This window comes from Lacrimispora xylanisolvens (assembly GCF_002934545.1).
Taxonomy (GTDB): Bacteria; Bacillota; Clostridia; order Lachnospirales; family Lachnospiraceae; genus Lacrimispora; species Lacrimispora xylanisolvens.
On the sequence record NZ_PTJA01000009.1, the window covers coordinates 57,672 to 229,151 of the forward strand.

At 39.7% G+C, this 171,480-nt stretch carries 168 protein-coding genes and 1 other annotated feature (1 of these 169 cut by a window edge); of the genes, 28 read left to right on the plus strand and 140 right to left on the minus strand.

The features are described 5' to 3' along the window. The 6 genes from BXY41_RS16650 to BXY41_RS16675 all read right to left on the minus strand — a co-directional run. Positions 1 to 324, minus strand: the beginning of a protein-coding gene (locus BXY41_RS16650; protein WP_104437996.1) for a type 2 periplasmic-binding domain-containing protein. 1,410 nt of this gene lie to the left of the window's left edge; 324 of the gene's 1,734 nt are visible here — the first part of the coding sequence; it begins with the start codon at positions 322 to 324; its stop codon lies off the left edge, out of view. 31 nt (positions 325 to 355) lie between these two features. Next, positions 356 to 1,300 carry a carbohydrate ABC transporter permease gene (locus BXY41_RS16655; RefSeq protein WP_341457856.1) on the minus strand — a complete coding sequence of 315 codons (945 nt, stop codon included), beginning with the start codon at positions 1,298 to 1,300 and terminating at the stop codon, positions 356 to 358. After that, positions 1,300 to 2,220, minus strand: coding sequence for an ABC transporter permease subunit (locus BXY41_RS16660; protein WP_104437997.1), 921 nt, complete (start codon positions 2,218 to 2,220; stop codon positions 1,300 to 1,302). Before BXY41_RS16660 ends, BXY41_RS16655 begins: the two co-directional genes overlap by 1 nt. A 297-nt stretch (positions 2,221 to 2,517) precedes the next feature. Continuing rightward, complete coding sequence (locus BXY41_RS16665) at positions 2,518 to 3,564, minus strand: LacI family DNA-binding transcriptional regulator (RefSeq protein WP_104437998.1); 1,047 nt, start codon at positions 3,562 to 3,564, stop codon at positions 2,518 to 2,520. Between the two features lie 19 nt (positions 3,565 to 3,583). Next, positions 3,584 to 4,075: a YehS family protein gene (locus BXY41_RS16670; protein ID WP_104437999.1), complete on the minus strand. Its 492-nt coding sequence runs from the start codon at positions 4,073 to 4,075 to the stop codon at positions 3,584 to 3,586. Between the two features lie 52 nt (positions 4,076 to 4,127). Next, the gene (locus tag BXY41_RS16675) at positions 4,128 to 5,579 is read right to left on the minus strand and encodes a DEAD/DEAH box helicase (protein WP_104438000.1); all 1,452 of its coding nucleotides are present in this window, start codon (positions 5,577 to 5,579) and stop codon (positions 4,128 to 4,130) included. Positions 5,580 to 5,759: 180 nt separating this feature from the next. Between BXY41_RS16675 and BXY41_RS16680 the strand changes: the two genes are divergently transcribed. Next, positions 5,760 to 6,680: a hypothetical protein gene (locus BXY41_RS16680; RefSeq protein WP_104438001.1), complete on the plus strand. Its 921-nt coding sequence runs from the start codon at positions 5,760 to 5,762 to the stop codon at positions 6,678 to 6,680. 64 nt (positions 6,681 to 6,744) lie between these two features. On the opposite strand, the gene BXY41_RS16685 is transcribed toward BXY41_RS16680, so the two are convergent. The 19 genes from BXY41_RS16685 to BXY41_RS16775 form a co-directional block, all read right to left on the minus strand. Next, a complete protein-coding gene (locus tag BXY41_RS16685) occupies positions 6,745 to 8,481 on the minus strand; it encodes an RICIN domain-containing protein (protein ID WP_185140368.1) in 1,737 nt (578 codons plus the stop codon). A gap of 84 nt (positions 8,482 to 8,565) precedes the next feature. Continuing rightward, on the minus strand, positions 8,566 to 9,666 hold the full coding sequence (locus BXY41_RS16690; RefSeq protein WP_104438002.1) for a GGDEF domain-containing protein: 1,101 nt from the start codon (positions 9,664 to 9,666) through the stop codon (positions 8,566 to 8,568). 174 nt (positions 9,667 to 9,840) lie between these two features. Continuing rightward, entirely contained in the window at positions 9,841 to 10,767 is a 927-nt protein-coding gene (locus tag BXY41_RS16695; protein WP_104438003.1) for a catechol 2,3-dioxygenase, read from the minus strand. A 75-nt stretch (positions 10,768 to 10,842) separates the two neighbouring features. Beyond that, the gene (gene dmpG, locus BXY41_RS16700) at positions 10,843 to 11,850 is read right to left on the minus strand and encodes a 4-hydroxy-2-oxovalerate aldolase (protein WP_104438004.1); all 1,008 of its coding nucleotides are present in this window, start codon (positions 11,848 to 11,850) and stop codon (positions 10,843 to 10,845) included. A gap of 1 nt (position 11,851) precedes the next feature. Further along, positions 11,852 to 12,733, minus strand: coding sequence for an acetaldehyde dehydrogenase (acetylating) (locus tag BXY41_RS16705; protein ID WP_104438005.1), 882 nt, complete (start codon positions 12,731 to 12,733; stop codon positions 11,852 to 11,854). A 34-nt stretch (positions 12,734 to 12,767) separates the two neighbouring features. After that, on the minus strand, positions 12,768 to 13,544 hold the full coding sequence (locus BXY41_RS16710; RefSeq protein ID WP_104438006.1) for a 2-keto-4-pentenoate hydratase: 777 nt from the start codon (positions 13,542 to 13,544) through the stop codon (positions 12,768 to 12,770). Positions 13,545 to 13,560: 16 nt separating this feature from the next. Continuing rightward, positions 13,561 to 14,406 (minus strand): alpha/beta fold hydrolase, encoded by an 846-nt coding sequence (locus BXY41_RS16715; protein ID WP_104438007.1) that lies wholly within the window; start codon positions 14,404 to 14,406, stop codon positions 13,561 to 13,563. A gap of 23 nt (positions 14,407 to 14,429) precedes the next feature. Beyond that, positions 14,430 to 15,230 carry an IclR family transcriptional regulator gene (locus tag BXY41_RS16720; RefSeq protein WP_104438008.1) on the minus strand — a complete coding sequence of 267 codons (801 nt, stop codon included), beginning with the start codon at positions 15,228 to 15,230 and terminating at the stop codon, positions 14,430 to 14,432. Between the two features lie 215 nt (positions 15,231 to 15,445). After that, entirely contained in the window at positions 15,446 to 16,519 is a 1,074-nt protein-coding gene (gene ytvI / locus BXY41_RS16725; protein WP_104438009.1) for a sporulation integral membrane protein YtvI, read from the minus strand. Positions 16,520 to 16,544: 25 nt separating this feature from the next. Then, positions 16,545 to 17,813 (minus strand): hypothetical protein, encoded by a 1,269-nt coding sequence (locus BXY41_RS16730; protein ID WP_104438010.1) that lies wholly within the window; start codon positions 17,811 to 17,813, stop codon positions 16,545 to 16,547. A gap of 99 nt (positions 17,814 to 17,912) precedes the next feature. Continuing rightward, complete coding sequence (gene argS, locus BXY41_RS16735) at positions 17,913 to 19,610, minus strand: arginine--tRNA ligase (RefSeq protein ID WP_104438011.1); 1,698 nt, start codon at positions 19,608 to 19,610, stop codon at positions 17,913 to 17,915. Positions 19,611 to 19,896: 286 nt separating this feature from the next. Then, the gene (locus BXY41_RS16740; RefSeq protein ID WP_170072427.1) at positions 19,897 to 22,443 is read right to left on the minus strand and encodes a winged helix-turn-helix domain-containing protein; all 2,547 of its coding nucleotides are present in this window, start codon (positions 22,441 to 22,443) and stop codon (positions 19,897 to 19,899) included. 158 nt (positions 22,444 to 22,601) lie between these two features. Next, positions 22,602 to 23,582 (minus strand): ABC transporter permease, encoded by a 981-nt coding sequence (locus BXY41_RS16745; RefSeq protein WP_170072429.1) that lies wholly within the window; start codon positions 23,580 to 23,582, stop codon positions 22,602 to 22,604. Next, the gene (locus BXY41_RS16750; RefSeq protein ID WP_104438014.1) at positions 23,579 to 24,319 is read right to left on the minus strand and encodes an ABC transporter permease; all 741 of its coding nucleotides are present in this window, start codon (positions 24,317 to 24,319) and stop codon (positions 23,579 to 23,581) included. The genes BXY41_RS16745 and BXY41_RS16750 overlap by 4 nt, the downstream gene beginning before the upstream one ends. Before the next feature lie 15 nt (positions 24,320 to 24,334). Continuing rightward, entirely contained in the window at positions 24,335 to 25,273 is a 939-nt protein-coding gene (locus BXY41_RS16755; RefSeq protein ID WP_104438015.1) for an ABC transporter ATP-binding protein, read from the minus strand. A gap of 253 nt (positions 25,274 to 25,526) precedes the next feature. Next, positions 25,527 to 26,462, minus strand: a complete 936-nt coding sequence (locus BXY41_RS16760) for a phosphotriesterase family protein (protein WP_170072431.1) — start codon at positions 26,460 to 26,462, stop codon at positions 25,527 to 25,529. A 98-nt stretch (positions 26,463 to 26,560) separates the two neighbouring features. After that, complete coding sequence (locus BXY41_RS16765) at positions 26,561 to 27,514, minus strand: alpha/beta fold hydrolase (RefSeq protein WP_104438017.1); 954 nt, start codon at positions 27,512 to 27,514, stop codon at positions 26,561 to 26,563. After that, positions 27,498 to 28,475: a helix-turn-helix transcriptional regulator gene (locus tag BXY41_RS16770; protein ID WP_104438018.1), complete on the minus strand. Its 978-nt coding sequence runs from the start codon at positions 28,473 to 28,475 to the stop codon at positions 27,498 to 27,500. Before BXY41_RS16770 ends, BXY41_RS16765 begins: the two co-directional genes overlap by 17 nt. Positions 28,476 to 28,591: 116 nt before the next feature. Next, complete coding sequence (locus tag BXY41_RS16775; protein WP_104438019.1) at positions 28,592 to 29,386, minus strand: amidohydrolase family protein; 795 nt, start codon at positions 29,384 to 29,386, stop codon at positions 28,592 to 28,594. A gap of 116 nt (positions 29,387 to 29,502) precedes the next feature. Here BXY41_RS16775 and BXY41_RS16780 point away from each other — a divergent pair, with 116 nt between their 5' ends. Both BXY41_RS16780 and BXY41_RS16785 read left to right on the plus strand, forming a co-directional pair. After that, on the plus strand, positions 29,503 to 29,841 hold the full coding sequence (locus tag BXY41_RS16780) for a winged helix-turn-helix transcriptional regulator (protein WP_104438020.1): 339 nt from the start codon (positions 29,503 to 29,505) through the stop codon (positions 29,839 to 29,841). 61 nt (positions 29,842 to 29,902) lie between these two features. Then, on the plus strand, positions 29,903 to 31,642 hold the full coding sequence (locus BXY41_RS16785) for an ABC-F family ATP-binding cassette domain-containing protein (protein ID WP_104438021.1): 1,740 nt from the start codon (positions 29,903 to 29,905) through the stop codon (positions 31,640 to 31,642). Positions 31,643 to 31,657: 15 nt separating this feature from the next. Here BXY41_RS16785 and BXY41_RS16790 read toward each other — a convergent pair whose 3' ends face one another. Further along, entirely contained in the window at positions 31,658 to 31,981 is a 324-nt protein-coding gene (locus tag BXY41_RS16790; protein WP_104438022.1) for a winged helix-turn-helix transcriptional regulator, read from the minus strand. Between the two features lie 114 nt (positions 31,982 to 32,095). On the opposite strand from BXY41_RS16790, the gene BXY41_RS16795 reads away from it, so the two are divergent. From BXY41_RS16795 to BXY41_RS16805, 3 genes are all read left to right on the plus strand, one after another. Then, on the plus strand, positions 32,096 to 32,740 hold the full coding sequence (locus BXY41_RS16795) for a flavodoxin family protein (RefSeq protein ID WP_104438023.1): 645 nt from the start codon (positions 32,096 to 32,098) through the stop codon (positions 32,738 to 32,740). Between the two features lie 113 nt (positions 32,741 to 32,853). Beyond that, positions 32,854 to 34,134 carry an acyl-CoA thioester hydrolase/BAAT C-terminal domain-containing protein gene (locus BXY41_RS16800; RefSeq protein WP_104438024.1) on the plus strand — a complete coding sequence of 427 codons (1,281 nt, stop codon included), beginning with the start codon at positions 32,854 to 32,856 and terminating at the stop codon, positions 34,132 to 34,134. A gap of 84 nt (positions 34,135 to 34,218) precedes the next feature. After that, a complete protein-coding gene (locus tag BXY41_RS16805) occupies positions 34,219 to 34,773 on the plus strand; it encodes a MarR family winged helix-turn-helix transcriptional regulator (protein WP_104438154.1) in 555 nt (184 codons plus the stop codon). Positions 34,774 to 35,141: 368 nt separating this feature from the next. Here BXY41_RS16805 and BXY41_RS16810 read toward each other — a convergent pair whose 3' ends face one another. The 3 genes from BXY41_RS16810 to BXY41_RS16820 form a co-directional block, all read right to left on the minus strand. Further along, positions 35,142 to 36,992, minus strand: coding sequence for a glycoside hydrolase family 3 protein (locus BXY41_RS16810; protein WP_170072433.1), 1,851 nt, complete (start codon positions 36,990 to 36,992; stop codon positions 35,142 to 35,144). Between the two features lie 99 nt (positions 36,993 to 37,091). Further along, positions 37,092 to 37,556 (minus strand): YaiI/YqxD family protein, encoded by a 465-nt coding sequence (locus BXY41_RS16815; protein ID WP_104438026.1) that lies wholly within the window; start codon positions 37,554 to 37,556, stop codon positions 37,092 to 37,094. A 6-nt stretch (positions 37,557 to 37,562) separates the two neighbouring features. After that, a complete protein-coding gene (locus BXY41_RS16820; RefSeq protein ID WP_104438027.1) occupies positions 37,563 to 38,318 on the minus strand; it encodes a hypothetical protein in 756 nt (251 codons plus the stop codon). 131 nt (positions 38,319 to 38,449) lie between these two features. Here BXY41_RS16820 and BXY41_RS16825 point away from each other — a divergent pair, with 131 nt between their 5' ends. Next, on the plus strand, positions 38,450 to 39,046 hold the full coding sequence (locus tag BXY41_RS16825) for a TetR/AcrR family transcriptional regulator (protein ID WP_104438028.1): 597 nt from the start codon (positions 38,450 to 38,452) through the stop codon (positions 39,044 to 39,046). 73 nt (positions 39,047 to 39,119) lie between these two features. Here BXY41_RS16825 and BXY41_RS16830 read toward each other — a convergent pair whose 3' ends face one another. Beyond that, positions 39,120 to 39,665, minus strand: a complete 546-nt coding sequence (locus tag BXY41_RS16830; RefSeq protein ID WP_104438029.1) for a ferritin-like domain-containing protein — start codon at positions 39,663 to 39,665, stop codon at positions 39,120 to 39,122. 79 nt (positions 39,666 to 39,744) lie between these two features. Continuing rightward, positions 39,745 to 40,341 (minus strand): acetate uptake transporter, encoded by a 597-nt coding sequence (locus tag BXY41_RS16835; RefSeq protein WP_104438030.1) that lies wholly within the window; start codon positions 40,339 to 40,341, stop codon positions 39,745 to 39,747. A gap of 198 nt (positions 40,342 to 40,539) precedes the next feature. Here BXY41_RS16835 and BXY41_RS16840 point away from each other — a divergent pair, with 198 nt between their 5' ends. Continuing rightward, positions 40,540 to 40,968: a YcbK family protein gene (locus BXY41_RS16840; RefSeq protein ID WP_104438031.1), complete on the plus strand. Its 429-nt coding sequence runs from the start codon at positions 40,540 to 40,542 to the stop codon at positions 40,966 to 40,968. Positions 40,969 to 41,052: 84 nt separating this feature from the next. On the opposite strand, the gene BXY41_RS16845 is transcribed toward BXY41_RS16840, so the two are convergent. The 26 genes from BXY41_RS16845 to BXY41_RS16975 all read right to left on the minus strand — a co-directional run bounded on the left by BXY41_RS16845 (position 41,053) and on the right by BXY41_RS16975 (position 70,664). Continuing rightward, a complete protein-coding gene (locus BXY41_RS16845) occupies positions 41,053 to 41,685 on the minus strand; it encodes a PsbP-related protein (protein ID WP_104438032.1) in 633 nt (210 codons plus the stop codon). Positions 41,686 to 41,728: 43 nt separating this feature from the next. Further along, positions 41,729 to 42,601 carry a phosphotransferase gene (locus tag BXY41_RS16850; protein WP_170072435.1) on the minus strand — a complete coding sequence of 291 codons (873 nt, stop codon included), beginning with the start codon at positions 42,599 to 42,601 and terminating at the stop codon, positions 41,729 to 41,731. 19 nt (positions 42,602 to 42,620) lie between these two features. After that, complete coding sequence (locus BXY41_RS16855) at positions 42,621 to 43,190, minus strand: hypothetical protein (RefSeq protein ID WP_104438034.1); 570 nt, start codon at positions 43,188 to 43,190, stop codon at positions 42,621 to 42,623. Between the two features lie 98 nt (positions 43,191 to 43,288). Then, positions 43,289 to 43,792, minus strand: coding sequence for a hypothetical protein (locus BXY41_RS16860; RefSeq protein WP_104438035.1), 504 nt, complete (start codon positions 43,790 to 43,792; stop codon positions 43,289 to 43,291). Positions 43,793 to 43,938: 146 nt separating this feature from the next. After that, positions 43,939 to 45,243 carry an alkaline phosphatase family protein gene (locus tag BXY41_RS16865; RefSeq protein WP_341457857.1) on the minus strand — a complete coding sequence of 435 codons (1,305 nt, stop codon included), beginning with the start codon at positions 45,241 to 45,243 and terminating at the stop codon, positions 43,939 to 43,941. A gap of 16 nt (positions 45,244 to 45,259) precedes the next feature. Beyond that, on the minus strand, positions 45,260 to 46,489 hold the full coding sequence (locus tag BXY41_RS16870; protein WP_104438036.1) for an MFS transporter: 1,230 nt from the start codon (positions 46,487 to 46,489) through the stop codon (positions 45,260 to 45,262). Positions 46,490 to 46,504: 15 nt separating this feature from the next. Further along, entirely contained in the window at positions 46,505 to 46,702 is a 198-nt protein-coding gene (locus BXY41_RS16875) for a YwbE family protein (RefSeq protein WP_104438037.1), read from the minus strand. A gap of 29 nt (positions 46,703 to 46,731) precedes the next feature. Next, entirely contained in the window at positions 46,732 to 48,159 is a 1,428-nt protein-coding gene (locus BXY41_RS16880; RefSeq protein WP_104438038.1) for a serine hydrolase domain-containing protein, read from the minus strand. 74 nt (positions 48,160 to 48,233) lie between these two features. Next, entirely contained in the window at positions 48,234 to 48,800 is a 567-nt protein-coding gene (locus tag BXY41_RS16885; RefSeq protein ID WP_104438039.1) for a flavodoxin family protein, read from the minus strand. Positions 48,801 to 48,956: 156 nt separating this feature from the next. Then, entirely contained in the window at positions 48,957 to 49,445 is a 489-nt protein-coding gene (locus tag BXY41_RS16890) for a MarR family transcriptional regulator (RefSeq protein WP_104438040.1), read from the minus strand. A gap of 24 nt (positions 49,446 to 49,469) precedes the next feature. Then, positions 49,470 to 49,925 carry a metallophosphoesterase family protein gene (locus BXY41_RS16895; protein WP_104438041.1) on the minus strand — a complete coding sequence of 152 codons (456 nt, stop codon included), beginning with the start codon at positions 49,923 to 49,925 and terminating at the stop codon, positions 49,470 to 49,472. A 188-nt stretch (positions 49,926 to 50,113) separates the two neighbouring features. Next, positions 50,114 to 50,518, minus strand: coding sequence for an iron chaperone (locus BXY41_RS16905; RefSeq protein ID WP_104438043.1), 405 nt, complete (start codon positions 50,516 to 50,518; stop codon positions 50,114 to 50,116). A gap of 43 nt (positions 50,519 to 50,561) precedes the next feature. Beyond that, positions 50,562 to 51,455 (minus strand): EamA family transporter, encoded by an 894-nt coding sequence (locus BXY41_RS16910; RefSeq protein ID WP_104438044.1) that lies wholly within the window; start codon positions 51,453 to 51,455, stop codon positions 50,562 to 50,564. A gap of 399 nt (positions 51,456 to 51,854) precedes the next feature. Then, positions 51,855 to 52,625: a 4,5-DOPA-extradiol-dioxygenase gene (gene ygiD, locus BXY41_RS16915; RefSeq protein WP_104438045.1), complete on the minus strand. Its 771-nt coding sequence runs from the start codon at positions 52,623 to 52,625 to the stop codon at positions 51,855 to 51,857. Between the two features lie 121 nt (positions 52,626 to 52,746). Further along, positions 52,747 to 53,307 carry a bifunctional transcriptional activator/DNA repair enzyme AdaA gene (locus BXY41_RS16920; protein WP_242980227.1) on the minus strand — a complete coding sequence of 187 codons (561 nt, stop codon included), beginning with the start codon at positions 53,305 to 53,307 and terminating at the stop codon, positions 52,747 to 52,749. After that, positions 53,295 to 53,945, minus strand: coding sequence for a DNA-3-methyladenine glycosylase family protein (locus tag BXY41_RS16925; RefSeq protein WP_104438046.1), 651 nt, complete (start codon positions 53,943 to 53,945; stop codon positions 53,295 to 53,297). Before BXY41_RS16925 ends, BXY41_RS16920 begins: the two co-directional genes overlap by 13 nt. Next, positions 53,932 to 54,402, minus strand: coding sequence for a methylated-DNA--[protein]-cysteine S-methyltransferase (locus tag BXY41_RS16930; protein ID WP_104438047.1), 471 nt, complete (start codon positions 54,400 to 54,402; stop codon positions 53,932 to 53,934). Before BXY41_RS16930 ends, BXY41_RS16925 begins: the two co-directional genes overlap by 14 nt. A gap of 137 nt (positions 54,403 to 54,539) precedes the next feature. Next, positions 54,540 to 55,058, minus strand: coding sequence for a dihydrofolate reductase family protein (locus BXY41_RS16935; protein ID WP_104438157.1), 519 nt, complete (start codon positions 55,056 to 55,058; stop codon positions 54,540 to 54,542). Between the two features lie 28 nt (positions 55,059 to 55,086). Continuing rightward, positions 55,087 to 55,956, minus strand: coding sequence for a PhzF family phenazine biosynthesis protein (locus BXY41_RS16940; protein WP_104438048.1), 870 nt, complete (start codon positions 55,954 to 55,956; stop codon positions 55,087 to 55,089). A gap of 2 nt (positions 55,957 to 55,958) precedes the next feature. Next, positions 55,959 to 57,746 (minus strand): ABC transporter ATP-binding protein, encoded by a 1,788-nt coding sequence (locus BXY41_RS16945; protein ID WP_104438049.1) that lies wholly within the window; start codon positions 57,744 to 57,746, stop codon positions 55,959 to 55,961. Then, a complete protein-coding gene (locus BXY41_RS16950) occupies positions 57,743 to 59,524 on the minus strand; it encodes an ABC transporter ATP-binding protein (RefSeq protein WP_242980228.1) in 1,782 nt (593 codons plus the stop codon). The genes BXY41_RS16945 and BXY41_RS16950 overlap by 4 nt, the downstream gene beginning before the upstream one ends. Positions 59,525 to 59,577: 53 nt before the next feature. Further along, a complete protein-coding gene (locus tag BXY41_RS16955) occupies positions 59,578 to 60,984 on the minus strand; it encodes a zinc-binding metallopeptidase family protein (protein ID WP_104438050.1) in 1,407 nt (468 codons plus the stop codon). A gap of 26 nt (positions 60,985 to 61,010) precedes the next feature. Continuing rightward, on the minus strand, positions 61,011 to 61,628 hold the full coding sequence (locus BXY41_RS16960) for an HDIG domain-containing metalloprotein (protein WP_104438051.1): 618 nt from the start codon (positions 61,626 to 61,628) through the stop codon (positions 61,011 to 61,013). 36 nt (positions 61,629 to 61,664) lie between these two features. Next, positions 61,665 to 64,058, minus strand: a complete 2,394-nt coding sequence (locus BXY41_RS16965) for a glycoside hydrolase family 94 protein (RefSeq protein ID WP_104438052.1) — start codon at positions 64,056 to 64,058, stop codon at positions 61,665 to 61,667. A 5-nt stretch (positions 64,059 to 64,063) separates the two neighbouring features. Beyond that, positions 64,064 to 69,868: a glucoamylase family protein gene (locus BXY41_RS16970; RefSeq protein WP_104438053.1), complete on the minus strand. Its 5,805-nt coding sequence runs from the start codon at positions 69,866 to 69,868 to the stop codon at positions 64,064 to 64,066. Between the two features lie 145 nt (positions 69,869 to 70,013). Continuing rightward, positions 70,014 to 70,664, minus strand: a complete 651-nt coding sequence (locus tag BXY41_RS16975; RefSeq protein ID WP_104438054.1) for a GNAT family N-acetyltransferase — start codon at positions 70,662 to 70,664, stop codon at positions 70,014 to 70,016. 530 nt (positions 70,665 to 71,194) lie between these two features. On the opposite strand from BXY41_RS16975, the gene BXY41_RS16980 reads away from it, so the two are divergent. Continuing rightward, the gene (locus BXY41_RS16980; protein ID WP_104438055.1) at positions 71,195 to 71,779 is read left to right on the plus strand and encodes a TetR/AcrR family transcriptional regulator; all 585 of its coding nucleotides are present in this window, start codon (positions 71,195 to 71,197) and stop codon (positions 71,777 to 71,779) included. Positions 71,780 to 71,796: 17 nt separating this feature from the next. Here the strand turns inward: BXY41_RS16980 and phoU are convergent, their stop codons facing one another. The 16 genes from phoU to BXY41_RS17060 all read right to left on the minus strand — a co-directional run bounded on the left by phoU (position 71,797) and on the right by BXY41_RS17060 (position 84,319). Beyond that, positions 71,797 to 72,450: a phosphate signaling complex protein PhoU gene (phoU, locus tag BXY41_RS16985; RefSeq protein WP_104438056.1), complete on the minus strand. Its 654-nt coding sequence runs from the start codon at positions 72,448 to 72,450 to the stop codon at positions 71,797 to 71,799. 16 nt (positions 72,451 to 72,466) lie between these two features. Further along, a complete protein-coding gene (pstB, locus tag BXY41_RS16990) occupies positions 72,467 to 73,228 on the minus strand; it encodes a phosphate ABC transporter ATP-binding protein PstB (RefSeq protein WP_104438057.1) in 762 nt (253 codons plus the stop codon). Positions 73,229 to 73,238: 10 nt separating this feature from the next. Beyond that, the gene (gene pstA, locus BXY41_RS16995) at positions 73,239 to 74,075 is read right to left on the minus strand and encodes a phosphate ABC transporter permease PstA (protein ID WP_104438058.1); all 837 of its coding nucleotides are present in this window, start codon (positions 74,073 to 74,075) and stop codon (positions 73,239 to 73,241) included. 7 nt (positions 74,076 to 74,082) lie between these two features. Beyond that, positions 74,083 to 74,928, minus strand: a complete 846-nt coding sequence (gene pstC, locus BXY41_RS17000) for a phosphate ABC transporter permease subunit PstC (protein WP_104438059.1) — start codon at positions 74,926 to 74,928, stop codon at positions 74,083 to 74,085. Next, positions 74,925 to 75,773, minus strand: coding sequence for a phosphate ABC transporter substrate-binding protein (locus tag BXY41_RS17005; protein WP_104438159.1), 849 nt, complete (start codon positions 75,771 to 75,773; stop codon positions 74,925 to 74,927). The genes pstC and BXY41_RS17005 overlap by 4 nt, the downstream gene beginning before the upstream one ends. A gap of 75 nt (positions 75,774 to 75,848) precedes the next feature. Continuing rightward, entirely contained in the window at positions 75,849 to 76,646 is a 798-nt protein-coding gene (gene pstB, locus BXY41_RS17010) for a phosphate ABC transporter ATP-binding protein PstB (protein ID WP_104438060.1), read from the minus strand. Positions 76,647 to 76,970: 324 nt separating this feature from the next. Next, complete coding sequence (locus BXY41_RS17015; protein WP_104438061.1) at positions 76,971 to 77,432, minus strand: hypothetical protein; 462 nt, start codon at positions 77,430 to 77,432, stop codon at positions 76,971 to 76,973. A 43-nt stretch (positions 77,433 to 77,475) separates the two neighbouring features. Continuing rightward, a complete protein-coding gene (locus BXY41_RS17020) occupies positions 77,476 to 77,871 on the minus strand; it encodes a VOC family protein (RefSeq protein WP_104438062.1) in 396 nt (131 codons plus the stop codon). Between the two features lie 28 nt (positions 77,872 to 77,899). Further along, positions 77,900 to 78,739, minus strand: coding sequence for an AraC family transcriptional regulator (locus tag BXY41_RS17025; RefSeq protein WP_104438063.1), 840 nt, complete (start codon positions 78,737 to 78,739; stop codon positions 77,900 to 77,902). A 145-nt stretch (positions 78,740 to 78,884) separates the two neighbouring features. Further along, positions 78,885 to 79,640 carry a GNAT family N-acetyltransferase gene (locus BXY41_RS17030; protein WP_104438064.1) on the minus strand — a complete coding sequence of 252 codons (756 nt, stop codon included), beginning with the start codon at positions 79,638 to 79,640 and terminating at the stop codon, positions 78,885 to 78,887. Continuing rightward, positions 79,630 to 81,417, minus strand: a complete 1,788-nt coding sequence (locus tag BXY41_RS17035; RefSeq protein ID WP_104438065.1) for an alanine--tRNA ligase — start codon at positions 81,415 to 81,417, stop codon at positions 79,630 to 79,632. The genes BXY41_RS17030 and BXY41_RS17035 overlap by 11 nt, the downstream gene beginning before the upstream one ends. 60 nt (positions 81,418 to 81,477) lie before the next feature. Then, positions 81,478 to 81,721 (minus strand) — a binding site (T-box leader). 57 nt (positions 81,722 to 81,778) lie between these two features. Next, the gene (locus BXY41_RS17040) at positions 81,779 to 82,204 is read right to left on the minus strand and encodes a transporter (RefSeq protein WP_104438066.1); all 426 of its coding nucleotides are present in this window, start codon (positions 82,202 to 82,204) and stop codon (positions 81,779 to 81,781) included. Beyond that, positions 82,201 to 82,632, minus strand: coding sequence for a GNAT family N-acetyltransferase (locus tag BXY41_RS17045; RefSeq protein ID WP_104438067.1), 432 nt, complete (start codon positions 82,630 to 82,632; stop codon positions 82,201 to 82,203). The genes BXY41_RS17040 and BXY41_RS17045 overlap by 4 nt, the downstream gene beginning before the upstream one ends. A gap of 212 nt (positions 82,633 to 82,844) precedes the next feature. After that, positions 82,845 to 83,603 (minus strand): EFR1 family ferrodoxin, encoded by a 759-nt coding sequence (locus BXY41_RS17050; protein ID WP_104438068.1) that lies wholly within the window; start codon positions 83,601 to 83,603, stop codon positions 82,845 to 82,847. Between the two features lie 4 nt (positions 83,604 to 83,607). Further along, positions 83,608 to 83,886: a transporter suffix domain-containing protein gene (locus tag BXY41_RS17055; protein WP_104438069.1), complete on the minus strand. Its 279-nt coding sequence runs from the start codon at positions 83,884 to 83,886 to the stop codon at positions 83,608 to 83,610. Continuing rightward, the gene (locus BXY41_RS17060; protein ID WP_104438070.1) at positions 83,876 to 84,319 is read right to left on the minus strand and encodes a MarR family transcriptional regulator; all 444 of its coding nucleotides are present in this window, start codon (positions 84,317 to 84,319) and stop codon (positions 83,876 to 83,878) included. Before BXY41_RS17060 ends, BXY41_RS17055 begins: the two co-directional genes overlap by 11 nt. Before the next feature lie 194 nt (positions 84,320 to 84,513). Here BXY41_RS17060 and BXY41_RS17065 point away from each other — a divergent pair, with 194 nt between their 5' ends. Beyond that, positions 84,514 to 85,413 (plus strand): DMT family transporter, encoded by a 900-nt coding sequence (locus tag BXY41_RS17065; RefSeq protein WP_104438071.1) that lies wholly within the window; start codon positions 84,514 to 84,516, stop codon positions 85,411 to 85,413. A gap of 90 nt (positions 85,414 to 85,503) precedes the next feature. Continuing rightward, complete coding sequence (locus BXY41_RS17070; protein ID WP_104438072.1) at positions 85,504 to 85,950, plus strand: DUF6194 family protein; 447 nt, start codon at positions 85,504 to 85,506, stop codon at positions 85,948 to 85,950. Between the two features lie 2 nt (positions 85,951 to 85,952). Here the strand turns inward: BXY41_RS17070 and BXY41_RS17075 are convergent, their stop codons facing one another. The 8 genes from BXY41_RS17075 to BXY41_RS17110 form a co-directional block, all read right to left on the minus strand. Then, positions 85,953 to 86,696 carry a M15 family metallopeptidase gene (locus BXY41_RS17075; protein WP_242980229.1) on the minus strand — a complete coding sequence of 248 codons (744 nt, stop codon included), beginning with the start codon at positions 86,694 to 86,696 and terminating at the stop codon, positions 85,953 to 85,955. Between the two features lie 92 nt (positions 86,697 to 86,788). Beyond that, complete coding sequence (locus BXY41_RS17080) at positions 86,789 to 87,667, minus strand: carbohydrate ABC transporter permease (protein WP_104438073.1); 879 nt, start codon at positions 87,665 to 87,667, stop codon at positions 86,789 to 86,791. Positions 87,668 to 87,681: 14 nt separating this feature from the next. Next, a complete protein-coding gene (locus BXY41_RS17085; RefSeq protein ID WP_104438074.1) occupies positions 87,682 to 88,581 on the minus strand; it encodes an ABC transporter permease in 900 nt (299 codons plus the stop codon). A 76-nt stretch (positions 88,582 to 88,657) separates the two neighbouring features. Further along, complete coding sequence (locus BXY41_RS17090) at positions 88,658 to 90,385, minus strand: extracellular solute-binding protein (RefSeq protein ID WP_104438075.1); 1,728 nt, start codon at positions 90,383 to 90,385, stop codon at positions 88,658 to 88,660. A 148-nt stretch (positions 90,386 to 90,533) separates the two neighbouring features. Continuing rightward, positions 90,534 to 92,237 (minus strand): response regulator transcription factor, encoded by a 1,704-nt coding sequence (locus tag BXY41_RS17095; protein ID WP_104438076.1) that lies wholly within the window; start codon positions 92,235 to 92,237, stop codon positions 90,534 to 90,536. A gap of 1 nt (position 92,238) precedes the next feature. Beyond that, on the minus strand, positions 92,239 to 93,981 hold the full coding sequence (locus tag BXY41_RS17100; RefSeq protein WP_104438077.1) for a sensor histidine kinase: 1,743 nt from the start codon (positions 93,979 to 93,981) through the stop codon (positions 92,239 to 92,241). 246 nt (positions 93,982 to 94,227) lie between these two features. Continuing rightward, entirely contained in the window at positions 94,228 to 95,103 is an 876-nt protein-coding gene (locus BXY41_RS17105) for an AraC family transcriptional regulator (protein ID WP_104438078.1), read from the minus strand. A gap of 114 nt (positions 95,104 to 95,217) precedes the next feature. Then, positions 95,218 to 95,565: a cupin domain-containing protein gene (locus BXY41_RS17110; RefSeq protein WP_104438079.1), complete on the minus strand. Its 348-nt coding sequence runs from the start codon at positions 95,563 to 95,565 to the stop codon at positions 95,218 to 95,220. 185 nt (positions 95,566 to 95,750) lie between these two features. Between BXY41_RS17110 and BXY41_RS17115 the strand changes: the two genes are divergently transcribed. Next, positions 95,751 to 96,809: an epoxyqueuosine reductase gene (locus BXY41_RS17115; RefSeq protein WP_242980230.1), complete on the plus strand. Its 1,059-nt coding sequence runs from the start codon at positions 95,751 to 95,753 to the stop codon at positions 96,807 to 96,809. Between the two features lie 58 nt (positions 96,810 to 96,867). Then, a complete protein-coding gene (locus BXY41_RS17120; protein ID WP_104438080.1) occupies positions 96,868 to 97,311 on the plus strand; it encodes a MarR family winged helix-turn-helix transcriptional regulator in 444 nt (147 codons plus the stop codon). On the opposite strand, the gene BXY41_RS17125 is transcribed toward BXY41_RS17120, so the two are convergent. Continuing rightward, positions 97,294 to 98,136: a hypothetical protein gene (locus tag BXY41_RS17125; RefSeq protein ID WP_104438081.1), complete on the minus strand. Its 843-nt coding sequence runs from the start codon at positions 98,134 to 98,136 to the stop codon at positions 97,294 to 97,296. The two genes, BXY41_RS17120 and BXY41_RS17125, sit on opposite strands and share 18 nt — an antisense overlap. Before the next feature lie 37 nt (positions 98,137 to 98,173). Continuing rightward, positions 98,174 to 98,782 carry a sugar O-acetyltransferase gene (locus BXY41_RS17130; protein ID WP_104438082.1) on the minus strand — a complete coding sequence of 203 codons (609 nt, stop codon included), beginning with the start codon at positions 98,780 to 98,782 and terminating at the stop codon, positions 98,174 to 98,176. 195 nt (positions 98,783 to 98,977) lie between these two features. Here BXY41_RS17130 and BXY41_RS17135 point away from each other — a divergent pair, with 195 nt between their 5' ends. Then, on the plus strand, positions 98,978 to 99,940 hold the full coding sequence (locus tag BXY41_RS17135) for a peptidoglycan-binding domain-containing protein (RefSeq protein WP_104438083.1): 963 nt from the start codon (positions 98,978 to 98,980) through the stop codon (positions 99,938 to 99,940). A 44-nt stretch (positions 99,941 to 99,984) separates the two neighbouring features. Here BXY41_RS17135 and BXY41_RS17140 read toward each other — a convergent pair whose 3' ends face one another. The 12 genes from BXY41_RS17140 to BXY41_RS17195 all read right to left on the minus strand — a co-directional run bounded on the left by BXY41_RS17140 (position 99,985) and on the right by BXY41_RS17195 (position 114,853). After that, positions 99,985 to 100,794: a hypothetical protein gene (locus tag BXY41_RS17140; RefSeq protein ID WP_104438084.1), complete on the minus strand. Its 810-nt coding sequence runs from the start codon at positions 100,792 to 100,794 to the stop codon at positions 99,985 to 99,987. A gap of 147 nt (positions 100,795 to 100,941) precedes the next feature. Continuing rightward, positions 100,942 to 102,597, minus strand: coding sequence for an ABC transporter permease (locus tag BXY41_RS17145; RefSeq protein ID WP_104438085.1), 1,656 nt, complete (start codon positions 102,595 to 102,597; stop codon positions 100,942 to 100,944). Further along, the gene (locus BXY41_RS17150) at positions 102,584 to 103,672 is read right to left on the minus strand and encodes an ABC transporter ATP-binding protein (RefSeq protein ID WP_104438086.1); all 1,089 of its coding nucleotides are present in this window, start codon (positions 103,670 to 103,672) and stop codon (positions 102,584 to 102,586) included. The genes BXY41_RS17145 and BXY41_RS17150 overlap by 14 nt, the downstream gene beginning before the upstream one ends. Before the next feature lie 105 nt (positions 103,673 to 103,777). After that, positions 103,778 to 104,863, minus strand: a complete 1,086-nt coding sequence (locus BXY41_RS17155; protein WP_104438087.1) for an ABC transporter substrate-binding protein — start codon at positions 104,861 to 104,863, stop codon at positions 103,778 to 103,780. A gap of 122 nt (positions 104,864 to 104,985) precedes the next feature. Next, positions 104,986 to 105,753, minus strand: a complete 768-nt coding sequence (locus BXY41_RS17160; RefSeq protein ID WP_104438088.1) for a response regulator transcription factor — start codon at positions 105,751 to 105,753, stop codon at positions 104,986 to 104,988. Beyond that, positions 105,746 to 107,455 (minus strand): sensor histidine kinase, encoded by a 1,710-nt coding sequence (locus BXY41_RS17165; protein WP_104438089.1) that lies wholly within the window; start codon positions 107,453 to 107,455, stop codon positions 105,746 to 105,748. The genes BXY41_RS17160 and BXY41_RS17165 overlap by 8 nt, the downstream gene beginning before the upstream one ends. Positions 107,456 to 107,696: 241 nt before the next feature. Then, positions 107,697 to 108,545: a PRD domain-containing protein gene (locus BXY41_RS17170; protein ID WP_104438090.1), complete on the minus strand. Its 849-nt coding sequence runs from the start codon at positions 108,543 to 108,545 to the stop codon at positions 107,697 to 107,699. Between the two features lie 21 nt (positions 108,546 to 108,566). Continuing rightward, positions 108,567 to 110,021, minus strand: a complete 1,455-nt coding sequence (locus BXY41_RS17175; RefSeq protein ID WP_104438091.1) for a glycoside hydrolase family 1 protein — start codon at positions 110,019 to 110,021, stop codon at positions 108,567 to 108,569. Further along, a complete protein-coding gene (locus BXY41_RS17180) occupies positions 110,022 to 111,866 on the minus strand; it encodes a beta-glucoside-specific PTS transporter subunit IIABC (RefSeq protein ID WP_104438092.1) in 1,845 nt (614 codons plus the stop codon). It abuts the gene before it with no gap. A gap of 241 nt (positions 111,867 to 112,107) precedes the next feature. Continuing rightward, complete coding sequence (locus BXY41_RS17185; protein WP_104438093.1) at positions 112,108 to 113,079, minus strand: nitronate monooxygenase; 972 nt, start codon at positions 113,077 to 113,079, stop codon at positions 112,108 to 112,110. A gap of 88 nt (positions 113,080 to 113,167) precedes the next feature. After that, complete coding sequence (locus tag BXY41_RS17190; RefSeq protein ID WP_170072437.1) at positions 113,168 to 113,758, minus strand: TetR/AcrR family transcriptional regulator; 591 nt, start codon at positions 113,756 to 113,758, stop codon at positions 113,168 to 113,170. A 117-nt stretch (positions 113,759 to 113,875) separates the two neighbouring features. Next, the gene (locus BXY41_RS17195) at positions 113,876 to 114,853 is read right to left on the minus strand and encodes an AraC family transcriptional regulator (RefSeq protein ID WP_104438095.1); all 978 of its coding nucleotides are present in this window, start codon (positions 114,851 to 114,853) and stop codon (positions 113,876 to 113,878) included. Positions 114,854 to 115,050: 197 nt separating this feature from the next. Here BXY41_RS17195 and BXY41_RS17200 point away from each other — a divergent pair, with 197 nt between their 5' ends. Genes BXY41_RS17200 through BXY41_RS17210 form a run of 3 tightly spaced genes read left to right on the plus strand, consistent with a single transcriptional unit; the run spans position 115,051 to position 117,839 of the window. Beyond that, positions 115,051 to 115,662, plus strand: coding sequence for an MptD family putative ECF transporter S component (locus BXY41_RS17200; RefSeq protein ID WP_104438096.1), 612 nt, complete (start codon positions 115,051 to 115,053; stop codon positions 115,660 to 115,662). Beyond that, positions 115,659 to 116,378, plus strand: a complete 720-nt coding sequence (locus BXY41_RS17205) for an energy-coupling factor transporter transmembrane component T (RefSeq protein WP_104438097.1) — start codon at positions 115,659 to 115,661, stop codon at positions 116,376 to 116,378. The genes BXY41_RS17200 and BXY41_RS17205 overlap by 4 nt, the downstream gene beginning before the upstream one ends. After that, entirely contained in the window at positions 116,379 to 117,839 is a 1,461-nt protein-coding gene (locus BXY41_RS17210; RefSeq protein WP_104438098.1) for an ABC transporter ATP-binding protein, read from the plus strand. A gap of 68 nt (positions 117,840 to 117,907) precedes the next feature. Here the strand turns inward: BXY41_RS17210 and BXY41_RS17215 are convergent, their stop codons facing one another. After that, positions 117,908 to 118,945: an NAD(P)H-dependent amine dehydrogenase family protein gene (locus BXY41_RS17215; RefSeq protein ID WP_104438099.1), complete on the minus strand. Its 1,038-nt coding sequence runs from the start codon at positions 118,943 to 118,945 to the stop codon at positions 117,908 to 117,910. A gap of 99 nt (positions 118,946 to 119,044) precedes the next feature. Next, positions 119,045 to 119,878, minus strand: coding sequence for a MerR family transcriptional regulator (locus BXY41_RS17220; RefSeq protein WP_104438100.1), 834 nt, complete (start codon positions 119,876 to 119,878; stop codon positions 119,045 to 119,047). A 172-nt stretch (positions 119,879 to 120,050) separates the two neighbouring features. On the opposite strand from BXY41_RS17220, the gene BXY41_RS17225 reads away from it, so the two are divergent. Continuing rightward, positions 120,051 to 120,992: an AraC family transcriptional regulator gene (locus tag BXY41_RS17225; RefSeq protein ID WP_104438101.1), complete on the plus strand. Its 942-nt coding sequence runs from the start codon at positions 120,051 to 120,053 to the stop codon at positions 120,990 to 120,992. 57 nt (positions 120,993 to 121,049) lie between these two features. On the opposite strand, the gene BXY41_RS17230 is transcribed toward BXY41_RS17225, so the two are convergent. The 5 genes from BXY41_RS17230 to BXY41_RS17250 form a co-directional block, all read right to left on the minus strand. Next, positions 121,050 to 121,541 (minus strand): pyridoxamine 5'-phosphate oxidase family protein, encoded by a 492-nt coding sequence (locus tag BXY41_RS17230; protein WP_104438102.1) that lies wholly within the window; start codon positions 121,539 to 121,541, stop codon positions 121,050 to 121,052. Between the two features lie 31 nt (positions 121,542 to 121,572). Then, a complete protein-coding gene (locus tag BXY41_RS17235; protein ID WP_104438103.1) occupies positions 121,573 to 122,478 on the minus strand; it encodes an AraC family transcriptional regulator in 906 nt (301 codons plus the stop codon). A gap of 78 nt (positions 122,479 to 122,556) precedes the next feature. After that, complete coding sequence (locus tag BXY41_RS17240) at positions 122,557 to 123,114, minus strand: cysteine hydrolase family protein (RefSeq protein ID WP_104438104.1); 558 nt, start codon at positions 123,112 to 123,114, stop codon at positions 122,557 to 122,559. 202 nt (positions 123,115 to 123,316) lie between these two features. Next, positions 123,317 to 123,565, minus strand: coding sequence for a hypothetical protein (locus BXY41_RS17245; RefSeq protein ID WP_104438105.1), 249 nt, complete (start codon positions 123,563 to 123,565; stop codon positions 123,317 to 123,319). A gap of 9 nt (positions 123,566 to 123,574) precedes the next feature. After that, a complete protein-coding gene (locus tag BXY41_RS17250) occupies positions 123,575 to 124,153 on the minus strand; it encodes a TetR/AcrR family transcriptional regulator (protein WP_104438106.1) in 579 nt (192 codons plus the stop codon). Positions 124,154 to 124,334: 181 nt separating this feature from the next. Between BXY41_RS17250 and BXY41_RS17255 the strand changes: the two genes are divergently transcribed. After that, positions 124,335 to 124,973, plus strand: a complete 639-nt coding sequence (locus BXY41_RS17255) for a Vat family streptogramin A O-acetyltransferase (protein ID WP_104438107.1) — start codon at positions 124,335 to 124,337, stop codon at positions 124,971 to 124,973. Between the two features lie 77 nt (positions 124,974 to 125,050). Here the strand turns inward: BXY41_RS17255 and BXY41_RS17260 are convergent, their stop codons facing one another. The 9 genes from BXY41_RS17260 to BXY41_RS17300 all read right to left on the minus strand — a co-directional run bounded on the left by BXY41_RS17260 (position 125,051) and on the right by BXY41_RS17300 (position 133,973). Further along, complete coding sequence (locus BXY41_RS17260) at positions 125,051 to 125,461, minus strand: C-GCAxxG-C-C family protein (protein ID WP_104438108.1); 411 nt, start codon at positions 125,459 to 125,461, stop codon at positions 125,051 to 125,053. A 96-nt stretch (positions 125,462 to 125,557) separates the two neighbouring features. Beyond that, positions 125,558 to 126,361 carry an SDR family oxidoreductase gene (locus BXY41_RS17265; RefSeq protein WP_104438162.1) on the minus strand — a complete coding sequence of 268 codons (804 nt, stop codon included), beginning with the start codon at positions 126,359 to 126,361 and terminating at the stop codon, positions 125,558 to 125,560. 83 nt (positions 126,362 to 126,444) lie between these two features. Further along, positions 126,445 to 127,014 carry a Crp/Fnr family transcriptional regulator gene (locus BXY41_RS17270; protein WP_104438109.1) on the minus strand — a complete coding sequence of 190 codons (570 nt, stop codon included), beginning with the start codon at positions 127,012 to 127,014 and terminating at the stop codon, positions 126,445 to 126,447. A gap of 113 nt (positions 127,015 to 127,127) precedes the next feature. Continuing rightward, on the minus strand, positions 127,128 to 127,826 hold the full coding sequence (locus BXY41_RS26825) for a nuclear transport factor 2 family protein (RefSeq protein WP_170072439.1): 699 nt from the start codon (positions 127,824 to 127,826) through the stop codon (positions 127,128 to 127,130). Positions 127,827 to 127,841: 15 nt separating this feature from the next. Beyond that, entirely contained in the window at positions 127,842 to 128,645 is an 804-nt protein-coding gene (locus tag BXY41_RS17280; protein ID WP_104438110.1) for an SDR family oxidoreductase, read from the minus strand. An 82-nt stretch (positions 128,646 to 128,727) separates the two neighbouring features. Next, on the minus strand, positions 128,728 to 129,636 hold the full coding sequence (locus BXY41_RS17285) for a helix-turn-helix transcriptional regulator (RefSeq protein WP_104438111.1): 909 nt from the start codon (positions 129,634 to 129,636) through the stop codon (positions 128,728 to 128,730). A gap of 101 nt (positions 129,637 to 129,737) precedes the next feature. Beyond that, entirely contained in the window at positions 129,738 to 130,487 is a 750-nt protein-coding gene (arr, locus tag BXY41_RS17290) for an NAD(+)--rifampin ADP-ribosyltransferase (RefSeq protein ID WP_104438112.1), read from the minus strand. 34 nt (positions 130,488 to 130,521) lie between these two features. Then, positions 130,522 to 132,234 carry an ABC transporter ATP-binding protein gene (locus BXY41_RS17295; RefSeq protein ID WP_104438113.1) on the minus strand — a complete coding sequence of 571 codons (1,713 nt, stop codon included), beginning with the start codon at positions 132,232 to 132,234 and terminating at the stop codon, positions 130,522 to 130,524. Beyond that, on the minus strand, positions 132,234 to 133,973 hold the full coding sequence (locus BXY41_RS17300; RefSeq protein ID WP_104438114.1) for an ABC transporter ATP-binding protein: 1,740 nt from the start codon (positions 133,971 to 133,973) through the stop codon (positions 132,234 to 132,236). Before BXY41_RS17300 ends, BXY41_RS17295 begins: the two co-directional genes overlap by 1 nt. Before the next feature lie 137 nt (positions 133,974 to 134,110). Between BXY41_RS17300 and BXY41_RS17305 the strand changes: the two genes are divergently transcribed. Next, on the plus strand, positions 134,111 to 135,004 hold the full coding sequence (locus BXY41_RS17305) for a polysaccharide deacetylase family protein (protein WP_104438115.1): 894 nt from the start codon (positions 134,111 to 134,113) through the stop codon (positions 135,002 to 135,004). An 82-nt stretch (positions 135,005 to 135,086) separates the two neighbouring features. On the opposite strand, the gene BXY41_RS17310 is transcribed toward BXY41_RS17305, so the two are convergent. The 6 genes from BXY41_RS17310 to BXY41_RS17335 all read right to left on the minus strand — a co-directional run bounded on the left by BXY41_RS17310 (position 135,087) and on the right by BXY41_RS17335 (position 139,791). Further along, the gene (locus BXY41_RS17310; RefSeq protein WP_104438116.1) at positions 135,087 to 135,311 is read right to left on the minus strand and encodes a hypothetical protein; all 225 of its coding nucleotides are present in this window, start codon (positions 135,309 to 135,311) and stop codon (positions 135,087 to 135,089) included. A 216-nt stretch (positions 135,312 to 135,527) separates the two neighbouring features. Then, entirely contained in the window at positions 135,528 to 135,830 is a 303-nt protein-coding gene (locus tag BXY41_RS17315; protein ID WP_104438117.1) for a hypothetical protein, read from the minus strand. Positions 135,831 to 135,863: 33 nt separating this feature from the next. Continuing rightward, positions 135,864 to 136,163 carry an MGMT family protein gene (locus tag BXY41_RS17320; RefSeq protein ID WP_104438118.1) on the minus strand — a complete coding sequence of 100 codons (300 nt, stop codon included), beginning with the start codon at positions 136,161 to 136,163 and terminating at the stop codon, positions 135,864 to 135,866. A 33-nt stretch (positions 136,164 to 136,196) separates the two neighbouring features. Continuing rightward, a complete protein-coding gene (locus BXY41_RS17325) occupies positions 136,197 to 137,831 on the minus strand; it encodes an O-antigen ligase family protein (RefSeq protein ID WP_104438119.1) in 1,635 nt (544 codons plus the stop codon). Between the two features lie 161 nt (positions 137,832 to 137,992). After that, the gene (locus BXY41_RS17330; protein WP_104438120.1) at positions 137,993 to 139,237 is read right to left on the minus strand and encodes a flavodoxin family protein; all 1,245 of its coding nucleotides are present in this window, start codon (positions 139,235 to 139,237) and stop codon (positions 137,993 to 137,995) included. Beyond that, positions 139,237 to 139,791, minus strand: a complete 555-nt coding sequence (locus BXY41_RS17335) for a PadR family transcriptional regulator (protein ID WP_104438121.1) — start codon at positions 139,789 to 139,791, stop codon at positions 139,237 to 139,239. Before BXY41_RS17335 ends, BXY41_RS17330 begins: the two co-directional genes overlap by 1 nt. A 168-nt stretch (positions 139,792 to 139,959) precedes the next feature. On the opposite strand from BXY41_RS17335, the gene BXY41_RS17340 reads away from it, so the two are divergent. Next, a complete protein-coding gene (locus BXY41_RS17340; protein ID WP_104438122.1) occupies positions 139,960 to 140,370 on the plus strand; it encodes a MerR family transcriptional regulator in 411 nt (136 codons plus the stop codon). Positions 140,371 to 140,449: 79 nt separating this feature from the next. Here the strand turns inward: BXY41_RS17340 and BXY41_RS17345 are convergent, their stop codons facing one another. After that, entirely contained in the window at positions 140,450 to 141,193 is a 744-nt protein-coding gene (locus tag BXY41_RS17345) for an SDR family oxidoreductase (protein WP_104438123.1), read from the minus strand. Positions 141,194 to 141,440: 247 nt separating this feature from the next. On the opposite strand from BXY41_RS17345, the gene BXY41_RS17350 reads away from it, so the two are divergent. Then, complete coding sequence (locus BXY41_RS17350; protein ID WP_104438124.1) at positions 141,441 to 142,103, plus strand: helix-turn-helix domain-containing protein; 663 nt, start codon at positions 141,441 to 141,443, stop codon at positions 142,101 to 142,103. Between the two features lie 41 nt (positions 142,104 to 142,144). On the opposite strand, the gene BXY41_RS17355 is transcribed toward BXY41_RS17350, so the two are convergent. The 11 genes from BXY41_RS17355 to BXY41_RS17405 form a co-directional block, all read right to left on the minus strand. Continuing rightward, a complete protein-coding gene (locus BXY41_RS17355) occupies positions 142,145 to 143,191 on the minus strand; it encodes a lysylphosphatidylglycerol synthase transmembrane domain-containing protein (RefSeq protein ID WP_104438125.1) in 1,047 nt (348 codons plus the stop codon). A gap of 56 nt (positions 143,192 to 143,247) precedes the next feature. Then, a complete protein-coding gene (locus BXY41_RS17360; protein ID WP_104438126.1) occupies positions 143,248 to 143,868 on the minus strand; it encodes a LysE family translocator in 621 nt (206 codons plus the stop codon). Positions 143,869 to 143,880: 12 nt separating this feature from the next. Next, positions 143,881 to 144,321 (minus strand): Lrp/AsnC family transcriptional regulator, encoded by a 441-nt coding sequence (locus BXY41_RS17365; protein ID WP_104438127.1) that lies wholly within the window; start codon positions 144,319 to 144,321, stop codon positions 143,881 to 143,883. A gap of 228 nt (positions 144,322 to 144,549) precedes the next feature. Next, positions 144,550 to 145,995 carry a glycoside hydrolase family 1 protein gene (locus BXY41_RS17370; RefSeq protein WP_104438128.1) on the minus strand — a complete coding sequence of 482 codons (1,446 nt, stop codon included), beginning with the start codon at positions 145,993 to 145,995 and terminating at the stop codon, positions 144,550 to 144,552. A gap of 15 nt (positions 145,996 to 146,010) precedes the next feature. After that, positions 146,011 to 147,399 (minus strand): PTS transporter subunit EIIC, encoded by a 1,389-nt coding sequence (locus BXY41_RS17375; RefSeq protein WP_104438129.1) that lies wholly within the window; start codon positions 147,397 to 147,399, stop codon positions 146,011 to 146,013. Between the two features lie 338 nt (positions 147,400 to 147,737). Further along, positions 147,738 to 148,439, minus strand: coding sequence for an ABC transporter permease (locus BXY41_RS17380; protein WP_104438130.1), 702 nt, complete (start codon positions 148,437 to 148,439; stop codon positions 147,738 to 147,740). Next, the gene (locus BXY41_RS17385; RefSeq protein ID WP_104438131.1) at positions 148,427 to 149,353 is read right to left on the minus strand and encodes an ABC transporter ATP-binding protein; all 927 of its coding nucleotides are present in this window, start codon (positions 149,351 to 149,353) and stop codon (positions 148,427 to 148,429) included. The genes BXY41_RS17380 and BXY41_RS17385 overlap by 13 nt, the downstream gene beginning before the upstream one ends. 84 nt (positions 149,354 to 149,437) lie before the next feature. Further along, positions 149,438 to 150,307: a sensor histidine kinase gene (locus BXY41_RS17390; protein WP_104438132.1), complete on the minus strand. Its 870-nt coding sequence runs from the start codon at positions 150,305 to 150,307 to the stop codon at positions 149,438 to 149,440. A gap of 4 nt (positions 150,308 to 150,311) precedes the next feature. Next, positions 150,312 to 151,007, minus strand: a complete 696-nt coding sequence (locus tag BXY41_RS17395) for a response regulator transcription factor (RefSeq protein ID WP_104438133.1) — start codon at positions 151,005 to 151,007, stop codon at positions 150,312 to 150,314. A 205-nt stretch (positions 151,008 to 151,212) separates the two neighbouring features. Continuing rightward, positions 151,213 to 152,373, minus strand: coding sequence for a YhgE/Pip domain-containing protein (locus tag BXY41_RS17400; protein ID WP_104438134.1), 1,161 nt, complete (start codon positions 152,371 to 152,373; stop codon positions 151,213 to 151,215). A gap of 1 nt (position 152,374) precedes the next feature. Then, the gene (locus BXY41_RS17405; protein WP_104438135.1) at positions 152,375 to 152,719 is read right to left on the minus strand and encodes a hypothetical protein; all 345 of its coding nucleotides are present in this window, start codon (positions 152,717 to 152,719) and stop codon (positions 152,375 to 152,377) included. 169 nt (positions 152,720 to 152,888) lie between these two features. On the opposite strand from BXY41_RS17405, the gene BXY41_RS17410 reads away from it, so the two are divergent. Then, the gene (locus BXY41_RS17410; protein WP_104438136.1) at positions 152,889 to 153,785 is read left to right on the plus strand and encodes a helix-turn-helix transcriptional regulator; all 897 of its coding nucleotides are present in this window, start codon (positions 152,889 to 152,891) and stop codon (positions 153,783 to 153,785) included. Positions 153,786 to 153,858: 73 nt separating this feature from the next. Beyond that, the gene (locus tag BXY41_RS17415) at positions 153,859 to 154,401 is read left to right on the plus strand and encodes a ClbS/DfsB family four-helix bundle protein (RefSeq protein WP_104438137.1); all 543 of its coding nucleotides are present in this window, start codon (positions 153,859 to 153,861) and stop codon (positions 154,399 to 154,401) included. Between the two features lie 87 nt (positions 154,402 to 154,488). On the opposite strand, the gene BXY41_RS17420 is transcribed toward BXY41_RS17415, so the two are convergent. Then, a complete protein-coding gene (locus BXY41_RS17420; RefSeq protein WP_104438138.1) occupies positions 154,489 to 155,025 on the minus strand; it encodes a TetR/AcrR family transcriptional regulator in 537 nt (178 codons plus the stop codon). A gap of 165 nt (positions 155,026 to 155,190) precedes the next feature. On the opposite strand from BXY41_RS17420, the gene BXY41_RS17425 reads away from it, so the two are divergent. Together BXY41_RS17425 and BXY41_RS17430 are read left to right on the plus strand one after the other, a co-directional pair. Beyond that, entirely contained in the window at positions 155,191 to 156,927 is a 1,737-nt protein-coding gene (locus tag BXY41_RS17425; RefSeq protein WP_104438139.1) for an ABC transporter ATP-binding protein, read from the plus strand. A 3-nt stretch (positions 156,928 to 156,930) separates the two neighbouring features. Continuing rightward, positions 156,931 to 158,820: an ABC transporter ATP-binding protein gene (locus tag BXY41_RS17430; protein ID WP_104438140.1), complete on the plus strand. Its 1,890-nt coding sequence runs from the start codon at positions 156,931 to 156,933 to the stop codon at positions 158,818 to 158,820. A 163-nt stretch (positions 158,821 to 158,983) separates the two neighbouring features. Here BXY41_RS17430 and BXY41_RS27225 read toward each other — a convergent pair whose 3' ends face one another. The 9 genes from BXY41_RS27225 to BXY41_RS17480 all read right to left on the minus strand — a co-directional run bounded on the left by BXY41_RS27225 (position 158,984) and on the right by BXY41_RS17480 (position 168,485). Continuing rightward, positions 158,984 to 159,352: a MerR family DNA-binding transcriptional regulator gene (locus BXY41_RS27225; protein WP_242980231.1), complete on the minus strand. Its 369-nt coding sequence runs from the start codon at positions 159,350 to 159,352 to the stop codon at positions 158,984 to 158,986. 186 nt (positions 159,353 to 159,538) lie between these two features. Beyond that, complete coding sequence (locus BXY41_RS17445; RefSeq protein ID WP_170072441.1) at positions 159,539 to 161,239, minus strand: TPM domain-containing protein; 1,701 nt, start codon at positions 161,237 to 161,239, stop codon at positions 159,539 to 159,541. A gap of 11 nt (positions 161,240 to 161,250) precedes the next feature. Further along, entirely contained in the window at positions 161,251 to 161,799 is a 549-nt protein-coding gene (locus BXY41_RS17450; RefSeq protein WP_104438142.1) for a LemA family protein, read from the minus strand. Continuing rightward, on the minus strand, positions 161,780 to 162,454 hold the full coding sequence (locus tag BXY41_RS17455) for a 5-bromo-4-chloroindolyl phosphate hydrolysis family protein (RefSeq protein ID WP_170072443.1): 675 nt from the start codon (positions 162,452 to 162,454) through the stop codon (positions 161,780 to 161,782). Before BXY41_RS17455 ends, BXY41_RS17450 begins: the two co-directional genes overlap by 20 nt. Before the next feature lie 334 nt (positions 162,455 to 162,788). Then, on the minus strand, positions 162,789 to 163,541 hold the full coding sequence (gene gpmA, locus BXY41_RS17460) for a 2,3-diphosphoglycerate-dependent phosphoglycerate mutase (RefSeq protein ID WP_104438144.1): 753 nt from the start codon (positions 163,539 to 163,541) through the stop codon (positions 162,789 to 162,791). Positions 163,542 to 163,553: 12 nt separating this feature from the next. Beyond that, entirely contained in the window at positions 163,554 to 164,438 is an 885-nt protein-coding gene (locus tag BXY41_RS17465; RefSeq protein ID WP_104438145.1) for a fructose bisphosphate aldolase, read from the minus strand. Between the two features lie 140 nt (positions 164,439 to 164,578). Then, positions 164,579 to 165,439 carry a nucleotidyltransferase domain-containing protein gene (locus BXY41_RS17470; protein ID WP_104438146.1) on the minus strand — a complete coding sequence of 287 codons (861 nt, stop codon included), beginning with the start codon at positions 165,437 to 165,439 and terminating at the stop codon, positions 164,579 to 164,581. Between the two features lie 99 nt (positions 165,440 to 165,538). Continuing rightward, positions 165,539 to 167,551, minus strand: coding sequence for a ribosomal protection-like ABC-F family protein (gene abc-f / locus BXY41_RS17475; protein WP_104438164.1), 2,013 nt, complete (start codon positions 167,549 to 167,551; stop codon positions 165,539 to 165,541). Between the two features lie 379 nt (positions 167,552 to 167,930). Further along, positions 167,931 to 168,485: a TetR/AcrR family transcriptional regulator gene (locus BXY41_RS17480; RefSeq protein ID WP_242980232.1), complete on the minus strand. Its 555-nt coding sequence runs from the start codon at positions 168,483 to 168,485 to the stop codon at positions 167,931 to 167,933. Positions 168,486 to 168,643: 158 nt separating this feature from the next. Here BXY41_RS17480 and BXY41_RS17485 point away from each other — a divergent pair, with 158 nt between their 5' ends. Next, on the plus strand, positions 168,644 to 169,576 hold the full coding sequence (locus tag BXY41_RS17485) for a ketopantoate reductase family protein (protein WP_104438147.1): 933 nt from the start codon (positions 168,644 to 168,646) through the stop codon (positions 169,574 to 169,576). Between the two features lie 62 nt (positions 169,577 to 169,638). Here the strand turns inward: BXY41_RS17485 and BXY41_RS17490 are convergent, their stop codons facing one another. Then, positions 169,639 to 170,199 (minus strand): TetR/AcrR family transcriptional regulator, encoded by a 561-nt coding sequence (locus BXY41_RS17490; protein WP_242980233.1) that lies wholly within the window; start codon positions 170,197 to 170,199, stop codon positions 169,639 to 169,641. Between the two features lie 159 nt (positions 170,200 to 170,358). Between BXY41_RS17490 and BXY41_RS17495 the strand changes: the two genes are divergently transcribed. Next, positions 170,359 to 171,357 carry a carotenoid biosynthesis protein gene (locus BXY41_RS17495; protein ID WP_104438148.1) on the plus strand — a complete coding sequence of 333 codons (999 nt, stop codon included), beginning with the start codon at positions 170,359 to 170,361 and terminating at the stop codon, positions 171,355 to 171,357. Positions 171,358 to 171,480 lie beyond the last annotated feature (123 nt).

Sequence of the window (171,480 nt, forward strand, 5' to 3'; positions counted from 1 at the left end):
GCGTTCCAGCACAACAATATCACCTAAATTCCCCGTACTGCAACGGGTCTGGTAAATTCCGTTACCGGCCACCTGAGGCGATATCATATTCAGTTCGATGTTAAACTTATCCTTTACTACCTTTGCAAACCACCCAGCCTGGGTTCCCTGATAATTTGCAGCAACATCATAAAAATCAAATGTCATTGGTTCGTCGTAGTTTCCTGTTCCAGCTGCCGCTGCTGTTTTTGTTGCCTCCGTTGCTGTCTGCCCCGCACATCCTGCCACCATAACTGCCGCCATAGCTGCCGACAGCACCTGAAACGCCCTTTTTTTTACTCTCATACACTGCTCCCTTCTTTTATTTGCATTGTTATTATCCTTTTACAGCTCCGATCATAATTCCTTTCACAAAAAATCTCTGAAAAATCGGATAAATTAATATAATCGGTGCCACTACTACAATCGTAACGGTCATACGAATGGAGGTCGAAGTCTGGGCGTGAGCCAGGCTTGCCGCCATCTGTGCCGAAGAAGCATTACTATTGGCAAGTGACTTCAAAGAGCTTGCCTGATTAATGTACTGGTAAAGGGTAAACTGAAGCGTATACAGACGTTTATCCGTTACCAGAAGCAGTGTATCCTGAAATGCATTCCATTGGGTAACTGCAGTAAAGATCGCCACGGTTGCAAGGATGGGCTTTATTAATGGGGCAATGATCTGGAAGAATATTTTAAGCGTGCCGGCCCCGTCAATCTCCGCCGCATCCTGCAATTCTCCGGGAAGGGATTCCACAAAGGTCTTGCATAGGACAATGTAAAAGGGTGATACTGCAAGCGGCAGAATATAACCCCAGAAATTATTGGTTAAGTGAAGATTCCGCATTGTAATGTACCAGGGAATAATCCCTGCATTAAAATACATGGTTGCTACCACAAAGCGATACCAGAATTTTCTCTTCCACATGGATTCCTTTGTAAACATATATCCCAGAAAGGCTGCAATAAATACTGTGACAATTGTCCCAATCACCGTTCTGGCAACAGAAATCTTAAGAGCCGAAAACAATCCGGGAATTTTAAGAACAGAAATATAATTATTAAAATGGATTCCAATGGGCCAGAAAAGAACCTTCCCTCTTTCGCTTAAATTATTGGCACTGATGGTATTGATAAATATGTAGTAAAAGGGATAAACACAAATAAATGTGAAAAATAAATAGACAATACAGGTAATGGTATCAATCACATAATCTTCTATACTTCGTTTTCTTTTATGCTTTTTAATGATTTCTCTCATTTCTTCCCCTTTCTGCTTCATTAAACAAACCCTTCCCCTCTTACCATCTTGGAAATCTGGTTTGTCGCACACAGCAGCAATACACTTACAATACTTTTAAACATACTGATGGCAGTTGACAGGGAATATCCCCCGCTTCCCATCGCAATATTGTAAACATACAAATCCAATACCTGAATGTAATCTTTATTAAATGCATTTTGAAAAACGTAGTACTGTTCCAATCCGTTCGTCAGAAAATTAGCGAGATTGAGCATCACAAGCACAAAAAATGTGGGAATTAAACCAGGGATTGTGATATGCCAGATCACCTGCATTCTGTTGGCTCCATCTACTCTGGCAGCTTCCTTCAGCTGTTCATCGATTCCGGATATGGCTGCAATATACATAATTGCTGCCCACCCTGCATTTTTCCAGGTAAGCCAAAGCCACATTTTAAACCAGATATGATTTGCAGACTGGAGAAACAGCTGGGGCGTCTTTAATATTCCCAGATTCAACAGCAGGCTGTTTATAACACCGGTACTGCTAAATACGCAGTATGCAATGGAATACACCAGAACCCAGCTGATGAAATTGGGCAATGTAGTCGCAGTCTGTACAAAAACTTTAAATGGTTTCCATTTAATTTCATTGAGAAAGACTGCAAAAATCATGGGGAACCAGGAAAACAAAAGGCTGAGCCCGCTAATGGCAAAGGTGTTTCTTAAAACAGCCAGCAGCTGTTTTAGCTTTACGTCATTGGTTAAAAGAGACGTAAACCATTTGAAGCCCACAAACTGTTTCATACTAAGAGGAAATGGCGGCTTATAATCAAAAAATGCATAGACCCAGCCATATAACGGATAATACGAAAACACAGCAACTAAAATAAGAAACGGTAACACGTACATAAATTCTCTGAATGCCCTAGCTTTCTTCCTGTCATTAAACATTCTCATAAATCATCCTTTCCTGTTCTTACAGTTTCTTAACATGTTAAGGATCTGTATCCCCCTTTGTAAAACGTTTTACCAATTGAATAAAATTATATTCCAGTCTATGCATATAGTCAACTAATATCGGTTATCTTTTGTATCATTTGTATGTATTAAACAACTATTAATTCATATAATTATACTTAATTACTATGTTTTTTTCTTTTTATTTATGTATAAAACGTTTTACATCAAATCAAAAAAGCAGATGCCGTCTGAATGTCCTGGCATCTGCTTTTTATCTGTGCTGATATCTGTCTCTTATATTAATTTTTTAACTGATTTTCTGAGTACCATTGTACATGGCAGCGCTATCTGACTCATCTGCTGCTCTGTCTGTCCCTCTTCCTTGTCTAATGTCCGGATTAATAGCTCCGCCGCCTTTTTCCCAATCTCTTTCAGTGGAAGTGCCGCCGTAGTCAGCGAAGGGCGGAAATACTCAGCTATCACCTGATCATCAAATCCCACCACGGATACATCCTCCGGTGCTTCCAGTCCATTCTCTTCCAGATAATCATAGACTCCGCCTGCAATTACATCCGAAAAGCAGAATATGGCCGTAACGTTCTTCCTGATCAGTGTGTCAGCCCCTTCATAACCGCTCTCCCGGTCCCAGTTTCCATAGCATACAAGATCTGGATTGTAAAATATTTTTCTGTCATATAAGGCTCTCTGGTATCCAAGAAGCCGTTTATCCATATGAATGTTATCTTTTCTTCCACCGATCACTCCGATTTTTTCGTGCCCCATTTTCAGAAGATATTCTGTCATGTCATATCCACCCTTCTCATCATCAATTACGACGGAAGGGAAGCGGGGCGTATGGGGATACCCGTAGGTCATGACTACCGGAATACTAAAATCGTCATCAAAACATCCCATATTTCTTGCGTGCCCCGGTACATAAATAATCCCATCCACTTTAATCGACAAAAGCTCCTGAATTGCCGGATTTAAGACAGAATAGTATTCTTCTTCATCCTGATACCATTGTTCATTCCATCTGGCATACAGACGAAGATTCACCATAATTGTTCTGTAATTTTTCGTCTCACAATAAGACATGATGCTTTCAATGATAATCGGAGCGGAAAAAAGCGAGATATCTTCGGCAATAATCCCAATTAATTTGGTCTTTTTCTTTCGCAGCCCCTGAGCAATATAGTTGGGCTGATAACCGGTTTCCTTTATCACCTGTAATACTCTCTGCCTTGTATCCTCACTTACCTTTGGTATCCCATTTAAAATGTTGGATACTGTGGATACGGATACGCCACATCTTTTTGCTATTTCCTTTAATGTCACCATGGCATTTTACCTTCTGTTATTACTTCCTGGAGCGTTCTGCAAGACCCTTTAAGAAAACTCTGATATACCGGTCCCCACAAACTTTATAATTGCGTTGGCCTTCTCTCCTTAACAGAGCGCTTAATTCCCCGTTTGACAGTTCTGCTCCCCCGGCTTTAAAAATTGCAAGCATATCATCGCCGGTAAAAGCAAGTGCTATTTTAACCTTCTTCAGAAAAATGTTATTTACATTTCTATAATCATTGATCATGAAATTCTTATTATCACCGGATTCCCCTGGTTTTTCTTCCTTTGCTCCCCGTTTAAAGACAATAAAGCCATTTAAAAATGATTCCAGCATACGATAATTACATATCTGATTATTCCCATCACTTCCCTCATTGGCTTTCAGCATATCCTGTACGTTGGTTTTTGTAAGAACTACTCCGCCCAGTTTAAAAATTTCCACCATATCACTGTCCTTGATATCCAGTGCATATCTTAATCTTTTCAATATATCAATATTTTCCATAGGAACCCCTTTTGTGTTTGATTTTATATTTTAGTTTTACTATAACACGCTGCTAATATTTATCCAATGCTTTTGTTACCTTTAATTGTTTCCCATTGATCGGGGTGTGGCTCATGGTTTCCAGCACCATGGGGCCTTTTCCGTTTAATATCTCCACATAGGTAAGGGTATCCTGAATTGTTATGATTCCGATATCTTCGGCCGACATATTTTCTAAATTGGACAGTACTCCTACGAAGTTGGTTGCCCTTAATTTCTTTTTCTTACCACCATTAAATCTTAGTTTCATAATGCCATTGTTTAACTGATCGCTTTTTAACTGTTTTATCTCTGGAGCTGCTTTTAATTTTTTATCAAAATTATGCCTTGCCTGGGATACCTCTTCTTTTTCATATCCTGCCCGCTCCCGGATGGGAAATCCGATGAATTCTTCAATCTGCCGTACGAAACGCGCCTGTGAGGAAGTCGCCAGTGAAACCGCATTTCCTTTCCGCCCGGCCCGGCCGGTCCTTCCTGTCCGGTGGACATAGGTTTCCGCTTCCAAAGGAATATCATAGTTAATTACAAGGGAGATGTCATCCACATCAATCCCCCTGGCTGCAACATCCGTAGCCACCAGATACCGGTACTGCCCTCTTTTAAACCGCTTTATTGCAGAGATCCGGTCTGCCTGTTCCATGCCGCCGTGAAGCTTCTGGGGGCGGTAATCCATCTGTTTTAGCCGTTCCCATACAAGATCTACCCGGTCTTTCGTGCTGCAAAAGATGATACAGCTGTCTGGATTTTCCATAATTGTAATATCTGTAAGCAGTTCAAACTTTTCTTCCTCAGTCGTCAGAAAAAGAGAATGATCGATATCTGCTGCCCCGTTACTATCCTCATGTATATCGATCTGAACCGGCGCCTTGTGCTCACTTAGTGATAACTCTTTTATCTTCTGAGGCATTGTGGCTGAAAACAGCATGGTCACTCTGTCTTTAGGCAGTTCATTTATAATTTCTTCCACCTGATCGATGAATCCCATATCTAACATCCGGTCAGCCTCATCGATGACCAGACAACTGATCTGACTTAATGGCAGAGTCCCTTTTCTGATGTGATCCATCACCCGGCCGGGAGTTCCCACTGCCACGTGGGTCTTCTGCTTTAGTTCTGTCTTTTCAATGGAAATCGGGTGACCGCCATAGATTGCTGCTGCCTTTATTCGTTTAAATCTGCCAATGTTGGTGAAATCCTCCTTCACCTGAACCGCCAGCTCCCTGGTAGGTGTAAGAATCAGTGCCTGGGGTTTATTTTCCAGCCAGTCAATCATCTCGCAGATAGGAATTGCATAGGCAGCGGTTTTCCCGCTGCCTGTCTTTGCTTTCACAATAAGGTCTTTTTTCTCTAATGCCTGTGGAATCACACGTTCCTGAACTTCTGTGGGTATTTTATAATCCAAAACGCATAGTGCCTTTTGAATATCGTCGCTCAAAGAAAAACTGCTGAAATTGTTATGAATCATTATTGTTCCTCTCATTTCATTCATACGGTACAGTCACATAGTTTTAGAACCGCATGTTACATTCTATCATTTCATAGGGAAACTAACAACTGTAACTTAAGCCTTTATAAATAATCTGTATTTACAGCCCTTTATATGGTACAATTCCTATAGAATAAAAATGAAAGCAGGAATCTAAATTTGAAATCAAATAAAAAGATGTTTATTATTGTACCTTTATTGGTTTTATGTCTTATTTGCGCCAGTTACGTCGTAACAACAAAATTTATAACTTCCAATAATAATTCTGCACCTGCAGAAGAATCTGTCAGCACAACAACGAAACAAGAAGAGGTTTCTACTGCTCCTGAATCCACTACTGGAACACCTGTAAATTCTACCCAAGAAACTGGCGATGCAGAAACCACTGGCGATGCGTCAAAGATTCAAGATATCATTAGTGACCAGACTACAAGCGTATTTGACGGAGCGGTTGGCGAACAGAACATTGGGATGGCAATCTATAGAAGCGGCAGTGAATTAACAGCTTCTTTGTTTACAGCGAATGAAGAAGATCCTGAAACCAAATTACTTGGTACACTGAATAAGGATACTTCCTCTTTTGTATTGACCAGCGAGGATGGCAGTATCACGTTTGAAGGGACTTTAAGCCCAGATACGTCAAACGGCGACCGATTGACAGGAACATTTAAAAATACTAAGGATCAATCAGAAACTGAATTCCATTTAACCCTGTCTCATTCAGTTGGAAGCCCCCTGGAGGGACGTTATCCCCTGGTTAATGCAGATGCAGCAGACGTAGAAAATTTTGCAAGACAAATAAAGTTAAACATTGTAGAAGATAAAAAACATGAGTTTGCAGATCTCATTAATTATCCAATCAATGTAACCATAAATAATAAGAAGATAAGCATCAATTCTTCTGAGGAATTTATTCAACACTATAACGATATTGTTACATCGGATTTTAAAAACAAGTTATCAGACAGCTATACGAAATATCTTTTTAGCAATAGTATGGGAGTAATGCTAGGGGATGGTGAAATATGGTTTGATAAGTTTCATGATCAGGGATTTAGAATTTATGCCATCAATAATTAAATAGGAACGCCATAAGAAAGCACCCTGCCATCATCCGGAACAGGGTGCTTATTAAATTTGTCTCTTATGGAGCTGTAATCTGCCACTGCTGATTATACCCGTTGTTGCTGCTCCACTGAATTACATTTCCGCCATCATCTACAGAGCCCTTCTCCACATCCAGAAGCTTTCCGCTGTTAATATTCACAACATTGTAATAGCCATTTCCCAGATCGATTAAATTCCATCTCTGGTTATTCTGCCCGTTGTCCGTCCACTGAATGACGTCTGCCCCGTCTGTAGTAGAACTCTTATAAACGTCCAGTACCTTACCGCTCTTTGCATTACTCAGCTTATATCCATTTCCTGTATTGGTTATAATCCATTTCTGATTACTCTGACCGCTATAGCCCCACTGGATCACATCTGCTCCGTCTGCGGTAGAACCGTTAGTCACGTCCAGGGCTTTCCCGCTGCCCCTGTTGACCAGTTTATAAGTCCCACCAGAAACAATTCCAGTATTGGTTCCGGTACCGGGAGTAATATAGATCCGATAACCAGAGCTGTTATTACAGCCAGATACAGTAACAGAAATCTGCCCGTTTACTACCGGATAATTGGTTGCAGACAGAACCACAGTTCCTCTGGATACAGTATCTTTGCTCACCCAGTCAATTTTCTCTACTTTCACAGTTGCAGAAGAGCCGATAAAGGAAGGAATGTTTTTAAAGGTCGTATTAACAGTTCCGTCATTAGGACCTCCAAAAATAAAGCTTACGTATTTACCATTAGAATCAACGCAGGCTGCTCCATCCACCAGATCGCTTTCATCATTTGGGGGTGTAACAGAAACCATGTTTCCGGTCATATCCCCGTACCATTTATAAAAGTACCAGCCTGCACCTTTTTCCGTATTGGTTGCAAGAAGACTGCCAAGCCTTCCGGGAGTTGGTACAAACCACCAGGTAATACAGGCACTTTCAATCTTATGACGCTCGAATTTTGCGATAAAACGGGCAGAAGAACCTGGCTGACCTTCCAGATTATGATCCGGATCGCAGTATTCATTGATGCTGATTGGCAGTGGTGCAATACCAAGGGAAGTCTCTAATGCCCGGTATGTTCTGATATTGGGTGCAATTGTCTTCGGTCCGCCAGACAGTTCGTGCCAGCTCATAATATCCGGAACGCAATTATTTGCTTTACAGTAGGTCAGGAACTCTTTCATGCGGGTATTGTTGTAATAGCTCTCGCAGGGACCTATAATTTTGGCACCTGGATCATTGGAACGGATTACATCATAGGTCTGCTTCCACATGTCGTTAAAGCTGCCGTTGGACGTATTCCAGGTTCCTCCCGGCTCATTCCAGATCTCATAACCATAATAATTATTGCGGCCAGATGCTTTCTTATCCTTAATAAATGATTTCACCTGATCAAGCCAGCTGGTCATTCCAGGCCACCGGTAAGGCCAGCCTGGCAGCATATCTGCCAGATCGATGGAAACTTTGGCACTGGGCACAGATGAAAGCTTCTGGGAAACCAGAATTGCATCTCCGAAGGGATGCTGGTTTCCGTTTCCGCCCCTGGCGGGATTTCGTAAAACATAGGGATTTAATGGTGCTACAAGACCATTTACATCTGCCGGGATACTCTCCGTCATCCCATACAGAGAGCCATTGGCACAATGAGTTACTTCCCTGAGTACATTGGCACAGTCTACTGTCATTGAATTTGCTGCCAGTGCCGGTATTTCCGGTATCATGGATAATACCAGCATAACACTGAGTACAAAAGCCAACACTCTTTTCATTTTCAACATAAATACTCCTCCTTCATTTTCTATTTGAATGCATTCGCTCTATAGAAAGTGAAATAAGTTGAAAATGTAAACTAAAATTATTTTTTACATACCATCTCCAAAAATAACTGTTTTGTTCTTACCGGTAGACTTGGCCTGATACATTGCCTGGTCAGCAATATGAAATAAATCTCTGGGTTTGCATTCGCTCTGAGATGTCTCTGCAATTCCACAGCTGAATGTAATGCTTCCATTTTCAAAAAACTCAAACTGATGGGTTTCAAATATACGCTGTATATCTTCCACTAAGAGTTTGGCCTCTTTCGATGATTTGTTCGGAAAAATAATAGAAAATTCCTCTCGGCCATAGCGGCATACCTGCCCCATGGCCGAGCAGTGAGCCCGAAGAAGCTGGGATAAATAAATCAGTACTATGTTTCCATTGTCATGACCCCATGTGTCATTGACTCTTTTGAAATTATCAATATCAATCACTGCCACTGCCAGCGGAAATTGTTCTTTTTCGATTGCCATAGATAACAGATTGAAAAAAGTACTCATGTTATATAAATTTGTCAACGGATCATATTTTAACTGTTCCTCAAGCTGAGACTGTTTGATAAAGCTTTCTTTTATCAGCATGTTTTTTTCATATTCCAGCCGGAAGAGATATCTTGCTATAAAATAAGAGCTTATGAGCAGATCCAGGGTGATAAATAAATCAACATAGAGCAGTTTATCATCTGCTCTGCCGTCGATGGAGCCGAAATAAGTACTGATGCATATGAGGAAAAAAGATATGACCGTAATATTTCTTGTCATTTTTTTATCTGAAAACATGATGGTTATGTAAACAGGGAAGCATAGACTGCAGGAAAGAACTGCGTAAACATTATGCGCACTGGACATAACAAAACAAATTCCAGTAAGCGTCAAAACAGAAATATAGTTTTTAGACTGTTCCGAAATATGATCGGATTCTACTTTAAATTTACCAAACATACATATGGCAAAGTTCAGGGAAGAGGGCAATACAATATACAGCAGCAGGTATGGTACAGAATCCAGTTTTATCATTCCTGGATATTTTACCATAAGTAGATACGACATTACGATTTCAATTACCAGATTTACAAAAGTAATAAAAAACGCGATCTGAATAAATGACTTTCTCCATTTTTCATACAATGTGCCAAATTTGTCCATAAGTATTCCCCTCAGATGTTTTGCTTATTATTGTATGTCGGCAGCGGAAATGTTTCAACAAAAATTTCGTAAATAATACAATTTTCGTAAAATATTTTCGTAGCAGTTCATTCCAATGAAAAAAACCAGGAGAGTCGGAAAAAGCACCGGACTCTCCTGGTTTTAAAGCCACCTTTATGTAATAATCTGTAAGAAGCTTGGTATCATTTCTCCCTCATAATAGAATAATCCCCGTCCCAGCTGTTCAGAATCCCAGACTCTCTGTGGGTTATCCGGATAAGCGGTATATCCGCCTGCATAAACTTCAATCCGGTTTCCTGACGGTTCCCAGAAATAAATTGTCTGCCCCCGTGTAATCGCATGCCGGGTAGGTCCGATGTCCTGCTTCAGATGATTGATTGCCATTATATCTGCCGCATGACCAACATCGTTCCAGTCCTGAAGCAGAAATCCCACATGATGCATCTTTCCTGGTTTATCGTATTCCACAAAAGCCAGATCATGGGGCTTGTTGGAGCTGGTCACCCAGGCTGCAAGCCTTTTTCCGTCAGGAGTATTGCAAACCTCAGGCACGAACATTCCAAGCACTTCCTTGCAGAAACGTTCCGCTTCTGCAATATTAGGACCGTAAAGGAGGAAATGATCCAGTCTCTGAGCCCGCATTCCCCTGGGTTCTTCTGTCCAGATATTGGGATTGCGTGTTTCTGGTATCTGGGGAGCAAGTTCCACATCTGCATAGATTTCCAGGCGGTGTCCGGTGCTGATGGTAAAACCGATTCGTTTTCCAAACCCTGGCTGGTTGGTATTGGCCGGAACCACATCTGTCTGATAGCCAAATGCTTCCACTGCTTCTGCCATTTTTTCCAGAGTTTCCTCAGAATCCACCTTAAATGCGGCATAATCAAAGCCTGGTTCCTCTGCCAGTCTCAGCGTGACAGAGTGGTGGTCAAATTCGTCGTATGCCTTCAGACATACACGCCCGTCTTCGGTACGGCATACCTCATTGAGTCCAAGAATATTTTTGTAGAAATTTAGCGTCTGGTCTAAATCCAATACCCGAAGTTGTATTAAACCTGGTCTTAACGTTTTGTTCAGTGCCATTTTCATACCTTCCTTTCATACATGATCTGTTGTTTGCTACACGTTCCCCAACCCGTCTGTGCAGGCATTTTATTTTCAGCCTGCCTGTTGTTTCAGCTGATAGGCCACACTTAGGATCATATCCTCCTGTCCTCCTACCATTCTTCTTTTCCCCAGTTCAATCATAATATCTCTTGGATCTAAATCGTACTTTTTAGCTGCATCATAGACATGAAGCAGAAAGCTGGAATAGACTCCTGCATAGCCCAGCATAAGAGATCCGTTATCCACTGTCTGAGGGCGCTGCATTAATGGTTCCACACTGCGTTCTGCCAGATCCATTAACCCGTAAAAATCCAACCCAGTATCAATTCCCTTGCGCTTTAGCACCCCTGCCAGCACTTCAATCTGAGTATTTCCGGCTCCTGCCCCCAATCCCCGGAGAGTGGCGTCAATATAGCTGGCTCCAGCTTCCACAGCTGCCAGGGAATTGGCTATTGCCAGATTTAAATTATTATGGGCGTGAAAGCCTACCGGAATACTGACAGCCTCTTTTACTGCCCTTACACGGGCTGCCACATCTTCTGGAAGAAGAAATCCTGCTGAATCCGCCAGATTAATATAATCCGCCCCATAGCTTTCCATTTTTTTGGCTTCCTCCGCTATGATCTCCGGTTCTGCCATGTGGGTCATCATCAGAAATCCCACAGTCATCATTCCAAGCCGCCTGGCCGCTTCAATATGCTGGGCACTTACATCTGCCTCAGTCACATGGGTGGCCACCCTGACAGCCTTTGCCCCACAGTCATGAGCTTTTTTTAAATCCTCGATGGTTCCGATTCCCGGAAGCAGCAGTACGGTCAGCTTTCCGTTTTTTATCTGTTCTGCTGCTGCTTTTAAAAGAAGAAATTCATCTCTTTTTGAAAAACCATAGGTATAACTGGAGCCGCCTAACCCATCTCCATGGGATAATTCGATCAGGGGAACATGGCAGCGGTCAAGTCCGGCAGCAATTGCAGACACCTGTTCTTCTGTAAAGCTGTGCCTGACAGCATGGCTTCCATCTCTTAGGGTGGTATCTACAATCTGTATCAGCTGTTCCATGTCAACCGCCTCCTTTCATCAGCATATCTCCCGCGATTTTCTCCGCAGCTGCTATGGCAGCCGCATTGATGATATCTAAGTTTCCTGAGTACTTGGGAAGAAAATCTCCCTGTCCTTCAATCTGCACAACTACTGTTACTTTGTCTCCCTGCTGAATTGGAGGAACCAGAAGCTGGTATCCCGGTACATATTGCTTCATTTTCTCCACCATATCATAAATGGACTGCCGGATTTTATCCATTGTGACACTGGTATCCTTCACTCTCATCATAATGGTATCTGTCATCATGATGGGTGGAACAGCTGGATTGAGAACGATAATTGCCTTACCCTCATCGGCTCCTCCCACTGTCTCAATGGCCTTTTTGGTTGTCTCTGTAAACTCATCCATATTGGCTCTTGTGCCGGGACCTGCACTTTTTGATGAGATGGCTGCAATAATTTCTGCATAGGCCACCCCTGCAGTACTCGCTACTGCATGAACGATAGGAATTGTCGCCTGCCCCCCGCAGGTAACCATATTAATGTTCGTCTCATGCTTTAACTGTTCCAGATTTACACTGGGCACACAGTAGGGACCAACTGCTGCTGGTGTCAGATCGATGGCAATTTTACCTGCTTCTTTTAATAAGATGCTGTTTGTATTGGCATGGGCAGCAGCACTGGTGGCATCAAATACAATTTTAATTTCTTTTTGCCGGACTACACAGGTTACGCCTTCTGTCGTAACCGGTATTCCAAGGGAACGTGCTCTTTTGATCCCTTCCGATTCCACAATTCCAGCCATCATCGCCATCTCTAAATTCCTGCTGCGAAATATTTTATACATGAGATCACTGCCGATATTTCCCGGCCCGATCACCGCAACTTTAATCTTATCCAAGGCCTTCCTCCTTTCTTAGCAGCATGTTATCAATTCAGATAAAGCTGGCTTTCACCGATCCAAGGGTTGAAAAATGGGCTTCAAAAACATCTCCCCGTTCTGCTTTTGGAGCTGCGCTGAAGGCTCCGGATAAAATCACCTCTCCTTTTTTTAAGACAACACCATAATTCCAAAGGCAATTGGCAAGCCATGCCACGGAATAAATGGGATTGCCAAGAACTGCTGCTCCGGTTCCCTTTCCAACAAGTTCTTCTCCGTTTTTATACAGTTCCATTTTAACGGCTGATAAATCAACCTGATTTAAAAAAACCTTTTTCTTACCAAGAACGTAGCAGCCAGAAGAGGCATTATCTGCAATGGTATCAGGCAGTTTGATTTTCCAGTCTGCAACACGGCTGTCCACGATCTCAAAGGCACATACCACATAATCCGTAGCCCGAAGAACATCTTCCGGCGTGACTTTTCCGCCTTGTAAATCTTCCTTTAATATAAATGCTACCTCTGCTTCTATTTTAGGCTGCAGCAGCCGGTCAAAGGGCACTTCCAGCGAATACTCCATACTTTTAAATAAATGCCCGTAATCCGGTTCATTCACACCCAGCTGCTTTTGAATTCCCTCAGAAGTTAATCCTATTTTTTTACCGGATACAACCTGACCAAGGCTTAATTGACGCTTCACATTCTCAAGCTGGATGGCATATGCATCGGGAACACTTAAAGAGGGGTCTGTCTGTGTAAGAGGCAGAATAGGGATCCCATTCACCTGAGCCTTAAACAGGTCATCAGCAAATTTTATTATTTTTTCTTCCATATCCTTCCACCTCTCTTCACTGTCTGGCATAAAGAGGATCAATCGTCAGGAAATTATGTACCAGAGCAGCAAATTCCTCTGTCCGCTCAATCTGAGTCCAGTGACCGCATTTGCCAAACACATGAAGCTGGCTGTTCTCCAGACACTGGGCCAGCTTCATGGAAGTTTCAAGCGGAATGACCCGGTCTTCTCTTCCATGGACAATTAAAGTCTGGTGGCGCACCTCCCTTAAGTAAATTTCATATTTTGCCATTGCTTCCACACCCTTTTGTCTGGGCTCAGGAAACATGGAGGAAAAACTCTCCTGAAATCCTGGCTGGATACTTCCTTCGTACCTTGCTCCTGCCAGTTCTTTCGGCATCATTGCCTGATTATAGGCAAATATGCCAATCAGTTCCTGCATATTCTCCAGAGAAGGCTGGTATCCCCATACCCGGTCAAGACCGTAAGTAATAGGGAATGTAACTCCCATGCTCCCCATCAGCACCAGTTTGCGTACCCGCTTAGGATTGGTTATTGCAACAGCAAGAGCCAGTGCTCCTCCAAAGGAATTTCCCACTAAATCCGCCTGTTCAATTTCCAGCGCATCCAGAAAATCAATGGTCTGTTTCACCCATACATCCATACCGTAATGAATTCCCTCCGGCCGGTCAGTATAACCAAAGCCAACCATATCCGGCGCCAGTATCCGGTGATTGGGTGCAAGAAGGGGAAATACTTTGTTCCAGTTTGCCCACGCAGATACTCCTGGTCCGGAACCATGGAGCATAACAAGAGGAAACCCCTCTCCCACATCATGGTAATTTGTCTGAAACCCGCCGGTCATAATTGAATTTGCAATTTCAGGTCTTTTTTCCATCATTTTAATCCACTCTCCTTTTTGAATTAATTCTGTTGAGGTTTTCTGTAGCCCATTGCAGATGATATGGAATCCGCTGTTTCTTTTACCAGAACAATTACTCGTTCCATCCGTTCCCCATTCATCTGGCTGCATAAGCCGGATACACTGACTGCATATTTTACCTGTCCCCTGCTGTCAAAGATAGGTGCCGCCACACATCGCAGCCCCATCATAACTTCCTGATCATCCACTGCGTAGCCCTGGCTGCGGATCTGCTCCAATTCCTTTAAAAGAGCTGGCAGTGTGGTTATGGTTCGTTCTGTAAAGGAATGCATTCCATGCTGACGCATGATCTGTTTGACTTTACCTGCTGGTAAGTACGCCAGTATGGATTTACCCAGGCCGCTGCAATGCATGGGAAGACGTCTGCCGATTTCCGATACAATCCGTATCAGGTGATTGGAGTCAATTTTATCCAGATAAAGCACTTCACCCTGATCTTCTGTTGCAAGCTGTATCATATCACCCAGCTGATTATTAAGCTTTTGCATAAACGGCTTCGCAATGGAACGGATATCCCAGGAATGACCAATCTGATTCCCCAGTTCAAAGAAACGGATTCCCAGACGATAGCAGCCGGTCTCCTCTGACTGGTCCACATACCGGTAATCACGAAGAGTGGAAATCAATCCGTAAACCGTGCTTTTAGGCCAGTTTAACCGGGTCGCAATTTCTGTCAGCGTCATTTCGCTGTCTTCTTTCGCCAGTAATTCGATTAAGAGAAGTGCCCGCTCCACAGATTGAACATGTGACGATTTTTTTTCCGAAGGTTTGCTATTCTCCATCGTTCATCAATGCCTTTCCTCTCTTTTTTTGTTAATTATGTTTAAAATCATGTTGTTTTTCATGTTTTTATCATAACATTATGACAAATATAATTCAACTAAATTGTTCCCATATACCGAATAGTAATTCCCATATGCCGAACAAATTATATGGGATAACACGGACAAATAAAAAAAGCGCATGCTGCCATACGCTTTGAAAAGTTTCATGAAATTTATTTGTACAACTTGATTGTATTAGTATCATTTAAATGGCAGAGCAGGGAAAAAAATATGGGAAAGCTGATCATTCCTACAATACCAAAAAGCTGCGCTCCTACAAACATGCTTACCAGGTCTACAATTGGGTGCAAACCTATTTGACTTCCTACAATTTTAGGTTCCAGAATGTTACGGATCACTGTAATAAACAGATACACCAGGAGCAGCCCCAGGGCTAATGGACCATTTCCCTGAACAGCCTCGACCACCATCCATGGAAGCATAATCCCGCCGGTTCCAAGCACTGGAAGAATGTCAAAAACAGAGATCGCGAAAGCGATTAATATTGCATTTGACACACCGATGATGGCAAGCCCAACGGACAGCTCCACAAATGTAACAGCCATAATAAGGGCGTAGGATCGGATATATACAAACAGGATATCTACCACATATTCCTTTATTTGCAAAAGCAATCCGACTGCCTTATCCGATAACTGGCGATCTATAAATTCAACCATAAGATCGTAATCTCCTGCAATAAAGAAGGTTGAAATAATCATCAGCAGGATTTTGACAAATATTCCAGGCAGCAGGGAGGCGTATCCGGTAAGTGTCTCCACAATCCGGACAGATAAGCTGGTAACAAGTTCACCTACAGACTGAACAAACTGGGCGAACAAGCCATTAAGAGTTTTTACAAGAGCAGCATCCATACGGGAAACCGTATGCTCAATCCCTTTAAAAAGGTAACCAAGTGCAGGTTCCATCTGATTCGTATAGATGGACGGCAATGCCATAACCATATCTACGGTGACCGTCACCAGCTTTATTCCAACCAGGGCGATCAGTATACCCGCCGTGCTGTAAAATACCAGAACCAAAACCATGGCAATCAGCTTATAAGGAAGCTTTGTTTTCCCAGCGATCCATTTTGCCGGTATTTTTAAGATGTAAGCGATTAAAAATGCCGCTAAAAATGGAGAAACCAGCCCCAATGCATATCGGATGGTAATGGTCACTAACAAAATAATCAATCCACAGTAAATCAGGTTCACTATAAATCGTTTTTGTTTTTCATAGTCCATATGTTTCCTTTTCCCATTGCATTAATTAATTATAGTTACCATTCAATTTCAGAACAACCTTGTCAAGAAAAGAAGATATCATATCCCGATCAGCCTGGGAACCAAAAAGATTGACACTCAGCACAGGATTATTATCAAACGTAGATACCGCAAGCTGAAAATAGGGGCTGTATTTAATAGAGCCGGTCATATAAGCTTTTGTAATATTCAGTTCATCAAAGTAAAACTGTGATTTATCAATGATTCCAATATTTGTAAAGGCAATCAACGCATTATCAAAGCTTTTATTTACAATACTTTCTGCCAGCTTATAGGGCAATACATCATATACTTTTTCCATCACCAGCATACTTTTTATACAGGCGATACTGGATTTTTCTTTCTTCATACAATCTCTGACTTTTAAAAGAGTATCTACAAAAGAAGTTCCTATATCGGACCCGATGTCGCAGGTAAGATTGGTACAGAGATTACAAATACTTTCTGCTTTATGATCAGGTAAATATTTTCTTAAGTCAACCGTACTGGGTATTGCAAATACATAACCAAATGTTTCATATAGAGTGCGGATATATGCTGTAAGGATCATATCATTTATGGTAGCATCATGCTTCCTGGCATAATCTTTCAGGTTTAGAAAGACTTCTTCAGGGATGCTTCTGATTTCAATAAAGGGGTTGCTTAAATCTCCCTCCAGTTTTAACTTGGCGGGATCATGAGTGGACATGTCGTTCTTACTTAATAAAATTTTTATTTTGTCTTTCCATGAAAACCTCCCAGTGATCTGAGATAATCTTCTGCTTCCCAATGGAGATGGATGATAATCTGCATCTCCCCTGAGCTTATCGTAAATGCCGCTTAGCAGATACAGATAGTCTTTAAATCCTGCCCCATCACATAGCATATGGTTCATTATTATAATAAGGGTATCCGTTTTTGTATCCCGGATCACCCCCAGCTTTATCTGAGGACCTGTTGTTGTAATAATCTCTGAAACAAGGAACTGATTTACTGCCGTATCAACGTCTTCTGTTTCAATCAAAGTCAGCATTTCATTGGTAGTATTGCTGCAATACTCCCAATATGGTCGTCTTCCCCCCTCATTAAAACGGCATTTGAGCAAAGGGAACGCTTCTGCTGACAGATCAACCGATTTCTGCAGCCGGATCATATCTAATTTACCATCAAATGATGCAAGGAAATGTAAGGTATGATCATTTATCTTCTTAATCTGAAACAGATGCTGTAAGCTGTCCCACGCTTCCACTTTATACCGGACATGCGATTCCTTCATTGTCGTCACCTTATAATTTTCCTTCCATCGGACTTCCTATATTTGTATATGCTCTTTTTCCTGATTATACCACGTAATTTGAGTTCTGCTCCTATATTCTTACATTTCTTCAGGACATGCCATGCCAAGCAGACCACAGGCATCCAAAATGACCCTTTGAGCCAGATCTGTCAGAACAATCCTTGCCTGCTTTGTGCTCTCTTCCGCCTGTAAAATTGGGCATTCGTGATAAAACTTATTAAATGCTACAGCGACAGTTACTAAAAACCTTGCAATAACAGAAGGTTCATAGCGCTCAGCCGCCTTTTTTACGGCTTCCTCATAACCGGAAAGTGCTTTGATCAGTGCGTACCCCATGTCTTCCGTCAATGCATGAAAATCAATGTTTTCATAATCAGCTTCCTTACTATTCTTTCTCATTATGCTTCTGGCACGTGCATAGGTATACTGAACGTAAGGGCCAGTAGTTCCATCAAAGCTTAGTACAGCTTCCCAGGAAAAATCCACGTTTTTAATTCTCTGATTAAACAAATCATGAAAAATAACTGCGCCAATTCCTATTTTTTCAGCCGTCTGTTCTTTCTCTTTTAAATCCGGATTTTTATCCTGAATTGCTTGAAATGCACGTTCAATCGATTCATTTAGGATATCCTCTGCATAAATAATGTTACCGCTGCGGGTAGACAATTTCGCTCCTTCCAGGCTTACTAATCCGTAAGGAACGTGAATCAGAGTATCCGCCCAGTTGTATCCCATTACTTCAATTGCTTTAAATACCTGCTTAAAATGTAAGCTCTGCTCCATTCCTGTTACATAGATACAACGATCAAAGTGATATGTTTCTTTCCGATATAAAACAGCAGCTATATCCCTGGAATGATAGATGGAACTGCCATCGCTTTTGGTTATAAGACACGGAGGCATATCATATTCTGACAAATCAACAATATCTGCTCCCTGGCTCTTCTTTAACAGCCCTTTGCTTTTCAGTTCTTCTACTAAAGCAGGTACTTTATCCCGATAAAAGCTTTCGCCGGCATAAGAATCAAAGGTGATCCCCAGCAGATCATACACACGGGAATATTCCTTTAAACTAATCTCCTTAAACCAGTTCCATATCCCAATGGCTTCCTCATCGTTTTGCTCCATCTTTACGAACCAGTTTCTGGCCTGACTAAGCAATTCGGGGTCCTTTTCTGCCTCTGTATTAAATTTCACATAAATCCGCAGTAATTCCTCTATCCCCTTTTCTTTTACGGTTTCCTCATCACTCCACTTTTTATATGCTACAATCAGCTTTCCAAACTGAGTACCCCAATCGCCCAAATGATTGATGCGGACAACATGAAATCCCAGTTTTTTATAGATACGGTATAGGGAATTGCCAATGACAGTCGTACGTAAATGTCCCACATGGAAATTTTTTGCAATATTAGGGGAAGAATAATCCATACAGATGGTTTTACCTGTTCCGGTCTTTTTAAGCCCAAAATCAGGACTCTTGATTTTATTGATCCAGTACTCTACGTATTTGTCACGTTTCATAAAGATATTTAAATACCCATTCACCGCCTCTGATTTTTCAATCCCCAGTTCTTCCTGTACGTCCTCCAGAGAAGTGTTCAGTTCTTGTGCAATTCCGGCAGGATTCTTATGCAATACTTTTGCAAAAGAAAAACATGGAAGTGCGAAATCTCCCATATAGTCCTCCGGAGGAATTTCCATAACCGTTATCACTTCCTGTTCACTTACATTTACCAGTTTTTTTGCAATCCATTTACAAATTTCTTCCTTCATATCTGACCTCCATTTTTTCATTTTCTATAAAAGAATAAAAAAAGAACCGCAAAAGATCAGCGAATGCTGAAACAATTACGGTTCTGCTATAAACTATGAACCGCACAGAAACAAGACGTATCAATCCTGCAACCGTGCGAATGTACTGGCATCAGTTACAAGAGTTTACGTCTATCTCTGCGTCTTAAGCTGTTCATGTAAAATGGGTTCATAGTTTAATTCCTCTCAAAAATGTTGTTTTCATTCTACTTTAAAAAAACTGTTTTTGCAAGTACTAATATAGCGATTATAAAAGTCCGTCTTTCCTCGCCTTTTCTACAGCCATCATACGGGAGGAAACTCCAAGTTTTCCAAAGATACTGAGTACATGGGTCTTCACCGTGGCCTGGGATATACAGAGATTCTCTGCAATTTCCCGATTGGTAATACCAAGAGACAGCTGGCTTAATACTTCCTGTTCACGGGCTGACAGCATCTCTATACTGTTTTCCTTAACTGTCTGACCTCCGCAGATCATTATAATGTCACTTAAAAATAAGACTTCCTCCGGACTCATTAATTGTTTGCCAGATGATTTCTGATATAATTCCTTTAACAAAGGCAAAAGAGTGATTCGGTCAAGGTAAAATGGCATAAGTATCCGGTTTTTGTATGAATAATGAATTTCTTCAACCAGCAGATTGGTGATTTCCCGCTGGCTCCCCCCTCCTGGCATATGGGAAAGCATAACTATTTTAAGAATACCAGCTTCTGTCAGACGAAGCATATTATGATGCAGACGGGAAGCAGCCAGTATGTCCTCGGTTTCTTTCAAGGCCTCATCTGCCATCCCCCGCTGAAACAGGATTCGGGCACGAAGGAGTTTCATAAACGGCTGCTGCTTATATTTCGCTGCAATTTTAAGCTCATTCAAAAAGCGTTCTGACAGGCTCTCTGACAGCCTGTTAATACAGGCAAGCTCATAGAGCAGACGTCCCAGCGAGAGTACACTGTAATTGGGATACTCCGATAAAATCCCCTCTACATAAGAAACCGCTGTATCATTCTCACCGCTTAGAAACTTCATTTCGACCAGGTGATAGGCTAATGTCATGTCCGTAATATCTGCATGAATATGACGCTCAGTAAGCATCTGCCTGGTTTGTTCCAATACGTCCTTTGCCTGATCCAGTTCCATTCTGCGCATATAAACTCCTGCCAAACCAAAATAATAGTTGGTATCGATACCCATCAATCCGCTGACTGTTTTCAGTATTTCTTTCGATTTGGTGTAGCAGGAAAAGCAGTCATTTAGCCGTCCCATTTCTTCGTAAACCTGGCTCAGCTGATTATAAGCGAAAAAGCCAATAAACGAATTTAATCCGGAAGCAATCTTAATTCCTTTTAAGATACAGGCTTCCGCTTCCTCATAATTCATTCGATCTAACAAAGCCCCGGCATTTTCAATGAGCAGTACCGCTTTCATAACGGGTCCAAACGGAATTTGTTCCATTTGCTCATCCGTCAGTGCAGGACATTGAGGCAAAATCCCATCTTTGCTGGTAAAATAGATTTGAGCGAAGTCAACAAAACGAAATAAATCAGTGTCCTGATACAGTTCTTTGAATTTTTCGTAAATAACATGACATCGTTCTGTGTTTATATTGCCCAGATTATAAAGAAAGCACTGGGCGGCAAGATCTGCATCCTGAAATAAAAGCTCTATGGGAACCCGGTCAAGATAGTTCCAGGCTTCTATCCTGCCTTCCATTAATTTGGTGATACGCAAAACCTCATTATAATTACCGGCCTCACAATGTTCCTGTAAGGCTTCCTCATATTCACCTTTATTCTCAAATGCTTCTGCTGTTATTTTGTAACATTCTGATTTTTCCTCATCCGGAAGGCATAGAAACTGCTGTTTTAAATATTCTGATAAAATGTTGTGGTAGCGATAGATTCCGTTCTGCTCGTCCAGACAGATAATGAACAGATTTTTCTCCATAAATCGTTCCATCATCTGGTTAAAATCCTGTTTTGTTAAGCTATGAAACAGTTTTTGGCAGATCTCCCCATCAAAATAAGAAAGATATCCGGTTTTAATCAAAAAATCCTGCTCCGGTTCAGTCAGAGCATCGATAATCTCACGGGTGAGATACTGGGACGCAATCCCCCCTCCAGCACGCAGCAGCTGACCGGAATATTTACCCGCTGCTTTTGCTGCCGCCGCAAGCTGCAGGCCTCCGATCCATCCTTCCGCATAATCATTTAACTGATAGAGTTCCTCCTCACTGCCCTCCAACTTCATCGTATCCTTCAAAAAAGAGATTCCTTCTTCCGGGGTCAGCTGCATTTGTTTTCCATCAATAAACATCAAGCGGCCGGATACTGCCATCGGTCCCAAATATACAGGCGGGTCTTCCCGTGACAGCATGAAAAAATGAAAATTGGAAGGCATTGCTTCAATAAAAAACTCAAAGGTTCTGACAAGGGCTTCATCACGAATACATTGAACATCATCAAGTACCATGTAATATTCCTCATCTCCCCACAGCTGGTTAATCAGGGTGATCAGCAGATTCTCCATGTATTTGGTATCCGGATTTGTTCTTAACAGATTAAAAAGACTGCCCTCATCCTTCAAAAAAGGACTGACTGCTGCTGTAAAATAAAGCCAAAAGGAATACACATTGGTGTTGGAAGAATCCAGAGACAGCCAGCATACATTTTTCAGTTCCTTCTTCTGGATAAATGACGAGAGCAGCGTTGTTTTGCCGGTGCCGGCACCGCCGCTTAAAAATATAATACTCATTTCCCCACACTTTAAAAGCTGTTCAAATAACCCTTGACGCACAATATAATTTTTCCTGGGTGCCGGTATTTTTAATTTTGTTGTAAGAAGTAATATGTCTGAGGAGTGCTCCATTGTTCATTCACCTGTCATGTATTTGTCCCTATTTATTTCTATCATTGTAATCCAGTTCATTCGCTTTGACAAGAAATGTCTCATTTTTAAACCCTTTTTATATATTTCCTCTGTAAGCAGGCACAGGAAATTATAAATAAAACCATAGAAAAAGCAATTACATATACAATGCTAAAACTATGATGCCATGCCTCTCCCCGTTCTAAATATTCCACAAAATCCATCAGCTGCTTTTGAGGAAGTATTTTAATCACTGTATCCAACACAATGTTTCCTTTACTAAATAAATAAAAAGTTCCCGCAAGCATGGAAGATAAAACAATAATGGACCTGCCAAGCATGGATGCATTATCCGGTTTACTGATTAATGTATTTAATAGCAGGGCAAAAGAAATGCCAAAAAAGCCCATTACTAAAATCAGACCAGCATACTGTAAAAGGGTAAAGCCTATGTTAAATCCCCAGAATTTTAATAAAACAAGCAGCATATATTCGGGTAAAAACATGGACAGGCAGAAAATACAGTGAGCGGCCAGATAAGCGCTAAATGAAACCGGCGCTACTGTAATACGCCTCAATTGTCCCTGCTCTTTATCATCTGCAAAAGCAAACAGATTGGCAAAAACCTCCATCAAAAGAAACATCATCATAAATCCAATCATATTTGAACCAACTTCACGGGCATTTTTACGATCCTTAAGGGCGGCATCGGGATTACGAAGCATTGTATCAACCATATTTTTATAATCATCACTGCGGAGCGTTTCGATCTGATAATCACCATCTTTGCCAATTGTCACATAAGCATCATATTTCTTCTCTACCAAGGCAGAAACCGGCGGCTTTACTGCTGATACAACAATATCAAAATCTTTAGAATTGTAAGGTAATACCCCCGCAGATTTGTCCGTTACCAGAACAATATGGCCTCTCACTTGTTGTACATCTGTTAGATGAACGGCCAGAACCATGGAGGCAAGGGTGAATGCTGTTAATAAAATAAACATAGACAGGCGTGGAACTGTCCGCTCATAGATATTTTTAATAATTGCTAAAAAGGTTCTCATAAATAATCCTCCGTTCTGAAATAAAGCCCGCATCCCAATGTCAGCAGGACAGAAAGCACCAACGCAGTAGTAAATACCGGCCAGAAATATCTCAGACTGTCATCACAGGATAAGGTAAAGAAAGCTTCATTAAGCCATCTCACAGGCGATATTTTTGTAATCAGGGACATCAGGCTTCCCATTCCATCAAGAGAGAAAAACGTACCTCCCAAAAAACAAAGCAGGTTAATTACTGTACTTAACAAGGTACTGGTTGTTTCTTCACAATGGAACACACAGCAAAAAAAGATTCCAAAAGCAGATGCCGCTAATTCTACCGGAGCCATTAAGAGAATAAAAAATACTGGATTACCTCCAAGGCTTACATGGAGAAGCGGACACAAAATAAGCAGGAGCATTGTATGCAGGATATAATTAAAAAGAAAGGAGGCTACCAACTTAGAAAAATAAACAAAGAAGCTTCCAACAGGGGAATAAATAATACGAAGGTTAGCCCTTTTGATATCACGCTCCATAAAGCAGTTAGAGGCGGTCATAGCCCCATTTAACATTCCATAAACAATAAGAGAAACTGTATAATACTGATATGCGGTGTTACTGTCAGCATAATCCCCTCCGCATAAATAACCCAGAATCAATATTAATAAACCTGCAAATGCAGTATTATACCCTACCAAAACCGGGTTTTTAAATAAATTGACCAGATCCATTTTTAAAATTACCATAAAACGACGCATAAATATCTCCCTTTCTCAGTCACGCAGTTTGCGTCCTGTCAGCTTTAAGAAAACTGTCTCAAGACTTGCTGCTTCGCTTGTAATATTGCGTATTTTTTCACCATGATCACTTAACAGTGCGATGATACGGTCAAGATTTTCCACCCCTTTCAGAGACGTGATTTCAAAGGTATTACCATCTGTTTTTACAGTCTTCACACCTTCCACAGCAAAAAACTCATCATGCCCAATTGTCCCATTTTCCTCGACTTCTATGATATACCTTTTTTCGTTCTCAATATCCTCTTTCAGACTCTCTTTGGTCCCTTCTGCAAGAATTGTTCCATGATCCATTATGATAATACGGGACGAGATCACTTCCACTTCTTCCATGTAATGAGTCGTATAAATAACTGTCATTCCCTGATTCTGAAGCTTTTTAATGGAGGAAAGAATATGATTTCGGCTTTGGGGATCGATTCCAACTGTTGGCTCATCCATAATCACCAGTTCCGGGTGGTGGGCAATGGCACATGCAATATTAAGCCGCCGCTTCATTCCGCCCGAAAAGGTCTTAACTTTATCCTTTCTGCGGTCTTGTAATCCAGCAAAGATAAGTGCCTCCTCTACCGCATCATCCAGTCTGCTGCCGTAAAGTCCGTAAAGAGAAGCAAAAAACCTTAAATTGCTTTCAGCACTTAACTCTTCATAAAGGGCTATATCCTGAGGGACTATTCCAATCGACTGTTTGTAGCTGCGCAGTCTTTTGCTGATTTTATTACCTTTGAAGCAAATCTCCCCTTCGTCACTTCCTAGTACAGCGGTGAGAATATTAATGGTAGTACTTTTTCCTGCTCCGTTAGGTCCTAAAAAACACAGTACCTCTCCCCTGCGGATCTCAAAACTGATTCCCTTTAGAACAATATTTTCTTTAAAGCTCTTTTTTAAATTACTGACTGTCATTAGATTATCCATGGCAATTGTCTCCTTTTTGTTTACTACGGATATCATACGGTATTACAGAAATAAAAAAATCAACCGTTTGGCTGATTGTAACGGTTGATTTTTATTGCTGTACCAATTTTATATAACTCATACCATGATGAAAGCCTGGCAGATTCCCGAAATGAAACAGAATGAAATGATAGCAGCTAAGGCAAATAGAACAAACTTACCTGCAATTATAATTATCTTATACATCGAAACATCCTCACTTATCATTTCTTATCTAATCCACATCATAAAAATTTGCTGGATTTTCTGTCATCATGCGGATTATTTCCTGCCTGCTTATTCCGTTGGCAGAACAATAAGGAATAAATTCGTCAAAGATAGTTGTACAGGGATGATTATCCATCGATTCTTTCCCCTCTGAATAGAAGTCATAATCCTGGGAAAGCAGTACCTTATGGCTGTAATTAAGTGAAATAATATAGTTCAGCAGTTCAAAATCCCAGGCACTTTTCCCCTTCCTTATGGTATCAATACCAATCCACATCCCCTTTTTTGCTGCCAATTCCACCGTATCCCTGTTTGCTTCGTGATCTGCGTGGGCCCAAAGAAATTTGTTATAGTCAGCATTCACCCCATCCAGTACCTGTATCACTTCATGAACCATTTCTGCCTCTATGATATGACAATGCACAGGGATACCTGTCTCTTTACTGGCTCTCACTGCCGCAACCAGCATAGACTTATCTACACCTGACAGTCTGCCCTTGTCAAGCAGCAGTTTGATATGCCCCGGACGAATAATAATGCCATCCATTGTATCCAGACCTTCTTTAAAATCCTTTATCCAGCGGTTTGCCAGCTGTTCTTCAAAATGATCGGGAAATACGTCGTAAAGCTGTTTTGTCATGTTCCAGCCAGTGCAGGCAATGATATGCAGATCCGTCTGTTCTGATAAAGCTTTTAGCATTTTGACGTTTTGCCCACCCAATGGAGGCGAGGCTTCTACTATACTCTTTACTCCTCTTTCCTTTATATCAAGCATGACCGGTATAATATAGTTCATGTCTGATTCCATGTTTTCCAACTGATACTGTTTGTCAAAATACATGCTGTTCGCTAAAAATTCATCTGTCTCCCACTTAAAATGCTCATGACCTAACGTAATTCCAAGTTCTTCTTTATGAATAGGTCCTCTTACCGTGTATATCATATGGATTCCTCCCGCTTGCCTGTATCGGCATTTTTTAATAGCATCAGCATAACAAATAAACTCTGACATAAGAATGTCAGAGTTTAGAGTGTAATTTATTAATTCGCTGAAATAAATTCTTTTGCCAGTTCCGCTATTTTATCCGCATTCGTCCAGTGCAGATAATGCCCTCCCGCAAGCGTTTCAACTTTTTGTATGGAAGGGTTGGTTATTAACTGTTGATGAAGGGGTAACCAGTAATTATCGGTATCCACTGACTCCTTAGCTAAAATTGCTAGAACAGGGAGATTATCGGGATATTTCACATCATATAATTCTTCTGTATTTTTATTTACCATGTTAAATTCATTGATTACTGATTTATTCAGACTGTTCCATGCTGTAGCCATTTTTTTTAACTTAATCTGCTCTTGCGTATAATTATTATTTTCGCTCTTACTATCCCAGGCATCCGGCAAAAGATATGAGACGTCTCTTATGATTCCAAATGTGTTAAGCAAAGTTAAGCTGTGAGACATGTCGGGATCTTTACTAAATTTTGTCTGATTGGGCACTGATTCATCAATACCGATGATTGCTTCCACTTCATCCGGGTATTTCATTGCAAAATACAGGGAATATACTCCGGATATTGAGTGAGGCATTAAAATATACGGTCCCTTTATTTCTAACTGGTTCAGTGCGGTTCGTATTTCATTTACTATATATTCATTGGAGCGCTCTGCATTTGTTGTATCGCTGAAACCATAACCAAAGTATTCAAGAATCACAACTTTATAATCTGCACTTAATCGATCTGCCAGGGGCATAAAATCTGTAATTGGTGATGCCGTTCCCAAGCCGCTCAATAAAACGATTGTCTTGTCTCCCTGTCCGGTCACATATGCCTGCATATGCTTTCCATTGATATCAATGGTTTTTCCAATCTTATATTTGTCTTTTTCCATTGACGTAAGAATTTTGTGAGCCAATGCTGAGATTATTAAAAGAACAACGATTATCACAAAAAACCAAAGTATTATTTTCCCAATGATTCTAATTGATTTCTTCATCTGCTAAGCTCCCTGGTGTTATATTTTGATATTTCCCGGATAGTGTAACACTTAACTGTTTTATTTCTTCCAAAAATTCTTCCGGTTTTAAAGCGGTCACCTTCTCCGGATGGCATAATACCAGTTTACATATTTCATCCTTATAAGGAGTCCTCACAGTAAGATGTATTTTATTGTCTATGGATCGGGTCATGGCATTCTGGAGATATACGTCATCCCTGATAATCCTGTATAGAGCCGGATCTAACATCAGTTCATAAGTATTCCACCGAAACTTATCATGCTCTGGTTCAGGTAATTCCCTGTTAATAAAACAATTTTTTTCATCCACACATGTAATTGACTCAATTCGGTCAAGGCGGAACGTTCGCTTTTCTTTCCTCAAATGACAGTAGCCATTGATATACCAGCCTCCATCTCCAAACTGCAGCTCTATGGGCGAAAATCGTCTGGTTTCTGTGGTATTCCGCTCTGGGTGGTAATAACTAAGCTGCAGATCGCAGGATTTCCAAAATGCCTCTAATATTGGCTTTAAAACATCTTCCGCATAACCCATGGGTATTATCCGCAATATGTCAAAATTTATGTGTGAAATGACCTGGGAAGCCTTTTGTCTCTCTTCATCCGGTAAAACATTCAGCAGTTTGCCGCTTAGAAGATTATAATCGGCCGCCATATTTGGAATGCGAAATTCTTCCCCTGCTTTTAACACCATCAAAAGCATTAATATTTCCTGCTCACTCAGTTTAATGCTTGGCATAAAATAGGAGGAATCTATTTCGTACCCCCCACCCAGTCCCTCATAGGAAATGATGGGTACACGAAGCTGACTGAGCGCATCAATATCTCTGTAAATTGTCCGCTCACTCACATCAAAATAATCAGCCAGCTCTTTGGCGGTCATTTTTTTCCGCATTCGTAACAAATGAATGATTCCATTCTGTCTTTCTGTTTTTTTCATTCAATATTTTCTCAATTCATATAAATTTAATTGAATCAGTGGAATGACACATACGTTTCACTTCAAACAGTATATTACAGATACGGAAAATGTCAAAGTATATTTCACTTCATATGTTATTCTGTAATTTGCAAAAGTCTGGCTATATTCCCGCCTAAAACAGCATCAGAGATCTCAGACGAATTTGCCAAACGCAGAATTGTGTCTATTGATATCTGTAAATCTCCGAACGGACGATCCACACCGAAAAGGCATTTGTCTGGCACTTCGTTTATTACAGCACCTAAAACAAATGTAGAATAGTAAGCAGACGTATCCAGATACAAATTAGGTATTTCTTTAACCAGATTTATGGTTTCAAGCCAGTTGCACCCGCCCAGATGTCCCAGAATGACCGGAGTCTCTGGATATTCAAGTGCAAGGGCTGCAATTTCATTAATATCCTGAATTGTCAATGGAAAAAATGCATGAATCCAAACTGGGAGATGATTAAATTCCACGGAAGCGCGGAAAATATTCTTCATTAAATGAATCTGCCCGTTTCCTGGAGTAAATTCTCCCATTCCGGTCAAACTGTTCTTATAGATTACATCGTTCACATATTGCAATGTTTCCTGCAAATCCAACCCAATGGGAACAGCACCAAAACCGACGTATCTGTCAGGATACCGGGCAATTGCTGTCGCAAGTTCTGTTGCGGCCTTTTTTCTTGCTTCTACCATAGAGCCTTTTTTACCAGCAAGTAAATCATTTAAAAATTTTATTGATGTACTTATCTCTTCAAAATTCACAGATGTTTCCGGATGGAAAGTAGTAGAGAACAAGACTGTTTTATCAACTCCCGCCTTATTCATGGTACTGATATGCTCCTCAATTGGTAAAGTTACATGGGAATGTCCGTCAATAATCATATTTTCAGCCTCTTTTCTTATACTTGATGTTATCATCAGCTCCCATTATAATGAATTTATGCAAGAAGAAAAGTATGCACTTTTTTGTAGCATACTTACGAAAAGGAGAGTAATCAATGACTGAAAAGATGTGTTTCGTAAGCAATAAAGAGCCATTTGAATACACACTTTCCATTGTAAGCGGAAAATGGAAATTAAAAATCATATATCTTCTGGCCTGTACGACACCGGTCAGATACGGGGAGTTAAAAAGAAATATATCCGGTATTACCCACAAAATGCTAAGTACACAGCTAAAGGAACTGGAGAAAGAGAATGTGATAGAACGAAAAGAATATCCCCAGGTTCCTCCCAAGGTTGAATACTATCTGACGAAAAAAGGGGAAAGCCTTATTCCCATCGTACGCTCTATGTGCGTGTGGGGAAAAGAAAATATGACCAGACAAACGAATTAATTGAAATAATTAATAAAAGATGGTATGCTACCAAAGGTAAATTCACACATGGAGGACTTACATGATAAAATTTGATAACCTGTCTTACTCATTTCCGCAAAAGGATTTATATCATAATATTTCGTTCACTTTAGAAGACGGCCAGCACTGCGCCTTTATTGGAACCAGCGGAAGCGGAAAAAGTACACTGATTCATATCCTTATGGATCCTGATAAATATATGTTTGATGGAAAACTGGAGATATCCCCCAATTGCAGAATTGGATATGTAAGCCAGTTCTATGAACGAGACGATGCAGAGGATATAACGGTCGCACAATATATTGGTGCGGAATTTACAAAACTGCAAAACGAAATAACATCCATCTGTACTGAGATGGAAACTTCATCAGACATTGATAATCTCCTGGAAAAATACCAGCAGGCTCTGGATGCCTTCCAGGCAATTGACGGAGATAATTTTGAAACCAACATGAATAAGCAGTTAGGTCTGGCAGACCTTGGAAAGCTGGAAAATCTTCCTGTCTCCCAGCTCAGTGGCGGCGAGTTCAAGCTGGTCCAGGTAATAAAGGAAATGCTGACCCAGCCTAATTTAATTATTATGGATGAACCTGATGTTTTTCTGGATTTTGAGAATTTAAATTCTCTTAAAAACCTGATCAATTCACATAAGGGCACGATGCTGGTTATTACACATAACCGGTATTTATTAAATCATTGTTTTAACAAAATTATTCACCTGGAAAATAAACTGCTTCAGGAGTTTGACGGACGGTATATTGATTATAACTTCACTTTGCTGCAAAAGAAAATTGAATTGCAGGAACTGGCTGTGGCTGACACAGAAGAAATCCAGAGGAATCAGCTTATCATTAACAATTTAAGATCACTGGCTACCACACACACAGAAGCAGCCAGAGGAAAATCCTTAAAAGCGAGAAAGAAAATCCAGGAACGGTTAATCGCCCGAAGAATTCAGGCACCATTTGTGGAAATCAAACAGCCGGATATTCACTTTACCATTGCCAATAATCTGGAAGATGCAGTCGTATTAACTGTTAAAGACTACAGTGCGGCATTTGATGAAATACTTTTAAACGATGTTAACTTTGAAATCAAATCCACAGATAAAGTTGCCCTGATCGGCCCCAACGGAACCGGAAAAACTACATTACTCCGTGATATCTATAAAAACAGCAAAGATTCCATAGAGATCAATGAAACCATTCAGACAGCCTTTTTATCCCAGCTCCAGGGTGAAATGCTAGATGAGACTGAAACAGTATTGGATTATTTCTTCCGCCTTGGGTTTCAAACATACGATGAAATCAGCTCCTATCTTTCCAACTATACCTTTGATGAATCGGTCCTTCATCAAAAAATCGGTGCCCTGTCCGGCGGCGAAAAAAATATACTTCAATTAGCCAAAATTTCTGCTGGTAAAGCAGATCTGCTGCTTCTTGATGAACCTACCAGCCATCTGGACACCTACTCACAGATCGCATTGGAACAAGCCATTGCAAACTACAAGGGTTCAGTTTTAATGATCTCCCACGATTTTTATACCATCGTAAATTGTGCGGACTACGTCTTAATCATTGATGATAAGACAATCCGGAAAATGAGCATGCGTAAATTCAGACAAATGATTTATGCCAGACATTTTGATAAAGACTATTTAGAATTAGAGCAAAAGAAAAAGGCAGTGGAGACAAAAATCGAACTGGCCTTAAAAAACACCGATTTTGAACTGGCAAAGGGGTTATCTGAAGAATTAGAAGCTATTATTGAGCTCCTGTAAATTACTGCCACGCTTTTATTTCATATGCTCCTGCCCCCATTGATACATCAGCTCCAATATTGGGATCAGGGTGCGTCCTTCTTCAGTCAGAGAATATTCCACACGGGGCGGTACCTCATTGTATTGCTCCCTGTGGATTAAACTGCTGGCTTCCAGTTCTTTTAGCTGCGCGCTTAATGTTTTATGTGCAATCGGATTCAGTTCTCCCCACAATTTATTATATCGAATGATTCCCGCCTCATAAATCTTCCACAAAATGATCCATTTCCACTTTCCCTCTACAGCCGACATGGTGTAATACATGGGACAGCTGCTGTAATTTCTTTTAAAATCCGACATTCATTTCCTCCCTGCTAACAAAAAAGTTAGTATCTAACAACAATGTGCATACTTCTCTTACTGAGTATAAGGATATATAATTTATCTGTAAAAATCAAGTAGGAGGATATCAATATGAAAGTGATTGCAATCAATGGAAGTCCCCGGAAGAATCACAACACGGCTGTTCTGCTTAAGAAAGCACTGGATGGCGCGCAGGCAAATGGAGCTGAAACAGAACTGATCAATTTATATGATTTAAATTATAAGGGTTGTACCAGCTGTTTCGCCTGTAAGAGAAAGGATGGACCGAGTTATGGATCTTGTGCCTGGAAGGATGATTTAAGTCCCATTCTTTTGAGAATCAAAGAGGCTGACGCCATTATCCTGGGATCACCCATCTATCTTTATGATGTAACCGGACAAATGCATGCCTTTTTGGAACGCCTTATTTTCCCTTATGTCACTTATACAGAGGGTTACAAAAGCCTCTTTGAACGAAAAATCAAGACCGGGGTTATTTATACCATGAATGTAACTGCCGAACAGATGGAGGAACGGGGCTTTCGTTCAACATTAGACGGTATCGAAAGCTTCCTTAAAAGGGCCTTTGGGTATAGTGAATCACTTTTCTCCTATGATACTTATCAGTTCGACAATTATGAGAAATACGTTGTGACCGTTTTTGATGAGCATCATAAAGCTATGGTCAGGGAAAACCAGTTTCCAAAAGACTGTCTCATGGCTTATGATATGGGAAAGCGTTTTACTATGCAGTAAAGTTTCATTAACTCCATAAATATTTAGACAATATATTGACTTTATTTCATTGCAGGAGTATCCTTATGATAAATAGACAGTATATTGTCTTTTTATCATAAGGAGGATTTATCATGAAAGTAGAAGTAGAGAATCAGGAAGCATTGGCAGATGAAAAAATCAGGATCAGAATTTTCGATTTACTCCCATACAGTCAGTTAAGGGTAAGTTTAAAAATGGAACTCCCCTGGTGCAGTGGGGAAGAATTCTCTTCGTATGCTGTTTTTATTGCTGGCGAATCTGGAGAAATTGACCTGGATACTGCAATTCCCATAGAAGGAACCTACAAGACGGCTGACAGTATGGGACTTATCTATTCATTAGAACAAAATAAATCCGAAGGAAAGAATATTGGCGAACATATCTCGGTAGAAAATCCCATTCTTATGAACCTGCTATTTGAAACTTCTGCTGAAACGAAAAAGGTACAGTTAAAAAGGCATTTTAAAACAGATGATATACTGATGAAACCGATTCACGGCGATTTTACGGGTCAGCTCTTTTATAAAAAGGACTCAGGAAATAAAACTATTTTAATGCTTGGCGGATCTGACGGCCATATGGAAAGCCTGTTTCTTATGGCGGCGCCCCTTGCCTCAAGGGGATTTAATGTACTGACTGTATCCTATTTTAATTCTGAGGGACTGCCGGAAAAACTGGAGGAAGTTCCGCTGGAATATTTCGAGAAGATTTTTAACTGGTTAGAGACCAGTAAAATTACTGATACAAAAGATATTTATATTCATGGTACTTCCAAGGGGGGAGAACTGGCTCTTCTATTGGCTTCCAGATATAAACAGATAAAAAAAGTCGTTGCAGTGGAGCCACATACCTATTGTTTTCAGGCTCTTGACGGATTGACCAATGGAAAAAATGTATCTTCCTGGTCCTATCAGGGAAAATCAATTCCATTTATTCAGGTGGATAACGATATTTTTTTTGAAGACCGGAAAAAAGACTTGGTAAAAGGAATTCCGTTCGGTTTTACCAGCACTTACAGAAAAAGTATTGAAAAAGCAAAGAACCGCGGGGAAGCGCGTATAAAAGTGGAAAATTCACAGGCAGATATTCTTTTGATTTGCGGAGAAAAAGATAATATCTGGAACAGCCATGAAGCATGCAGGGAAATTATCAATCATTTAGAAAACTGTGATTACTCTCATTATTACGAAATAATGCCTTTTGAAAACATGGGGCATCCCCTGCCCATCCCTTATATCATTCCATTAAACTTCACTTTAAATATACCAATGGATGGCGGTGTTTTTACTTCTGGAGGCACTCTTGAAGGAAATGCCCAAGGCCAATATGAGTCCTTTCAAAGAACAATTGAGTTCTTACAACAGAATTCTTGACCGCTGTCTCCCATGGCTATATAATAATAGACAACATATTGATTATATACCATAAAAAATGTTAGTGAGGTTATGATAACTGCCATGGATTACGATAAAGAATTCAATCTATTATATCTGATGGAGCAGGTTTACTCCTGTTTGATTTCTGTTTCAAACAAGCTGCAGGCAACCGGAGATAAATATTGCGAGCCATTAACATCCAGACAATATATGACTGCCCTTGCTATCCTTCATTTGCCGGAGGATGAAACAACAATCAATAATATTGCCGGTAAATTAGGGGCGACCAAACAAAATATGACCCAGCTGGTAAACAGCCTTTGTAAAAAGGGCTTTGCCCAGATTATCCCCAGTCCCAAAGACAAAAGAGCCGTAAACGTACATTTAACGGAGTCGGGTCTCAAGACTTTAACAGACTGTGGCGTCAGTGTATCCATTGATTTTATGGCAGACACGTTTAAAGCTTTTGATGAAGAAGAACTTAAGACCCTATGGAAGCTGCTGAAAAAATTATACCGTTTTGACGGCGTGGAACTTGATGGGCTGGAAGAGAATGTAAATGTACCAAATGCGTTTAGCGATGAGGAAATAAAATCCGCAATAGACAGATTCTCCAATAGAAGAAATACGTTTTAATATACAGCGTTTTCGTCCAACACCATTTTGTCCCTGTTTCATATACTATATTGAGGCTTGTTTATTTATGATCAAGCATTGTTTGCCAATGTAACGCCAGGAGGATAACAAATGCAGAATGCGTATCATAACTCCAATGCGTTTTCAGGCAGGCCCATTCGTATTTTTAAATAAATGCTCACTTCATCGCGTTGAATCCGCCTACCTACTTTAACCCCAGAAGCATCTACCCCCGCATCACCCACGGGCCATGCAAATTGGAGAACCGGGTTTTCGTATGCTTCACTGTGAAAGCTGTTTCAGAATAAGAAAAGCTCTCCTGATTGGTGATCTGTTTCAGATCCGTATCAGGAAGAGCTTTTTCCCTGCTAATATGTTAATCCATAACCCACTGGATACAGAACCTGATCAGTTCTGATATCCTCAACTTTTGAGTAGTAAGGCATTGGCAGAGTCCCTTTAAAGGTTTTCTTTCCTGTCAGCACATTAGCAATACCATCTCCTTCACTTCCCGGAAGATAACACATAACGATACCGTCCCATTGTTCCATATAGTCGCTGATAATAACATTTCTGCCAGACACAATTAACGCTACTGTGGGATTGCCCAGACTTTTCGCCTGGTCAATTGCTTTTTTATTACCGGTAAGGGCGAGGCTGCCGGTTATATTGATATCTGCACTGTCACCCTTCCATTCTGTATAGGTCTTTTCTCCCAGACACAATAAGGTCAGATCGGCTTCAGCCGCTTTTGCCGGATCGGTGATAATCGTCAGATTATATTCATCTGCAAGTTGTTTCAGCCCATCCATTATGGTTTTTCCTTCCGGGATCCATTTGCGTCCATGATTGTCTGCATCTGTACTTCCCAGCCAGGTAAATGTCCAGCCACCGCACTGAGCCCCTACATCATTTGCGGCAGGCCCCGTAACATATATTTTTGTTCCCTTCTTAATTGGCAGTAAGTTATTGTCATTTTTTAATAATACAAGACTCTCTTCTACCAATGTTCTGGCTAAATCTCTGTATTCTTGTGATCCCAAACTGCTCTCTTTCGTGGTTACCTTCTCCATCATGGGATCATCTATAATTCCCATTTCCTTTTTAACCGTAAGAATCCGGCTGACTGCATCATCTACACGGTCCATTGAAATTTTGCCTTCATTGACTGCATCAACAATATATTTTCGGCAATTTTCAAAATTGGAGTCTTCCATCAGCATATCGATTCCTGCATTGACTGCTGTAATTGTCTGATCTTTTAAGTTATCACCTGGTATGTTATGTATGGAATTCCAATCGCTTACTATGAAACCCTGAAAGCCCATATCTTTTTTTAGTATGGATATGTATTTTTCATTGGCATGCATTTTTATACCATTCACGCTGCTGTGACTGATCATAATCGTCTTAACACCAGCATCGATTTGTGCCTGATAAACTTTTAACAAATCTTGAATCTCCGCCTCTGTAAGTTTTGCATCACCACGGTCAATCAACCGCTTTTCTCCCTCTGAATTTTCGCCTGTTCCGTATAAAACATTACCATCTGCAAAAAAGTGCTTTGCACAAGGGAGAAGCCCTCCATCAATCAGTCCCCTGGTATAGGCTGCTCCCAGCTCTGCAACCATACCGTTTTCAGAGGAAAAACTCTCATAGGTACGCCCCCATCTGGGATCCTGTGCTGCAGATAAACACGGAGAAAAGCTCCAGAGCATCCCTGTAAATTTTGCTTCATCTGCCACTGCCAATCCCATCTGATAAGTTAACTCTTTATCATTGGCGGCTCCAATTCCGATATTATGAGGAAATATGACGGCACCTCTACAGCCAGCAAGGCCATGAACCTGATCATTTCCATAGATATAGGGCACGCCTGCTTCGGAACTTATGGCTTCCTTCTGGTATTTCAGGATCATATTCTTCCACTGTGATGCACTTAAGAAATTCTCACCAAATGTGGATAGAATGCTTCCGTAGCATTTCTCCTTCATCAGATTATCCGGCATATTATATACCGCTCCCTGTACCATCTGAGCCGCCTTTTGATCAAGTGTCAATCTGGCCAGAATGTTCTCCACCGATGTAATGTCAGTCTTGTGTTCCGTTTCAGCAGTAGTACTTACTTCCGTTCGGCATACGTTACTCGTCTGAGTACCCACGCATCCTGATAATACCATCATGAAAACCAGACATGCCCCTGTCACGCCACTTCTCATCACGAAATCCCCCTTATAATAAATTTGCATACCACTATCAACAAGTTTACTCTTGTTAATCGCGATATGCAATATTTATCTATCCCCGGAGCATAGAACTTACTTTTTTAAATCAGACCTTTCACTGGCATAAGTAATCAGCTTACGAAACGATTCTTCAAAATGTCTGTCATCTTCTTTTGTTCTTTTTGAAGGTCCGCTAAGATGATTTTTAGCCTTTGCTCTCCTTGCTTCTTTTGCAATATGCCGTTCCATCAGAAGCTGATCAATATTATCATTGGTATACCACTTTCCGGACTGATGAATTCCATATGCACCTTTTGAAAGTGCCATAGCCGCTACTCCATAATCCTGTGTCACCACAATATCACCGGCTTTACAAAGATTTATTAACGCAAAATCCACAGCATCTGCTCCTGCGCCAATGATTTTAATCTCACTGTAATCAGACTGTAATACATGATTGGTATCACAGAGGAGGCAAACAGCTGTTTTATTTTCTTTGGCTGTTTTTTCCACAATCCGAACCACCGGGCAGGCATCTGCATCTACATAAATTGTCATTGGTTTCTACCTCATTTTTTGATAGGTATTTAGTAACTCATCGTTAATTATATATGCCTTACCATCTGCAGTCAATTTGGAATCTTCATCTAATACCCGCGCGCGATAGGTCCAGCCATCAGGAAGATCCAGTTTATCACCTAAGGTTTCCAGATCCTCAATTGTTAAGTTGGGATCTGCCTGTTGGGAATAGGACTGCATTCGATACACATCACCAGCTGGGGAGATTAATTCATATACCATATTTCCTTTCAGGTAATAGTAAGTTGTTTCTCTGTTTACTACATGTTCGGTATACTTTTTACTTCCCAGGTTGCCATGAAATATTGTTGTATGAAGCTTTGCCCTCTGAGTCATTTCTATACCGCCAAAATTTGCGATTTTCCCATCTCTTGACATGGAACCCGCTTCTATTTTATTTACCACCCAATGCCTTGGTCCATTTGCCAGTACTGCCATTGCACCATACTCTTTTGCCAGGGTATCTGTATCAATCTTCTCCCATAAATCTTCCGGAAGTTCATTGGAATTGACGGTATTGTACACTTCCATATAAAGCTTAACCCCTTTTCGGTAAACAGGTATCATTTCTCCGTAGCGAAGATCTCTCCAATCATCACCATGATCAATGAACTGTGTTTTTTCCACAGAAGGGATTCTGTCTTCAAATTCCTTCATATCGCCGCAGAACATATAAATCAATACAGCGGCAATTATAAGTAATACCAATGTTACTATTTTCCATGTCTTTGATTGTATCATTTTTTCTTCTCCTTTTAGTATACATTATTTTTATAAAATTATTTTAATATACATTTGTATCGTAATTTATTATATGATATAATCGGATAGAAGTAAATCATGTTCAAAGATAAGAGACAGGAGGCCTTATTTTGTATCATATAAAAGAAGACAAACGTTCCAAACAATCATCAAACCTGATTTTCAATGCATTTCAATCTCTGCTTTATGAAAAAAACTACTCCGATATTAAAATAACAGAGGTTATAGAGCGGGCTCAAGTCAGCCGGGCGACCTTTTACAGAAATTATGATACACTGGAAGATATTTTAAGATACGAATGTGATCAGAAGTTTATTGCATTAAAAGAATATATTGCCGGATATTATCGTAATCAGAGTGTGGAAAGAAATACCCATCCACTGGATCTGCTAAAACCTTTTTTAAGATTCTGGTATTTAGAATCAGGTATTATTGAATTATTAATCAGAATCAACAACAAAGAAATATTATATCGTAATATATCAGACCTGGTTAAGAAATTAATAGACAGAGTGAAATCCAGTCCTGACAAGGACTCCTTTTATGAATACAGTTTAACCATACGTTCCAATATCATTATGGGAATCCTGGAAGTCTGGATATTAAACAATAAAAATATAGCACCCGATACATTAAGCATCCAGGTAATGAAGCATATTTCAGAATCTTTGAAATACAAAGTTGATATCAGCAATGGTGATTCTTAGCACTGATCAGACATAAAAAATAAGGCGGCTGTTTTTCTTACAAATATAAGAAAAATCAACCGCCTGTTTTTGATTAACCTCTGCAACCATTTTTGGTATAGAGATAACTATATAAAATCCCATGTCTGAGTTCATCTGTTATGATTTCAATCATCATATTAATATGCTCACGGAATTCCATGGCATAGAGAATGTTACGATATTTTACCACAGCATTCTGCTCTCCCAAAAGGGCGCGTGATAACCCTGCACAATAACTTTCCGGTATAACGAACTGCTCTCCCTGAACCTGTTGAGGCATTACTCCGGTAATCTCGCTATATAACTGTCTAAATAAAGCATAATGACCGATTTCATTATCACGAATTCCAGATATAATTTGTTTGTCTTCATCCGATGGGGCATTTTCTATTAACCATGAATAAAATAGTCTGTCTTCGGTTTCACCTGCAAGTGCCTGCTGAATCAAATCCAGTGCGTTGGGCAGATTTTGCGGAAATGTAAAAATATCAGCTGTCTGCTGTCCCCCCTGCATGTTTGATGCATTCATGCCAGACATATATGGACTTGTATAACCATAATTATAGGGAACGTAACCACTGTAATCATAATTACCCATTAATACTCTCCTGAGAATATACTCTGAATATTATATGAGTCATTATGAAGCTGGTGTTTGTACTCCGCCTGAATTTTAATTATAAAGGTAATACCGTCTTTTTAAATTCCTGATTCAGAACCTGTCCCACTGAATTATAGATAGCAGATACACCACAGAAAATTCCCACATATCCGGCAATTGTATGTATGGATTCCGCTCCAGTAAAGTTAGCCAGTGATAACAGGAGGAATAAAACGGTCAGAGAGCCAAAAACAACCTGGCTGGCGCGATTATGTTTTAAAGTTCCGATAAACATAAAAAGTGTGAACACACACCATAAGCCTAAATAAAATCCCATGCTTTTGGGATCAGCAGCTTCGATTCCTTTAAACGGGTTAATCCAGATTAAAATCAAAGACCACCAAAAGAAACCATAGGCTGTAAATGCTGTTGCACCAAACGTGTTGTTTTTTCTGAATTCCATGATACCAGCTATGATCTGAGCGGCACCACCTAATCCAAATCCCATTGCTACAATCACAATGGATAACGGAATCAATCCTGCATTATGGATATTTAGCAGGCAGGTAGTCATTCCAAATCCTAAAAGTCCAAGAGGAGCAGGATTGGCAATGGAAGGAGTGGATGGGGCTGTTGGTGTTGATTGAATTACTGAAGCTGTTTTGGTTGACATTAGTTGAAAATCCTTTCGTTATTGTATATGCGAAAACGCACCTGGCATATAATATCATCTATTTTGGAAAAACACAACAAAAATCTTATCTTCCGTTTACAAAATAGAGGATTGTCACTTTTTTATATTCAGAGGCACACATAAGATAACCGCGGTATCTTATCAACGCCTCAAAAATATAAGAAAGAGGGATGAAATATGGCAGTGAAAACCTATTCGTTATCCAAAGACGGCGAGACTCGTCTGAGCACCAATTTTAAGGTTAAAGAATTTGCATGTAAGGATGGAAGTGATAAGATTCTGATTGACGGAGATTTGGTTGCCTATTTACAGAAGATCAGAGACTGGGCCGGAACAGCTGTAACAATTAACAGCGGCTACCGGACAAAAAGTTACAACGAATCCATTGGCGGCGCAACCAATTCTTATCATGTGAAAGGACAGGCTGCTGATATTGTAGTCAGCGGTAAAACCACTTTAAATGTAGCCAGAAAAGCAGAAGATCTTGGTATGAAGGGAATCATGCAGTATATTACAAGCGGTTTTGTGCATGTAGATACAAGAACATCGAAATATTATGCTAAAGTAGAAAACGGGAAAACCACTTCTGTATCCACCTTTGATTGAGATATGATACAAACCTGATTAAAGCGCCCTGTTTCATGTTACTGAACCAGGGCGCTATATAGCATAAAGTACTGTCAGATTAAATCAGCCGGTAAATTCAATGGATGATATGATTGAATTCAATATGCTTTCATAATCATTGCTTAAATCGGATTTACAGGTACAGTTGAATTGAAAAGAAACAGGTCCAACTATGGTTTCATACTGTGTCATAGTATACTCCACATCATTGGCCTTATATAGAAATACAAGCTTTATCGCTTCATTGCCATCAATGGTGGTTTTTGTTAAATCTGTGATAACCACGTCTAAATAGCTTTCTGACAAAAGTGCTTTGTAATCTTCCTCTGTCCGGTTGAAATCAGTGAGCCAGGCTTCCCCTCTGGAATACCAAAAAACAGGATCACTCCCTGATTTTGAATCAAAAAAGTTTACATAAGATATATCTTCCCCAGGGTTTTCCTCAGATGTCCAGTCTGCCGGATAATTGAATTTAATTACTTTATTGGAATAACTGTTTATCTGGGGTAATGACTGCGCGATTGCAGATGACGATGTCTCTGTTTGTATCGATGTCTCATTTGCTGGAGATGACGATTCTGCTTTCAGATAATCTGGCTGCGTTCTAGTCTGGCAGGCGGATAACAATAACATTGCTCCTGCTGCCAGTGCAAATAAACACGAAGTTTTCTTATGCTTCTCTTTTAGAATATTCATTTTTATAAATCTCTTTAACACAATTCACCATTTTCTTTCTATTTTATTCCTGACTATACACATGCTCCATAAACTTAAAAATCCGTAACGTTTCTGCAGCCGCTTCCTGATTTGCCTTCTGCAGCCAAAACGCGGTAAATAAAAGTTCAATACACTGCATCATAGGGGGCAGTGCTTTCTTCTCATCATTTTCTAAAACAATTATAGATTCATAACCACTTAGAAACTGACTGATAAACCGGATCCACTTCTTTTTAATTGCCATAAGATCTTTGTAACCCGTTAATTGCCCTATCAGGAAATAAGCGATGTCAAATAAGCGGGCATCCTGTTTACCTAAGTCAAAATCCAGTACACCGGTTAATGTTGTACCTTCAAACAGTAGATTACCATAATGCAGATCCCTGTGAATCTGCTGCCTGGGTAACTGCGGGTAAATTCTGCACAATGCGTCCATTGGTCCGGACCATTCTTCCTTTGTCAACAGGCTGCTGCCGGACAGTTCCCTGCTGATCCAGCCCGTAAGTTCCTGATGAAACGAATTCATTCCGGTCTTATTATCTGTTACTGTCATAAAGGCACAATGAATTTTTCCGATGACAATGCCGGTTTCATAAGCAATGGATTCATAGTCCTGCTCAAACACCTCTTTTATATGACTGCCTGCAAGTTTTTCCAGAAGCAGATAACACCCATCTTCTGTCAATATATAATCCCTGCCATCTGCAGCTTTCATAATATGAGGCACTGGAACCCCATGGGAGCGAAGTGCAGCAGTCAGCCTGATATTATTAAGTGCAGCATTTTCTGTACCCACCGATTTTAAAATATACTTCCCCGCTACTTCCCAGGTTGTGGGCGTAGCGGCAACTGGCTCCTCATTCAGCCCCCAAAATTCCATTATACCTGCTGTCATAGATACACCTCTGTATTTTTTAACCTGTAACATCAATGGAAGACGAAGTTCCTCCATTTGCTCTCGCCGCGCTGTTCCATGCCTGATTGTAGATTCCCCACAGCTGGGATTCTCTGGCATCTTCCGCTTTCGTTCCATAGGAAATCCATCTGCCATTGGAAAATGAAGCTACCATCTCTCCATTGCTGTCGTAAAATTCAGCATAAGAAACATCATTTGCTTCCTTGCTATACTTCACGGAACCAAACATATAATCCAACAGATTAAAGGTTTTCGGTTCCTGTCTGGTATTTTTATAAATCGCTCTCAGGCCTTGTGAAATAATATTTTTCCTGTCAGGGGAGACCGCAGAAACATAACTTTTTACCAGATTTCTGAATCCAGCTGAATCAGATTGGAATTTGCCGGCCGCCTGATCTTTTTTTGCCTGCTCGATGATAGCTGTCTTATACTTTTCATCGCTCATCGCCGGTGCTGTCTTTGTGTTAAAATGAAAATCGGTATAATCCGGGGAAGGTACACTCCCCCGTTTTTCTGTACCGGAAGGCTGGCGGCTTTGCACCAGGGATTTATCATTTCCTACGCGCATCTTTTTTCTGCTCCTTATCTTTTTCAGGAAGGATTTCCATATGGGCTGGTCATATGAAAATCCTTCCCGTAATTTATACTTCCATATCTGGTTAGAATTTAAAAGGAGTCATCCCAATAAATCGTAATATAAGGATTGGAATATGATTTAGATCCAATGTCCAATATCATACCATGGGAAATCGCGCCGCTGATACAGGTAGCGTTAAAGGAAATTGTATACGTTCCATTGGCTTTGGAAGCCAAAAAACCGCTTGTTCTCAAAGTTGTATTTTCCTTACCGTTCCAAGTTACTTTCTCTGCTGAACTTCTGTTACTGCTGGTCACTGTCAGGTAATTGGTAAGTACAGCTCCTGAATATTTCAGCGAACCCGGATTTACCTCAAGCTTTGTAATAACAGCATTGGCCGGAAGACCGGAAACACGGAATGTAACTTCACTGGAATTGCCTGTTTGGCCTTTATTTAAGGCAAGACTCATGGTACCCGAAGAAGTCACTTTCTTGGTCCCTGTTGCAGCATATGCTGAGGTAGTTGCTGTAAATGCCATTGTTATAACTAATAAAGCACTAAAAAGTAATTTTAAAAACTTATTTCTACTCATAAAAATGCCCCCTGTTCTAATTTAGTAAGAGAATCCCAGCAACCAGCCTGCTGCATCCCTTATTATACTTATCGGTTTCTTTGAGACATTTCTAAGATTTTATTCATGATTTGATATTCCATTTCAGCATAACTGTCAAAATAGCCTTATTCTCTTATATTGAGAAATGCATCTTCCAGTACTTTGCCATCACAAGGCCCGAAATCAACGCCAAGAATGGAAGCTATGGTTGGAGCAATATCTACCATATGGATTTCCCCTAACTGGTATCCTTTTCGAATCCCGTTTCCTGATACAACAAAACAGCAGTTATATTCTGGTTTCTCCGGAGAATATCCATGGGTCGCATAGGTTTTATTCTCTTTTTTTAAATCCGTTACAAGGGGACCCACAATTCTGTCATCAAAGCTATATCCCAGTTTTGCTTCCAGCATACAGCCAGAAACCGGGAAGGCATGGAACCGTTCCAGTTCTTCCCCGGTATAGATTTTCTCTATCCCTAAGGTTTCCTCTCCTGCCGCTTTTTGAAGAATCCCCAGCGCGCGCTGCTTCGCCTCGTCATCATTTTCCTTTACGTGCAAATAAGCTGACCCGCCTGTGGACTGTAGATATGCCCTCCAATGCATGCTCCCATTTTCTTCATAAATAAGACCGTCTTCCTTGAGTAATTGATTGAGCCTCACCTTATATCTGACATTTTTCTGACCATGATCACCCAGTACCATGAAGACTGTTTCTTCTGAAATACCTGCCGCAGCAACCGCATCCATCATCTTTCCAATTCGCCCATCCATGCGGAGGAGAACCTGATCAATCTCAGTACTGTCTGTTCCATAATGATGTTTTGCATCGTCCAGATCAATGAAATGGATCATTAAAAGCTCCGGTTTCTTAGATAATATCGTATCTGTGCCGCACATAACCGTAAAATCATCCAGGTAGGGCTGCTCAATTCCTTTTCTTATTTTTCCGTATTTTCTCTCAAGCCCCGCACAATAAAACGGATTTCCGTTTTTTAGTATTTTAAGAGCCTGATTTTCACGACCGATTGCTTTTATCTCAGGCATATTATAACGAATGGAGGCCTTCCCTGTGACAGGCCATAAAATTGCGGCGGATTTCATCCTGTGCTTTTTCAATGCTTCATATACGGTGGGGACTCTGATATCTTTTCTGAACCAGAACCATGCCTGATCTTCTTCTCCAACAAAAGGCTGGAGCGGGTTATTATGAATAATTCCGTGTTTATCCGGATAAACACCGGTCATCATAGTGGTATGGACAACATAGGTAAGAGTCGGATACACACTTTTTAATTTCGTACTGAAGACCCCATTTTTTATTAAACGGGAAAGATTGGGAAGCGTGCTTGCTTTCTCCCAATTATCTTCAGAAAATGCATCATAAGAGATTACGATCAGATGCTTTGCTTTTCCACTGCTCATTTTCATCACCCCATCCTTCCTCTTATTTTTCTTCCACAGGAAGCCTGATAAATATAATAAATCCCACTAAAAAGAGGGGTATAATTCCAATAATGCTCCATCTTGCATTGCCTGTAACTGCTGTTGTCAGAGACATCAGCGTAGGTCCCATTATTGCTGAAAATTTACCGAAAATATTATAAAACCCAAAGAATTCGTTGGATTTCTCCTTTGGAATGATTTTAGCAAAATAGGACCGGCTCAGTGCCTGAATCCCGCCTTGTGCAGAACCAATCATGGCACCAAGAATGAAAATGTGCCATACGGAGGATATAAAAAATGCTGCAATGCAGGAAATAATATATGTGAATATTCCTATGATAATCATGGTTCTGGCAGAGAAACGTTTTGCCATATTTCCATAAAAAATCGCGCATGGGAAGGCAATGATCTGAATAATCAGCAGAATCGCCAGCAGGGAGAAGGTATCCAGTGTATCGTTTCCCATCACTGCGGTAGCATAAGGAATTACCATCTTAATAATGGTATCCACACCGTCAATATAAAAGAAATAGGCACCAAGAAAGATAAAGACAGTCTGATACTGTTTTATTTGTTTAAATGTTTCTGCCAGCCTTTTAAAACTATTCTTTATGGTATCCTTCCCGGGTTCCACATAATGAATCTGTTTTACGTCTCTTATCATGGGAACGGTAAAAAGTCCCCACCATAAAGCTGTAATAATAAATCCAATCTGATATCCGATGGATTTTTCCATTCCCAGAAGAAAGATCAGTATCAGACTAAGGCCAAAAGGGATGACACTGGATATGTAGCCGAATGCAAAACCAAGGGAGGATATCTTATCCATTCTTTCATCACTGCTAACATCCACAATAAATGCATCGTAAAAAATATTAGATCCTGCAAAGCCAATTGCTGACAGAATAAAAAACAGAATTAAAAGCTGCCATTGTCCGCTGGAAGGAGGGATAAACGCCAGCGATGCGGTTGACAAAACTCCCAGACAGGTGAAGAATATAAAAAAACGCTTCTTTTTGTCCTTATAATCGGCTGCAGCGCCCAAGATGGGACTTAAAGCCGCTACCAGGATACTGGCAATGGAGTTGAAATATCCCAGATCCATGCTGCGTTTCACATTATCAAACATTCCGAACATAATCGGAAGCAGCGCGGTTGTGACAGCCATGGAATAAGCCGAATTACCGCAGTCAACCAGTATCCATGATTTCTCTTCCCTGCTTAAATTCATAATTGAATCCTCCTGTTACTGGTCCACGCCTCCCTGCACTCTCCCTACAATTCCACCTTCCAGCATTACTTTAATGCCTCTTGGATGATTGGGAGAATTGGTTAGTATTCTCTGGACTACACCCTCTGTCAGCTTGCCGGTTCTCTGATCCTGTTTTTGCACCACCAAAACGCGGTCACCAATTTTTATGTTTTTTCTTACTGTTCCGTCCATTTTTGTCTCCTCATACCACCAAATCTATTTTATATTCTAACGTAATTAAGAGTCATTTCCTGCTGTGCAGTCACTTGTAAAACCAGCTGTTTCCTTTCCTCACTGAACGTAAACTTAAATTTTGTGTTCAGTGGTGTCTCATAATGCCAGACGCAGGCAGCAAACTCCTCATGATTCCACTCTCCATAGCAGGCCGCTCTGTAAAAAGCTCCGGCTTCCCAGAATGGCTTTGTGTTCTCGACCCATTCTTTCTCTGCAAAACGAACCACAGATAAGGGTTGTGAGTTTTCCCCGTTATACAGTGCAAGCAGGCATTCCCCATTTTCAAAATCAAAGCTGATTCTTTTTATTTTGAACTCTTTCTCCTCTGCGCTGTCAGAAGAAAGCTGGTAGGATGCCCGAAATGCGGGATAGGATTCTGCATTTTCGTTCACCTTCAGATGTGTCTGGCATGATCCAAACTCAACCAGTTTACTGTAATCATCACTTTGAGCCAGTGCCCCTTCCCCTCCCAGTGCCGGAAGAAGGTCACTCCAGATCAGTTTCATAAATTTACCCATGTCTAAATTACTTGTTACTGCAATAACACAGTTATATTCAGGCATAACGATACAATATTGTCCATACATACCATCTGCGCGGTACACTCCTTCGGGCACACATCTCCAGAACTGGTATCCATAACCCTGAGCCCAGTCATTATCGGCTTCGTCTCCGTTGCTGATCTGTTTGGAGGTTGCTTCCTCGATCCATGCTGCAGGTACCAGCTGCCGCCCATTGTTTTTTCCTTTTTGCAGAAGCATCTGACCAAAAACGGCGATATCCTCTGTTTTAATATTCAGGCCAAAGCCTCCAAAGCTGATACCCAGATTATCTTCTTCCCAGACGGGATCAATTCCCAATGGCTCAAACAGCCTGGGCATAAGATAGTCCACAAGCTTCTGTCCTGTTAATCTTGTAATAATCGCAGAACACATATAGGTAGCCATGGTATTATAATAGAACGCGCTTCCCGGCTCATTTTTCACATGGGAGCTTAAGAATCCCAGAATGTTATTATATTTTTCATCATCCCAGTTCCAGTTCTGATATGTCATTCCGGTTCCCATTGTCAAAAGATTTTTCACGGTCATTTTCTTAATTTTCCCGTCAACCTTTTCTCCCAGTTCTTCCATTTCAGCTGTAAAAATATCAGCAATCAGCGTATCTGTTGTCAGCAGTCCTTCCTCGATTGCCAGCCCGATTGCAATGGATGTAAAGCTTTTGCTTAACGAAAATAACTGGTGTCTGTACTGGGGTCCATAGGGCTTCCACCAGCAATCAGCAATATTTTTACCGTTCTTAAGCAGCATAAATGAATGAAGTTCTAATCCCTGCTGGTTTACTTTGTTTAAAAATTCCAGAATCGCCTGGGAATGAACTCCCTGTGATTCTGGTGTGGCTTTTTCAAGTCTCATACACTACCTCCCAAACTATAATCAGATCATTTTGCATTTAACATCATTGTATGACAAATTTCCAAATAATACAATTAAATACTTGCTAAACTGGAACCCAGATGCTTTAATTCCCTGCATAAATCTTCTCTGTCATGTATCGATCCGTTTCGCAAATCAGTGACAACCGGAACCTCCTTTACATTAAATTCCAGAGTTCGAAACATCTGATTTGTATAATCGATATACGGCTGAAACAGATCTGCATTGGGATTGCCCTGGTTAAAAGAAAGAACCATTTGTTTCTTAACAGCATTTTCTTTAAAGTAGGGAGAGAACCTTGGAGAAAACCGTGCAAACAACCTGTCGGTAAATATCTTTCCCTGAGCACTCATCTGACCCATGTAGATTGGCAGGCCTAAGATGATAACATCTGTATACTCCATGGCATCATATATTTTCTGCATATCATCCTTAATAACACAGCCCTGATCGCTCTTATGGCAGGCCCAGCATCCCCTGCAAGGTTTTATATTAAGATCGCTGAAACGAAAGGACTGGGTTTGGGCGCCCTGTTCTCTTGCGCCCTCCAGCATTTTATTTACGATAAAAGCAGTATTGCCCTCTTTTCGCTCACTGGCGATAATTCCTATTATGTTCATTTATTTCCTCCTTTTAACTTTGAATATCATTGGTTTTGTCTTTTTGTTTCCTAAGACCCATAATTACATGGTAATACTTTTTTGTGTCCTTGTCAACAATAATAGTGTAATAAAAAGCAGCCCTCTTTTTCTTCATTTGGGCTGCCTCTCCATCAGTTATAATTTATCACACCAGCCAGACGTAATATCCACCCCCAGCTTTTTTATCTCTGCATCTAAATGTTGATTAAATTTTTCCGCAAAATTAAGCATATTGTCATACTGCTCTTCTGTTATTTTATCAAATACCGCTTTATCCCGCTCTTTATATTCTTTATGCAATTCCTCATGTACTTTGTATATCTGATCACCCTGTTTTGTTAGCCTGAAATACACTTCTTTTCTGTTGTCTGGTTTCTGATAACTTTCAATAAGACCTTTTTCAATAAGCTTTCTGGTCAGCTTACTGATTGCGCTTCTTGTCATATAAAACGTCTCAGCAAGTTTTGTCACATTGGAATCTTTATTTCCGCCAATGTATTCGATACAGTGTACTTCTGAAGGATTATACCCTTTCAGTCTGGTTTTCATTTTAAAGCTGTCAAGCCACATCTTCTTATTAAATAAATCCCAAAGCTCTGACAACACCTGTTCTTCCTTGTCCACAGCCTGTTCCTCCGTCCCTTCAATTTAATCATGGGGAATTATCACCTTTTCATATTGATACTGCCCCCCATCCACAGTCATCCGGCCCATGGTAAGCTCCAAATTGAAGCGCCGCTTACCGCAGCTGCCAGGATTAAGATACAAAACACCATCTATTACTTCTGAGAAGTATTTATGAGAATGCCCATAGATGACTACATCCACCTCTGACAAATGTCTGGGGACATCTTTTCTATTATGAACGATGAAAAATCTGACACCTTCAATGGTGGCAGAAATACTGGCCGGCAGCTCTTTCGCCCAATCCATGTCGTTATTGCCGCGAACCATGTAGGTCTCTCCCAACATCCGGACAGCATCTGCAATGGACGGGGTATCAATATCTCCGGCATGGATTATGCAATTAGCTGCATCCAGTTCAGCCATGACAGACTCTCTTAATATGCCATGAGTATCCGATATGATTGCAATGTGTTTCATTTTTCACCCAGCTTTCAAGCCTTTCATGGTAAAATCCACGAGGTAATCCAATTTCTTCTTTATGGATCTCAATTGTAATGATAGATGTAAATATGGCCATAATCATTGTGCTGTCAATATATACCTCTTTGTTATACCATTCTTTCAGAATCGGATTTGATTTCATTACTCAGACTGTTATGGTTATTTCATGACAACCATTCATAACTCCATTTTGCAATTTCAGCAATTAAATCCAGCGGAAGCGGTTTGTCATAAGGAAGCTGGATCGCGCCCTTACTTGTTTTATACTCCGTCAGCCGTCCTGCAAAATGGACCATCGCATTCTCACCGGGATACACTCCTATATGTTTCTTAAATGCCGCAAAATGAATGATATTATGTCTTTTCCAATATGTGGGCATCTTCCACGAAATACGTTCCTCAGCCTCCGGCAATGCGGTTCGGATTGTATTCCGAACCTGATGTAAAAGCGGCTGAACCTCTTCTGCCTGAGCTTCAATATAGGCGTCTATGGTAGTTGGCGCCTCACTGCAAAAATGATTTTGATCCTGATTTTTAAATTCCCGTCCACATTTTGGGCATTGCCACATAATAGATTTACCTTATCCTTTCCCTGATTACCCGGTCCTTATCTTATCCTTCCATACCAAGTATTACAATACCCACTGCAGCTATGGCAATGACAAGATACTGTTTCCATGACAGTTTCTCCTTCAATATAATTCTTGCCCAGACAAGTGAAAAGATACAGTAAGATGAAATTAACGGAGCTGCAACAATAGCATTATCACCCAAAGCGAAAATATATGCAAATTGTCCTGCTGTTTCAAATACACCTGCAAGAATCTTTGGTTTTTCAGCGGAAAGTTTGATTTTCTGCTTTTTAATGATCACGACATATATAAATGCAAAAACAGCCATCATCAAAAATGTAAACTCATATGCAATATTGGCTGGTCCCTCTGAGATATAACGGTCAAGAACCAATGCATCTGCAAAAGTACCCAGTCCATCAATGATACAGTAAAAAATCGGAAAGAAAATAGCGATAAAACTGTGAGTATATTTCCTGTCGGGAACGATACCAGCCTGCCTTCGTTCTGCATCCTCCTGTTTCTTTTCAAACACAGAAAGAAAGAAAATCCCGATACATACCAATGCCACCGCAAAAAACTGCAACCCGCTCATTGTCTCCTTTAAAATAAAGAAACACAAAAGAGCGGCAACTGCACCTGATGAATTACAAATGGGTGTGGAAACAGAAAGAACTACATAACGCAGGCCTACATAACCAAGTATCATAGCCAGAATATAAAGAAATGATACTGGCAGATAGGTGAGAATATCTGAAATCTGAAACTGGGCACCTCTGCATAATTCAATCACTGCGTGTATTCCCATGATGGTACCCACTGCCATAATCATTTTCCAATGACTGTATTTATCATCTGGCTCTGAACCCATTTTTGAAAAAAGGTCAGAACCACTCCAAAACAATATCGCAATAAGCGAAAGAATAAACCACATTGTATCTCTCCTGTCTTTGTCTTAATCTTGCAGTGGTATATACTGCGATATGATTATAACATGACAGCGAATCTTTTTGATGTATAAATTTTAAATTGTTACTATGTAAAAAATGAATTCAGGGTGTCCGGCTCATATCCAGCCTGACACCCTGATCTTTTATACCAGTTTGCACCTAAATGACTACTCTCTGACAATTATTAATTGCTTATTTGCTCAAACTGGCCGATATTCACAACAGATCCATCCTCTCCAAATTCATAAAGTGTGGCAGTATCCTTATCGGCAGTGGTGATAACCGCAAATAACAAGAGTTTCCAGTTCCTGCAGTATATCGTCACAAATTGCAATGCGGAGCATGGCATTTCCTACGTTTTTCTTTTGGATACTCTCTTAAAATCATTCAAATAAATAGCTGGTCATAGATAAGGACCCCAGCATACAGCTGTTGTTATACACAGTGATCTTATCTTCTTCATCTGATGCTCCCAGCAAATATAAGATCGGATTAAAATGATCCGGCGCAGGTACAGCTAATTTAGCCGCCTCACCCTGACTCATGTAGTGGAGGATATTATCGTGATTTTTGTTTTCAATGTTTGTTTTAATATAATCGTCAAACGAATAGGCCCATTTGAAACCATCATCTTCCATTCCCCAGTCCAGCATTCTCAGATTGTGAACAATATTTCCAGTACCAAATAAAAGAACGCCCTGATCCCTTAAGGATCTCAATTCCTTTCCTATCTGATAATGAACCTGGGGCGGGGCAAACGCATCGATACTGATCTGAAAAACCGGGATATCCCGTTGCGGGTACATATGAGTCAGAACAGACCATGTGCCGTGATCAATGCCCCAGGTATTGTCATATACGCTTTGTTTGCTGATCATATCTTTTACATTACCTGCAAGTCCGGGATTACCAGGTGCATTATATGAAATCTTATATAACTCTTCAGGAAATCCATACATATCATAAACAGTCTTTGGATTTTCCTCATTCATAATCTTTGTACCTTCCGTATACCAATGAGCCGAGATTGATACAATTGATTCAGGTCTTGGGATTTTCTTTGCCATTTCCCTCCACTCCCTGGTATACCGATTATCTTCTATGGCATTCATCGGTGATCCATGGCCTGCAAATATCATGGGCATTTTAGACATAACGTTAACTCCTTTCCCTTTTCTATACATCAGTCAACATCTGATTATCATTACCATAATTAATCAATATTCAGTAATTTAACTTTAATATATCCAGTCCTGTTCATATAGTCAAGCATTTTTAATCAGTGTTTTTTCGGTATTCTTTTGGTGAAACACCTGTCAACTTCCTAAACTGTGCATAAAATGTAGAAAGGCTCTCGAAACCGCTTTGCAGGGAAATCTGCAGAATACTATTATGCGTATGAACAAGCTGATCTTTTGCACTGGCAATGCGCAGCTGGTTTAAATATTCTGATGGGGTTTTCTGATATTGCTCCTGAAACAGCTGTATCATTCGGTTCCTGCTCAGACCCAGTCCTGCAAGCTCTTCTTTTAAACGGCTGCGATCTGTAAAATACTGGTCACATACTTCCTTAATTTTATCCGCTGAATCCTTTAGCGGCTGAAATTCCAGCAAATCCGGGCGACAGCGTTTGCAGGGGCGCAGTCCACTTTCTGCAGCCTGCTTTGCCGTGTCAAAAAAGAGAACGTTTTCCCGCTTTGGACTTTTTGACTTACAGGAAGGCCGGCAGTAAATCCCAGTTGTTTTCACACCATAAAAAAATCTACCGTCATAAGCAGGATTACAGGTCTGGGAAGCCTGCCATTTTTCATCATCTGTTAATTTCACTTCGGACATTTTATCACCTCCTTTTTCTCAATTGACATAGAGTAAAGTTCCCATAAATAGATAGAAGCTACCGACCCATAAGGAGAATATTTACTTCTATAGGAATCAAACTGCTCTTTTGTCAGTTTGGGATTGCCATAGAGTTTTTCCATTCCACGGCGAATGGCAATATCACCAAAGCTGACTACGTCAGGTCTCTCCATATGAATAAGCAGCATTTGTACAGTCCATGGACCTATTCCCTTGAAATTCGTGAGAATACGGATAATCTCGCTGTCCGGTTTTTTTTGAAGACAATCCAGACACAGATTTCCCTCCACAATCTCTTTTGCCAGATCGCAGATACAGATGGATTTTTTCATGGTAATGCCGCATTGTCTCACCTCTTCCGGTGTAAAACCCGAAAGATTCTTTGGAGTGATTTCACCTAAAAGTTCCTGCATTCGTTCCCATACAGTTTTAGCAGCGCGGGTTGAGATCAATTGACCAATAATCCCATTGATCAGTGCTGCAAATGGGTCGGGAATTACCTCGCGCTTTACGTGCCCAAGTCTTACCATCGCTTCACCAAGCACAGGATCAGCAGCGGCAAGATGTGCTGTTTCTTTCATTCCATAATAAAAATACTTATATTTAACAGCTGACATGATTTTTTTCCAATTCTAACAGGGCTTTCTTTATTTCCAGACCACCGGCATAACCTGTTAATTTACTATCTGAACCGACAATACGGTGACAGGGCGTCAAAATAAGTATGGGGTTTTTGCTATTGGCCATACCTACAGCGCGGGAAGCCTCCGGCCGGCCAATCATTTCAGCAACCTGTTTATAACTGCGGGTTTCGCCATAGGGAATCTCCTGCAATGTATTCCAAACCGTCTTCTGAAACTCCGTTCCCTGGGCAGCAAGCTTTAAATTGAATTTTGTGCGGTCTCCTGATAAATATTCCAAAAGCTGCTTTTCAGCTTCTTTTAACAAGGGTGTGATCTGGCTATTTTCTCTGTCCAGTGACTCCTTAGCAAAGAAAAGTTCCGTTATAGCTTCATCCTGTTCTGATATAACAACTGGGCCCAGGATCGTCTGAAATACCACTGTATTTTTCATAAAGTCAACCTCCTTTGTTGGTATTAATTCAGTTTACTCTGTTTTTTTCATTTTATCATCCGATTTTGCACCATGTAATATTAGATTGCAATATGAAAAAACAGCGTTTTCAAATTACGCTGTTTTTTCATATCCCCTCAGGATTGTATTTTCGTATAAATTAGTTCGGCAAATTGTCCGTATTGTTTTACTTCTTTCAAACAAAAACGTTTTAATGATTCCTCCTGGGAAAACAGCGGAATTCCTTTACCTAATAATACTGGAGCAATCTGTATTATCATATTGTCTATCATATCATTATCCAGCAAAGGAGCCAGGATTGTGCCGCCTCCCACAATCCATATGTTTTTTTCTTTATCAAACTGTTTCACAAATTCCACAACATCACAACTGACAGGAGTAAATCCCCTTACTGAAACACTTTTTGAATGTGTTATTACGTAATTTTCAGTTGCAGAGTAAATACTGTCGGCATTATCCATTTTTTCAATTTCATTAAATGTTCGTTTTCCCATAATAGTAACATTCATAGAATGATAGAAATTCTCATAATCTGTTTCTTCTGCATCTCCAGTCTGGTAAAGCCAGTCCAGGTTATGATTTTTATCAGCCAGATAGCCATCCAGAGTAATACATCCATAAAAAAATACGCTCATTTTAACCTTTCTTTCATCTATTAGTTTTTTACAGTTCAACTTCTGATAAAATAAGATTCCTTGCATTTCCGCCCACTCTGACCTCATGAATTTCGTTTTCCATCACTGTCAGGGATACCTGAATTTCAGATGGCCTTTTCATGGAATACCCCTGTTCAAACACAATGTTGGATTCCTGCCCGGCGTTGATTTTGCCATAGTGGTAAAGATAGCATCCCAGAGCACCGTTTGAAGTTCCCGTTGCTGATTCTTCGGGAATCTCATATAACGGAGCAAAATTTCTACAACTGGCGTTTGCGCCATACAGAGATTCCAGGGCAAAAACATGGTAACCAACTACACCATATTTTTGACTGATCAATTTAATTTTTTTCATATCCGGTTTCATTGCATTTAATAGTTCCATACTTTTTACAGGGATCAGAATATCCCGAAGTCCTGTAGATACGATCTGTGCCGGTAAATCCTCCAGCATATGGGAGGCATCAATATTTAATGAGTCTGCAAGTTCATCCTTCTTTACAATTTCAGAAAACACAGGGGCTGACTGATTCATCATGACGGAGTGATCCTCATTTATTTCAATTCCCAGTATTCCGGCTTTTGTCTCCTGTTTATACTTCCCTGGTTTTAGTAAACCCAGGTATGACATGGTATAAAAGGCTGCAATTGTTGCATGACCGCATAAATCAACCTCTTCCTTCGGCGTAAAGAATCTCACTCTGAAATCTGCTATTCCTGACTGCATTACAAAAGCAGTTTCGCTGAATCCCAGAATTGCAGCAATTTTCCCCATTTGCGTTTCCGATAAGGAATCTGCATCAAGTACAACACCTGCTGGATTGCCGCCTTCATTTGTTTTAGCAAATGAATTTAATTGATATACATTTACTTTCATAATTATTTCTCTTCCCTTTCATACCACTGTGCCTGAGCCGCCCACATATCAGCGTATTTGCCTGGGCGGGAAAGCAGTTCCTCATGTGTCCCCATGTCAACAATCTCTCCAGCCTCCAGCACTACGACGCGGTCAGCCAGCTTTGCAGAACCAAGACGGTGAGTCACCACAAGGGCACATTTGCCTTCTGCCAGCCGTTGAAATTGTTTGTAAATTCTGGTCTCCTCAATGGGATCAATGGCGGAGGTAGGTTCATCCAGTACAATAAAGTCATTCACCCGGTATAACCCTCTGGCAATGGCGATCCTCTGCCATTGTCCTCCTGATAGATCAATGCCGCCAAACTCTGGTGAAAGCATATCCTCCATCCGGATACTGCCCTTTTCAAAACCGGCTTCACGAAGTGCCGATTCCGCCTGATCCAAACCGGCTTTTGCCAGACTGTCACTGATAGCCACATTCTCTTCAAGGGTCATTTTGTACCGCTGATATTTCTGAAATACCCCAGATATGCCCTTATATAAAGAGGAAGGAGCAATCTTTGCGGTATCAAGGCCGCCGATGATAACCCTGCCTTCCAACGGGCGGTAAATCCCTGTCAGCAAACGTACAAGGGTACTCTTCCCTGCGCCGTTTTCCCCCACAATGGCAATGGTCTCCCCCTCTGCCAGGTTCAGTGATACGTTTTTCACCGCCGGATTCTCCCTTCCTGGATAGGTATAACTGATTCCGTAAGCTGCCACTCCTTTGGTAAAATCCGGTGTGCTTAAAGAACCGGTGCGATCCGGCATGTCAAGTAAATGCAGGAAGTTGTTAATCTTGCCGATATCCCTGTTCATACTGCCTATGTGTTTGCTTACTATTTCATTCATAATATCGAATATCTGCCCCAGAGCCGCAAACACAGCGGCAAACATACCAACCGTAATTTCCCCATTCATGGTTGCAGTAAAGAGCAGATAAGCCGATGTTCCCATACCTGCAAATGTGGTTATATTCAATACCAGCTGCAGCAGTGCAATTTTCCGCTCTGCCCTCCATATCTTACTGTTAAGCAGCTCCAATGTGTCTGTGAAGAGCTGATTGAAAAATGAAAATGCTCCCAGTATACGGGTTTCTTTAAAATACTCTCTGTCACAGATTGCCTTCTGGTAATATTCATGCTCCCTGCGCAATGGTGCGCTCTGTTCTTCCAGCCTTGTGAACACCCGGATATTTATGGTCTGTGCCAGTATCGCAGGTATAAAAGCTAACAGAAGTGTAATTAACAGCATGGGCTTTAATGTAAACAGATATGTTCCGATTGACAGGAAATATACTCCATAAAAAGAGACACACAAAAACAAAATCATGCAGCATAAAGGAATCGCCTGGATTCCCTCCCTGGCTTTATTAAGATCATCTAAAAAATCTGTGTTTTCAAATTGGGCAGGGTCGATATCTTTTAATTTCCTGTGAAGCAGAACAGTCAGTTTTCCTGATGATTTGGGGAAAAGAATGCCGGTTCCGTGAAAGTTATGAATCCCGTTTAATAGCTGCTGCCCGAACGTTGCACCAGTTAATAAAAACAGAGAAGCCATACAATCCGAAAAGCCCGCTTCGCTGGCAGATGCTTTGGAAATCGTATCAAAAAGATGCTGGGTTGCCACAACTGTCAGGGAAAATGACAGCCCGTGCATGACAGCCAGTATATTTTCAAGGATACAATTAAATGGTGCTGCCTGAAACTGCATTGGTATAATACGGGTAATGACTTGAAAAAACGTATCCTTCTTCTTTACTGTGTTCATAGATACCACCCCCTCTGAGCCTCAAACATCCCTGCATACGACCCGTTTGCTGCCATCAGCTCATCATGGGTTCCCCGTTCTATAATCCTCCCGCTGCCAATGACCAGTATCTCGTCAGCCAGCTTCGTAGAACCAAGACGGTGACTGACAAATACCGTAGTCTTACCCAGCATTAGCCTCTCAAAATCTCTGTATAACAGACTCTCGCTGATGGGATCAAGCGCAGAGGTGGGTTCATCCAGGATTTTAACGGGAGCACGGCTGTTCAGTGAACGGGCAATGGCCACTCTCTGCCACTGACCGCTGGAAAGATCCTGTCCGCCTGCCATAATTTTCCCCAGCGGCGTATCCAGTCCATGGTTCAGACTGTTCACCGTTTCATCTAACCCAGCCAGATGCGCTGCCTCCATCTCATTCCCTTTTCTATGTAAATCCCCAAGAGCTATGTTATCCTTCATTGGTATATAATACCTTGCAAAATCCTGATATACCACAGAAAACAGAGCCTTGACCGCACTGGCAGAATATTCCCTTAGTTCCTTCCCATTGATCAGTATCTCACCCTGGTATTGTGGGAACAAACCTGTTAACAACTTGGTAATTGTTGTTTTGCCTGCACCATTTTTACCAACAAAGGCATAATGACGCCCTGCCTCCATCTTAAACGACATTCCATCTAATACCAGCCGTTCACTTCCCGGGTATCGAAAGCAGACATTGCGAAATTCCAGTGATTTAAATTCTATCGGTTCGGCATCCGGCTCAGTTAATGCGTCTTTTGTCTGACTCATTGCCGCAAATGCAGTTAAATCCTTCATATACTCCCCGACACGTGATATGCTTTCCAGGGAACGGGACATCTGGAAGCCAAGTTTCTGAATCATTCCAAATACTGCGCTTACGATACCCATAAACCAACCCGCTGTCATCTGACCAGTTAACACAGGTCCGATCAGTGTCAATGCCACCAACAGAGAAATCAGAACAAGCAGCAGACTGGATCCCTTAATAAAAAGGAACATTCTGGCCGTCACCCTGAGCTGCAATTTCCGCCCGGCTTCATACAGATTCTGCCATTTACCATTGATCTCATCGCTATAGCCGAACAGGGTACGCTCGTCCACATTATCCCGCCCCGTCAGCACGTCTCCCAGATACTCCGTTCGCCGGTTGAATTTCTCAGCCTCACGCCCAGCCTGGTAGACCTTTCTCCCCGCTCGCACCGACAGCCAGAACATGGGAGCAGAGAAAATTAAGATAATTATTGCTGCCCACCACACCCGGGTTACAATCAATATGAGAACGGAAGCCAGGGATATGATAATCTTCAAAGACTGAATATACGCCTCCACACCTTCCATAATGGAATTAACCGGGTCTCTGGATACCCGTGAAATCAACTCCCAGCTGGTATTATTTTCTATGTGCCTGTAGTCCAATGCTGCATAAATCTTCACCACAGACGGAATCAGTCTGCGTTTAAGATTTAAACGGGTACGAGAGCTGGCAAGCTGGATCAGCGCACCAATGATGGTAGTCACCCCCAGCGTCACTAACAGCAGTACCAATGGCAGATAAATATCATTACGTGGACGGACGCCCTTTAATATAGCAGATGCCGTGTCCACAAAATCAGCTGTTACCAGAGCCAGAGCCCCCGTCTGCATAATGGATTGGGTAACAGACAAGAGTATATCTGTAACCATACAGACAGGGGAAGCTGCCAATGCCAGCTTCAGTGCGTCAAATGAACGATAATTTTTATTGATTTCAATCACACCCGACTCCCCCAGTTTCAGATCAAATCTTCACTTCATTACTACGATACCATTCACCATGTTCTTCCATAAAAGAATGAATACCCGTCAGATTTTCCAAGTTGTTTATTCGGCGTTTTATCCACCATAATTGTTGCTTTTAACAGTGATTTCACCTGTTCCCTCATTAAGCTGACGTTAAACTTGTCTATCTCTCTGTCCTTGCTGTTCGCCATCAGATAATCTGGCATCTGGATCAGTCCAATGACCGGAATTCCTGCTTCAAACAGAGGCTGGCTTTCCCCAAATTCAAACTTGTTGTGGCCTCTGAGTGTGACAGTACGAGTCAGGCTTCTGTCTTCCACCGCCTTTTCCCAGATCTTTCCCAGCCAGGCATTTCCCACGTATGTGTACTCTGTCTGGATGTTTCCAGTTGCCTTATATTGTCCGTCCTCATTCTCTTTCCACTCCATGCTGCCCAGATGTTCTACCGTAATTCCTGCAACGGCTTTTTTATTACCGTTTTTCCCATCCCATAGTTCCCGGTGACCCATTAACCAGGTTGAGGTAGCCTGTGATGTTCCTTTAAATACCGGTAAACGGAAATGTCCGGTAACAAATGAAAATATCATGGTACGATTCAGCTGTTTGTTTTTAAGATACCGGATCATGGAAAGTATACCAATTGCACCATTCTCCTCCACCACATTAATTCCGTCTGTATGTGTATTAATAAGAATGGTCTCATCCTTATTTTTCCCTTCCAGTATTACATGAAAACTTTCGGTTGGAGCATTGACCTGTTTGTCTGCTTCTAATATCACAGTTCCCTGTTCCTGTCTTTTCGCAGCCGCAATTACCTTTTTTCCCTCCGTCTCATTCACCCAAACGGCCGGAATTCCCATATATTCATCGGTAAATGGCAGATACTGATCTTTCACCTTTTCATCTGCCACTCCCTTCCAGATTAATATAACCGCTTTAACTCCCTTCTCCTTTGCCTTCTTTAAACCAGGATTTCTTAACACAGAGGTAAGTACCAGATCACCGTCACCTGAGGTAATCCTGGTGCCGTCCGGAAATGCTCTTCGTTTATTTATAATCAGACCAAGGGGAAGCTTTTTAATCATTTTAATTTCTACAACTGCAATTTTACCTTTTGCCTTACTAAAATCTCTGTTTTTTATATGAATCAACTCTCCTGTTATTCCATTTTCATCTGTTTCTCCGGAATATGGATAAGCTGAGGATACAGGAATATCTTCCTGGTTTATTTTTAAAGCACTTCTCTTTTCTTCCCATCGCTCAAATGGATAGGTGTCACTATAAATCGGAAGCCCCATCTCTTCCAACTGCTGCTTTAACCATGCAATAAATTCCTGATGACCTTTTGAGCCGGTTGTCCGGCTGCCAAACCCATTCATTATTTCTATTTCTTTCCTCATAGTCTCTTCTGAATCTAATCTGCTCTTTTGTATCATGGCTTGCTCCTTATATATAATAGCTTTTATCTCAACATCATTTTCTGAAATTTTCTTACTATTTCCTTTTCGTAATCCGGATCACTGTTTCCCCTGCCAATGCGGTCACAAAGCCCCAGCAGTGCAACTTCATTGACATCCGTCTCCTGTTTCATTTTGACGGCATCTCCAAATGGAAGTTTCTCCGTAACATACAAAATGTGCATATGATACTTAACCAGTTTTGCCACGGACTTAATCCAGGAAACATCACCGGTAAAACAGGATAAAAAATCTTCTGTCAGCTGTTCTCCCTCAAAATCATGATTATAGGAGGTGATTTTCTCTCTCTTTATTTTTGTGGTCCCCGGTTTACCAATATCATGAAGCAGCGCCGCCCACATCAGGGTTCGTTCCGATTGACTCTCCCGTTTCCGCTTTGCTGCTTCATTCACCACCATCATCGTATGAGCCCACACACTGCCTTCCGGATGGTAACGTTTTGACTGGGGTGTATCCTTTAGTTTTAACAGCATGGAAAACGGATACTCAGAAAACCACGGTTCCCTGCTGATTTGTTCCAGATATTCGGATGGACAGCTATCATGGAGCAGGTGATCGTCTATCTTAAGAAACTGCTCTTTCTTATATTCTTTATCTGACATGAAATTTGCCTTTCTTCCTGTTAACTGCCTTTTTAATCATACCATAATATGATGCTTTTCTCCATCATCTTCCAGCACAATTCTGTTTCCCTGTATCGCCTTTTGGTCTAAAATAATGGATTCCGTTGTCAGTTTCCCCTTGCTTCTGCTCTCAACCCTGATTTCGTAATAAGAGCTTCCATATTTGTACTCAATGGTAAAATCCCCAAAGTCTGCAGGCGTTGCCGGATCAATCACCAGTTCATTCCCTTCTTTTCGTATTCCCAGAAACCAGTTTAACAGCCCCTGATACATCCAGCCTGCGGAACCGGTATACCAGCTCCAGCCGCCTCTTCCTGTATAAGGCGGGCTTAATGATATATCAGCTGTCATCACATAAGGTTCTTTTTCGTAACGAAGAACCTCTTTCTTTTTCTGCGTAATATAGATGGGATTCAGAATGGTGAACAGGGTCTGTGCCATGTCATAATCGTGCTCCATTGCCGTTGCAATTGCAAGCCACACCGCTGCATGAGTATACTGACCTCCATTTTCCCGGATGCCCGGAATATAATTTTTGATATAGCCCGGATTTTTACTTGTTTTATGAAAAGGAGGAGCAAGAAGTAAGGAAAGGGCATCCTCCTCCCGTACCAGATAACGCCATGCTGACTGCATTGCTGTCCTGGCACGGTCTGCACGGGCTCCTTTTGAGATTACACTCCAGGACTGGCTGATAGAATCAATTCTGCATTCATCATTTTCCTTTGATCCCAGCTTGGAACCATCGTCATAAAAGGCCCGCAGATACCATTCCCCATCCCAGGCATGTTCTTCGATGCTTTGCTGCAGAGTTTCCCGTTTCTGCTCCAGTTCCTGTCCGTAGGCCTCTTCCCCTTCCTGTTTGCATAAAGGAATGAAATCCCCTAATACGGTATACAAAAACCAGGCAAGCCATACACTTTCGCCCTTTCCCTGTATTCCCACCTCATTCATACCGTCATTCCAGTCGCCTCCGCCCATAAGGGGAAGTCCATGCTCTCCGAAAAATGTCCGGTCAATGGTCTTTTTACAATGTTCATAGACGCTTCCGGTTTGCTGGGATACTTCAGGAGTAAACATGACATCATGCTGATCCTCCTTGAGTACCGGACCTTTAATATATGGCACTGTTTCTTTTAAAATCGAATAATCTCCCGTGTTTTGAATATAAGCAGCGGTACAATAAGGCAGCCAAAGCAGGTCATCGGTGATTCGTGTCCTCACCCCGATACCCATGGGAGGATGCCACCAATGCTGGACATCTCCTTCTTCAAACTGTCTGCTGCAGGCAATGAGTATCTGACTGCGTAAAATACCCGGATCTGCAAAAAGCAGAGAAAGGGTATCCTGTAGCTGGTCCCGGTATCCATAAGCTCCACCGCATTGATAAAATCCGGCTCTTGCCTGTATCCGGCAGGATAATGTCTGATAGAGCAGCCAGCCATTAACCAGGATATCAACTGCCCGGTCATTTGTCTTAACCTGAATGGTTCCTAATAATTTGTCCCAGTGGGCTCTGACCTGTTCCAGTTCTTTCTCTGACACAGTCACATCTCTATATCTGTTTCTGATCTGATTGATCTCATTTAAGCTGCTGCTCTGCCCCAGTCCAAATACCACCGTTTTACTTTCCTGCGGCTGAATTGCTATGGATACCTGGATTGCGCCGCAGGAATCATAGCACACTCCGGTATTGCAGGTGAGCTTGACTTCTGCTCCCCTGGGTTCTCTGATACTGCCCTTTTGTCCCAGAAACTCCTGTCTGTCTCCGGTATAACCCACAATTGTCTCATTGGAAAACAGGTAGGCATAGTTGTTTTGAAAGTTCATGGTGTAAATGTTTTTTGCGTACAAATATTCATGTTCATTGTCATAGGAAGTGAGAATATAGGGATCGGTCTGCTCTCTTTGGGTTCCCAGCACCCATTCTACATAATAGGTCAGGCTTAAATACTTCACTTTATCCGACTGATTCTTAAGGGTTAAGTTCCATAGTTTTAATGAATCATGAAGAGGGCAAAATACAGTCAGCTCCTGCTCAACCATCGATTCCTCATGAAGGAACCGGCTGTATCCAAACCCATGCCTTACCCGGTATATGCCTCTGTCAGATCTGCCCAGAGACATCGGAGTCATTACCTCTCCGGTTATTTCATCCAGTATATAGATTGCCTCCCCCGCCCTGTCACTGACCGGATCGTTGGACCAGGGTGTAAGCTTATTCTCCCGGCTGTTAACGCTCCAGGTAAAGCCTGCTCCCGACTCCGATATCTGGAAACCAAAATCCTTGTTTGAAATCACATTAATCCAGGGTGCCGGCGGCCTGTTATTTCCGTCCAGCAGAATTTCATATTCTCTGCCATCACAGACAAATCCTCCAAAGCCATTAAAAAACTCATAATTCTCCATAAGTCCTAATATTCCTCCAGCAGCTCCAATTGATTTTCTTTCCGTTTTGTAAAATAAATACCTGTTTTCTCTGAAAATACCACCCGTGCAACCGTATACAGCAAATCAATCTCTGCCGGCAGAAGCTCATACGTATGCAGGGTAAAGAAGCTGGTCTTACCGCTTCCGGAATCATAGATACGCAGAGAACTGGTCAGATCATTGATTAATTGATCCACTTCCTGAAGATAACCATATTTGGAATCCACCAGGATAACCAGATCTACCATTACAAGATTTACTCTTAAATATTCGTAAGCCTTTAATACATCCTTGATGATCCGCTCTTCTTCAATGGACCGGACTACAAAAAGCAGAATGGGATTATCTCCGGAAATACCGAATTTCCACAAGAAACTCTGATTCTTAAAATTTCTCCGGATATTCTCATGAGGTCCCCGGAAAATACTGCAAGGATAAAATATGGGACTGATCATATCCTGGAAGGAGTTGAGCTGTGTTTTGGTAATCTCCAGGTACTTTAATTCCAGATTACTTTGAAGCCGGAATTTCTCCAGAAGATCATCAATCCGGTAACTTACATTTAATTCCTCTGCAATTTTTACTGCCTCTTCTCTCCTGCTGCATACACCAGTAATAAAAGTTAAACTGGCTGATTCACCTGCACCGATACATAGCTGTACCCGAATGCTCATAATGGGATCGTTGCAAAAACCAGGATCATTAAAAAAGGCAATGCTGTTTACCACACAATCGGGATTTTCCAGGGTATTGTTTCTGCCGATAAATCGTTTTCTGTCATTTTCAAATTCAACCTTTTTGCATCGTTTTTCATCGGTTTTTACCATATGCATAACGTAAGGATTGTCGGACTCATTCTTTTGACGTCTTTTCGCCAGGAAGATATTCTGTTCTTTTACATACTCACTTTCAAGAAAGAGTTTATTAAACGCCGGATGGCTGATTTCTGCCATATGAGTATCGTCTACTACTTCCATATAACTGGTCACCTCCAGCTGCTTTTCCTCATTTCCAAGATTGGTCAGTGTGACTTTTCGAATCTCAAAATTGCGATCTGCATTCAGGCTGACAATCATATGCGTGGAAATGTCCCCATCCTTTCGTTTAAATTCCGCCTGATGGGGGCTGAAAATCACATGATACTCTTCCGGCTCGATCCGGGTGGGGTGATAGGCAGCACTCCAGTATTTTCCCTGCTTCTTGTCCTTGATATAGATATAGTTTCCTGTATTGGCATAGACATCCGATCTCCAGCGGTAAAGCATGCGGTCCTCATATTGACTGAACCCATCCCCGTCTGAGGTAATCATCAGGGAATACTTCCCGTTTGACAGATAATTTACAATGGGTGTGGTTAAGCCGGTATGATTGATATACCGGTTATTGTAACGGTCTTCTGTAAAAAGAGGTTTTCCGATTTTTATGGTATACCCCTGTTTCGCAATGGAAATCAAATAAGACTGGCGTTTTTCTTCCAGCAAAACTTCCGTTGCCTTTATCATCATTTCCGCGTGAAACCGTTCTTTCAGAATTCCTTCATTCAGGTAATTATTAATTGCAGCCAGATTCATCCCCTGATGATGTGCCATATAGGATTTCACAATGCAGTAAGGTTTTAAATCCACGGAACTGGGCACATCAAAATCAATGGATTCATAGAAGCCATAATCACCGTAAGCGCCTAATTCTTTCAGCCTCTTTAAATTGCTGATACATTCCTTTTCTGCTGTATCCAGTGCCAGTATTGTTGCATAGGGTGCCACTACCAGAGAATCCTTACGGACAGGCTGAAGCCTTATCTTAGGGACGCCGAATGCCTTATACTGGTAATTGGCATTTAAATCAAAACGGTAATATTGGGATTCTGATATTCCCCAGGGGATGTCTGATTCTTTTGCATACTTCATCTGCTGGAGCACTGCTGCTTTAGAGGTCTGTTCATAGACAGAGCCTTCATATTCCTTCAATACAAGATTGGGCATCAGATACTCAAACATGGTGCCGCTCCAGGATACGAAGCATGGAATCCCCTTCACGACCGTTAACGGCCTTCCCAGTTTATACCAGTGTTTTAATGGTACTTCTCCCATCGCCACAGCAAGCAGACTTGTAAGTGATGATTCCGATGCCATCAGGTCGTAGCAGCCATCGTCTAACGTATGGGAGGAGACATGATATCCGATATGAAACAGCATTCTCTTCTCATCAAATAAAAATCGAAAATCCACATTCGCCAGCATGCTGTCTATTTTACTGCATAGGGTTCTGATTCGGGCTGTCAGCATCTCATCGGGACTTCCGGGCTTGTCAAGCTGCTCTAACAGACCATTTTTCAGTGTGATCATATGCCCCCAGAAATTACCGCTGTCTACCGTTGATATATAGGCAGGGTTAAGCACCTCCAATGTTTCAATGTGATACCAGTTATAGAGATGTCCCTTCCATTTCTCCATTTTCTGCACTGTCTCCATCAGGTTTTCGATTGCTTCCACTGTGGAGTTTAACGTCTCAAATCCAAGATCCATGGCTGAAAGAATTGACAGAAACTGAAGCCCGATATTGGTGGGAGATGTCTTATCACTGATTCTTTCAGCTTTTGAGGCCTTATAGTTATCCGGACAGAGCCAGTTCCTCTCCTTTGTGGAAAAATCTTTAAAAAACTGCCAGGTTCTGCGGGCGGTATCCATGAGAAGTTCCTGATTCTCCGCCTGATCTTTTTGATGGTGTATGATTTTTTGCTGGCTGATCCGGTAAGCGGCTTCAAAAGCCAGTAACCAGTCTGCCATGATAAGAGCTGCCAGACACATTCCTGCCAGGGACAGATTGCCAGATAACAAGAGTAATAAAAGGCAAAATGCAGGGAGAAGGGAACTCCACATCGTGAGGAAATAACCTTTTCTGGTATTGATCACCGAGGCATCCACGGATTCAGCCGTATTCCAGCGAAGGAGGTTTTTCTTGCTGATCATTAACCGGTACAGTGTTCTGACAATTGCATCCAGCGCCACATAAGCGCGGTAAGGCATGATTGTAAATTCCAGAAATGCTCTGACAAACATTACCGAAAGTTCTTTTAAAAATCCTTTATATACAAACGCAAGCTTTGGCCGGATAAGCTTTTGAGTGATCACAGCCAATAGTAAAATAATCAGATTAAACAGATCATTGAAGAAAACAAGAGGCAGCCAAAGATAATAGGCTTCTGGCAGCCATAAAAAGTTCAGGAGTATAAACAAGGTTTTACTAAACGGAACCAGACTTCTTCTTAGGTTGTCAAAAATTTTCCATCTGGACAGGGGGCTTAGGCTTCTGCCATCCGCAGTTTTCCTCATAAACAGCCAGGGCACCAGCTGCCAGTCTCCCCGCAGCCACCGGTGTTCTCTTTTTGTAAATGATAAAACGCTGTTTGGGAAATTATCCATAATCCTGGCTGTACTGGAAAAAGCCGTTCTTGCATAACAGCTTTCAAAAAGGTCATGGCTGAGAATCCTGTTTTCCGGTACTTTATTATGAAGTACCGTACGAAAGGCTTTCCAGTCATAGATCCCTTTCCCGATATAGATTCCCTGGTTGAAAATATCCTGATAGATATCAGATATCACAGTTCCATAATGAGCAAGTCCGGTTTCTCCGCCGAATATTTTTGTAAACCAGCTGGCATTCTTATCCGCAATATGATTTCTGACGGAGGGCTGGATGATCACATAGCCTTCCTCTACCTTCCTGCCTGACGTGTCAAGGACCGGTCTGTTTAACGGATGATCAATCAATCCCACCAGTTTTGCTGCATTGTCACGAATCAGATTGGTATCTGCATCCAGTGTAATCACATACTGGAAAGTGGTGAGTAGATTTTCATCACAATAAATGTCTGTAAAAGTGGTACTGTCTTTTCCTGCCCCGTCTAAAAGGTTATTAAACTCTTCCAGTTTTCCTCGTTTTCTCTCCCAGCCCATATAGCAGTTCTCTGCCTGATTCCATTTACGGCAGCGAAAGAACAGGGAAAAACGCTGTTCCTTTGACGGGTACAGCTCATTTAACTCTTTCATGCGCTCCACAAGGGCACTTTGGATTACGTCATCCTTTGGCATGGACTGTTCCTTAGAGTCTTCATAATCAAGAAGCAATGCAAAAAAAAGATTTGGCTGCCGGTTTGCAAGATAATGCTTCTGTAAACGTTCCATATATTGAAGTCCCTGCTCCTTAGAGGATACAATAACCGGCATGACTACAAAGGTTCTTGCATCTTCCGGAATTTCTTCCAGATAGTCAAGAGCAGGTATCTTTCTCACCGTTATTCTTCTGGTGAATATAAAATTAACTATTTCCATGGAGATGCCCATTAACAGCGGCATAGCCGTCAAAACAATAATCACAGACCTTCCAGCAGACCGAATGCCGCCAATACTCCTGAACAGATACAGCAAACAGACTTCCAGTCCCAGAAACAGGAGAATCAGGCATAAGAAATAAAGAGATCCTACGGCATTCCATTTTTTCCTGATCTTTTTCGGAATTGGTTTTCCTAATGCCTTTGCTTTTAAAAGGGGATACCCCTTTCCCAGGAGATAGGCTCCCACGTGGTGAGAGCAATAAAGACCCTCCTGCCCACCAACAGCCAGCTCCAGACAGTCTTTTGCAATCTTTTCTTCCAGAAGCCGGAAGCGGAGAGATAATTTAACGATTACTCCGCGGTACATTCCTCTGGACTCCAGATCCATTTTAGAATAAACACCTGCCGGATCCTGGGATAAAATCTGTTCCAGTGCAGAATAGGTCTCAAAAAACTTTTCCTCATCGACTTCATTGATATCTCTTAAGCTGACGATTAATGTCCTGATATTTGTTTCCAGAAAGGATTGTATTCTTCCTTCTTCCTGGTATACGGAAGAAGTCTTCATCTGTTTGTCCTTTGAAGCAAAATGATATTTTAAATATTTTTGAATGGAAGCCTCATCAAAGGACATATTCTTCATCAGATAGATCACATGAGCGTGAAAGGAATAGTTATGCTTTAAGTTATCCTCTGTTTTGCAAAGCAGCGCTGATAAATCGGCAGATCCCCGTTTTTGTTCCAGCTTTTCCGTGAGAAATTTTTCTGCCTTTGATTTTACATCGATCATATGAAGTATTTCATCTGCAACTGCGATGATTTCTTCCAGAATGCAAAAGCCCAGCATTTCCGGTAAAACCCAGATCTCTTTGTCCGTAAGCGCAATCTTTTGCTGATAGGCAGTTAACATGACTGAGATGTTTTCTTCACTTAGATGCCCGCCGGAAAGAGCCACCATCTTTTTTGCCACAACATAGATCCGGGGGAAATTATGGTATTCTTTCGCCTTCAGAATTGGCAGCACGGCATAGCTGGTTCCGGAAGTACGTACTTTTTTCATCTCCCGGTACATCAGCTGGAAATTATCATAGAGCCAGCGTGCAGCTGGAATCAGGGAAATAATACCTGGAGACAGGGCCGAAATTCTGTCTCTGATCCGATTCAGTTTTTTATAAGCGGCCTGATTATAATCGTTTAATACAAAACTGTTTCCCGTAAGCCGGACCTGGCTGTGCCCGTCAGCCAGTTCAAGCATCTGTTTCTCCCATTCACCCGGTCCCGGCTTATCTCCTGTTACCTGAAAGCAGGAGGGGAAATGTATATTTTTATCAAAATGATAGAACCTGTAATAGAGCATAAATAAAATAGAGCAGATTAACAAACTCAGTATTACTAAAGCCACCGGAAGAAACGGTGAATTTATATTAAAATTAATTTTTTCCATTAAGATCTGCAATAGAAGCGCTCCTCCTTATTTAAGAATCCTTCCCATATGATGGCATCTCTTTTTACATAGTTTGCCTGTTTTTACAAAAAAAATGCCACAATATAATATTGTGACATTTTTTACGAATTTTATTATGGTCCCGGGATCTTTATTTTTAAGTGGGATTCACATTCATACGGAAGCTCCAGTTACCAACTGCCGATTCCGACATCTGAATGGTGGTATAATCAAATTCAGTAAATCCATTTTTCAGATAAAATTTTTTATTTATTTCTGTATTTGTGAAGGTAATAAATGTCTCCGGTTCATTCCCTATACTCTGTTCTTTTATATAAGGTATGATACATTCATTTAACATCTTACTACCCAATTGCTGGCCTCTGCAAGCTCGATCCACTGCCAGTGATTCCAGCTGCCAGGAATGTTCTTTTATGCCGCTTCCAGGTTTGTGCCCTGTTTCAAGAACATTTAAAAACTTCAGGATTCCTGGAAGGCTCGCTTTTTTAAACAGTTTAAATGCACCAGCCCGAAAATAATCAAGCAGACTGACTTCTTCGCTGTAAGGGCGTACCAGAATGGCAAAGCTTTTTATTCTTCCATTGTCCTCACCTACAAAGAATTCACTTTTTTTGTAATAAGCTTTTATATAAACATAATAAACTTCACACATAAAATAAAGAAACCGGCCAGGTTCTCTAAATTCTCTTTTTATATCGTTACACATTGGATAGTCAATAAATGTTAAAGCGCACATTCTTGCTATCTCCTTTAATTCTTCCTTTTTTGGTCTTCTATAATTGATCATTTTCTACTCCTTTTTTAATTTAGTTGATATGACATCTGTGCATTTACCTGTACAATTGTATTATATCTGAACTGCAGTTGCTTTTCTACAATCAATTTCAGGCTCAAATGTCTGCTAAGCGATAAAATATGGCCTATATGTCGCATTACCAAAATTTAACTGACTGAAAGAAGAGATCGCCACCTTGACTGGGGGCAGAGGCAAAGAAATATCTGCTGCTTTGCCTCAAATGGTATAGAAGAGATCTCAAAAATGGAGAAATAGGACAAATATAGGTGAAAAATTTTATTGATGCCCCGCAAACTGCATAATGGCGGGGCAGCCGTAATGAACTGACTGCTGCTTTGCCTCAAATAGGGATAGAGAAGATTGAAAAATCAGAGATGTGAGGCAGAGGAGTGAAAAAGAGGTTATCAATGCCTCACTTTATTTGAAATAGTAATACCAGTTGTTTTAACTATATAAGTGTATTATAATTGTACCAGAGTCGTTTTTTTACACTAATATTAAATACGGGAGGACGTAAATCAATGGGTGCTAAAGATCAGGATGACAGACGGGTAAGAAAAACAAAAAGAGCGTTGCGGGATGGGCTTGCTGAAATAATGGTAACCAAGGATATTCGTAACATAACGGTACGGGAATTAACGGATAAAGTTGATATCCACAGGGCCACTTTTTATGCTCATTATAAAGATATCTATGATCTTTATGAACAGATGGAGAATGCGGTTGCCGCAGAACTCAATGACCTGATTATTCAGAACTATGAACAACCGGCCACCTATTTTTATAAAGTAATTTTTGAATACATTTTGGAAAATAAACAATTATGCCGTATGCTGTTCAGCACCAATGGAGAAGGCAGCTTTGCTGTACGTCTTAATGATTTGTTTGAGGAGAAATGTATTGAAACGTGGTGTAAGGATTGGAAACATTCTGAAATCGGCGAAGAACTGACTTATCATGTCCGTTATCATGTCCAGGGCTGCCTGGCGATTATCAGTAAATGGGTTAATTCCGGTTTTGCATATCCGGCAGATAAGCTGGTTGAGATAATATCGGATATTGACAGAAATATGGAATATGCTGTAATGAAAAAGCAAAAAAAATAAACTAGAGGCAGACGCCTCTAATTTATTTCCTTTAATTCACCTGTTATCATATAGATGGTTCTTTCACAGATATTGGTGGAATGATCCGCTATTCTCTCAAGATACCGGCCAAGGAACAGAAGCTTGGTTCCCTGTTTTGTAAGTTCCCTTTTTTCTGTAATAACATTCAGGATATCATTGATCACGGATTCATAGAGGCTGTCAACTTCTTCGTCTCTTTCCGCCGCCTTTTGCGCCAGGGAAATGTCCTCATTTACAAACGCATCAAGACTCATCTTCAGCATCTTTCTGCCGATCTCTGCCATTCTGGGTATATCGATAATGGATTGAATGATTGGTTCCTTACCTATCTCAAGTGTAACCTTGGCAATATTCACTGCGTTATCGCCCATTCTTTCCAGATCCGTAATGATTTTTAAAACCGATGCAATTGTTCTTAAATCCTTCGCAAGGGGCTGCTGAAGGGCAAGAAGCATAATACACTCCTTTTCAATATCCATCTCCAGCTGATCTATTTCATCATCCAGTTTATAAACGTTCCTTGCAAGGTCAAGATCCTGTGTCTGTATGGAAGTCACTGCTGAGTCAATAATATTATCAACGAGGGCTCCCATTGCTAATACTTTTTGCTTCACTTCAGTTATCTTCTGTGTAAAATGTTCTCTAACCAAAATTTTCGTCTCCTTTTTAGCCGAATCTACCGGTGAGGTAGTCGTTAGTCCTCTTATCCTTAGGGAATGAAAAAACTTCCTGGGTGTAACCTTGTTCTATTAAATCTCCCATCAGCATAAACGCTACCCGGTCTGCAATACGTCCCGCCTGCTGAACCGTGTGGGGCGCAATCACAATGGTGTACTGCTCTTTCAGCTGTACTAAAGATTCTTCAATCTTGGCTGTTGATATGGGGTCGAGAGCCGAGCATGGCCGGTCGAGTAAAATCACCTCTGGTTCAAGTGCCAGCACTCTGGCAATGCACAGACGCTGCTGCTGACCGCCGGATAATCTGGCTGCAGGCGTATCCAGTCTGTCTTTTACATCATCCCACAGAGCTGACATCCGAAGGGATGTTTCCACTTTTTCTTCCAGATCTGTCTTAGACTTCATTCCTCCCATACGGGGCCCCAAAGCCACATTATCAAAAATGGACATAGGCAGAGGTGTTGGAACATCAAAGACCATACCTACCCTGCGGCGCAGTTCTGTCACATTCACGTCTGTATCAAAGATGTTCTTTCCGTCTAACAGGATTTCACCCTCCTGACGGGCTCCTGCAGTTAAATCACTGAGACGGTTCAAGGTGCGAAGCAGTGTCGTAATACCACTGCCTGCCGGACCGAAAACACCCAGAATCCGGTTTTCGGGTATTTCCAAGTTTAATTCTTTAATGACCTGTTTCTGTTCAAAAAAGAAATTTAATCCCTTTATATCAATTTTTGCTTTCTGCGTCATTTTTCACCTCTTATCGGCCCTTCGCTATAAATCGATTGACCAGCATATTGAACCCTACATTAAGCAGAAGAATCAGAATAATAAGTAGCGCTGCTGTACCGTAAGCGTTATCCATGGATATTCCCTCCCTCGCCAGTATATAAAAATGTACTGCCATTGTCCGGGTTGGGGAAAACAGTGATTCAGGCATACGAAGAGCGGAACCAGCCGTTAATATAACAGCTGCTGTTTCAGCCACACATCTGCCGATACTTAATATTACTCCATTTACAATACCAGGAAGGGCTGATGGAAGTACAGTCCTGGTTATTGTCTGTAATTTCGTCAATCCCAGAGAGAAGCCTACCTCCCTGTATAGCTGGGGAACCGTACGGATCGCCTCTTCCGATGTACGTATAATCGTTGGCAGAATCATAATCGCCATAGTTAATCCACCTGACAAAATTGACCAGCCCATATTTAAGTATATCACAAAAAAGATAAATCCGAAAAGTCCATACACAATAGAAGGAATCCCCGCCAGAGATTCGGCGCTGAAACGAATAATCCGGGTGATTCTTCCCTCTCTCGTGTATTCCGTAAGATAAATTGCTGTTCCGATTCCAAATGGTGTTGCCACAATTACTGCCACGGCAGTTACTACCAGTGTCCCTACAATGGAGGAGGAAATACCGCCGGAACGGCCCATGTCCCTGGGAATATCCGTTAAAAACTCCCAGCTGAGCATAGGGATACCCTTTACCAGAATATATGCAATGATGGAAAAAAGAATGGCAATAACAAAAAGAGCTGCCGCCCAAATCGTAAATTTGGCTATCTTCTGAGAAGTGTTTGCATTCATTTTCATAGTGACCTCACCTCTTTCGTGTAATGTACTGGGCAGTGGCATTTAAAATCATGATAATAACAAATAATACAATACCCGTGGCAAAAAGTGCCTGCTGATGTTCACCGGAAGCATATCCCATTTCAATACCGATATTGGTGGTCAGTGTTCTGACTGGGTCAAGAACGGAATGGGGAAGTGCAACCGCATTGCCCAGAACCATAATTACCGCCATTGTTTCACCAATTGCTCTTCCTAAACCTAAAATAACAGCGGCCACAATACCAGACTTGGCAGCGGGCAGCAACAGGGATCGGATTGTCTGCCATTGTGTCAGTCCCAGTGCAAGTGCACCGTCTTTATAATGGCGCGGCAGTGCAAGAAGAGATACTTCAGTAATACTTATTATGGTGGGCAAAATCATAATGCCCAGAATGATGGAACCTGCCAGTATGCTAAGGCCCGGTCCTCCCAGATATTTGCGGATCGCAGGCACAACGAATAAAACCCCCCAGAATCCATATACAACGGAAGGAATGGCAGCCAGTAACTGAATGGCAGGCCTGAATATATTCCGAAGCTTTACTGGCGCAAACTCAGCCAGAAATATACTGCAGCATATCGCGATGGGTACTCCTACAATGGCTGCTCCTATGGTAACTGATACTGATCCAACGATCATGGGGAAAATACCGTAGTAGCCCTGGCTGGGTGCCCATTTCATCCCAAAAACAAAGTTGATAATACCTACCTTGGCAATGATGGGCATGCCTTTTATAAATATAAAAACAGTGATGAGCGCCAATACCGATAAAGTCGAAAGAGCGATTAAGAGAAACACACGCTCCGTTAATTTTTCCTTAAAACTTTTCATTTCGCTGCCCCCTCTGCTGACGGGATAAGTCCCTCTTTGCTAAGTAAATTCTGCCCCTCCAAAGAAAGGGTATAATCAATAAAACTCTTTTGTATTCCTGTTGGCTCACCATCGGTGACAAACAAAAACTGTCTGGACAGTTTATAGCTGTTATTCATGATATTTTCCCGTGTGGCTTCAACGCCGTCTAAGTTAAGCGCTTTTACTTCTTTGGAAACCAGCCCTAACGATATAAATCCTATGGCATTTGGGTCATCTTCAACCAATTGGCGTACTGCTCCATTGGAGTCCTGAACTATGGCTTTGGGAGTTATCTCTTTCTTCCCCATAAGCAGTTCAGTAAAAGCACTTCGTGTGCCGGACCCTTCTTCTCTTGCAATAATATTAATCTTGGCTTTTGTGCCTCCCACCTGACTCCAGTCGGTAATTTCAGCCGCATAAATATCGCGGATCTGATCTGAAGTAAGATTTTTTACAGGATTTTCCGGATTCACAATAATTGCCAGACCATCCTTGGCAATTTCTACGCTCCAAAGGTCTTTTTCCCCCTCTTCCAGGGAACGGGAAGACATACCGATATCAGCACTATGTGTCTGGGTTGCTGTTATACCAGCGGAGGAGCCTCCTCCCTGAATATCAATCACAGCCTCCGGATCTTTTGCCATAAATGCTTCCGCCAGAATCTCAGCATATGGCTGTACCGAAGTTGATCCTGCAACGATGGTGTCTGACTCCGACTCCTGGCTGCAGCCAGACAGCAGGCCCATAGAAAGGGTCAGTATCACTGCACAGGCAGATATTTTTATTCTTTTTAATAATTTGCTTGTATTAATCCTTTTTTTCATATTTTCGCAAAAATCAAACATTTCTTTCCAATGCCTGATTTCCTCCATTTCTCTGAATATAGAAATAACCAGTTTTCATCCAAACCTGCCTGTAATATAATCTTCGGTGCGTTTGTCCTTGGGATTTGCAAAAATCTGTTCAGTAGGAGCATATTCAACCAGGGTTCCTGCTCTGTCCTCATCCATCATCATAAACGCAGTCATATGAGACACTCTCGCTGCCTGTTCCATGCTATGAGTGACTATTAGAATTGTATATTTTTTAGCAAGCTCTTCCATTAATCCCTCAACCTGCATGGTGGATTCCGGATCCAGCGCACTGCAGGACTCATCCATTAACAAAACTTCTGGCTCTACAGCCAGTGCACGGGCAATGCAAAGCCGCTGCTGCTGTCCTGGGGAGAGGTCAAAAGCGGATCCCTTCAGCTTGTCCTTCAGTTCGTCCCATAAAGCCACCTGACTTAAGTAGCTCTCCACGATTTCATCAAGACGGGCTTTTTGCTTTATCCCATGATGCCTGGGGCCAAAAACCATATTATCATAGACTGACATGGGAAATGGATTCGGCTTCTGGAAAACCATGCCCACTCTTTTTTTCAGCGCAACTACATCCATACTTTTATCATAGATTGAAGTATCATCAAGCAAAATTTTACCTTCTACCCTGACTCCCGGTATAGGGTCATTCATACGGTTAAACAGACGCAGAAGTGAAGATTTACCGCAGCCTGAAGGACCGATGATTGCTGTAATAGCGCACTCCTGAATATCCATTGTAACATTTTTAAGAGCCTGGAAGCTGCCATAAAAAAGGTTTACTGCATCTGTCCTTATCTTGGCTCTCTGCCCAGACTTTAATATAAGATCATCCATACGTTTATCCTTTACTATACTTTGATTTTACAACTTCTTTACATCCGTTATTAATTATACATGAATTAAGAAAAGTTAAAGCATTATCTATGTGAATTATACGTAAAATTCTTGTAAAATTTTTTCTGTATCAAATTGCCATATATTTACAAATAGAAAGCTTACTAATATATATACTGCCCAATTTCCTGATATTTTTATGTTTCACAATCCATATTTTGAGATTTTAATTCATTTTCTTAATTTTTTTTCGTATTTTGTAAAGTATGGAAAGAACAAAAAGTAAAAAAAGAGAAGCATCTGAATGCCCCTCTTTCTTCATAATCAGTTCGTCGGATTATTTAACCTGTATTCCTGCAGGTAACATTGATTTCTAAAATGTCCATAGTAATATTCTTTCATTAAGCCCAAATCCTTTTTGTACTTCTCAACCTCCATGGCACAAACTCTCATCCATAGCAGCCTGTCTATGGATACAATTAAAACAGTTCCTTCATCAATCGCATCCTTAAGAAAAAAATCATAGTCAATCAGTGCAATGCTCCGCCAAATCTCAAATTTATTTATGATTAAGCCTAAATCACCATACAGATCTTTTTTGTTATCCGGATACTTTTCAGAGAGTACATGATAATCTTCTTGTGAAATGATTAAATCCATATCCCTGCCTGCCTTACGCATTCCATAATATTCCATAGCCATCCCGCCTATAATGATCGGTTTTTTTATAAAAGACAAAGGAATCTCATTCAGACTTTTATTTACATCTATAATCACTTGATTCATCAATATTTTTCACCTCATATCCTGCCATACAGCTTCCCCGCCATTACTCTTTCCTTACACCGGTTACATTACCATCTTCGTCTGTGACATATCTGCCCTTTGTCATGTCCAGTATCACATATTTGTTATCCCATTTATCAAGGATTACTGCACATCGTCCGATGGGAACATCAAACGGACCATATTCTACTGTTCCGCCTGCTTCCTTGATTTTTTCTATGGATTCATCCACAGACTCCACCTTTATATCAACAAGAACCTGTTTTCTCTGGGATTGTAAAACGATCTCAGTCATATCATTCTCCATTCCCAGTCCGACCATATCCTCATTCCGCCAGAGAAGTTTTAACCCCATACTCTCACAATAATATTGTATTCCTTCATTTAAATCAGAAACATAAAGCTCAATGCAGTCAATATTTTTAAATATTTTTGCCATGGTGCCACTCTCCTTTCCGGTTTTTATACTACATGATTGGAATCAATAGCCGAAACCTGTTCACATCCGGATCCTGAAAGATTCCATCATAAACTTCAATCATGTCGTTGTCCTCTAATGTATACCCAAGGCTTCTTGCGTAGCCAATCGCGCCAGCATAAGCATCCGGCGTGCTGATACGATCAGGAACACTTGCCTGAAAAAACTTTTGGGGTGATATGTATTTCTTAGTCATACCAGGTGGTATCTCAGTTCCGGAATCAATACCAATGGCAGCCATATAGGTAAAGCCTCCATTCCTGCAGGTTTCATGTTCACAAATACCATACATGGTCACTTTATCCTGTATCAGTTGGATTTTTTCCAGACATGCTAAAAATTCACTCCACAATTTGCCAATGGCTCCGTCACTATCCCACTGCACAGCCCGGCACTCCAGTCCGGCAACTACAAAGCCTTCCGTATGCAGCAGGCTGAACTTCATTTGATTTTCATCCTCCACAGATTGATCGCTAATTGCTGTTAATCTTTTTAGAGGTACTAAAGTACTGCTTTTACGGTACTTGCTTGGAGACATTCCATACACTCTTTTAAATGCCCTGGTAAATACATCGTGGGATTCGAAGCCATATTCTAATGCTATACTTACAATGGATTTATTACTGTCCGCCAAATCATTTGCAGCCAGGGATATCCTTCGCCTTAATATGTAAGCTCCCACGGTGTCCCCCGTCAATCTTTTAAACAGCCGGTAAAAATGAGGTACTGAAATTCCAGCTTCCCGTGCTATATCATAGTAGCTGATATCTCCGGTTAAATTTTTTTCAATATAATCCATAGCTTTTTGAAGAGACTGTTCCTTCGGCATACTGACACCTCCTTTTATAATAATAGCATTTATTTAAATTTTTTCTCGACTATTCTTATCAAATTTTGTCCACTTACACAAATTGTACGTCCATATATTTAAAAAGGCAAAAACCATCCTTCGTGGGTTTTTGCCTTTTATTATCTTAATTACTTTTTTTCAATATTCGTTCCAGGCTGGCGGCATCCAATAAATTTACGGTTTGAAATTTACCTTTATAGAACACACCCCAGTTATTGAAAACGCAGGGCAGTTCTTTTGCTTTTTGCAGCGTATCCACCGGAATGACAGAGACCGGAATTTCATTCATATCGCAATACCTCTTTACTGTCTCAAGATTCTGATAGATATAGGGGCATTGCATATCATAATAAATCGTAAGCTCTTCCATTTCAATTCCCTTGTTTTTTACACTTTGGGCAAACCTGGGAGATGTTCCGTCAAAGGAAAGGGCAAGTAATTCATATCCCTGTTCAGTCGTATCAACAACTTCAAAACCGAACTTTTTCGCGAAGTTCTGGTCAGAAAGCCAGGCTTTCTGCTTATTTGCTCCAAGCATACAAATACCGGATTTTCCATTTTCCCTGGCATCTGCAACACAATACTCCATTAACGCTCTCCCATATCCCATTCCTTTGCAGCTGCCTGATACCCATAAGCAATAAACGTAATAATAGTTGTCACCAGTTATGGGAACCCAGGCGGTTTCCAGAGGAGCATATTCAATAAATACAGTTGCCTTTTCATTTAACTTTCTAAAAACGTGTCCCTCTTTCAGCCGTTCTGAAAGCCATTGCCTCTTCGCTTCAATTCCGGGATGTGTCTTTTTACTTCGGATAATGCAGCATAAATGCTCTTTTTCAAGGTTTTCTGCTGTCAGATTTACAAAATCATTGTTCATGTTTTCCCTCCTTTAAAACCGCCTTTATTCGTCTTACGCCTGCCGAAGAAGCCTCTTCTTTAACAATTTTAAATGAGCCTAACTCCCCGGTATTGCCTGCGTGAGGACCACCACAGATTTCCACTGAATAACCGGGAATGGAGTACACTTTAACAGTATCTTCGTATTTATTTGTGAATACTCCCACCGCATTTAATGCATAAGCTTCATTCAGCTTCATTTCCTTCATGGTTATTTCTATTTGTTTATCAATTGCTTCATTAACAATCTTTTCTACTTCTCTCAGTTCTTCTGGTGTCACTTTTCGATGAAAAGAAAAATCAAACCGAAGTCGTTCAGGGGTTATATTGCTGCCACGCTGGGAAACCTCATCACCAAGTACTTTTCTTAACGCAGCGTTCAGCAAATGGGTTGCTGTATGAAGTCTGGCAGTTTCCATACTATGATCTGCCAGCCCTCCTTTGAATTTTTCTGCCGCCCCTTCTCTGGATTTGTTTTGATGGGCTGTAAACTTTTCCCGAAATGATTCCATATCAACAGAACGCCCTCTTTCCCGGGCTAATTCACAGGTAAACTCGATTGGGAAGCCGTATGTGTCATATAGCTTAAATGCTAACTCTCCGCTTAAAGCAGTGTTTATATCTGTTTTTTCCAGATATTGATCCGCTTTTTTTAATCCCATATCCAGGGTTTTTAAAAACAAATCAATTTCGTTTTGTAATTGCTCTTTAATAAATGTCTGGTTTTCAGCTAATTCAGGATAGGCATCCTGATATTGCCGGATAATCACTTCTGCCAGATCACATAAATAATTCTGATTAATACCTGCTTTTTTAAACAGCCGGATCATTCTTCGGATCAGACGTCTCAGTATATAGCCCTGTTCTGTATTAGATGGGCATATCTTTTGAGTATCACCCAATATGAAACAGACTGCTCTGATATGCTCGCAGATAATCCGTTTATCTCTTATGGACATTATAGCATCCAATTCTCCAATAATGTTATTTAAATGCGTCATAACCGGAATAAACAGCTCTGTATCGTAAACATTGGTCTTTCCGTTAAATATTGTCAGGACCCGTTCCAGCCCCATGCCTGTATCCACATTTTTCTGCTTAAATTCTGTGAAACTTCCATCTGCCTCTCTTTTAAATTTCATAAATACTAGGTTCCATATCTCAACGTATTTTCCGCATTTGCATGCAGGACCGCAATGATCACTGCATTTTGCTTTCCCCATATCATAAAATATTTCCGTATCGGGACCGCATGGTCCTGTCTGGCCAGGAGGCCCCCACCAGTTCTCTTCCCGGCCATAAGCGTATATCTGAGTCTGCTTTAATCCTTTGTTCTTCCATATAGCCTCTGTCTCGGTATCCTTCGGCACAGTCAGATCCCCCTCAAACACGGTTACTGCGATCCGCTCAATAGGAATATTCAAAACATTTGTCAAGAAATCAAAGCTCATGGAGATAACTTCTTCTTTGAAATAATCCCCAAGGGACCAGTTTCCCATCATTTCAAAGAATGTTAAATGGGTATCATCACCCACCTCATCTATATCCCCCGTCCTCAGACATTTTTGAATGGAGGTAAGACGTCTTCCCTGTGGGTGGCTTTCCCCTAATAAATAAGGAACCAGGGGATGCATTCCCGCTGTGGTAAATAAAACTGTAGGATCATTCTCTGGCATAAGTGAAGCAGACGCGATTACTTTGTGCCCCTTTTCTTTAAAAAAATCCACAAACATCTTCCTTAACTCACTTGCTGTCATTAATAATACTCCTTTCCTTTATTTACCCAAAACAAAAAGCCCTAAGCCGACTTGTTGTCAGCTTAGGGCGAACGGTTATGTCCGTGTTACCACCTAATTTCAGATTTCTCTGCACTCTGTCAATACGGGTTATTTCCTATATTGCTTCCCAAATAACGGTGGAACTCCGTTGAAGCCTACTTAGATCTTTCCGTTCGGTTCACAGCTCCGTGACTGCTTCCATATTAGATCAATGAAGATTTCCACCAACCATCTTCTCTCTGTAAGATCCCTAATACTTACTATTTCACATCATAGCCTTTTTGTTTTAAGTTTTATTAAAAATAACATACTAGGTCTGCAATGTCAACTAAAACAGGCACTATTTATTAATTAATAAAAATCCCATAAGGTATAGAACAACGCCCATTAACTTCTTTATTGTGATTCCCTCTTTAAATACCAATACACCAATAATCAGAAGAATGATTGCTATGCACAAGTTCGATATCAATGAACCTTTGCTGATTTCCCAGCCACTGCGATACATGAGGATATAACCACCTTCAATACCAACTACAACCAGCCCTAATAGAATATTGGATATACTTACTTTTGTAACTTCCTCAATAAAATCGTTTTTTGAAGTAATAAAAAATGCAAGAGCACTTATAAAGCAGGCAACTCCATATGTTATAATCAGACCCATATATGTATTTGTAGTACTTGAAATATTCTTACTAATCAGGTGATAGCAAACATTACATATGATTACAATAAGAAGTGGCATGAAATAATTTATGTTCATTTGTCCATATCCTCCAAATTCTTTTTCATCCAGATATGCGGACACTCTTCATCCAAATAGGCGTTTCCCTGCTTTTTGTACCCTTGCTTTTCATAGAATTCTGCAACTCGTACTTGTGCTGATAACATTGCACTTTTTCCACCATCTGTCTTTATACTATCTTCTGCAATATTTATTATTTTCGTCCCAATATTTTTCCCCCTCCATTCCTTTACGACAGCGATTCTTCCAATGACAAATGATTGCTGTTCAATATTGAAGTAAATTCTGCATGTTGAAATTGGATGTTCTTTTTTATACAAAACGATATGTTTGGCAATGTCGTCAATTTCATCAAACTCTTCAACAAATCCCTGCTCTTTTACAAACACCTCATTTCTTATTTTTATAGCTTCTTCTGGTAAGTAGTTATACTCCTTGATCATCATTTTGACCTCCTTAAAAATAAAAGACACCCAAAAGCTAACCTTATAGTGTGATAACACACCGTACCTACGGTTGGCTTTTGGATGCCTTATAATGCAATCATCCGGTGATGAAAGCATAAGCTCTTATTTACTTTTGTTAAAGTATATCGAATAAAATATTAGAAGTCAACAACAAAATATCCGATTGCATTCCCAACTGAAATAGTTAATGATCACTGAGACGGCTCTTTATACTGATATCTACTCCTGTTAGCAGTAAATTTTCCATATTGAATGGCTGATTGTCTGCAGTTATGAATGCACTTAAGACAAAAGGTGCAATCTCCCGCCCAGACAGGTCTCCCCTCCCTCATATGTATGGAATTGCATGGACAGCTTCTCTCACATTCTTTACAAGAATTGCATTGCGCAGTAGCAAAGAATTTTTTAGTATGATCCGTTTTTCTATAGGCGTATCTGGTAACTGGAGTGACAAAAGCTATTACACCTTTTTTTATATATTGGGTATTTGCTCTGCGTTCAATCATAGACATAATTTTGTCCATCTCCAGCTCAGCATTACTTAGTATAATTCTCTGTTTATTTTTGTCCACAATATCATAGCCCACCACGTAATTGTCCACCATCTTTATCCCATATATTCCACTCAGCTCCACTTGCTTTTGCTTTAAGATTTGGGTCAAGCTATCCATAACATTACCGGCAGCAATCCCATAAGTTGTTACAGCATAGGCATATTGCTTCTCATATCCTGATAAATTCAATTGATTTATAAATTTCTCAACAATTGTTGGCATACTATACCAATATACCGGAAAAACAAATCCAATTCGTTCATCCTTCTCAAGATCATACGTTTCATTCTTCTTTATTGCACGTTCACAGATAGATACAATTCTTTCACCTGTGCTATTTGCTATTTTATCAGCAATGTGCTTCGAATTACCTGTTCCGCTAAAATAAAATATCATGGTGCTACCTCTGCTTTCGATCTTTTATATGATTAACGATTGTTCTGATACTATATTTTTTTCTTATTTTTAATGCCACATCCCGACCGATCATCAGGCTGCCCACCCAAAATATAACTTCACTTATTACCATCATTATTCCTGTTATTCCTGCAATAGTGCAAACTGAAAATGGCAGACAGGCGTTAAAAGGCATAATTGCGTATAACACAAAAGACATTACAATTAAGCTGATTGCAATAATACGATATACCTTCTTTCTGTCCGGGTCTTTACATTCCATATGTTTTGCCCTCCAATTTATCCACTAATTCAGAAATAATATGTTCTACAATTGCATATTCCGTTTCATCTGCTGCAATATTTCTGATTGTGTCTGTAACCCATTTATAAACTGCTTTATCGCCTTGCAGAATGTGAGTTCCCTTTTCCGTAAGTTCAACGTAATACATACGTTTGTCCTCTTTTGATTGCAATTTCTCAACAAGGTTCATTTGAATTAACTTTCTTATGATTGCAGATACAGCTGGTTTCGTCACAGATAACCTCTCTGCTATTTGTGAGAAATTCGGCCTCTGCAATGACTGGATTACCAGCAAATAGTAATAGTCATTATTAGAAAATTTATTTGTTTCATCCTCTGTTAGTGTTTCATTCAGATTTCTGATACATACTTCCCAAAGTAAATTAACAAGACTGGCGAATTTGTCTTCCATTCATACCTCCGATTGCACTGTATAAATTAGTTAAATATATTTAATTAAATTACATTAACTATATTGACATAAAAAAAATGTTCTGTCAACAGTACATTTTATTTATACCAATTTTTTCAACTATTTATGTTATAATATCAAAAATGAAAAGAAGCTTTTGACTTTATTTGAGAAAGGATAGCGGTTGGTAAAATATGAATATAGGAAACCCAAAAAAACTGCCATGGATATTATTGTTTCTTGGAATCGTATGTATTTCTATATCTGCTTATTTTGTGAAGAAAGCTAATGTTAACGGCATTTCCGTTTCATTTTACAGGGTGTGTTTTGCAACGTTAATCATTTTACCCTTTTATTTTCAGGTAAAAAATAAGAATATGAGTATGAAAAGTATCTGTCTTTCATTACTGGGAGGTGTATTTTTCGCATTTGAACTGATCTTCTGGAATACTGCTGTAATCATATCCAACACAACATTTCCTACATTGATAGTCAACCTTTCTTCCGTCTGGGTGGGGATCGGGGCAATGTTCCTGTTCAGGGAAAAGTTGAACCGCTTCCATTGGGCAGGAAATATGATAGCAATTCTTGGGGTTGCAGTAATCATCGGGATTAATAATATCGTACATATGAAAATTGATACCGGTTTTTTATTCTCCATTATAGCCAGTATATTTCTCGCTCTATACATTCTATCGGTAAAAGAAGTCCGACAGAAAAACAGCACGATTCAGGTCGTCTTTTTCACATTTCTTGGAGGCACGATTACTTTATTAATTTGCTGTATCGCTACAGGAAGCGCATTATATGGTTTCTCCCTGCCTTCCTGGGTATATTTGCTATGCCTGGGTCTGATCACACAGGTTGGCGGATACTTTTCAATTAATTATGCTCTTGGCTACATTGATTCATCCACCGTATCAATCCTTACATTGCTTCAACCCATACTTACTGCTGTATTTGCCGTAATTGTCCTGGGTGAGGCTTTCACAGTCCACCATATTATAGGCGGATGCCTGGTACTGGGAGGACTTGTTATTGCTTTGCTATTTAAAGATAATGGTAATATCGTGAAATCCATAATAAAAAAGTGATACTTCTTCTATACTATGACATGAAGTTGTCATGTTTTATTTGATAAAATTGTTTTGTGAAGAAAAATACACTTAATAGGACGGTTAAAAATGAAACAAAATGAAATTTTAAATTACTGCTTAAGTAATCTTAACGGAACAGTACTTGTAGAGAGCTGGGGTGAAAAAGGTATTTTCTATAATCCAGGACATACCTTAAAACGTGGCGTATACACACTCACAATCAAGGAAAAAGATGGTGATAACGATAAAAGTTCAGATTTAAATCGAAAAGATGTTTATCGGGTGAATTTGGGAATAAGAAAAGATACTTTCAAAAATATGTTTTCTTACATCCCCAAACGTCCGCCAGCTGGAGGGGTTATCCAGATGGATTACGATTTTACCGCACTTGATGTCATCATGCCACACCCTGTTTATGGATGGATGGGATGGATTAGCGTGTTAAGTCCCACAGAGGAAACATTTGAAAAACTAAAACCTCTGATTGAAGAAGCCTATGATTTTGCAATTGAAAAGTTTTCTAAACGAAAATAATTTTATATTAGCTCACCAGACATTACTATATCCTCTTCCCTGACACCGGAATATTTGGCATCACAATGATTTAAGCAAGCCCAATAACAATCCCCATATGACCAGTGCCACCATTCGGTCGGGTAATTGATAAATCCTGCTTTCTCCATGCACTCAATCAGGATATTACGATTTGCTTTCGCATCCTCGCTAATAAATTGAGAATATAAATAGGTTAAGTTTTCCGGTTCATAAGGAATATCATTAAACTCTGTTCCCATGTCCACTTCTATCCCATTCTTTAATAATGTTATATCGATTGCCCCTCCCGTAGGATGCCCTGCCACTTCAATTGGGGCAACATATTGGCAGGTTAAGCCATAGATTTCATCCTGGCTCTTCAATGGATATTCAGATTTATAGCTTTCAAACGCTTCTTCAAAAGACTTTTTTTGACGGGAAAGAGGCCTGTATGCCTCTTTCACCAAAAACTGATAACCGACCGGTAAACTGTCAGCCGCCATTTTCAGCCTGTTTATTACTTCTTCCCGCGCATAGCAAAATAAGTCAGACTTACTTGATATCTGACTTCTTGACTCATCAATGAATATATCTTTATGTATATTTCTCAGGGTAACCATTTCTTCTTTGTTGTCCACGCAGGTAACATTCATAACTCTTTCATCATTTAACAGTATCATGGTCTCTGTCCTTACTCCTCTTTTTTCTATATTTACATCTTCATTCATTTCCATAATTTCATTCATATAATATCACATTTTTTTCCATTTATTATCATTTATTTTTTACTGTCACACAAAAATAGAGGTACCCCCATCAGAGTACCTCAAAAATGAATTCACCCCTTAACTCCTCCTAACACAATACCTTTCACAAAGTATTTCTGCAGGAACGGATATACCACTACAATGGGAAGGGAACCTAAAAATATCTGAGCGGACCGAAGCGTCCGGTCTGATATTGCTGCCATCTGCTGAATTTCCTCTCTCGTCATCATGCTGAAGGAACGCTGTACGGCAATGGTTTGTATATATGTCTGCAACGGATAATTGTCTGGATTATTCATGAGAATCAAACCATCAAACCAATTGTTCCAATTTGCTACCAGGGAGAAAAGAAGCAGTGTTGCAAGGGCTGGTTTTGACAAAGGTACATAGATTGTTAATAGAGTACGCCAATGCCCTGCCCCGTCAATAAATGCCGCCTCCGCAAGTTCCTTGGGCACTTCACGGAAAAAGTTAAGTAAGAGTATCACACTGAAAACAGGTACCGCACCCGGAAGGATCAAAGCCCAGATACTGTCCAGCAGGCCAAATTGCCGGATTACCATATACCAGGGGATCATCCCTGCATTAAATATCATTGTAATAAAGAAGAACCATGCATAAACGGTCCGAAACCGAAAACTTTCCTTTGGCTGAGACAACGGATACGCTGCCGTAATCGTAAGCAAAATGCTTAAACCACCGCCAAGGATAATTCTTATGATTGAGACTCTCATCGCACGCCAGAATGCAGGACGCTTCGCTACAAAGGCATAAGAATTTGTTGTAAATTCCTTGGGCCATAAGGAAACACTTCCTGCAGAAGCCGCCGCACTGGAGCTAAAGGAAACAGCAGCTACATGAATAAGCGGTATAATGCAGATCAATGCCAGCGTGAGCAGTATGGCAGTATTGATTATTGGAAACCACCTGATTTTCTTATTCCTTTTCATATACGATTCCTTTCTTAAAACAGCTGATAATCTGCGAATTTATATGCAAACCAGTAGGAGACTGAAATCAAGGTCAGGGAGATCACTGATTTAAACAAACCTACCGCAGTGGCAACTCCAAACTGAGCTTCTAACATACCAATCCGGTAAACAAACGTATCAATAATATCTCCGCTTGCATACACAGGCGGACTATATAAGTTAAATACCTGATCAAATCCGGCATTTAATACATTACCAAGACTTAATACCATTAACAGAACAATTACCATTCTCATCCCCGGAAGGGTAATATGCCATATTTGATTCCACCTGTTTGCCCCGTCAACCTGTGCTGCCTCATATAAGCTTAAATCAATGCCTGTGATTGCCGCTAAATACACAATCGTACCGTATCCAAAGGATTTCCAGCTTTCCGTGACGATTAGGGTTAGAGGAAACCATTTATTATCACCTAAAAAGAAGATGGGCTGACCCCCAAATGCTTTAATAATCTGATTAATCAATCCGTCGCCTGGAGCAAGTATATCGATAAAAATACCTCCTAATACTACCCAGGATAAGAAATGCGGGAGATAGATTGCCGTCTGAATGCTTCTCTTTAACCCACTGTTTTTCACTTCATTAATAAGGATCGCAACTACGATTGGGATTAAAAGTCCTAATATTATTTTCATGATTGCAATGAAAAGAGTATTCCAAAGAACACTTACAAAATTCGGCAGCTGAAACAGATAAATAAAGTTATCAAAGCCAATCCATTTCTGTTTTCCAAATAATCCTTTTGCCGGTATAAACTTCTGAAATGCAATGATAATTCCTCCCATTGGTAAATAGCTAAAGCACAGCAGCAAGATCATGCTGGGCAAAATCATCAGATGCAATGGCAGTTCCCGCTTACGTCTATGTTTCATAAACAGACCCCTTTCTTCTATGAATAAAAATGAGAGGATTAGTTTCTGTCAAACCTCTCCTCTCATTAATTATTTTCTATTTTTTAACAGACTGATACCATTCGTTTACTTCCTTTGTCATCTGGGCTCCGCCTAAAGCATTCCAGTTTTCAACGAACTTATCAAACTCATCTACGGGAACATCACCCATAATAATCCGCACGAACATCTCAAGCTCCATGGTACGAAGAGAGGACTGTTTATCTACCATAGTAGGTGTAGGCGCGCCTACAAATTCTTCTCTCATGACCTGACCATTTTCAATATATCCGTTTAAGGCATTGAAAACCCCGTCCGGTCCGTATATCTTTTCCCAACCCCATTGAGTTGTGTCACCGGCATAAAACGCTTCCAGATTCTTTTGAATAATAGCCGGTTCTCCTTTTAAAATACTCATATCTCCCAGTTTACGGGCTTTTTGTATTTCATTAAACGCCTCAAGGTTTTTATTGGTAGGAGCCGGGGTAACCGGTGAGAATTTCCACACACCTTTGCCTTCATTTTCAGCAGGCATATAATAATGATCAAATTCGTTGTTTTCACCCCAGTTTTTCTCCAGGTGAAGATTGATTAATTTAACCACGGCTTCGGGATTGGCATAATCTTTACGAACAGCATAATACCACTGTGTACGGAATTTCTGGGGAACTTTGGGTAATGTGTCATCGGCAGATACAATCGGATACCCTACCCAGTCAGCTGTGGGATCATTTTGATAATTACTGATCAGAGGATACATGGGATTCCACTGTTCGCCAAAGTCGATCCCCAGTTTTCCTGCTGCAACCAGTTCTGCCATCTTGGCACCGTCTTTAATTCCGAATTCCGGATCGATCTCCCCTGCTTTATACATTTCAGCCAGTGCACGTAAGGCATCTTTTGTTTCCGGGAGTACGCTGCCCCATGCCAGGGTACCATCGTCCTTTTTCACCCACATATTGGGATAAGAATGGTATCCTGCGAAGAAACCTTCCACACCCATGGCTCCGTTATATAAATTTTTAGTAATTGCCATGGCATAAGTATCGTTTTTGCCGTTGCCATCTGGATCAAGGGTAGTGAATGCAGCAGCTATCTTCCTTAAATCCTGCATTGTTTTAGGCGGTTCCAGTTTAAGTTTATCCAGCCAGTCCTTACGAAGCCATAGATACTGGGTGCTTTCAACCGATGCATCTGCATAAGGCACTGCCATTAAACGCCCGTCAAATGTAGCTGACTCAAGAATACCAGGCCCCTCAGAATTATAAACATCCTTTGTAAGCTTACTGGCATATTGATCAAAATAATCTGTCATGTCTACTATCATATCTGATTCAGCCAGCTGCTTTAACTGGGTACGGTTTACAATCAGTACGTCTGGCAAATCTCCGGACGCAATTGTAACGTTTAACTTCTGTGTATAAGCATCGTCATTGAGTCCGCCCCTTACAGTCCAGGCATAGCTGATATCAATTCCTAAATCCTTTGAATACAAATCCAGCCACCGGTTTTTGTCAATTGTTTCACCTGGAGTTTTTGGCAGTATGTTGTCGTTTAAATCATTATCTACCGTTCGGGCAAACGTCATCTTAACAGATGGTTCGTATTTGCCGAATGGATCAGCATTTTCTGCCCCCGCAGAATTGCTTGTTTCAACAGCAGTGCCTGTTTCGCCTGTACTGCTTACCGTTGTTGATGAAACCCCTGTCTGACTGCTGCATGCAGTAAGCAGCAGACCCCCAATCAGTATGGCAGATAAACCAGTGGGAATAATACGTTTTTCCATAGAATCCTCCTTGTTTTTATGCTTTATAACCAACTCCTTTTCTTATTATACCGGTCTTTTTCGTCATTTTCCATAAACATCTTTTGATGTTCTTGGCATTTATTTACCGTTATCAAATTCTGTCTTATCCTTTATTTACATTGACAGATCATGGGTGACGAATCCGCCTTTTTTCTGCAATTGATAAATCACGATATTCCTGGGGCGATATTCCCTCTGCTTTTTTAAAGAAGCGGGTAAATGAGGCTGCTGTATCGTATCCTACTTTCTTTGCAATTTCATATATCTTTTCATTGGGATTTTCAAGTAGTTCCTTTGCTTTTCTGATTCTTGAACTCTCGATAAAACTGGAGAGCTTGTGCCCGGTGGTCTGATGATATAGCCTGGAAAGGTAGGAGGGGTTCAAATAAGTTTTTTCTGACAGGCTGGTCAATGATAGATCCTCAGACAAATGAGTTTCAATATACCGCTGGACAAAATCGATGGTATCATTTGTCCTTTTGCTCTCTTCTTCTTTTTTTACTTCAATCAGCATCTGAGACAATTGGAACAGATGCCTGGCTGCCTCTTTCCAGGTATTGTAATTTCCACTATGGTACAGATCGTTGATATGATTGGATTGTGTAAACCTCCCCCTCAGCTGAAACCGGTTGATACAGGAAAGAAAAAAAGTAAGGATCGTCTGATAGGCTTCCAAAGCAATTACATTGTTTTTGTCCTGTATCTCCCCAAGTGGATCCAGCCAGTCTTTTAAGGATTCATAAAAATCCTGCTCCTCTCCAGTCTCAATGGAATGCTGCAGATTGCTTAAATCCTTCCGGTACAGAAGTCCCTGCAATAAATTAGTGGCATTGTCCGAACTAACGGCGGAAGACTGTATAAATGTCTGTCTTTGTTTACGAAAATCTCTTTCATCAATAATTGTTTCCATGTCATTGCTGACATGATAATTTAATAAATCGATGAGGGATACATACTTGTCTGCAATTTCTCCCCAGCTACACGGTTTTTCTGCCAAAGCGAAACTGACTGGAGCCTGTAGTCTGTCCCGGCAGGCGGACTGAACGATTTCCAAAGTCCCTTTTAAAAATACATTCATACTTCCATATGGATTTTCGGAATAAGACTGTGTCTTTTGGGGCTGTACAAATACTGCAAGTTTTTCATCCTTAAGGGGAACCACCAGGCTATTGATATGAATTGCAAAATACCGGACGATCAGCTGCTTTATGGAATACATGATCTGATTCTTCTCCCAAAAATCCACTGACTTAGGCAGTATTAATATTTCACCTAAGATAAGCATCACCGGTTCATCTGCGTTTAAGTGGATAAAGAGCCGTTCAAATTCTTCCCCATTTATTTTTAACGAACGGTCGTTATTAAGCAGTGCATAGAAATACTTCTGGCAAAACAAATCCTGGGCAATATTAATCTGATTCTTTGCATTTTGTATTAATTCATTTGTCTGATTTTCATCCACCAGCTCCTGTATCACGTTTTCAACTGATTTTATAATCTTACCGTATCCTTCTGTCTTCAATATGTATCTGACATTGCTAAACTGAATTGCTTTATATGCGTAGTTAAATTCACTATGTCCTGTGAGGAAAATCACACGGCACCATGGCCAGCGTTTTTTTATTTCCTCCAGCAGATACAGACCATCTATTTCCGGCATATTAATATCAGTTAATACAATATCCATTCTTGTGCGCCCCAGCCACTGGATTGCTTCTTCTCCTGAATACGCTTTATAAACATCCAGATCCAGATTCTCCATGCTGGAAAAAATATCATATAATCCATTTACGATGATCTCCTCATCATCAACAATTAAAAGCCGATACATATTACTCCCTTCTGGGGCCTAAAATCAGTTCAACCCCAAGTCCCCCCAACGGACTTCTATCTAGTACTACCCCACTGAGTTCATCATATTGAAGTTTCAAACGTCTGTTGATATTAATCAATGCCGTAACTTCTCCATCATCGGGCTGTAATACCAATGTTTTCTGCAGTTTAATCAGTTCCTCATCTGACAGGCTGGTTCCATTATCTTCAACTGTTATATGTAGTCTCTCCTCCCGTATTTCAAATGAAACGGAGATGATACGGTCCTTCATTCTTTTTTCCGCCGCATGCTCAAACGCATTTTCAATTAAAGGCTGTATAATGAGCCGGGGAACGGGATATTGTTCAAATTCCTCAGGGCAGAAACCAAATTCCACCGTCAGATTCTTAGTAAAACGCATGGATAAAATGCTGGTGTAAGTACGTGCGTGTTCAATTTCCTCGTGAAGAGGAATAATATCTGCAGCATTTCTGGTAAGATAACGGTAGTATTCACCCAAATGATTGGTAAACTCAATTAAATTATCATCTCCTGTCTGTGCCATGGTATTAATGATAAAAAAGCTGTTATAAAGGAAATGGGGTTTAATTTGTGCCTGTAGTTGTTTAAGCTCTGCACGCTGAGTCAGAATCTTTTGTTTATAAACCTGATCGATCAGCATATTCAGACTGTCAACCATCTTGTTGAATCTGACGTACAGATAGGCAAATTCTTTTGATTCTACGTCATCGGTATTTAAACTGATCTGCAGATTTCCATTTTCCACCTGCCTGAAAACTTCTACCAGTTTTTTTATTGGTCTGTTTATAAAGCGGTTCATGGTTAATGTGAAAATTACAATTACCAGAATCGATACCATGACAAATATCCAGATCCAGTTGGTAAAATTACGCATGGGCGTAAAGACCAGATTTTCCGGCAGATAACGGAGTAAAAGCATATTTAAATAATCAGACCTGGCGTATACGGAATAATACCGAAACGAATCTATTTTTCTCAAGCTGGTCCCGCTTTGATGAGTGGTGGCGAAATCCTCTAAAATTGAATCGGAATGCAAGATTTTCCCTGTATTGGCCATTGCGATTTCTTTTCGGTTGGTTAAATCAATCAGGTAGGATCCGCTGTCCGGATAAATATTAAATTGCTCCATATCCTCATTAAATGCATCCTGATTTAACTCAATTTCTATGACATAGCTGCTGTTTGAGCCTGTTTTATCCGAGGGATAAACGGTTGTCAGATATAGCCGGTCTTCGTATCTGATAATCTGAGCACCTGTTAAGCCGGCTGCATCCTTAGTGCGCTCATAAGCCTTGGGATCCAATGGATCAACCCCTCTGGTAGAGGAGATTGTTTTATGAATGGAAAATATATGGGCACTGACATTTTTGACATAGCTGCTGCTATAAGCAATTGTTATGAGACGAGACTGCAGCTGTTTTAAATTACTCACTATTTCATAATCACTCATGATACTATACTGGACTGCGAGACGGTTTAGAGATTCATCATTTAAGCATGTGTACTGCAGTATTTTAAGACGTTCAATTTCCTTTTCCAGCTGGTTTAAATAAAATTCAATCTGAGCAGTTGATGATTTCGACAGCTCTTCCCGTACTGTACTGGCTCCCCAGTTACGGATATAGATTCCAAGTATAAAAATGGGTGCTGTCACGATTAAAAAAACACTGATAATTTTCTTGAAAAGACTGATATTCAGTTTATGAATTAATGAATGCATACTTCCCCCCTGATTTGGTATTACCTTAATAAGTCCATAAGAAATTAATAGAAGCGGCTAAATACAAAACAATTTGTTGCAGTAAATATCTGTCAGTTAGTAATTATGTATAGGAATTGGAGGTTAACTTATCTAATTATTTATACTATTTTTTATAACACTTATCAAGTAAAACTGATTTACTATGCTAAAAAAATAGAGACGCTCCTTATGGGAGCGCCTGGAAGATGTTATATTCCATATATTCTATTTTTTCTTCTTTACCGGAATCCAAATTTCACTTTTGTATTTGGGGTTCTCCGTATCCTTACTTTCATTCCATAGAATTTCCGGTCCCTCTACTGCCTCATAACCTGAGGACGGAAACCATTCTGAGTAAATTCTGCCCCACACATTTTGAAGTGTCTGGGGGAATGGTCCAACTGAGTCAAAAATGGCCCAGGTGCCAGCGTCAACGCTTAACTTATCAAATCCGGCAGTTTCACTGCTTGTGGTTGCTACGCCAATATAATGATCAAGTTCTCCACTTTCTTCCATTCTTTCTTCGGAAAAATTTGTTGATGCACTGATAATACCTGCGGGTTCAATATTTGACAGGGATTTTAGCCGCTCTATCACTTCAGGTGTCATAAGTTCATACATTTTTGCAATCTCAGGATTTACACCATGAAAAATAATTGGAACTCTTTTCTTAAATCCTACTAATTGAAACGGTTCTTTCTCCACGATTCTATAATTCATCTCGCATCCTCCATTAATTGATAATTGAAAGGTCATTTTGGGATAAGCCTTTCGTTTTGTCTGCTCATCTCTTGCCTCAGAAGGCAGAATACCATGCATGTTTTGAAAAGCGCGGGAGAAAGAATCAGCTGCGTTATAACCGTATTTCACCGCAACATCAATGATTCTGGAGTTTTTATCCTTCAGATCAAGGGCAGCTAATGTTAATCTCCTTCTCCTGACATATTCTGACAGACTGATACCTGCCAGAAGTGAAAACATTCGTTTAAAATGATATTCGGAACAATGAGCAATTTTAGCTACCTCACCATAATCCATATCTTCCGTAAGGTGATCTTCCACATATGACAGTGCTTCATTCATACTACTGATCGAATCCATAATACGACCTCCTTTCATCAAATATAATAACATAGGATACATTGATAGATCCGATAATCCGTGCATAATTTAGTCGTACGAAAACCCCCAGCGCACTGAGGGTTTTCAAAGTGATTAAACAATTGCATCTGTTGCAAATGCCTCGGAGCCCATGGGCGAAATTGTGACAAAAAGGCGTAAGACATCGCCGCCAATATTGATAACCTGTAAGCTTTCCTGCCCGTCAACCTGCATTAATTCACCAATCTGAAGCAGAGTCTCATTTCCATCCGTTACAACTTTCGCCTCTCCTTCCAAGACCTGCAGGAGAAGGGTCGATTCCATGTGTGTATGGCCTGGCAGGATTTCCCCTTTTGCAATATTTAGTACAAAAGCAATTACATTATCACTTTTGAAAAGCATGCGCTTTGCAATTTTCCCCTGAGGCACATGAAAATAGTCATTGAAAATAAATTTGTTCACAGATAAATGCTCCTTTCTTTATGCTTGAACTTAATATACCCCAATTGAGCCTCCTTACTACAGACAGAATTCATATCTGATTCTTGACAATCGATTCAGTGCCTGATATTATATGTATATACATATATCTATTTTACAATCATTGCATCTTACGCGTGCAAAGACCAAAAATTCGAGGTATTAATATGATGAGTAAAAAAAGTGATTCAGACAATTCCATCGCTAAGCTGATCCAACAAAAAGCACTTGATTTAGGTTATGAAAAATGCGGTATTATTCCCGTTGAAATGATGGCTGGCTATGAAGAGAAATTTCATGAGCGGACACAAAAAGTACCGGAATCCCAGCCCTTCTATCAAAATCAGCAACGTCTTATCCGCTTCCAGGAAGATTTTGATTGGGCAAAGTCCATTGTAGTTTTGGTCAAGCGATATTCCAAATACCATATTCCGGAATCATTAAGGGGACACATTGCAAAGCATTATTTAACGGATTCCCGCATAAATGAAAACACGAAAGAATTTCAAAGCAGTACCGCTCTGGAACAATATATGAAAGAACTGGGGTTACGCACTGAGACCAATCGTAAGTTTGGAATAGTGGGAGTACGTTGGGCTGCATTGCAGGCAGGTCTTGGCATGATAAGGCGGAACAACTTTTTTTATACAGAATCCGGTTCCTATATCAGCCTGGAAGCATTTTTAACTGATTGTGAGATGGAATTGATTGAAAAACCAAATCTTCCACCCTGTCCGCCTAACTGCAACCGCTGCATGAAAGCCTGTTCCACAGCTTCTCTGTCCGATGCTTATACCATGAACCCCCTTCGCTGCATTTCCTTTTTAACAACCTTTGGAGGACGAGACTTACCCAATGAGCCTCTGGCTTCTGATTTCGGTGACTGGATATATGGCTGCGATATGTGCCAGGATGCCTGTCCAATGAATCATAACAAATGGACTGGACAGAACGAATTTCCTGGACTTTCAGAACTTGAGCCTTACCTGACTATGGAGAATATTTTGGAAATGGATGAAGACTTTTATCGTCAAAACATTCAGCCTAAATTTTTCTACCTGTCACCAGATGAATTGTGGAAATGGCAGGTAAATGTATTAAACTTTATGGATAACCGGTATGAAGATCATTTCGCCCCAGCTATTATAAAGGCTCAGAAAAGCAACTATGAACAGGTTCGTAAGATGGCAGGCTTAATCTCCACAAAGCATGGACTGCACACTTGACAAAGTTTCTTTTTTTAACTATCTTATATGCATATACATCTGCATGGGAGAAATAAAAATGGAAGAACAAAACGATCAAAACTTAAATCTGTCGGAATGCGCATGCCGAAGCCTCCGAATGACCACCCGGGTAATTACACAATATTACGATAAAGCCTTACGTGTTTCCGGACTCAAATCCCCTCAATTTTCACTGTTAAATGACATTTGCTCAAGAGAAAATGGAATCTCCGTTAATGAGCTGGCAGATCAGGCAATGATGGATCAGACAACGGTGACAAGAAATGTGGAAATTCTGCGAAAAAAAGGATACGTTGATGTGAATACGGAGGATGGCGATTCCAGGAAAAAGTGTATTACGGTCAGTGAAACAGGGAAGGAAAAACTTGCACTTGCCATGCCCCATTGGCAGGAGGCACAATCCAAGTTAGAGCAGATTGTGGGGAAGGAGCAGTATGTTGAGCTTCTGAAAACACTTTCCGTCTTAAGGAGTATTAATTAAATTAAAATACCAGGTTAGTGATAAATAGTAGCCGACTATCGGTGATATTCCATATCCCATCAGAGGGACCGGAAAATTTCCAAATAAAGTGGATAACAGTATAACGATATAGTAACATCCAATATATCTTGAAACGGACACTGCATTTTTCGGTGGAAGCAATAGGAATGGAGCTGGTAATATTGCTAAAGAAATAACTCCTGAAACGAACCAGATCCATCCCATATCTGCCACCATCCCAAGAATTCTCTCTACATAATTAACTGGTGGCAGATGATCCAGACGAATCCAGGATAAAACAATGAACAAAACAGATACACCTGTGATTAAAAAACGTATCTTTTTACTACGCGTATTCAGGCTTAGCATAATCATCACCGGAATGGCAAATCCGGTTAATTGTGAGGCATCCGGCTGAAAAAACAGCACCAGTAATATGATGAACGCGCTGACACCTGCATATGTTAAACCTCTGATTTTTAATACTTGATATAGTTCTAAAAGAATCATAGGCAGTACAATCATGGCAACATTTAATTTTACTGCCCCTATAGATATCCATCGGTGAACCCCCTCCATACCCTGGTTTGCAAACGGAAGAACTAAAGCACATATGGCGGCGGGTAATAATAATTGATTGTATCTATTTCCTGCAATATTTGATTTGTGCGTAATCAGAAGGTAGGAAATAACGCTCATTAAAATAAGACAACCAATATTCTGGCCCCAGATAGCGAATGGAACATGGTTTTGGTACATTGCAAGCACACCTATTGCAATGGATGGGATCGTAAGTGTAAAGGTTATGAGTTTTCGAAGCGGCATTTATTTTCCTTTCTGATTATACTGCCATTTCATCTGGCTATTCGATTGGTACATCAAATTTATTTTTTTTATAATAATAAGTTCTGTCTTCTTCTGTAATTTCTCTCACTATTTTACAAGGATTGCCCATTGCAATTACATTCTCTGGTATATCCTTTGTCACAACACTGCCTGCACCAATAACAACATTATCCCCTATTTTTACACCAGGTAGAATTACCACATTACCACCAATCCAGACATTGTCTCCAATGGTAATGGGAATCCCATACTCATAGCCGGTATTTCTGGTATCCGGATGGATGGGATGGCCAGCTGTATAGATTGATACATTAGGAGCAATCTGAACATTTTTACCGATCGTAACTTTTGCCACATCCAGAATGGTAAGATTATAATTAGCAAAGAAATTCTCTCCCACTTCTATATTCCAGCCATAGTCACAATGAAAAGGGGCTTCAATACAAACGTTCTCACCTGTTTTACCCAGAATCTTTTTTAACAGAAAAGGGGCTGTTTCATTTAAATCCGGTGAAAGATTATTAAATTCATAGATTTTCTGCTTACACGCAAATCTTTCTTCTCCTAATCCATCTAACCATGCTTTGTATGGTAATCCCGCTAACATCCGTTCTCTCTGGTTCATAATTTATTCTCCTTCGGTTTTTATCATAATAACGCATCCTTCCAGAATGTCAAGCAGAAGTGAGTTGGCTATTTTAAAATTACACGTTTACATTTTACAGAAGACTTTCTTTCTGATCAATAGAAGCAATTCATAGATGGCGCGCGACATTTAGAGCTGCTCCAATAAATCTATAAAAGAAAGCAGGTAGAAATTATGGCATCTCTTCCAAATTGGCCGGTAATTGTAACCGGTAACTCTGGCGCGAATGTAAGCGCTCTGCAATGTTTATTAAACTATAGGAACAATAAAACTCTCACTGTTGATGGCAGCTTCGGCACTAATACATATAACGCATTAGTCGCCTATCAGAAAGCAAATAGTCTTTCAGCAGATGGAAAAGCAGGTTCCGGCACTCTGTCTAAATTAATCTCAGGTCTGAATATACAGAATCCGACCACCAGCATGGCGGCCAGAGCCGCACAGTATCTGCTCAATAAGTTTGGTGCAGGACTAACAATTGACGGTGCTTTTGGCTCAGGCTCCCAGACCGCAGCAAAGAATTTTCAGTCAAAGATGGGAATCAGCTCCACAGGAGTGATTAACGCCAACACCTGGCAGTACCTCTTTGGTTATAACTCATATCCGGACGGAGGCGGAACTGTGAGCGGTTGGCTAAAACTGCATTCCAGTGCCAGTTCTTCCGGCGGCCGGACTGTCAATATGCCATCTGAAATTGTTGCAAGTAAATGGGCGATGACTGAAGGTGATCCCTATAAGGGAAAAATCAACCCCTACGCAGGAAACGCTACCGTAATTAAGGGAAGTTCCGGAGAATTAGTAGATGGAAGCGGCAGATACTGGGTTGCCGTGGGTCCCAACGTTATGAATCCAAATCATTCAAAATCAAAGGCAATTACGGCTGAAGAAATGAAATATCAGTCAAAGATTGATATTGTGCTGAAAAATGCAAGCGGAACAATTTATTATGTGTATGCTGCCGTTGGTGATTGCAAAGCTCATACTTATCCCACCGGAATTATCCAGACGGGTAATGCATTTCCAAATGGTACAGATCCTCACCCAGGCAATGCCGATGGTTCTGTTGTTGAATTCATGGGAACACAGTCCATTTCCGGTCTGCGTAGTTATGATATTGTCAAGATAATTGTTTATTAATTTCAGTTAAGCTAATTCCCCGCCTTATCAGACGGGGAATTAGCTTATATTTCTTTCCAAACAATTAAATCAGATGAATTGGATAAATAATCTTTCGTCAGCGAGTTCCATTCTTCCTCAGAAACTTCTTTATCTTCCATCATAAACACATCATAATCGGCACTTTCCGTCTTGCCGCTTTCATTAACGCTGTGATACTTAGAGAAATTAACTTTCGAAGTCTCATTTCCGTTGGAATCCAGAACTAAATAATAGTAATTTATGTGAGTGGGTGCTGCGCCATCGCGTTCGTATAAGATCGCTCCGTTGTTTAGCGGAGATTCATAATCCGGACCAGAATGCCATAAAACGATCTGTCCATCAAGATATGTAAAAATGAGATAACTTCCGCCAGCAACAGGGCGCAGATGAAGTTCCGGTATTCCATCCCCGTTCATATCAAATAATGCATAATAAGTTTTAAAGTCCGGCTCCAAAGAGATATCTTTGATTTTAACCACTCCATCACTTATCTCTTGTTTTAAATCCTGCGCATTCATACTTCCTGCCAGGAATTTCTTATATGCTGCCAGTGCCTCATCAGATGCGGGTGATTCATTACTTTTTAACGATGATTCATTACTTTTCGAAGATGATTCTTTATTATTGGCAGTTGGTTCCACCGCAGATGTCTGTGCAGAACTACTGTCTGAGGGTTGCTCCGAATTCACCTTAATCAGCTCACTTGATACAGGCACTGTATCCGTAGTTGCAGAAGTGGTGGAACTGCTTTGCCCGCAGGCATTTAGTGAGAATAGAAATATAGTTGAGAGTAAAAGGAAAAGGGTATTTCTGAGAAAGTGGTTGTGTTTCATGACTGCCTCCTAAGATTTTTGTTTTATACCAACTCCAGTATAAGCTGTTGTGCCAGGGTTTTTCCAGTTTTTTCCTGATTCATGCCTATCCTTGTATTATAAACCTGTTTATTGAGTTGTCAAGTAACACGCTTATACGCTCGTAATCTACAAACTTAAATCTTTTCCTCTATTAAATCTATTAAATACCAGTAACGATATAACGGTCAGAGCAGTCAGTATGGTAGACAATGCGGCTGCCGTTCCATAATTCCCTCTGACCACTTCTGTATATACTGCAACTGTCAATGTCTTTGTTTTCCCGGTATACAGAATAATTGCGGTAGATAATTCACTGATCATGGTTACCCAGCTTAGAATTGCTCCTGACAGAATTCCTGCAGACATCATGGGAACTGTGATACGGAAAAACGCTTTCATTTTAGAAGCACCAAGTGAAATCGCTGCCTCTTCAATGCTCATGGGTATCTGCTGCAGAATTGCAACAGAAGAACGAATCGTATACGGAAGTCTTCGTATAATCAAAGCGATTACCATAATTAACATGGTCCCGCTGATTAACAAAGGCTTTTTATTAAATCCATTTAATAATGCGATACCAAGCACTGTGCCCGGTACTATGTATGGGATCATGGATAAAATATCAACTGCGTTTGTCAGTGTATTTCTTCTGCGTACCACCAGATATGCAATCACAACTGCCAGTATTACAATCACAATTAATGCAAGCACCGGGATAATAATTGTATTCTGAATGCTTTTACCCAGTTTTCCAAATGCCGTCACATAGCTTTTTAAAGAATATCCCGATGTAAATACTTTTCCCTCCGTTTTCTTAAATGATGTATAAATTACATAACATTGGGGTAAAACTGCAATTCCAACAATCAGATAGGAGAACAAATGGAGGATCCAGGAAATTCCCTTAGGTGCTTTCTTTTCTTCCATTGGATGCAGAGCATTCAGAGAAAATGACTTCTTATTGGATACATACTTCTGTGCCAGAAATACTACGGTTGTAACTACAATGGCAATCACCGCAATTGCTGCTGCAAAACCATCATTACCACTGACCTCATTGATGAACTCTGTGTATAGAACTACCGGGAACGTACGATAGCCCTCTCCAATCAGCATCGGTGTACCAAAGTCGGCAAAGGATCTCATAAATACCAAAAGTCCTGCTGCCAGTAATGTAGGCGTAATTAACGGCACTACAACCTTGAAGAAGCACCGAATACCAGAGCATCCTAAATTCTCTGATGCTTCAATCAAAGAATTATCTATATTTTTCAAAGCTCCCTTGGCATATAGAAATACAAGCGGGAATAACTGCAATGTCATCACAAGCACAATACCTGTAAAACCATAAATAGGCGGTATGATAATTCCCATGCCTTTGAAAAATTTTGTAACAACACCACTTCTGCCCAGCAACAAAATCCAGGAATACGCGCCGATAAATGGTGCAGACATAGAAGCTACAATAATCAGAATATTTAATAATGATTTTCCTTTTATCTTAAATACGGAGAACAGATATGCCAGCGGTGTTCCAATTGCCAGCGACAATAATGTTGCAGCAATGGATACCTTAAAACTGTTAAACAGGGTATCAAAATAGTAACTCTTTGATACGAACTTTGCAAAATTAGCCATTGTGATGGCCTCTGTCTCACTGTCTATTACAGACTGTTTTATTAAATAAGCCATCGGGTAAATCAGAAACAGCAGATACAATGCAATTGTAGCAAGCGTAATGAATCCCCATACATCCATACGGAATTTGTTATTGTTCTTCATAGAGCCCGCTCCTTATCAGATTGGTATCACCTTGTTTATTAAATACATTGATTTTTTCTTTCTTCACCTGCAGCATCACCTTCTGACCAGGCTGCAGTTCTTCTTTTATGGAAGATTCCTCTACGATCTCCACCGTATCCCCGTCCTCCAGCTCAATGCTGTAATGTGTATTCAATCCTAAATAGGTGAATTCCTTAACCGTTCCTCTGATCCCCGTCTCATGATCTTTACAGATCACAAATTCTTCCGGGCGAATGGAACACAAAACCTCCTGATTTTCTGCATTTTTTAATCCAGGGAGATCTACCTGATACCCATCCTTAAATACAATCTTACCGGCAGCTGCCTTTGCCTCTATAATATTTGTTCTTCCGATAAAGGTTGCCACAAAAACATTACATGGCCTTTGATAGATGTCTCTGGGAGTTCCTATATGCTGAATCACCCCGTCTTTCATAACAGCAATGGTATCACTGATCGCCATTGCTTCCTCCTGATCATGAGTTACATAAACGGTAGTAATCCCAACGTTTTTCTGTGTATGGCGAATGACGCTCCGCATCTCCAGACGCAGTTTTGCATCCAGATTTGATAAAGGCTCATCCATCAGTAATACGTCGGGGGATATAACCAGCGCTCTTGCAAGGGCAATACGCTGCTGCTGCCCGCCGGATAACTGATTTGGCATGCGGTTTGCATATTGCATAATCTGCATCAGGTTTAAATACTTATCTGTTTCTGCCTTTACTGTGTCTTTTTCCACTTTTCGGTTTTTTAATCCGAATGCTACATTATCCCGCACTGACAGATTGGGGAAGATGGCATAATTTTGAAACACCATACCAATATTTCTTTTACTGGGATCCATCTCATTGATACGGGTATCATTAAACAGAATATCTCCTCCCTCAATGGAATTAAATCCTGCAATCATTCTGAGTAATGTTGTCTTTCCACAACCCGAAGGACCAAGGAGCGTAAATAATTCCCCATCTTTTATCTCAGCATTCAGCTGGGGAATTACAGTAGTATCTCCATATTTTTTGACCGCATTTTTTATTGAAATTTTGCTCATTTATTAAACCTTACCCTCTCCAAAAACTTTAAACGTATCCTTTGATTGTCTAAAGCATGGGGTTTGTTCCATGCTTCAGACGTGAATGCCATATTATTTTAAGCTTTATTTACTCTGTAAATCAGTGAAAATTTCTGTGTATCTGTCAACAATTTTCTGTTTGTTTCCGCTTACATATGGAATATCCTCTTCTATTACTTTTATTTCGGAAATAGGTTTCATAAAGTCGCTTGTCTTTGCATCTTTGATGACCGGTCTGTTTGTTAACGTACTTCCCCATATGTTCTGTACTTCATCACTTAAGATAAAATCGATAAATAATTTGGCATTATCCATATTTTTTGCGCCCTTGATGATGGTTGCCGACGCGGGAAGATATACAGTTCCCTCTTTTGGATATACGATTTTAACTGGTGCTCCATCTCTTACAAGCTGTGCACACGGATCTTCATAGGAAAGCCCCACTACATATTCTCCATCTGCAACTCCTTTGTAAACTGCGGACGAGCTTTCACAGATTTTGCCATCTACATTGGTAAACAGATCTTCTACGTATTTCCACGCTGCATCATCTTCATAGCCTCCCATTGCCAGCAGCATATTGGTAAGCTGTGCGAAAGCGGAGGAGGAATTGGCCGGATCAGCGGTGGCAATCTTCCCTTTTAACTCAGGATTTAACAGATCTTGGTAGCCATTGATTTCTATATCTCCAATCAGGTCTGTATTCACAATTAATACACTGCCGTCTAATACGTTACCTGCAATAAAACCACAGGTATTTTTGTAGGCATCTATCACATTGTCATTATTGGCGGATACATATGGTTCCCAAAGATTCTTATTGTCATATGCCAGTGACCAGGAACCGCCAAAGAGGATATCTGCGTATGGATCGTTCATCTCTGACTGAATTCTCTTTACCAATTCACCGGTACCTGCCTGAATTACTTCCACATTGACTCCATACTTTTCTTCAAACAGAGGAATGGTGGCGTTCATAAGTCCTTCGGAGTTAGGGGAATAAATAACCAGATTTCCGCCTCCTGGTGCCGCTTTTGCTGCCGTTGTTTCTTCTGCCGCTTTTGTTGTCTCAGTTTGTGCCGCAGTCGTTGATTCAGCCCCTGTGCCCGCGCAGCCTGTAAGAGAGACTGCTGTAATCAATCCCATTAGTAACCCAATCCCTTTTTTCATTATTTTGTTCCTCCCATAAAATATTGTTTTTTAGATAGCTTTATCATATAAGATCTGTAACCTGTTTCACACTCTTTATCCCGAACAAATGGAAAAAATACCGAACAGTTTTGTCCGGTATTTTATAACACTCTGTTCTGATATTCTTTGGCAGAGCACCCGATATATTTTTTAAATACGTGGTTGAAATATTTGTAGTCACCAATTCCACAGAGGAACCCCACCTCTGATATGACAGTATTCTTGTTTTTTAGCATTGCCAGTGCTTTCTGTATCCGGAACCGGTTCAGGTATTCGATCACGGTTGTTCCTAACGCTTTTCGAAATTTCTGGTTAATGTATCGTTCTGAGTAATGCAATACCTCTTCTAAGTCTGATAATACAATTTTTTCCTGATAATGTTCTGCTATGTATTGTAGAATCTGCTGTATGACCGGATCCAGACTTGTCTTTTCTTCTATCAGAGAAATGCTCTCCAGTTCTTTTGTTTTTTCATTGCGCTCCCGTAGATAGTGTATATTTTTAGATTCTAAAACTGCCTGCTCTAAAGCTTCCTTCATTTCCTCCATATTTAAGGGTTTTAAAACGTAAGTAGATACACCATTCCGAATTGCCTCCATGGCATACTCAAAATCTGAATATCCGGTAAGAATGATTGCAACGTAATCAAACACACTCTTTGTATTGGCAATCATCTGCAGCCCATCCATGACCGGCATATTGATATCCGTGATAACAATATCCGGTTTTAACTCTTCGATCAGTTTTTTTCCTTCTATTCCATTGGAAGCTTCTCCAACAACAAAGCTGTCACAGCTCTCCCATGGAACGGAAGCACGAATTCCTTTTCTTATAATGTCCTCATCTTCCACTAGCAACACACTATACACAATTTTCTCCCATCCACAATTTTAATACTACCCGGAAAAATTCATTTTCTTGACTCTCAATTGTCATTCCGCTTTCTTTTCCATACTCCAGTGAAATTCTTCGGTTAATATTCTGTAAGCCATTATGTTTTGTATCTACTTTCTCTCTGTTTGTGATGCTTTTTAACATCTCAATCGTCGCTTTTGGCTGTCCCGCACCATCGTCTTCTACCACCAGATAGAGATATTCCTTCTGCATATAGCCGCCTATCTTAATATGTATGTCTGTTTTCTTCTGGAACCCATATTTAATGGAATTTTCCAATAGTGGCTGCAGGAGAAGTTTGGGAATAAAGAACTGTTCACATTCCTTTTCAATCTCAATTGTATAGTCAAACCGTTTTCCAAAACGAATCTTTTGGATATACAGATAATCCTCAATATAAACCTTGTCTTCCTGAAGAAGTACCTTCTTTTTCGTATTGTTGATACTGTATCTTAAAATATGCGTAAAACGTTCAATCATGTTCTCTGCTTTGATTGGGTCCGACACAATCAGATATTTAATATTATCCAGTGTGTTATATATAAAATGAGGATTCATTCTCTCTTGAAGATTCTGCATCTCCATCTGTCCGTTTATCTGTATTAATTCAACATTTTTATGATTCAATTCATTAATACTCTTTACCATCTTATTAATTTGCTCTGCAATCTCTTCAAACTCATCCCCAGTATGAAGTGTAATCTCATGATTGGTATCTTGTGTTCGGATAATACGGATCTCTTTGACTAAAAGTTCAACCGATTCCGAGGTTTTCTTTGACATCACACCCAGCATATGAAAGAACATAATGGTCCAGACAGCACCTAATCCAAGAATTGTAATAACACCAATTAACAGATAGGCGGAATTTTGAGGTAAATAAATAAAAGAATAGATACAAATGCTCTCATTCTCCTGATTTTTGCTTCTTCTGAAATAACGATTTCCGTTTATTGTTACATACTTACTGCCATCCGCTCCAATGTATTTATTTGCAGTGTTTTTTCCGATCAGACTGTTGTTGGAGCAATAGATAATATCGCTCCTTTCATTGGTAATAATCGTATCATACTGCCCCTGTGAAAGACAATTATTCCAATCTGTATTTTTTAAGTACGCTGCCACTGTACCGCAGTAGGTTTCCTGATCGTATATGGGCAGCATCATCAGATATTCTGATGCGTCAGCTCTGAAAAAATAAACTGTGGTATATATACCGGTTCCATTTTCTCTTGCATTATTAGCTGCAATCCGATTAAACTCCCTCCTGTGAAGATTCATTTCTTCTGCGGAAAAGTTCGTCATAACTACTTGATCTTCCTGATTAATCAGGATTAAATTAATACCTACCTTTGCCTCTACATTATATTTGCTGATTAAATAATTAATATCTCTTGGGTTTCTCTCTTTTTTAATACAATCCAGGAAGCTCTGCATATTTTCTTTCTCTTCTAAGAAATTCAAAGTTGAATGATATACATCGAAAAAATTCGTGCTGATTTCCTCCAGATGTCTCTCACTATTCACTTCCTGACTCAAGGTATTAATTATAATGATAGCAACCGAAAAAAACAAACAGCCAATAAGAATGATAACGACAATTCTTGTTGATACCATTTTCTCCAGTTCTTTTTGAAATTTACTTTTTTCTGTTTTTACAGCTCTTCTATGATCCATAAATTCTTCCTTAACGCCCCCAAATCCATAGGAATCCAATCATTGCATAAATATTCTATCATAACTTTAATTGAAAAGCGACTATTGTAAACTGGCTAAAGAATATCTGGATGATAACTATATGATTAATATGAAAAGGAACACTTTTTCTAACTGATTCAATATAAAAACGAGTATTGGCAATCAGCTGTACATCGATGATTGCCAATACTCGTCTTTTTTACATCAGGTATATTTAGAATTAAGTGTTTATTTCATTATAAGCCTGCAACCTATTGATATGAACAGCCAAATAAGTTAATTCATCTTTTGAAATATCTCCACCGTACACCTTTATTATATAATTCTTAATTTTATAAGCGATTTCCATTGATTCTGGATATAAAGTTGCTATCTGTTCATACATAGCATCATTTTCATCACTTAGCATTTGATTATTAAAAAACCTTTCTGTAAAAAATTTTACATGTGTAATAAAGCGCTGATAGTGAATGCCTTCCATCTTTAAGTGACTGCCAATGGAATACCTCACCAGATTAACAATGCCACCGATCATCTTAGCATATTTCATACTGTCTTTTGAGTCATTGCTTTGGGATTGAGCGTTTATTATATGGAAAGCAATATTAGCAGCCTCTTCTTCCGCAAGCTTGCTGTCCATTAATTCATTTAATAGATTTAAAGCATATTTACCAATTTTGAATTCTTCCGGGTAGTAGTTTTTTATTTCCCAGTAAACCCGATTGGTGATATTAATATCCTTCTTTGCTCTTTCCACCGCAAAATTCAAATGATCACTCAAGGTAAAGTATATACTCATATTAAGTTTAGAGCCCAGCTCTTTTTCAGCTTTTGATACTATCTTTTGAGTTATATCCAAATAGATCGGTGGTATATCATCTAATAATTTCAGATATTCATTTATCTGAATGTTTTCTACAGGCATAAAGATCTGGTCAACAGTCTCTTTTTCAACCGTATCTCCAAACTTTTTCCCATATCCTATCCCTTTTCCGAAACAGACATATTCCTTTTTATTCTCATCAACTGCTAAAACAACACTGGAGTTTAAAACTCTTTTTATCTTCATAAACACTCCCCTTGTATTTATTTAATCCAGAATCTCTCCATTTGTTTTAATAACGTTCTTATACCAGAAAAAGGAATCTTTTTTTAATCTTTTTAATGTACCATTTCCTTCATCATCCTGATCAACATATATAAACCCATATCTCTTGCTCATCTGTGAAGTAGAAACACTGATGCAGTCGATCGGTGCCCAGCTGGTATAACCGATTAAATCAACTCCCATCTCCACTGCTTTCTTCATTTCTCTGATGTGATCTTTAAAATATTGGATTCGATAGGGATCATGAATTGTCCCATCCGCTTCGATCACATCTTTCGCCCCCATTCCGTTTTCTACTATCATCAACGGAATTCTGTATCTGTCATACAATTCAATCAGTGATATTCGAAGTCCTACCGGATCGATCTGCCACCCCCACTCCGTAGATGGCAGATAAGGATTTTTTACACCCATGATTGTATTGCCTGATGCCTTTTCTTTCGTTGTATCCGCTGATTCTGTTCTGGACATATAATAGCTGAAAGATAAATAATCGGCCGTATTCTCCTTTAATATTTCTTCATCATTTTCTTCCATTTTAATTATGATCCCGTTGTTCTTCAGTAACGTTTTGTATAATCCGGGATATTCTCCGAATATCTGAACATCTGCATGAACATGGTTATTCAAATTGCTATTTAAAGAGAGCAGTACATCCTCTGGATTGCAAGTATTGGGATAGGTTGTTAACTTCGTCAGCATGCACCCCATTTTACTGTCTTTTATGATTCTTCTGCATTCTTTTGTTGCTAAAGCAGCTGCAACGTATTGATGATGCAGGGCTTGATAGACGGCTTCGTCAAGGTTCCCCTCGGGACATCTATCTTTTATTATTCCGGCAGTTATAAATGGATGTCTTCCGACGCTGTCTATCTCATTAAAGGTCAGCCAGTACTTTGCATAATCTCCAAATGACTCAAAACAGACTTTTGCGAAATTAACAAAACAGTCAATCACTTTACGCTCAACCCAACCATTGTATTTTAAACTCAGATGCAATGGCATTTCATAATGGGACAATGTCACAATTGGCTCAATATTATATTTCTTAAGTTCTTTAAATAAACTCAGATAATAATCAACGCCTAATTTGTTTGGTTCGCTTTCCTCCCCAGTTGGAAAAATTCTGGTCCAGGCAATGGAAATTCTTAAAGCTTTAAATCCCATTTCAGCAAACAGCTTAATGTCATCTTTATAATAATGATAAAAATCAATACCTCTTCTTTTTGGATAAAATTTTGTAGTTTTATCCGCTATCGCATCTTCAATCATCTTCGAAGTGACCTTGTTATGGCCGGCATAATCTTCTACATTTAAATTTGGTTTGTAGCTTGCTACATCAGCTACAGACATGCCCTTTCCACAAACATCAAAGGCCCCTTCAACCTGATTTGCTGAGATCGCTCCACCCCATAAAAAATCTTTTCTAAATGACATTTATACATTAGCTCCCATCTGATTAATTGTTAAGACACGATCCTTCTTACTTATCGTTCTACTGTCTGCATGTTCCATCTTTGCATCCGGCCGGTTGGTAATAATTACTACCGTTACAGGATTAAATCCCTCTTTCACGATATTATCCAAATCGAAATTCATTAGTAAATCGCCTTGCTTTACACTTGTTCCAACAGTAACTTTGGGATCGAAGTATTTGCCTTTTAAATTTACTGTCTCAAGTCCTATATGAAACAGAATCTCTGTGCCATCCTTTGATTTCATAGCCAGTGAATGCTTTGTTTCAAAGACCATTTCGATTGTGCCATCGATTGGTGCATATAATTCTCCTTTTGAAGGGATTACTGCGAAACCATCTCCCATTAATTTGTTAGAAAACACGTCGTCACTCACTTCGCTTAAAGGGATCAATTTTCCTTCTAACGGTGCAACAAGCTTCTCTTCTTTATTATCTTCTTTATTATCTGCCTTTTTTTCCTCACCATGCACTTCTTCTTTCCATAGAAATGTAACTGCGATAAAGGAAACCACGAATGATATCACTAATCCAATTATTGCATGAAATAAGTTTTTTGGCAATGTTTCTGAAATAAACATAGATAAACTTGCGAGTCCAGGTCCTACCGCAACATATGCTTCTACTGCCTTAATTCCTAAATAAGATCCTCCTGCAAATGCACCGATCATTACACCATAAAGCACTCGTTTGTGCTGGATTGTAATACCATATAATGCTGGTTCTGTAATTCCAAATAATGCGGATATACCTGCTGAGATTGAAGTTGATTTTAAACCTTTATCTTTTGTACGAATGCTTACAGCGAAACATGCACCAGCTTCAGAAATATTATGTGCTAAGGATGCAGCATTATAGATTAACTCTTTTCCTGACTGACCGAGCGAAGTAATAACGTAAGGAATCATCGCCTTATGCATACCCGTAACAACCATAAATGGTAAAAATGCTGCCAGAATGGCTACTGCGATCCATCCAAATTTTGCAAAAACAAATAAAATTACACTTGCAAATCCCTGACCAAAATTATAACCGATCGGCCCAAGAAACAGTAATGTCACTGGTACCGTGATAAGCAAAGACATCATTGGAACAAAGAAACTGCGAATAACCTTTGGACTGATCTTATTAAAGAACTTTTCTAACTGTGAGTACAGTAATACACTTAATATTGCTGGAAAAACCTGATACGCATAATTAATATTTTGCACTGAAATGTTGAAGAGAAGAGCTCCTTCTCCAATCATCTTGCCCAAATTAGGTGTTAACAGCGCTGCAACAGCAGATACCGCCACTAATGGATTCACCTTCATTTTATTAGCGGTTGTAATTGCAACCAAAAGCGGCAGGAAGTATAATGGCGCATCACCCACAAAATTTAAAATTTTATAAGTTGATGTAGCATTAGACAAAATACCCAGCATATTAAAGAGCATCAGAAGTGACTTTAAAATACCACCTCCAGCTATTGCCGGAATTAAAGGCTGAAATACACTTATAATAAATTCTAAAGCTATATCCCCTATTTTTCTCTTTTCTTTCTTACCATTGTTATTTACACCTTTATCGGAAATGAGCTTTTTAACTTCGTCATATATCTCAATGACAGCATTTCCAATAATTACCTGACATTGTACATTTTGCTTAACCCCTATCACTCCAGGGATACTTTCAAGTTCTTTCACATTTACTTTCCCGTTATCAATCAGGGAAAATCTTAATCTGGTTGAACAGTGCTCTAAATGTTCAACATTTGCATCTCCACCCACTGCTTTTAATATCTTTGCTGCTGCTTCTTTATAACTCATACGGATATCTCCTCTCGGTAAATAATGTGCGCAGACTTTTTATTTGGCCAGTATAAAAAAAGGACTCAAATAAACTAATATAAAATTAGTTTATTCAAGTCCTGCCTGCATTACCAGTCACATGCCTGATATTTATTTAATGTTTTGTAATTCATAATATAGCACAAACATAAATAAACGTCAACAACAAAATTTGTCATTCTTGACAATTAAGAGGGATACTGACTTACAGTTTTTCGGATTATTGAAATTCAAACTTTGTGATCGCAGCAAAACAAGCCTTTGCACCTGCGATTGTATCATCGATAATATCTATAACTGCTCTTTCTTCTTTGATAAGTGGTGCAATTTGTCCAGCCATAACTGCTCCATGTTCCATATCCCCCTCTGCCATTGCTCTCTTAAGAGAACTTTCAGCAACGGGGCGAAGTATTTCTGCCGCTGCGACTTTTGTATTCTCAGCCTCGATCTTCTCCATTTCATCAGAAAGTGCATTTTTAAACTGTCTGCAAGGTTCACCGGTTGAATATCCCGTAATTACTGTTGACATATCTCCAGCTTCTATCACACTTCTTTTTACATTAGGATGTACGGTTGTCTCCTTTGATGCCATAAAAACAGTTCCCATCTCAATTCCCTCTGCACCAAGAGCAATTGCTGCTGCCATCCCACGGCCATCAGCAATACCACCAGAAGCGACAACCGGAATAGAAAGTTTATCCGCTGCCTGAGGAACAAGTACAGTTGTTGCTTCAACAGTCGTGTGACCGCCGCCTTCCCAGCCTTTTACGATTACAAGATCGGCTCCACCCTCTTCTGCATTCACAGCATCCGCTATATCAGAAGCCTTTACAATAATCTTGCATCCAGCTTCATGCCATTGTGGAAAATATTTCTTACAGAGATCTACATCCAGTCCAAGTAATGTATCTGCATAAACTACAGCTGGCTGCAGATTTTTTATATGTCCGGTCAGACGATCCAGATTTTCAGGAATCATAACTGTATTAATTCCAAATGGTTTATTTGTCAGTTTCTTTGTTTCCTCAACCTGTGAAATTAAAAACTCATCTGGCGCAAATCCGACACCTAATACTCCAAGTCCTCCTGCATTCGATACAGCCGCAACAAGTGGCGCTGTTGAAATCCATGCCATTGGTCCCTGAATGACCGGTTTTTCAATTCCTAATACGTCGCAAACTCTGTTTCCCATCTGTAATATCCTCCTTTGGTATTGATTATTATTATTTTAACAATCATAAACACAACCCAAAAGACAGAATCACAAAATGTGTCGACCTTTAAGATTTCTTATTTTCAAGTAAAGAAAGCAAACCTTTCTCCTGGCAGTCTTTGATTACTCCATATACGTAACTAATCGTGAAATCCTGATAATTATAGATCCACCATTTTACTGTTGCCATTACATTTGCTGCGTATAAATCTGCAAAAAAGTCTGTCTGACCACCATTTTTCATTTGAATATTCTCTTTTTCCAAAAAATGATAAACTGTCTTAGCAACAGATTTCTCCATAATTTTATAAGGATTAAACTTCTCCTCCTGGATATTCCATAATGCTTTTATCACTTTCTCATGTTTACTTAAGTTTTCGAACGCTTTCTGATACCCCTTTACTTCCTCCTCTTTTCCATTTTTATCTAACCAATCCATAAAAATTTCAATATATTCATCTAAAAAAGTATCGCAGATATCATATATCAATTCTTCCTTAGAACTATAGAACAGATAAAAAGTGGTCCGGTTTAAATCTGCTTCTTTTGCTATTCCTGCCACTGAAATTTTTTCATACTCCTGATTTTTCAATAGTCGAATCATCGCCTGATGCAGTTTCTGTACTGTCACAATTGACGACTTTAATTTTCGTTCCATGGCTGATTCCTCCTGTATCACTATCATAACTGATCTGTTCTCAAAAAGAAATAATAAGAATAATGAGGAAATAAAAATCAGGAGTATCTTCTTTAAATTGAAAATACTCCTGATTTTTTATCCTTGTTCTAAAAATCTTTTTCTGAACTCCCCTGGCAACAGACCTGTTTTTTTATGGAACAGCTGGGCAAACCTTCCTGCATTGGAATAGCCAACAGTCTGTGCGACCTGCCCGATGGACAGGTCTGTGTCAGACAGCAGTTGCTCCGCATGACTTATTCGCCGCTGCTGTATATATTCTGTGACCGTACAATCATGATAAAGCTTAAAGCAGATCTTGAATTTTGTTGTTCCCATGCAGGCGATTTTAGACAGGGTCTCCAGGGGAAGCTCAAGAGCGAAATGATCATTGATATAAGCCGTTACCGTTTCCATCTGTTGTGCATCCCCATAGGGGAGCCTTGAATCAGATCTCATCAGGTTCTTTTTTCGCCGCTCAAGCATCAGTGCCACCGCCTCGGCAACCTTGGCTTCATAAAACAATTTGGAGGTAAAACCATCACCCCGATAAGTTTTTACCTGAGATAGCAGCCTGACCATTTCTGGAAAATCAGTTGTCTCGTCCAGGGAAAGAAATGCATCGTGGGGATTGGTATTCTCTCCCGGATAGCATTTTTTCAGATGATCCTCATAGTAAGCGGGCATAATTTCAATACCGATGGAACGAACGGGGATTTTTTTATGTATTAAAACCTTATAAGTCTCACAGCCGCCGATAAAGCTTTTAATACTACCAGCAGCAAGTCTGCGATAAGGAGTCAGCTCCTCTCCTGATACTGACTCGTATTGGGTAATGCTCAGGCACTCCGGAAGATTAAATTCCAGAAATGAATCCTCATGGAAATAAAAGTCATGGATTTTGATATCGAATAAATCCTTTTGCCCATAGACCCAGTAATATCCTTCCCCGATACTTGACGACAGTTTCCAGCATAATCCGGTCGGCCCGAAACGGCTGTTGCCCATGCCCAGCTCGGGTATAAAGCCGTGCTTTGCCAGAATCGGCGAATAAACATCCTTAATAATGTCTTCCAAAGGGGCTCCACCTCCTTATCACGATCAGACGGAATAATATTCAAAACGGACGAATGTCAGTCTGTTCCATTGACTGTAAGTATTTCTGCCGCTATAATCCGCATTGTAGTTAGAATAAACTAACCCACATTATAGCACGCCCGAATTATCCCGTCAAGGCGACCTATCCGGGTACAAAACAGGGAGGAAATCAACTGATGAACAACCAACCAAAGCTGGAATGTAATGGATTAACAGTAAAGGATCTTGTAACCACAGGTATTTTCAGCGCAATATTTTTTATTTTTACCATGTTTGGCGGCGTTTTCTTTGCCGTCAATCCCGTCCTGACATTTTATATGCCAATGGGCAGCGCGCTTTTATGCGGACCGATTTATCTGCTTCTGGTCGCCAAGGTACATAAACGGTGGAGCATCACCATCCTCGGCGTCATTATGGGTATCGTGTGGTTTGTGACGGGAATGCATTGGGCCTTTTCTCTCGGCTACATCAGCATGGGTATTATTGCCGACATGACAGCCGGTTTCGGGCATTATAAATGCAAAAAGCTCAATATGCTATCCTATATGCTAATATCTCTCGGTGGGATATTCACCTATCTCATATTCTTCATAGATCCCGAAGGGTGGGCTGGTGCCATGCTCAAAAACGGCACAGAGCAGTCCTATATCGACGCCATGCACACAGCCTCACCCTCCTGGCTCCCGATCGTTATGATTGTCGGAACGCTTTTTGTCGCCGCATTCAGTGCGTGGGTCGGCGGAAATATGCTGAGAAAACAATTTGAAAAAGCGGGGATTACTGTATGATGGGTCAAAATCAAATCCTCCCTCTCTGGCTTGATCCCCGAACTAAAATTTTACTCCTCCTGCTTTGCGTCCTTTCCGCCATGGCTGCTCCCTCCCTCCAATATGAATTTTTGCTTGTTGCAGGCATCGGAATCCTGGGAATACTTTGCGGGAAATGGAAATATGCGCTGAAGGGCATCGTTTTCTATGCAATGGTTTATCTTTTTACTGTCTGGGCAATGAACAGCATGACCGGAACTTTAAGGAATATGTTTGTTGCATTCCTGGGTCTCTTTCACAAAGTGTTCCCATGTGGAATGCTGTCCGGCATTGTCATTTCCACAACGAAGGTCAGCGAATTCCTATCTGCCATGAATCACATCCATGCGCCTAAAAAACTGATTATTCCTTTGGCGGTCATGCTGCGGTATATTCCCACGATTGGGGAAGATTGGCGCTATATCAAAGACGCCATGCGGATGAGGGATGTGTCTCCTTCCTTTCAGGGATTTATCACAAATCCCGGTATCACCATTGACTGCGTCTACGTTCCGCTGATGATGGCAGCATCCAAGGCAGCGGATGAACTTTCCGTCGCCGCTGTCACACGGGGGATTGAAAATCCGAATCCACGAACCTGCCTGATTCAGATCCGATTAGGCGCTGGGGACGCGTTTACAACACTTTGCTTTGCCGCTTTCTTCCTGGCTGGAATGTATCTGAAGGAGGCAGGGTAAATGTTGGAACTAAGAAATGTGTCATTTTCCTATTCAGGACAAACAGACGGAGGGCTGCGGAGTATCAGCCTTCGTATTCCTAATGGGGAATGCGTGCTGTTGTGCGGAAGAAGCGGATGTGGAAAAACCACGGTTACTCGTCTGATAAATGGCCTGATCCCCAATTTTTATCCAGGAACACTGGAAGGCGAGGTTCTACTGGATGGCAAGCCGATTGCGGAGATACCCATGTATCAGATTGCCGGTCGGGTAGGCTCCGTATTCCAGAATCCCCGCACACAGTTCTTTAATGTGGATACCGACAGTGAGATTGCCTTCGGCATCGAAAACAAAGCCCTGCCTCCGATAGAACTCTCCCGCCGGGTTAAATTGACGTCAAAGGAACTTGGAATCGAAGGATTGCAAAACCGCAATATTTTCCAGCTGTCCGGCGGAGAAAAGCAGAAAATCGCCTTTGCCTCTGTGTACGCCATGAACCCGGATGTCTATCTGCTGGACGAGCCATCCTCTAATCTGGATATGGCATCCATCCGTGCGCTTGGAGATTATGTACGGCTGATTAAATCCCAGGGTAAAACCATCCTGATCGCGGAGCATCGCTTATATTACTTAATGGAGGTTGCGGATCGGATCGTCTATCTGGAGCAGGGTGAAATAGCTGGATCTTATACACCCAGGGAATTTTGTAAGCTGAGTGGGTCAGAACGCAGGAAAATGGGGTTACGTGCCATTGATTTGCGGGAGGAGTCACCGGAGTGTCCTGCTGCACTCCAAAGCGGCCTGACGCTGGAGTTGAAAGACATTTCGCTCTTCCACAAAAAAAGAATAATACTGGAACATATCAGTCTGAAGGCCAGGCAGGGCGAGGTGATCGGCGTGGCAGGATACAACGGTGCGGGAAAGACTACGTTCTCCCGTGCGCTGTGCGGTCTGCATAAAGAGTGCAGCGGATCCTTCCTATGGAATGATGAGCCTATGAACCACAAAAAACGTTTGAGGCTGTCCTATCTGGTGATGCAGGATGTGAATTATCAGCTGTTTGCGGAAAGTGTGGAGGCTGAATGCACCTTCGGTATCAAAAACCCCGACCGAGAGCTTACGAAACAGACGATGGAGGAGTTGGGATTGCTCTCTTTTCGTAAGCGGCATCCAAACACCCTGTCCGGAGGGCAAAAACAGCGTGTCGCCGCCGCAGTCAGTTTGATTAGCGGCAAGGAACTGCTGATTTTTGACGAACCCACCAGCGGATTGGACTATGACAGCATGGCTCAGGTGGGGGGACTTATCCTAACGCTTGCAGCCCTGGGTAAAATTGTTTTTGTAGTCACTCATGATTACGAGTTTATATGCCGGACCTGCACCCGCGTCCTTCATTTTAACAGGGGGAAAATGCAGGATGATTTCCTGGTAAGCACAGAAAATGAGACAAAGTTACGCAATCTTTTCAGCATTGATCTATAAGGTGTCAATAAATGTACAAAAACCTCCTGTCTGCTATACTTTGAGCAAACAAACAGGAGGTTTGAATCCTATTTCACATAAAGCTGTATAGGGTAAGAAAGATATTCTAGCTCATCTAATTTATCAACGGTAACGTACCCGGATGGGGCATTTAAAACACTGGGAATGCGATTTACAATCGTGGCGCAGGTATGTTCAACAGTGGCGGGTTTGGATACATAAAATGTGGTATCCGGTTCTCCTTTTATCTTCCAGTCACACATGTCCCCGTCTTCCGGACCATACACTTTGCCAATGCATTGTGTTTCGATGACAGGTCCCTGAAAGGTTTCTGTTGTAACTACCGCACTCATACCGATACAATTCCCCTTAGGAATGGTTTTTCCTAATGTTTGGGAATATAAGTCGGTGTCATAAAAATAAGGTACACATTTCTGTGATTGTGACTTAATGGTCCAGCCCATCTTGGAACAGAGAGCTTCATTGGAGTTCCATACATAGCTTGGCTCCAACGTTTCCGGATGTGCAATCTGGGCTTCAAATTCTTCCGGTGTAAGTCCTGCTCCATGAGCTTTTGCAAGTGCAAGTCCGTAATCTTCTACATTGTAGCTTACAGCTCCTTCAATCCGCTCAATATTATGTACGCCGCCAGCCACGCAGCCAATCATATTAATCCAGTAAATATCCTGCATACCGGCACCGACTACTGTACAGTTGTGTTCTTTGGCTAGTTTGTCTAATTTGTTGGTAAGGGCAGCCGATGTGGTCCAAGGATAAATTGCTTCTTCACAGGTAGTGATTACATTTATGCCGCGTTTTACACATTTCTCAAAATATGGGTAGACATCTTTCATGAAACTGAATAATGTAACCACTGCAATATCAGCATCACATTCATCCAGCACTGCATCTGCATCGCTGCGAATGGGTACACCAAGCTTAACACCCAGCCCTGCCCAATCGCCTGCATCCATGCCCACAACATCTGGATTTACATCAATTGCGCCAACAATTTCTGCACCCTTTTCATACAAATACCGCAGGATGTACTTTGACATTTTTCCACAGCCATACTGAACAACACGAACTTTTTCATGATACATAATGATAACCTCTTTCCTATGATTTTTTAGGATAATACGAATCCCATATCAAAAGTATAGAGGTTATTATTACTATAATGTCAATGGCTAATTGACACTTTATTAACAAAATTTTATGGGGATCTGCAGCCGCAAATACATCCCCCTCTCCTTATGGCTTATAATGGGTAGTTCTGTAATGACTTCACATAAATAATCACCATTTATCTGATAGCCTTTTGTTTCAATCTGATCTAAGAGGCGCATTGCATACTCTTTCTCTTTCTGAAAGGAATCGCAGTAAATACAAAGGTAATTATTAGCCGGGATTTTTGTAGTGAGTTCCTCTGCTAAAACATCATGATCCACAAAGACAAATACCTCGGTTGAAATAAACCGGCTCTGAATCAGATTTTCCTGCCTTAAAATTGTACCAGCATTACAGAAATAGATTTGAGGCAGATGAACCGCAATAAGACTTTCTTTAAATTCCCGCAATATCTTCTCATAGGTATCAATATCATAATCGTAGATGTTTACTTTGGAATCAATAAAATACATGGTTCTGCTTCCGATATATTCTAAAAGAATGGTCCCATCCTTAGGAGCACTTTCGTATCGCTCCAGGCTCTCGATGGTACGTTCCACCGCCCTTTTCTGATATTTAAGTTTTTCAGTTTCTTCCTCGATCTGGCGCTGTTTCTGTCTCAGAATATTTTTAATGTTTGGAATGTACAGGTTATCAAGCTGTTCCTTAATATCTTTCAGCTGCATCCCCAGCGATTTCATATATTGGATCATATCAAGCTGGGCACTTTGCTTAATATCATAAAATCGATAACCGTTTTCATCATCCCGGCTCACAGGAACCAAAAGCCCCATTTTATCATATAGCCGAAGTGTCTGTTCTGTAACATTGTTTAGTTTTGCCATCTGTCCGATTGTCAGCTGCATGATTTACCTCCCCTCCATGAATTCAATTATATTTCAAAAACCTTATAGTAACAATAAGCTTTTCTAAGAGATTTTTGTAAGAACCATTGTTTGGAAAAAAAGTCGGGTAATGTTTTTATCCATAAGCTATAATACAAATATGACTTGCAAGTTATAGGAACAGGAGTAAACAGACATGAATTATTACCAAAGGATCCAAAAGGCAATTGACTTCATAGAAGATCATTTAGATCAGGCGATTACCATAGAATTATGTGCAAAGGAAGCATGCATGAGTATTTCAGGATTTTACCGCATGTTCCTGTCAGTGGTTGGCTACAATGCCAAAGAATATATTCGTATGCGCAGACTGACAGCCGCATATTACGACTTATTGCAGACAGAGGAAGGGGTTCTTTCAGTCGCTATTAAGTATGAATACAATTCTGCTGACAGCTTTACCAGAGCATTTAAAAAACAATTTGGTATATTGCCCTCCAAGGTAAAATCTGTTTCTTCACAACATGGCATCAATGAATTTGTGAGGTTAAATATTATGGAGAAATATTTTGAGACAGGGAATAAAGAGTTAGAAGAAAAATATCCGGATATTAAGGTAATCAAAGAACTGGAAGATATGAAAGTTGCATGCTTTACTTATTACGGGAAAGATCCCGAACATCATGCATTTGAGACAATGAAAAAGTGGGCGAATGAAAATGATGTATACTTCCACGATATGTCCTATCGAATCTTTGGATACAATCATCCAGATCCGTCCAACGTAGATGATTCTCAAGAGATTTACGGTTATGAAGTCTGTGTAACCATATCAGATGAGCAGTTTTTGAGACTGAATGATGTTCCTGCAGATTTTATTAAGGGCACATACGACGAAGTAAAACGCCGGATTCTAAGCGGCGGTAAGTATGCTGTTATGTCTGTGAAACGTGATGATACAGGTGATATTGGCAGTAACATTATTGCTGCCTGGAAGCGGTTTGTTTTATGGATTGGAGAAAGCAAATATTTGTGGGGAGGAAGTCAGTATCTGGAAGAACATCTTGGTTTTTCAGAAAAAGATGATCACATTGGGGGCGTAGATTTATATATATCAATAAAAGAAAAAAGACAATAAACAGAATATTTAAAGACTTAAAGCAGGGGCGAACCGTTCGCCCCTGTCTCTAACTGCTTAATTAATTCCACCGTTTTCCATATCAGTCTCATTAACAAAGTCCATGTGGTATAATTTCTCCCAATGATTAATGTTTAATGTTCCCTTTTTGAGATGAATTGCTAAATAGCAGCAATTCTCGTCCTTTTCATTATTTGCCATGTCATACCACTCAGAAAAAGCCTTGCGTAATTTCGTTCTTAATTCAGCATTTTTCGGGTCAAGCACCCAGCCAAGGTTTTCAGCTACTCCATTGGCAGTAAACATCTCCAGGCATCCCGCAACCGAAACCTCCTGGTTTTCAGCGATCTGCTGCATTTTATGTGACTGTCCATTGGTGACAACATAGAATGTACGGTCTTCATAATAAGCGTCCACACTGCGGACAACAGGACGTGGTTTTCCATTAGCGCCAGGCTCCAGTGCAATGGTAGCCAGTGATATTACATTGTCTTTCCCGTTACCAAATTTTTCTTCCAGCAGCTTTAGTCCTTCCTGATACATACTCATATTTTTTTCCTCCATCATTAAAAATTATATATCATCCTCGTTTTTTAAACGGAATCCATAACTCCGTATAAACGATGTCAGATTTGCTTTTATAATACATTTCAGGAAAGAAACCATCGGCAGTTAAACCGTGTTTTTTTAGCCAGAACCGGGTGTATTTCATTGCTTTCCCCATATCCGCCACCATCTGATCCTTGTTTTCTGATTCAAATCCACATACCACATATTCCCGTGATGGAAGCTGCCAGCGAATAAAATTATGGTCTGTCTCTTCCTTATTAATTTCCGTACCTATAAAATAGCTGGAATAGCCTTCCGGCGCATCTCCCTTAAACGAAACACCAATGTGACGCCCCTCTGGGAGACGGGGAATATTGGAAAGTTCTTTGTAAAATTGGTGCCAAATATCGCCAACCATATCAACACCGGTCTTTTCGCCAAGCATTTTACCAGAACGAAATGCATAATAGCCTATTACTCCCAGAAAATCTATTGGTTCATCAAGAAATTTACGGTTCATTTCAAGAACTAATCCATCGCTGATCAGCGGTACCCCTTCATTGATTACAAGATAACTAAGTAATAGATCAGGTTTTTCAAAGTTTTGCAGACTAATACGGTTGCTTCGATACTGGGATGGGGTAATTCCATAGGTCTTTGTAAAAGCACGGGTATAGGTTACATGACTTCCAAAACCGTAATACAACGCAATGTCTATAATGCGATTTTCCCTGCTGCGCAGCATCACTGTAGATTTTGCCAAACGGCGCAGCTTAATATAATCCCGAACCGAAGTTTTTACCAATCGTGTGAATAATCTCTGATAATAAAATGGTGACAGCCCGGCAATCTCAGCCAGAGTATCGATTTCAATTTCTTCCCCAAGATTTTCTTCAATATGATTCAGAGTTTTTTGAATGGATTCCCATGCGTGCATATTGATTACCTCTCTCCAAACAATTTACCACAGACTGAAAAAAATTGCTTAACCGTGTCTGCTCTTTTTTAAATGTTCTTAGTTTAACTTTTGATTTTTGATCCAGGCATCTGCCTTTTGTACCTTGGCAAACGTCCCATTCAGTGCTGCCATATATGCACACTGAGCCAATTCTGCCGGTACTGTAGTTTCACGCCATACCAAATCTCTCGTTGCACAGGCATCTTCAATTAATTCAACAGTGTATCCGTAATTATTGGCAGATCTGACGGTTGTATCAATGCACATATGCGTCATCATACCGCACACAACCAACGTATCAATCCCTTTTTCCCCCAGCTTATCGTTCAGGCCCGTACCCTGGAAACTATCAGGTCTATGCTTAATTATGATTTCTTCTCCGCTCAATGGACTGCACTCTTTATAAAATTCAGCACCAGCAGTCTCTGGTATAAAAAATACTGCACCCGGGTTTATACTTATGTGTCTCACATGGTAAATCGGCAAATTGTGCTCTCTAAAAAATGTTAGAACTTTACTCGCCTGTAATGCCGCTTGTTCTGGGTTAACCAGTTCATACTTTCCACCCTTAAAATAATCATTTTGAATATCTACAAGAATCAGACCAACGTTCATAATAACTACCTCTTTTCTCATAATTATATAGTTTCTTACTGAAAGTTTACGGCTGATAAAATAAAAAGTAAATTACTTACTTTTTGGTAGGTATCTGATTGGCACAGATAATACCTTTTTGCTCAAGCTGATCTCTTTTACAAAATCATGGACTAACTCCAGTGGGCAAGTATAATTCTCCCTGATTTTCATACACGTTTCCTCATTCTATACGCTTCAGATTTAACACATTGGAAATCACAGTAGTAACACCCGCAAGCAAGCTTCCAATCCCCCATACACTGCCCCATAATGAACCTGCCATTCCAATCAGCACCAATGCAATCCCTATAACAAAACCAATAACAGAACCTGCCTTTGCTACCCGTTTCGATGGATAGACTCCTCTTGCAGCATTTTTCGAAAACTCAAACACTTTCGCGTTATGTTCCTTTAGATTAAATTTTTTCATCGTATTCTCCTATTCAAATATATCGTCAATTAAATGATCCAGCATAAAATCAAAGACATCAAAATGGTTGCATACCAACTTATCCTTACCCGTAATTAAAAATAGCAATGAAGCCATGACAGACAAAGCTTTCTCTTCACTGATACGTAGTTTCAAAAAGGGTTTCTCAATCATTTGCTTTGCTCCATAAAGACTATCAAAAAATATACTTTGCCTTTCTTCCTCAGAAAGCTTGTTGATAAAACTTGTAAAGTCTGCTTGTGAAGTATCATATAAAAACGGACTTTTATCATATTCCGCATAAACTGCCTTTAATGCCTTTGCTACACCATATTTATTTTGTTCTTTTAATAAAATCGATTCAATCAGATCATATAATTTATTTTGAATCACACTTAACGTTTCCAAAAAAAGAGCTTCCTTTGATCCAAAAAAGAGATAGAATGCACCTTTTGAGATACCGACTTTTAAGCATAATTCATCAATGCTGGTTTTTTTATAGCCAAACTTTTCCCAATTTTCTTTACATGCCTCAATCAGCTTTTCATGTATATTATTTTTTTCCTGCTCACTAAATCCTTTTGGCATATTCCCTCCTCGTTGTGACTATATTTATTTTTATAGTCATATATACTTATACCTGATATAAAACTATTTGTCAATATGTTATATTAGTTATTACGCTGTTTAGGTACTGGAAATATACAGCAGACTATGGTATGCTGATAATTTATTAATACTATTTCTATCAATACAGGAGGGTTTTTATATGCAGTATGGACCAGATCCCAATGCCATATATCCGAATGAAGGGATTAAGAGTGTCTGCTATATTAAAAATGTGGTGACACGCCCCAATATAATCGTCGGAGATTACACTTATTATGACGACAAAGACGGAGCTGAATCGTTTGAAGAACATGTGACGCACCACTATGATTTTATAGGAGACAAGCTCATTATCGGGAAATTTTGTGCTATAGCAAAGGGCATTGAATTTATAATGAATGGTGCGAATCACAGAATGAACAGCGTTACCACCTATCCCTTTAATATTATGGGAGGCGGCTGGGAAAAAGCAACGCCAGCACTGGCAGACCTGCCGTTAAAAGGGGATACTGTGATTGGCAATGATGTATGGATCGGACAGAATGTAACCATAATGCCTGGTATTCATATTGGAGACGGGGCAATTATCGGCGCTAATTCTGTTGTAACAAAAGATGTTCCTGCTTATCACATTGCAGGTGGAAACCCATGTAAAATACTGAAAAAAAGGTTTGACGATGAACTTATTAAGCATCTTCTCACGATTAAATGGTGGGATTGGCCTGCGGAAAAAATATTTGAATATCTTGATGTCCTGTGCAGTGGAGATTTGAAAAAGATTATGGAGATAAAACTTTAAACGTATGAGTATAACTATAAAACTTAAAGAAACAGCCTTTTAAACCCGGGCTGTTTCTTTGGACTATTGCGTTCTTCTTAGATACGCTTAATGAATTCACTTGAGAATTCAATCGTTTCAGCAGTCAATTTCTCACATGCGTGGGGTGGATCATTTTCACTAAAGCCATTAGGGCGTAAATCAAAGCATTTCAGTGAATGATATCTATCTGTAAATTCTTCAGCAAATTGATAGCAAATCCCGGCTATCTCAGAATCAGATTTACCTTTCTGTTTGAAGTAAATTCCAATAAACATCAAAGCACCTTCAACCAATCCGCATTGAGCTCTATAACCTCCTGCTCCATGAAGACCTATGGCAGCGTTTAACGTCTGTTCTTCCAGACTAACATGAAACAATTCACATAAACAGGTTAAAGCCGTTCTTGCGCAGTTAATATCATATCTCCAATACAATTCATGTACCCTTTCATTTATCGTTGATTTCATTTTAGCCACCTCTTTTTATACAATTACAATCCTCTCTTTTCCTGCCGGGTTATAATTTTAGTCTAGTATACCATCAGATTAAGGTTTTGTATTATTTTAGCGATTAAAAAAGAGCATTATTTTTTCTCTTAAGCCATCTGGCAGCACAATCAGCAAATTATAAATTTGGGGAACTGCAATCAAATAGCGCGCCTTCAACTTTTTCTTTTTAAGTTTATTGCAGATATCTTCCGCTGCCTTTCCTATATCCGCCCGTTTTTGTTTTTTTCTATAATTCATATCATTTTGATAGCGGTCCATGTAAGGAGACTTATTATTTTTCATCTTCTCATCTGAATTTTTAGAAAGTGTGTTGAAAAACTCCGTATTTACTGCCCCCGGCTCAAACACAGATACCTGAATTCCAAAACTCTGTAACTCCAATCTCGCTGCATCACTGATTGCTTCTATTGCATGCTTTGATGCGCAATAACTGCCATTTACATAACCAGTCAATTTTCCTGAAATGGAACCGATGTTTATAATCTTTCCAGAGTTTTGTTTTCTCATATATGGTGCTACTGCCTGTATCATACGGATGGCTCCATACACATTAACTTCAAACATTTGGGACATTTCTTTTAAATCAATTTCTTCAATTGCTGATCTCACTGAATAGCCTGCATTATTTACCAGAATATCAATTCTTCCATATTGTCTGATGACTGTTTCGACTGCAATTTTTATAGATTCTTCATCAGTTACATCCATTTTTAATTTGAGAGCCGCCGGGATATCATATATTTTGCTGATATCTCTTGCTGTGGCCGCTACCAGGTATCCTTTCTCAGCTAATAGAATACATAATCTCCTGCCTAAACCGGAGGAGCAGCCTGTTATTAAAGTGACTTTATTATCCATGATTTTCACTCCATTTTCCATTTCTTCTTCTTATTATGCAAATCATATCAAAAAAAACAAGAACTGTAATTGCCAAATGACAACTACAGTTCTCGTTTTATTCTGCTTAAGGAACTTGGGGTGATTCCAATGTAAGAGGCTATATATTCCTGCTTCACGCGTTCTTCGATATCAGCATATTTATTAACAAAATGAAGATATCTTTCTTTTGCATGCATTCTCTGAAAGGATACCCCCTTTTCATCGATCAGTATAAAGGCATTTTTATATAGTTCGTCAAAAAGATTCCGAAATTGCTGGTACTGTTTCATTAAATCGCGCAGCTGTTCTACTGCTATTTCTGCAACCTGACAATCTTCCAGAGTCTCTATCCAGAATTCGGAAGGACTATCACTGAGAATATTATAAAAGCAGCACCATTCTCCTTCTTTCGAGAAGCACTTTGTAACTTCCATTCCCTCTTCATCAATATAGACTCCTCTTACGATACCCTGGAGAAGTAAACAAAGAACTTTTGTATTTTCCCCCATACTCAATATGTTACAGCCTTTTTTATACGATCTGAGTGTAAACACTGATTCAATTGTCTGAATCAAATCACTGGGGATTCCTTTCTCTTCCAGATATTGAGGTAAACTTAATTTTCTCTCCATTTATTAAACTCCATACTGATAACCGCAGACTCAGATTCCAAAAACCACATCAAAGTCTATGTAACTATCTTTTTATAACATATAATAAATTTCGATTAAAATCAAGTGAAACGTTATTCACCGGATACTGTGATATTTAAGTTTTTGATTTTTTCATTATGAACTGTAAAACAGAAATCCAAAGGAATGGGGCTTCCTTCGAAATCACCTGAAATGACAGCAGTGACAATCGTTTCACCATTTTTTTCTGCATAACTGGTGACATCAGTCATAACTTTTGCGCCCCTGTTTGCCTCTAGAATATGCCTGCTGACCGCTGCTGGTCCATGGTACGTCTCTCCTTCATCTACCAACATTGCATCCTCTGTAAAACATCCTGCAAGCAGGTTTTCATCAAAAATATCTGAGGCATGATAATAGGCGGCAATCGGCTGGGGCAATGGAATTGCCCTGCTGTTAGAGGAAAGTACATTGCAAAGCCGTGTAATTTTATCCCCCTCCATTGTAAAATGAAAATCAAGAAACAATGGATCAGGCAGACCAGCCTTATTGTATTCACCATCACATTTTGCAGTAACGACAATTTCTTTGGCATCTTGAACGGCATTTATGACTTCCAGTCTTAAATGTACACCAAAATAATCGTGGTCACTCCACTCTTTAATATCTGGTTTTCCATGATATTCTTTTCCTGCGTCCATTACAACGGCATTCTCTTCAAAAATAGAAAGAAAGGCGGCTGGGTCACCCGCGTTCGTTGCCTGAAAATGTGTCTCAACCGCTTTCGGTAATTGAAATTTATTGTTTGTCATAGTCATCCTTCTCCTTTATACTGTGCGGACAATTCCGCCATCAATTGTATGTTCTGCACCCACGATGTAGGAGGCGCGATCTGATACAAGAAACGCAGCAAGTTCAGCTACTTCCTCAGGACGTGCTGTTCGCCCTATGGGGATTCCTCCCAATGAATCCATTAAAATCTGCCTTGCATCATTATAATTACAGCTACGTTCCTGCGCCATCCGCTCAATGAGTCTTTCTGCTGCCTTTGTTTCCGTAAACCCTGGTGCTATGCTGTTAACACGGATTCCCTTTGGTGCAAGTTCTGTCGCAAGTGCCTTGCTGTAATTACCAAGCGCTGCTTTTGCTGCCGAGTACGCCATGGTGTTTTCACCTGGAAACCGGCGCTGTATGGATGTGATATGAAGGATTACGCCACTGCCTTGTTTCAGCATTGGCGGCAACAATCCCCGATCCAGCCGAACCGCTGCAAAAAGGTTGGTATCGAATGTACGCTGCCAGTCCTCATCTGATTGCCTGAGCGCGCCGCCGGTGGGAGTTGATGAACCGCCGACATTGTTGACGAGAATATCCACTCCTCCAAAATGTTCCAGAATATATTCCACAACTTTTGCAGTGCCCTCAGGTGTGCTGATATCAGCTTGTATAAATAATTCCGGTCTCTTTAATTCTTCCGGAGTAGTTCGCGCTGTTGTAATGACAGTCGCTCCAGCTTTTGCAAGGCGTTTAACAATAGCCTCACCCATTCCGCCCTTCGTACCTCCAGTCACGAGAATGCGCTTTCCCTGGAGTTCTTTGGGATCAATTGACATATGGCTAAAACTCTCCATGAATGAACCTCCTTTGATTGATTTGTAAGATTTTATCAACACTTTGATTATATAAAATATAACCTGACAGCACCGTGTCAGGTTATATTTTATATCTCATGGCAATTTTACTTAATTCGAGCTGAAGCATATCACGTATATGCTGTGGGCTTTTTACTTCAGCTTCGGAGCCAAAAGACAGAATATACCGGATCAGCCAATCACTTTCAGGCAAAGTGGTCATAATGGTGAATGAGCCATCTGTGTTTTTAGTAATTTCTTTCTCCTCAAATTCATCATATACGCGGTAGGCTCCATCAGCAGAAATATTGAAACATAGTTCAATCCACTTCTGAGTTTCCTGCAACTGACCGCCGCCAGGCAATGGTTCGGGGATCATTGGGGTGAAAGTTTCCTCTGTTTTCTGGACATCTGCCATTCTTACAATTTTAAACATTCTTAATTCATTCCTAGTCTGGCAGAACGCCTGTAAATACCAGGCATTTGTTTTAAATATGAGTTTCATTGGTTCAACTCTTCGGGCAGTTTTCTCACCTGATGAACCGAAATAATTAAATTCAATAATTCTATGACTCAGGATGGCATCCTTTATTTGCGTAAATTGACTATATCCCTTATCATCACTTCCCCATGGACTGAAATCCACTTCAATCCAGTTTGTTCTGCTCTTATTGAACAGGCTGCTTAATTTGGCGAGAACTTTATCTGCCTCAGGAACCTGTGTGACGGTCATGCTTTGCAGCGCATATAATATCTCATTTTGCTCTCTCTCAGAAAGAACCGATTTATCAAGAACATAGTGTTCCAGCAGGGAAATGCCTCCGCCCTTTCCCTGAAGAGCATAGATTGGTATCCCTGCTAAAGACAGTGTATCAATATCACGATATATAGTTCTGACTGATACTTCAAAATGCTCTGCCAGTTCATTGGCTGTCATAAACTTTTTGTTCAGTAAAAGATATATTATTTCGAAAAGTCTGTTTATCTGCATATTCCTTACTCCAATCTTACTTTATTATAGACGAATAACCTGACAACTGCATGTCAGGTTATTTATAAACTTTATAAATATTTTAATTTATTGTAATTTGCTCAGTTAATAATTTCCCCTTTATTTTTTGCTAAATTTTCACGCCATTTACTTTTTTCTGTAGTAGTAATTTTATTCCACTCAGCCTCCTCACCAATAATTTTCAGGGGTTCTTTTGAACGGTAGGAACGAGTTAAGTTACCTGGGAACTTCTTGTCAGTAACATTGGGGTCATTTTCAAATTCACCCATTGGTTCTATTCTATAAACCCGTTCTCTTCCTTCTCCTTTTGCCAATGCCGCTGCAAGTCCCGCACCATTGATATTAGCAGTAAAATAGATATGATTCATTTGAAGCTCAGGCTTGTAATTAGAAATTCCACCAGCTGTAAGCAAATCACCAACTTTTAAATCTGCCTTGGTTCCATGATAAAATGGACCTTTATCAGAAGGTGCTCCTTTATATGATTCACTTAATTCAGTATATTTTTTTGCATTGTCAGAATCATGCAGCTCCTCATAACACCCGGAAATATCTGCATATAATGTTGTGTATGCACTCTTTACATTCTCATCATTTATATTTCGTGCACACTGTAAGGATGTTTCCAGCCATTTTAATTTATCTGTGATATCCTTTTGTCGATGGGCAAAATGATATGCTGCAATAAATTTTTCATAGTCATCTGCTGCCTCATCCCATGCTTGCTGAAACATCTTGTCAGCTTCTTCAACATTTCCACGATCTTCTAAACTCATCCCTATTACACAGAGTTTAATGACGTTGTTGTTCGGATCAAATTTTATATTCATATCATTTTACCTCCAAATTAAAGATACCACGGCATTATATTATTTCTGTCTGGGCATGTACAAGGCTAGTATACACGGAACCATTTTTCATCAGCTCCGTATGTGATCCTGCTTCCGCCACCTTTCCATTCTCAAAAACATAGATCGTGTCTGCATTCTGAACTGTGGACAGACGGTGGGCAATAATAATTGTGGTTTTCCCCTGGCGTAATTCATCCATATTTCGTTGGATCTGACGCTCTGTCTCAAGATCCAATGCAGATGTTGCCTCATCAAGAATTAATACATCCGGGTCTGCTGCCAGAGCTCTTGCAAGGGAAAGGCGTTGCTTCTGACCGCCCGACAAGCTGATTCCCCGTTCCCCTATCATAGCATCATACCCAAGCTCCAGATTCATAATATCATCATGAATCTGTACCAGCTTACAGATTTTTATCATTTTTTCATGGGTAATTCCACTTCTTCCAAACAATATGTTGTTTCGAATGGTATCCGGGAAAAAATAAGGCTCCTGAAAAGCAATATTGTAACAGGAATCGTAATCATGTTCCTTTATGTCTTTCAATTCCACTCCATTGATACGGATAGCTCCGTTTGAAGGCTCATAGAACCGAAGAAGCAGTCTTGCGACGGTTGACTTTCCACTTCCGCTGGACCCAACAATTGCTACCTTTTTACCAATTGGAATTGAGAATGTTAATTCATCCAGTACCTTTTGAGAATTTTCTGAATATTGAAAGGATACTTTATCAAAAGCAATTTCATTAATTTGATTCAGGGATTTTGCTCCGGTCTCCCCTTCAGCACTTTCAATTACCGATCTGACACGCTCAATGCTGACTTCAAAAGAGGTCCAGCGAACATGAAATTCATAAACTGCCTGCAAAGAGGTAGTTATATTTAATGAGTACTGATATAAAATCAAATATGTACCAAGAGTCATCTGATTATGCAATACCAGATATCCGCCGTATATTAATACTACAAGATTGGTCCCCCATCGCAGTGGAGCAGTCAGAAACAATTGCTCATTTATTATTCTTACTTCTTCCATTATTTTTGTATAATACTTTTTAAATAACCGATGGTAAATCTTCTCTTCCCATCCCATTCGGTTATATGCAATTACTTCTCTTGTGGAGGAGATCCCCTCCTCAATATGAACCAGAAGATTGGTTCTGCTTTCTTTTACCTCTTTTGACTTGGTCTTCATGCGCTCTTTGTAGCTTTTCCCTATGATAAAATATAAAATTATCATGACAATCAGTATGATTAGTACCGAAGGACTTAAATATGCCATAATGCCGATTAAAACAATGAGTTTAATCAGATCCTGAAGGGTAAGGGGCAAGCGGTAAACATTCTCTCCAATGGATTCCACATCATTTGTAAAATAATCCACATATCTTGTAATTCTCTCATTTTGGAACTGTGAAATGGGCATTCGATACAATGCCTGCATTAATACCTCTCCAACACTGACCCTCACTCCATATCCGATCTTATGAAGTATCCACTCTGACCAATAGGGGGTAACAGCTCCTAACAAATAGGCTATTGTAATAAATATAAGCAGCTTAGGAAGAAATTGATAATTTCCCTGTGTAAAAACAGAGTCAACTAACCATTTTTGAAGTCCGATCTTTGACATTTGAGCTATGATTTCTAAAATCATGATGATACAGGCGCCCAGGAATGCCCACTTGCTTTTCTTAATAAATTTCCAGTACCAACGTATATGTTTCATCAGCTGACTCCTTCTACGAGTTCGTAAAATAACCCTTTTCTATGTATCAGTTCTTCGTATGTGCCAATCTCAGCTGCTTTTCCATCCTGAACATAAACAATTTTATCATAATCCATAATCGTAGAAATACGATGGGCTATGGCTATGGTAGTCCTGCCTTTGCTTAACTGATCAAGAGCTTTCTTAATATAGGCTTCACTTACATTATCCAGTGCAGAGGTTGCTTCATCAAGGAGCAGAATGGCAGGATTTTTAATAAACATCCTTGCAATTGCAATTCTTTGCTTTTGTCCTCCGGATAATTTAATGCCCCGCTCTCCCACAAGCGTTTCATACTGCTGTTCCGTTTCCATAATAAACTCATGGGCGTAAGCTGCTTTAGCTGCCTGAATCACCTCTTCATCCGTGGCATCAGGGTTCCCAAACCGAATATTTTCTTTAATGGAAGAACCAAACAGATACGTCTCCTGAAAAACATACCCAATGCTGTTTCTTAGCTGAGATAAGGACAGATTTTTTAAGGATACTCCCTCCAGAGTGATGTCCCCCTCCTGGGGATCATAAAATCGGTCCAGTAATTTTAATACCGTTGATTTTCCATTTCCGCTGGCTCCCACAAAAGCGACACGCTCTCCAGATTTTATTTCCAGATTAAACTCTTTTAACAGATCGGTTCGGTCCTGATAATGAAACGAAACATTCTGCAAGGAAAAATTACCAGATATCTGAGGGAGAATGCGAGGTTTTGCAGGTTCGGCTATATCTGGCTCAATTTTAATAAAGTCAAATAGTTTCTCTGCCTGGCCCAATAAATGCATCTGCTCCGTGAAAACATAGGATAATCCATTGATCTGTCGCATAACCATCATAAAATAAAAGATATATGCGCTAAATTCACCTACGGTCATTTCTCCATGCTTTACCAGATAAGAGCCAAATACAAAAAAACCGATATTACCAATACTGGTGGTAGCTACGCACAAGGCTGGCCGCAAAAGCCGAAAGAAAAGGGAACCAAGCCGGGCATCTTTATAAGCCCTGAATGACTCCACAAATCTCCCTGTCTCCCACTCTCTTGCATGATACGCCCGGACCTCCTGTATGGCACTTATGCTGTCATATGTCTTTTTATCCAGTGCCGTTTTTGTATCTGTCTGCTTTTTCAAAAATTCCACCACTTTTTTATCAATATAAGGACCATAGGTAAAAAACAGCAGGTAGCTTCCCATAATAATCAAGGTAAAGCGGTAGTCCTTAATGGAAATGACAGCTAAGGGAAATAGGATGGATAAAATCATATAAACCGTACCTGGAAAAAAGTCTCTGTATATACTTTGCACTGCAAGAACTTCTGTATTCAATAGGGATAACGTCTCACCCACAGGTTTGCGTTCAAAATAGGAGAAACCAAGCCTCCGCAAATGACGATACACCGAATACTGCAAATCTCTTGCCGTTTTTTCAGGCAGAGCCCTCTGCATTACATTGTTTATGGCAATAAATATAAGCATAACTACGATTGCAGTAATTAAATATAGAATTTGTCCGGTAAATGCCTCCGCATTCTGCTGCATTACCACCTTGTCAATAAAGACCTGGATAAAATATGGAATGGACATCTCACATAGAATAATACCCGATCCTGAAAGAATAAACAAAAGTAAAAGCCCTGTATAAGGCTTAAAAAATGATAATACCCAGAGATAGACTGACAGTCTCTTTTTATTATGCTGCTTCATATTCCCCTCCCCGTTTCTGTTCCGGAATTTTTCTAAACATTTCTTCTCTGCTTAATCTATCCGGTTTTTAGTTTCTATATAGTATACCATTAGTTTGATGAGCATACAATTATTATAAATAAGTGGAAGGAAGAAATATGGGGTCTTCAAAAAATTATAGATGTTATCTTAAAAAATTACTTCTAGTCATAACTTACAGCTTGTTATCTATCTCGATCATCAAAAGTATTTATAAAATCAACGCGGTTTCTTCCGTACAAACCCTTGATGGAATTATAGTTCCGATCATTATGTATCATCAGGTAAAAAACAGTGGTTTCGGCAATGATGTCATTAGCCCCTCTGAATTTGAAAGTGATTTAAAGTATTTAAAAGATAATAATTACAATACTATTACGATGACACAATTAATTGATTATGTTTATGATAAGAAAGATTTGCCCCCAAATCCGGTCATTCTGGCTTTTGATGATGGGTATCTTAGTACCTATTTAAATGTTTATCCATTGTTAAAAGAATACAATATGAAAATAGTTCTATCTATCATAGGAAAAAGTGTGGATGAGTTTTCGAAGGTAAAGGATGAAAATATTGAATATTCTCATGTTACATGGGATGAAGTAAAAGAAATGCAGGATTCCGGACTGGTTGAAATGCAAAACCACTCCTATGGTTTGCATAAAATTTCAAAAGAACGCTATGGATGCAGTCAAATGGCAAATGAGACTCAGAAGCACTATGAAGAATTTATAGGAAATGATCTGAATATGCTGCAGGAGAAATTAATGGAAGTAACAGGAATCTGCCCAACTACATTTACATATCCATATGGCAGATATAACGATAATCTGGAAAATATAATTAAAAAACTTGGTTTTAAAGCAACTGTAACTTGCAAATTTGGAGTAAATGTTATAAATAATAATCCCGATACGTTGTTCAGTCTGAAAAGAATACGCAGGGCACATAATCAAAGTATTGGAACTATGTTAAAAAAGGGAATGGCTACCGTGAAAATCCCTCATAACTAAAAATCCTCCCCCTATAACAGAAGGAGGATTTTTATTGTCATATGTTATCTTGACGTGTTGGAGAACAAAAACCTTTGTCCAATCAGGAGTCCTGCTCCTCTTTGGTCTGTTCCTCTGATGAAGTTAACACAGATTCCAGAGCTTGCTGGTATTCCTTCATTTTTGACAATTGTTCTTTCAATATCCCCAGTACAAGCTCCTCTGTCTGTTTCTGTTTTTCAGGATCAGCATGCATAGCTTCTGCTTGGGCAATCAGATCTTTTTTTGCTTCAATCTCTTTTCTGATCTTCTCAGCTAAATTATCCATACTTGTGACCACCTTTCCTAAATTGTTTCAATTACGCCATTATATTGCACACCAGATGTTTCGATGTGCCAGATTGGAACTGACATCTGTATCGGTCCCCACCCCATAGTTCTGGTTGTTCGATCTCATTCAGATGTATAATCATTATATGCTGGGGCTTATCCAACGGTGAAATACAGGCTGTCTCATTATGGCGTAAAGCTGTTTGGGCAGTCATCAAAGAAAGAATTCCTGTTCAAAGTTATAAAGTTCATCTTCCATACGTTCCAGTTCAATTTCAATAATTCCATTATCACGGCATACAAAATAATCTTTATCTCCTACCGCCTGCTTTCTTAAATTATTACATTTAGGGTATATGTCTGCCAAGGTGGCATAGCAATATTTGTCTAATTTATTGACCGTAGTATCAAAACAATGCTTCTTAATAATAATCTCATCGCCTTCCTTAAAAACCGGGCAATAATTATTCTTCTTAACTACGGTCATTTTTATTACAGTTTGCGGCTTAAGTTCCATTTTTTCATCCTCTCTTTTGTATTATTAATATGGTCATATTCCATATATGGAAATATCTACGTATCCCTCTTCCGAAACTTCTACACCTTCCGATATAAGAAGTTCTCTCTGAATCGCTGCATATCTGGCATCCGTGATTGATATTCTGCCCTTGGAGTTAATAATCCGGTGCCATGGGAGCTCATACTTTTCAGTCATAGAATGGAGTATCCTGGCTACCTGCCTGGCACCTCTGTTATTTCCTGCAAATCTTGCGACCTGTCCATAACTCATGACTCTTCCGTATGGTATTCTCTTTATTATTACAAGAACTTCCTCAGTGAACTGTGTCATATCACTTCTCCTTTATACGGCTAAATTTATACACTATGATACTGCTCTGACAGGCAAATCTACATTCCTCTGATTACAAGCTGCCATTCCGATACTAAGCAACAGCCACATAATGGGAGATGTAATCGGCACACTAATATTAACCACAGCCTGCGTGATATAACAAATTATGGCAAAGCAGCAGCCTATTATATAAGGTCTTGTTTCTACACTTTTCCACATACGGGTGACTGCAGAACCCAAAAAAGCAACATAAGCAATTAAACCTATGGGGCCAATGGTAATAAAATACTGCAAATATTCATTATGGGCATTTTCAAAACGCTCTGGCATCTCTGCCCCAATTTTGCTAACGGTAAGTATTCCAAATGTGTCGGCCCCATGCCCGAATAATTTATGCATTGGCTTAAAATCTTTATATAATTCAAAGGATTTTCTCCATATATAGCCCCGGTTGGTTCCCCAGCTGTCATTAAACACCAGATACTTCCCTAATGCACCATACCTTTCTGCATTGCCTCCCACGTTTGCATCAAACATCAGAAATCCGACCAGCAACACGGAAAACGTCAAAAAGCCAGCCCAGCCATATACCAGCACCGAACCAACTGGGTCAGCCCAACTCTTACTGTTTTTACCCAGTAAACATACCACAATATAAGCAAGCCACAGGCCTGCCACTACATAGATCAGGCCATTAAAATTAGTCAATATCTTAAATAAACCCTCCAGACCTATCACCGTATCCGCATAGGCCTGGTTAATAAAGTCAATGCATTGTATCACAGTGCCGAATGTAGCAATCATCAGCAAATATCGCCTGATCCCGATTTTACTTTTAAATAACATCAGAGGCAGGAATCCAAATAAAGCGGCCAATGCCAGATAAGCATTGTCACTGCTTCCCATGATAATTGCAAAAAAGCAAATTACCATACACAGATAACACCAGATTGCTCTTATCTTACTCTTTGTGATGGTAAACCATGCAGCTGCAACACCCAGAATCATAGCAATATATGCTGTATAAAAGTTAATATTTCCAATCGTGGAAGTAAATATATCCCAATGCTCGGGCGCAATAATATAACGGAAATTTAGAATATCCATTCTGAAATAATCGGTGATTCCCACATAGCATACCCCCATTCCACTGATCAGGAACATATCCAGAATCCATTCCTTCGCTCTCCAAAACCGGCTGATCACGAAATATGATGCTACGTATAGTGTCAATAAAAACAGACCGGAATACCGTCCTTCATTCCCCCAGAACGACTCATAAAAATAATCTGATTGCAACGTTGAAATAACAAGTATAATCCAGAACATAATAACCCATATGTCGGCCACGCAAAATGTTTTCCTCCAATTCTTCGGCAGCAGTCTGGAAAAAAACAATTTTGTACGCTCACCTCCATTCTTTGAACTGTCAATTACCAGCATAATAATAGAAAGAACCAGACAAAGCGCTAACATGACTACTACGCAACCCCAATAAAACTGGTATTTAAACACCAGGATGTCTATATACGAGTTATTAATTATAAGTGGAAAAACCAATATTAATAAGATTATAAAAAAGCTGATTACTGCATTTATAATAGATGCATAAGCCTTAGAGAAAGTATCACTATTCTTTTCTGTTTTTTCGTAGTTTGATCTCATATTAAATCCCCCATTTTAAGATTGCTACTGTTACGCACATTATTAATGCTAAATACCATTACCTGATTCAGCATAAATATATCCATTACAGTATATTGGGGGATTATAAAAAAGATCAAGTGGTTCTTTCTTAATATTTATGTAGATTGTTTGAAGACTTTTTATTCTATATACGGTTTCGCAAATCTTTTTTCATAAGCACCATTCTTTTTGAGATTTAAGTCCCAATAAAAATTTGTCAATCCGGTTAACGATAATATAGAATACAAAATTTGTGTACTTTTAGACATGTATTCCGATTTTTCGTATTCTTTTTTCAAGCTTAAATCCATAATTCCTTTGCTGGCATACGTTCTCCCTATTTGCTCCATCTGATCAAATAACCTTTTATTGGCTTTTTCAGGTTTCATCCGAATGCCTTCCATGCCGCCTTTTATAATTGTTCCATCGAAGGATACTCCCAGCCTTTTTGTAATTAACTCAAGATAAGGTCTCAAATAATACGACTGACTGGTCTCAGGAAATCCGGACTGAACGAAAAATGCCATATGTACTTCTTTGTTGTGAATTGGATTCAGCAGTTCAAAAAATTTCATTACCGAACCCGGCATAGCATGAACATAGAGCGGAAAAACAAATAAATTATTTTCAGCAGAGCTAAAATTCTCTGCCCACATTTTATGTTCTTTTGTATTGATCAGATTCCTAACCACGATATTTTCAGCTCCTTGTTCTCTCATTCCCATCATTATTTTTTCTATGATCAACTTACTGTTCGAATGATTCCCTCTTGGAGAGCCGTTATAAATCACCCATTTACCGGTTGGCTTTCTTTCAGTAATTTCCTTTGACAGAATCTCTTCCATTGGCTTTGCTGTTTCTACATCAGCTGTTTTTATTCTGTTGCTTTCATATATAAATTCTTTACAGGGGCTTTGAAAATGGTATGCCATCCGGGCAAGATAATTATTGATGACGATTACTTCCTCTTTACTTAATCCGTCTTTTTCATAATAGAAGTTAATAATTGGATATTTATCATACCTTTTTAAGTGTCCGCATTCACCATTTCTTAACTTGATATAGGGTAAATAATGTTGTATTAATCGGTCCAGAAATGTTTTTCCTTTGCCATCAATAAAACCATTCTCCGTATGAAAAAGAAGGACCACTTCATCACTGTTTATATAGTCTTTATATAATTTATCAGCTCCATCGTTCAAAGCACATGTTCCGGGAGTCCTCCACCAGCAGCTCCAGCAACCAATACAATCCATTATTTCGGTATCCTTTGAATCATGGACAACTATCTCTGCTTCACTTTTTGTTTCCATAAAATATTTCTTAATTTCCTGAGCCAGTAATTCCTTATTCTTACATATGCCCAAATCAAATACAGATACCATTATGACTCCTCCTCAATCCTTTTGAAATAATCTTCAAACCACTTTGTAACAAAATCAGAATACGCCAGGCCAAACTCCAGAGCATCATCTTCATATTTAGACGGTTTATGGTTTTCTATCGTTAGCCCCATTCCTTCAAGTCGTATTTTTCCCTCATCCCTTATATTTATCAAATCTCTACGCATATTCTTAAAGTTATTTATATGAATCTTTATGGATTCCAACCGTTCCTCTTTGGTTAACTCATGAAAGAAGAACATTTTCAATAATTGTGTGGACTTATACTTTTCAGAACCCCAATCCTGCCTCATTAACATGCTAAATCGTTCTCTTCCGGAATCTGTAATAGTATATAACTTTTTTGTCCTGTTATTTTTGACTTCTTCCTTGGAAGTTATATATCCATTCTTCTCAAGCTTCACTAAGGCCGGATGGATTGCTCCCTGACTTGTACTTGCAAAATATTCGGTGCTTCTTTCCATTCCCTTTTTTATGTCGTATAAGGTGAGAGGATGATAATTAGTTAAAAATCCTAATATGATCAGTTCTATCATGCAACTACTCCTTTGTTGGATTAAGTTAAATATGTATATGTCGTTTAGACATATTTGAACAGTACTCTTATTTCTGTATTTTGTCAAGTTATTTTATTCATTATTATGCTATAATTATTTTAGCGCTTTTGAGTAAAACAAATTCATTTTTTATTATCTGGAGGGAACATGTATACGGTAAAAGAAGTAGCAGAAAAATTACATCTTACAGAACATACGGTTCGTTTCTATACGGACAGGGGATTAGTACCCAGCTTACAGCGTGACAAAAATAATATTCGCCTTTTTGATGAGGATTCCATCGATTGGCTGATTTGTGTCAAATGCCTAAAAGAATGTGGGATGTCAATAGAAAGTATTAAAAACTATATTGATCTTTGTCAACAAGGAGATTCTACAATTCCTTCCCGCTATGAAATTATTCTGGAACAGAGCAAACATGCCTATGCACAATTAGAAGAGGCCAGACAACGAGCTCAATACATGGAAAGAAAGGTGAATCATTACTTAAATATTATAAATCATCAGATCCCAGATGATACAAATCCTGAAAATTGGGATAAAAACCGGTGTGAATAAAAGTTATAAAATAATGAATCAGATAGTCTCTTCCGTTTATAATAATGAACGACTATCTGATTCTTATATAGATTCAGTTTTACAGACTTTGAGCTGTTGGACGGACTATCATTTCATTAATATCAACATTAGCCGGCTGTTTAATGGCAAACAATATTGTATTAGCAATGTCATTGGCTTCCAGCGGTGTCCATTCCTTATTGCCTAATTTCTCCAGTGCAGGGTAAACTGAAGCATCCGTAATGGTATTGCTTAGTTCAGTTGCTACCGACCCGGGGCAAATAAGGGTAGTCCTGATCTTTTGATCCGGAGTGATCTCGGCTCTCATTCCTTCCGTCAAGACACGTATTGCAGACTTGGTTGCACTGTAAACGGAGCTGGAAGGAAAAATTACGTGTGACGCAATAGAACCGAAATTAATGATATGACCCTCATTCCGTTCTTCCATGTGCTTATATACAGCCGCCATTCCATAAAGAACACCTTTCATATTTACATCAATCATCTGCTCCCATTCATTGACTTTCAGATTTCGGAAGAAGGAAAGCGGCATAACTCCCGCATTATTTATCATAATATCGATTTGACCATAGACTTTAATCGTTTCATTTGCCAGGGCTTCCATATCTGGGTATGAAGTAACGTCTGTAACTTTGTAACTGGCATCTCCCCCTTCGCTTGTAATTTCATTACATAATTGCAGCAATCTCTTTTCACGCCGGGCTGCCATCATAACTTTTATTCCATTTTGGGCAAGAAGTCTTGCCGTAGCTGCCCCCATTCCGCTGCTTGCACCTGTAATAATGGCTACTTTTTCAGACATATGTGTTCTCCTTTATAATTGTATTTTTTCTTTATCAAATGAGCATTTGTCATTTGATATTTTTAAAATACTCCCTTCGAGTAACACGAAGTCAAGCAAATAAAATATTATTCTCATAATTGTGCAGTCTATTAACTGTGGTTACAGCATTGTCACGATAAGTGACAGTTAGGTCACGATGTGTGTATGGACTAAACCGGTCCTTTGTTGTATGCTTTTGTAAAACGTTTAGGAAAGAGGATATTATATGACATTAGGAGAAAAAATCAAACGTCTGAGAACGGAAAAGGGAATTACACAGGAATCACTGGCAGAAAAAGTTAATGTGTCTCGTTCTGCTATTGCTAAGTGGGAAACAAATAGTGGTGTTCCAGAAATAAGTAATCTTATAATGATATCAAGAATTTTCGATATTAGTGTTGACCAACTGATGGATGATACAAGAGCGATTGGTAAAACAGATGTTAAGACTGAAATAAAATCAGATTGTTCCGAGTACGCAGGTAACTTTTATGATATCGAACTAAACGGGTGGAATGATGGGGTTGAAGATGTTCTTATTATTAATGAAGATAAAGATTTTTTATTCTACCAAAAGCCATTAAAAAGGGAGTACGTGTTCGGACTGATTGGGAAAAAATATATTACATCGTTAAAAGCTTCGAAGCCATCTGATATTGCACAAAAAGATATTAAGATAATAGATAAAAATTATTTTTGCAGGAAACATGTATTCGTTGAATTAGCTGTAAAAGAAGGTTTCATAAAAGGATTTTTTGATTTTCGCAATGATGATTATCAAGATGTTGTCATCCAGTCTTTTACTGATTCAAGTGTTCTATTAAAGTTTGGAGAAGAAATAGATATTAACACGATCTCTAAAATAGAGGAATTGGAGGTAATGGCCTGACGAGACTATTTCTCCATTTCCGCATGCCAGCATTGATACAACTAATCAAGACGCCTTTGTTCTTTCATAATTCTATGATGTGCAAAAGCATATACAACATAGCTGATTAATAGAGGAAAATAAAAATTAATAATTCTGCTTAAAATCATTGCAGAAGGGAGCTGATCCCCCTGATAAAACTGACCAAACACATTTAAATATGCTTTTTCCGCAATTCCCACTGAACCTGGAAGGGGAACTGCGGCAACTGCAATATTGATAAACGACTGACCTGCCATCAGATCAAAGCAATCATTCTTCCTGTAACCGAAACTTAAGTATACCAGAAACGATACAAAACAGTATGCAATCCATTGAAATACTGTGACTACAAATACCTTTAAAAACAAATCCGGGTTTTTTACAATCAATCTGGACTTTTCACGGTAAGAAATTATTAAAAGATCAAACTTTTCTTTTATCTCCTCTGGTTTTTTAAACAGATGGAGTTTTTTGCCAAGTTTTAAAACAAGATCAATGAGAAAAGGGATAACAATTCTGGAAAACATCAATGCTGATAAAACAGCCGTCAGGGAAAGCATGACACCTGTACCTGCAAGTAACAGCCAGCTAAACCAGCGTGCAGACTTAGCTAATATATCATATCTCAGCAGCGCAAACACTCCTCCCATTAAGACAATTACAATCTGGCTGATAAAAACCATTAAAAATATTGTAATTGCAGAGATATCAACATAGATTTTATCTTTATTCATGTAATACATCTGGGCCGGCTGCCCTCCGCATGCTCCAGGAGTTATTGCGCTAAAATAATTTCCAATATATGAATAATCAATGCAATTTTTATAGGAAACCTCCTGTTTTAATCGATGCATAATCATATAGAAATTCGTAGCCTGACACCCTGCATAATAAAACATCAATGCAATTCCGGTAATAAGATATAAAAAATGTACACTTCCAGCCACTTTCACTAATTCTTCAATGGAATACTCTTTTAAAAGAACGGAAATAGTGACAACCATTAAAGAGGTCATAACCAAGATGCTTCTTATCTGGTTTTTTTTACTGATTATTTTATCCCGCATAATTAATTCCTCATGTTGAAGTTGATACTTTTTATTATTACCAGAGGCGGCTAATCCTATGTTAAATGTCTTAAATAGATTAATAACGGCTTTATTCCAAAAAATACCACAACAATACCAACCCCCACATTCATAACTTGCATGATAATCTGGGGTAAAAATCCGCCTAATGCACTTCCCACAAATGCAACAGCTGTTAAGAAAATTACGGTAGCCATAATGCAACCAGATGCAAAGAAAAAAAGTTGTTTTTTATTCCACTGGTTTTCTACCATTTGTGTGGAAAACATTCCGCTCCAAAAAACAATGGTCAATGGATTGGAGGCCGTAAGCAGCAATCCCTGAACAAAGAGATTTTTACCTGATACGTTGGAAAACAGTGGAATATGAGGCATAAAAGACAGATTAAATACACCTGCTATTGTGTTTGCGCCAAATAAAACCAGCACCAGACATCCAATCACTTTTATAACTTCATTTATTTTTCCCTTCTTGATAATTGCAGCAACACCAACACAGGATAACGCAATATATAACGTATCAACTAGGGCAATTGCAAGAACAAGGTGCAAGCCGTAAATAACCCCGTATGTTGTAGAAGTGTGAAACACCATTAAACAGATTGGTCCGACGGCTAATTGCAATAACATACCAAATCTAAGTCCTTTTAGAATCAAATCGTTACCTCTTTAAAAATTTATTTCTTCTTTCAGAGTCATAAGTGAAATAATCGTGTTGGAGCCCGAAACACCTTTTATTTTCTTAAGTATCTTTGATAAAAATTCTTCCAGTTCCTGTGTATCTTCAACAATAACTTTCAACAAATAATCATAATTGCCCGCAACATGATGGCATTCTAAAACACAATTATATTGCACAATGGTATTTCTGAAGCGATCAATATTCTCTGTTTCATCTATGTTAACAAAGATGAACGCTAAAAGACGTTTTTCTATTTTGTCTCTGTTTATTTTAATCGTATATTGCTGAATCACCTCTGCCTGTTCCAGTTTTCTAATTCGTTCGGCCACTGCAGGAATCGACAGATTCACTTTTCTGCTGATTTCAGAGGCAGAGGCCCTTCCGTTTTCTTTAAGCTCATTAAGTATGGCAAAATCAATTCCATCCATTATCATTCCTCCATTAATTAATCTTATCATTATCTTTATTATTAGTAAATAAATGTTGTAAATACAATAAAATATTAAGTTTAAATCTAAAATACTTAAAATTATAAAATAACACATTTACATTTTATACTCTCACTTACAAATCTGCAATTACACTTTTAATAAAAAAAAAGCGACCACTATGATTGTGATCGCTCTTCGTAAGAAACCGGAAGTTTATTTGAAAGCTTATAAAAGATCTTCTCCATTGGATGCAATTACTTTTTTATACCAGTAAAAAGAATCTTTCCGCAATCGTTCAAGACTTCCATTGCCCTCGTTATCTTTGTCAACATAGATAAAACCATATCTTTTCTTCATTTCTCCAGTTGAAATACTAACTAAATCAATACAGCCCCAGGGAGTGAATCCGATTAAGTCAACGCCGTCCCTGATTGCCTCTTCCATCTGTCTGATGTGTTCTCTGAGATAATCGATTCGATAGGAATCATGAATGGTGTTGTCTTCTTCTAATACATCAACTGCACCCAGTCCGTTTTCAACTACCATCATGGGAATCTGATAGCGGCCATATAAATCATTAAGGAGGTAACGGAGACCCTGTGGGTCAATCTGCCAGCCCCAGTCGCTTGCTTTTAAGTAGGGGTTTTTTACCCCCATGATGACGTTTCCTGATGTTTTCTTAGCTTCTTCATCTGCTGTTGTACAAGTACTCATATAATAACTAAAGCTATAAAAATCAACAGTTCCCTGTTTTAATACTTCCAGATCATTGTCTTTTATTTCAATTGAAATTCCCATTTCCTCAAAAATACGATTTGTGTAATATGGGTATTCGCCTCTTACCTGCACATCACCGCAGAAGTAGTTCATTCTCATTTCCTTCTGGGCTAATACAACATCGTCCGGATTGCAGGTATAGGGATAAATTGCTCCTCCTGCAACCATACAGCCGATTTTAAATGCAGGATTAATTTCATGGCCAAGAATAACTGCCTTAGCACTGGCAACAAACTGATGATGAGTTGCCTGGAATCTTTTTTGTTTCTGTTCTCTTGTAGGAACAGCTGAAAAATCCTGTAATGGGCCATCTTCGCTTTTAATTCCCCCTGACAGAATATCACCGACTCCCATCATCATACAGTTTATTTCGTTAAAAGTAAGCCAGTACGTAACCAGATCCTTATATTCTTTAAATACTGTCTCGCAAAAATTCAGGTAAAAATCAATACAGTCACGGCTTAGCCAGCCACCATATCTGTCCATTAAGTAATATGGTATTTCGTAATGAGAAATTGTTACCAATGGCTCTATTCCATATTTTTTGCATTCTTTAAAAACATCTCTGTAGAAATCCAGACCTTTTTGGTTTGGTTCTGCTTCATCACCTTTTGGAAAGATTCTGGTCCAATTAAGAGATAATCGAAATACCCGAAAGCCCATTTCGGCAAATAATGCGATGTCTTCTTTATATCTATGATAAAAATCAATTGCTTCGTGAGAAGGATAATTGTTTTCGCTCTTAATTTCATTGGTGAAATAACGTGGTGTGCTTACAGTCCCTGCTGTAATATGGTCGCAAACGCTATCCCCTTTCCCATCTTCCAGCCAGCCTCCCTCAAACTGGTTAGCTGCCGTGGCTCCACCCCACAAAAAATTCTTTGGAAAACTCATCGTGATTCCTCCTAATTATTGATATATACTCTCGCCTTTATAAATAACAAGAGTAGTTACAAAAGTTACAATGATACCCAGAATAATACTAATCACCATAAATATAAAGTTAGAGCTATTTGGTCCCACAAAACCAGTGATACCAAGAATTCCTGCACTTCCGCCTAAACTGTACATGTATACCTTCATTAAACCTGCAAAAGCTGCTGAACAAAAATTACCAAACATAGAAGCATATAATGGCTTCTTCAATTTCATATTAATACCAAACATCGCCGGTTCTGTTACACCGCCAAAAATTGCAGTGATTGCACTGGATCCTGCGGTTGATTTTGTTGCTTTATCTTTACATTTAAATGCGACTGCAGCAGCAGCGGCCCCCTGATTAATATTCGATAAAACATTTGCGGTGGCAACAATTGGTTCATAACCAAAGGTAACTAATGAATTGAACATATATGGAAATAATGCACCATGCATACCTGTAAGAATTAATAGCGGATAAATGGTTGCCAATACTGCCACTCCAAAGAAACCGGTTGTTTTATACAGCCACATAATTGCTATTGCTAGATAATTTCCAAGGAAAGCACCAGCGGGGCCTATCAATCCTAAGGTTAATGGGAGCATAACTAATATGGTTCCAAGAGGTACGACAATTGCCTTTATAGATTCTGGTGCTATTTTTTTGAAAAACCGTTCCACATGGGACATCACATAGACTGCCATAATAATGGGGAAAATGGTGCTGGTATAGCTTGCTGCGTATACAGGAATTCCAAAAATGCTCATAGGCACAGAACCTGCTACATTTGCCACCATAGTAGGATGGATCATAATTGCTCCAAGCAGCATACCAAGTCCCATATTTGCTTTGAATTTATTAGCAGATGTTGCACCTAAAAATATGGGAAGGAAATAAAAACCTGCATCTGATGCAAAAGTAAGTACTGCATGAGTTGGCATATCCGCAGTTAATAATCCAGTCAGCTCACCTAAGATAATAACAACTTTCAGCATACCTGCACCAATGATGGCAGGAAGCAGAGGAATTAAACTGCCTGTAATTCCATCGATTATTGCAGCAAAGCTGATTTTTTTCTTTTTCCCTTTATCTAAATTTTCATCAATGGCGTTTTCCATCTGAAGGCCAGCTTTTGCAGCGACAATGCTGTAAACCTCACCAACCGATTGTCCAATAATAATCTGTAATTGCTCATTGGACCACTGTGCCCCGACAACCCCCTGAAGCTTTTGTATTTCAGACAGATTTATAATGCTTTTATCTTTTAATTGAAATCTAAGACGTGTCATACAATGACCCAAATAGCTGATGTTGTCCTTTCCACCAACTAACTCTAACACCTTTATAGCCAGTTCATCATATTTTTCTTTTTTTGACATATCCGTTCTCCTTTTTTTATTTCAGAAATTGTTGTGCTTAAAACCAATCATTCATATTGCAAGATAATGAGTAAAACAAACTCCGAGGAAATAAAAAAACCGAGGGAACGCACAATATTAGTGCGCTTACCCTCGGTTATGCCTCCATTACGAGTGACAATCCTTAGATTAATCCATTATTTTATTAATACGGATGTTCCTGTTACTATCTTGTGATTAGTATAGGGGAAAAGAGTTGTTATGTCAATGTAATATATTTCATAAAATTACAAACACTTCTTTGTACAATATATACAATTCTCAGAAGCAATTTTCACCGTTGTAAAACTAAACTTCATTTACATCACATCTTCTTTTTCAACGTTATGCACTGTAAGAAATCCGCAAATCAGGGAAATACCAAATAAAAATACTGGAAGAATCATATTTGTCCTTAAAGTCAGGTCTCCAATGTTTCCATTCATAACTGAAAACAACAAAAATGAAGTAATAATAACTGCTCTCGATGACATCATCAATTTCCCTATATATAAAGGAATGAACGCAAGAGTCACAGTAAGTACCGTCTTTAAAATGATCTGTAAGTAGAAATTCGCACTTAGCATATCATAGCCCAGCGGTAAGCCGGTCCCGACCTCAGAGGATAAGACCAGAAGCAGGTAAATAAACAGTTTACCAAGAAAAAGAGCCACCGCACAGAAAATCCATACTGCCAACATCTGAGATAGTATTATTTTCTTTCTGGAGATGGGATAGCAAAACATCAGACTCTGAGTTTTATTGTTATATGCCTTGATGATGAAGGAAGACAACATGGAAGAGGTAAAAACTAAAAACACCAGATTGGTAAGCAATTCAATTTGCTCTTTCATATTAGCAACCTCAGGTGCAGATTCCGATATTCCTAATTCAGCATCAATGGGAACATAATAACACATTGCAAAGAAAAGAATTCCAAGGACTACAAATACAACTGCCTGTTTCATTATATATTTTTTTGTATGATACTTTTTCCATTCCAGTCTGATTAATTTCCACATTCGCTCTCACCTCCTGTGACTTTCAGGAAATACTCTTCCAGAGATTCTGTCTGGGAGTGAAATCCCTGAATTTCAATCTGATTTTCCGTTAACGCCTTCATAATCTCCCGTGATGTAGCTTCTTTTGTATAAACCCGGATCAGATTGTTATTTAAAACTTTGAAATTGGAAATATTAAGGCACTCTGTAAAAACGTAGGTGGCCCTGGTTATCTCCGATGTTTTGATTTCCAGATATTCAAGTCCCTTATCCGTAAGCTCTTTCATAGAAATTTCTTTTACCAGTCTGCCTTTATGAATGATTCCTATGGTATGTGCAAGGCTTTCGATTTCAGAGAGCAGGTGACTTGAAATAAGAATGGTCATCTCATACTCTTTACACAGCATTCGGAACAGATCCCGGAACTGTTTCATACCTGCCGGATCCAGGCCATTTGTTGGTTCATCTAATACCAGAAATTCCGGCTTTGTGAGTACAGCTCTTGCTATACCCAGCCGCTGCTTCATTCCCAGTGAAAATTCCTTTACCTTTTTTCCTCTGTTATCTGACAAAGACAGCAGAGACATTGCTTTTTCTACACTGTCAGGACTGTAATACCCCATGTATTCACAGTGAAGCTTTAAATTCTCTTCCGCCGTCAGTTCATTGTAAAACACTGGAAACTCAATCATGCTGCCCATACGTTTTAAAAACGAATAGGAATCAGGGAGTAATTTCTCACCAAATAAAACAATATCTCCTGAAGTTGGTTTCCATTGATTGGTGATCATCTTCATCACCGTAGTTTTTCCCGCACCGTTGGGGCCAAGAAAGCCATAAATTTCTCCTTTGGCAATATGCATGTTCAAGTCGGATACAATGGTCTCTGTGCCGATTTGTTTGGTTAAGTGATTGGTTGTTAAAATCGTCTGCATTTTGTCACTTCCTTTCATACTCATAATTCTAGCAAGTGATTTCTTCAAAACTCTTGAATAAATCTTACAAATTTCTTTCTTGAATTAATAATCCAGCAACTGGAGTTTTAAAGTAAATACGGTTTCCTCATCAGGAATACTCTTTAATGTCAGGGTACCATTGATTTTTTCTGCCAGACTTTTTGCTATGGTAAGGCCTAATCCATTGCCCTGGATCTCCCGGTTCCGGGAATCTTCTAACGTATAGAGACGGTCAAATACCCTGGGGATTTCCGTGGAAGCAATTCCCTTTCCATGATCAACCACATCCACAAACACAACGTTGTCTTTACTGCGAAGGGTCAGTCCCAGGTAATGCCCTGCATCCCCATAGCGGATTGCATTGCTGATCAGATTATTAAGAATGCGTGCTAACGCTTCCCGGTCTGCATAAACAAAAACAGGAGACTCAGGAATTTGGAGGTTCACATTAAATTCTTTCTCTGTTAAGATATTATAAAAATCAACAATGATCTCTCTGCAGAATTCATTTAAATCTATCTTGGACATTGTCAGCATTGTATCACCGGCTTCCAGCTTTGCCAGTGTGAAAAACTGATCAATCTGCTCTTTTAATTCATTGGCTTTATGAGACACCTTTTTTATCATACTCTTTTCAGGTGTTTCCTGCATTAATAACATTTCCAGATAACCGATGATAACAGTCAATGGTGTCTTCAGATCATGTGAAATATTAGAAAGCATCCGTTTGATATTCAGTTCTGATCTGCGATAACCGGCATTTGCATTCTGCCTGTCTTCCAGGATACGGTTAATCTGTTCCAATAGATGTTGGATTTCCTTATCTTCTGTAAATAACATCACTTTTTCATTGGTATCCTCATCTAAAATACGTTCCAGCTCATCACTGACCGTCTGAATTTGTTTTAACGTCCTTCTATTTAACAGCGACATGGTTTTACTCCTTTGCACTTCCCAGCTTGTACCCGATTCCCCAAACTGTCAAAATATACTGGGGCTTGCGGGGATCATCCTCGATTTTTGTACGAAGACGGCTGATATGAACATTGACTGCGTTTTCATCACCTAAATAATCATCCTGCCATATAAAAGAATACAGCTGCGCTTTGGTATAAACCTTTTTGGGATTGGAAAGTAGCAGACGAAGGATTTCATATTCCTTTGCTGTCAGATCCACGGGAAGCCCGTTTTTGTGCACCGTGTGATTTTCAAGATTCATTTCCAGATCTCCCAAACCCAAACAAACCTCAGGGGTTTCCATTCCAGATGAATACTGGGTGGTACGCCGCAGATTTGCCTTCACTCTGGCAAGCACCTCGGTAAGGGAAAATGGTTTTGTAATATAATCATCCGCTCCCAGTCCCAATCCAAAAATCTTATCCGATTCGGTATCTTTAGCAGACAGTATTATAATAGGAACCACACTTTCCTTTCTAATCCGTTTCATAACCTCCAGTCCGCTGATTTTGGGCAGCATCAGATCTAAAATCACCAGATCATAGGAACCGCTGAAAAATGTCTTTACCCCCTGTTCTCCATCAAAGGAGCCCTGGACTTCAAAACCCTCCATCTGGAGAAAATCCATCAGTATCTCACTGATTTCCCTGTCATCTTCTATCAATAATATCTTCATCTTTCAATTATCCTCTCTTCATAGAGCAAAAAAAAGGTGTTCCCAATATTATTCTGAGAACACCTTCTTGTTATAATGATATAATCATAATTTCGACCTGCATTGTCCTCTACACCAACATCTTATCATAACTCTAATAGAAAAATAAAGATAGCTTAAAAATATATGAGAGAAAAATGAGTCTGATTGGAGGGGATTTTAAAGTTTACCCCATAACGTTATTTGATACTGGTACCCTGCCATTTTCCATCTCAGACCATTTACGCCATACAATTAATACGAGTACAAGGGAAGATGTGATCAGTATTGCCAGTAACCGAATCTCAAAAAGATACATGGGTCCTCCATACAATATGCCAAAGTTGATTTGGGTATTGGGGTACATAGGAGTAAAATAGCTAATCACTTTAAATGGATCCGGCATGATCTGCAATGGCATGGTTCCGCCTCCTGCGATTGTCTGCGCAAGCATCAGTGGTATATTGATAAAGATACCGTTTTGCCCAAATAATAATGAGAATATTAAGGTAAACTGGAAAGCTGTTATCTGCATAAAAATCTGCTGTAAATAAATGCTTATCATTTTTTGCATAGAAATTGAAATTAAGATTCTTGTCATAATTACTCCAAACAAAGGCGCAACAACGGCGATAACACATCCTGTGATTTCAACATATTGAAAAGCCTTCCACTTTCCTGTAACAGGAATAAAAGCCAGGAAAATATTCATCAGTACAATCGCTACTACCATAGAAGACGCGTAAGCTGCAATAGACAAAAATGAAGGTGTCATTACATAATCCATACTGCCGGGTGCTTTATTGATATAAACATTATTTTGTACTACTGAATTATTCAATTGTTCCGTAATCTGCTCTTGCTCCGTAATCGTGACATTGAGTGATTTCAGAATGTTCGTTAATTTACCCTGATTGATGGCCTGATTAAAATTATCTGTTACAGATTTGGCAACCGCCTCCATAGTATTTATAACAGTAGTCGTATTTGATTCATCAATATAAAAATCAATTGTGGATTTTCCTGTTTCCAGGTTACTTACAAAATTTTCAGGAATAACAATAATCATTTGTATTTGCCGACTATCCAGTTCCTCTTTGCTCTCGGTTAACTCCTTGTCAGTAATCACTTTACTGAATGATTTGGACAAAGTGGGCACAAGTTCTTTTTCGATTGCTTCCCCTTTATCACCATCTTGATTTACCACATTAATCGTAAGTTGATTCACCCCATCTGGCAGAACGTGATAGCCGTAAATATAAAGTCCCACCATGGCAATCTGATAAAAAACTGCCAGAATAATGGCATAGATAACACCTTTACTAAACAAAAACTTAGTAAGCTTCATTTTAACCTCTCCTGTCCCTGAATATTAACTCGTTTATGGGAATCTGCTCATGACAATAGGGACATTCTCCAGGTTTACTTTCTGGTGTATGAGAAAAAGACTCATCTTGCTGGCTTATTAGAACTCCATACTCTGCTGCTAATTCCCTCCCTGTAAATGCAACCACATCATTATTGACGTCTATTTTTTTGAAGATAACTGACGACAACGGAATCTCTTTATAGCAGTGCGGACACATCCCAGGCCGGTTATGACGAGCGCCGTTAACTTCCACTTCTCCTTGTTGTGTTCTAATCCTTATGTTTCTTTTCAATTCAGACAAACTTTTATCCATGCTATTTTCCATATAAATCACCTCTTTTCTTTTTATATTTTCATACTATCACGTGACGTTACGTCGTCAGCAAGTGTTTTTTTAACATTTTATAAAAATTCAGACTGTTATGTATATGCATAAACCTTGACGTACATTGTCATGGTTTATATACTATAATCATGACACAGGAGGTGGTTGTTTGAAAGAAAGTCGACTATTTAAGATTATCTACTTTATTTTAGAAAAAGGACGGGTTACTGCTCCAGAACTGGCAGAAAAATTCGAAGTTTCCGTCAGAACAATTTATCGTGATGTAGATGTGATTAGTAGTGCTGGTATTCCCATTTATGTTACAACCGGCAGAAGTGGTGGAATTCAAATTCTTGACAACTATGTTTTGGATAAAGCCTTTTTTTCGGATAAAGAAAAGCACCATATCCTATCTGCCCTGCAAAGTCTGTCCGTTATCGATAACACCTATGAACGAGAGCTGTTGACAAAACTCTCTGCACTTTTTAACACACAGCCAGAAAACTGGGTTGAAGTGGATTTTAGCCGCTGGGGCAGCAAAACACAGGATAATGTTAAGTTTGAGCAATTGAAAAATGCAGCTATCAATCACAAAGTCGTGACGATTGTTTATGTAAGTTCCTATTTCAAAAAAACAAGGAGAAACATCCATCCTCTAAAACTCTTCTACAAATCAAAGGAATGGTATGTAAAAGCCTATTGTACAGAAAAAAATGATTTTCGTCTCTTTAAAATAAATCGTATTATCGACTGCGAAATTTTGGATAAGGATTTTATACCTGTTGAATTTCCTGAATTACGAGATACAGAACAGAATAGCTATAACAAAATTGTACTTCGCTTCCCGAAGGAAATGGCTTACCGTGTCTATGACGAATTTACTGAGGATGAGATTACAGAACAAGAAAACGGCGATTTTATTGCCGCTGCCTATATGCCGGAAGATGCATGGCTGATTGGATATCTTCTTTCCTACGGTATATATGTAGAAGTGATTGAGCCTTATTATCTGCGTAAGGTTTTGTCTGATGAAGCAAAGAAAATTTACGATAAATATAAACCTTGACAGATGGTGTCAGAGTTTATGTGCTATTATTTGATTATAGCGGTACAAACTATAATGTTAGGAGGATTATTACATGGGCAGAGCAGCAACAAAGTCTGATATGATAACAGCAGCAACTGGCAATTTCGAAAAACTGGACATGATTATTTCCGGATTGACAGAGGAAGAATTGTCAACTCCATTTGATTTTACAGCAGACATTAAAAAGAAAGAAGCGCATTGGGGCAGAGACAAAAATCTTCGAGATGTTCTGATTCATCTCTATGAATGGCATCAGCTGCTGCTTAATTGGGTTAAGTCAAATAAAAACGGCGAGAACAAACCATTTATTCCAGAGCCTTATAACTGGAAGACTTACGGTAATATGAATGTGGAGTTTTGGAAAAAGCATCAAGATACATCATTAGACGATGCAAAGAATATGTTAAAAAAATCCCATGCCGAAGTGATGGAGTTAGCTGAAACATTTTCAAATGAAGAGCTGTTTTCTAAAGATATTTATAAATGGGTTGGCGGAAGCACTTTAGGTTCGTATTTTGTCAGCGCTACAGCAAGTCATTACGATTGGGCCATGAAAAAACTAAAGGCACATAAAAAAAGGTGTTCAAATATGTAGAGGAAACATAAATGCACTTCGTGACAGCAAAAGGTTGCTCACACGAGTGCATTTTTTGTGAATATGGCTGTTTTAATTTATTCCCTTTCATTGTGGAAATGCTGAATGAATCATCTTACTTGCAACTTGCACAATAATGTTATTATACGACTCATCAAAATGAGACTTTGAGGCTGTAATGGCAGTAATACAACATTGCACTCTTACACGATTTTCAATAGTATTTTCCACATAGTTAACAGACATAAGCCTGTCTAAAAGTAATTCAGTTACATAATACGGTAAAAAAAGACTATGAGTTCCTTCATTAAAGAATGGAAATGTTTTCTTGATATCATTTTCTCTGAAATCATGAAGAAATTTTTGTAAAAAACTTTCCGGTTCAGTAAAGAACTCTTCATAATAATTCAGGGAACCAATGGTGTTCTCAATAAAATCCGACACAAGTTCCTGATATAAATCATAAATATCGGAGTAATGGTGGTAAAATGTTCCCTTGTTGATCAGAGCATGGGAGGCAAGTTCCGTAACCGTAATTTTTTCTATGGGCTTCTTCTTCAATAAATCCATCATAACACTTTTAATATTTCTTTTTGTCTTAATAACTCTCAAATCTTCTTTCATAAAAACCTCATCTTCTATTCAACAGATTCTTTTTCCATGAGTTAATCAACGAATTCAAAAAATCGTTTATTATTGAACTATATATAATCATTGATGATTGACTAATCAACTATAGTTCAATAAAATAATACTCGCTCACAAAACAAAAGTAAAGGAGAAAATAATATGTTAAAAACGCTGATGAAGAGTATTAGAGAATATAAAAGAGCCTCTATTTTAACTCCATTCTATATAACTTTGGAAATAATATTAGAATGCTTATTACCATTGGTGATGGCTAATCTAATTGACAGAATGACCGGCTCATCATTAATACCAATCATACGTTATGGAGTTCTATTAATTATTATGGCAATGTTATCCCTGCTATTTGGATATATGTCAGGAAGGATTGGTGCTACGGCATCCTGCGGGTTCGCCAAGAACTTAAGACAGGATGTTTTTTATAAGATACAAGGCTTTTCTTTTGCTGATATCGATAAATTCTCCTCATCATCTCTGGTGACCAGAATGACAACGGATGTGACCAATGTGCAGAATGCATATCAAATGATTATCAGAATTGCAGTAAGAACACCACTTATGCTTATTTTCTCAGTCATTATCAGTCTGACCATCAGTGTGAAAATGTCCCTTATCTTTCTAATTATGATTCCCATTGTAGCAGCTGCATTATTCTCAATTGTGTTTATAGTATTCCCTATATTTAAACGGATTTTTGAGAAGTATGATTCTATGAACAATTCTGTTCAGGAAAATATACAAGGAATCCGTGTCGTGAAATCTTTCGTAAGAGAGGGCTATGAACAGGAGAAATTTCATAAATCAGCCGCTGATGTATGCAAAGAATTCACAAAAGCAGAGAAAATAATTGCTCTGAACAATCCAATCCTGATGTTTTGTATTTCCCTTGCCATCTTTCTTGTATGTTTTATTGGAGCAAAGACAATTATTAACAGCGGGGCAACCGAATTAACTACGGGACAGCTATCTTCACTGATTAACTATGGAGTACAGATTCTTTCCTCTCTTATGATGTTGTCCATGGTTTTTGTTATTTGCTCCATGGCTACAGAATCTGCCAATCGTATCTGTGAGGTATTAAATCATGAAAGTACCTTAACCTCCCCTGAAAATGGTGTGACGGAAGTAAAGAACGGAAGCATTCAGTTTGAAAACGTTTCATTCAGATACTCAGACAAAAGTAAGAAACCCGCTTTGATGAATATCAATCTGGACATAAAATCGGGGCAAACCATTGGTATTCTCGGTGGAACAGGTTCCTCCAAAACATCGTTAATTCAGCTGATCTCCAGACTTTACGATGTCACAGAGGGAAAGGTCTCTGTCAGTGGAATTGATGTGAGAAATTATGATCTGGAATCCCTCCGTGATGAAGTTGCAGTGGTATTACAGAAAAATGTCTTATTCTCCGGAACAATTAAGGAAAATCTGCGCTGGGGAAAAAAAGATGCCAGTGATGAAGAACTTGTGAGAGTATGCAGGCTGGCTCAGGCAGATGAATTCATTGAGCAGTTCCCTGAAAAATATGATACCTATATAGAACAGGGCGGAACCAATGTTTCGGGAGGTCAAAAACAGAGACTCTGTATTGCCAGAGCTCTGCTGAAAAAACCTAAGATTCTGATTTTGGATGATTCTACCTCTGCAGTGGATACAAAGACAGATGCTATCATTCGAAAAGCTCTTCGTGAGGAGATTCCAGATACAACTAAAATCATTATTGCACAGAGAACATCATCTTTGGAAGATGCAGATCAGATCATTGTATTGGATGGCGGAAGGATCACGGAGCAGGGAACTCATGAAGAATTACTGGCTTACAACGGAATCTATCAGGAAGTTTATCAGTCACAGACCAATGGAAAGAAGGAGGACTAACCCATGAATCAGAATAAACAACACAGCTTCGGCCGTCTGGTCCGCTATTTATTTTCACATTACAAAATCCAGTTAATTGTAACTTTAATCTGTATTGTGATCAGTTCATTCTCCTCTTCCATTGCAACGATTTTTATTCAAAGGTTAATTGATGAATGTATCACTCCTGGCGTCAGTCAGGGATTTGAAGCGATAGCAGGCAAATTTACATCAATACTGTTAACCATGGGCTTCATCTATATCTGCGGTACCATTGCATCAGTCATCTATAATCGGATCATGGCAATTGTTACACAAGGAACATTAAAAAATTTAAGAAACGATATGTTTAATAAAATGCAAACACTTCCAGTTAAGTATTTTGATACCCATGCACATGGAGATATTATGAGTACTTATACCAACGATACCGATGCCATAAGACAGCTCATCGGGCAGAGCCTTCCAACACTTTTTCAGTCTGCTTTGACTATAACGGTAATGTTCCTTACCATGTTATACTACAGTATCTGGCTTACCCTGGTAGTGATGATCGTAGTCTTCCTGATGCTGAAGATTACAAAAAAACTGGGTAGTATTACTGCAACCTTCATGATTCAGCAACAAAAATCTTTAGCAAAAGAAGAAGGCTTTATCGAAGAAATGATGCAGGGTCAGAAAGTTGTTAAAGTATTCTGCCATGAAGAAGAGAATAAAGAAGCATTTAAAAAACTGAATGAACAGCTTTTTAAAGACGGAGAAAAAGCAAACCAGAACGGAAATGTTCTGATGCCGATTCTAGGTAATGTAGGAAACCTTATGTATGTTCTTCTTGCAGTCATTGGTGGACTTATGGTCTATTTAAAGGCACCGAACCTTAGTCTTACTGGTGTCAGCATTGTTTCAATTGGTATTATTGTTTCGTTTTTAGGCATGTCAAGACAACTTTCCCAGACCATTGGTCAGGCATCTATGCAGGTCTCTATGATTGCAATGGGACTTGCCGGTGCAACCCGTGTATTTGAGTTAATGGATGAGCAGCCCGAGGAGGACCATGGCTATGTGACTCTGGTAAATGTGAAAAAGGATACCGAAGGTAACTTAATCGAGACGAAAGAAAACACAGAAATGTGGGCTTGGAAACATCCTCATCAGGATGGAACGGTTACTCTTACTGAGCTTACGGGAGATGTCAGACTGGAAGATGTGGACTTTGGCTATGTGCCTGATAAACTGGTGCTGAATCATGTATCTCTGTTTGCTAAGCCGGGGCAAAAAATTGCATTTGTCGGCGCAACCGGTGCTGGAAAAACTACCATTACAAATCTGATCAATCGTTTCTACGATATTATGGAAGGTAAGATTCGTTACGATGGAATTAATATTTCTAAAATCAAAAAACCAGCTCTTAGAAGTTCGCTGGGCGTAGTATTACAGGATGTGAATTTATTTACCGGTTCTGTTATGGATAACATCCGTTATGGCCGCCTGGATGCCACAGATGAGGAATGTATTGCTGCTGCAAAATTAGCAAATGCGGATGATTTTATAACAAGACTTCCAGACGGCTATGAAACAATTCTGACAGGAAATGGTTCCAGTCTCTCCCAGGGACAGAGACAGCTGATTTCAATTGCCCGTGCAGCCGTTGCTGATCCTCCAGCCATGATCTTAGACGAAGCAACTTCATCCATTGATACAAGAACAGAAGCCCTGGTTCAGGCAGGTATGGATAACCTGATGAAAGGAAGAACTGTATTTGTCATTGCACACAGGCTTTCAACTGTAAAAAATAGTGACGCGATTATGGTTCTGGATCATGGAAAAATAATTGAAAGGGGTTCCCATGAAAGTCTGATCGAACAAAAAGGTACCTATTATCAGCTTTATACGGGGGCGTTTGAACTGGAATAAATTATATCCAAAGGGAATGGTGAAAGCGCATCTCTATTCAGTTTCAATTCACAAGGAGCTTATGCAATATAAAATGTTTGACACCCAGAATATTCTTCAATAATTCTGGGTGTCAAACATTTTATTTATCTATGCTTAAAGGATATAACGTGCTTAAATTAACTCATATAAACAGATAGAATAACATTTCTTCACTCTTACTTGCCCTGTTCAACCGCCACCCCGCAAAGAAAAACATAATGAGGCCAATTCCAACATTAATGCAGAGTGATATACCTGCATTGATATCAGTTTCTCTTTGGTAAGCATAACCGTAAAAAGACTGTAACGCATAGGTTGCCGGCAAAATACGCCCGACCCAGGTTAAAACATCTGGAAGCATAGATGCAGGAAACATTATGCCACTTAATAACATAGAGGGCACTGGCTTCAGCAGATCTGTTTTATCGTAGTATTGCAGTGTCCTGACGGAAACCCCGGCTTTTTCAGCCAGATCACCAATTGTAAAATATTTCATTTTTTGATTATCCATTCTACACCTCCTTACGCATTTCAGTTTACCACATTACGTAACGTCACATGCAAGTGTTATATGAACATTTACTTACTAATGAAAAAGGAGCATACCATCTGACTTTATTGTCCTTTGGTATGCTCTTACATTTCACATATCGTGTACCATTATTCTATTTAACCGTTTGCCATGGATCTTTTAAGTTTATTTATTTCTTCCTGCTCCCCCACCACGGGTGCTTCCGCCACCACCTGTGCTTCCGCCTCCGCCTGATGTTGAGCGGCCTCCGCCAGAACCAGAACTCATACCACTTGATCGGCCTGCTCCACCACCAAAGCTGGAACCTCCGCTTCCACTGCTTCCCCAGCTGCTGCTTTGAGAGCTGGATCGGCCTGCTCCACCGCTGCTTCCCCAACTGCTGCTTTTGCTGCTGGAGGCTGATCCACTGCTGCTTCCCCAACTGCTGCTTTTGGTGCTGGAGTCTGATCCACTGCTGCTTCCCCAGAAGCTGCTTTTGGTGCTGGATCGGCCTGCTCCTCCGCTGCTTCCCCAACTGCTGCTTTTGGAACTGGATCGGCCTGCTCCACCACTGCTTCCCCAGCTGCTGCTTTTGGGAGTGGAGTCCCCTGTTCCACTGCTGCTGCTCCAAAAACTGCCTGAAGAAACTGAATTACCACCCATAGGGGGCATTCCGCCTCCAAAACCATTTCTGTGCATAGGCGGATAACCATTCGGTCCCCAATAGCCTTGGGGTCCATATTTTCTAATATATCTTTTTTTATAAGGGTTAAACGGAATTCCGTATACTTGCCTATAAAGTTTTCGTCGATTTCCTCTAACTAATAATATTATTATAATAATTATCAGTAATGGCGCCGGATTAAAAGAAGGCTTATGTTGATTGGCTTTTTTATTGTTAATCCCATACTTATCTGTACTCACTGCCTCCTTCACTGGTACCGTACTTTTCACTCTTTGAAAATTGTTTTGGAACAGTAAATAAAGGTGGTCAGCCGTTGCTGTTGCTCCCTGGCTGTAATTTTGTGCCGCGAACTCTGGTTCCAGTACCTGATCCAGTATTCCTCTTAATACCCCATCTTTTATAAATCTTTCCGATTCTTTCCCAGGAAGGAGCCAATAATTATCATCCCCCCTGTATAATACCAACACTGCATCCCGGGTTCCGGCATTAATCTCTTCAAAGGTATTGATTGTGTCTTCCTGAAAACTGATTCCCTCTTTACAATAATCTTTAGTCACAACATAAACGGCCGCATTATACTTATTTTTTGACTGTAAACTTTTTTTATTAATGTAATTGATGGTATCTTCATTGATTATACCAACCTCATCAATGACATACTGACCGGCTGTATGGCTGATGGTTTCACTGTTGTCGGAAGCAGTTTTCCATTGTCCGCCCAGTTCCTGAACAAATGCTCCATAAACCTTCTCTGCACCCGCGCTATAGTCTTTTGCTGCAAAATCAGGCTCCAGATATTCATTTAAAATACTGGATATCTTTCCACTGGATAGCGTATCTTCCAGTCCTGTTCCCTGCATCGCCCAATAGTCATCATCGCCAACAGACAGCAGGATCAGCAATCCATTGTTTTTTTCTTCTGAACCAATTTTCCATTTATTAAACAGGTCCATAGAATAATTTTCCATGGACTCCCCATTTGTAAAGTCAATTGTTACCAGAACCACCTGAGTTCCAGTCTGTTCATCCAGTCTTCTGCCGTATTCTATTATCTCATTTTCTACCTCTTCGCTGATCACATCAGCAAAATCATTGACGTAAAATGCACTGGAAGGCTCCGGTGTTTCTGCGGCAGCTGTTTGAAACGGTAACATACCTGCCAATAATAAAATCAGCAGCAAATAGCAAATTTGTTTTTTCATAATATCCCCCTCTATTCGTATAATTCCAACGGTCTTACAAACGTTATCCTGCTTAAGATATTGGCAGGGAACCGCTGCAGGCATCTGTTATAGGAAGCTGCCTTTTCATTGTAACTGTTGTGAGAAATGATAAGTTCCCTGGATTTTAAATTGACAGGAAAGCTGTCACAATAATACCGGTCTTTCTCTGACAGATTCATCAGATTCAGTTTATCATGCAGCTCCATAGAAGCTTTGATCAGTTTTTCCTTTGCCTGGTATTTATCCCCTGGAGTATCAGTCTTTTTCAGTGCTTCCAGACACTCTGATACTTTATTTACTTCGTCCTCTTCCCGGTTCATATACCGGCCTGCTACTACCGTCAGATTATAGCACTGATCGGATATGTACTCCAAATCAGTTTGTATTCCTTTTTCACCTTTGTTTCCCCCCTGGTAAAAAACAGACCGTGTTTCTTCCTTTAATTTTGTGAGGGAAAGATGAGCTCCCAGCAGTATGGAAAACAGAATAATTAATGCAGTGATGCCTTTTGCCGTCTTCCTATTCTTTAAAAATTTCATTGGTTCCCCCATTTTCTAAAGATAAAGGTGCCATATCATCTAAGTAGCCATCCTGTCGGAGCATGGTTTCCATGACCTCTATGTCAATGGAGGATTCCAAAACTTTATCTTCATATATATTAACCCTGATTTTATGATAAATTGTTACCAGTTGCTTTAGGAAATCTGCAATATTTTGAAGACCTGCTGACCTGTTCTCCGCTTTTCCTCCCTGTATCTCCATCTCTGCATAATTGTGAAGCAGTTTTACTGTCTCCGGCAGATAATATTGAAAAAAGCGGCTGGTCTTTGAGTATCTTTGAGGATTGTTTCTGATAAATTCAATGATCTGCCTGGAATCGTCTTCAAAGCTTTGTATCTGAATCCTTATCTCTTCATTTTGAATGGTACTTTTTAACTGTCTCATCTTATCCAGATCGTCTACAGCTGTTAAGAGCACATCATTCACATTCCAATCGCCGGTATCAATACCCTGATACCTTTCTTTAGTGAGCAGGGAGGATATGACAGATGCTGATAAATGAATGAAAACAGATAAGACAAGAACTATGAAATAATCCCATAAGCGATATAAGGGAAACATCAAAGAATAAAGGAACCACAATAATCCGGTTAGATAAATTGGAATTACAGATTTATATTTTGTTATTTTCAAAGCAGCACCTCTTAAAATATTAATCCACATCACTAAGAGCGAAGCGGCAACAAAAAACGACAATATTATCATATCATACTTTTTATTAATTGTGTACATTTAACAGAATTATTCTCTGATAAAATTATAAAACTATTAAAATACTAACACAAAAATTGCTTAATTAGTGATATTCTGTCCCAAATAGTGTGAATCCACTGACGTTCGATCAAAGCGGCACATAAATTTTACTACTATAGAGGTCGACTAATTAAATAAAGAAAGCCGCCAAGGTCAGAGTGATCTGACCTTTTGGTAGCTTTCTTTAAAATTATAATAAGGACATTCAACGTTTTCAATTTTTTGTTTTTCCCTGATTTGCTACCTTCTTCATCTTTGCGGCAATCAAATCAGGATTTCCTAAAAACTGTTTTTTTATAACCGAAAGTGTATCATCAAGCTCATATACCAATGGGATTCCAGTAGCCAGATTAAGCTCCACGATTTCATCCTTGGAAAGATGCTCCAGATACATCACCAGTGCCCTCAGGGAATTTCCATGAGCTGTAATCAGTACCCTTTTTCCTGCTATAAGCTGTGGTCTGATTTGCGTTTCAAAGTAAGGAATAACCCGTGCAATGGTATCTTCCAGACTTTCTGCTAACGGTAATTCGTTTTCTGCTACATTATGATATGCTTTCTGATGCGCCGGATTTCTTTGATCCTGGGGTTCTAAAGACGGTGGCTTTATATCAAAAGAACGCCGCCAGATTTTCACCTGTTCTTCTCCATATTTTTCGGCCGTCTGAGACTTATTTAATCCTTGTAATGCCCCATAATGGCGCTCATTAAGCTGCCATGCCTTTATCACAGGAAGCCATTCTGCATCCATTTCCTCTAAGGCAAAATTCAGCGTATGGATTGCACGTTTTAAATAGGAGGTATAGCAGAGGTCAAATTCATATCCCTGCTCCTTAAACAACCGACCGGCTTCCCTTGCTTCCTCTATACCGGCTTCTGACAGGTTAACATCCGTCCATCCAGTAAACAGATTTTCTAAATTCCAAATGCTTTCTCCATGACGAAGTAATACTAATTGATGACTCATATTCAATTCCTCCTATAAGGATGCTTCGTAAATCTCAATAATTGAATTCAATAATGCCGCATCAAATTCCTGCTGAGTCTGCTTTACAGAAAGATCAGAAAGAAGTGCTCTGGAAAAGCTGGCTATCAGTTTTGGATTCTGCTTCAACAATTCATCTGCTTCTTTACGGCTGTAACCACCGGATAGTGCCACAATCCGTACAATTTTCGGATCATTCATCAGATCATTGTACGTTCCAGCCACAGAAGGAATAGACACCTTAAGCATAATGTTCATTGAATCATCCAGTTTTTTCAGATGGCTTATAATTTCCGCAACCAGCATTTCCTCTGCTTCCTGTTTATTGCTGCTATGAATATCTACCTCTGGTTCCAGGATTGGTACAAATCCGGCATCACAAATTTTCTGACCTAATTCAAACTGCTGTTCTACAATCCCATGAATACCGGTTCTGTTCGCTTCATGAATAACGGAACGCATCTTTGTTCCAAAAATATTTTTGGCAGCCGCTCTGCCTAAAAGCTCATCCAGCTTAGGAATCGGCTTCATCAACTGAACCCCGTCCTTTTGTTCATCCAGTCCATTGTCAATTTTCAGAAATGGGACAATTCCTTTTTTCTCCCATAGATAATCCGCAGTATACAGGTTGTCAATTTTACGCTCCATTGTTTTTTCAAACAGGATTGCCCCTAAAATATGTTTGGAAGAAAATGCCTTGCTTACGATAATCCGGCTTCTCATCTGCTGAATCAGATCATACATTTCATCCTCTGTATGGTATTCTGACGTCTCAATTCCATAGTCTCTCAAAGCTTTCGGTGTACTTCCTCCACTTTGATCCAACGCTGCAATAAATCCTGAACCATACTTCATTCGTTCTAATTGTTCTGATTTCATGTTATACATAACCTCCTTTATCTCCTGCGCCATTTACTTTTGACTGATAAACTATTTCAAATCCGTTAACACGTTAGTTGTTACTAACCTGTTTTATATATCAAGTATGCATCCATTTTATTTATATGTCAAGAATCCAGTTATAATAATTTAAAGCCTTTTTGCCTGCTGTAATAACTAGATATTTCATTATATTGAACCTGAATTCTGTCAAAACAATCTTGTATTGTATTTTTACTTAATCCAGATAATGCTGCTTCCACGTCACTGGCAAAATCTTTGGGGATAAATGCTTCTTTTTGCATTCGTAATCGCCCCAAACTGCCTTTCTCATTAAGAATATACATCCCATTTATGGCATACAGAACTTGCAGTAAGCTGACTGCACACCGAAACAATGAACCGGCAGCATATAGAACATCTCCTTTTCCAATTGCCTTCGTACCGCACTGTTTTGAAAACTCACATTCCCATAAAAATTTTTCTATTACAGCTTTCTGGTAGCTTTTCGGTATTTCTATCAGCCTTTTTTTCTGTTCTGAAATAAGGCTGTTATTACTGCTCAAAATTTTGCAATATGCGACCTCTCCCATATAAATAGAATTCACAAACCCAAACGGATGACCGCATTGGTAGTCAATGGTGATTTTTCCATAAATACAATCATCAATTACAGTGATAACTTTTTGGGTATTCCTGAAAAGAATATCTACGGCAATACCATCAATTTTCAACCAGCCTCCGCCGTTAATCCACGGACCCCATTGGCCGGGATCGGTTATAATATTTATTCGGTGTTCATCATCAAGTGAGACAGCCTTTTGTCTGAATGATGTAAGGTCAAATGACGCCTCATCATAAAATATTCCAATATCTATATCAGAATCTTGATTGGCCGTACCCGTAGCGCGGGAACCTCCCAAAACGATGGCATCAATCCCGGCAACTCCGGCAAAAGCGTGTATGATCTGCGTTAATATGTTTTCTATTTTATTATTCATATAAATTTCTCCAACTCTTTATTTTCTATCCCTAATTGAAAGCCGTTATTATGAATATAAACATTCAGGGCTTTTACAATGGCTTCATATGGTCTGGAATTACTGACAATTCTCCCATTTATCATAAACGCAATTCAGTTCTTCTTCCATAGTTTCTTTTTTCAAGAATAGTTCCTGTAAATACGCAAAATTGGTACTATTATCATTTATTTCTTGTTCCAGCGCTTTTAAAGCTGCTTCTATAGCTTCAATTTCGTTCTCCAGAATTTCCGACTTTTTCGTATTCAACTTTCTTGATCTGCTTTCCGTTCTGGTGTCTTGATTCATTACCATTCCAATGGACGTTTTTTTTTCACTAGAGAGAACTCTGATCTTTTCGTTTGACAGGTCCTCACATTTTTCCGCCTTTTGCAATTCTTCCTGATAATAAGTATAGTCTCCCGGATAAGTGATAAGACGGTTATTTTCAAATGACATGATTTTACCTGCGACTTTATTGATAAAATACCGGTCATGGGATACAAATAACAGGGTACCTTCAAATGCGGATAAGGTTTCTTCCAGAACTTCTCTGGAATCAATATCCAAATGATTGGTAGGCTCATCCAGAATCATAAAATTCACTTTTTCAAAGGTTAAAGAACATAATCTTAACCGGCTCTTCTCCCCACCGGATAAGAATCTTATTTTCTTATGAACATCGTCTTTCAAGAATAAAACTCTTGCCAGCTGGTTTCTTGCAGCTTCATAAGTAATATTGTGAAAACCTGAAAAGTACTCAAGTATGGTCTGTTCCTCATCTTCAAAAACAACCTGTTGGGGCAGATAACCGATTTTCACCTGCGCGCCGATTTTAACTGTACCGTTATCTGGTTTTAATTCTCCTAATATCAGCTTAAGTAAGGTAGATTTGCCGCATCCATTTTTTCCGATAATGCAGGTGCTGTCCTGATAATAAACTTTCATATCAATATCTTTTAGTAATACGGTATCACTAAAACTTTTACTTAGGTGTTCAGTTTCTAATACCATTTTACCGGAACGTTTCGCACTTTCCTGGCTAAGACGCACCTTCCTTCTTTCAAGGACCGGCTTTTCCAATACTTCAATCTTTTCCAGACGTTTTTCCAATTCCTTCGCCCGCTTAAACATCGCTTCACTGTCTCTCATATTTCCCCAGATACGGTAGCGCTCAATCTGCTTTTCCATCTGTTCGATCTTTTTCTGCTGATTGATATAATTCCTGTAGTCAATTAAGAACCGTCTCTCTTTTTCCAATACATAATAACTGTAATTTCCCAGATAAATATTGGCACGGCTAAACTCCAACTCCACGATTTTCATAGCAACATGATCCAGAAAATATCTGTCATGGGAAATAATCAGGACACAACCTTTATAATCCTTTAAAAAACTTTCCAGCCATTCTGTTGTTTCTAAGTCCAGATGGTTGGTCGGTTCATCAAGAAGCAGAATATCAGGCTCCTCAAGAAGTATCTTCGCCAGAATCACTCTTGTTTTTTCTCCACCGCTTAAGCTGTGAAATGGCAGTTGTTTTAAATTATCATTAATTTTAAGTCCTTCTGTTATCTTGTTTATCTTCGTTTCCAGCTCATATCCTCCGGCTATCTCATACTCCTGGGTGAGCCGTCCGTAATTTAACAGTGCTTTTTCAAGTTTCTCACCTGAAAAGGTCTGAAGCATCTCCTCAAGCTCTGACAGCCGTCTTTTCAAATCAAAAACTTTTTGAAATGCCATGCGGATTACATCTATCGCTTTGGTATCCTCACTGTAAACAGGGATCTGGTTTAAATACCCTACCTTAACCCCTTTACGAAGATTTACCTCACCAGCCTGATAATCTTCCAAAGTCTCCTCCCCATACAATGTTTCCCCTGCTTTCATCTGCTCCACATCCTCAATCGATCCCTGTAAATTTAAGTTACTTTCCTTAAACTTACCCATAATGATCTTCATAATTGTGGTTTTCCCATACCCATTTTTGCCAATTAATCCAATCCTCTCCCCGGTTTTTACTTCAAAACTTATTGTTTCAAATATCTTGTTTGCTCCATAAAATTTCGTTAAATTATTAATACTTAATTCTATCATGACTTTGCCTGACCTTTCTTTTATAAACATATTTCTGCTTTTTCTTAAAAATGAACGCAAAAAACCCAAAGCCAATAAGCTTTGGGTCGCAATTCTTATAATTATCACCGTAATAACAAATGATATTAATCAGAATACTCCAAAAATCTTAAATGGTTTACTTTAAATCTATTAAATTTGGACGCACTTCTAGCCTTAACCTGAAATAATGCGATCATAATAGATTCCAATTTTGCCCATTTAAGTATGGAGTTCATGTTTGTTATTACCTTTCCTCGTTTAAAAATACTATATTTCTTTTATAATAAGCCAGAAAATATATCCCGTCAAGTGTTTTGGGGATTTTAGCAGAAATAGATTACGATAGATAAGCCGTAGGTCAGTCTGATACAAGGTGCCTGGTGTATGGTTCCAGCAGGAACAGGAGTTGTGCAGTAACTTCCTGTACACTACAAGGCATGGAATTGTTGATCCACCATTCCAATACTCCAATAAACCCTGAGGTCAAAAAATGAGTGGTGATACCATTTGAAAATTTGTTGCCTTCTGACTTTTTCCCTATAACTTCGGTTACTGTTTGTGCAATGATCACATATAAGCGACTACGGAAAAACCCGAATCCCTCGTTGTTAAGAAGCAACTTGTAGATCGTAAAATTTTTCTCCAAATATTCAAAAACACTTTGAATTGCACTGGCATCCAAAGTGGTATTGGAACTATTGGCACAGTGATTTAGCAGCAGGTCAATATGTTTTTCAATACACTTGTCAAGTAGGTCGTATTTATCCAAATAATGCAGATAAACAGTCCCACGGTTTATATCTGCGCGCTCTGCAATGTCATTGATGGTAATTTTCTCAAATTCTTTTTCGGATAGCAGGTCGATAAAGGTATCCATAATCAACTGCCTTGTTTTTTTAATTCTTCTATCCACAGCGTTCTCCTTCATATATTCAACAAATCAGTGTATTATGTTGAGTTTTCAACAATTGGAATGAACATAACCATTGTAACTCCAGTCACGAATCAGTACACTAACAGTACCAAACACGTGTTGAAAAGTCAACATATGATTAGTCAGGAGGTTGTTTTATGAAAATACTGATTTGGGGCCGCGGCGTTATTGGAACACAGTATGCCTGGGCTTTGGAAAACGCAGGCCATACCGTTGAGTTTTATGTTCGGGAAGGCAGGAAGGCACAATACGGTTCCTGTGTAAATTTGGAACTATGGGATACAAGAAAAAGCAAAAAAGACCGCATGGTAAAAGAAAAATGGGATATTGTCATGCACGAAGAGTTAAAGGAAAATCACGATTATGACCTGATTTTTATAAGTGTCAATCCCGAACAGATATCAAGTGTGGTTAAGTACCTGGCACCGCGAGTTGGAAATGCAACTGTCCTTTTTTTCAGCAACTTTTGGCAAGACCCCCAATTGGCTGTTTCGTCGATTCCGCGCAATCAGATTGTTTATGGCTTCCCCGGTGGTGGAGGCGGATTTGAAGGGAACACTTTGTACGGTGGGTTTTACAAAACTGTTCAGTTTGGAACTTTTGAATCCCAGCCCACCAAAAGGGATTTAGAGGTTCGTAAGCTTTTTGTTCAGGCAGGCTTTAAGATCATGGTTCAAAAGGATATAAAAAGCTGGCTCTGGAATCATTTCGCGTTCAACGCTGCAATGGAAGCTGAAGTATTAAAAAGCGGCAGTTTTAAAAAAGTAATTTCTTCACGAGAAGCACTGGAGGGAGTCGGCCGCAACTTGAAAGAAATAACCCCTGTTTTAAGAGCAAGAGGATCAAAACTTGACTTTTTGACAGTCGTGTTGAGCAGTCTGCCGCCGAAAGCTGTAGGTTTTATTATGACTCATATAGTTTTTCCTCAAAAAAGCATGGCTTATGTGCTTATGGCGCATAACCACTTTAAAGTTGGCTATGCTGTACAGGAAATTATTACAGCTTCGAGAAAATATGGGGTAAAGGTACCACGGCTATATGAAGTAGAAAACCTGATTACTGAGCAATAATCAAGGATCTCCTGTCGTAGAATAATAACTATGTCAGGAGGTCCTGTTCTGTTTGCTATTTATTATAAGTACGGTACTGCTTCTGTCGCTTTATCAATAAAAGCAGCAATTTTACCGGGACTTTCCTTCATACCACTATTGACCCACTTTTCTATTATGGCTATACTGCCATATGCGGTAAATGTATACCAGTCATCGAATAACTTTTGATCGATCTGTTTTGCTTCATTCTTCCATTTTTCAATATTAAAATCATGGCTGATATAAAGAATACGTTCTAATAAATCTTTATTTCCATTCTCTGAGAATAATACTTTGCATATATTGCTATTTGCTTTTATATACTTGCAAATTTCATATGATAGTTTTCCGGAACCTTCGAGGTTCATAGTACGCCCCACTACCTGTCTGATATCTTCATATAACTCATCTTCAATACTTGATAAAAGTTCAAACTGATTCGCATAATGTGAGTAAAAAGTATTGCGGTTTATATCCGCTTTCCTGCATATATCTGTCACTGTAACTTTGCTGATAGGACGTTCTCTCATCAGTTCCAGTAAACTGTTTTTTATGACCATCTTAGTATATCTTACTCGCTGGTCCGCTTTTTCGTATGCCATAATATTCTCCCTAAATAAATTAGTAAACGAACAATAATTATATGATTTGTAAGATAACGAACGCATTGTCATTGTACTGACCGTTGATTAAGTAACACTGTATCAGTATAATATATTTGAACGTTCAACTCAATTATAATTTTAACTGGAGGTAAAACAATGGGAAATATTACAATAGTTCCTGTATGGATGATACAAGATATTATAGTTTTAATTATTGCCACTTTAATGATTTTTTATATAATCGATAATGAAGAGCGTCCAAAGATTGTATTACTACAATTCGTATGCTTTGTCTTTTTTTACGCCTCGGTCTTTGAAAATGTTGCTGTATTTATGGGATCTATAGGAAAAGAAGGTTTTTACTCCTATGGGCGCAGTATTCTAATGATATTCAATGTACCATTAACTGTTCCAATTATTGAGTTTCTTATCGTTTACTCAACGTTACGTGTTTTGAAGATGATAAACATACCATCATGGGCTAAACCATTCATTGCTGGACTTAGTGCTTTGATTTTTGACTTTTCACTGGATCCGGTCGCAGTAAAACAGATTTTTCAAACTTCGGAAGGACTCATTGGCAGATGGAGTTATTACCCGCTCCCTGGGGAACCTGTCATATATGGGGAACCCGTCATGAATTTTACAGGATGGATCTATATAGCCGGATACTGGACTGCATTTATTTTAATCGGGGAATGGTGGCATAAAAAGAGTGGTTATAGTAAGCTGATTGGTTATATATACCCGGTTTTGGCTTCCATTCTTTCTCTGGTATGCCTGGTTTCACCTATATCCAATTTCTTTAATTACATGGGACCATTTTTCACAAGAACTTCTAATATGCAATGGGTAATGTTGATTGCTCTTTCTATCATTTCAGTAGGGATTTTGGTTTTAGCCTTAGTCAAGTACTGGGATGGCAGGTTTGTCGGCTCCTTGGATTACAAAAAGGATTTTCCTATCATGTTTACTTTCCTGGGTTTTCCTTTCGCTAATACCTTGTTTTGTCTTATTGGTGGATACATGGAAATATTATGGCTTGTTACTTTGGCACAGGTATTACTATTGTCAGGCTGGAGTTGCATTTATATTTTGAGTAAAAAGTCATTTACAATGAAGGCCTCAAAACAAGTTAACCAAATTAACGGATAAGTAACTGACGAATGACAGAGTTTTACCATAAAAAAGTGTCTTCGACACTCTCAACTCCCCTGCCCCTCACTCATGAGGGGTTTGGGGTTTTTCTTTGTGCTACTTTATTGTAAAATTCTTTTA

Excerpts from the sequence above, each read along its gene's own strand:
- BXY41_RS16655 (WP_341457856.1), bottom strand. The coding sequence starts at position 1,300 with ATGAAGCAGAAAGGGGAAGAAATGAGAGAAATCATTAAAAAGCATAAA.
- BXY41_RS16660 (WP_104437997.1), bottom strand. The coding sequence starts at position 2,220 with ATGAGAATGTTTAATGACAGGAAGAAAGCTAGGGCATTCAGAGAATTT.
- BXY41_RS16665 (WP_104437998.1), bottom strand. The coding sequence starts at position 3,564 with ATGGTGACATTAAAGGAAATAGCAAAAAGATGTGGCGTATCCGTATCC.
- BXY41_RS16670 (WP_104437999.1), bottom strand. The coding sequence starts at position 4,075 with ATGGAAAATATTGATATATTGAAAAGATTAAGATATGCACTGGATATC.
- BXY41_RS16675 (WP_104438000.1), bottom strand. The coding sequence starts at position 5,579 with ATGATTCATAACAATTTCAGCAGTTTTTCTTTGAGCGACGATATTCAA.
- BXY41_RS16685 (WP_185140368.1), bottom strand. The coding sequence starts at position 8,481 with ATGTTGAAAATGAAAAGAGTGTTGGCTTTTGTACTCAGTGTTATGCTG.
- BXY41_RS16690 (WP_104438002.1), bottom strand. The coding sequence starts at position 9,666 with ATGGACAAATTTGGCACATTGTATGAAAAATGGAGAAAGTCATTTATT.
- BXY41_RS16695 (WP_104438003.1), bottom strand. The coding sequence starts at position 10,767 with ATGGCACTGAACAAAACGTTAAGACCAGGTTTAATACAACTTCGGGTA.
- dmpG (WP_104438004.1), bottom strand. The coding sequence starts at position 11,850 with ATGGAACAGCTGATACAGATTGTAGATACCACCCTAAGAGATGGAAGC.
- BXY41_RS16710 (WP_104438006.1), bottom strand. The coding sequence starts at position 13,544 with ATGGAAGAAAAAATAATAAAATTTGCTGATGACCTGTTTAAGGCTCAG.
- BXY41_RS16715 (WP_104438007.1), bottom strand. The coding sequence starts at position 14,406 with ATGATGGAAAAAAGACCTGAAATTGCAAATTCAATTATGACCGGCGGG.
- BXY41_RS16720 (WP_104438008.1), bottom strand. The coding sequence starts at position 15,230 with ATGGAGAATAGCAAACCTTCGGAAAAAAAATCGTCACATGTTCAATCT.
- ytvI (WP_104438009.1), bottom strand. The coding sequence starts at position 16,519 with ATGGACTATGAAAAACAAAAACGATTTATAGTGAACCTGATTTACTGT.
- BXY41_RS16730 (WP_104438010.1), bottom strand. The coding sequence starts at position 17,813 with ATGAAGGAATCGCATGTCCGGTATAAAGTGGAAGCGTGGGACAGCTTA.
- argS (WP_104438011.1), bottom strand. The coding sequence starts at position 19,610 with ATGAAGGAAGAAATTTGTAAATGGATTGCAAAAAAACTGGTAAATGTA.
- BXY41_RS16745 (WP_170072429.1), bottom strand. The coding sequence starts at position 23,582 with ATGAGAACCTTTTTAGCAATTATTAAAAATATCTATGAGCGGACAGTT.
- BXY41_RS16750 (WP_104438014.1), bottom strand. The coding sequence starts at position 24,319 with ATGCGTCGTTTTATGGTAATTTTAAAAATGGATCTGGTCAATTTATTT.
- BXY41_RS16755 (WP_104438015.1), bottom strand. The coding sequence starts at position 25,273 with ATGGATAATCTAATGACAGTCAGTAATTTAAAAAAGAGCTTTAAAGAA.
- BXY41_RS16760 (WP_170072431.1), bottom strand. The coding sequence starts at position 26,462 with ATGATATACACGGTAAGAGGACCTATTCATAAAGAAGAACTTGGAATT.
- BXY41_RS16765 (WP_104438017.1), bottom strand. The coding sequence starts at position 27,514 with ATGAAGAAATCAATTAGAATCATTGGGAAAATAATACTTTGGTTTTTT.
- BXY41_RS16770 (WP_104438018.1), bottom strand. The coding sequence starts at position 28,475 with ATGAAAAAAACAGAAAGACAGAATGGAATCATTCATTTGTTACGAATG.
- BXY41_RS16775 (WP_104438019.1), bottom strand. The coding sequence starts at position 29,386 with ATGATTATTGACGGACATTCCCATGTAACTTTACCAATTGAGGAGCAT.
- BXY41_RS16780 (WP_104438020.1), top strand. The coding sequence starts at position 29,503 with ATGACTGAAAAGATGTGTTTCGTAAGCAATAAAGAGCCATTTGAATAC.
- BXY41_RS16785 (WP_104438021.1), top strand. The coding sequence starts at position 29,903 with ATGATAAAATTTGATAACCTGTCTTACTCATTTCCGCAAAAGGATTTA.
- BXY41_RS16790 (WP_104438022.1), bottom strand. The coding sequence starts at position 31,981 with ATGTCGGATTTTAAAAGAAATTACAGCAGCTGTCCCATGTATTACACC.
- BXY41_RS16795 (WP_104438023.1), top strand. The coding sequence starts at position 32,096 with ATGAAAGTGATTGCAATCAATGGAAGTCCCCGGAAGAATCACAACACG.
- BXY41_RS16800 (WP_104438024.1), top strand. The coding sequence starts at position 32,854 with ATGAAAGTAGAAGTAGAGAATCAGGAAGCATTGGCAGATGAAAAAATC.
- BXY41_RS16805 (WP_104438154.1), top strand. The coding sequence starts at position 34,219 with ATGGATTACGATAAAGAATTCAATCTATTATATCTGATGGAGCAGGTT.
- BXY41_RS16810 (WP_170072433.1), bottom strand. The coding sequence starts at position 36,992 with ATGAGAAGTGGCGTGACAGGGGCATGTCTGGTTTTCATGATGGTATTA.
- BXY41_RS16815 (WP_104438026.1), bottom strand. The coding sequence starts at position 37,556 with ATGACAATTTATGTAGATGCAGATGCCTGCCCGGTGGTTCGGATTGTG.
- BXY41_RS16820 (WP_104438027.1), bottom strand. The coding sequence starts at position 38,318 with ATGATACAATCAAAGACATGGAAAATAGTAACATTGGTATTACTTATA.
- BXY41_RS16830 (WP_104438029.1), bottom strand. The coding sequence starts at position 39,665 with ATGGGTAATTATGATTACAGTGGTTACGTTCCCTATAATTATGGTTAT.
- BXY41_RS16835 (WP_104438030.1), bottom strand. The coding sequence starts at position 40,341 with ATGTCAACCAAAACAGCTTCAGTAATTCAATCAACACCAACAGCCCCA.
- BXY41_RS16840 (WP_104438031.1), top strand. The coding sequence starts at position 40,540 with ATGGCAGTGAAAACCTATTCGTTATCCAAAGACGGCGAGACTCGTCTG.
- BXY41_RS16845 (WP_104438032.1), bottom strand. The coding sequence starts at position 41,685 with ATGAATATTCTAAAAGAGAAGCATAAGAAAACTTCGTGTTTATTTGCA.
- BXY41_RS16850 (WP_170072435.1), bottom strand. The coding sequence starts at position 42,601 with ATGACAGCAGGTATAATGGAATTTTGGGGGCTGAATGAGGAGCCAGTT.
- BXY41_RS16855 (WP_104438034.1), bottom strand. The coding sequence starts at position 43,190 with ATGCGCGTAGGAAATGATAAATCCCTGGTGCAAAGCCGCCAGCCTTCC.
- BXY41_RS16860 (WP_104438035.1), bottom strand. The coding sequence starts at position 43,792 with ATGAGTAGAAATAAGTTTTTAAAATTACTTTTTAGTGCTTTATTAGTT.
- BXY41_RS16865 (WP_341457857.1), bottom strand. The coding sequence starts at position 45,243 with ATGAAAATGAGCAGTGGAAAAGCAAAGCATCTGATCGTAATCTCTTAT.
- BXY41_RS16870 (WP_104438036.1), bottom strand. The coding sequence starts at position 46,489 with ATGAATTTAAGCAGGGAAGAGAAATCATGGATACTGGTTGACTGCGGT.
- BXY41_RS16875 (WP_104438037.1), bottom strand. The coding sequence starts at position 46,702 with ATGGACGGAACAGTAAGAAAAAACATAAAAATTGGTGACCGCGTTTTG.
- BXY41_RS16880 (WP_104438038.1), bottom strand. The coding sequence starts at position 48,159 with ATGAGACTTGAAAAAGCCACACCAGAATCACAGGGAGTTCATTCCCAG.
- BXY41_RS16885 (WP_104438039.1), bottom strand. The coding sequence starts at position 48,800 with ATGAACATAATAGGAATTATCGCCAGTGAGCGAAAAGAGGGCAATACT.
- BXY41_RS16895 (WP_104438041.1), bottom strand. The coding sequence starts at position 49,925 with ATGAAACACATTGCAATCATATCGGATACTCATGGCATATTAAGAGAG.
- BXY41_RS16905 (WP_104438043.1), bottom strand. The coding sequence starts at position 50,518 with ATGTGGCAATGCCCAAAATGTGGACGGGAATTTAAAAATCAGGATCAA.
- BXY41_RS16910 (WP_104438044.1), bottom strand. The coding sequence starts at position 51,455 with ATGTGGTTTATTCTTTCGCTTATTGCGATATTGTTTTGGAGTGGTTCT.
- ygiD (WP_104438045.1), bottom strand. The coding sequence starts at position 52,625 with ATGTCTAAAATGCCCATGATATTTGCAGGCCATGGATCACCGATGAAT.
- BXY41_RS16920 (WP_242980227.1), bottom strand. The coding sequence starts at position 53,307 with ATGTCCGAAGTGAAATTAACAGATGATGAAAAATGGCAGGCTTCCCAG.
- BXY41_RS16925 (WP_104438046.1), bottom strand. The coding sequence starts at position 53,945 with ATGTCAGCTGTTAAATATAAGTATTTTTATTATGGAATGAAAGAAACA.
- BXY41_RS16930 (WP_104438047.1), bottom strand. The coding sequence starts at position 54,402 with ATGAAAAATACAGTGGTATTTCAGACGATCCTGGGCCCAGTTGTTATA.
- BXY41_RS16935 (WP_104438157.1), bottom strand. The coding sequence starts at position 55,058 with ATGAGCGTATTTTTTTATGGATGTATTACTCTGGATGGCTATCTGGCT.
- BXY41_RS16940 (WP_104438048.1), bottom strand. The coding sequence starts at position 55,956 with ATGAAAGTAAATGTATATCAATTAAATTCATTTGCTAAAACAAATGAA.
- BXY41_RS16945 (WP_104438049.1), bottom strand. The coding sequence starts at position 57,746 with ATGAACACAGTAAAGAAGAAGGATACGTTTTTTCAAGTCATTACCCGT.
- BXY41_RS16955 (WP_104438050.1), bottom strand. The coding sequence starts at position 60,984 with ATGATACAAAAGAGCAGATTAGATTCAGAAGAGACTATGAGGAAAGAA.
- BXY41_RS16960 (WP_104438051.1), bottom strand. The coding sequence starts at position 61,628 with ATGTCAGATAAAGAATATAAGAAAGAGCAGTTTCTTAAGATAGACGAT.
- BXY41_RS16965 (WP_104438052.1), bottom strand. The coding sequence starts at position 64,058 with ATGGAGAATTATGAGTTTTTTAATGGCTTTGGAGGATTTGTCTGTGAT.
- BXY41_RS16975 (WP_104438054.1), bottom strand. The coding sequence starts at position 70,664 with ATGATCAATTATAGAAGACCAAAAAAGGAAGAATTAAAGGAGATAGCA.
- BXY41_RS16980 (WP_104438055.1), top strand. The coding sequence starts at position 71,195 with ATGGGTGCTAAAGATCAGGATGACAGACGGGTAAGAAAAACAAAAAGA.
- pstB (WP_104438057.1), bottom strand. The coding sequence starts at position 73,228 with ATGACGCAGAAAGCAAAAATTGATATAAAGGGATTAAATTTCTTTTTT.
- pstA (WP_104438058.1), bottom strand. The coding sequence starts at position 74,075 with ATGAAAATGAATGCAAACACTTCTCAGAAGATAGCCAAATTTACGATT.
- pstC (WP_104438059.1), bottom strand. The coding sequence starts at position 74,928 with ATGAAAAGTTTTAAGGAAAAATTAACGGAGCGTGTGTTTCTCTTAATC.
- BXY41_RS17005 (WP_104438159.1), bottom strand. The coding sequence starts at position 75,773 with ATGAAAAAAAGGATTAATACAAGCAAATTATTAAAAAGAATAAAAATA.
- pstB (WP_104438060.1), bottom strand. The coding sequence starts at position 76,646 with ATGGATGATCTTATATTAAAGTCTGGGCAGAGAGCCAAGATAAGGACA.
- BXY41_RS17015 (WP_104438061.1), bottom strand. The coding sequence starts at position 77,432 with ATGAATCAAGTGATTATAGATGTAAATAAAAGTCTGAATGAGATTCCT.
- BXY41_RS17020 (WP_104438062.1), bottom strand. The coding sequence starts at position 77,871 with ATGGCAAAAATATTTAAAAATATTGACTGCATTGAGCTTTATGTTTCT.
- BXY41_RS17025 (WP_104438063.1), bottom strand. The coding sequence starts at position 78,739 with ATGCCGAAGGAACAGTCTCTTCAAAAAGCTATGGATTATATTGAAAAA.
- BXY41_RS17030 (WP_104438064.1), bottom strand. The coding sequence starts at position 79,640 with ATGAACAATGATTTTGTAAATCTGACAGCAGAAAACCTTGAAAAAGAG.
- BXY41_RS17035 (WP_104438065.1), bottom strand. The coding sequence starts at position 81,417 with ATGACAGCAAGTGAGTTAAGGAAGATGTTTGTGGATTTTTTTAAAGAA.
- BXY41_RS17040 (WP_104438066.1), bottom strand. The coding sequence starts at position 82,204 with ATGAACATAAATTATTTCATGCCACTTCTTATTGTAATCATATGTAAT.
- BXY41_RS17045 (WP_104438067.1), bottom strand. The coding sequence starts at position 82,632 with ATGATGATCAAGGAGTATAACTACTTACCAGAAGAAGCTATAAAAATA.
- BXY41_RS17050 (WP_104438068.1), bottom strand. The coding sequence starts at position 83,603 with ATGATATTTTATTTTAGCGGAACAGGTAATTCGAAGCACATTGCTGAT.
- BXY41_RS17055 (WP_104438069.1), bottom strand. The coding sequence starts at position 83,886 with ATGGAATGTAAAGACCCGGACAGAAAGAAGGTATATCGTATTATTGCA.
- BXY41_RS17060 (WP_104438070.1), bottom strand. The coding sequence starts at position 84,319 with ATGGAAGACAAATTCGCCAGTCTTGTTAATTTACTTTGGGAAGTATGT.
- BXY41_RS17065 (WP_104438071.1), top strand. The coding sequence starts at position 84,514 with ATGAATATAGGAAACCCAAAAAAACTGCCATGGATATTATTGTTTCTT.
- BXY41_RS17070 (WP_104438072.1), top strand. The coding sequence starts at position 85,504 with ATGAAACAAAATGAAATTTTAAATTACTGCTTAAGTAATCTTAACGGA.
- BXY41_RS17075 (WP_242980229.1), bottom strand. The coding sequence starts at position 86,696 with ATGAATGAAATTATGGAAATGAATGAAGATGTAAATATAGAAAAAAGA.
- BXY41_RS17080 (WP_104438073.1), bottom strand. The coding sequence starts at position 87,667 with ATGAAAAGGAATAAGAAAATCAGGTGGTTTCCAATAATCAATACTGCC.
- BXY41_RS17085 (WP_104438074.1), bottom strand. The coding sequence starts at position 88,581 with ATGAAACATAGACGTAAGCGGGAACTGCCATTGCATCTGATGATTTTG.
- BXY41_RS17090 (WP_104438075.1), bottom strand. The coding sequence starts at position 90,385 with ATGGAAAAACGTATTATTCCCACTGGTTTATCTGCCATACTGATTGGG.
- BXY41_RS17095 (WP_104438076.1), bottom strand. The coding sequence starts at position 92,237 with ATGTATCGGCTTTTAATTGTTGATGATGAGGAGATCATCGTAAATGGA.
- BXY41_RS17100 (WP_104438077.1), bottom strand. The coding sequence starts at position 93,981 with ATGCATTCATTAATTCATAAACTGAATATCAGTCTTTTCAAGAAAATT.
- BXY41_RS17105 (WP_104438078.1), bottom strand. The coding sequence starts at position 95,103 with ATGGATTCGATCAGTAGTATGAATGAAGCACTGTCATATGTGGAAGAT.
- BXY41_RS17115 (WP_242980230.1), top strand. The coding sequence starts at position 95,751 with ATGATGAGTAAAAAAAGTGATTCAGACAATTCCATCGCTAAGCTGATC.
- BXY41_RS17120 (WP_104438080.1), top strand. The coding sequence starts at position 96,868 with ATGGAAGAACAAAACGATCAAAACTTAAATCTGTCGGAATGCGCATGC.
- BXY41_RS17125 (WP_104438081.1), bottom strand. The coding sequence starts at position 98,136 with ATGCCGCTTCGAAAACTCATAACCTTTACACTTACGATCCCATCCATT.
- BXY41_RS17130 (WP_104438082.1), bottom strand. The coding sequence starts at position 98,782 with ATGAACCAGAGAGAACGGATGTTAGCGGGATTACCATACAAAGCATGG.
- BXY41_RS17135 (WP_104438083.1), top strand. The coding sequence starts at position 98,978 with ATGGCATCTCTTCCAAATTGGCCGGTAATTGTAACCGGTAACTCTGGC.
- BXY41_RS17140 (WP_104438084.1), bottom strand. The coding sequence starts at position 100,794 with ATGAAACACAACCACTTTCTCAGAAATACCCTTTTCCTTTTACTCTCA.
- BXY41_RS17145 (WP_104438085.1), bottom strand. The coding sequence starts at position 102,597 with ATGAAGAACAATAACAAATTCCGTATGGATGTATGGGGATTCATTACG.
- BXY41_RS17150 (WP_104438086.1), bottom strand. The coding sequence starts at position 103,672 with ATGAGCAAAATTTCAATAAAAAATGCGGTCAAAAAATATGGAGATACT.
- BXY41_RS17155 (WP_104438087.1), bottom strand. The coding sequence starts at position 104,863 with ATGAAAAAAGGGATTGGGTTACTAATGGGATTGATTACAGCAGTCTCT.
- BXY41_RS17165 (WP_104438089.1), bottom strand. The coding sequence starts at position 107,455 with ATGGATCATAGAAGAGCTGTAAAAACAGAAAAAAGTAAATTTCAAAAA.
- BXY41_RS17170 (WP_104438090.1), bottom strand. The coding sequence starts at position 108,545 with ATGAAGATAAAAAGAGTTTTAAACTCCAGTGTTGTTTTAGCAGTTGAT.
- BXY41_RS17175 (WP_104438091.1), bottom strand. The coding sequence starts at position 110,021 with ATGTCATTTAGAAAAGATTTTTTATGGGGTGGAGCGATCTCAGCAAAT.
- BXY41_RS17180 (WP_104438092.1), bottom strand. The coding sequence starts at position 111,866 with ATGAGTTATAAAGAAGCAGCAGCAAAGATATTAAAAGCAGTGGGTGGA.
- BXY41_RS17185 (WP_104438093.1), bottom strand. The coding sequence starts at position 113,079 with ATGGGAAACAGAGTTTGCGACGTATTAGGAATTGAAAAACCGGTCATT.
- BXY41_RS17190 (WP_170072437.1), bottom strand. The coding sequence starts at position 113,758 with ATGGAACGAAAATTAAAGTCGTCAATTGTGACAGTACAGAAACTGCAT.
- BXY41_RS17200 (WP_104438096.1), top strand. The coding sequence starts at position 115,051 with ATGAACAACCAACCAAAGCTGGAATGTAATGGATTAACAGTAAAGGAT.
- BXY41_RS17205 (WP_104438097.1), top strand. The coding sequence starts at position 115,659 with ATGATGGGTCAAAATCAAATCCTCCCTCTCTGGCTTGATCCCCGAACT.
- BXY41_RS17210 (WP_104438098.1), top strand. The coding sequence starts at position 116,379 with ATGTTGGAACTAAGAAATGTGTCATTTTCCTATTCAGGACAAACAGAC.
- BXY41_RS17225 (WP_104438101.1), top strand. The coding sequence starts at position 120,051 with ATGAATTATTACCAAAGGATCCAAAAGGCAATTGACTTCATAGAAGAT.
- BXY41_RS17230 (WP_104438102.1), bottom strand. The coding sequence starts at position 121,541 with ATGAGTATGTATCAGGAAGGACTAAAGCTGCTGGAAGAAAAATTTGGT.
- BXY41_RS17235 (WP_104438103.1), bottom strand. The coding sequence starts at position 122,478 with ATGCACGCATGGGAATCCATTCAAAAAACTCTGAATCATATTGAAGAA.
- BXY41_RS17240 (WP_104438104.1), bottom strand. The coding sequence starts at position 123,114 with ATGAACGTTGGTCTGATTCTTGTAGATATTCAAAATGATTATTTTAAG.
- BXY41_RS17245 (WP_104438105.1), bottom strand. The coding sequence starts at position 123,565 with ATGAAAAAATTTAATCTAAAGGAACATAACGCGAAAGTGTTTGAGTTT.
- BXY41_RS17250 (WP_104438106.1), bottom strand. The coding sequence starts at position 124,153 with ATGCCAAAAGGATTTAGTGAGCAGGAAAAAAATAATATACATGAAAAG.
- BXY41_RS17255 (WP_104438107.1), top strand. The coding sequence starts at position 124,335 with ATGCAGTATGGACCAGATCCCAATGCCATATATCCGAATGAAGGGATT.
- BXY41_RS17260 (WP_104438108.1), bottom strand. The coding sequence starts at position 125,461 with ATGAAATCAACGATAAATGAAAGGGTACATGAATTGTATTGGAGATAT.
- BXY41_RS17265 (WP_104438162.1), bottom strand. The coding sequence starts at position 126,361 with ATGGATAATAAAGTCACTTTAATAACAGGCTGCTCCTCCGGTTTAGGC.
- BXY41_RS17270 (WP_104438109.1), bottom strand. The coding sequence starts at position 127,014 with ATGGAGAGAAAATTAAGTTTACCTCAATATCTGGAAGAGAAAGGAATC.
- BXY41_RS26825 (WP_170072439.1), bottom strand. The coding sequence starts at position 127,826 with ATGACAAACAATAAATTTCAATTACCGAAAGCGGTTGAGACACATTTT.
- BXY41_RS17280 (WP_104438110.1), bottom strand. The coding sequence starts at position 128,645 with ATGGAGAGTTTTAGCCATATGTCAATTGATCCCAAAGAACTCCAGGGA.
- BXY41_RS17285 (WP_104438111.1), bottom strand. The coding sequence starts at position 129,636 with ATGCAGATAAACAGACTTTTCGAAATAATATATCTTTTACTGAACAAA.
- arr (WP_104438112.1), bottom strand. The coding sequence starts at position 130,487 with ATGAATATAAAATTTGATCCGAACAACAACGTCATTAAACTCTGTGTA.
- BXY41_RS17295 (WP_104438113.1), bottom strand. The coding sequence starts at position 132,234 with ATGAAACATATACGTTGGTACTGGAAATTTATTAAGAAAAGCAAGTGG.
- BXY41_RS17300 (WP_104438114.1), bottom strand. The coding sequence starts at position 133,973 with ATGAAGCAGCATAATAAAAAGAGACTGTCAGTCTATCTCTGGGTATTA.
- BXY41_RS17305 (WP_104438115.1), top strand. The coding sequence starts at position 134,111 with ATGGGGTCTTCAAAAAATTATAGATGTTATCTTAAAAAATTACTTCTA.
- BXY41_RS17310 (WP_104438116.1), bottom strand. The coding sequence starts at position 135,311 with ATGGATAATTTAGCTGAGAAGATCAGAAAAGAGATTGAAGCAAAAAAA.
- BXY41_RS17315 (WP_104438117.1), bottom strand. The coding sequence starts at position 135,830 with ATGGAACTTAAGCCGCAAACTGTAATAAAAATGACCGTAGTTAAGAAG.
- BXY41_RS17320 (WP_104438118.1), bottom strand. The coding sequence starts at position 136,163 with ATGACACAGTTCACTGAGGAAGTTCTTGTAATAATAAAGAGAATACCA.
- BXY41_RS17325 (WP_104438119.1), bottom strand. The coding sequence starts at position 137,831 with ATGAGATCAAACTACGAAAAAACAGAAAAGAATAGTGATACTTTCTCT.
- BXY41_RS17330 (WP_104438120.1), bottom strand. The coding sequence starts at position 139,237 with ATGGTATCTGTATTTGATTTGGGCATATGTAAGAATAAGGAATTACTG.
- BXY41_RS17335 (WP_104438121.1), bottom strand. The coding sequence starts at position 139,791 with ATGATAGAACTGATCATATTAGGATTTTTAACTAATTATCATCCTCTC.
- BXY41_RS17340 (WP_104438122.1), top strand. The coding sequence starts at position 139,960 with ATGTATACGGTAAAAGAAGTAGCAGAAAAATTACATCTTACAGAACAT.
- BXY41_RS17345 (WP_104438123.1), bottom strand. The coding sequence starts at position 141,193 with ATGTCTGAAAAAGTAGCCATTATTACAGGTGCAAGCAGCGGAATGGGG.
- BXY41_RS17350 (WP_104438124.1), top strand. The coding sequence starts at position 141,441 with ATGACATTAGGAGAAAAAATCAAACGTCTGAGAACGGAAAAGGGAATT.
- BXY41_RS17355 (WP_104438125.1), bottom strand. The coding sequence starts at position 143,191 with ATGCGGGATAAAATAATCAGTAAAAAAAACCAGATAAGAAGCATCTTG.
- BXY41_RS17365 (WP_104438127.1), bottom strand. The coding sequence starts at position 144,321 with ATGGATGGAATTGATTTTGCCATACTTAATGAGCTTAAAGAAAACGGA.
- BXY41_RS17370 (WP_104438128.1), bottom strand. The coding sequence starts at position 145,995 with ATGAGTTTTCCAAAGAATTTTTTGTGGGGTGGAGCCACGGCAGCTAAC.
- BXY41_RS17375 (WP_104438129.1), bottom strand. The coding sequence starts at position 147,399 with ATGTCAAAAAAAGAAAAATATGATGAACTGGCTATAAAGGTGTTAGAG.
- BXY41_RS17380 (WP_104438130.1), bottom strand. The coding sequence starts at position 148,439 with ATGTGGAAATTAATCAGACTGGAATGGAAAAAGTATCATACAAAAAAA.
- BXY41_RS17385 (WP_104438131.1), bottom strand. The coding sequence starts at position 149,353 with ATGCAGACGATTTTAACAACCAATCACTTAACCAAACAAATCGGCACA.
- BXY41_RS17390 (WP_104438132.1), bottom strand. The coding sequence starts at position 150,307 with ATGTCGCTGTTAAATAGAAGGACGTTAAAACAAATTCAGACGGTCAGT.
- BXY41_RS17395 (WP_104438133.1), bottom strand. The coding sequence starts at position 151,007 with ATGAAGATATTATTGATAGAAGATGACAGGGAAATCAGTGAGATACTG.
- BXY41_RS17400 (WP_104438134.1), bottom strand. The coding sequence starts at position 152,373 with ATGAAGCTTACTAAGTTTTTGTTTAGTAAAGGTGTTATCTATGCCATT.
- BXY41_RS17405 (WP_104438135.1), bottom strand. The coding sequence starts at position 152,719 with ATGGAAAATAGCATGGATAAAAGTTTGTCTGAATTGAAAAGAAACATA.
- BXY41_RS17415 (WP_104438137.1), top strand. The coding sequence starts at position 153,859 with ATGGGCAGAGCAGCAACAAAGTCTGATATGATAACAGCAGCAACTGGC.
- BXY41_RS17420 (WP_104438138.1), bottom strand. The coding sequence starts at position 155,025 with ATGAAAGAAGATTTGAGAGTTATTAAGACAAAAAGAAATATTAAAAGT.
- BXY41_RS17425 (WP_104438139.1), top strand. The coding sequence starts at position 155,191 with ATGTTAAAAACGCTGATGAAGAGTATTAGAGAATATAAAAGAGCCTCT.
- BXY41_RS17430 (WP_104438140.1), top strand. The coding sequence starts at position 156,931 with ATGAATCAGAATAAACAACACAGCTTCGGCCGTCTGGTCCGCTATTTA.
- BXY41_RS27225 (WP_242980231.1), bottom strand. The coding sequence starts at position 159,352 with ATGGATAATCAAAAAATGAAATATTTTACAATTGGTGATCTGGCTGAA.
- BXY41_RS17445 (WP_170072441.1), bottom strand. The coding sequence starts at position 161,239 with ATGAAAAAACAAATTTGCTATTTGCTGCTGATTTTATTATTGGCAGGT.
- BXY41_RS17450 (WP_104438142.1), bottom strand. The coding sequence starts at position 161,799 with ATGAAATTTTTAAAGAATAGGAAGACGGCAAAAGGCATCACTGCATTA.
- gpmA (WP_104438144.1), bottom strand. The coding sequence starts at position 163,541 with ATGAGTCATCAATTAGTATTACTTCGTCATGGAGAAAGCATTTGGAAT.
- BXY41_RS17465 (WP_104438145.1), bottom strand. The coding sequence starts at position 164,438 with ATGAAATCAGAACAATTAGAACGAATGAAGTATGGTTCAGGATTTATT.
- BXY41_RS17470 (WP_104438146.1), bottom strand. The coding sequence starts at position 165,439 with ATGAATAATAAAATAGAAAACATATTAACGCAGATCATACACGCTTTT.
- abc-f (WP_104438164.1), bottom strand. The coding sequence starts at position 167,551 with ATGATAGAATTAAGTATTAATAATTTAACGAAATTTTATGGAGCAAAC.
- BXY41_RS17485 (WP_104438147.1), top strand. The coding sequence starts at position 168,644 with ATGAAAATACTGATTTGGGGCCGCGGCGTTATTGGAACACAGTATGCC.
- BXY41_RS17490 (WP_242980233.1), bottom strand. The coding sequence starts at position 170,199 with ATGGCATACGAAAAAGCGGACCAGCGAGTAAGATATACTAAGATGGTC.
- BXY41_RS17495 (WP_104438148.1), top strand. The coding sequence starts at position 170,359 with ATGGGAAATATTACAATAGTTCCTGTATGGATGATACAAGATATTATA.